Genomic DNA, 230,686 nt, shown 5'->3' on the forward strand with positions numbered 1-230,686 from the left:
AATAAGAATCTATGAAAGGGAAAATTATTTTTTTAAGTTTATTTTGTTTAATGACAACTGGAGCAATTTCTGCCCAGGCTAAGAATGCTCCTAGAAGTATAATCAGTACAACAGCGCTTATTCGCAAGTATCACGATCAAAAAGAATTGAGTGGTATGCAAAAAGGTGAACTTTTGGAACTGTATATCGAGCGTATTAAAGTACTAGTTAAAACTCTCCCTTACATTGCATTGGTGACTAAACCAGGTGTTACGATGGCAGACTTAGGTATTCCGGACGACAGTGAGCACAAAAAAGTATTGGATTCTCAGGCAACTGGAACTGCTACGTTTTTGGACACTACAGTTGAATTCCAAAGAAAAATGATGCCATATTCTGATAAAGGAAATCTAATCGCAGCCATTTTATTTTACGAAAGCACATTAAAATCTTTACATGAGTTCAACGAATTGAACGAAATGTAATATTTTAAAATTTCTGAAACCTTTTTGTCAAAGTATTTTACTTGTTAAATGATTAATATGGTGACGAGTATAAACTATAACAACTTAGTTGTTTGTTTGTATAAGCTATGTATTGATTTTTTAAGTTCATTTGTAAAGAGAAAAAGAAGTGTTAAAGTACTGTAAAACAGTGTGCTTGAAGCTCTTACTCTAAGCGAGCCATAAAACAATGTAAATATTTGATCTGTTAGAGTTTCATAAAATTTTAAAAGTAGAAGTACAAATAACAACTCGTTCTCGAAGCATCCTGATTACGATCAGATAATTCGAGATGAGTTTTTATCATATTACGCATACGCATACCCAAATTTATTATTAACCGTAATACCCCCTTATCATGAAAAAAATTACTCAAATCATCTGCATCCTTTTGACAGTAACCAGTATGAGTGCTCAGCAAGAGAAAGGAATTATGGGCTACAACAATTGGTTGAATAACTGGACCGAATTTAAGCCTAACAAAGTAGACTATGGAGAAGCAAATCAAATTTTAGCAGGAAACATTTCTGTTAATACAAAATTGATGAAAAGGAATGTTTATGTTTTACAAGGAAACGTTTATGTTACTAATAATGCTGTTTTAACTATTGAGCCTGGTACGTTAATCATTGGTGATTTCGAAACTAAAGGAACATTGGTAGTTACAAAAGGTGCATCAATTATTGCAGACGGATTAGAAACTGATCCTATTGTATTTACTTCAAACCGTAGCCAGAAAAAAGCTGGTGATTGGGGAGGACTTGTAATTCTTGGTGATTCTCCAATTAATAAATTCGGAAACGCCGGTTCTTACAACCTTGACTTAGACCCTACTCTTACTACTTATGGTGGTGATAATGTTGCCGGTAACTCAGGAATTTTAAGATTCGTTAGAATCGAATTCGCAGGTAAAAAAGTAAAAGGTTTAGATTCTTTCAACGGATTAACTGTTGCAGGTGTTGGAAATAAAACAATAATTGAAAACGTAATGGTTAGCTACTCAGGTGGTAATTCATTTGCTTTCTATGGTGGAGACTTAAATGCAACTAAATTGGTTTCTTATAAATCAATTAATGATGATTTTAAATTCACACAAGGAGTTCAATGTCGTTTATACAACTCATTAGCAATCAGATCTTCTTATTTGTCTAGTACAAAAGACGGATCTCGTTGTATGGAGGTTAGAACATACGATAAGAAAAGCGAAACAGATTTTACTAAAAAACCTACTTTAGTAGTTGCTTCGAATATTACAATGCTTAACGATAGTGAAAATATTAAAGCTGACATTCAGTCTGGTTTAGTAAAAGAAGCTATTTATGTTGCAGAAACTGCATCACTTGAAATGAAACGTAGCGTGATCTCCGGATTTAATCCAGCTGTATTATTAGACAGTAAAACAGAGATTAATGATGCCAATCTTAAAAAAATCAGATTTGAAGAAATGTATTTCAACCTATGTAACGGAAATATCTTTACAGAATACAATTCTAACAATGAAGATTTAGAGAGCTGGTATGGTAATAGCGTATTCTTTAACGTGTATTCACAAAGTGATAACAAAGAGACATTTATTGACATCTTTAACCCAAAGAAACCTGATTTCAGACTACAATTAGGAAAGATTACGGCTTCTAGCGGAAACAGATAGATAAGACATAGATTTTTATTTTAGAGCGTAAATTTTATTAATTAAGTCCCCAGACACAATTTATGTATTCGTCTTAAATCGGACTCAAATAAAGATCATAATATAATGGCCCCAACAATAAAAAAATATTTTACTTGTATTATATTTTTGGCTTTGCCTATGACATTAAGTCTATATGCACAAAGTACAATAGAAGAACCTACTTTTTCTGTACTTAATAAATGTAAAAAGACAGCGTCAACGCTTGACCAAAACAAAGATATAGCTGAGCAACGTATCAGCCAATTAGATACTGATTCTAATCAGTTTATAGAAGGGCTATCCATCCCCAAGGATAGCCTTGCTACAACTGGTGAGTGTAATCTAATTACTTTTAAATGTGAAGAGAATTCATCAATAGCTGCTACTTATTCAGTACTTGCAAAAGATATTATTGAGAATTACAGATATGATTTTTCAGAATCATTTATAAACATTTTGTTTTTTGAAGATATAGATTTAGCCAGAACACGCACTATATGATTCAAAAAACTACTCTAATTTTTACCAAATTTTTTCTTTTATTTGGCATGTTATTCTGTGCCAACTCGAGTTTGTTTGCTCAAACGAAAGTTGTAAACCCGGAAATACTATCTTTTGATAGGATTTGTGCGGGTACGGTGCACAATGAATATAATGCCACTTTTACCTATAGCGGGTTTCCGGCAGGAACAGAGTTTACAGTTGAGTTATCTACCGATAATTTTGTAACGGTAATTCCTGCTGCTACAATTCTGCCTGTTATAAACGATACTCCTACTCAGAAAACAATAAAATTTGCGGTTCCTTCAACCCTTAAGGGATCGGATACTTATAGTCTTAGAGTTTCAACTGCCGGTTATGCAAGTCCTAAATTCACTTCGTTTGCTCATAAAACGGCGTTCCCAATTTATTTTAAAGCGCATGACAATCAGTATACTATAAATAATTTTAAAGGAACCGCTACATTTTGTGCGGGAGGAAGTTATTTGTTAACGATTGATCCTGATCGAGCAGATCCTTTAAATGAATCTCCTTTAAAGTATGATTTTTTAACCTATAACTGGTACAAAGATAATGGTGTTTCTGTGCCTCCAACCTTAGTCGCTGCTGCGACCGGCCCTAGTTACAGCGTAACTGCCGAGGGAGTTTATTATGTAGAAACAAATTATGGAACTTGTAGTTCTGAATCGTATTCAAATCGTGTGACAGTTTCGTCATCAGGTTCCGGTTCAGCGGTTTCAGTAACCTCAAGTTTAGGGAATCCTTTTTGTTCCAGCGGAGCGGGTACAGTTTTGACTGCTACTTCGGGAAACAGTTATGTTTGGAGTAAAGATGGTAAAGTATTAGCAGGACAAACAACACGTTCTATCAATGCAAATGAGAGCGGATTATATTCGGTTGCAGTAGATTTTGGAGGATGTGTGGCCAATGGAACTATCGACTTAAAAAGCAATAGTTTTTCTGCCAGTATTGATGTTGCAGATACCTATAAACTTAAAGCTGGCGAAACTTTAAAAGTGTCCATAACTTCTGATGCTACCAATCCAACTTACGAGTGGTATCTAAACAACAATCTTATTGATGGTGCTAACACAGATACCTATCAGATAGCGGTAAGAGGTAGCTACAGAGCAAAAATTTCACAGTCTTCAGGCTGTATTTCTTCTAAAGAATTTGCATTCAGAGTTACTTCTGAAGAAGATGCAAAAACGAATGTTGTTCCAAATATTGTGAAACTAAGTAGTAGTTCTCCTTATTGGAATGTACCGGAAGTATACAAAACGCCTGATACAAAAATTACAATTTTGAGTTCAAACGGAGAAGTAATGTATGATGATGTTGGAAGTAATTACGATCCCGAATTCAATTCGTTTATAAAAGATTTTAAAAATGTTAATCCTGTTTATTACTACGTCATTAAATCCAGCTCGGGTGATAAAAAAGGATCAATAACTGTGATAAAATAATATGAAGAAAATTTACCTATTCATAACTTTATTTTACGGTTTTTCAAATGTACTCTATTCACAGGACACAGCTGTCCCTGAGAATGGAGTTGTTTCGTTTTCGTTACCTATCAGAAATTCTTTAAAGTTTAATAGATACCTAATCAACCCAGCATTTAGCTTTGTTAGAGAGCAAAATGCCTATATAAGTTTTTACAACAAAAGACAGTGGACTCAGTTTGAGAACGCCCCAAATACCTATGTTTTCGGTTATTCGGGACGTTTTAGAGAAAATGAAGCTTTTGCTTTTAGTCTTTTTCAACAAAACTATGGTCTAATGACAGTGTTTGGCGGAGTTGGAAACTTTGCTCACAATATCGTTTTGGAGGAAGACAGCAATTTGACTTTTGGTTTAAACGCGGGCATTTATCAAAGCAGTTTGAATAAAGGAAAGATTGTATCTGATGATCAGGACGTTTTAAACGCAGATTATCCTTCAAATACGATGTTAACGATCAATCCCGGGATTAATTATGGTACTGCATTCCTTGATTTTGGATTGTCTGTGAATAATTTAGTGCTGTACAATTTTGGTTCAGGAGTAGTTAAAGAAGATCCGGAAAGAGCCATTCAGTTACATGCTATGTATACCGGTTATATTGATGCTTATGGTTTTTTTGACAGAAGTAAATTTTCGGGAATCTTAAAAACAGAAATCAAGCAAGATAAAACTATCATTTCTGGACTTGCTATGGTGGCGATTCCAAAAGGAGTTTGGGCACAGGCAGGATATAATTCATTATACGGTGTTTCAGCAGGTCTTGGTGTTAATATTTCACCAAGCATTGCTATTGAATATAACTATGAAAGAGGATTGGGTAATCTGTCTAATTTAGGAGGTTCTCATGAATTTGCTATTGCTTATAAATTTAAAAACAGAAACTATTATTATGGTGATGATGAAGAAGGTTCTCTTATAGATCCTGCACAATCAAAGCCGGTACCGTCTAAAAAGACTACTGCTTCTACAACTCCGGTAACAAGAGTGAGTGGTGCAGAAAAAGCGAAGTTAGCAGCTGACACGAAGGCTAAAACAGATGCAGAAGCACAGCAAGCAAGACTTGCGGCAGCCGAAAAAGTTCGTGCAGATGCAGAAGCTGCTGCAAAAATAAGACTAGCAGCAGATACTAAAGCGAAAGCAGATGCAGAAGCTTTAAGAATAAGATTAGCAGCCGATGCCAAAGCCAAAGCTGATGCTGTAGCTGAAGCAAGAGCAAAAACTGCCGGAACCAGAACTGTAGCTAAACCAGCAGCACCTCAAAGAACAGCAGCACAATTAGCGGCTGATAAATCGAGAGCAGATGCTGAGGCTGTTGCGAAAGCAAGATTAGCAGCTGCAAAAGCAAAAGCTGACGCAGAAGGAGCGGCTAAAGCTAAAACAGCAACACCGGTAACACCTCAAAAAACACAAGCACAATTAGCGGCTGATAAATCTAAAGCAGACGCGGAAGCCGCTGCAAAAGCAAGATTAGCAGCAGATACTAAAGCGAAAGCAGATGCTGAAGCTTTAAGAATAAAATTAGCAGCAGATACTAAAGCCAAAGCTGACGCAGCTGAAGCGAAACGTAAAACTGATGCAAAAGCAAAAGCGGAAGAAGCGGATTTACAGTCCATCTTAGCTGCCGATGCTAAGGCCAAAGCTGATTCTGATGCACTTCAGGCAAGAATTGCTGCAGATGCAAAAGCAAAAGCTGCAGCAGCTGCAAAAACAAAAGCTAGCATTGATGCTGCAAACAAAGCAAAATTGGCAGCTGATGCTAAAGCTAAAGCAGCCGAAGAAGCAGCCTTAAAAGAAAAATTAGCGGCTGACGCAAAAGTTAAAGCCGATGCAGAAGCACTGCAAGCAAGACTTGCAGCCGACGCCAAAGCGAAAGCCGATGCTGAAGCATTGAAAATAAAATTAGCAGCAGATGCTAAGGCCAAAGCCGATGCAGAAGCGTTACAAGCAAAATTAGCGGCAGACGCTAAAGTGAAAGCGGATGCAGAAGCATTACAAGCTAAGTTAGAAGCCGACGCCAAAGCGAAAGCCGATGCAGAGGCATTGAAAATAAAATTAGCAGCTGATGCAAAAGCGAAAGCCGACGCAGAAGCATTACAAGCAAAATTAGCAGCAGACGCAAAAGTTAAAGCGGATGCAGAGGCACTACAAGCTAAACTAGCAGCCGATGCTAAAGCGAAAGCCGACGCAGAAGCATTACAAGCAAAATTAGCAGCCGATGCTAAAGCGAAAGCCGACGCAGAAGCATTACAAGCAAAACTTGCAGCCGATGCAAAAGCCAAAGCCGACGCAGAAGCGTTACAAGCAAAACTAGCAGCCGATGCCAAAGCGAAAGCGGATGCAGAAGCGTTACAAGCAAAACTAGCAGCCGATGCCAAAGCGAAAGCGGATGCAGAAGCATTACAAGCTAAACTAGCAGCAGACGCAAAAGCCAAAGCGGATGCAGAAGCACTACAAGCAAAACTAGCAGCTGATGCAAAAGCCAAAGCAGATGCAGAAGCATTACAAGCAAAACTAGCAGCTGATGCAAAAGCCAAAGCCGATGCAGAAGCATTACAAGCGAAATTAGCAGCTGACGCAAAAGCCAAAGCCGATGCAGAAGCATTACAAGCAAAACTAGCAGCCGATGCAAAAGCGAAAGCCGACGCAGAAGCATTGCAAGAGAAATTAGCAGCTGATGCCAAAGCGAAAGCCGATGCAGAAGCACTACAAGCAAAACTAGCAGCTGACGCCAAAGCGAAAGCGGATATGGAAGCATTACAAGCTAAGTTATTGGCAGATGCTAAAGTTAAGGCGGATGCAGAAGCTACTGCCAAAGCACAAGCTGATGCAGAAGCTAAAAAATTACAATTAGAAGAAGAAGAGCGCCAGGCAAAATTAGCAGCAGATGCCAAAGCCAAAGCGGATGCAGAAGCATTACAAGCTAAGTTAGCAGCCGATGCTAAAGCGAAAGCTGACGCAGAAGCACTACAAGCTAAGTTAGCAGCAGACGCAAAAGCGAAAGCTGATGCAGAAGCATTACAAGCTAAGTTAGCAGCCGATGCCAAAGCGAAAGCTGATGCAGAAGCGTTACAAGCAAAATTAGCAGCAGACGCAAAAGCGAAAGCTGATGCGGAAGCATTACAAGCGAAATTAGCAGCCGACGCCAAAGCGAAAGCCGATGCAGAAGCACTTCAGACTAAATTAGCAGCCGATGTTAAAGCGAAAGCTGATGCAGAAGCATTAGAAGCAAAATTAGCAGCCGATGCCAAAGCGAAAGCCGATGCAGAAGCATTACAAGCAAAATTAGCAGCCGATGTTAAAGCGAAAGCGGATGCAGAAGCACTTCAGGCGAAATTAGCAGCCGACGCCAAAGCGAAAGCCGATGCAGAAGCATTACAAGCGAAATTAGAAGCTGATGCCAAATCTAAAGCCGATGCAGAAGCACTTCAGGCAAAACTAGCAGCAGATGCTAAAGCTAAAGCAGATATGGAAGCAGCGCAAGCTAAGTTATTGGCAGATGCCAGAGCTAAAGCGGATGCAGAAGCAAATGAAAAATTACAAGCTGAAGAAGAAACAAGACAATTAAAATTGGCTGAAGAAGCACGTGAAGCAAAATTATTAGCAGATGCTAAAGCCAAAGCTGATGCGGTAGCGCTACAAGCAAAACTAGCGGCAGATGCAGCAGCGTTAGCAGCAGCAAAAGCGGCTTCAGCACCGAAAGATGATACAGCAAGAGCGATTGACAATTTAACGCAGTCTTTAGATGCTTCAGGAAAAACACAAAGTGATTTATTGGAACAGTTTAATGCAACGGTAGCCAACAAACAAAAAGATTTGGACGACTTAAGAGAAGAGAATGACTTAAGCGATAAAGGGATCTACAAAGAGCCTAAACCGTTCAAAAGTGTTGCTGCTGAAAACAGTCAGTTAGAAGCTTTAAAATCACAATTGGCTGATGCAAACAGAATACAAAAAGACGAGATTGCTAAACTGACAAATTTATACAACGAAAGACTTAAAAAAGTACCAAATAAAAATGATGCTTTAAACAAAGCTTATTTGGAGAAAATAAATCAGTTGAAAGCAGCACAGCTTAAAATGGAACAAGACAGTGCAGCTTTACTTGCCAATTTAGAACGTATTAAGGCAGAAACTGAAATTGAGAAAAAACGTAGAATTAAACGAGCTGCATACGAAAATGATCAAGGAAGATATGAACAGGATTTGGCTGCTCTTAAACGTATAAAAGAAACAACAAAGCTAAGTAATACACCACTAACGGCAAGTGATTTTGATTTTGGAGAAGATCAGTCAAACATGCAGATTATTAAGAATATTAAAAATTCTGACAATGGGTATTATTTAATTGTTGCTGTACACAGCAGTGTGGAGAAGAGAGATGAATTCCTTGCCAAAGCAGTAGCTTCAGGAGTTTCAAATGTAAATTTCTTTTATAATGTGACAACAAGTAAATATTACATCTATTACGATAAATTCGAAGGATTATCAGATGCTCAAAAAGCACTGGAAGCTAAAGGCAGCAAACCATACAATGGGAAAATGGTTATCGCTAAAGTGGAAAATTAACATCAATAAAAAGTTGTGCCCTTCTTAATTTTTGGGAAGAGTCTAAATAATAAAATTTTAAAATACTAATTGTTTTTATTCGCTAATGCCCCTTAGAGAATAAAGTTTAAGTAAATAAAAAGGACTATGAAAAAACCTACTATTTTTAAAACGTTAATCGCAGTTGTACTGTTATTGCTAAGTTTTTCTTCTTATTCTCAGTTAAGAAAAAGCTTCAGTTCGCGATATACGACCAGTTTGAATGGAGATATTTTAGTTATTGGAAACAATATCTTAAATAGAGATAACGGAACTGGGCAAAAGCCAAATGATGCGTATAATGATGTTGGTAGTGGAAGCCAGTACAATGACCGATTCGATATGCGAAATATTGATATCGACAATGAAACCAGCTTTAATTCAAGTTCAGCAACATTAACAATTCCACAAGCCAGTAAAAGCTGTTTTGAAATTGTTTATGCTGCTTTATATTGGTCAGGAACCTATCAAGGGTCTGATCGAAGCAAAATCAATCAAATTAGATTAAAAACACCTGAAGCTGGTGCTGCTTATAAAGCATTAACGGGTACATTAATTTATGATGAAGGAGGTACGGGTGTTACTGGTGTATATAAATCAAAGCCCTATGCTTGTTTTAAAGAGATTACAGACGAGGTTAAAGCAGCGAAAGAAGGTGTTTACACGGTCGCTGATTTAGTATGTTCTGAGGGGATATTAAATGGTGACGGTGGTAATTCTGCCGGTTGGTCAATTTTTGTGATTTATAAAGATCCATTGCTCCCAAGTAAGTACATTACGAGTTTTGATGGTTTTAGTATTATTAGAGATGCTGATCCGCCATTAGATATTCCTATTTCGGGTTTTAGAACGAATCCTTTTGGAGACGTAAATGTAAAATTAGCTTTTAGTGCATTAGAAGGGGATAATAGAATTACAGGTGATGGTCTTTTCATTAAAGGAGCAAAATCAGCTGCTTACGGACCGATTAAATCTCTAGTGAGACCAATTACGTCCAGTGAGCCAAACTTTTTTAACAGTACCATAACTGATGGAGATATTATTCTGGCGGGTCGACAACCAGCCAGTAGAAATACATTAGGTTATGATGCCGGTGTTATTAAGGTTGATAATGATAAGAATAAAATAATGCAGAATGATGAGACCAATGCTACGCTTAGGATTAGTACATCAGGAGACTCTTATTTTATGTTTTTTAATGCATTATCGGTAGAAATTATCGCTCCGAAAATAGTTCTTAAAAAGAATGTATTAGATGAAGATGATAATAATATCGGATCACAACCGGTAAAACTGGATCAGGAACTTAGATATGAAATTAAATTTAGAAATGAAGGTAATGACAATGCTAAAAGGTTTACTATTACCGACGTTCTTCCTAATAATGTAATTTTTAACGGTACAGCGGATATTTTAAAAACGTATCCGGGTATTACCGCTACCTATACAGCAGCAACAAGAACGCTGGTATTTAGTATACCGGATAGTTTTGTTCCTGCAGATGGAGCAGAGTACATTCTTAAGTTTAAAGTTAGAGTCGTAAAAGATTGTAATGAATTAGTGGATGCCTGTTCTAATGAAATAAAAAACACGGCTATTTCTAAATATTATGGAGATAAAAATACCAGTCCTGAAGGATTTGGTGAAGGTAGTTTTTCTACTATTTCTTCTTGTAATGTTGGAGAGCCTACATCGACCAATTTCTTAGTTGGTATTGACGAATGTTTGTTTAATAGAAACGTGTCATTATGTGATACTGCAACTTTAAAAGCAGCCAACGGTTATACCACTTATATATGGAAAGATCAAAACGGAGTTGTTTTTGGAGGCAATAACCAACAGGTAACGGTAACTAAAGCCGGGACTTATACCGTTGAAAATAGCGGGGCGGTAAATTGTAAACCGATCAAACAAACTTTTAACGTAGTTGATTATCTTACAGGAGCTAAGAAGAATCCAATAAAAGGAGACAACATTGATCCCCTAACAGGTGAGGTGATTACCTGCGTAAGAGATGGTAAACCTTTTCCTAAGATCTTTTTATGTGGTTTAAACGATAAAAGACCATTAGTGACCGGAATTATTGGAGCAGAAAGTATTGTTTGGCAAGAAACTAAAGATCTTCCGGCAACTCCAGGCCCGGATACCTGTCCTTATGAAGGAGCAACAAACTGGACAACTGTTCAAACCGGACCTGACTATATTGCCGACAGACCTGGTGTCTTTAGACTTGTAGTGAATTATGGTAATACTTGTATCGCTACTTATTATTTTAATGTATATCAAAATTTACTAGATCCAAAAGCAGATAAACAAGATATTATTTGTGATACTAAGGGATCGATCACGGTTACAAATCCACTTCCAAATACCGGATATTCTTATAGTCTTGATGGTGTAAACTACCAAGCTTCAAATGTATTTAATAATTTAGCGAAAGGGTCTTATGATGTTCAGATCAGACAGACTGTATTTGTAAATGGAGAAATTTCATCTTGTCCGTTTCATGTTCAAGTGAATGTCGAAGAACTTATTTTTAGCACAGAAATTACAGCAACACATCCACGTTGTAACGGTGAATTAGGGACAGTAAAAGCGGTTATTAATAATGTACCGGGACAATTCAGATTTATCTTAAGAGCAGTGGGAAGTGCGGTTGAGATTCAGAATTCAGGACTTATTGATAATAATTATGTCACATTTACAGGTGTTGCACCAGGTAAGTATGAGGTTTTAAGCGCAACAAATCATAATGGTTGTAACAAAATCGACGAAATAGAAGTTTTCGATTATCGTTTAACAGCTTCGGCTAATCTTACTAAACCACTTACAGCTTGTGCTAATGGTGAAATTTTAGTATCAGTAAGCGGTGGAACTCCAAGACCAGGACCACCACCTTATTATTTATACTATGTAAATGGTAGTACAGATTATGTTACAGATCCTAAAATTCCGGTAACAAGACCTTTGCCGACTAGTGGAGAATACAATATTGTGGTAGTAGATGATAAGGGATGTCGCGTTACAATACCACCAATAAAAGTTACGGATATTCTTAAACCTACTGTAACATTCAATACCAAAAATGGTAAATGTTATAATGATAACGGAGGTGAAATTTCAATGGTGGTTACGCCATCAAATTCTGGTTATACAGTTTCTTATAATGTAGATGGTGGTGCTTATACTACATCGCCTACTACTAACCTGAATCCGGGTAAATACAGTGTAATCGTTAAATATACTTATGGTACAGATGAATGTTTTGATCTGGCCAGAGAAGTAATTGTTGGAGGACCAGCATCAAAATTGACTGCATCAGCGGGAGTTGCCGAATTATCAGGTTGCGGACCAACTGGTCATGAAAACCAAGGATTGGTAAGAATTACAAATGCTCAGGGAGGTATTCCTTTCGCTGCGCCAAATTTATACCGTTATAGTTTTGATGGTGGAGGTACATGGATAACTTCAAATCAGGCTTATGTAGAGCCAAGAGCCACACCTTATGTTTTATTGATTAAGGATGCTGCAGATTGTATTTATGAAATGTCGGGTATTGTTTTAGACCCGAAACCGTCTGATCCGGTTTTCACTGTACAACCAACAGCCTATACTTGTGACGGAAAAGGAACCACTACGGTTACCGTAACAACCGATCCAAGTACAACTTATACCTATGAGTATTATTTAGGAACAACCTTAAATACTAATGTGCCACCAAATGTCTTTAAAGATGTTCCGGCTGGTACTTACGATATTATTGTAAAATATAAATTGGTATCTGCTCCAACTTTCAGTAATTTATTGAAAGAAGATTTTGGTAGCGGAGCCCCAACAACTTCGCCAGGTATTGCTTCTGCATATTGTTTTAATGATCAAAGAGTTTTAAAGCCTTATCAATGTCCTAACCCAACAAGGTCGGTTGAAGATAATCAATATTCTGTTGCAAGTTTCTTTTGGAGAGATGACGATTTGTTAAGCAATAATACAGGAGCATGGTTTCACTTTAAAGATCATACCACAAATCCAAATAATTTAAACAATACTGGAGATCCTAATGGACGATTTTTATTGGTAAATATTGGATCTGCAGCTGGAAAATATGGTGTTCTTTATAGTAAACCAATTGTAGACGTTATTCCTAATCAGGATATAATCGTAGATTTTTACGTCGGAAACTTATTAAATCCGGGTGTTGGCGATGCATCTAAAGCTCCATATATTAAAGTTGAATTAGTTAATTCTTCAGGACAAGTTGTTGCAACAGATAATACTGGGGCAATTGCACCTGGTACTTATGATGTAAACAGGAGAAAATGGGTTCCAATTAGTATAAAAATGAACCCTGGTAATAATACAAACTTAACTTTTGTCGTACGTTCAGGAAGTGAAGTTTATGATGGTAATGACTTAGTTATTGATGATATTTGGGTCCGTCAATTACCAAAATCATGTTTGTCTGAGCAGAAGCTTAAACTTATTATTCAAGATAAAAAAGCATTTACAGCTACTGTAAAAGGAATTAAAAATATAAAATGTAACGGAGACAAAGATGGTGGTTTCAGTATTGTTGCTGAAAATTTCGATACGGCGAAAGGTTACTTTTATTCCATAGATGGAGGAGCGACATGGGCTAAATCAACAACTGCTCAAGTTGATATTTCAGGTAAAGCAGCTGGTGACTATGATGTTCGTGTGAGATACGACAATCCTGCAGCACCATCTGGAATACTTTGTAGTGTTACGATACTTACAAAAATTACGACACCTACTTCATTTGTTTTAACTGCTAAAGCAAGTATTGCAAATTGTAAAACCAATGCAACCGTTACTGTAACGGCGGCCGGAGGGGTTGAACCTTATGTTTTAACATTAAAAGATAAAAATTCACCGTTTACTAAAACTTTCCCGGCGGATGGAATACTAACGAATATCCCACCGGGAACTTATACGGTAACTGGAACAGACGGAAATTTATGTCCGGGTACCACAGGTACAGATTTAATTATTGATAAACCGGTAAAACCTACAGCAGAAGTAGTAGCCAATACAGGTTTGTGTTTTGATAATAATAAAGCGGAAATTACGGTTACTATTAAGGGTGGTATAGGACCATATACCTACCAGGTAAAAGTTAACGGCGGAACTTACAGCGATCCTAGTCCTAGTTTTGCAGGGCCAAGTTTTAAGTACACGGCAACTGCTACAGGAACGTATGACTTCTTAATTACAGATGATAATAATTGTGAAGCTCTTGCAGTAAGCCAAAAAATTGACGCCAAAATTACGGCGAAAACAGAAATTAAAAATACACTAAGCTGTGACCCGGTTGCACCAAATGCTACTATAGAAGTTACTATAGAAGGTGGTACTGCGCCGTATAAGTATGTGGTTAAAAGAGGTGCTACTATCTTATTTACAAGTGGTGCTATTACAGGACCAACCTTTACCTATTCTGCAGATACAGCCGGAACATATACTTTTGATATAGAAGATGCTAACAAATGTACTTTTAGTATTGACAGAAAAGTTGACGGTAAAGTAGCTGTAACAGGAAAAGAAGAAGTAGAAAATGTAACTTGTTTTGGGGCTAACGATGGTAAAGTTAAACTTATAGGTTTAACAGGAGTAGCTCCGTTTACTTACCAGTTTAATGGTGTTGGAGCCTTTACTACTACAGATACTTATGGTCCGTTGGTAGGTTCAGTTGCTGGTACTTCTTATACTTATATCGTTAAAGACGCTAAAGGTTGTGAGAAATCGTATTCGTTTAAGGTTTTCCAACCTGCAGATTTAGCAGGTACAGCTTCAATAACAACCCCATATACTTGCGATAATCCTGCGACTATTACAGTTGCAAGTGCAAGTCTTTTTGGTGGAAATGGTTCTTATAAGTTTACATTGTATAAAGATGGAGTAGCAGTAGCCGGTCCACAATCAACATATGTATTTGGTAATTTAACAGCAGCGGGTGTTTATACCGTAATTATTACAGATGCCAAATCATGTCCTAAAACAATTCCTGCGGGAACTATAGTAGCGTTAAACCCGCCTAAGGGAATGACACTTACTCCTACAGCAGTAACTTGTCCAACTAATAAAGCGGATGTAACCATTTCAAATGTTGTCAATGCAGCAGGAATTGCTGTGCCAACTACAGGGTTAAAATATAGAATGCTTTTACCTACAGTTGGTGCTTATCAGCCAAGTAACGTATTCGCTGGTTTAGATGCCGGTATTACTTATAAGTTTGAAGTAGCAGATGCAAATAATTGTAAATTCGAGAAAGAAATTTCTATTGCCTCATTGCCAACTATTTCGGTAACAGTTAAATCACAAATCAATGTGATGTGTTTGGGAGATTCTAAAGGATCAGCCATATTTACCGTTTCAGGAATGGGGAATAATGTAGCTTATAGTTATACAGTAGATTCAGGGGCAGTTCAAACCGGAACATCTCCGGCAGCAGGAACTTCATTTGAGATCTCTGTACCAAATTTAAATGCAGGTACACATTCAATTACTGTTACTAATACAGCAACTACTTGTTTTGCTACGCAAACGGTAAATATTTTAGCACCGACAGTAGCTTTAGCTTTAAATTTACCAACATTAACGCATGTTACTTGTAAGGTAAAAGGAACCGCTATCATAAACGCAGTTGGAGGTTGGTTGCCATACACTTATGTAGTGACACCAACTGCTCCGGCAGGTACTGCTATTACACAAACGGTTAAAACTTTTAATAATTTAACAGCAGGAACGTATTCTGTTGTCGTAACCGATTTAAATGGCTGTTCAAAAACTCAAAACTTCACGATCAATGATAAAGTTGATCCAATAGCGAGTATTGATCTTGTCAATTCAGATTTCTGTGCTGCAGGAACCGGAGCTACCATAAAAGTATCTCCTAATGCAGCAACAAATGTTACCTATCAGTTAGACAGTGGAGCAACACAGACTAATGGAACTTTTACAAAAGTAACTCCTGGGGATCATACTATTACGGTAACAAATACTGTTACAGGATGTTCTGTAATATTAACGGTACCAACTGTGGCTTCACCAATAGCAGCAAGTATTACTTTAGATAAAGATTTGGATTGCTCTGTTGCTTCGCCAGATGCGGTAATTAGAGTATATAATATTAATGCGGGTTATCCGGATTATAAATACAGAGTAAATACAACGGGAGCTCCATTTACAGGTGGTTACACAACACTTTCGGCTGGTCAAACTTCATTTACTCACCCAGTTAGTAGTGCTGCTACTTATTATTTCGAAATTTCAGACAGTAAAAACTGTACTGTAGTGGTAAGTCAAAAGATAAACACATTGGTAAAACCGATTGTTACTTCTGCAACTCCTACTGCTATAAAATGTAAAGGAGGCGCTACAGGAACAATTACGGTAGTAACAAATCCTGTTGCAGGAAGTTATACCTATGTTTTAACACCAACTGCACCAACAACAGGTTCAGTAGTTTCACAAACGACAAGTAATGTATTTACAAATGTAAAAGCAGGAACATATAGTGTTACTGTGATAGATGCAAAAAGCTGTCCTTCTCTACCTGTATCCGTTACAGTTACAGAACCTGCGATTGCTCTGAGTGCTACTGCAAATGCAACAAAATTAAAATGTGGCCCGGCAAATGCACCAGAAGCTGCTACAGTCACTGTAACAGCAATTAATGGTACTCCATTTACAGGAGGAAAATACAAATACGATTATGGTGATGGAAGAGGGTTTGTAGATTCAAATACATTTACAACCGATACGCCTGGTTTGGTAACAATTACAGTAAAAGACGCTAATGATTGTACAACAACAGCAACTACTACTATACTTGCATTAAAACCACCAAGTGCTTTGATTTTTGCACAGCAACAAGTAATCAGTTGTGATCCTACGAAATTAGATACTGATTTAACAGTAACAATAACGAATGGTATATCACCATTTAAATTCGAAATCACTAGTACAACAGCTGCAATTGCACCGGCAAGACCTGTTGAAACAGGAATTGTTGCGCAGTCGCACACTTTTACAGATTTAGCACCTGGTAAATACTACTTTACTATTACAGATGCTAACGGTTGTACAGTAAGTGATAATTTTGAAATTATCAATGTGACACCAATTAATGTGAACGGTGTAGTTGATACAAACGTAAGTTGTAATGGAGTAAGCGATGGTAAAATTAAGTTTACTGTTGGAGGAAATTCAACAGGATTTACTTATGTGTTAAAAAACACCGCTAACGCTACTATTGCTGGAGGAGTTAAAACAGGAAATAATGTTGTTTTCAGTAACTTACCAGGAGGAACAAGATATACGATTACGGTAACAAACCCAACTACAAAATGTAGTAACACGGCTTTTGTAGACCTTGCTAACCCAAGTGTAATTACTATTGCCAGCGCGACGGGTACCAAAGTGTACTGTGACAAGCCTAACACAGAAATTACAGTAACTGCTTCTGGAGGTACAGGTACATTGTATTATGCTGTAGTTTCTGCAAAAGCAGGAACACCAACACCGGTATTCCCGGCAGATTTTACAAATACAAGCGGAATATTTACTAAAAATACGCTTGTAGATGGTGAAAGTTTCAATGTATTTGTTAGAGACACTAAAGGTTGTCCGGCTACGGGAACTGTTTCTGTAGTACGTGATGCAACACCAACAATAAATCCGATTCCGGTAACTTGTTATACAGGAGGTAATCTTAGTATTACAATGTCAGGAACTGTTTACGCAGGTTCAGGTATTTTATATGGTGTTGACGGGAATTACTCTTCAAACGCAGTTAAAACTATTCCGGGACCTGGTTCTTATGATTTGACTATTAAAGATGATAACGGATGTATATCACCTGTTTTTGTTTTAAATATCAGTAACCAATTAAAGCTTACAGTAAAACAAGATAAAGATGTTACGTGTAGCGTAATTCCACCTTTTACAACTACAAATGCGCAGGTAACATTGTCTGCTATTGGTGGTGGAGCTACTTATGCATATGAGGTTAGAAAAGCACCTTCAATGGTTTATACACCAATTGCTGGTAATGTTTATACTACATCAGCTGCCGGTGACTATTATTTCAGAGTTATTTCTGGCGGATGTCAGGCAGAAAGCACAGTTGCGGTAACCGTTACAACGCCTATACTTCCTGTTATTACTGCAGTAGCGACAGGAACAAAATGTACTTCTTCTAAAGAAGGAACAATTCAAATTTCGGTTACTTCTGGTGGAGTTCTTCCGTTTACTTATACAATCGATAATTGGCTTACAAGTAATACTACGGGGTATTTTACAGATTTAGCGGGAGCAACAGGAACTGGTTTAGGATATACTTACCAAGTTCGCGATGCTAAAGGTTGTGTGGTGTCAGGAACGGCACAAGTATTTGTTGTGGCACCGGATCCTATTACTTTTGATACTGTTGTGGCAAATATAGAATGTGATCCAACGTCAACACCTCCGGGATCAACTTTAGGTTCCATCACAGTAATTAGCGCTACGGGTGGAACAGGACAATATACCTACTATATTAGTAATAATTTTGGGTATAAAGCTTCGTATACAACTACCGCTCGAGAAAATCACAAGTTTGATATTATCAATTTTGGTGTTTATACGGTAGAAGTGAAAGACCAAAACGATTGTTCGGTATCGGTAGAGAAAGTTATGGCATCGCCGCCAAACGATTTGCAAATTGATATTTCTACTGCTTCTGATTGTACTTCAGGAGGAACTGCGATTGTTAAGGCTGTTGCTTCGGTTGGTAGTGGAAATTATGCGTTTGGAATACTAGAATTTAATACGCCTCCTTATACGAATAACTATTCAGGACCAGATGTTGCTAATGGTAATACCAAAACATTTAATCCTCTTATACCTGGTGTAACTTATACCTTTGTGGTACATGATTTAACTACAAATTGTTATTTCTTAAAAACGGCAAGTGGTCCTATAGCTCCAGCTTCTAGTTTAGTTGGAACTCCAACTCCTCAGAACGTTACTTGTAACGGAGCTGGTGATGGTAAAGTAACATTTACAGTTACCGGATATGCTGCAGGGACAACTTCTGTTGATTACCAAATTTTCAGAGATCAGGATAATGCAGTAATAAGCCCTGTATTAAACGAAGTAATTACAGGTACATCATTTACTAAAACATATCCTGCAACAGGGCCTGGAACATTAATTCCGGGAAGATATTATATCGTATTCACAGAAAAGAACGGAGCTGTTATTGGATGTAAAGCTGCTTCAACTATGTTTGAAATAAAAGAAGCAACAACACCTTTAACATTACTGGCGTCTTCTCTTAAAAATGATAACTGTAATCCAAAGGCTGGTATTGTTAGTGCTCAGGCTTCTGGTGGAGCGGGTTCTTATTTATACCAAATTGTTACGGATAACGGATCAATTGGTTTTAATGCTGCTGATGATACTAAACCAACTGTAGCTTCATTTTTACCTACTCATAGCACAGGTACATTCTATGTGGAGTCAGGAGATTATTTGGTTTGGGTTAAAGACGCCAATAACTGTATTACAGAAAAAACAGTTAAAGTTCTTTTGGATCCAAATCCGATATTTGCTTTAAGTGTAGTGAATCATTGTGCTGTAGAAGGAGCATTTGCTGTTACGGTTACAGTAACAGACCCAACACCTTCAATGGCGCCATATAAAGTAAGTGTTAATGGTGGAAATCCAGTTCCACTTACCACATTAATTTATACAGCTTCTGGTCTTAATTCCGGAATGCAAACTATTATTATTACGGACAAAAATGGTTGTCCAATTACACATACTATAAACATCAATGCAACACCAATTGCGGTGGCTACTATCGACAAAGTCTTGGCTTGTTCTGTGACAGGAGCTGTTGTTGAAGATGCTGTTATTCATGTTGAAGTTAAAAACGGAACAACTCCATATACGTACCAGGTTAAGAGAGGCCTTGGTGGTTTTACAGCATTTACTCCTGTAACAACTGTTGTTGCCGGTGTAACCTCATTTGATTATACGGTTCCTGCAGCTGCTGCAGATACGTATGTATTCAGAATTACAGATTTAAATGGTTGTCCTATTGACACAAATCCTATAACTATTGACGCCATTGTACCAATTGTACCGGCTGCAAATCCTATTCAACCTTTATGTTTTGGAGGTACAGGAAGTGTTAAGTTATCGGCTACAGGTGGGAAAGGACCTTATACATATAGTTTTGATGGATCATTATTCACAACAAAAACTATTTATGACGTTGCGGCCGGAACTTATAATTACATTGTAAAAGATAATTTAGGTTGTGAAGCTACAGGTTCTGTAATTTTAGGTCAGCCAACAGAAGTAATTATTTCTGCTCCGGTTATTGACCCATTAACTTGCGGCCCTGCAAATGTTGGACAAGACGCTAAAGTTGTTTTGTCTGCAACAGGAGGTAGTGGTAATTATGAATATAGTTTTAACAATAGTGCGTTCACTACTCAAAACACCTATTACGTTATTGATACTAAAGCGGATCAATTAAATATTCCATTTAGTGTAAGAGATAAAAATGGTTGTGCTAAGTCAGGTACTGTTGATATCCTTAAATTAAACCCTCCATCGGATTTTGATTTGACACCAGGAGTAGCCATTACGTGTACACAATTGACAACAACTGTTGTTGTTTCAGGAGTTGATAATGGTGTTGGTGCCCTTACGTATCAAATTGTTTCACCTGTTAGTGAAATGATTGACAATGGTCCAGTTGCTACTTTCGGAAATATTAAACCGAATATAGATTACGTATTCCAGGTTAAAGATGCAAATGGTTGTATTTTCCAAAGACCATTGCGTATTAATGACGTTACAAAAATTAATATTGTTGTACAATCTACAACAGGTATCACTTGTTCTACAGCCATAGACGGGAAAGCTTCTTTCTTCGTATCAGGTTTTGGTTCAGTGGTAGGAGGAACTTATCGTTATGAATTAGATGGTTTAGCTGCCGTAACAGGTTTAACTGCAGCAAAAATTGATCTGACAGGATTAGCTGCTGGTCCGCATTCTATAAGAGTGTACGATGATGTAACAAATTGTGAAATGACTAAGCCATTTACAATTACTGCTCCACCAGCTGCACTTACGATGAGTAAAGTGGTTACGCCATTAGGTTGTACTACTTTTGGTGGGGTTGTTATAACAGCTCTGAATGGTTGGGGTAATTACACTTTTAGTGTGACGCAACCTGATACAGTTGTTTTGACAAATACCAACGGAACTTTTAGTGGTCTTACACAAACTGGAACGTATGCTATTGCTGTAAGAGATGCTAACGGTTGCGTGTTAACAGATTCATTTACGTTAACTGCACCGGTTAAGCCAACTATTACAATAGATGCTTCAAATTACTGTTATGTAAGTGATAATTCAACAACTATAAACGTTAGTGCTACTTCTGTAGGTGCGCCACATGCAGTAACACCATACGAGTTTAGTATTGATGGTACAAATTGGCAAACTAGTGGTTCATTCCCAGGTTTAAAACCAGGTGATTACACCATTACAGTTAGAGATATATTTGGTTGTACAGCTACTGCAACAACTAAGATCAATGGTCAGCTTTTTGCTTCGGTAGAAAACAGAAAAGACCTTTATTGTACAGGTGTTCTTGACGGAACAATCAGAGTAAAAGCTGTTGGAGGTTATCCTGCTTACAGCTACACAGTAGCAATAAACGGAGGACTTCCTTCTGCACCGGTAGCATTTGCTAATGCCGCTGCTACTTTTGCTGACTATACGGTAACTGCTGCAGGTAGTTATGTATTTACAGTATACGATACTAAAGGATGTTCTTACCCAATTCCAGCGATTGTTATGACAGCTCCAACTCCGGTTGTGTTTACTGCTACTCCAACTTCGCCAAGTTGTTCAGGTACTCAGGGTACTACAGGAGACGGTTCAATTTTAATTAATTTGGCTGCTTCTAATAATAATCCGGATTATACCTACACTATTCAGCGTACAGCGCCAACGGTTGGTACTGTTGTTACTCAGGTGAATAATCCATTATTTACAGATTTAATTGCAGGTACGTATTCAATTACGGTAACTTCTGCCAGAGGTTGTTCAGATTCTGATAACGTGGTAATTAATGAACCAAATCCGGTTGTTGCTTCGGCTGTTGCTTCGCCATTTACATGTTCTGCTACAAATACTGTTAACACAACAATTGTTACCGTTACAGGTGCAGGTGGTGTAGGAGCAGGTTTAGTTTCAGATTACACGTATAGCGATATCGCAACTGGTAATTGGAAGACTACGAATGTATTCAACGTAGACAACAAATCTGCTCAAACTCTTACATTCTATGTGAAAGATGCAAACGGATGTGTTGATGATGTTCAAATTTCAATAAATGCATTCCCTACATTGATTTCTGCTACAACTAGTTTAGATACTAAAGCAGATTGTACCAATGCAGGTGAAATTATAAACGTAGTTATTGCTGGTGGTACTGCTAATTTTGAATACCAGGTATATAAAGATGGTGTATTGTTTGGTGGCGTAGTTCAGGTTCCGGTTGGAACAAGTACGTTCAAATATATAGCTGCAGATGCCGGTCATTCATACCAGTTCTTAATCAAAGATAAAACGACTTTATGTACTGTTCTTTCTGATGTTTATAACGTTCCGTTATTTAATATTATGAAAGTAATTGCAAATGCCTCTTCAATGGTAACCTGTGACGGGTTTAGTGATGGAAAAATTACGATCACTATTGAAAATTATACAGGAACTTACAATTACAGAGTACTTCTTGCAGGAGCGCCTGTAGCTTCAGGAACAGCTATAAATGCAGGTACTAACAATCCGTATATCATTACAGGATTAGCAGCAGGAAAAGATTATGAAGTTGAGGTTACACAAACAGCATACCCTGCTTGTACCGTACTTTCAAATAAAGTAACTCTTACACAACCACCGGTATTAAATATTAGTGGATTGAAAGTAAATGTTGCTAATCAGAATTGTAATACAAAAGGAGCAGTGCTTACGGTAGATAAAACAACTATTGTGGGTGGTACACCGGATTATATCTTTGCTTTTGTACCTGCAGGAACTTTACCGGTTGCTACAGACTACGATGCATCAGGAACTAAAACAATTGCAACGACTAAGATCGCTCCATTGTTTGATGCATGGGATGTTTATGTGAAAGACCTTAACGGTTGTTTTGCTTTCCAAACCGTACAGATTTCTGTTGACCCTCTACCGGTAATTACCGATGTAAAAGTGGCCAGCCAATGTGCGAGCGCTGCAGGGTATAGAATTGATGTTACTGCAAATGGAGTTGGTCCTTTAAAATACAGTTTAGACGGAAAACAATTCCAGGACGATAGTTTCTTTACTGTTTTAGCAGCAGGAAACTACACCGTAACGGTAATGGATGCAAACCAATGTAAAACAACAGCAGCTGCTCCGGTTACGATTTTAAATCCACTTGAGTTGCGTGCAAGAGTTAGTATCATGCCGGTTTGTAATGCTACGAATGGTGAGATTACACTAGAAGCTTTGGGTGGTACAGTTACACCTCCAAACAGCTATGTATATACGAAAGACAATTGGGCTACAAGTCAGGTTCAACCTAACTTTACAAATCTTGCTCCGGGAGTTTATACTTTTAAAGTAAGAGATATTGTTACATTATGTGAAAAAGAAGTAGTAAAAGAAATTGAGGTTCCTACATTGGTAACCGGAATTAAGTTGGCTCCAACAGCTGTTTCTTGTAATGGTGGTTCAGACGGAACTATTACAGTAACGTTAGCTGCATCAAATAATAATCCTAAATATACGTACAGTTTAACTGGTCCAGCCGGATTTACTCCAAGACCAGCTCAGGATTCACCAATTTTCAATGACTTACCATTCGGATTATATACCGTAAGTGTATTGTCAGGAAGAGGATGTCCTGGTACAGCAACTGTTACAGTGCCTCAACCACAAGCTATTACAGTATTGTTGCCAACAGTTACGCAATACCTTTGTACTGCGGGTACTAATGACGCAAACAATGCTACAATCACGGTAACCCCGGGTTCTGTTGCAGGAGGTTCAGGTAATTATGTGATTTACGAATTCTTTAGAAATGGAGTTTCTGTTCAAAAAGACGGCAGAAATACCTTTACAGAATTTGATTATTTAGGTGGTACATACACCGTAACTGTTTTTGATTCTAACAATTGTCAAGGTCAGTCTAACAGTGTTGTTATTGCCCCATATGCTAACATCAGTGATTTAAAAATTGATGTTACTACAATTACTTGTAAAGACGATGAGTCGATTCGTGTTTCGGCAATCTCGACAATAGGAACATTACCAACGTTAACGTATACTCTAGAAGGTGTTGACGGTACGGTTTACCCTATTACATCTAGTCCTACAGGATTGTTTACAGGATTAAAAGTTGGTCTATATAAAATTATCGTGACTAACACGGTAACGGGATGTAGCATCGAAAAATTCCATAAAGTGAATGAGCCAAATACATTCAAAATCGTAGCTTCAAATGTGAAAAATGTTATTTGTTTTGGTGAGGCTAACGGTAGCGCTACTTTAACATTGGTTGACAACATTGTTCCAACAGATGAAGCAGGTATCTTTACTTATGTGATTACACACAAAGAATCAGGTGCAACTCGTAATGGAGTTACTACTTCGGCTAAATTAGATCTTACTAATTTGGTAAGTGGTACTTATACAGTAGATGCTACATTAAATAGCACTCCATTCTGTCCAGTTCAAACTGAATTTAGTATTGAAGGACCAACAGCTGAATTAACAATTTTAGCGTCTAAAGATGATATTACTTGTGCTGTAGGGAATAAAGACGGTAGAATTTCAGCTTCTGCTGAAGGTGGATGGCCAGGTGGTTATGAGTTTAAATTGGTAGGACCTGTAAATGTGGCTTACTCTTCAGATAGAATTTTCCCAGGATTAATTCCGGGATCTTATACGGTATTTGTGAGAGACAGTAAAGGATGTGAAGTTTCTACACCAGTGGTGTTAGAGATTCCAAAACCAATTGACGTTGTGATCAGCGCTACACCATTACTTGCTTGTTATGATGACGAAAATGGAGTGGTTACGATTAATACAGTAACAGGTGGTTCAGGTAACTATACGTATACTTTGAACGGAACTTTAGTAGACGGAACAGTAATCAGTCAACAATCACAAGGAGCCCTGCAATTTACAGGACTTAAAGCCGGAACGTATTCTGTAACGGTTAATGATAGTTGGACTTGTAAAGGAGTTTCTAATACAGTGACTATTGCTGAGCCTACAAAAGTTAAGGCTTCACTAGATACGAAAACGAACGAAACTTGTAAAGTTTTCCCAGTTCTTACACTTAGTGCTACAGGAGGTACTGCACCTTATTTCTATAGTGAAGATGGTACCAACTATATTTCAATGACAGGTTCGTCAATTGATATAACGTTACCATTTATAACTACTAAAACGACTTATAAGTATTTTGTAAAAGATGCAAACGGATGTACAAGTTCGGAGTCTAATTATGTAGAAATGCCTGTAATTCCAGCGTTAACATTTGACAAGTTAGTTGATATCGATATCATGTGTAGTGGAAGTGCTACGGGTGCTATTACCGCGATTGCTAAAGGAGGTTTAGGAAACTATATCTATACTTTACAAGATGCTGCAGGAAAAGATATTGCTCCGGCTCCGATTCAGCTTACACCAGGTGTCTTTACCGATTTAAAAGTTGGAAGATATATCGTGAAGGTAAGCAGTGTAGATTGTGAGCAACCTTCGGCTGTAATCGATATTACAGAACCAAAAGCACCTTTAACGGCAGTAGCAATTGCTACAGATATTAGCTGTAACGGTTACAATAACGGAGTAATAACAGTAAATGCACAAGGAGGAACAGGAGTTTATAAATATGCTATAGAGCCTGAGTTCAAACAGTTCTTTGATGATAATAGATTCGTAAACTTGAAACCAGGATTCTACGATGTTATGGTTCAGGATGAAAATGGTTGTTATATCATCATCAAAGATGTTGAGGTTAAACAACCGGATCCAATCGTAGTTACTGAAATTGTAGCCAATACAAGACCAGAACTATGTAAAGATGATAAAGATGGTTATTTTGAAGTAGAAGTAAAAGGCGGAACAGGTCCTTACAGCTATAGTCTGGATAATGATAAAGGACCATTTACAGTTGGTGCAGTTGGACAAACGGTATTTAGTTTCCCTAACCTAATAGGTGGTGGACACACGGTTTACATTATAGACAGTAAAGGTTGTTTTGGTGAGCAGTTGGTAACATTACCATTCCCGGTTACGCTTGACCCTAAAGTTAAAATTGATTATCCATGTGTTGATAGCGATCAGGCAACAGCTACTGTTACTGTAAGTGTGGATCCTAGTAATTATGATTTATCACTTATCACATATGAACTTGACGGTGTTGCTAATACAAATCCGAATGATCCGGTATTTTTAAATGTTGCTCCTGGTCTTCATAAGGTGACTGCAATTCATGCCAACGGCTGTTTCAAGTTCACTGACGATTTCACGGTTAAAGCTTACACAAAATTGACTTTAGCTGAGACTACCGGTCAACAGGAAATGAATGTAATTTCTGTTACGGCTGCTGGTGGATCTCCTGCTTACGAATACAGTTTTGAAGGAGGACCGTTTACATCTTCTAACAAATTTAAGTTCTACAAAACAGGAACTTATAAAATTATAGCTAGAGATCAGAATGGTTGTGAAGCTGAATTAAATCTTTACAGAGAATTTGTAGACGTTTGTCTTGACAATTATTTTACACCAAACGGTAGTTATACCGAATGGGGTCCTGGTTGTACCAATATTTACAACAATCTAACGTTCTCTATCTTTGACAGATACGGTCGTGAAGTTGGTAAGTACCGTTACGGTCAAAAATGGGACGGTAAATACAATGGTATCGAATTACCTTCAGGTGATTACTGGTATGTTCTTAAACTAAATGATGAGAGAGATATGAGAGAGTTTGTTGGACATTTCACTTTATACAGATAACAAAATAATAGCCCCTATGATGTTATCTAAAAAAATTATTACAATGAAAAAATTAATTTTATCCTTAGTACTTATGGCTGTAACGACAAGTTACAGCCAGGAGTTAAACCTACCGGTATTTACGCAGTATCTTGCCGACAACCCTTTTGTTCTTTCTCCTGCCTATGCAGGTATTGGCGACAATCTTAGAATTAGGGCCAATGGACTTACACAATGGGTTGGTGTCAAAGACGCTCCTCAAAACCAGTCTGTGTATGCAGATTTCAGGATTCTCGATCGTTCGGGAGTTGGTATTTCGATGTATAATGATAAAAATGGATACACCAGACAAACCGGTGCTAAAGTCTCTTTTGCACACCATTTGATCTTAGATTATTATTCTAAACAATATTTATCATTTGGTATTTCATATAACTTCAATACTTTCCGAATTGATGTTAATGAGTTCGATAGTTCGACCGATAGACCGTTGGATGCCTATGTTACAGACGATCGATATACAGCAAACAATAACTTTGATGTCAGTGCCTTATATCGTTTCAAAGATTTTTATGTTAGTTTTAATGCCAACAACCTCTTAAAGAAAAATATAGACAAGTTTGGTGTTACCGGCAAGGATGCCAGCAGAGCTCTTGAACCACGATTGTTATCCAATTATCAGGTATATACCGGATATGTATTTAGAGATTCAGAAAACAGTCGAATAGAATACGAACCATCTGTGTACTACCAGTATTTTGCAAATGATAAACGTTCCAGTACCGATTTTAACTTCAAGTACAGACATTACAACCGTTACGAAGACTATTACTGGGTTGGGGTTTCGTATCGATTCCTGAACGATCAGTTTGGAAAACCTTTGGCAGTAGGGCCAATGGCCGGATTTATGAAATCTAAGTTCTACTTCGGGTATTCGTATCAGGTGATGTTCAATGATCTTGGAGCTTACAACTCAGGAACGCACATGGTCACTATCGGATTCGATTTCTTAGGATCTATTAGTAGCTGTCCTTGTACACAAAGTCCGGTTCACGATTAATAAAATTTACAGTTGAGGTATACTGCAAACTAATTTTCTGACAAGATCAGGAGTTTTAGTTTGCAGTATGTTTTAACGGTTAGTATATAAATAAGCATTTTTATCTTTTTTAAATATAAATTTGTTTTTTTTCATAATTTACAACGTTTTCGTTTTCATAGACCCGCTATTTTTGTTTTTTTCGAATTTAATACTACTTTAAAAGTTCTATATTTGTTTTTCTTTCAAAATATTAAATAAGTATCAAATGAAAACTTTAAACAATTTCGATTTTAAAAATAAAAAAGCAATAATCCGTGTTGACTTTAATGTGCCGCTGGATGAAAAATTTAATGTAACGGATGCTACGCGTATCGAAGCTGCAAAACCAACCATTGATGCTATTTTGGCACAAGGCGGAAGTGTAATTTTAATGTCGCACTTAGGAAGACCAAATGGTGTTGAAGAGAAATACTCATTAAAACATATTTTAAAGACAGCGTCCGAAATTTTAGGAGTTCCTGTTCAGTTCGCTGAAAACTGTGTTGGAGATGTTGCTCAGACTGCTTCAAAGAATCTTAAAGCGGGAGAAGTACTATTATTGGAAAATTTGCGTTTTCATAAAGAAGAAGAAGCTGGAGATGTGGCTTTTGCGAAAGAATTAGCGTCACTTGGAGACATCTATGTAAATGATGCCTTCGGAACGGCGCACAGAGCGCATGCTTCTACGACTATTATTGCCCAATTCTTTCCAACTGAAAAATGTTTTGGAACCTTATTGGCAAAAGAAATAGAAAGCTTAAACAAAGTACTTAAAAACAGTGAAAAACCGGTAACGGCTATCTTAGGCGGATCTAAAGTATCCTCTAAAATTACGGTTATCGAAAATATTTTGGACAAAGTAGATCACATGATCATTGGGGGCGGAATGACTTTTACGTTCGTTAAAGCGCTTGGTGGTAAAATTGGAAAATCTATTTGTGAAGATGATAAACAAGAATTAGCGCTTGAAATCCTAAGATTAGCTAAAGAAAAAGGGGTACAGGTTCACATTCCTGTTGATGTTGTCGCTGCTGATGATTTCTCTAATACGGCAAATACGCAAGTGGTAGATGTTACAGCAATTCCTGATGGATGGCAAGGTCTTGACGCAGGTCCTAAATCTTTAGAAAGCTTCAAAAAAGTGATTTTAGAGTCAAAAACAATTTTATGGAATGGTCCATTAGGTGTTTTTGAAATGGAATCTTTTGCTAAAGGTACAATTGCCCTTGGTGATTATATCGCAGAAGCTACAGAAAACGGAGCTTTCTCTTTAGTTGGAGGGGGTGATTCTGTTGCAGCAGTAAAGCAATTTGGTTTCGAAGATAAAATGAGTTATGTGTCTACAGGTGGTGGTGCTATGCTTGAAATGTTAGAAGGAAAAGTACTTCCGGGAATCGCTGCGATTTTAGATTAAATCGTAGTTTTAACATTTTTTTAGATAGTTTTCAGCTGTAAACCATTTAAGTTTGCAAAATGATGGTGTTATAATGCTTTGAATTATAGCCTATTGAAATAAATGTTCTATGATTGTAAAAAAAATTTCCTTAGCGGTTTCAGCTTTTTTTTCGATCGCTGCTTTTGCACAAGATGTTGCAAATACAGACGCTCCGATTAAGCCTGAAGTAAAAATATCGTATTTAGATTCGGTTAAGAGTACTTTCAAAAAAGATGAACTGGCTACACGTGTAGACAGTCTCTGGATGAATGAATTAGTGAGCCTGGATATATACGACGATTTAACAAAAGACATTCAAACCATCAATTCTGATGTGTCGGTCAATGAAGAATTGCCAACCGAGTTGCTCAAGCAGCGACTGCAGGCCATGAATGGGAAATCGCCTTTTGAAATTGAGTACAATCAGGGACTTGAGAATATTATAAAATCGTTCTTAAAAAACAGGAAAAAATCGTTTTCACGATTGATGTCCTTATCAGAATACTATTTTCCAATTTTTGAGGACGCCTTTGCCAAGCAAAATGTTCCTTTGGAAATTAAATATTTAGCCGTTGTAGAATCTGCTTTAAATCCTAAAGCAGTTTCTAAAATGGGCGCCACAGGAATTTGGCAATTCATGTACGGAACCGGAAAGCAATACGCGCTTAAAATCGATTCCTATATTGACGAACGCAGTGATCCTCTAAAAGCAACTGCAGCCTGTTCAGAATACATGACCAAGATGTTTAACATCTTTGGCAATTGGGAACTTGTTTTAGCCTCTTACAATTCAGGACCCGGAAATGTTACTAAAGCAATTCGTCGTTCCGGCGGAAAAACAAAATACTGGGATATTCGCAATCACCTTCCAAAAGAAACACAAGGGTATGTTCCTGCTTTCCTGGCGACCATGTATCTTTTTGAATACCATAAAGAACACGGTATTAATCCACAAAGAGCTGTAGTAAAAAACTTCGAAACCGATACGGTTCAAGTTAAGTCGCAAATGTCATTCAAACAAATAGCTGATTTGTTAGATATGCCACAAGCACAGATTCAACTTTTAAATCCTTCATACAAATTAAATATAGTACCGTTTTATCAAAACGAAGCGCATTATCTGCGTTTACCAAAAGATAAGGTAGCAACTTTTGTTTCTAACGAGGATAAAATTTACGCATACGTAAAACACGATTCTGAATTTAAAGGTCTTCCTACCCAACTGGCTATGAAGGTTGCGCCTAAAGCGAAAGCGAAAGTAAAAGTGGATACGAAAGTAGAAAAAGACATACAAGATATCCAATTTTATAAAGTTCGTAAAGGAGACAATCTAGGTTCAATTGCAAGTAAATATGATGTTTCGATTCCGGAATTAAAAAAATGGAACAATATCAAAACGAACACGGTAGCTTACGGTAAAACGTTAAAAATCAAATCAAATGATCCGATAGTTAAAAATTCGAAAGAGTTGAAAACTCCGGATTTGGATAGAAAAGCGAATGAAGAAGCTATTGCAGCTGCAGATCATAAAGAAAAAGCAACCGAACAGTCTCAGGAGTATATTGTGGCAAGCGGAGATAATTTAGGCAGTATTGCTAAAAAATTCGGTACGACTATTGCTGACTTAAAAGAACTAAATAGTCTGACTTCAAATAATATTGTTTTAGGAAAAACTTTGGTAGTTTCTAAAAATACGGCTGTTATTGAAGAGGTTACTGTAGAAACGAAAGCAATTGCTTCAAATTCTGTTGATTCATTCAAAAAGAAAGCAGCATCCAAAGACTTAGGTAAAGACTATTACGTTAAAAAGGGAGATTCATTGTATAGCATTTCTAAAAAGTATCCTGGAGTAACAATTTCAGATATTAAAAAGTGGAATGGAATTAAAGATGATGATTTAAAACCGGGAATGAAACTTAAAATAAACGGATAATAAAAAATCTTAACTAAATTTGGGTTTTATTTCATAAATTAAAAAAATGAATAAAACCCATTTTTTATTGCTTTTACTTTCGTGTTTGTTCGTTTCTTGTTTTAAAAACGACAAACATCCTGAGCCTGTATCAGGCAAAACAAACACCATTTCTGTTATCATCGACGATCAGTTGTGGTATGGCGAAGTGGGAGACAGCGTCAGAAATAAATTTGCCTCTCCGGTTCTTGGTCTTACACAGGAAGAACCTTTGTTTACGATCAATCAGTATCCTGCCAAACTTCTTGAAGGCTTCGTTACCGACAGCCGAAGTATTATTGTCATAAAAAAAGGCACGATCGATAAGTTCGAGATAAAACACAATCCCCATTCTTTACCGCACAACACCTTTCGGATTTATGCAAAATCGGTCGATGATATCATTTGCAGCATCGAATTAAATTCGGCTGAAATGATCAAAATGATCCGCGATGCCGAAATTCAGAAAATTCAGGAAGATAACAGCAAATCACTTTTGCATCCGACTATTATAAAGAATAAATTTCATATCGATTTGCAAATTCCCAGCGGATACGAATACATGTTGCATAAAAAGAATTTTATCTGGCTAAAAAAGGAGATCATTAGTGGCAGTACAAGTTTGCTTATCTATCAAGTTCCCTTAAAAAAACTTAAACGAGGGTCTAATGTTGTAGAGGATATCGTTAAAATGAGAGATTCTGTTGGCCGATATATAAAGGGACGGGAAACCAATACACAAATGATAACGGGTGAAGCCTATGCACCCTATTTTTTAGTGACGGAATTAAACGGAAAGAAGACTTTTGAGACCAAAGGAACCTGGGAACTAAAAAATGATTTCATGACCGGTCCGTTTATCAATTATGCTATTATTGATGAGGCATACAATAGAATTTTGGTTATTGAAGGATTTTGTTATTCCCCATCCGATGAAGAACGTGATTTAATGCTGGATCTTGAAGCGATCATAAAATCAGTTAAAGTAGATAAAAGATAGCTTCTGTTTTTTCGTTACTTTTGTTTAATAAACTTTAAATGAGATAATTATGAAAAAAATTTATGTGATAGTATCGATGTCCGTATTTTGTTTTTCTTCTTGTAAAAAGGATGGGAAAACCGAAGCCGATAATGCTAAAGTTGCGGACAGTATAAAAACAGAAGAAGCAATTGCAGAACGACCTCTCGATTCTGCGGCACAAGAAAAAGCGTGGATTGCTTACGGAACCCCCGGAACTCCACACAAAATGATGGCTGACGAAAACGGTACCTGGAAGTGTGACATGACTTTTTGGATGGAACCGAACGGGAAACCTCAGAAAGCCAGTTCTACAGCAGTCATCAAAATGATACTTGGCGGTCGTTATCAGGAATCTAGTTACAAAGGAATGATGATGGGACAATCCTTTGAGGGTAAAAGCACCTTAGCCTACAATAATGCCAGTAAAGAATACACCACTACTTTTATTGATAATATGGGAACCGGTATGTTGGTAGCCATAGGCAAGTACGATGAAAAAAGTAAAAGTATAGAATTTAAAGGCGACATGATAAACCCATTAAACGGCAAAAAAACACCCTACAGAGAATTATACACTTTCGTAGACGCCACGACCCGTAAAATGGAAATGTTTGAAGTCAAAAAAGGGGAGGAATTCAAGAGTATGGAAATCCTGATGAAGAAACAGTAACCCTATTTTCTGCAAGGAAAAAAAGTGGCCGTCTCAAATTATTGGGATGGCCACTTTTTTTAAACTTTGTGGCCCTTGCATAAAGTTTTTCAGATCAAGCTTTGCGAACTTTGCGTTTTTTACAAAGCCCCACATATCAAAAAAAACTTGCGGTCCTTGTGGTTGAAAACAAGTTTTCACAAAATAACAATCAATTTCTACTTCATACTACTGTCACCCTGAGCGAAGTCGAAGGCTAGTTAAATAAAAAGGAGGGCTTCGACTTCGCTCAGCCTGACATACGGGGAAAAAAAACTTAGCGAAACTTGCGTAACCTCTTTGCGCCCCTTGCGGTTAAATCAGTCTTAAGATATTTTTACCACACTTTGTAAGAGTTTTGTACATTTGAAGTTGCATGTAACTACCTAACGTTTAACTTATGAGAACACTTCGAAGTAAATATTTAAGCAACATCCCAATTAGCGAGGATAACTATAAGGTTGATTTTATAATTTTAGAGAAGTATCAAAGTTTTTCCTCAGAAATATTGAGGCTTTCATTACTTGGTTTAACGATATATGGATTTTTAATTACCAATGTACTATTTAAAGTTACAGATGATGGAAAGAAAAATATATTTATCGATCCATTTTCCGAAAATAAAATACTGCTGTTTCTTGGCGCAATAACATTGATAGCAACAGCGCTGGTAGCATTAAGTCACCGCTATTTTTCGACTGATTGTATGACTCATTTCATAAGAGGCTTTCGCTTGCGACAAAAATTGTCAGAAATGGAGCAGAAAGTAATAAACAACAGACCGGAACTCATCCGACTTAAGGAAGTCATAAATAGTGAAGAAATAAGCTTTGAGAAAGATTTGCGTTATTGTAAGTGGTTGTTGTTTGCTTCCTGCTTTTTTTTAATTGCTGGTATTTTATTAATCATAATTGCATTAGCATGCTCGTTTAACAGCCTGTTGGTATAAGGGCAACTATAGTTTGAAACCCGGGAAATCCTTTCGCAGGGCTATTCAAGGATATGAAGTTTGTCTACACCTTCAGATATTAATTCAAGCAATTTGCAATTAACATTTTCAAGCAGATGAGCTTCGACTATTGAGTGTCGTTCGGTTTGTCAGCCTCCCCAATAAAACAATCCGCAAAATCTGCAAAATCTGCGTGCAAAAAAACTTTGCAAGCCATACATTTTGATTCTTTAATGATCGTATTCCGCTTTTATCATTGAACTAATAAGGCTCCTTAATCGAAAGGACAAATTAAGGATATCATTTAACCGTTAAGCGACCCATTAAGTCTGTAAAATTAATTTAGTTCTTTAACACAACTCTAAAGAATAATTTTTCTATGTTTGAAATATAGAAAAGATGGAATCCATTTTTAGAATAGCACAAAAACAGAATCAGATGGAAATAAAATGGAAAATAAAGCCCTTTGAGGCATTAACAGCACATGAGGTATATGATTTGCTCAAACTAAGGAGCGAGATCTTTGTAGTCGAGCAAAACTGCGTTTATTTAGATCCTGATGGTAAAGACAAGCTCGCTTTGCACCTAATTGGTGAGTACGATGGAAAAGTAGTCGCTTATTCGCGATTATTTGACGCCGGAATTAGTTTTGATTATGCGTCAATCGGCAGAGTGGTGGTCGATGCCAATTATAGAGATAAAAAATGGGGACACGATTTAATGCGCGAAGCCATTGCAGGAATAAAAGCCAATTTTGGCACCGATAAAATTACAATCGGAGCGCAGTTGTATCTAAAGAAATTCTACGAAAGTCACGGTTTTGTTCAAACTAGCGAAATGTATCTGGAAGACGATATCCCGCATATTGAAATGCAACGGACTTAAGTTAAAATCAAACTTTGGTAATCACAAACTCCACGCGTCGGTCTAAGTTGTCTCCTTTGCCCAGTGGATATTTATTGCCACAACCTTGATACATCATGCGACTTTTGGATATTTTTCGACCCATCAAATAGATAAAAACGGTTTTGGCCCGGTTCCAGGAAAGTCTTCTTTCCTTAGTAACTTTGTCAATTCCGTCGCTATAAATTTCAGGTGTGCAACAGACATGTCCTCGAATTTCGAACTCAAGAGTTTTCTTTTGCTCAAGAATTTTGGCGATTTTGTCTAATTCTTTTTTGGAGTTATTCGTGAGTTTAGAACTTCCTAAATCAAAGAGAATATTGTCTAAATAGATTTTATCGCCCACTTTCAGGCGGTTTTTAAACGAGGTATGAATCCCTTTTCCGAACGAGTTCTTTTTTACGGCGATCAAATCGACACGGCGGTTTTGCGAACGGGTTTCGTGTAGGTTTTCTACCGTATCGGGTTTGATGATCACCCGGCCTTTTCCTTCAAGGATAATTATTTTACTTTGGTTAAAACCATTTTCTATTAATAATTTCTGAATGGTATTTACACGATTATTAGACAATCGAAAATTGTATTCATCATTACCGCGATCGTCACAATACCCGTAGATCTGTACCGATTCGATTTTTGAAGTGTCGATGGTTTTTATAAATTTTGTAATAACGTCTGTCTGTTTTTCAGTAAGATCAAATTTGTCAAAATCAAAATAAACCGTTTCGACGGGTTTCTTTTGAGCTGACAGGTGGATGAAAATAAAGAAAAGAAACAGTGTTTTACAAAATTTCATTTTTACATTTTTAAAATCGTTTTATACTCAGTCTGATTGTTTAAAACGTTTACGGCCTTTTTAATTTCTGAATTGTTTTTAATGTAAAATTGATACAAACCTTCCTGATATTGGTACCTTTTGATAAGTTCCTCCTGAATCAGGTTTTTAATTTCTTTTTGGTTTTTATCTAGCAAAGTAGTTTCGCTTTTCTCAAGGGCGTTTAATAATTGTTGGTATTCAGGCGCAATTGTTTCGTCTATTTTTTCGTTTTTGGCTGCAGCCAAAGTATTTTTCAAAGCCACTTCTGTTTCTGTGTCAAAAGTAATTTTGTTGGTTTTTAAATACTGTTTAAAACCGGTGTAATCAGCATCGGTTACAACAGGGATTTTATCACCCAGATTCGGATTTTTATAGTAGTAAGTAGTGGCATAATCAAAGATACCGTCGTTTTTTAATAACGCAGTGGTGATCGGACTCATTTTAGCCTCGTCTAATTCAATATCCGGTAAAACGCCACCACCATCATATACGGTTCTGCCTTTTCGGGTTTTAAAAGCAGTAAAGTTTTTGGAATCCGTTTTTTGTGCCACACCATTTTTGTCTTTATGCGCATAATCCAAAGCCTGTATGCAACGACCGGAAGGGGTGTAATAACGTGAAATAGTCACTTTTAGCTGTGTTCCATAAGTCAGATCAACAGAACGTTGTACCAGACCTTTTCCAAAACTGCGACTTCCGAGAATTACCGCACGATCTAAATCTTGCAAAGCTCCTGAGACAATTTCTGATGCCGATGCACTTCTCCCGTTTACCAAGATGGCTAACGGAATTTCTGTGTCTACAGGTTCTCGTTGTGTTTTGTAAATGTTGTTGTGTTTTTCAATTCTTGATTTTGTAGTCACAATTACCTCATTCTTTGGAACAAACAAATTACAAATATCGATGGCTTCGTTTAGCAAACCTCCGGGATTTCCTCGTAGATCAAGTACAATTTGTTTGGCGCCGTCCGCTTTTAATTTTTCCAAAGCCTCTTTTACTTCAGCAGCAGCTTTTCTGCTAAAATGAGCCAAGACGATATAACCGGTTTTATCATCGATTTTTCCGTAAAAAGGTACCGATTTAATATCTACCTCGTCCAGAACAAGTTCTGTTGTAAATGGTTTTCCCTGACGTAGGTATTTTATGGTGATTTTAGTGTTTTTTGCACCTTTTAATAATTGCGAAGCATCATCTTGAAAATCGGCGATTAAGACATCTCCAATCTGGATAATTTCATCTCCCGCTTTTAGTCCGGCTTTGTCAGCTGGATAATTTTTATAAGGTTCACGAACAATCAGACGGTCTTTTTTTCGGGCAATCAGAGCACCAATTCCGGTATACTCACCTGTGTTGTTGATTTTGAAGTTGACAACATCCTGTTCATTAAAATAAACCGTGTACGGATCTAAGCTGCCCAACATGCTTTTAATGGCTTTATCCATCAAATCTCCCGGATTAGTGTCGTCCACATAATTGGTGTTCACCGCTTTGAATAAGGTGGTGAAAATTTCGATTTGCTTGGCTATTTCGAAAAAATCGTCTTTGAAACTGGTTCCGATAAATAAAAACCCGGCCGCAACGACAGGAATGACAAACTTCTTTTTGAAATAAGGATACATGATTATATTTTTTTTCTTTTAAATCTTCTTCTAATGTAATAACCCAACACGCCAAATAATAGTATAAACGGCCAGACACTTATGATCCAGATAAATAAACCGGATAATTCGAAAAAACCGGATTTTATAGCGTTTAGTATTTTTGAACCGTAGGAAACCTTAACGCCTTCTCTTTCGGCTGTTGTTTTATAAAACTCAATATAAAAAGTGCTTTCCGAAACACGACTTTCTAAGTATTTTAATTGCCCTTCTTTTGCTTCAATCTCTTCGCGGATAGCAGAAATCTGTTTTTCTATTTCTAATATCTCACTGATTTTAGTGGCTCTTTGAAGGATCTCGAGATAACGGGTTTCTAATTTGCGTTTTGTTTTTAATCTGGAATCCAGGTCGATATATTCTGTTGTTACATCATCACTTGAAATCTGCTTGGTATCAAAATAAGAAACTCCTTTTGAAATGGATTGCAAAAAAGCATCAAAATTCTGGCTGGGAACACGAACGGTTATGTTTCTGGATGCTGTACCATATCCTTTTTCTTCCGTATCATTCTGTACACTTCCTTTGTTGTCTTTTATCGCTTTTTGAATTTGTTCAAAAGTGCTTTCTAAATCACTCGTTTCAAATCGCAAAGTGGCTTGTCGGATTATTTTTTGTGGAATTTCAGGTGGCGGCGGAACTTCTTTGTCATAACTTACTTCCGATTCCATTTTTTTGGCAGGCAGTTTTATAGCCGAAATCTTAATGTCGTTATTAACTTCATCTTGTTGTTCCTTTCCACAACCCGCTAAAAACAATACAAAAAAGAATACGTAGAAGATATATCGCATAAAATTTCAATTTAGAGCTAAAACTACAATTTTTTTAGAATTTTTTATCTAATTTGATAAATTAAGTTGTCTTTCGAATCTTATAACTCAGTTTTATTCTCAGAATCGTTCGTTTTGTTTAGCTGCAGAAGGAATTTTTCAAACAACTGGATTGTTTTGGTATTGATTTCTTCGTACGATAATCGGTCTTTAGTTTGGTAAAAAAGCATAAAAGAATAGTTTCCTTCCAGATTGTCCCAAAGTAAGTGTTTGTTGAGGCGATAGGTTTCCCTTAAAACACGTTTGAAGTAATTGCGGTCGACGGCCTTTTTGAAGTACTTTTTTGAGACCGAAACGCCAACTTTGATTTTTTCTTCAGCTTCCACTTCTCCAACATGATAAACCAAACGCAATGGGTATTTTGAAACCGATTTTCCTTCAGAAAACAGTAAACCAATTGTTGTTTTGCTTTTTAAACGTTCATTTTTGGGATAGGTAAAGTTCATTTAGTTCAGAAAAAATTTGCAAAATTATCAGGCAAAGGTACAATTAAACCAGAAATACGGTTATTGTTTTTAATTTTAATAGCGCTAAAAATTTATTTATTACTTTTGGCCTTTAATTTTTTCAAGCATGCAAAAGATAATTTCGTATCCCATATCCGTAATTTATTATTTATGTTTTGGATTGTGTCTGGTTGTTTTTCACCCAATTCAATGGATCTGCCTAAACGTTTTTGGTTATCAGGCTCATAAAAAAAGCGTTGATTATTTAAACTTCTTCCTTTTAAGATGTACTAATCTTGCGGGAACAACGTATAAAATAGAGAACAGGGAGATAATTCCTACCGGAGTTCCTTTAATATTTGTGTCGAATCACCAAAGTATGTACGATATCGTGGCAATGATTTGGTACTTTAGACGATTTCATTGTAAATTTGTCAGTAAGAAAGAGTTAGGTAGTGGAATTCCAAGTGTCTCATTCAATTTACGACATGGAGGATCTGTGCTAATTGACCGTAAAGACCCTAAACAGGCGATCCCGGTAATCAAGGGTCTGTCTGAATATATTGAAAAAAACACGAGATCTGCCGTTATTTTCCCCGAAGGCACAAGAAGCAAAACCGGAAAACCGAAAGAATTTGCCCAAAGTGGATTAAAAATCTTATGTAAATATGCACCATCAGCCTATGTGGTACCGATAAGTATCAACAATTCATGGAAAATGGTACGTTTTGGTTTTTTTCCTGTTGGTTTAGGAAATCACCTTACCTTTACAGCTCATAAAGCGATGGCGGTAAAGGATTATGATTTTGCCGAGTTAATGGCGCTTACAGAAAAGGCAGTTGTAGAAGGAGTAAATGAATATAAATAGATTTTTGCTTGTAGTGTATGCTAAAGCTTAAATCCCAAATCTAAAATAAGTAATGTCTATAAAAAACATTAGATTAGAAGTAATGCAGTTTTTGGAAAAAAACGTGGACAGCTTCGTTGAGCAGTATTTAATTCCAGTGGAAAAAATTTGGCAACCGTCTGATTTTTTGCCTAATTCTGAAGGAGATAACTTCTTTGAAGAGGTAAGAGAGTTGCGCGAGATTGCTAAAGAATTGCCATATGATTTCTGGGTAACACTTGTTGGTGATACGATCACAGAAGAAGCTTTACCAACTTACGAATCCTGGTTGATGGATGTAGAAGGAATAAATCAGGTAGAAAATGGTGGAAATGGTTGGTCAAAATGGATCCGTCAATGGACGGGTGAAGAAAACCGCCACGGAGATTTATTGAATAAATACTTGTATTTGTCAGGACGTGTGAACATGCGTGAAATCGAAATGACCACACAGCATTTAATCAACGATGGTTTTGATATCGGAACGGGATCTGATCCGTATAAAAACTTTGTGTACACCAGTTTCCAGGAATTAGCAACGTATGTTTCGCACAATAGAGTTGCTCAAATGGCGAAGAAGTTTGGTGACAATAAGTTGTCTAAAATGTGTAAAATGATTGCTGGTGACGAAATGCGTCATCATCATGCTTATAGCGAATTTGTAACTAGAATTTTCCAGGTTGATCCAAGCGAAATGATGTTGGCGTTTCAATATATGATGAAACAAAAAATCGTTATGCCGGCACATTTCCTAAGAGAATCTGGTCAAAAGATTAGTTCAGCTTTTGAACAATTTTCAGATTCAGCACAACGTATCGGTGTTTATACAGCAAACGATTATGTGGATATTATGCAAAAACTAATCGATAAATGGGAAATTGATAAGATTTCTAATTTAACAGATGAAGCCGAAAAAGCACGTGATTATTTAATGAAATTACCGGCTCGTATGGCAAGAATCTCGGAGAGATTGGTTATTCCACAGGAGTCACATATCTTCAAATGGGTAGAACCGGCTAGATTGTAAATCTTAGACTTAAGATTTTAGATTTTAGATTTTAGATTTTTTGGCGAAGCTTGAATTTCTGATTTTGATTGATTTTTGATATTGCAATTAAGTTGCATTTAATAAAAATAATAAATTAATGTTGATTGTTGAAGCTAACAAGTCTTTGATAATCAACATTTTTTATAAGGTTAATTTCAGTTTAGATTTAAATGAAAATAAGGGAGCTCAAGTAAATCTTTGTGCCGATACTAAACATAAATAGAATTCGTTTAACAGTAAAAAAGTTATGAATATTACAGACCTAATAAACAAAACGATAGTTTTTGTAAAAGAAAAATTGAACGATGCTGAAGGTGGACACGATTGGTTTCACATCGAGCGTGTGTATAAAAATGCGCTTTTAATTGCTAAAAACACAACTTGTGATCTTACAGTTGTGCAATTAGGAGCTTTGCTTCATGATATTGCCGACAGTAAATTTCATAACGGAGATGAAACGATTGGGCCTAAAACAGCTCGTTTGTTTCTGGAATCAGAAAATGTTTCCGAAGAACTTATTGTACACGTTATAAAAATAATTGAAAACATTTCTTACAAAGGCGGTAATTTCGAAAAGAAGTTTTCTTCTATAGAGCTAGATATTGTTCAGGACGCGGATCGTTTAGATGCCATTGGAGCCATTGGAGTGGCCAGAGCTTTTAATTATGGGGGCTTTAAAAACAGAGCATTGTATAATCCCGAAATTGCTCCGGTTACAAACATGACCAAAGAGGAGTACAAGAATAACAATGCGCCCACAATAAATCATTTCTACGAAAAGCTTTTACTCCTAAAAGACAAAATGAATACCGAAACCGGAAAACAAATCGCCGCAGAAAGACATCATTTTATGGAGTTGTTCCTGTCGCAGTTCTATGCAGAGTGGGAGGGTGTTAAGTAGTTTGCAGTCTCAGTCTCAGTCTCAGTTTTCAGTTTTGGTTTCGATGACCATCTTTCTGTTTTCATGAGTGAAAGCGAACTTTGCGGAAAACCTTTGCGAACTGTGTTTTTACTTTGTAATTAAAAAATTAACCAAGGCTCGAAAAGATTTTCTTTTGCAGGCAGATTTGCTTCGCCAGTTCGCTATCACTCGGATAGCAGATTGCACACATTTTTTATAAAAGGTAAATAAGATCAGCCTAATCTGCTAAATCTGCGTGCAGAAAAAATAGGGTATAAAAGTAAAAAGGAGTCGTAATGTTATACTCAAACTTTGCGTTGCTTGCAGTTAAATCTCAAGGGAAATATAGTTGCTAAGCATAAAATCTCAGAATCTTAGCAACTCAGAACCTCAGAACCTTTAAAAAAAATCACCCACACCCGCAATTGTCATCACCACAATCTTTTTTCTTCTTAGATTTCCAGAAGAATTTTTTGATCAGAAAGGCAACGGCGAATCCTAATATGGCGAAGGCAATAATTTCTTGTACCATGGCTTTTTATTTTAAAATTTGGAAAGCAATTAATGCGGCAAAATAAGCCAAAGCACTCATAAGGAATAGCTGCATAGCCGGCCATTTCCAAGAATTGGTTTCTTTTTTTGTGATGGCAAGTGTACTGGCACACTGCATCGCAAAGGCATAGAATAACAAGAGTGAAATTCCCGAAGCAAAATTAAAGATCTTTTCACCGGTTTGTGGATTAACTTCTTGTTGCATCTTACTTTTTATAGTGTCTTCGTTTTCACTGTCACCCACACTGTATATCGTCGCTAAAGTCCCCACAAAAACTTCACGGGCTGCAAAAGAGCTGATTAGTGCGATTCCTATTTTCCAATCGTAGCCCAATGGTGCGATTGCCGGTTCGATGGCTCTTCCCATCAATCCGATATAAGAGTTTTCTAGTTTTTGGGAGTTTACTTCGTTTTGAAATTCAACCTCATTCAAATGCTTTTCAGTGGTTCTTTCTTTTACGATAGCTTCTGCATCGTTAAAATTCTTTCCTGGTCCGTAAGACGCCAAAAACCACAAAATAACCGATATGGCCAAAATGATTTTACCTGCACCTACAACAAACGCTTTGGTTTTTTCAACAACATTGATGGCAACATTCTTAAATAGGGGTAGTTTATAACTTGGCATTTCGACAACGAAATACGTTTTCGTATTTAATTTTAGAACTTTATTTAAAATATAGGCTGAAATAATCGCACCTGCAAACCCTAAAACATACAGAAGCATCAGCGTTAAACCTTGAAGATTCAGGATTCCGAACACTCGTTTACTTGGTATTACTAAAGAGATAATAATCGCATAAACCGGTAATCTTGCGGAACAGGTTGTAAATGGAGTTACTAAAATGGTAATAAGACGTTCTTTCCAGTTTTCGATATTACGTGTTGCCATGATTGCAGGAATAGCACAAGCCGTTCCCGATATTAAAGGCACCACGCTTTTTCCTGAAAGCCCAAATCTGCGCATGATTTTATCCATCAAAAAGACGACGCGACTCATATAACCGCTTTCTTCTAAAATCGAAATGAATAAAAACAGAAAGGCAATTTGAGGAATAAAAATGATTACTCCGCCTATTCCCGGAATTATTCCTTCAGAGAGTAAGTCTGTTAGAATACCGCTTGGTAATGTTTCGGCTGTCCAGGCACTTAATGCCGCAAAACTACCGTCAATAAAGTCCATTGGAATGGTAGACCACGAAAAAATAGATTGGAAAATAAGAAACAAAATTCCAAGAAAAATAGCATATCCCCATACTTTGTGGGTCAATACACGATCTAATTTGGCTCTGATGTCTTTTGCCATTGAGGCATCCACTTTCAATCCTTCTTTTAAAACATTATTTATAAATTGATAACGTTTTATGGTTTCCTGCTGCTGCAGACGTTTTAATTCAGAATGTGATTTTGTAAACGTATTGCGAATTTCATGTCGATCTAAATTCGAAAAGTTTACATCTTGGGTAATAACCAGCCACAATTTATATAACAATTGATTCGGGAATGCCTGTTGTAAGCTTTCAAAATAAGCTTTATCCATAACCGATGCATTCAGGCAAGGTTCTGTTGGAAGTGTTTTGTACGAAACAATTAATTCTTTTAACGCATCGATTCCGTGCCCTTTGCGCGAACTGACCAAAGCAATTTTAGTCTTAAGTTGCGCTTCAAGTAGCGGAATGTCAAGCGTAATTCCTTTTGTTTCCATACGATCGGCCATGTTGATGACTAATATCGTTGGAATTTCAAGGTCTTTTATTTGGGTATAAATAAGAAGATTTCGTTTTAAATTCTCTACATCCGTAATAACAATGGCAACATCGGGATATAATTTGTCGTTTTTGTTAAGCAAAAGCTCAATCACAACACTTTCATCCATAGAACTTGCGTTCAGACTATACGTTCCCGGAAGATCCAGTATGTTTGCTTTGATGTTTTGTGGGAGTTTACAGAAACCCATTTTTTTCTCAACGGTAATTCCCGGATAGTTCCCAACGTGTTGGTTTAGTCCGGTAAGTTGATTGAATACTGAAGTTTTTCCTGTATTTGGATTCCCAATAAGGGCAACATTGATATTTTGAACACTCATTACAAATTGGTTTTGATAAGTTCAACTTCAATTTCACGAGCAGTTTCTATGCGAATAGCCACATGAGAACCATTAATGTCCAAGTACAAAGGATCTCCAAAAGGGGCAATCTGAAGTAATTCTACTATGCTGCCCGGCAAACAACCCATTTCTAATAATTTGAGAGGAATAACATCGATATCAAAATCTTTGATAATGGCTTTCTCGCCTTTTTTCAGAGTGTGGATAGTATTTTGCAAGCTTATTTAGATTGAATTTAGATTGCAAAAATAGGTAATTATTCTGTATTTAATGGCGTTTAATGCTTACACAAATGCTAAATGTTTCTAAAAATTGAGAGATTTTACTCTTCGCAAAGGAAATTGATGTCTTCTATCAGACGTTTTACATCTTCTTTATTGGTTCCGTCGTAGAAACCTCTAACGCGGCGTTTTTGATCTACCAAAACAAAATTCTCAGTATGAACCATATCGTATAGTTGATCGGGTCTGCCTAATTTTACTGCCAGATAGGATTTTCTGGCCATGGTGTAAATCTCTTTTTTGTCTCCGGTTACCAAATTCCATTTGCTGTCTACTACACCATGTTTTATGGCGTAAGCCTTTAAAACAGGAATGCTGTCCACTTCAGGAAAAACAGTATGAGACAATAACATCACTTTTGGATTATTCAGAACGGCCTTTTGAACATCGGCCAGATTGGTTGTCATTTTAGGACAGATAGAACCACAAGTTGTAAAGAAAAAATCGGCTACATATACTTTACCTTCATAGTTTTTCTGTGTGATAGTATCTCCGTTTTGGTTTACAAAAGAGAAATCGGCAATGGTGTGGTACTTACTTTTGTATTGAACCGTACTGTCGACCATTTCCGGATTTACATCGGCAGGATTGTAAATCGGTAATGTTTTTTGCGGTTTTAAAGCAGAATAAAACAAAGAAAGAGTTATAACAGAAAATACAGTTAATACGATAAAGAATTTGCGGTATTTGTAAAGTAAGGATTTCATAAACTTGATTTGGCGCAAAAATACAAAAAGCAGTTTTTAAAACCCTTATTCCTCGTTTTTTTAACTTTGGCGATGTACTATTTTATATTATTTTTTTAATTTTCGAATCGATTTGTTTACGAGATACAATCCAATCAAGGTTACGATTACTCCAATTGTAATGGCTTGCGTAAGCATTTCCCCAAAAATAAAGGAGCCTAATAAAATAGCTACAACCGGATTGATATACGCATAAATGCTGCTAACTTCAGTTGGAAGATGTTGCAGAGAATATATAAAAGCAATAAAAGTTAATACAGAACCAATGATTACCAAATAACCAATCGCCCACCAGGAAGTTGTTGGTATTTGACTGTAAGGGATATTAATTCCGGAAAGCTCTGTTACACTCAAAAGGATAAAACTTGAAATCAACATTTGTAATCCCAAACTAAAATACGGATTAAAACTGGCTGCTTTTTTCTTGGTATGTAAAATCCCGAAAGCCCACGTAATGGTCGATGCAACAGACAGGAAGATTCCAAATTGAAAATCCGGTCGCAGAAAATCACCCAGATGATCCATAAAAATAATACAGATTCCCCCAAAACAAATTAAAAGTCCGGTTACGGCCAGTTTTGCTATTCGCTCCCCTTTAAAGAAACAGATAACAACAATCCAGATCGGGAAGATCGCACCAATGATCGCACCAAGTCCGCTGCTTATGTATTTTACTCCCCAGGTACTTAAACCATTACTGCAAACAAAGTTTAAGATGGCTAAAATCAAAATCGTTGTCCATTGTTTGCCTTTGGGCCAAGGTTCTTTTTTATATAAGAAATAACCAACATAGAGTATCCCTCCTAAAAACTGACGAATGGTTGCCAGTTGTAAAGCAGGCATATGTTTTACACCTTCTTTTGAAGCCAGCCAGGTGGTTCCCCAAAAGAAACTTACCCAACATAAGGCGAGAATTGGTAGTCCGATAGCTTCAACTCTACCGGATAATGCGGCTTGTATTCTTGCTTTCACTTTTGTTTGAATTGGTTTGGCAAATATTCCAAAAACAATTTCAAATAGAAGGTAAAAAGGGAATATATATTCATGAAATTTTTAGCTTATTGTGATGAAATATTTGCATTAAAAAAGCTGTGGCAGATTATTGTTCAATTTTAACATAAAGTTTGAAATAATAACAATATGTTTGTGTTAAACCTTAAATAATAAATTATAATGATTAAACAGCTAAACAAGCCTATGTTTTGTGTTGTTTCTGCAATGTTTACATTTTTAGCTGCGCAGGCTCAGGATGCAAAACCAAAGGAACCGGGTATCAATGTTTCGTACATGAATACCAAAATCAGTCCAAGTGAAGATTTTTTTCGCTACGTAAACGGAAGTTGGTTAGACAAAACGGAAATTCCTAGTGACAGAAATTCATGGGGAAGTTTTAACGAATTGAGACAAAGAACGGATGATAATTCGCTTGCTATATTAAAAGAAGCTTCGAAAGATCCAAAGTACAAATCAAACACAGATCAAGGTAAGGCAATTGCTTTATACAATACTATTTTAGATACTGTTGGAAGAAACAAACAAGGTATAAAACCGATTGAGCCTATTTTAAAGAAAATTGATGCTATTAAAAACGTAGCGGATTTACAAAATTTCCTTATCGAAATGGAACCTCAGGGTGGTGTTGGTTTTTTTGGAGTTGGAGTTAGTGCTGATGCGAAAAACAGTAATGTGAATTCGGTAAGTATGGGCCCAGGACGTTTAGGTTTATCGGATAAAGATTATTACAATGCTGATGATAAAGATTCTAAAGAAAAACGTGCTAAATATGAACTTCACATTGCCAGAATGATGCAGTTTATTGGCGAGTCTCCTGCAAAAGCAAAACAAAGTGCAGCTCAGATTTTAGCTTTAGAAACCGCTATGTCTGCGCCAAGATTAGATCGTGTAGAACGCAGAGACCGTAGAAAACAATATAACCCAACTGCTGTTGCTGATTTAAAAAAGACAGTTCCTTCTATTCAATGGGATAAATATTTTGCCGGAATCGGAATGGCAAAAGTTGATACTGTTATTGTAACTCAACCGCGTTACATGGCCGATCTGGAAAAGATTTTTACAGCAAAAAAAGTAGAAGAGTGGAAAGAATACCTAAAATGGTCTGTTCTTAACGGATCAGCTTCTTTGTTATCGACTGATATCGAAAATGCTAATTTTGATTTCTACGGAAAAACATTAACCGGAACGTTAAAACAACGTCCACGTGAAGAAAGAGCTTTGCAGGTAGTTAATAACACTGTTGGAGAAGCGTTAGGGAAATTATATGTTGAAAAATTATTTCCTGCTGAAGCAAAAGTGAAAGCGCAGAAAATGATCCAAAATGTGATTTTGGCATACGAAAACAGAATCAATGCTTTGGCATGGATGTCGGCTGAGACAAAAGTAAAAGCAATTGAAAAGTTGAAGAAACTTACCGTTAAAATTGGTTATCCGGACAAATGGAAAGATTATTCTGCTTTGACAATCAAAAATGTTGCTGAAGGAGGAACGTATTTCTCTAACATGCAAACGTTCTCTAAATGGGATTTCAAAGAAGATTTAGCTAAATTGGGCAAACCGGTTGACAAAACAGAATGGGGAATGTCTCCACAAACGGTAAATGCTTATTTTAATCCTTCTTATAACGAAATTGTTTTCCCTGCAGCTATTCTGCAACCTCCATTTTATAACTACCAAGCTGATGAAGCGGTAAATTATGGTGGAATCGGAGCGGTAATTGGTCACGAAATTTCACACGGATTTGATGATTCAGGTGCTCGTTACAACGCTGACGGAAATTTAGTTGATTGGTGGACTGCTGATGACTTGAAACAATTTACAGCACTTGGTGGCGCACTTGCAGCACAATACAGTGCTTTAGAGCCGTTACCTGGAATTCACGTAGATGGTAAATTTACTTTAGGGGAGAATATTGGTGATTTAGGTGGAATAAACGCTGCTTACGATGGATTACAATTGTATTTAAAAGCAAACGGAAATCCTGGTTTAATTGATGGATTTACACCGGAGCAACGTTTCTTTATTTCTTGGGCTACGGTTTGGAGAACAAAATCAAGAGACGAAGCAATCAAAAGTCAGGTGAAAACAGATCCGCACTCTCCTGGAATGTACAGAGCGTATGTGCCAATTCAGAATGTAGATGCTTTTTATGATGCTTTCGGAATTAAGAAAGGGGATAAAATGTATGTTGACCCGGACAAACGAGTTAAAATCTGGTAATCAGAAACTATAAAATAAACAAACCGTCTCCCTAACAAGAGACGGTTTTTTTGTGTGGTAGTGTTTCGTTTGTGGAAGAGTTTCACGCGTATTTTGCAGATTGAGGTTTTTTTTCTCTATTAAAAGATCAGCCTAATCTGCAAATTTTGTGTAAGAGAAAATATACTACCTGATTTCTTTATTTATTACTGGATAGCGATATAAATAGGAACTTCCGCATCCTCGCGATTTTGGGCTTTCTCTCCATAAACTTCAAAATCGGCGGTAAAAGTGCGGTTCAGATTGGAGTCCCAGATTTTCATCCATTCGTTATAGACGACTCCTTCTGCTAAATTTCCTTTTGCGGTGAACGTTTGATATTGTACTCCTTCGATTGTTTTTGCGATCATTCCTTCAGGAATAACCTCTAAATTGTTTACCACGCAACCTATAATGGTGGTATAAGGTTTGGTGTGGTCTTTTTCATAATCGGTGTACATACAGATGATGTCCTGCGATATCTTGTTTGGAATTTTTTCACCGACAGCCTCAGAGAAAAATTTGTTCCAAAGTGCCGGAATGTCCTTACCGGATTGACCTTCTTCATTAGTCGTTCGCATGGAAATACCAATTACATTGAATTTTTGAGTGTACATGTTTTTTAATTTTTAGTTTAATATGATACAAAGCTAAAATAGTGCTGTGACAACCTTATGTCAGGGGTTGGCTTTTTGTTGCGGTTTAAGGAATAGTTTTGAAAGAACAGTATAAAAAAACGGCGCTGAATTAGCGCCGTTTTACTTTTTTATGTATTTCTGAATTACTTTAGTTTACTGTAAATATAGGTTTCTATAGCTTTTAGTTCTTCATCAGACATGGCCTGAGTTACCGGAAAATTAGTTTTCATAACGGCAAACTGACTTGGATCTACGATTGGCTCTGCATTTCCTTTCAAGAAAGTAACAATGTCCCCATTTTTGTCTTTGTAGATTTTTGCAATTTCCTTAATGCTTGGGCCAATCACTTTTTGATCTACCTGATGACAGGAAGTACAGTTTCCTCTTCCTTCAAAGATTTGTTGTCCTAAAGCTTCCGGAGTTGCTGCTTTTGCCGTTTCTCCTTCTGAATACGCTTCTGTTGTTTCCGGAACAGGGTTTTCTGCAGTTTCTTTTTTACAGGAAGCCAAAGCTAAAACGGCAGATAGAAATAGTATTTTTTTCATGATTAATTAATTTTACCAACCAACATATTTAGGGGGTTCGATTTGATTTAAATTTAAATAGACAATTAGTTGTCCGCGATGATGTGTGACATGATCCTGCATTAAATTTAGAATTTGGAGCCTTGTTTTCGGCCCGGCAAAAAAATCTACTTTCTCATTTAAATTTGGATTCTTGTCCTCTTTTACGGTGTTTTTTGCTTTATCAAAAGCGCTTTCAATTTCTTTTAAAATAGCTTCTTTTGATGTGATTTTTGAACGATCTTTCTTTTGGTATTTAGCGGTCGAAAAATAAGTAGTACTCAACCAATCCATATTTTCTAAAATATGAAATACTTGCTCTTTAAAACTCATTTCTCTTGCAGTAGCCTTAAAATCATATTGACTCTCAGGCATTGCTTTCGCGATGTCATAAAGATAGGTTTTAGAATTGTCCCACTTTTCTATAAAGGTTGTTGTGATTTCTTGTTGAGCAGAAACAACGGCCGATATAAACAGTACTAGAATACAGATCGTTTTTTTCATCTTTATTTATTTAAAAGTATGGAGGCTTCTTTAGCAAAATAAGTCGAAATTAAACTGGCTCCGGCGCGTTTGATACACATTAACTGTTCCATCATGATTTTATCATGGTCTAACCAACCTCTTTCTGCGGCTGCTTTGATCATGGCATATTCTCCCGAAACATGGTACACGGTAACAGGAACGTTCACAGCGTTTTTTATTTCACGAACAATATCCAAATAAGCAATTCCCGGTTTTACCATAACCATATCAGCTCCTTCTTCTACATCCCATAAAGCTTCTTTGATAGCCTCAATACGGTTGGCATAATCCATTTGATAGGTCTTTTTATCTTTTGGAACCACCACATCAGCCTCTCTTGGTGCAGAATCTAATGCATCGCGAAAAGGACCGTAAAAAGCAGAAGCATATTTAGCCGAATAACTCATGACACCAACGTTATGAAAACCGGCTGCATCTAAGCCTTCTCTTAAGCGTAAAACACGTCCGTCCATCATATCGCTCGGCGCGACAAAATCGGCTCCGGCCTGAGCGTGAGAAACGGCCATTTTGACCAAAGCTTCAACGGTGCTGTCATTTTCTACATCGCCATTGGTTATAATTCCGTCATGACCGTAGATAGAATAAGGATCTAAAGCCACATCCGGCATAACAATCATTTCAGGACAAGCTGCTTTGATGGCACGAATGGCCTGTTGCATCAATCCGTCTTTGTTCCAGGCTTCTTTACCGGTATTGTCTTTTAAGTTTTCGCTGACTTTTACATAAATGTTAACGGCGCGAATACCCAAAGCATAAACTTCTTTGACTTCTTCAACGGTTAAATCAATTGATCTGCGATAAATTCCCGGCATAGAAGGAATTTCTACTTTTACATTTTCGCCTTCAGCAATAAACATAGGAAACATAAAGTCTGATGGACTCAAACTGGTTTCGCGGACTAAAGAACGAATGGATTCATTTACTCTTAATCTTCTGCCTCTGTGTAATGGGAACATATAATTTTAGATTTTTGGATTTTAGATTTTAGATTTTGACTTCTTGAAATCATAAGTCATGGATCTGCTTTCTTAAAATCGTGTTGTTGTTTTAGTTTTATATTTTAAATCCAATCAATCGGATTTTCAAGAACATTTAATAATTTCTCTTCCTCACTTCCCGTTTCCGGATGATGATCGTAAACCCACTGCACATGAGGTGGTAAACTCATCAGTATACTTTCGATTCTTCCATTGGTTTTTAAACCGAATAAAGTGCCTTTGTCATGAACTAAATTAAATTCAACATAACGGCCACGACGGATTTCCTGCCAGTTTCTTTGTTCGGGTGTGTATGGAAGATTTTTTCTTCTTTCTACAATCGGAACGTAAGCTTCAAGGAAACTATTTCCCACTTCACTAACAAAATTAAACCAGTTTTCCATTGACATCTGTTCATTTGCTTTGCAATAATCAAAGAATAAACCGCCTAGTCCGCGAGCCTCATTTCGGTGTGCATTCCAGAAGTAAGTATCACATTGCTTTTTATATTTTGGATAAAACTCCGGATTGTGTTTCTCACAAGCTGTTTTACAGGTTTGGTGAAAGTGTTTTGCATCTTCTTCAAACAAATAATAAGGCGTTAAATCCTGTCCACCACCAAACCATTGCTCGATTACTTTTCTTGGTTCTGTACTGAGCGAAGACGAAGTATCATACATTTCGAAGTAACGCCAGTTGGCATGAACTGTAGGAACCATTGGGTTTTTTGGATGTAAAACCAAACTTAGTCCGCAGGCAAAAAAATCTGCTTCGCCAACACCAAACATCTTTTGCATGGCTTCCGGTAATTTTCCGTGAACGGCTGAAATGTTGACACCACCTTTTTCAAAAACAGCTCCATTTTCGATCACACGGGTTCTTCCGCCACCACCTTCCGGACGTTTCCAAAGGTCTTCACGGAATTTTGCAGTTCCATCAACGGCTTCTAATCCGGCGCAAATCTGGTCTTGTAGTTTTTGAATGTAGGCGTAAAATTTATCTTTCATTGTTTTCGTATTCTGATTTAAGCAAGCCGAAATAAACGGTGTTCTGCAATTCGCCATCACCGTTTCTAAATTCGTCGCGTAAAATTCCTTCTTGTTTGAAGTTGTTTTTTAATGCAATCTGCTGACTTGCGAAATTAATTTCTGAAGTACAGATGAAAACTTTATTCATCAATAATTCATTGAAACAAAAATCAAGCGCATCAGAAGCCATTTTTGATATTATTCCTTTTCCCTGAAAATCTTCGTCAATGAAATAGCCGAGTTCGCATTTAGAGTTGCGATAGTCTATAGATTTTACACACAGATAACCAATTAAAGCATTGGTTTCGACGGCTCTCGCGAAAAAGAAATAACCTTCTTTGTTTTTCTCTTTCTCAAGATTGACAGTCAGGAAGCCCTCTGTTTTCTTGAGCGTGTCAGAGTTGGCCAGTGTTAGCGGAAAGGTTTGTGCAATATGACTTTTATTCTTATCAATAAGTTGGTAGAACTCTTGGGGAAGAATGTTTTTAATTCGGTCAGTTTTCCAATCGGTATTACTCATCTCTATTTGTTTTTAGCAGCAGTGATTTTAGTATTAATTCCAAAAGAAAAGACCTTGCTTTCCTGCTGGATGTATTGATAAACAGCCAAAGCTTTTTCGTGAAAAGTGTAACCTTCGACTTTGGAAAAACTCATTAGAAAATCAGCAAATTGCTCGAGATGATCCCAGTCAAAATGAAGTCGGAGCAATAAGGTGATCAAATCTTCATTTGAATAGTCAACTAATGTTTCAATGTTTAAACCGAATTCTTTTAATTGATTATCGAGGTCAATTTTATCTGAGTTGCTTAATGGCTGAGGTACAAAGACAATAGTTCGCAACGTTTTTAAAACATTATCGATTCTAATTTTTTCTTCGTCTCGTAAACCTTTGTTAAGCATGATTTATAGCGTTTTCAGTCTCAGTCTCAGTCTCGGTCTCAGTTTTCAGTTTTCAGTTTGTTAGGAGATAACTGAAAACTGAGACTGAAAACTAATTCCCGTATTCCTTCACCGCGTCAATAAATGCCTTGGCGTGATCTACAGGGATATTTGGTAAAATTCCGTGACCTAAATTTACGATATATTTGTCTTTTCCGAATTCGTCGATCATTTCGTGAACCATTTTCTTGATGGTTGGAATTGGAGAAAACAATCTTGACGGGTCAAAATTTCCTTGAAGTGTGATGTTTCCACCAGACAAGTAACGTGCATTTCTTGCAGAACAAGTCCAATCTACACCTAAAGCCGAAGCTTTACTTTTACCCATTTCACCCAAAGCAAACCAACATCCTTTTCCGAAAACAATAACCGGAGTAACCTCTGCCAAAGCATCAATAATCTGGTTGATGTATTTCCATGAAAACTCCTGATAATCAACCGGAGAAAGCATTCCTCCCCAAGAGTCAAAAATCTGAACGGCATTAACACCTGCTTTTACTTTTTCTTTTAAGTATAAAATGGTAGTGTCTGTAATTTTTTGTAATAAAGTATGTGCTGCAACCGGATTTGAAAAACAGAATCCTTTCGCAGTATCAAAACTTTTAGAACCTTTTCCTTCAACAGCATAACAGAAAATCGTCCAAGGTGAACCGGCGAAACCAATTAAAGGCACTTCGTCGTTCAACATTTCTTTAGTCAATTTAATGGCATCAAAAACATACCCTAAAGTTTCATTCACATCCGGAACAAAAACCTGATTTACTTGCTCCATTGTGCGAATTGGATCCGGAATAATTGGGCCCAGATTATCTTTCAATTCAACGTGAATTCCCATAGCGCGGGGTACCACCAAAATATCCGAAAACAAAATAGCAGCATCGGGAGCAATTCTGCGAATAGGCTGAACCGTTATCTCTGCAGCCAATTCCGGAGTTTCACAACGGGTAAAGAAATCGTATTTATCACGTAAAGCTCTAAATTCCGGTAAATATCTTCCTGCCTGACGCATCATCCATACGGGTGGACGTTGAACAGTTTCTCCTTTTAATGCTCTTAAAAATAGATCGTTTTTTAACATGTTTTTTATTTTTACACCTAACAGGTTTTTAAAACCGGTTAGGTGTTGTGTTATAATTATTTATATTCGTTGATCACATCTTCAATCACATCCTCAATAGTAGGCTGATCGGCGATTATGATGTTTTTTGTAATTTTCTCTAATGCTTGAGCTGTAGTTTCTCCGATACAGAAACAGGTTTCTTTCTTGATTGTGTTCTCTTTTAAATAACTATCAACGCCAGAGGGACTAAAAAACAAAATAGCAGCTGCTGTGGTTTTTATCTTCTGTGGAGTTAATGAAGTTTCATAAACCTGAATCTCATTTAGCTTTACATTGGCATCTTTTAAAGCTTTAGGCAACGTTTCTCTACGAAGATTTCCACTGAAAAAAGTATAGCTTTCCTGAGAATAGATCAACGTGATGATCTCAGCTAAATCTGAGGCATAACCAGTGTAAGCGACAACGTTGAATCCGCTATCGGATAAAAGAATCTTAGTTTTTAACCCAACGCAAAAAACATTTTTAGACTTTAATTTTTCACAATTTGGATCTGCTAAAATACTGTGAACAGCATTTTGACTGGTGAAAATCAAATTGTCGTTAAGATCTTTAATTTCAAAAGGTTTGTTTGCGGTTTGTATAAAATCGGCTTCGGTAAGTTCAAGACCGGCTTTTCGCAGTTCTTGCTTTTGAATGTTCGAAAGCGTTTTAGTCGACAGTATTTGAATTGATTTTGTCATTATTTTTTCAGGGATTCTTTAATTGTTTGCATCAATTCGGTTCCGCCATTGTTCAGGATTTCCTGAGCAGCAAAGAATCCTAGTTTTTTCCATTCTTCAATTCCAACAGTTTTGTTGATTTCCAGTTTTTGTTTTCCATCAATAGAAAGCAAAACACCTTGAAAGTGAAGGGTGTCTTCGTCTTCATTATACGTGACTAAAGCTCCAATTGGTGCAGTACAACCACCCTCTAAAGTTCTTAAAAACTGACGCTCGATATAGGTGCAAATTTCAGTTTCAATATGATTTAATTGGGATAATGCATCCAGAGTATAATTGTCGTTTTCCATTGCCACGACAAGCATTGCTCCTTGAGCCGGCGCAGGAATCATCCAATCTAAATCGATACAGTTTTGCGGTTTTAGGTTGATGCGCTCCAAACCTGCAGCGGCAAAAACAGCTCCATCCCAGTTATTGTCTTGTAATTTTTGCATGCGGGTGTTTACGTTTCCACGTAAGTCAACCACAGTATGATTAGGATATTTATTGAACCATTGCGCCTGACGTCTAAGACTTCCGGTGGCGATGGTACTTGGTGTAGTAAAATCAGGATTTCCTTTATGAACTAAAATATCCAGCACATTGGCTCTTTCCAGAACTGCCGCCTGAACGATTCCTTTTGGCAAAGCGGTCGGAACGTCTTTCATCGAATGTACCGCAATATCAACATCACCATTAATCATAGCAATGTCTAAGGTTTTGGTGAAAATTCCTGTAATTCCAAGTTCGTAAAGAGGTTTGTCGAGAATAATATCACCGGTAGATTTTACCGCTACAATTGAGGTTTCATAACCTAAATCGTTAAGTTGTTTTTCGACGGTATGTGCTTGCCAAAGTGCTAATTCGCTATCGCGAGTTCCAATTCGTATTACTTTTTTGTTCATTATTGTTTTTTTAAACCATATAAGTTATGTAAGCTCATTTAAGTTTCGCGTGGTATAGTGTTAGCGGCTTTTTATTTGAATTTGTATAACTTATTTTTTTTAACCATATAAGTTATGTAAGCTCATTTAAGCTTTCCGCAACATGATGTTAGCGGCTTTTATTGAATTTTCATAACTTATTTTTTTAACCATTTAAGTTATATGAGCTCATTTAAGCTTTCCGCAAGATGATAGTAGCGGCTTTTTTTAATATGAACTTATATAACTTATATGGTTTAAATATTTTCTCAAGCTTTATGAAGCCTTTATTTTGAAGACTTTCTCGATCCATTCGATGCTTTCATCGACCATGGTGTTGTCGTCTTTTAAGTGATTGGCAAAATGAGTGGTGATTTTTTGAATGATTCTTGCACTGATAATTTCAGCTTGTTCTTCATTAAAATCAGTTATTTTTCTGCTTTGAAAATCCAGTTCTGAATTTTTTATGGCATTCAGTTTTTCTTTTAAAGCATTAATGGTAGGAGCAAATTTTCTTCCTTTAGTCCAGGTTATAAATTCTTCCTTTACCTCTTCGATAATCGCTTCTGCTGCAGGAATGTGCAGTTTACGGTTTTCTAAAGTTTCGTCTGTTAATTGAGACAAATAATCCATGTGGATTAAAGTAACACCTTCTAAATCCTCTACATTTTCATCTACATTTTTCGGAATAGAAAGATCCAGAATTAGTAATGGTTTTTTAAGATTTAGAATCGCTTTATCAACCGTTGGGTTCTGAGCTCCGGTTGCCACAACAACAACATCGGCTTTTTGAAGTTCAAGGTGTAATTCTGAGTAGTCTTTAACAATCAGATTTAGTTTTCCGGCCAATTTCTCGGCTTTGTCTTTCGTTCTGTTAATTAAAGTGATATGTTCGTTTTTGGTATGTTTTACAAGATTTTCGCAAGTATTTCTTCCGATTTTTCCGGTTCCGAACAACAATATGTTTTTATTACTGATGTCGGCAACATTTTTAAGAATGTATTGTACAGATGCAAAAGAAACTGAAGTAGCACCTGAACTGATTTCCGTTTCGTTTTTGATTTTCTTACTTGCTTGAATGACTGCATTTACCAATCTTTCTAAAAAAGCATTGGCCAAATTCATTGATTTTGAATGCGAAAAGCTGGTTTTTATTTGAGAGATAATTTCGAAGTCACCCAAAATCTGACTGTCTAATCCTGTTCCTACGCGAAACATGTGATTAATCGCTTCTTGGTTTTTATAAACAAAACCCACCTTTTGAAAGGCATCAACAGAACCATTGCTGTTATCACAGATTAGCTTTATCAATTGAAACGGGTGTTCTGCAAAACCATAAATTTCAGTTCTGTTGCAGGTCGAAGTTACGATTAAGCTTTCGATCCCTTCGTTTTTGGCTTGTTCTAATAGACGCGTTTTGGCAATTGCGTCCAAACTAAATTTACCTCTGACCTCTGCATCGGCTTTTTTGTAACTCAGACCAACTGAGTAAAAATAAAGATGTTTTGGTGCGTTGTTGTTTTCCATAAATCCACTTTCATAAAAGTGCAACAAAATTATCATTATAGCTTTTATAAAAGTAACGCTCAAAGTACTTTTTGTGTCGCTATATGTTTTTTTGATTCTAAACAGCTGTTTTTATGCAAAAAGGATTATTTTTGTAGCAAAATCAAGTTGTTAGAATTGATTTGTTTAGAGTCATTCTAAATAAGATTTTGTTTTTTAAGCAATTTATCCTTCAAAAAAATATCGCTATGAGTTCTCAGGAAATTATAAAAATTGAAGACGATTTTACGCTAATCCGTTTTCAGAATGACAGTCCGGAGCCATTTTTTGCACAGCATGAAGTTGGTAGTGGTCTGATACAGTTTCACTTCGGTATAAAAGGGAACGCTAAATTTTTATTCAATCAGGGTAATTATGCTTTGGAATTGAAGGAAGAAAAATCGCTGCTTTTATACAATCCGCAGAAAGAATTACCGCTTCATTTAGAACTTGCTCCAAATTCATGGGTGATTTCTGTAATTGTTTCAATAAAGAAATTCCATGCGTTATTTTCTGCCGAAGCCGATTATATTACTTTTTTAAGTCCTGATAATAAGGATAAAAAGTATTATAACGAGGGGAATATTAGTCCGTCTATGGCGATTGTATTGAGTCAATTGTTTCATTATAATTTACATCCGTCTATTAAAAACCTGTATTATAAAGGAAAAGGATACGAATTACTGAGTTTGTATTTTAACAGAACCGAAGACCCAAATGCAGAACAATGTCCGTTTTTGATTGATGAAGACAATGTTTTGAAAATCAGAAAAGCCAAAGAAATCATTATAGCCAATATGGCCGAACCACCCGGTTTACAAGAACTGGCGGATGAAATTGGATTGAATCTGAAGAAACTAAAGATGGGTTTCAAACAAATTTATGGCGATACCGTTTATGGTTTTTTGTTTGATTATAAAATGGATTTCGCCAGAAAACTACTCGACAGCGGTTCTTATAATGTAAACGAAGTTGGATTGAAGATAGGCTATAGTACAGGAAGTCACTTTATAGCGGCCTTCAAGAAAAAGTTTGCCACAACTCCAAAAAAATATTTAATGTCGATTAATACAAATGTTTAGGTTTTTTGCCACTAATTGCACGAATTTACACGAATGTACAATCTGCTGAAACGGCATAAAAGAATCTAAGAGATTGTTTTTTGATATTCAACAATAAATAAAAAATAACATTTATCATATTTCTAAAAAGTTGTAAGAGCTACTTTTGCAGAAAATTTAATTAAACAAAAGCTTAAAGCCCAGAGCTTAAAGCCTAAAGCAATAAAAAAGATAATGAAAGGCGTATTATTAGTAAACTTAGGATCTCCGGATAGTCCAACTGCAAAAGACGTAAAACCCTATTTAGATGAATTTTTAATGGATAAATACGTGATTGATGTTCCGTATTTATTGAGAGCCTTTTTGGTTAGAGGGATTATTCTAAGAAAAAGACCGGAAGAATCAGCACATGCCTATGCAAAAATTTGGTGGGATGAAGGTTCACCATTAGTAGTGCTTTCCGAGAGAATGAAGAAAAAAGTACAACCTTTAACGGCTGTTCCGGTTGCATTAGCGATGCGTTACGGATCGATGACAATCGAAAAAGGACTTCAGGAATTGCATGACAAAGGAGTTAATGAGGTATTGCTTTTCCCGCTGTACCCGCAATATGCGATGGCTTCGACTTTGACCATTTTAGTGTTAGCAGAAGAGATTCGCAAGAAGAAATTTCCAAACATGAAGTTTACAGATGTTCCTGCGTTTTACAACAAACCGGATTATATTAAAAACGTTGCCGATTCTATTGAGAAAAATCTAAAAGGTTTTGATTACGATCAGTTGGTTTTCTCTTATCACGGAATCCCGGAACGTCACGTTCGTAAAACAGATAAAACAAAATCACATAAAAAGTTTGTTACTAACGAAATGTGTTGCGAAGTCGGAACGCCAGAAGCGGAATTTTGCTACAGAACACATTGTTATGAAACGACACGTCTGGTAGTAGAGCGATTAGGAATTCCAAAAGACAAATATTGTGTGACTTTCCAGTCCAGATTGGCCGGTGATAAATGGCTTGAGCCTTATACAGATGTCGAAATTGACAAAATGCCTTCAAGAGGAATTAATAAAATTGCAGTTGTAACCCCTGCCTTTGTTACCGATTGTTTAGAAACACTGGAAGAAATTGCAATGCGTGCCAAAGAAGACTTTGAAGCCAACGGAGGGAAAGAGTTTTTGGCCATTCCATGTTTGAATGATGATGACGAGTGGTGCGAGACAGTTAGTAACTGGATTAATGATTGGGCGAAATAGAAAATAGAACAAAGAGTTAAGAAAAAAGAAAGTACTAAATGGAATATTATAATTACCTAAAATCCTTACATCTTATTTTTGTAATTACCTGGTTTGCGGGATTGTTTTATATTGTACGTTTGTTTGTATATCAAATAGAAGCCAACGAAAAGCCTTCTCCTGAAAAAGAAATTTTACAAGCGCAGTATAAAATTATGGCCTACCGTTTGTGGTATATTATCACATGGCCGTCTGCAATTTTGGCAAGTATCTTTGCTTTTTGGATGCTGTTTTTTACAGATTTAGGAAATGCCTGGCTCAAAATGCCGTGGATGCATGTTAAATTGTGTTTCGTGTTTTTATTGTATTTGTATCACGGCAAATGCCATCAGATTTTCAAGCAACTGCAAAATGATGAGGTGAAATACACCAATAATTTTATGCGTTTGTGGAATGAAGGTGCAACGATTATATTATTCGCAGTCGTTTTTTTAGTAGTGTTAAAAAGCGCAATCAACTGGATCTATGGTGTAATCGGAATCATGGCATTCTCGATTTTAATCATGTTAGGTTTTAGATTTTACAAAAGAATTCGGGAGAAGAAATAGAGTTTTTGTTTCAGGTTCAAAGTTTCAAGTTTAAACCTGAAACCTGAAACCTGAAACTTTGAACCTGAAACAAAAAAAACTATGTTGAACAACTTCAAAATGTCGATGCTTTCTTTGCGTACCAGGATTTTCCTGTCGATGATTGTATTGATTGTTGTGGCATCTTTTTTATTGGCGTCTATTTCGATTATTCAGTTTAAAAATGAAGCCAAAGAATACCATCAGGAACGTTTAGAGCGCAAGGAAAATGCGGTAAAAGAACACATCAATTATGTGTTGTCGACTACAACTTATCCGCTGAAAACCGGGAATCTGGATTTAATTTTTAAAGATAAAATCCACGAATTAGCTCAGATTCATAAAATTGAGATCAATATTTACAGTTTGGACGGGAAATTGCTAAAATCGTCCAAAGAGTCTTTTGCTGTAGATAAAGCACCACCGCCAATTCCGGAATACATTCTTAAACTGGTTCGCTCTTCTATCGAAAAGCGTTTTGTAGATATCAAAACCATCGATGGAGTCAAGAACAGATCTTCCTATAGCTTAATTAAGGACGAAAAATTCAAGCCCTTGGGGATTTTGAATCTCCCTTACCTCGAAGATGACGGCTATTATGACAATGAGTTAAACACCTTTTTGATTCGTTTGAGTCAGGTGTACTCGTTTATGCTTCTGGTAGCTTTTGCTTTAGCCTACTTTTTATCGACCTATATTACGAAATCATTGAAAACCATTTCAGACCGATTGGAAGAAACCAATTTAGATCAGAAGAATGAGAAGATTGTTTTGGAGGCGAATAGTAAAGAAGTAAACTTCCTGATCAAAGCCTATAATGGAATGGTGGATAAACTGGAGACCAGTGCTATAAAACTAGCCCAGAGTGAGCGGGAAGAGGCATGGAGAGAAATGGCAAAACAGGTGGCGCATGAGATTAAAAATCCGCTAACGCCAATGCGTCTGACGGTGCAGAGTTTTCAACGAAAGTTCGATCCCACAGTTCCCGATGTCAAACAAAAGCTGAATGATTACTCCGAAACGCTGATTCAGCAAATTGATACTATGACGGCCGTGGCTTCGGCATTTTCGAATTTTGCATCCATGCCGGCGCAACAGAACGAAACCTTAAATGTAGTGGAGGTTGTGGAGTTGGCATTGGATATTTTTAATGAAGATTATATCGTTTTTGAAAGCCAGGAAGAGGAAATTATCTCTAAAATGGATCGTACACAATTGATCCGTGTGATTACCAATCTGGTTAAAAATGCCACACAAGCTATTCCGGAGAATCAAACTCAGAAATCTATTTTAGTTACTGTGAAACGTCGGAATAATAATGTCGAAATAGCGGTAAAAGACAATGGAATCGGGATTCAGAAACAAGATAGCAGCAGAATTTTTGAACCAAAATTCACCACCAAAACCAGTGGAATGGGTCTTGGACTAGGAATTATAAAAAACATAATCGAAAATTACAAAGGAACAATTACCTTTGAATCAACATATGGAAAAGGAACTACATTCAGAGTTTCTTTACCAATCATAAACTCTTAAAATAAGCGTCATGAACTACGAGAATCTTTTAATTTCTATTGAAGAAAATATTGCAACCGTTACTATTAACAGGCCAACGAAACTAAATGCGTTAAACAAAGCGACGATTAGTGACCTGAATAAAGCTATAAAATTGTTAGGTAAAAATAACGATGTCAGAGTTATTATTTTGACCGGAAGCGGCGAAAAAGCATTTGTGGCCGGAGCCGATATTTCAGAATTTGCAAATTACACGATTATTGAAGGCGCACAATTGGCTGCCGAAGGACAGGAAGCGTTGTTTGATCATATTGAGAATTTGAAAAAACCGGTTATCGCTGCTGTCAATGGTTTCGCTTTAGGCGGAGGATTGGAATTAGCGATGGCATGTCATTTCAGAGTAGCCTCAGAGAATGCTAAAATGGGATTACCCGAAGTAAGTCTGGGATTAATTCCGGGATATGGAGGAACACAACGTTTGCCGCAGCTTGTTGGTAAAGGACGAGCGATGGAATTAATAATGACAGCCGGAATGCTTACTGCCGAAGAAGCTAAACAATACAGCTTAGTAAACCATGTAGTCCCTCAGGCAGAACTTTTAGAATTTACTAAAGGAATTGCACAAAAAATCATCAAAAATGCTCCTTTTGCAATCAGCAAAGCCATCAAGTCGATCAATGCGAATTTTGTGGATGGTAAAAATGGTTTTGAAACGGAAATAAAATCATTCGGAAAATGTTTCGGAACTCAGGATTTTAAAGAAGGAACTACTGCTTTTTTGGAGAAAAGAAAACCTGAATTTACAGGGAAGTAATAAAAATAGTTAACCGCAAGGTTCGCAAAGCTTTGCGAATCTTTCGGTTAAAAAAACAAACAATAATTATCATGTCCTACGAACCAATATTTGCTCTTTTCAGCGAACGCGTGAAAGAAAGCATTCAAAGCGGCACCTTTGCCAAATTAACTTTAGCCAAAACCATTGGTGATACCGAGATCAAAAACATCTATTTCAGACTGGTTCTGAATGAAGATAATACCTATTCGATATCGTTAACAACCCGTTATAAAACCGAAGAAATAGAAAGTATCCATACTTTAGACGAGGCTTTATTGGTGCTAGGTTCGTATATTAAAAATCCATTTTTGACGGCACTTTTGTTTACAACTGACAATGACCTGACGTTTAAAGTCAACAAGAAAAATGCCGGTAGCATCATCGAGCAACCGCCGACTTTTAAAAATGCCTCGCCTGTAATGCTTGAAATGATTGAGAAAGGGATTGTTTAAGTGTTGTTGAACAGCATGGTGCGCTAGAATAAATCATAAAATTATAATTTAAGTTTACCCCAAATGAAGAAAAGAATTACTCTTTTTATGTTGGCATTGACTTTTGCTTCTGCAACGGTTTCTGCTCAAACGAAAATGAAAGAATATAAAGCAGGACATACTTTTACCGTTAATTTGCCTGACTATATGAATAAAACGGCCGGTATAAATACATCATCGGCTATTGAATACAAAAGCGAAGTCAAAGAAACCTATGGGTTTGTAATCTATGATTTGAAAGAAGATTTGAGTCTTGTAGAGTTAAATTATGCTTCAGCAAATGACTTTTATGAGGACTTTATGAAGGATTTCCTTAGTGATGTAGAGAAAAAAACGGTTTCGACTCCTGTTTCAAAGAAGATCAATGAAACCAATTTTCTGGAAGCCGATATTAGCTATTATGATAAAGATGCCGCGATGGATATTTATTATTTAGTTGGAATTGTTGAAACTAAAAAAGCCTTTTATAAAGTGTTTTCATGGACTTCAACGGCAAATAAAGACAAGTTCAAGGGCGATTTTCAAAAGATACTCTACAGCTTGAAAGATTAAAAAAAATCCCAAAACTTTAAGTTTTGGGATTTTTTTGTTTCTAAACCAGTTTCACAAATAAATTGGAAGCAATTTTATTAGAAATCGACAGTTCTTTATTGTCAACCTTTATTTTTACTGATAAATCAAAAGACTCTTTGGACAAGAGTTCAATTTTAGAGCCCAAAGCAATTTCCTGTTTGTCCAGATACTTCAAAAACTCCGAGGAGGTATCTTTTACGCCGACACAAACGCCAATTTGACCTTCGTTTAACTCTGATAGCAGATGTTTCTCAATTTTAACGATACGACCGTTAGCATCCGGAATAGGATCACCGTGCGGGTCTTCTGTTGGGTTTCCAAGAAAATCATCCAGACGGTTAATCAGTTGCTCGGATTTAATATGCTCTAACTGTTCTGCAATATCGTGGACTTCATCCCAGCTGAAATTTAGTTTTTCAACTAGAAATACTTCCCACAAACGATGTTTTCTAACAATCATCTTGGCAGCCAGTTTGCCGTTTTCCGTCAAAGAAACGCCTTGGTATTTTTTATAATTTACTAAATCCTTTTCGGACAGCTTTTTAAGCATATCCGTAACCGATGAAGCTTTGGTCTCCATCATTTCGGCAATAGCATTTGTGCTCACTTCTGTTTCTAAAGAAGCAGTAAGGTGGTATATCGCTTTTAAGTAGTTTTCTTCTGAGAAAGTCATTCTTTTTTAAGGTTCTAAGCGGCTGAGATGCTGAGGTTCTGAGTGTAAAGATTCAAAATCTTAGCCACTTAGTAACTCAGGATCTTAGCTACTATTTTTTAACAATCAACAAAGGTATTGAAATTTTATGACGCAGTTTGTCTACTGTTGTGCCAAAAAGAAGATCCTTTAGACCCGTATGGCCATGGGTTCCCATTACCAAAATATCAAAATCACCTTCATTTATAATTTTTGCGATAATCGTATTGGGTTTTCCAAAGCCAAGCTCGGTTTTGATTTTAAATCCTTTTTTGGAAAGCATTTCTTTGTATTCCAATAATAATTTTTCATCAATAGTAGTCTCATGATCTTGTATTTCGACGCCGTACATTAAAGCGCCAACCGTTTCTACTATGTGAATTAAGGTATATTGTGTGTCAATGCCCCCCAATTCAAAGGCTTTGTTTAATGCAGGCTCGTCAGCATTTGAGAAATCGACCGAAATGGCTATGTTCTTAATCGTTTGGTTTTCTTTTGGCGAAAACTGTAATTTTAAATGATGAGGGGAGTGGTTCACTATCTTGTTTTTTACCTTAGCGATAAAAGGTCCAACCACGATATAAAGCAGCAAAGCAAGGAATGCGAAAGCCAATGGAACAACGGTAAGCCACAGTACTATTGGATTGCTGGAGTTTTCAAGCCAGGAAGTAATTTCATCGTATACTAATTTTGCATTCAACGAAACTATAATTGCCGCAATAATCCACGAAACTACCTGTGTTGTTCTGGAAATATGAAAACCGTTCATTTTTGATTTATCACTCACAAAATGAATCAAAGGGATAATCGCAAAACCCAATTGCAAACTTAAAATGACCTGACTTAGAATTAATAGTTTTCCGGTGACGCTTTCGCCATAAATTAAAATAACGATAACGGCAGGAATAATGGCAATTAAACGCGTAAGGATACGACGAACCCAAGGCTGAATACGCAAATGCAGATAGCCTTCCATTACAATTTGTCCGGCCAGCGTTCCGGTAACCGTAGAACTTTGTCCTGCTGCAATCAGCGCAACAGCAAATAAAATGGGAGCCCACTTGGTTCCCAACAGCGGTTCCAGAAATTGATGTGCATCCTGAATTTCGGCTACTTCAAACATACCGTTTTTATGAAAAGTCGCCGCAGCAAGAATCAAAATGGCTGCGTTCACAAAAAAGGCCAGATTTAAAGCGATGGTCGAATCGATGAAATTGTATTTTAAAGCTTGTTTGATACCCGCCGGTGTTCGGTCAAATTTTCTGGTTTGCACCAAAGAAGAGTGTAAATATAAATTGTGAGGCATCACAGTTGCCCCAATAATTCCGATGGCAATATACAAAGCAGCAGAATTTGGAATAGAAGGGATGAGGCCTTCGAGCACTTTATGCATTTCCGGCTCTGCAAAAATCATTTCAAAAATAAAAGAGAAGCCGATAATGGCAACCAAAGCAATAATGAAGGCTTCCATCTTGCGAATTCCTTTATTGATCAGGAAAAGCAGTAAAAAGGTATCTAAAACGGTAATTAAAACCGCTTCGAGAAGCGGAATGCCAAATAACAGATTAATTCCGATCGCCATTCCGAGAACTTCTGCCAGATCACAAGCTGCAATGGCAATTTCTGCCAGAAAGTATAAAATGTAATTGATGTATTTAGAGTAGGTTTCTCTCGAAGCTTGCGCCAGATCGCGCTGTGTCACAATTCCAAGTCGGGCACTTAGGCTTTGAAGTAGTAAAGCCATCAAATTACTCATAAGCAAAACCCAAACCAGGGTGTAGCCAAACTGACTCCCTCCGGCAATATCGGTAGCCCAGTTTCCGGGGTCCATATAACCTACACTTACTAAGTATGCCGGACCGAAGAAGGCTAGTATTTTTCTGAATCCTGTTTTTTTGTTCTCGGTGGGAACCGATTGGTTTACTTCTTCTAAAGATTTGGTCATTGTCAAAATATTGATTTTCCAAATATATAGAAAAATTGCATTCGCTCAACAATATTTTTAGACAAGTCTAAAAGTTAAATGTTAGAATTTAAACAATTGGGACACAAACCTGATAACGTAAAGTTAATATCATTTACTTTATAGTTGTGCGGAATGATGTAACTTGGTTTTACATTTTCAAGACAGGTTATTTCGTGGCAATTTTCACAGCTGAAGTGAGCATGATTATGAATGTGTACAGGATGTGCATGATGGCATTTGGCATATTTTACCGTACCGTCAAGATCTACAATTTTATGTACGATATCGTCATTTACAAGACGATCCAATATTCTGTAAATTGTAACACGATCACACAAATCTGCTGTTAATTTGTGAATTTCTGTATGTGACAATGCCGTTTTCGATTCGGTGAGAATCTGTGTAACGGCTGTCTTTGCGGTGGTATTTCGAGTGTTTTTCATTCTAAATCAATTAAATATATTAACGCAACAATGTTGCGATTGAAATAATTTTATATATTTGCAACAGAATTGCATTAAGCAAAAGTACGAGAAATGAAGAAAACGACCATGGCCCTTTACGATATTTTAGGAATTTCGAGCGCTACCATTTGTTTGGTGCATTGCTTGCTCTTTCCTTTGCTAACCATTCTGCCATTAGGATTAACTCACAATCCTTTTATCGATTTGGTTTTTGCTTCAATTGGACTTTTTGCGATTTTAAAAATAATTAAAAAATCGAACCTTTTGGTCTCCAGCATTTTTATTATTTCTATGGCCATGATTTGGATCAGTGTTTTGGTCGATATTTTTTTGGAAATTCATCTTGATTGGATCTTTTTTGGAGGAATAGGGATGATTGTGGGACATTTTTTAAATTATAAATCACATAAAAGATAACAATTATGGCACAGCAAAATCATTTTGAAGTTATTGTTGTAGGAGGAAGTTATAGCGGACTAGCTGCCGCGATGAGTCTGGGGCGTTCTTTGCGTGAGGTTTTGGTGATAGATAGTGGCCTGCCATGTAACAGACAAACACCCTATTCGCATAATTTTATTACACAGGATGGAGAGAAGCCGGCAACTATTTCGAAGAAAGCCAAAGAAGAGATTGGCTCTTATGATACAGTTCAATTTCAGAACGAATTAGCAGTTAGCGCTGTCAAAATAGAAAATGGTTTTGAACTTAAAACAGAATCAGGAAAAACGTTTACAGCAAAGAAAATTCTTTTCGCAACCGGAATAAAAGATTTGATTCCGAATATTAATGGCTTTGGTGCCTGTTGGGGAATCTCCGTTTTGCATTGCCCGTATTGTCATGGTTATGAAGTGAAAGGTGAGAAAACGGCGGTTATTGCCAACGGTGATCTGGGTTTTGAATATGTGAAGATGATTTCAAACTGGACAAAAGAGCTTAGTTTGCTGACAAACGGAAAAGCAAATTTTAGTATAGCGCAAATAGAGTTGCTTCAAAAACATGGAATTAAGATCATTGAAGAGGAGATTGATTCATTTCTTCATGAAAACGGAAGCATTCGTGAGGTAGTTTTCAAAAACAAATCAAAAATTAAAGTAAAGGCGGTTTATGCCAAAGTTCCTTTTGTACAGCACTGTCCGTTACCTGAAATTTTAGGGTGTGAATTGACCGAGCAAGGTTTGCTAAAAGTAGATCTGTTGCAGCGAACCAACGTTCCCGGAATTTATGCCAGCGGGGATAGTACCATTCAGGCACGATCTGTTGCAATGGCAGTTTCTTCAGGCTCTTTTGCAGGAGCCTCAATTAATAGAGAACTTATCGACGAAAGTTTCGTTTAAGGATCTCCTTATTCTTTTATAACACATGGAATCATAATTTCCTTTACTTAATTAAAAGGGGTTTTGTTTTTTAAAGGTTACAGAGTTAAATAGGTTTTTGGTTAGGTTTAGCTCGGTTTTTCTTATGATTCTGTGTGTTTTTTTCTTTTATCCAAACCCACTAAATGATTTCATTTTTAAGTTTTTAGCCTTATGAACATTATTTGTCGAATTTAATTTTTAGATTTGTCTAAAAATTAATTTACACAAAATGAAATATTTATTTTTAGTCTTGTTTTTATTTTCTGCGAAAATGGTTCATTCGCAAACTATTTCGGGAAAGGTAAACAGGGATAATGACGCTCAATTGATTAAAATTACCTTGTTAAATACCGTATTTAAAACAGAAGCAGATAGTTTAGGGTATTATAAATTAGATAACATTCCTCAGGGAGAATATAAAATTCAGGTTACCTCTATGGGATTTAAACCCGTAACCCAAAGGATTTTGGTAGCAGAGAACGAAAAACTGAATCTTGATTTTGAATTAAAAGACAACGATAACGAACTCAATGAAGTGGTGGTTTCCGGAACTCTAAAACCCGTAAAGCGATTAGAAAGTGCCGTTCCGGTTGAGGTTTATTCTACGGTTTTCTTCAAGAAAAACCCAACGCCTAGTATTTATGAGGCACTTCAGAATATAAACGGTGTTCGGCCTCAGTTGAATTGTGGGGTCTGCAATACGGGAGACATTCATATTAATGGTCTTGAAGGACCATATACTTTGATTTTAATTGACGGGATGCCAATTGTGAGTAGTCTATCAACGGTTTATGGACTGTCTGGAATTCCAAATTCGCTTGTAGAACGCATTGAAATCGTAAAAGGCCCGGCTTCCTCCTTGTACGGAAGTGAGGCTGTGGGAGGCTTAATCAATATCATTACCAAAAATCCGATTAATGCACCGTTGTTTTCTGCTGATGTTTTTACGACTTCTTATTTAGAAACCAATGTCGATTTAGGAATGAAATTCAATCCGTCAAAAAAAGCAACAACGCTTTTAGGGGTTAATTACTTCAATTACAATCAGATTATCGATAAGGATCGTGATAATTTTACCGATGTAACCTTGTCAGAACGAATTTCAGTTTTTAATAAGTGGAGTTTTTTGAGGGACAATAACCGTTTGTTTACCATTGCTGCAAGAGGAATGTACGAAGATCGCTGGGGTGGAGATGTGCGTTGGGAGAAGAAATTCCGCGGAGGGGATGAAATTTATGGAGAAAGCATTTACACCAAAAGAGGAGAATTAATAGGAAGTTATCAATTGCCTTTTGAAGAAAAACTGATGGTGTCTTTCTCCGGAAATGTGCATTATCAGGACAGTCGCTACGGAACGACCTCTTATATCGCCAATCAGAAAATTGGATTTTTGCAATTGACTTGGGATAAAAAAATGGGTAGAAACGATTTTCTGGCCGGAATTGCCAATCGTTATTCCTACTATGATGACAATACAACCGCAACTAAAGAGGCCGAAAGTACGTGGTTACCCGGAATTTTTGTTCAGGATGAAATTACGATTTCTCCAAAAAGTCAGGTTTTGTTGGGAATGCGATACGACTACAATTCGATTCACGGTTCTATTTATACTCCCAGAGTGGCCTATCGATGGAAGAAAAATCCAAATACTATTTTCAGATTGAACGCGGGAACCGGATTTCGAGTAGTGAATCTGTTTACCGAAGACCACGCAGCACTTACAGGTTCCAGAGATGTGGTGATCAAAAGTGATTTAAAACCGGAGCAATCCGTCAATGTGAATCTGAATTACATACAGAAAATCAATTTTGGAAACGGAACTTTTATGGGGATCGAAACAACGGCTTTTTATACCCGATTCAGCAATAAAATCATTTCAGATTACGAAAGCGATCCGAATAAAATCATTTACGATAACATCAATGGTTATGCGTTAAGTCAGGGAATCAGTACGAATGTGGATCTTAATTTTCTGTCAGGTTTAAAGTTTATTGTTGGTGCAACGCTACTGGATAATAAAAATGTAGAAAATGGAGTTTCGGCAACACCTTTTTTAACCGAGAAATTCACAGCAACCTGGAGTGTTTCATATAAAATAGATTCACTAAATTTATTGTTAGATTATACGGGGAATGTGTACAGCCCGATGAAGTTACCTTTATTAAGTGATTTAGACCCAAGAAGTCCGAAATCGCCGTGGTATAGTATTCAGAACATTCAATTTACGTATTTCGGATGGAAGAATTTTGAAGTGTACGGGGGAATTAAAAACCTGTTGAATTTTACACCAAAACGCAATAATCCCTTTTTGATTTCAAGAACAAATGATCCTTTCGATAAAAATGTGCAAACATCAGATGGAACAAATGTTGGCTTAAATGGACAAGTAGTTCCAAAAGGGCAAATTGTGACTACTTCAGATAATCCGTACGGTTTGACTTTTGACACAACTTATGTTTATGGACAAAACCAAACCATTAGAGGTTTCTTTGGTTTGAGATATAATTTAAAGTAGGGATTTAAGTTGCCATTTAAAAATAATTTTGAACACGAATTACACGAATTTTCACGAATTGTTTTTTTTATTCATTATGCTGAGATTAGTGTAAATTAGTGTAATTCGTGGCAACCTTTTAAGCGATGTATTGAAAAGAACATGAAAATCAAAACATTCGCGGTTTCTTTGGTTTGAGATATAATTTAAACTAAGGATTTAAGTTGCCACAGATTTGAAAGATTATAAAAGATTCTAGACACGAATTTCACGAATTGTCACGAATTATTTTTATTCATCATGTATTTAGATAAGAATAAGTTACACCACAGACCTCACAGATTTAAAAAAGAATATTCAGAACAAGCTTAATCCTTTTAATCTGTGAAATCAGTGGCAAAAAAAACAACACCAAAATGGGAAAGCTAACCCTTATTATCTTCTTCCTCGGGATTACTTCCACAGGATTCTGCCAGCTCAAAAGCACCCCGTTTGAGGCGATTGACAGCTTGCAGCAAATTCAAAAGAAAAATGTAATTGTTTTTATCCATACCGATTGGTGTCAGTTTTGTCAGCGAATGAAAAGTACGACCTTCAACAATCACGAAATCATCGACAAGCTGAATTCGGATTTTTATTTTATTGATTTGAATGCAGAAGAAAAAAGAGACATTTCGTTTAATAATCAGGTTTTCAAATACCGACCCTCGGGTAATAATTTGGGCATAAACGAGCTGGCCGTTCAGTTAGGAACGATTAATAAACAAATTGCGTATCCGGTTTTGTGTGTTTTGAATGCGAATAATGAAATCATTCTGCAATATAACAACTACTTAAATGAGGCGGATTTTAAACTGTTTTTAGAAATAGCAAAAGAATAAAATTTCTTATTTTTGAACATGCATTCCTCACAAATCAAACATTTCGACTACATTATCACCGGAACGGGTCTCTCGGCTTTAATGACGGTTTATAAAATGGTTTTGTCCGGTAAATTCAGCACCAAATCGATTTTGTTGTTAGATGCAAGTTCAAAACAATCCAATGACAGAACCTGGTGTTTTTGGTCGGAAAAGGAAACGATTTGGGATTCGGTTATTTCAAAAAAGTGGGATGCTGCTTTGTTTGCCAATCAGGATTTTAAACGCGATTTAGACCTTCGTCCTTATCAGTACAATCAGATTAGAGGATTGGATTTTTATAGTTTTGTTTTGAAAGCTCTTTTAAAACATTCAAACATTACTTTTTTAACAGATAAAGTAACCGATATCAACGAACTCGATACCCATGTTTATGTTGGTACAGAGGATAACAGCTACACTTGCAGTCACTTATTCAATAGCATTTACACTAAAGCTTTTGCTGAAAACCAATCCCAATATCCCGTTTTGCAACAGCATTTTATAGGATGGCTGGTCAAGAGCGAATCGGAGATCTTCAATCCAGAGCAAGTTACTTTTATGGATTTTTCGGTAGAACAAAAAGGGAATACCCGTTTTATGTATGTTTTGCCAATATCAAAAACAGAGGCTTTGGTTGAGTATACACTATTTTCGGAGAAATTACTTCCGGAAGAAGAGTATGAAAAGGAGATTCAAAACTATTTAAAGAATTTAGGTGCTACTGCGTATGAAATTCTGGAAAAGGAGCAGGGAAGTATTCCAATGACCTGTTTTCCTTTTTGGGAGCGAAATACCAAACGAGTGCTTAATATCGGTACTGCCGGCGGATGGACAAAGGCGAGTACAGGTTATACATTTAAAAATTCGGATAAAAAATCAACAGAGCTGGTGGCGTTTTTGTTAGATAATCCTTCGACTTCAATGAAAATGAAAGATTTTCATAAAAAGAGCCGATTTTGGTTTTACGATCTATTGTTGCTGGATATTCTCTATCGCCATAATGAATTAGGGAATCGTATTTTTTCAGCCTTATTCAAAAAAGGAAATCCGGTTTTGATTTTTAAATTTTTGGATGAAGAAACGACATTAATCCAAGATGTTAAAGTTATTTTAAAGTGCCCGAAAACACCATTTATTAAAGCGTTATTTGGGTTGATTTTTCTTTCAAATAAATACAACCAAAACCAATAAACTTTGAAAAATATCTTTTTAGGATTAAGTTTCCTTGTTACCCTTTTCTCTTTTGGACAAGTTTCTGTAAACAAAGCACATGATGCTATTATAGAAGAGTTTTTGACTAATGGAGCCGAAAAACACAACTATATTTTTGAAATGACCGAATGGCAAAATTGCCTCGATGAAGGTCTGAAAAAAGACAGCACAGTTGCTCAATTATGGCAGCAAAAGGCAATGCCCTATTTTAAATGCAGAAAGTATGAAGTAGGAATGTCCTTTTTAGACAAAGCCGTTTTGTATGATAAGCAAGAATGGTTGCCCTATCGTGGTTTTATGAAATGCATCTTTTCAAAGAATTACAAAGAAGCAATCGCCGATTTTGAGGAATGTATCAAACTGTATGGTAACGGGTACAGAATGGACCATTCGTATCGTTTTTATATTGGACTTTGTTACTTACAGTTGAATGAATATGAAAAAGCAGAAAAAATTATAGGTGACTATGTAGATGATATTTATACTAACAGGCAGCAATTAGAACATCCGACAGCTTATTTTTACCAAGGAATTGCCAAATATGAATTGAAGAAGTGGGACGAAGCAATCGCCGTTTTTGATAAAGCACTGAAGATTTACCCTGAATTTTCGGATGTAAAGTATTATAAGGCCATTTGTTGGCTGAAACAAGGGAAATCCAGAGCAGAGGTCGTGGCATTAATTGATAGCGCAAAAGAAGATGCTGCTAAAGGATTTACGATAAATGAAGACAATACCGTTTATGAAACCTATCCGTACCAAGTGAAGTTTAGGAAATAACAATCGAACTATAACAAAACTTTATACCTCAAATTAAGTAGTTGCCGCTAAACTTTGTAACTTTGCAGTTCAAAAGTAAAATTTAAAAAATAAAAATATGTATCCAGAAGAAATGGTAAAACCAATGCAGGCTGAACTTACTGCTGCAGGTTTTCAAGATTTACATAGTGCTGACGCTGTTGATAATGCTATTAAAGCTGAAGGTACCACTTTGGTTGTTGTAAACTCTGTTTGTGGTTGTGCTGCAAGAAATGCACGTCCGGGAGCAAAAATGAGTTTAGAAGGAGCTAAAAAACCGGATCATTTGATCACCGTTTTTGCTGGTGTTGACAAAGAAGCAGTTGATGCTGCAAGACAACATATGTTTCCTTTTCCTCCATCATCGCCAAGTATGGCTTTGTTCAAAAACGGAGAATTGGTTCACATGTTAGAGCGTCACCATATTGAAGGTCGTCCAGCTGAATTAATTGCTGAGAACCTACAAGATGCCTTTAACGAGTATTGCTAGTCTGAGAGGCTAAGTTTCTTAGGTACTAAGATTTTATAAAAAAGAGTGCGTTTCATCATGAAACGCACTCTTTTTTTTGTTTTTTGGATTCCAAGCTGTAGTAAGAAGTCTTGAATGCTTATTTTAATTTTAAAAGTTTCCGCTTTTAATTAAATACTTGAAGCTGTCCCCCTGAGCGAAGTCGAAGGGTTACGCAAAGTTTTTTTTGCACGCAGATTTAGCAGATTAAGCGGATCTGTGCGAATGTTTTTTGCGCAAACACATCGATTTCAATTGTACCAATAAGAAAAAAATCTGCTCAATCTGCCAAATCTGCGTGCGAGCCCTTCATCTTTTAATTTTGGGATTTTCAGAGTTTTATTAAATACTCAGAGCTGTCCTCCTGAGCGAAGTCGAAGGACTATGTGCGGTGTTTTTTTATTTCTCGCAGAGCCGCAAAGTTTTTAGCACGCAGATTTAGCAGATTAAGCGGATCTGTGCGAATGTTTTTTTTAAGCATAACGATTTCAATTGTACCAATAAGAAGAAAATCTGCTCAATCTGCCAAATCTGCGTGCGAGACCTTCATCTTTTAATTTTGGGATTTTCGGAGTTTTATTAAATACTTAGAGTTGTCCTCCTGAGCGAAGTCGAAGGACTATGCGTGGTGTTTTTTTCTCGCAGAGCCGCAAAGTTTTTAGCACGCAGATTTAGCAGATTAAGCGGATCTGTGCGAATGTTTTTTGCGCTAACACATCGATTTCAATTGTATGAATAAGAAAAAAATCTGCCATATCTGCTAAATCTGCGTGTAAAAACCTCTTTCTATTATTTGCAACATTGTTGCGTTAGGCGTGTTTATTCGTTTTAAGTTGCTGTTAATAAGTGTTTTGTGTATGTGATTCTTTGTTTTAACATCTCACAAATTTCCAAAAGAGACAATACCTTAATTCCATCCACCGCCAAGTGCTTTATACAACAGAACCATCGAACTTAACTGTTTCTGGGTTAATTGCGAAAGACTTAATTGTGCTTCAAATAAGGAACGTTGGGCGTCCAGAACTTCGAGGTATGAAACATATCCGTTGTAATATCTGGCGTTAGATAAGTCGTAGTTTTTTTGCGCGGCTACAATTTGTCTGTTTCGGGCGGTCCATTCTTCTTTGTACATGGCTACGTTTTGCAAGGCGTTTTCTACTTCTGAGATGGCTATTAAATACGTTTTCTGAAAAACCAGTTTGTTTTCTTCTGCTATCTGGCGGTTTACCTCAACACGGCGTTTATTCTTTCCAAAGTTAAACAACGGTCCACTAACGCCAGCTCCAATATTCTGGAGGTAAGAAGCATCAGTAAACAAATCACCAATCGTTGGACTTACAAAACCCGCAAGCGCTGCAATATTAAACGATGGATACCGCATCGCTTGTGCAACACCAATTCTTTCGTTGGAAGCGCGGTACAAAAGTTCCGTTCTTTTTACATCAGGACGGTTTTCTAATAAGGCCGAAGGTACCGAAGTCGGAAATGTAGACAAAATCAATAAATCATTGTTGGTTTTACCTCTTTCGATAGGAGCGGGAACCTGACCTATTAATACCGAAATGGAGTTTTCTAAAGCTGTAATCTGCCTTTTAATCAATGGAATATTGGCTTCTGCAATTGCGACCTGTTGTTCGATTTGTACTTTATCTAATTCCGCAACATAACCACTTTTGAATCTTTCGTTAATGATATCATATGCTTTTTGTCTGGTTTCTAAAGTGTGCTGTGTGATTTCCAGCTGATTATCGAAATCACGCAATTCAAAATACGAAACAGCAATGGTGCTGACAATAGTGGAAAGCACTACTTTTCGGGCTTCATCTGTTGCCAGAAGTTCACTTTGAAGCGCTTTGTTTTGATGACGGAATTTCCCCCAAAAATCCAATTCCCACGACATGTTGGCGGTCAAAGAAGTTTGCTGCAGAAAAGTCTGGGCGCTATTTACCTGACCTGAATATTGAAAGGACGGATATAAATCGGCTTTGGCGATGCCTAAATTAGCTTTTGCCTGTTCCAAACGTGCTAAAGCAATTTTTAAATCATAATTATTCTGAATCCCTTTCTGAATCAATCCAATCAGAACTTCATCATTAAAAATTGTGGACCATTTTAGGGTCGTTACATTGGCAGTGGTGTCTGTTGTTTTGTTTCCGAATTGAAAACTGTCGGTTTTGGGTTGTTCCGGTTTTGAATATTTTGGACCCACCATACAGCTATAAGGAAAAACAGCTATTGTAAGTAATACGAGTACTAATTTTAGATTTTTCATCATTCTTCCTTTTTAGTTTCATCAATTTCTTCTGAAGGTTTTTTACCAAAACTTTCAATAAATACAAATAAGACAGGAATCAAACAAACTCCCAAAATTGTGGCAACCAGCATACCGCTGAAAACCGTTAATCCCATTACCTTTCTGGCTTGAGCTCCGGCACCACTAGCGGTTAAAAGAGGCACAACACCTAAGATAAAAGCAAAAGCGGTCATAAGAATAGGGCGGAAACGCAGTTTGGCGGCATATAGCGCCGCTTCTTTTACAGGCATTCCTTTTTCATACTCTTCTTTGGCAAATTCTACGATCAAAATGGCATTTTTCGCAGCCAAACCAATTAACATGACTAAACCAATCTGGGCAAAAACATTATTGACATAGTCGGGACTGATTAATCGGCAGAGGAACAGTCCCAGAAAAGCGCCGAAAACGGCAAAAGGAGTTCCTAAAAGCACGCTAAAAGGCAATTTCCAGCTTTCGTATTGCGCAGCTAAAATTAAGAACACAAAAAGCAATGCCATGAGGAATACGGTATTCCCTTTTCCTTCGGCTTGTTTTTCCTGAAAACTCATATTCGACCATTGATATCCCATTCCAGAAGGCAATACTTTCTCGGCGGTTTCCTGTAAGGCATCCATGGCTTCCGCTGAGGTATATCCCGGTGCGGGAGTTCCGCCAACTTCGGCGGCCCGGTATAAATTAAAACGAGTTGTAAATTCAGGACCACTTTCTTTTCGGATCGTAGCAATACTCGAGATCGGAATCATTTTGTTGTCTTTACTGCGAACAAAAATCTTATTGATATCTTCCGGATTTACGGTATAATTTGGTGCAGCCTGTAACAGCACAATATACTGTCGGCCGAATTTATTGAACTCATTGATATATTGTCCTCCTAAACTTGCTCCGATAGCAAGATTGACATCAGACAACGAAAGATTAAGTTCGCTGACTTTCTCCCGATCAATATCCAGACTAATCTGTGGTACATTGGGATTAAAAGTGGTTCTGATGGTTCCGATTTCCGGACGTTTTTTAGCCTCTGCCATAAAACGTTGTGCGTTCTGATAGAGATATTGTGGTGTTTGTCCTTCTTTGTCCTGAAGCATAATTGTAAATCCGGCGGCATTTCCAATTCCGGAAATTGGCGGAGGTCCAAAGGCAAAAACAGTAGCTTCGGGAATTCCAAAAACCACTTTTCCATTTACCTCTTTGAGGATTTGGAAAACGTCTTGCTGACGTTCTTTCCATTCTTTTAGCGAAACAAAAAAGAAACCATTATTAGTAGCAACAGAGTTTTTGATCAAACTAAATCCTGCAATCGAAGTATAGGAATCAATCCCTTCGTTTTTGGAGAGGATGTTTTCTACTTTGTCGATGACTTTATTGGTTCTTTCCAAGGAAGAAGCGCCGGGAAGTTCAATATTCACAAACATATAGCCCTGATCTTCTTCGGGAACAAATCCACCTGGAATTCTTCCACCTAAAAGGATAATGGCAACAATTAAAATTCCGATGAAAATAAAACTTCTTGTCATTTTCTTGATAAGATAACCGGAGAAACCTGTGTATTTATCGGTGAACGCACTAAACTTTTGATTGAAGGCTTTAAAGAATCGGCCCAACCATCCTTTTGATTCCTGATTGGGTTTTAATAAAAGAGAACATAAAGCCGGACTTAAAGTTAAAGCGCTTAAAGCAGAGAAAATCACCGATATAGCAATTGTAATGGCAAATTGTTGGTAGAGTCGGCCTGTTATTCCGGGTGTTAAAGCTACGGGAATAAATACTGCCGTTAATACAATGGCAATGGCAATTACAGGGCCCGAAACTTCTTTCATGGCTTGGTTGGTGGCATCCCTGGGCGACATACCCTGCTCAATGTGGTGCATGACGGCCTCGACGACGACTATGGCATCATCGACCACAATCCCGATGGCCAATACTAAGCCTAAAAGAGAAAGTACATTGACCGAAAATCCTAAGAGCGGAAAGAGCATAAAAACACCAACAAGCGAAACGGGAACAGTTAAAAGAGGAATCAAAGTCGCACGCCAGTTTTGCAAAAAGATAAAAACAACCAGAATCACTAAAATAATGGCTTCAAACAAAGTGTGCAGGATTTCATCTATTCCTTCCGAAATGGCAAGGGTCGTGTCTAAAGAAACTTTGTATTTTAGATCCTGTGGAAAGCGTTTGCTTAATCCTTCGATTGTTTTTTTGACATTCTCGGCAACTTCGAGAGCATTTGAACCCGGCATTTGTTTAATACCAATGGTTCCGGCAGGACTTCCGTTTAATTTGGCTATTGAAGCGTAACTTTCAGTTCCCAACGAAACGGTGGCCACATCTTTTAATCGAACCTGCTGATTGCTCAAATTTGATTTTAGAATAATATTCTCAAAATCTTCCGGATTTACCAGACGATCTTTAAGGGTTACATTATAAGTAAAATCGTTTTTGTCTTTTGCAGGTGGTGCACCAAATTTTCCTCCCGGTGCAATCGCATTTTGTTCCTGAATTGATCGGACAATATCGGGAACTGTCAGGTTGTATTTGGACATGATATCGGGTTTGACCCAAATTCGCATGGCGTAACTACTACCTCCATAAAGGGTTACTTCTCCAACTCCTTTGATACGGGCCAATGCATCCACAATATTAATGTTGGCATAATTGGTTAGAAAGTTATTATCGAAGGTTTTGTTGGGCGAATACAAGGACAAAATCAACAACGGCATGGCGAGAGACTTTTTGGTAGTCACGCCGGTGGTTTTTACATCTTGCGGGAGTTTGTTGGTCGCCTCGGCAACTCTGTTTTGTGTTAACATCGTGGCGATATCCAAATCGGTTCCCATATCAAAGGTGATCGAAAGAGACATACTTCCGTCTCCGGTATTGGTCGATTGCATGTAAAGCATGTTTTCAACACCATTTACTTTTTGCTCAATAGGTGTCGCTACGGCTTGCTCGACATTTAAGGCATTGGCTCCACGATAGCTGGTGGATACCTGTACCAAAGGCGGTGCAATTTCGGGATATTGCGCAACAGGGGTCGAGAGTATAGAAAGTCCACCAATTAAAACAATAAAAATGGACAATACTATGGCGACTATCGGTCTTCGTACAAAAAAATTATCCATAATTTAGTTTTTTTGAGTTGAAGCAATTTGTTTCGGGTCCGGCACATAAGGAACCGGGACTACTGTCGATCCGGGCTGAATAAACTGATTTCCAATTATGGCTACTTTTTCATTCGCTTTTAATCCTTTGGTAATGACCCAATCGGTGCCGGTTTTGGGACCAACTTCAACCACTCGTGTCTCGATTTTGTTTTGTGCATCAATTACAGAAACCTGAAAAAGTCCTTGAAGTTCGGTAACGGCTCTTTGTGGAATCACGATGGCATCTTTTTCGGTTCGGATTAAAACACGGACTTTACCAAATTGTCCCGAACGCAAAGTTCCGTCCGGATTTGGAAATTGTGCTTCAATGGTTACAGTTCCTGTCGTTGGGTCTATTTTACTGTCAGAAAAATTGAGTGTTCCCTTTTGAGGATGAAAACTACCGTCGGATAATATCAATTGAAGATCTGTGATTCTTTCGCCTTCTTTCGTTTGTTTCTGATATCTGAGAAAATCAGCTTCACTAACCGTAAATTGCACTCTGACTTTTTCGAGTTTTGAAACGGTATTCAATCGGGAGGCGTTGCCTAATTTTGTAATGTAGTCGCCTAACCTCGCATTCGAAAGGCCAATAACACCATCTATTGGTGATTTAATATTACAATAACCTCTTTCAATTTCCTGATTTTTTAAACTCGCCTGTACACTGGCATAATTAGATCTTGCGGCTTTGTCTTTGGCAACTGCCGCATCGAGCTCCCGTTTACTTACCGCATTCATATCGGCCAGCGGTTTAATTCTTTTCAGTTCTTCATTAGCATTTACTAAATTACTCTGAGCAACAGCAACTTGTCCGCGAACCTGTTCGACTTTGGTTTCATATTCAAGTGGATCTATTGTATAAAGCAATTGTCCTTTTTTAACCTTTTGACCTTCTTTGAAATGAATTCCTGTTAAAATTCCATCTACTCTGGCGATCAGTTCAATGTCTAAGTCTCCAAAAGTCTGTCCGGCAAAATCTTTGTAGATCGGAACGTCTTCACTTTTTACGGTTACAAAAGGCGCCTGCATGGGCGGTGGCGCTTTTGGTTGTTCCTTTTTACAAGAACTTAAGAGGGTTAAAAAGATAAAGATTGGGAGCAGTGTTTTAGAGAGTTTTAAAGCATTCATAAGTCATAAATGTTAAAATTGTTTAACATAAATATAGTAAAAAAAGGTAAGCCCTTGATTGTTTGTAACTTATATTTCGGGATTCGGCCCCGTTTCTCTTAATTTTTAGATAAGAAACCGGCAGGGATTTTTAAATTGTAAATAAAGGTCTACCTTTGCAGCCGAATTCAGAATAGGAATTCATTAAAATATATCTCTCAACTTAAATCTGTTTATAGCATGCAACTGTATAACACTTTGAGCGCAGAAGAAAGAGCCATCATGATTGATGATGCAGGTAAACAACGTCTTACTCTGTCTTTCTATGCTTATGCGCAAATTTCAAATCCAACTCAATTTCGTAATGATTTATTTTTAGCTTGGAATCCGCTTGGGGTTTTGGGTCGAATTTATGTAGCCAACGAAGGAATCAATGCTCAATTGTCTCTTCCGGCGGATCATTTCTATGAATTTAAAGATACCATAGAGCAATATGACTTTATGAAAGGGATTCGTTTGAATATTGCGGTAGAGCATGATGATCATTCCTTTTTGAAATTGACGATAAAAGTGCGTGATAAAATTGTTGCCGATGGTTTGGAAGATGAAAGTTTTGATGCCACAAACATCGGAATTCACCTGAAAGCCAAAGAATTCAACGATTTATTAGAAGATCCAAATGTAATTGTGGTCGATATGCGTAATCATTACGAAAGCGAAATCGGTCATTTTACACAAGCAATACGACCAGATGTAGATACTTTTAGAGAAAGTCTGCCTATTATCGAGGAGCAATTAGCAGAACATAAGCAAGATAAGAAATTGTTGATGTATTGCACAGGGGGAATTCGTTGTGAAAAAGCGAGTGCTTACTTTAAACACAAAGGTTTTGAAAATGTGTACCAGCTTGAAGGAGGAATTATAGAATATACCCGTCAGGTAAAAGCAGAAGGTTTAGAAAGTAAATTCATAGGTAAAAACTTTGTATTTGATCATCGCTTAGGTGAAAGAATTACTGACGATATCGTTTCGCAATGCCATCAATGTGGGAAACCTTGTGATGTACATACGAATTGTGTGAATGAAGGCTGTCATTTGCTTTTTATTCAATGTGAAGAATGTGCACAGGCAATGGAAGGCTGTTGTTCTACCGACTGTATTTCTGTAATTCACTTACCGGAAGAAGAGCAAAAAGCAATCCGAAGAGGGATTAAAAACGGAAATATGATTTTCAAAAAAGGAAAATCAGATGTTTTGACTTTCAAAAACAATTTAGACCCATTAGCAGCTGTTCCGACTCTTTCTGATTTAGTGAAAACGAAAGCGGTTGCTAAAAAACAGCCAAAAATAAAAAAACAATACATCGGAAAAGGAACCCACTTTTTTCCGAAACCTTCTATTGGTCAGTTTTTAATTGAAGAAAACGAAATCAAAATTGGGGACACTGTTTTAATCAAAGGATCAACAACCGGAGAGCAAAAATTGATAATTGAAAAGATGTTTGTCAATGATATTGAATCAGAAACAGCCGTTTCCGGTGATACCTGTACATTTCAATTGCCATTCAGAATACGATTATCGGATAAAATCTATAAAGTTCTAGACTAGGTAATTCTAACAAAAAAATAAAATAAACAACTCATGGCTCTCGTTGGGAGCTATGAGTTTTTTTATACATTGTAGTGGTTGTAAAACCCTGTCCGGTTAAAATTATAACCTATTTTTTTGCGGGTTTTTGAACTGTACAACTCTTGTCAGTACTGCTGCCTATATTTAGCGATATAAAGTAAAATGTCCAATAAAATCGCTGTCGTGCTTAGGTTCATTGAGGTTCAATGTATACCAATAATCACCCGTAGGCAATTCTTTTCCTTTGTATTTCCCGTCCCATCTTTTGTTGTAGCTACAATTTGCTAGTGGTCGGCCGTAGCGGTCAAAAATAGTAAAGGTTAAGTTTTTGTAGTTTAATTCACATTCTGGACCCCATTCATCATTTTGTCCATCTCCATTAGGTGTGAAATAGTTAGGAATGCACAAATCAATTTTAGTGTATTCGAAATATTTTGAAACCGATGCCGTACATCCATTTTCATCAGTAGTGTTAACCGTATACGTACCTGATTCATAAACGGCGAATTTGTTAGTCTGGCTGCCAGGCCCGTCGTTTATGGAATACTGATATCCCGGTTTTCCGCCACTTGCAGTTGCTACAATCTCATTTTTCCCATCGTCTGTTAAAGTTAAAGTAAGCGGACTAGCTAGATTATTTATTTTGATCTCGACATCCAGAAAGTTGCTTTCACAATTTGAACTGTTTATTTGCTTAACCTTGTAAGTGGTGTCAGATGAAAGGATAGGAGTTGTAAATGTGGCACCTTGATAAAGTAAGTTTGTTCCTCTTGCATCGTACCAGTAAAAAGAGGCACCGGGAACTCCGGTGGCTGTAAGTGTGGCAGGTGAGTTATAACAGATTGTTTTATCGGTTACCACAGGGAGACCAAGATGGGCTGCGCTGATTATAACATCCAGAAAGTTACTTTCGCAATTCGAACTGTTTATTTGTTTAACCTTGTAAGTGGTGTCAGATGTGAGAACTGGAGTTGTAAACGTAGCACCTTGATAAAGTAAGTTTGTCCCTGTTGCATCGTACCAATAAAAAGAGGCGTTAGGGACTCCGGTGGCTGTAAGCGTAGCGGATGAATTACTACAGATTATTTTGTGGGCTACCATAGGGAGACTAATATTAGCTGTGCTGACTTTAACATCCAGAAAGTTACTTTCACAATTCGAACTGTTTATTTGTTTAACCTTATAATTAGTATTAGATGATAGAATAGGAGTTGTAAATATGGCACCTTGATAAAGTAAGTTGGTTCCTGTCGCATCATACCAATAAAAAGAGGCACCAGTAATTCCGGTAGCTGTAAGTGTGGTAGATGAGTTAGAGCAGATTGTTTTGTCGGCTGCCACAGGGGGATCAATATTAGCTGCGCTGACTTTAACATCGAGAAAGTTACTTTCACAATTCGAGCTGTTTATTTGTTTGACCTTGTAAGTGGTGTCAGATGTGAGAACAGGAGTTGTAAATGTGGCACCTTGATGAAGTAAGTTGGTTCCTGTTGCATCGTACCAGTAAAAAGAGGCGTTAGGGACTCCGGTGGCTGTAAGCGTGGTAGATGAGTTATAACAGATTGTTTTGTCAGCTACCACAGGAGAGTTAATAGAGGCTGTAAAACTTATGGCGTCCAGAAAATTACCTGCAGTTGGGTTTCCCGTTGCAGTTGCAGAAGATTCAAAGATAAATCGTGTTCTGGTTTGACCTGCCGGGACAGTGTAAGTTCCGGAGTATACTTTCCATTCTTTGGCTGTTACGGCAGTTTTAATAGTAGTGTAAGGGCCTCCCGGGGGACCCACTTTTAATATCATGGTATCAACTCCAAATCTTCCCATGTGACTAAACGAATAATTGAAATGTGGCGTCGTAGAGGTGTCGTAATCCTGAAATAGACCTGAAGATTGATAGGCATTAAGTTCGATAAATTGATTTCCGGAATAGGCATTTCGACCTTCGTAACCATTACTCCAAAACTCCATTATGTTATCTGTAGCAGTCGTTCTCCAGCCAAGTAAAGCTGCAGGATGCTGAGTTTGATTTATAAAAGCAATACTACCAGAAGCTATAACTGGGTATTCAAAATCTGAATTTGTAGTTTGAATCGTACACTGACTGTGTGTTAAAGAAGAGAAAAGAAAAAGAGAGAGAATTCCGGCTGATTTGATAGCGCTCATTATTGCCGAAATATTTTTTTTTCTCTTAAATAAGCGTTGGATTAAAGAAGATTTGTAAATTGACAGACTGTGATAGGTCAGTAGGTGAAGTTTTTTGAAGATCATATGGGAATACTTTGCAAATGGAACCTGATCTTAAAATTGAATTATTATAAAAACAGATTTGTATGGAATATTTTCTTGCAAAGAAAAATCCGATGACAATATTAAATCGTCCTTTTAAGCCAAAAAACTGGTGTAATACGGTAAAACATAAAGTTTTAACAATTAACAAACCATTAGATTTAATCTATAAAAAGACAACTAAAAAAAATACTATCTTTACCGATCGAATGTTTATGAACTTAAGTTGCTTTTATGCAACACTACATATATAATTATGGCATGTACAAGTTGTTCAACCTCAGATGGCGGTGCGCCAAAAGGTTGTAAAAATAATGGGACTTGCGGCACCGATAGCTGCAATAAATTGACGGTTTTTGATTGGCTCGCGAATATGAGTCCGTCTAATGGAGAAGCAATTTTTGATTGTGTTGAGGTTCGTTTTAAAAACGGACGTAAGGAATTTTTTAGAAATTCGGAGAAATTAACATTAAGCATGGGTGATATTGTAGCAACTGTTGCATCGCCGGGACACGATATTGGAATTGTTACTTTGACAGGAGAATTGGTAAAAATTCAAATGAAGAAAAAAGGAGTTAATCCTGAGAGTAACGAAGTTCCGAAAATTTATAGAAAAGCATCTCAAAAAGATATTGATATTTGGTCTGTAGCACGTGAACGTGAGGAGCCTATGAAGGTTCGTGCACGTGAATTGGCAATTCAGCACAAATTGGAGATGAAAATTTCTGATATTGAATTTCAAGGTGACGGATCAAAAGCTACTTTTTACTACACCGCAAACGACAGAGTCGATTTTAGACTTTTGATCAAGGATTTTGCAAAAGAATTCAGTACAAGAGTAGAGATGAAACAAGTTGGTTTTCGTCAGGAAGCAGCTCGTTTGGGCGGCATCGGTTCTTGCGGAAGAGAGCTTTGCTGTTCGACTTGGTTAACAGATTTTAGAAGCGTCAATACATCGGCAGCCAGATACCAGCAACTTTCGCTAAATCCTCAAAAATTAGCGGGACAATGTGGTAAACTAAAATGCTGTTTGAACTATGAGTTAGATACTTACATGGATGCCTTGAAAGATTTTCCGGATTACGACACTAAATTAGTGACCGAAAAAGGAGATGCAATCTGTCAGAAACAAGACATTTTCAAAGGGTTAATGTGGTTTGCCTACACAAATAATTTTGCAAACTGGCATGTTTTGAAAATTGATCAGGTAAAAGAAATTATTGCCGAAAACAAACAAAAAAATAAAGTGTCTTCACTTGAAGATTTTGCAATTGAGGTGACGGAAGAGCCTGAAAAAGATTTCAATAATGCAATGGGTCAGGAGAGTTTAACACGTTTTGATCAGCCAAAAAGAAAGAAAAAGCCAGCTCGAAAACGTAAACCCAATGCTGAGAATGCTGTTGTTGCAGCTCCCGAGAAACCAAAACAAGGGAATAGCAACAATAATAGCAATAACAATAATAACGCGAAGCCGGCCGGTGGAAACCAAAATAAAGGGAATAAGCCAAATAATAACAACAATAGGTCAAATCAATCGAATAAGCCCAAATCGAATGATGGTAAACCAGCCGAGCCAAGAAAACCTATAATTATTACTAAAAATGAGAATAAAAAATAGCGGTATTCTACTTTTGGTTGCCATTCTTCTTTTTTCCTGTGATAAAAAAAGAGTATTTGATGAGTACAAATCTGTTGGCAGTGCCTGGCATAAAGACAGTGTGGTTACCTTCAATTTGCCAGTTTTAGATTCTACCAAAAAGTACAATTTGTTTGTGAATTTGAGAGACAATAACAATTATCCTTTCAATAATTTGTTTTTAATTGTTGCTATTGAAACCCCAAGCGGATTCACGAAAGTGGATACCTTAGAGTACCAAATGGCAAATCCGGATGGGACATTATTAGGAAACGGTTTTACAGACATTAAAGAAAGTAAACTGTTTTACAAAGAAGATGTAAAGTTTAGAGGAAAATACAAAGTACATATCAAACAAGCGGTTAGAGAATCAGGTAAAATCCCTGGTGTTCAGACTTTAGATGGTATTACAGACGTAGGTTTTAGAATAGAACAAAAAGATTAGACGAATATATTTATGGCTACTAAAAAAAACAATGCAACCAACAACACTAAAGATATTAATTACTACAAAAAGAAATTCTGGAGAATTTTTGCTTATAGTTTATTAGGTGTTCTGGCCTTTTTCCTATTTGCTTCATGGGGATTATTTGGGTCAATGCCTTCTTTTGAAGATTTAGAAAACCCGGATTCTAATTTGGCAACAGAAATCATTTCGTCTGACGGAGTGGTGATTGGAAAGTATTTTAAAACCAACAGATCACAACTTAAATATTCTGATTTGCCAAAAAGTTTGGTAGAAGCTTTGGTGGCTACCGAAGATGCCCGTTTTTACGATCACTCCGGAATTGATGGACGTGGGACATTAAGAGCTGTTTTTACTTTAGGAACAAATGGTGGAGCGAGTACATTAACACAACAATTAGCTAAACAATTGTTTCATGGTGAAGGGTCTAAGTTTTTGCCTTTCAGGATTGTACAAAAAATAAAAGAGTGGATTATTGCCATTCGCTTGGAAAGACAATATACCAAAAATGAAATTTTGGCGATGTATTGTAACGTTTACGACTTCGGAAATTACTCTGTTGGAGTGAGTTCTGCAGCACAAACCTACTTTTCTAAAGATCCCAAAGATTTAACGATGGACGAATCGGCTATCTTAGTTGGAATGTTCAAAAATTCAGGGCTTTACAATCCGGTTAGAAATCCGGAAGGAGTAAAAAACCGTCGTAATGTGGTGCTTTCTCAAATGGAAAAAGCAAAGATGATTTCTTCTGCTGAAAAGGTAAGATTACAAGCTTTGCCAATTGCTTTGAAATTTAAACTAGAGAGCCACCGTGAAGGAACGGCCACTTACTTTAGAGAATATCTTCGTGATTATATGAAGAAATGGGTTGCTGAGAATAAAAAACCGGACGGATCTGATTACGATATCTACAAAGATGGTTTAAAAATCTACACTACTATCGATTCCAGAATGCAGCAATATGCAGAAGAAGCAGTTTCGGCTCACATGAAAAACCTTCAGGAGCAGTTTTTTATTGAGATGAAAAACAACAAAAACGCGCCTTTTTTAAATATTACGCAAGCTGAAACCGATCGAATTATGATGCAGGCCATGAAGAATTCAACCCGTTGGGCGATCATGAAAGACCTGGATAAAAGTGAGGAGGATATTATCAGCTCATTCAAAGTAAAAACAAAAATGCGCATATTTACCTGGAAAGGAGAGCGCGATACGATCATGACTCCAATGGATTCTATTCGTTATTACAAGCATTTTTTACAAGCAGGTGTAATGGCGATGGAGCCTCAAACCGGAAATATTAAAGCGTGGGTTGGTGGAATTAATTATAAATATTTCCAATACGATCACGTAGGGCAGGGAGCCAGACAAGTTGGGTCTACTTTTAAACCTTTTGTTTACGCTACTGCTATCGAACAATTAAATATGTCTCCTTGTGATTCTATACTGGATGGACCATTCATGATTCACAAAGGGCGTCACCATGTAACGGCAGATTGGGAACCAAGAAACTCCGACAACAGATACCGTGGAATGGTGACCTTAAAGCAAGGTTTGGCAAACTCTATCAATACGGTTTCTGCTAAATTAATTGACAGAACCGGACCTGAGGCGGTTGTAGAATTAACGAAAAAATTAGGTGTAAAAACAGAGATTCCTGTACAACCTTCCATCGCATTAGGAGCGGTAGATATTACAGTTGAAGATATGGTTGCGGCTTACAGTACCTTCGCCAATCAAGGAGTTTATGTAAAACCACAGTTTTTAAGTCGTATTGAAAATAAAAGCGGAGAGGTTATTTACGAACCAATTCCGGAATCACACGACGTTTTAAATAAAGATATTGCTTTTGCGGTAATCAAATTACTGCAAGGAGTTACGGAAACCGGTTCAGGGGCGCGTTTGCGTACAGAAGGCGGTGGAAGTGGTGATAATCGTTGGACAGGTTACCCTTATATGTTCAGAAACCCGATTGCGGGTAAAACAGGAACAACACAAAACCAGTCTGATGGTTGGTTTATGGGAATGGTTCCGAATTTAGTAACGGGAGTTTGGGTTGGTTGTGAAGACCGTTCAGCACGTTTCAAAAGTTTGACTTACGGACAAGGCGCAACAGCAGCATTACCGGTTTGGGGTTATTTCATGAAACTTTGTTATGCCGATCCGACACTTCAGGTTTCTAAATCTGATTTTGAACGTCCGGCTAATCTTTCTATAAAAGTAGATTGTTATAGCAGGCCTGCTGTAGTAAAAGATACAACACAAACAGATCAAAACACGGACGAATTCGAATTGTAGTCCGGTTTTTTCTTATAATAAAAAAATCCTTTTGTGCTTTCCAAACCGGAAAGAGTACAAAAGGATTTTTTTTGTTCTATGGTTTTATTTTTTTACGAAATCGATATAATATGATAAGAATATAGTATTTTTATCAAAATTATTTGTCAATAAAAGACTAATTATTATGATTACAAAAAAAGTAAATAATGTTCAGGAAGCAATAAAAGGAATCGAAAGCAGCATGACGATTATGTTTGGTGGTTTCGGTCTTTGCGGTATCCCTGAAAATACAATCGCCGCTTTGGTTGCGACCACAATTTCTGATTTAACTTGTATTTCAAACAATGCAGGAGTTGATGATTTTGGACTTGGATTGCTTTTGCAAAAAAAGCAAATCAAAAAGATGATCTCTTCTTATGTTGGTGAAAATGCAGAATTCGAACGTCAGATGCTTTCCGGAGAATTAGACGTAGAGCTTATTCCACAAGGAACTCTTGCAGAACGTTCCCGTGCAGCGCAAGCAGGAATTCCTGCTTTTTTTACACCTGCTGGTTATGGAACCGAAGTAGCAGAAGGAAAAGAAGTTCGCGAATTCAATGGTAAAATGCATATCATGGAAGAAGCTTTCAAAGCAGATTTCGCCATTGTAAAAGCATGGAAAGGCGACGAAGCCGGAAACCTGATCTTCAAAGGAACTGCCAGAAACTTTAATGCATGCATGGCCGGTGCCGGAAAAATTACTATCGCAGAAGTTGAAGAGTTAGTTCCTGTTGGAACATTAGATCCCAATCAGATTCATATTCCGGGAATTATGGTACAACGTATTTTTCAAGGAGAGAAATTTGAGAAACGTATAGAGCAACGTACTGTTAGACAGAGATAATTAGATAATTAGAAAATGTGATAATTTGCCCATTAGATAGTTGAGAAATGTAATCGTTGTTTAGACGGCACCAGTAAATCATTATCTAATTATCTAATTGACCAATTATCTAATTACTAAATTGATACATTTAAGACATATGTTAACAAAAGAAGATATAGCAAAACGAATTGCTAAAGAAGTAAAAGACAGGTATTTTGTCAATCTGGGTATCGGGATTCCGACTTTGGTTGCCAATTACGTCAGAGAAGATATTGCGGTGGAGTTTCAAAGTGAAAACGGAGTTCTGGGTATGGGACCTTTTCCTTTTGCGGGAGAAGAAGATGCCGATATCATTAACGCGGGAAAACAAACCATTACAACACTTCCGGGAGCGAGTTTCTTTGATTCCGCTTTTAGTTTTGGAATGATTCGCAGTCAGAAAGTAGATTTAACTATTTTGGGTGCGATGGAGGTTTCTGAAAATGGAGATATTGCCAACTGGAAGATTCCGGGCAAGATGGTAAAAGGGATGGGAGGCGCTATGGATTTAGTAGCTTCTGCCGAAAACATCATCGTAGCCATGATGCACGTGAATAAAGCCGGCGAATCTAAAATCTTAAAAAAATGTACCTTGCCATTAACAGGTGTAGGGTGCGTTAAAAAGGTTGTTACAGAGCTTGCAGTTCTCGAAGTAACTCCAAAAGGTTTTAAGCTCTTAGAACGAGCGCCAGGCGTTTCTGTGGAACATATCATTGCGTCAACCGAAGCTGATTTGATTATTGAGGGTGATATTCCTGAAATGGCGATTTAAAGGCTAAGTTCGCAAGGTGCAGAGGTACGAAGGTATTAAGGTACAGAGAAAATTTTAGAAAATAGTTTATACTAAAAAACCGTCCATTTGGACGGTTTTTTTAGTTGTAACAATCTTAGAATCTTAGAGCCTTAGCAGCTTAGTACCTCAGTACCTGAGCACCTTTGTTCCAAGAACCTTAACAAAACTATAGATTAAAAGAAGCTCCTAAGCTAAATGTAGTCTGATTGTTTAAGTTGTAAAAAGGATCATTATTATTACCGTATTTCGCTATAGGGAATCCAACTTCTGTAAATACTCCAAATCCGTCTGTGAAGAAATAACGTCCTCCTACATGACCTCCAAAATTATGTAAACCTAAACTTAGTCCAGGATAAACGTCTAATTCTTTAATACCGATCACGCTTGATAAGTTAGCGTTGATTCTTGCTTTAGCATCAAAACGATCACCGAAATCTGCTTTTGAATCATTGTATAACGTTACATCATTGTGGTAAAACCCTGAAAAGTTGTCTACTCCTAATAAATAATTAGCAACAAAACCAAACGAGAAATTCTCTCCCAATCCAAAATCTACAGAACCCTGAATACCAGAACCACCATTTTGTAAATTAGCACCAACATTAACTTTCACATCACCTTTTCCTTTAAATGCTTCTTGTGCCTGTGTGATTCCAACTGTTACCAGAAACAAAAGTGTAATTACCTTTTTCATAAATTTATATATTAATTATTTTAAAGCACAAAAATAGCCATTTACAGATTTAATTCCTACCCTTTTCGTTAGAATACAGTTCGTTTAGCGGATCACTTTGCCAGAATTCCTTGGTATCAACATCCATTATAGTCAGCGAACCTTTGAAGGCGGCGCCTGTATCAAGGTTCCATACGCAGGCTCTCTGTACGGGAACGGTTTCTCCAATTCGCGTTACCGGTGTATGACCGATGTATACTTCTTTGTAAACGGTTAATCGTTTTGGATAGTATAAATCGTCGGGTTTCAAATTCGGATCTAGAGAAAGTGCAGTTTCCCAAAGTGTTCGGTCCCAATAGAATAATTTGGAGAAAAATTCATAGGTTACGCCACTTAGATTGGTATATCCGGCGTGTATGAACAAGCGGTTTTCAGTATCCAGATAAAAATCCTGCAGCGATGCCAAAAAAGCGATATGTTCCTCTTTTCGTTCTTCAGAAAGAACAGCATATCCTTCAACAGTGGCTTTTCCGCCATGTTTATACCACATTTCCTCATCAAATTCCTCATGTCTGTTTTCTAGCCAGTCTAAAGCCAACTGATCATGATTGCCTCTGATGCAAATGCATTTTTGTTTCTTTTTAAGGTCAATTAAAAAATCGATTACCTGAGTTGAATGACTCCATCCATCGACATAATCGCCTAAAAATATAAGAGTATCATTTTGAGTAACCTTAGCCTTACTCAACACCTGTTCAAGTGCAAGTAAACCTCCGTGTATGTCACCAATAACAAATGTTCGCATTTTATTTTCTTTCGTGTAGAAGAACAAAAATAAAGAAGATAAATTGATAATCATCAGTGGGGAGAAGAATTTTCTAAAAAACATATTTTAAAAATAGTGGAGAGAAAACGTTCTGCTGTATGTTAACCAAAAAGGATGAAATCAGCAGTGGGTTTGCGTTGTAATAGATTGACAAATTGATATTGATCTTCTCAAAAAGCAAGATCATTAATAAATGCCAATCCAATTAATTTAAAGATTTATTCTAAGATTTATTTTGAAAAATTGAAAAGACGGAGTCAAATTCTTTTTTTTTTAAATCATAAAATCAGCTCAAAACACTTTGTTTTAATATTCTTACATTTTTAAAAATGAAAAACACATGTCACTTTTTATAAATTGTTAGTTGTCAATTAAGTAATAAATTATTTTGTAAGTTATTATTTACACTGAGTTTCTTTCCTTTTTTTGGAGATTTAAAGGTGTGATTTGTTTGAAAGTATAAATATTTAATTATTTTACGTACGAAAATAATTACTTTTATAAAGCAAATCTTACAAAATGATTTGTAAATTTTTAACCAATTAAAAAATATTGCTTATGAAACGTATTTTATCCAAAATTGTTACAGTGACTGTTGTTGCATTTTCATTATCCGGAGTAGCTCAGGAGAAAGATAAAAGAATCAGTCAGAAAAGTTTATCTGGGAACGGAGTACCAAGTTTAATTACTTTCAGTAAAATGTCGACTTATAAAAGTGCTGACGCTGAAAAAGTATTTAAAGAGCAACTGGCTTTAAGGGACAACCAATCCTTTGCAAAAGTTAAAAGCGAATCGGATCGTGAAGGTTTCACGCATGATAAATTTCAGTTGTACGAACAGGGAATTAAAGTAGAATTTGCAAATTATTCTTTACACTCAAAAAAGGGAAGACTGGAATCCATGAATGGTGAATTTTACAAGATTGTAAATGCAAGAATTAAACCGACACTTTCTGCGCAAGAAGCTTTTAACAAAGCGGTTGCACATACCGGAGCAAAGACGTATTTGTGGGATTCTCCGAAGGATGCTGCCGCAATGAATTATGAGAAACCAAAAGGGGAGTTGGTATTCTTGCCGGATATGGAAAACCAAGGAAAAGAAAGAACTACAGATAAAGTTCGTTTGGCGTACAAATTTGACATCTATGCAACAAACCCGTTAAGTCGTGGTGATTTGTATATTGACGCCGCAACAGGACAGGCTTTGTTTTATAATGCTACAATAAAACATCTTGGTGAGTATAGCCATGGAAAATCTAAAGCTGCTGTTAAAGATTATAGTTCAAATTCGAAAACAACAATGGTTTTCGGCAATGCAGCAACACGTTATAACGCGGCACAAACCATTGAGACAACCTTAAGCGAGTTTTCTTATATTTTGCTTGACGGAACACGAGGAAACGGAATTCAGACGTACAACTCTTCAAGAACGGCAGCGTACCCAGAAACTGATTTTACAGATGCAGATAATAATTGGACAGCGGCTGAGTACGCTAATGCAAACAAAGACGATGGTGCATTGGATGCGCATTGGGGAGCCGAAAAGACGTATGATTACTGGTCCGCCGTACACGGAAGAAATAGTTATGATAATGCAGGAGCAAAAATTAAAAGTTACGTGCATTATAACTTAATTGCAGCGGGTTATCCTGACAATAATAATGCATACTGGAACGGAACCGTTATGACTTATGGGGACGGTTCCGGGGCGGGAGGATTCGATATTCTGACTTCATTGGATGTTGCGGGGCATGAAATTGGTCATGCAGTTTGTGAGCATACGGCTAATTTGGCCTACCAGAAAGAATCAGGTGCGATGAACGAAGGTTTCTCTGATATCTGGGGGGCTTGTATTGAGTATCATACAACTCCAGTAAAATCGACTTGGTTGATTGGAGAAGATATAGAAAAAAGAGACGGTCATTTGGCTTTACGTTCTATGAGTGATCCAAAGTCTGAAAGACAACCGGATACTTACAAAGGAACCAATTGGGTATCAGTAAATTGTTTCAGCCCGCAAAGGAGTAATGACTTTTGTGGTGTGCATACCAATTCTGGAGTATTAAATCACTGGTTTTATATTCTTTCTATTGGTAAATCGGGGACAAATGATATTGGAAGTGCTTACGATGTTGTCGGAATAACAATAGAGAAGGCTGAAAAAATTGCATACCGTTTAGAAAGTGTTTATTTAACAGCGAATGCTACTTTTGCAAATGCAAGAACTTTCGGAATTCAATCGGCTATTGATTTGTACGGAGCAAATTCTGCAGAGGTTATTGCAACAACAAATGCATTTTATGCAGTTGGGGTTGGAGAAGCTTATGTAGATTTAAGAGACACAGCGCCTCCTACAGCACCAGCTTCTTTGGCAGCTTCTGGAATAACAGAAACAACAGCGAACTTAACCTGGACAGCTTCTACAGATAATGTTGCCGTTACTGGATATGATGTTTATGAGGGTACTACGTTAAAAGGAACTACAACTGCAACAAATTATAAGGTAATCGGACTGACAGCTCAGACTGCTTACCGCTTTTCTGTAAAAGCCAAAGATGCGGCAGGAAATGTTTCTGCGGAAAGTAATGTGATAGATGTTATTGCAACTGAGGGCTATTGTGTTTCTAAAGGAGAAAGTGCCGAAGCGGAGAGAATTGGTAAAGTAGTATTTGGAACAATTAGTAATACTTCAACAGGAACAGCCGGTTATGAAAAATTTACAGAGATTTCTACCAATGTTAGACAGGGAGCATATTGTTCAATTACAATCACACCATCATGGACATCCAGACTTAATACTAATAAAGAAGGTTATGCTGTATTTATTGATTATAATCAGGATGGTGATTTCTCTGATGCAGGAGAAACGGTGTGGACAAAATCCATTTCTAAAATGAGTTTTATTCAAGCATCTTTTAGAATTCCTGCAACAGCAACTTTGGGAATAACAAGATTGAGAGTCTCTATGAAATACAATGGTATTCCAACTGCTTGTGAATCTTTTTCTAATGGACAAGTGGAAGATTATTCCGTAAACATTATAGATTCAGGATCTTTTTTTATTAATGAATTGGTTGGAGAAGTAAATGCACCAGGCTCCGAATTTGATTTATATCCGAATCCTACTGATAAAGAACTAAATGTTACTTCAATAGCGAAAAGCGGAGCTACTTTTAAAATTACGAACGCTTTAGGGCAAAAGGTTGACTCAGGTCAATTATCCAATAACCCGATTGATGTAAGTAAATTAAATGCCGGGATTTATACTATCGAATTCAACAGCGGTCAAAAAAGAGTTACTAAAAAATTCATCAAGAAATAAGTTCTGTTTTTAAGGAGATTAAAAGCCATCTCACATTGAATTGCCCTCAAGAAGTTAAACGCTATTTTGGGGGCATTTTTTATGAAAAAAAACCGATTGAATCTATTTAATTATTTGTAAAACCTTTGGAATTCATGAAGATTGGAAGCGTTATGTTAGATTGCCTCCTGCTTTATATCAATACCATTAATATAAGCATTGTCAAAAAAAGTCTCACGCAGATTTTAGCAGATTGAAATAAAAAAAATCCGCAGAATCTGCTGAATCTGCGTGAAAGAACATCATTAAGTTAAGCATTGTCAAAGAAAATCTCACGCAGGTTTTAACGGAACGAAAGAAAAAAATCAGCTGAATCTGCAAAATCTGCGTGAAAAAATATCATTTAAGTTAAGCATTGTCAAAAAAAGTCTCACGCAGATTTTAGCAGATTGAAAGAAAAAAATCCGCTGAATCTACAGAATCTGCGTGAAAGAATGTCATTGAGTTAAGCATTATCAAAGAAAATCTCACGCAGGTTTTAGCGGAACGAAAGAAAAAAATCCGCTGAATCTGCAGAATCTGCGTGAAAGTATATCTTAACTTAAATGATATTGTGCCAAAGCAGGTGGCTATTCATAATAATACTTGTACAAATCTTTTAATTTTTAGAGATTGGAGGACAAGCAACTTCAATTAAGTATTATAAACCTCCTCCCAAAATAACAAGATCAACTGGTCTAAGTCAGATTAGTTTCAGCACAAAGTTTTAAGATTTATTTTACAAAATAAGAAGTCGGGGTCAAATCCCGGCTTTTTCAATTCAAAAAATCATTCGAAAAAGGTTTCTTTTGGCATTCTTACATTGAAACAGCTAAAAAAGCATACTATTTTTTATAAATTGTTAGTTTTCAATTGAATATGTCATTATTCTGTAAGGTGTTGTTAATACTGGGATTCTTTGTTAATTTTAGGTGTTTTTACTTAGGAAAATGTTGCATTTTATCGATAAAAGGTAAAATTTGGCGTTTAATTAACAAAATTTATATATTTTTATCAAATAAATAAAGTATTTACTTACATGTTTTATTTATGAATATTTAACCAAATTTAACTAACCAAAATTAAAATTTGCTTATGAAAAGTATTTTACCCAAAATTGTGGCAACAACCGTTGTTGCGTTTTCATTTTCATTCTCTGCAGTAGCTCAGGAGACAGACAAAAGAATCAGTCAGAAAAGTTTATCTGAAAACGGAGAGCCTAGCTTAATTACTTTCAACGAGAAATCAACCTATAAAGGTTCTGATTATGAGAAAGTGTTTAAAGAGCAATTGGCATTAAAAGACAACCAGTCTTTTGCAAAAGTTAAAAGCGAATCGGATCGCGAAGGTTTCACACATGAAAAATTTCAGTTGTACGAACAAGGAATTAAAGTAGAATTTGCGAATTATACTTTACACTCTAAAAATGGAAAACTGGAGTCTATGAATGGTGAGTTTTACAAAATTGTAAATGCGAAAATTAAACCATCACTTTCTGCACAAGAGGCTTTTAACAGAGCAGTTGCGCATACCGGAGCAAAAAAGTATTTATGGGATTCTCCACAAGATGCTGCTGCAATGGATTATAAGAAACCAAAAGGAGAATTGGTTTTCTTGCCGGATATGGAAAATCAGGGAGTAGAAAGAATTACAGACAAAGTTCGTCTGGCTTATAAATTCGACATCTATGCTACAAACCCGTTAAGTCGTGGTGATTTGTATATCGATGCTGTAACAGGACAGGCTTTGTTTTATAATGCTACCATAAAACACCTTGGTGAGAATAGCCACGGAAAATCAAAAGCTGCTGTTAAAGACAATAGTTCAAATTCAAAAATGGCGATTGTTTCTGCTAATGCAGCAACACGTTATAGCGGAACACAGACTATTGAGACAACATTAAGCGGATCTTCTTACATCTTGCTTGACGGAACACGCGGAGGTGGAATTCAGACGTACAACTCTTCAAGAACGGCAACGTATCCTACAACCAATTTTACTGATGCGGATAATAATTGGACAGCTGCCGAATACAATAATACAAACAAAGACAATGGGGCATTAGATGCGCATTGGGGAGCAGAAATGACTTATGATTACTGGTCTACTGTTCACGGAAGAAATAGTTTTGATAATGCCGGAGCAAAAATTAAAAGTTATGTGCATTATAACTTAATTGCAGCGGGTTATCCGGACAATAATAATGCATTCTGGAACGGAAGTGTTATGACCTATGGTGATGGTTCCGGTACAGGAGGATTTGATATTTTGACTGCCATGGATGTTGCAGGTCACGAAATTGGTCATGCCGTTTGTACTTACACAGCTAATTTGGCTTACCAAAAAGAATCCGGAGCGATGAACGAAGGGTTTTCTGATATCTGGGGAGCTTGTATCGAGTATCGTGCAGCACCAACAAAAGGAACTTGGTTGGTTGGAGAAGATATCGAAAGAAGATCAGGACATGCGGCTTTACGTTCTATGAGTGATCCAAATTCAGAAGGACAACCGGACACTTATGGAGGAACCTATTGGAAAAACGTAAATTGTACGCCAACAAACAGTAATGATTATTGTGGTGTTCATACCAATTCAGGAGTATTAAACCACTGGTTTTATATTCTTTCTGTAGGTAAATCAGGAACAAATGATATCGGAAGTGTTTATAATGTTACTGGAATTACAATTGATAAGGCGGCAAAAATTGCGTACCGTTTAGAAAGTGTTTATTTAACATCCAATTCTACTTTTGCAAATGCAAGAACTTCCGGAATTCAATCGGCTATTGATTTATACGGAGCAGGTTCTGCAGAGGTTATTGCAACAACAAATGCGTTTTATGCAGTTGGGGTTGGAGCAGCTTATGTAGGATCTGGTGATACAACGCCTCCTTCAGCACCAGCTTCTTTGGCAGCTTCAGGAACAACAGGAACTACAACAAATTTAACCTGGACAGCTTCTACAGATAATGTTGCCGTAACAGGATACGATGTTTATCAAGGCACTACGCTAAAAGGAACTGCTACTACAACAAATTATACCGTAACCGGACTTACAGCGCTAACAGCTTATACCTTTTCTGTAAAAGCTAAAGATGCTGCAGGAAATGTTTCTGCGGCCAGTAATACAGTAAATGTTACTACATTGGCTGCCGGTGTAACGTATTGTGCTTCTAAAGGAAACAGTACTGCAGACGAAAAAATTGGTAAAGTAGTATTTGGAACCATTAATAATACTTCTACAGGAACAGCAGGTTATGAAAACTTTACTGCGATTTCTTCTAACGCAGCTCAGGGAACTGCTTATACGATCACAATCACACCATCATGGACTGCTACGGTTTATACCGAAGGTTATGCAGTGTTTATTGATTACAATCAGGATGGTGATTTCTCTGATGCAGGAGAAACGGTATGGACAAAAGCGACTTCTAAAACAACTCCGGTTACAGGAACAATTACAATTCCTGCAACGGCAACTTTAGGAACAACAAGACTGAGAGTTTCTATGAAATACAACGGAATTCCAACTTCTTGTGAGGCTTTTTCTTATGGACAAGTAGAAGATTATTCGGTAAACATTACAGCTTCAGGGCCTGTTGCTATTACTGAATTGGTTGCAGATGCAAGTGCCGTAAGTTCTGAATTTGCTATCTATCCAAATCCTGCTGATAAGGAACTAAATGTTTCTTCTTTAGGGAAAACCGGATCTACTTTTAAAATTATAAATACTTTAGGACAACAAGTTGGCTCAGGTCAATTATCCGATAATCCGATTGATGTAAGTAAATTAAATGCCGGCATCTATGTTATCGAATTGAACAGCGGTCAAAAAAGAGTTACTAAAAAATTCATCAAGAAATAATTTCTGTTTTTTAAGGTGATTAAAAGCTTCGCAATTGCGAAGCTTTTTTTATGTTTGAAAGCGATAAAACTGCTTAAATTTGTAGCATGTCTGAAACGCCAGTATATCGAAAAATTATCCATATTGATATGGATGCTTTTTATGCATCGGTAGAGCAAATGGATAACCCTGCTTTGCGCGGGAAACCCGTTGCTGTTGGCGGATCAGAGAATAGAGGAGTAGTCTCGGCGGCAAGTTATGAAGCTCGAAAGTTTGGTGTTCGAAGTGCCATAAGTGGTGTTCTGGCCAAAAAATATTGTCCCGATATTATTTTTGTCCGACCCCGTTTTGACCGTTACAAAGAGATTTCGAATAAAATTCATGAGATTTTTCATGAATATACCGATTTGGTTGAACCGCTTTCGCTTGATGAAGCCTATCTTGATGTAACCCAAAATAAAAAAGGAAATCCAAGTGCCGGTTTACTGGCTCAGGAAATCCGATTAAGAATTTTTAATGAAGTGGGTATTACAGCTTCTGCAGGGATTTCAGTCAATAAGTTTGTGGCTAAAATTGCCAGCGATTATAATAAACCAAACGGACAGAAAACCGTAAATCCCGATGAGATTCTCGCTTTTTTGGAAGTATTACCGATTCGTAAGTTTTATGGAGTTGGAAAAGTAACTACAGAAAAAATGTACCAATTGGGTATTTTTACCGGAATGGAGCTTAAGAGTAAATCACTGGAGTTTTTGGAAAAACATTTCGGAAAATCCGGTGCCTTCTATTACAAAGTCGTTCGTGGCATTCACAATAGTGAAGTAAAACCACATCGTGTGACAAAATCGGTAGCGGCTGAACACACTTTTGATGTGAATTTATCTTCGGAAATTTTTATGTTGGAACAGCTTGACCGAATTGCCACTTCCTTAGAAAGACGCTTAAAGAAATACAATATTTCGGGTAAAACGGTGACGCTCAAAATCAAATACAGTGATTTTACCCAACAGACAAGAAGTAAAACACTACCCTATTTTATTGCCGATAAAAGCCTGATTTTGGAAACGGTCGAAGAGTTATTGTATCAGGAAAAGATGAAGGATTCCGTTAGACTACTCGGAATTTCTTTGAATAATCTCAATACAGAAGAGAAGAAAGCAGTTGTAGTTCAATTGAAATTCGCATTTTGATTGTTTAAAGTAATATTAAATAACCAGCATGTTTGTTTTGTGATGAATTTTCTCGTTATCTTTATAAAGAAATAGTTTGCTCTTAAATTATTTACAATGAAAAAAGCCAAGTTAGAAGAAATTTCCAATCATACTTCAGTCCCTATTTTAGCATGGGATTTTCACTACGAGTATTTAAATGAGCTGAAAGTCGCTTTTGCTGATTTGAAGAAAGTAAAAGAAATCTCCGTTCAATTTGGGTGGAATGAAGAAAAGTTGAACATAACGGAGCGTATAAAGGAAGAAGTAGTTCTGATAACCGATCCGGATCTAAAAATCATCTTCGCATCAAGCGGAATAAAAAGAATGACAGGATACACAGAAAGTGAGGTTCTCGGCAATACGCCAAAGATGTTTCAGGGGGCAGCAACTTCTAAAACAGATTTGAAAGAAATAAAAAAAGCAATCGAATTGCAAATCCCGTTTGAGAAAACCATCAAAAACTATAAAAAAGATGGCAGAACCTATAAATGTAAAATATCAGCCTCTCCCGTTTTCAACCTAAAAGGAAAACTATCGCATTTTATAGCTTTTGAGAAAGAAGATGTAATGCCTAATCGGACTTAACTTTTCTTTCCATAAAAGTGTCGTCCATTAACGTCTAGCTTTTTTAGCAGTTCCTTTAGAATTATTTTACAGTTTTAAAGAATGAATTTAAAAAACAAAAGGCACAGTTTTAAGCTGTGCCTTTTAATGTATTTGTAGTATAAAAACGCTTGAGAACCTTGCGGTTAAGCAGTTAGGTATTATAGATTCTCAAAGAAATCATTCCCCTTATCATCTGTAATAATAAAAGCAGGGAAATCTTTAACTGTAATTTTACGAACCGCTTCCATTCCTAATTCTTCAAAATCCACAACTTCTACTTTAAGAATATTATCCTGTGCTAAAATTGCTGCAGGACCACCGATAGAACCTAAATAGAATCCGCCATATTTATTACAAGCTGTTGTAACTTGTTTAGATCGGTTTCCTTTTGCCAGCATAATCATGCTTCCGCCATGTTTTTGAAATTCATCCACATAAACATCCATACGACCCGCTGTTGTTGGTCCAAAACTTCCTGAAGCCATTCCTTCCGGAGTTTTTGCAGGACCGGCATAATAAACCGGATGGTTTTTGAAATATTCCGGCATTGGTTTTCCGGTTTCCAATAACTCCATAATTTTAGCATGTGCAATGTCACGGGCAACAATTACAGTTCCGTTCAGTTTTAAACGGGTTTTAATTGGGTACTGAGTCAGTTTTGCTAAAATATCGGCCATTGGCATGTCCAGATCAATTTCAACCGGAGCTTCTAAATGTGGAGCTGTTTCCGGTAAAAATTGCTTTGGATTTACTTCTAATTGCTCAACGTAGATTCCGTCTTTAGTAATTTTTCCTTTGATATTTCTGTCAGCAGAACAAGAAACACCTAATCCAACCGGACAAGAAGCGGCGTGACGTGGCAAACGAATTACACGAACATCGTGTGTGAAATATTTACCTCCAAACTGAGCGCCAATTGCACTTTCCTGGCAAATTTTCTGTACACGTTCTTCCCATTCTAAATCACGGAAAGCCTGACCGGCCATGTTTCCGGAAGTCGGTAAGTGATCGTAGTACCCTGCAGATGCCTTTTTAACGGCACCTAAGTTCGCTTCTGCCGAAGTTCCACCAATTACCAAAGCTAAATGGTACGGAGGACAAGCCGAAGTTCCTAAATCCTTTATTTTTTCACGGATGAATTCATCCATTGCTTTATCATTTAAAAGCGATTTTGTTTTTTGGTACAAAAAGGTTTTGTTGGCAGATCCGCCTCCTTTTGCCATAAACAAAAACTCGTAAGAAGCGCCTTTTTTAGAATAGATATCAATTTGTGCCGGAAGATTTGATCCTGAGTTCTTTTCTTCAAACATCGAAATCGGAACAATCTGAGAATAACGCAAGTTGCGTTTTTGGTAAGTGTTGAAAATTCCTCTACTCAACCATTCTGCATCATCCACTCCGGTGAAAATACTTTCTCCTTTTTTGGCCATTACAATCGCTGTTCCTGTATCTTGGCAACTAGGTAACTGGCCTTCGGCTGCAACAGAAGCATTTTGTAATAAGTTGTAAGCCACAAAACGATCATTGTCTGTAGCCTCGGGATCGTCTAAGATGTTGCGAAGTTTCTGTAAGTGCGTCGTTCTTAGCATAAACGAAACATCTGTCAAGGCTTCTTCAGCTAATAATTCTAATCCTTTTGGATCAACAGTCAGGATTTCACGTTCCCCAAATTGTTCCACTTTTACAAAATCGGAAGTGATTTTGCGGTATTGCGTCTCATCCTTCAAAATAGGATAAGGGTCTTGGTATATAAAATCAATCATTGCTTTGTTTTTTTACAAAGTTAGAAATTATTTACCTTAGAAAGATTTTGAATAAGGGCTCTGAAAGAGTTTATTGTTGTTTGTGGAATTCGTCAAAAGACCTCTTTTTTTCAAAGTAAGGCTTGTCTTCAACAGAAAGCATTTTTTTGGTCCAGAGCTTATTTTTTAACTGAAAAACGATTGAATCATAATGTTTTTCATAGCCCATTTCCTCGTTTTCATCATCCGGTTCAAATGCAACTCTTTTGCAATAAAAGAAATCGGGGTTTGATTTCCTACTCGGATTTGTGAATTCAACCGAACTTCCCCAACCGCTATCAGACATTGTTATCCATTCGTGTACAAGTTCTAAGTTATTGTTGTTTAGCTGGTAAAGATAGTTGTCATGGGCATATCCACAGGCTGGATATCCATAGCTAATTTGTATAAAAGAACTGTTTTTGGCATCAGAAGCAGACAATCCATAAGAAGCGCTCCATTCAGATCCTTCCGTAGTCCCTTTAATCGTTAATTTTGAAGAGGCTTTTTTGATTTTGTTTCGATAAAAATCAAGTTGATAGTTTCCTGTTACAACACTGTCCTTGTCTATTTTTTGGTTTAAAAGGTGTGCCAGAATATAACTGTTTTTTGTTGTTCCCGCAGTTTCATAAAATGAAATAGTATCTGTTTTTAGGAAGTTTTCTTTTACAATTGTTACTTCTTCAGTTTTGTTTTCCTGATTAGCAATAGTTGGGATATCTGCTATGTTTTTTTCTTTTTGACAGCTTATAAAAAAAGCTAATATAAATAAGTATTGAATTTTCATGGTCTTACTTTAGTCCTTCAAAGATATATTTTTCGTCGTATTGAATTTTAAATTTATTCAAATATGCTAAGTATTCTTTATTGAAAGTTTGTTTTTTATGATGTTCTTTTTGATTTTGGACATATTTGTAAACAGAATCAATTTGGGATTGGCTATAGGAAAACGCTCCATATCCTCTTTGCCATTCAAATCTTGACTTTGTCAGTTTATGATCATTGATATATTTTGAAGATTTTGCTTTTACAACTTTCATCAGTTCAGAAATAGAAATAGTTGGGTTTAATCCAAAGAAGCAGTGAATGTGATCTTCAACACCATTAATTATAATTGTTTTACATCCGGATTCATTTATAAGATTCCCAATTACACTGAATAGTTTTGGTCTCCATTCTTCTTCAATTACAGCTCTTCTGTATTTTACGGCAAAGACGACCTGTATATAGATTTGATGATAAGTATTTGCCATTTGAAGCGATATTATATGAACCGTTCCTACGGAACTTTATGATAGGTTACGTTTAACAAGGGATTAAAATCCCTTGTTACAAAATAAATCATTCCTGCGGAATTTATGGATATTTAAAAGTTAATTTTGTAAATTTTAACGTGTTAAATTTTTGTTATATCGAAATCCTGATAGAATAAATAGAGACCATTCTGCTGTCTTTGTAGTGTAGATTGATATTTTAACGAGGAAAAAAAACGCACAGTAAATTAAAGAGCCATCGGCTCGTCTCATATTGTGGATAGGTATTTTAATGCGGTTTAAAAATATGCGTAACCAATTCAAGAGCCATTGGGCTCGGCCCATATTGTTTATCCACATTTTGATTTGGTTAAAAAAGCATATCACAAATCAAGAGCCATCGGCTCGACTTGTCTTGTAGATTGATATTTTAATGCGGTTTAAAAATATGTATATCCAATTCAAGAGCCATTCGGCTCGGCCCATATTGTTTATCCGTATTTTGATTTGGTTAAAAATGCATATCACAAACCAAGAGCCATCGGCTCGCCTTGTCTTGTAGATTAATGTTTTAATGCGATTAAAAAAAACATAACCAATTCAAGAGCCATCGGGCTCGGCCCATATTGTTTATCCACATTTTAATTTGGTTAAAAATGGTTATCACAAATTAAGAGCCATCGGCTCGACTTGTTTTGTAGATCAATGTTTTAATGCGATTTAAAAAATAAACATAACCAATTCAAGAGCCATTGGGCTCGTCACATTTGGTACAATCGCATTTTAATCCGGTTAATTTGTAATGATTTAGATTAATTTTAGAAAAACCAGCTCGCCACAAAAATAGCGGTAATCACACAGATTACATCCACCAAAAGCATAGTGCCCAGAGCATAACGGGTGTTTTTAATGTTTACAGAACCAAAGTAAACGGCTATTACATAAAAAGTACTTTCTGCGCTGCATTGAAAAATACTGCTTAGTCTTCCGGTTAACGAATCTGCACCAAAAGTATTCATTGAGTCAATTAAGAAACCTCTTGATCCTGCAGAACTAAAAGGACGTAACATGGCTACCGGTAATGCATCTGTAATTTGTTTGTTTACGCCCATATTCGAAAAGATAAAAGCAATACTATCACTGATGATTTCAAATAAACCACTGTTTCTGAATAAAGAAATGGCAACCAGCATCCCTAAAACATATGGGAAAATAGTAACTCCGGTTTTAACACCATTATTGGCTCCAACCACAAAGGCATCAAAAACAGTCGTACTGGCTTCGGTAAATTTTTTCTCATGAAGGAATGAAAAAATCAAAGTAAAAGCGATAATTCCAACCAATATTAATCCCGAAAGATTAGAGGTAAAGTAGTTTTTTCCAATTAAATCCAAGTGATTTACATACATCAATAAACCAACAATGGCCGCAATTAGTACCATTAAACCAATAAGCAGGGAAGCGCTTTTGAAATTGATTTTTTGTTTGATTCCAACAATTAGAAAAGCAGCAATAGTACCAATAAACGAAGTAATGATACACGGCAGCATTACATCGGCAGGATTGCTGGCGTTGGCCGCAGCACGATAACCAATAATCGAAGTTGCGATTAAAGTAAGACCCGAAGCATGCAGACACATAAACATAATCTGAGCATCACTGGCTTTGTCTTTGTCGGGGTTAATTTCCTGTAAACTTTCCATGGCTTTTAAACCAAACGGAGTGGCCGCAGAATCTAATCCTAAAAAGTTAGCGGCAAAGTTTAAGGTCATATAAGAGATAGAAGGGTGATTTTTAGGAATACTCGGGAATACTTTTACGAAAACCGGACTCAAGGCTTTTGCCAGTTTTCCGGATGCTCCCGAAATAATTAAAAGTTCCATCAACCCACAGAAAAAGGCTAAATAAGCCATAAGCGGTAAAACCAAATCAAGTAGTGTACTTTTGCAGGTAGGCAATAAACCATCTGATTTTTGGACACCACTGAAAATTTTTACGGTTTTGTTTTTATAAACATAAGTGGTATCGGCATTAAGAGTATCACGATTGATGATTAGCGTTTGATCCGGTGCTTTTTTGATACTGTCTTTGATAAAAGCAGGAAGTTGCTCAATGTATTTTTCTGAAATCAGGATCGGATCGTCTTTTTTTCCATTCAAAACATAATCAATAGTATACGTATTGGCAGTAAACAAGCTGATTACAATAAAGACAATTGAAGAAATAAAAATAGCCAACCAAAATCTACTTAATACCATAATTTTGTTTTTTTTGTAAATGTAATTATTTAGCCATAATAAGCGCAAAGATTTTGCTAGCGAAAACAGAAGTATTTAAAGAAAACCGAATGATTTTGCTGCAATTTTAGCTTATTCAATACTGATTTTCGATTCTAAATAGTTTTCAAAGGGTTTAATGGCTTCAAAAACAAGGCTTTTTTTATCAGGATTGATGATTTCAAAAAAGCTGGTTTCTATTTTTGTATGTTCCTTTTTGGCCGTGCGTTTCCAGGTTCCGATTACTTTTTCATTCTCAATAATTATCGGCCAGAAGATACCATTATTGGTGAAAGCGTTTGGTTGATGCTCTTTGGCAATTGTAATTTCTCTGGTTTTATACGAGATTAATATTTCGTCGAAAGAAGGGAGGAAATGGATTTTTTTAGGAATGGAAGTTTCCGTAGACAGGCCTTTCTTAAACCAGTATTTTGTACCATCAACCTCGATTGTATCAAGTTCTGACTCGACTGAAAGAACTGCAAGTTTGGCTACGGTAGCGGGAAACCCCGACCACCAGATAAAATCTGGTAATGTTGCGGGGCCATGACTTTCAAAATAGCGTTTGGCAAGTCGGGCTAAGCCTTCTTCTTTAGTCAGTTTGGTTTTTGTTTTTGGAACTTTCTCTTCCAGTAAAGAATAGGTTATTTGTCTGCCTTTCATGTTTCCATTGCAGACAACACCGTCTAACTCGGCATAGCCCATGATCAGTGTGCTTGAAAAATTTTGATCCGTTTCTTTCTTAAAACCCAGCTCGCGTATGATCTCTTCGCGGGTGAGGCTTTTATGATTGGATAAAATCTTTTCGATTGAGTTGTTGATCTTTTTAAGCTTCTTCTCGTCCAAATCATATTTTTTAGCGGCCGAAAGAATAATTTTTTTCACCTGTGGCCCGGAAATGTCAAGCATCCAATGAATGTCAGTTGCCGAAACAAAATGCCAGGTAGGGCGTAAAATATGGGTGCGGATGATTTGACCAGAATTAATAGCCTCTTCGATCATTTTCTCTGAAGCATCACATCGGGAGCCAATTGCCCATTTGGCCATGGTATAATCTTGTGCCTGCATGGCGCCTAAATGCTGTACAATTTCCTGAGGTTCATGAAAGTTGGTTTTCAGGATTTTCTGAGAAGCCATTCTTAAAAATGCTATTTCCGGATGTGTCATATTTTAAAACATTTAGTGCTGTTTAGTAAATCATTTACTGCTGTCGGGGAACCATATGAGTGATGTAAGTTCATTTAAATCTGTGTGAAAATATAGTTGAGAGAATTTATCTCGCAAAGTCGCAGAGGCGATAAGTTTTTAGTTTTGTCACTCTGAATCTTTGCAACTTAATAATAAAACTTAAAAGTGTTATTCCCCCATGTGCCCTATTTAAACCATATAAGTGACGTAAGTTCATTTAAATCTGCTTAATCTGCCAAATCTGCGTGAAATCAAATTGTGTTGATTTATCTCGTGAAGTCACACAGTTTTTATTGCTAATCTTTAACCTTTGTAACTTTGCATCTTAGCAACTTTGCCTCTTCAAAAAACTATACATGAATAATCTCATCTTCAATCAATAAATCTTCCCGACGCAAACGCAGAAAAATCTGTGCAACGGCTATTGTGTCTTTTTCGCAATAAGTTACAATACGGTCAATATCTTTCTCTACATAAAAAACATGAGCAACCTGACTTCCGTCGATATCGCCTTTTGGTGATGGAATGCCAAGAATTTTGGTCAGTAATTTTAGAGACGTAAAATGTTTATAATCGCCAAATTTCCATAACTCCAAGGTATCGAGATGGGCAATTTCCCAAGGTTTTTTGCCGAATAGGTTAAGTTTGTTCGGAATCGCAATCTGATTGATAATCATACGACGTGCAATAAACGGAATATCAAACTCTTTGGCGTTATGTCCGCACAAAATATGCTGCGGTCCGTTGAAATGATTGTTCAGCAGGTTATTGAAGTCGCGGAGTATTTTCTTTTCTTCTCCAAAAAAGGAAGTCACTCTAAAATTTCGAATGTCGCCTTTGATGATAAAATAACCCACCGAAATACAAACGATTTTACCAAACTCTGCCCAAATACCGGCACGATCGTAAAATTCTTCAGGAGAGAAATCGTCTTTTCGCTGATACTGGGTTTTGTGATCCCACAAAGATTGCATCTCAGCATCCAGAGAAGTAAAGTGTTCCTCTTCCGGAACGGTTTCTATATCCAGAAACAAAATGTTGTTAAGGTTTATTTTTTCAATCATTTCTTTTGAGACTTCTTAGAGCATTAGACTTTTGCAAGTCGATTTAGCTTACAAATATGCGTAAAATTCTTACTATTTAGATGAATAATTAGAATAAACTTTGCTGTTTAACAGGATTCTCATGTTCTAAAAGCCACTTTTTGCGCCAGATTTCTCCGGCGTAACCGGTAAGAGATCCATCTGTACCGATAACACGGTGACAGGGAACTACAATCCAAAGCGGGTTTTTGCCATTTGCCGATGCAACCGCGCGAATTGCTTTTACATCGCCCAGTTTTTTGGTCTGGTCCATATAACTTACCGTTTTTCCATAGGGAATCTCGAGCAGTGATTTCCAGACTTTTTGCTGAAATTCAGTTCCCTTTGGGTTTAGCTTTAAAGTGAAATCAATTCTTTTACCTTCAAAATATTCCTGTAATTGCACAACAGCCTCTTGCAGTACTTCGGGTATTTCAACAGAAACCTGTCCCTCCTTTGTTACCGAAATAACCGAGATGCCCTCTTCATCACCAACAATTGTTGTGATCCCGAGAGGAGATTGTATGTATGCTGTTTGTTCCATGTTTCTTTTGGCTGGTCTTTCACAAAGTTCGCAAAGTTTTTTTATTAAACATAACTATTTAAACCATATAAGTGATGTAAGTTCATTTAAGCTTTGCTCTTAATTTTTTGTAGACAACAGCATTATATGAACTTACATCACTTATATGGTTTAAAAAAAACGCCGCTAATAATTTTCCAACTTAAAGCTGTAATTTAATAAAGTTTCAATTTTTTTACTTGAAATGGTTTTCCTGCTATTTGATTTTTCGGAGCTGAATTTTGGTAAAGCCAAGTTTAAATCAATCGCTTTTTGTGTGTAATATTCCTCACGGGTAGGATGGAAGGGAGCAGCAGCATTGAAAACTTCGTTCCATTTAGCGAGGGTAATTATTTCTTCAATGACTCCAATACAATCCTTTTGATGAATCAGATTGACCGGTGCATCCGGATTTGCCAGGTTTTCTTTTCCTGCAAGAAATTTCACAGGCTGGCGATCTTCGCCAATTAGTCCTCCAAAACGCAGAATCGTAGTTTCAAAATTGGGATTTTTTTGTAAAACCGCTTCGGCTAAAAGCAATTGTTTTCCACTTTCGGTATCCGGGTTTGGATTTGTTTCTTCGGTAATGGTGCTGTTTTCGTTTCCGTAAACAGAAGTTGAACTCACAAAAAGTACTTTTTTTACGCCTGCTTTTTCAATAAACGGAATCAGATTTTTTATTTTTTCTACAAAAATTTTCTTTTGAGAATCCTGATTTTCTGCTCGTAGTTTAGGTGGGATGTCAATAATTAGAACATCACTTTTGTCCAAAAACGGAATTATTGTTCCTGAAATTTGATCCTCTTCAATCGAAACTAAAAACGCATTTATTCCTGTATTTTGCAGAATTGAAAGTTTGCTGTCAGTAGTCGTCGATCCGTTTATCCGATTTCCTTTTGTGATTAATTGTTTCGCCAAAGGCAAACCCAGCCAACCGCAGCCTAAAATACTAATTTGTGTCATTTGTAATTTTTATTCGACTATAAAGGTAATGTAAAACGGACTTTGTCTTTTCCTTTTGCGCCAATTCTGTTGTAGAATTTGATTGCTCTTTCGTTAAATTGTGGTGTTTGCCATTGTATATTGGCACATTCTTTTTCAACGGCAATTAGCTTAAGTCTGTCGATCAAGAGTTCTCCAATTCCAAAACTTCGCACTTCTTCTTCCAGAAACAAACAGTCCATGTACATAAAATCGGCAGCATCCCAGGTCGAATAGTCAAAGGTATAAGAAGCGTAACCCACGATGGTATCAGTAGTTGCTACTACTAAACAGTTTAGTCTCTGTTTTTCGCTAAATAATGCTTTTTGTAAGGCTTCTTCTTTTCCGGTAATTGAAAAATCAGCTTTTTCGAAGGCGGCATGTTTTTGGCATAAAAGGACTAATTTGGGTAAGTCTGCAAGTTCGCAGTTTCTTATTGAATATTCCATTGAAGATTGATTTCGGTTTGTAAAAAGGTAATAAAATGATGAAAATAGTCCGGATACAATTCCTTTTCTCGAATCGCGATAAAGTGTTTTCTTTTTAAACCGTTTTTGCCAATTTTAACCGCCTTGATCGGACTCGTTTTTAAATGTGGCAATAACGCCCATTTTGCCATAGACATAACCCCCATATCGGCTTTGACCATTTCTAAGGAAGCTTCCGTCAGAGGCAAAGGAGTGATTTTTTTTGGGACGACTTTGGCGGGGCCCAGAATAAATTGATGAATGGTAACCGTTTCCATCGGAAGGGAATGAATCAGCAAATGTTCGTTTACAAAATCTTCGGCAACAACATATTTTTTGTTGGCCCAGGCATGGTTTTCAGAAACAGCCATGACAACTTCGTCCTGAAAAAGTTCCATGTATTTAATGTTGTTGTCTTTTATCTGATCACTTACTATGGCAATATCAATGGTGTTTTCCAATAACTTTTGTAGTGGTATGTGGGTTGCTTCTGTGACAATTTTTAGCTCAACGTTCGGATATAAAAGATTGAATTGTTTCAGGACGGAAGGCAACCAGTGGTAACTCGAAAAACACTCGGTGCTAATGCGGATTTCACCGTATTCACCAAAAACCATTTGTTTGATTTGAGTCTCCGTTTGCGAAAGCTTGTCGAGAATTTCATTGGCAATCTGATACATTTTTTCACCGGCCTTGGTCAGAACCAGTTTTTTATTGATTCTCGAAAAAACAGGAGTACCCAATTGATACTCGGCTTCTTTAAGTTGATGGCTCAGAGCTGATTGTGTCAGATGAAGTTTGTCGATTGCTTTGGTAATGCTTCCTTCTTCAACGATCGCTTTTATCAGTCTTAAATGACGTATTTCCATTTTTAGAGAATTTATAGGTAAAGGAACAAAATTTTATGATGCCTTTTTCATGAAAAATAGTAATCAAGTAGATGAATTCTTTTCGTTTTTATGGTGTTTGATGTTCGAGTACTTTTGGAAAAATAAAACATTAAAACTATAATTGAAATGGAAGCACAAATTAAACATTATGAAGACAAACTGGCTTACGAAATGGATCCGTCTGATTTGTTTGAAGCTTTGAATAGCGGCGAAAAAGTAGTTATAATTGATGCCAGGAAAGCATTTGGTTTTGAAACAGAACACATTCCCACAGCGATTAATATTCCGCATCGTGAAATGACAATTGAAAGCACTAACGAGCTGGATAAAGAAGTGCTGTACGTAACCTATTGTGATGGTATTGGTTGTAATGCATCGACTAAAGGAGCTTTAAATATGGCAAAATTAGGGTTTAAGGTAAAAGAACTAATTGGCGGTATAGAATGGTGGAAATTTGACGGATATGCCACCGAAGGAAACAATGGAGTAAAAGCTGGATTGAAAATTGAGTGTGCGTGTTAAAGAAAAAGGGCAGATTTTCGAATTGAAATCTGCCCTTTTGCATTTGTAAAATATCGTTTATGATTCGACTACTGTTTTTAGACTTTGCAGAATTGGACTTTCTTCACCTTGAGGTTCTTCTTGGACGGCTCCCTCTCGCTTATCTTCCTGAATAATTTCGAGTTTTACCTTCTGATCTTCTTGAGTTAAAAGATAGGTCATAAGGAAATAGTTTTCAGGTTTGTCTTCTAATCCAGGTCTCGGAAAAAACAGGGAATACTTGATTTTTTTATGGTGAACTAGCTCCAGAATAGTTCCCCATTGCTGAAAAACGTGTCCGTCCCATTCATTTCTAAATCGAATTTCGCTGCCTATTTTCCAGTCTGTGATTAAATCACTTTCGTATTGCCATTGTTTTACGAGAACAGGCTGTGTTAAAGCAGCCCAAACTTTTTCTATTGGAGCGTTAAAGACTATTGTTGAAATGTTTGTCGCCATAAAACTTCGTGTTTATTTTGGTTGAACAATAGATTTTAAACTGTCTTTTGAAACACTTGTACTGTCTTTTATTGGAGTTGCGGCAACAGGAACATTTACTGGAGCTGTTTCTCTTTTTATTTTCTGTTGCACCAAAACGGCATCATTCAAAACAAATGGGGTTGGCATCATCCAGTCACTTCTTGGTTTGATGTTTAATAACGGGTTGGTCATTAAATCAAATGAACTTTCAATCAAGTCCATATCAAATACAGATAATTTGTTGATGTAGAATTCCAAAACAAGAGGTTCGTTGCTTACAACATAATAACACAATACCTTAACATCATCGCGTTCTAAGCGATTTCCTTTTTGTCCGGAAGTCGAAACGCCATTTGCTTTAAAGTTAAAAAACGTCATTTTGGTATTGGCATAAATATCGTAACGATTTACTTTTCTATTGGGTGTAATTTTTATTTTTAAGTACCTGTTGTTTCCAACCACACTGTCTTTTAAGAATGCAATAGTTGGTTTTGGAACCGTAACAATTGGTGCAATCGCACTATAAGTAAAACCTGAACCATATTTGCTGGTAATAGGTAGCGTATTTAAGCCTACTGCTTTATGATCGGTTTGTCCCAGATACGTTTTGGTCCAATCGTCTAAGTTGGTGTCGTAAGTAGTCCAAAGAGCTGAGTTGGTGTTCGCATTATAAACATACAATAAACTATTTGATTTTGCTTTTCCGTGTTCATAACCCGAGTTGATACCAGCGTAAGTGAAAAAGCCGATCGACAGGACAAAAAATAATATCGTCCAAACTCCTTTTTTGAAAAACGCACCAAATAGCGGTAGCAAAAGCCCGAATAACAATACGGTCAGTATGGCGCTTACAAAAAGTATTTTTAATCCCAGACCAACAGGGAACATTATTATAAAAGGAGCAATAATGGCTAAGGCGGGGATACTGAATAATAAATTTATACCTAAACTATAATGTTGAGTGATTACAAAAATTCCAAATAAAAACACTCCAAAGTAAACCGGAATAATAAGAAAACCGGCTCCTGTCAGACTATTGGCCAGAAGAGCATTGATGATTATCCAAAGTAAAAGCGGCGCTACAAAATGGTTCATTGTAGTTTTTGCCTCCGAAAAATGATGGTAGAAAGCAAAACAAATGGCGATACTTAGTGTTACAAAAGCGCCAATGTAGGCATGCCCATTGTAGGTAAATCCATTTAATAGGTCATTGTATTGCGGGTAGATCTGTAAAAGTATTTTCCAGCCTAAAAAAGTAACCAATCCGGAGATTATTATAGAACCAAATAACGGAACAAATCCTCTGAAGATTTCTCTAAAGGTGATGACACGTTTTGCCTTTCCAATAAAAATAAAAAGAATTAATAAACCTAAGGCCATGAAAGTCATTGGACCAACCCATGAAAATGGATAGCTAATAAAAAAGCCAAAAGGAACCGTAAAATAAACATTGTCTTCCGTTGCAGTTGTTGCATTTAGATCAATATTTGAAAAATAGTCTAACAAGGGCATTAAATACGTTCCCTGATGCGCCAGCGTATTTTTGCTTAAATGTTGAATGTCATCCTGCTGAGTGTGGTAGTTAAAATGACCATCAATAAAAGCAAAGTTAAATCCCTGTATGTTTCCTTGTTCTCTAAAAACGGTCAGATCGGTGTCGTTTGGAAGCATTTTGTAAATGCTGTACATAAGTGAATTGGAAACCGGGAATTTTGTTTTTGCATTTGAAAATTCTTTCACCAATGTTTCATTTCCTTTATTGGTTTCCATTAACATATAACTTGGGCCTGAAGAGCCTCTGGCTTCAAAATTTAAAACTAAGCCCACTTCTTTTGCCCAAGGATGTTGATTTACAAAAAGAGCGGCGCCATTTAGTCCTAATTCTTCGGCATCTGAAAAGAGAATGATAATATCGTTTTTGTGTGGTTTTTTAGCATATAAAAAGGCACGAACACCTTCAAGAATAGTGGCAACTCCCGAGGCATCATCGCTTGCTCCTTTAGAGAAAGAATGCGGGGCGCTGTCATAGTGAGAAAGCAATAAAAGTGCTTTTGAATTGTTTGTTCCTTTTATGCGGGCAAGAATATTCTTAGATTTTACGAGAAGACCTTTATCGTTAAGGGTGAATCCTTCCTGAACTGACGTTTCCAAACCGATTCGGTTGAGCTCAAGTTTAAGATAATTGGCTACTAATTCATGATTTGTCGAGCCTACATAATGGGGTTTTTGGGCTATGATTTTAACTTGATTTAGTGCGCGTTCGGTCGAGAATTCGGCAAGAGCTTCTTCATTTTTAGAAACCCATTGGGGCATCATTGTGGCGTATATAATGGCCAGAATGGCTATAACGCATAGAAAGGCTAGTATCGAAGTAGGATTTTTTTTCATGTTGAATATACTAAATTTCTTTTTTCACGAGCATATAATAATCATTGTCCAAAGAGCGATATCCCTGGTCGTATAGAAAATAATAAGTGTTCCCCGTTTTGGTCTGCAAAATATTAGTAAAAAAATCAAAATCAAAGCCTTTGTTCAACATTTTATCTTTTCTTGCTTTTGATTTTCCTTCTGTGTTTAACTCGGACAAAATACGGTAATTTTTGCGTAGCTTATTGTTTATATTTCGCATGAAATTAGTGGTGTCCTTATTGATCTTGTTGTTGTAGGCATTTCGGCAACTATCTGAACAAAATTTCTTGTCTTCACGGCCTACAATCTTTTCGGAGCATTCGAGGCATGTCTTCATGGATCCAACTTTTTAATTTCATATAAATCATTTCTTCGGTCTTTTAAGATTCGTACACTTCCGTGCTCATGGAGTTGTTTTAGTAAATTCAAATCAACATCTACAATTAAGGTCATCTCTGTATTTGGGGTTGCTTCGGCTTTTATTCCATTACTTGGAAAAGCAAAATCAGAGGGGGTAAATACAGAAGCTTGTGCATATTGAATATCCATATTGTTTACTTTTGGTAAGTTGCCTACACAACCTGCAATTGCGACATAACATTCGTTTTCTATAGCCCGTGCTTGCGAACAATGTTTTACACGGGTATAAGCATTTTGTGTATCTGTGAGGAAGGGAACGAATAAGATATTCATTCCTTCATTGGCCATAATTCTTGAAAGTTCGGGGAACTCCACATCATAGCAGATCAGGATTCCAATTTTGCCACAGTCGGTATCAAAGGTTTTAAATTGAGACCCGCCCTTCATTCCCCAATGTTGTACTTCGTTTGGAGTCACGTGAATTTTGGTATACATTTCCGATGTTCCGTCTCGTTTGCATAAAAAACCAACATTGTATAAATTACCATTATCTAAATAGGGCATGCTACCGGTAATGATATTGATATTGTATGAAATGGCAAATTCCTGAAAACGTTTCCGGATCGGGTCAGAGTAACGAGCCAATTCCCGAATTGCTTCCGCTTCTGATAAATGATTGTAATCGGCCATTAAAGGCGCTATAAAGAGCTCCGGGAATAACGCAAAATCACTTCCATAACCGGAAACAACATCAATAAAAAATTCGGCCTGCTCAAATAAAGCTTCCACATTGTTTAACTGACGCATTTGCCACTGAATTAATCCCAAACGAATAACGCTTTTTTCGAGATTGATAAGTTTCGGACTCTCATCGTAATAAACATTGTTCCATTCTAAAAGCACGGCAAATTCTTTGGATTCTTCGTCGCCTTCTAAATAGTTTTTGATGATGCGCAAAACATGAAAGTCATTGCTAAGCTGAAAGGATAGCACCGGATCATGTAATTCTTTGTGTTTTACTTTGTCGATATAATTTTTTGGAGTGAGTTTTCTGGCATGTTGCGCATAATTCGGAATTCGTCCTGCAAAAACAATGGCTTTTAGATTCAGTTGCTCGCAAAGTTCTTTTCGGGCATCATACAAACGACGGCCTAAACGCAAACCGCGGTATTGCGGGTGGATGAAAACATCGATACCGTATAAAATTTCACCATTTGGATTGTGAGTAGAAAAGGTATAATTGCCGTGAATTTGGTTGTAGTTGTGTCTTTTATCGACCAATGTCTCATCAACGATCAAGGACAAGGCAGATCCTACCACTACTCCGTCGGCCAGAATAATCAATTGACCTTCAGGAAATATAGAAAGTAGTTTTTTAATATCGGCAGATCTCCAGTATGAATTGGCCATTTCGGGATACGATTCTACCATTGAGTTCTTCAATTGTTTGTAATCGTCAAATTCCAAATTTCGCAGTTCAACTTTATTGATTTGTGTTTGCATATCGTAGGGCTTTTCTCAAATATACAAAAATATTTCCATTTGCAAACGGTTACAAATAATTACAACCGAAAGTAAATGGTTGGTTACCGAATAGTTATTGAAAGCTGTAGCATCTTTGCCCTGTTGAATTTAATGTACGAATTCACTTATAATAAAATTTAAATAGTATACGCCATGAAAAACAGAGTACAATTAATCGGGAACGTAGGAAACGATCCGGAAATTAAAACATTGGAAAACGGAAAAAAATTAGCGCATTTAAACATTGCAACAAACGAGAAGTACACCAATGAAAAGGGAGAAAAAGTAGAACAAACAGAATGGCATCGTGTGACTGCCTGGGGAAAAACGGCCGAAATTATCGAAAAATATGTCGTAAAAGGAAAAGAAGTTGCGGTAGAAGGAAAGCTTACACACAGAAGTTATGACGATAAAAACGGAGAGAAAAAATACGTCACAGAAGTAGTGGTCAACGAAATCCTGTTTTTAAGTAAATAGTGTTTATTAACGTAATCAAACCCGACAGGTTTTTAAAAGCTGTCGGGTTTATTTTTTTTATAAAATTGAAGCGCCATTTATGTCGGTCGTCAATATTTCACTCATATAATCAAAAAAGGGTCTCATGTTCTTGAAGGTGTCCAGTGCCTGCTCTAAAAAATGCGGACTCAATACTTCCTGATCTGTAAATCGTTTAATAAGTAAAAACTGTTTGTAACGAAGTAAGTCAATAGCTTCATGATCGATATCAAATCCTTTGGGCTTTGTTTTAAGCTGTTCGCCTTGTAGAGTTCCAAATGTGCGGATAAAAGATTCTGAATGCAGTATCTTTTGCATAGGTTCAGGATCGTGGGCAAATTCACTTCTTACGCGTTTTAAGTCTGCCGCATTTGGTCCCCAAAAACCACCGGCGATAAAGCTATTTCCTTGTTCCAAATGATAATAATAACCACCTCGTCTTTCACTCGTGGCACGGGTATAACTACCACCCCAAAAGCTTTTAAAAGGCGTTTTGTCTTTAGAAAAACGAATATCGCGATAAATTCGGTATACACTTTTTTTTCCGGAAGCGGTTTCTAAAACATCGGTTTTGGAGAGCTCCTGCAGTAAAGCACCTGCAAAAGTTTCGATATGATTTAATTCGTTGAGGTAAGTCGTTTTATTTGCATCAAACCAAGGTTTGTTATTGTTTGCTTTAAGCTCTTGCAAAAAATCAAGACTGGATTTTGGGATAGTAATTTGGTTTTTCATAATGAAACAACGGACTCTTAAGATTTATTTAATCAGGTAACTAATTTACAACTGTTCTTTTATTTTTTCAACGAAAGTGGAAATTAGATGTGATTGAATGCGATTTCAACCGCTAAGTTCGCAAAGATTTCGCCAGGTTCGCAAAGAAAAAGATTTGAAATGAGCTAATAGGACTTATATGGTGAAGTTAACCATGAAGTTCACAAAGATTCCGCGAGGAACACAAAGGAAAATCTAAAAGGAGCTACTATCACTTATATGGTGAAAAAAAAATGCTTTGGATAATATGTTTTTTAAACGAATAAAGGACTTTGATTTAAACTAAAAACCCATCAGTAATCTGATGGGTTTTCATATATATATTAAGCTGTCTTTTTTATTAAGTCAAACATAGGACAACGAGAGCAACGTTTCTTTTCACTCTTTTTAAATTTCTCACAACAGCTGGATTTGCAGTTTTCGAGTTTTTTAATCTTGTCAAGGATTTCTTGATTTTTCTTCTTCTTTTTATCCTTTTTTTTGTCCTTGTCCTTAACCTTATCTTTCTTGCTCACAGTACCTCTCAATTATAAAATCGAGGCAAATATAAAAGAATAAAAGTTATTTTTATATGTTCTAAATAAACTTTAACTTTTTTATTTTGGGTTAATAGCTATTGAACTTGTAACGGTTAATTGCTGAATATCACGGTCAAACAAGTAAAGACCGCCTTTGTCGTCTCCAATTAAATTAATTTTATCTAAAATTGACTTAGCTGTAGCCTCTTCTTCGATTTGTTCCGATACGTACCATTGTAAGAAATTATGTGTAGCATAGTCTTTTTCTGAAAAGGTAATATGAACCAATTCATTAATAGACTCTGATACAAAAAGTTCATGGTTGTAAAGCGTCTCAAACATTTCCTTAAAAGTCGAATAACTTGTCTTTGGCTCTTTAAGATCTGTAATTTGTGCATGTCCGCCACGTTCGTTTACATACTTTATCAGTTTAAGCATGTGCGCGCGTTCCTCATCTGATTGTGTGTACATAAATTGAGCAATTCCTTCTAATCCGTGTACCTCTGCCCAACAAGCCATTGAAAGGTAAGTTTGTGAAGACTCGGCTTCAATTCTGATCTGCTTGTTCAGTGCTGCTTCTATATTTTTTGATAACATAATCTTGATTTTTTTGTAAAGTTATATAATTTTAGGCAATTAAGAACCTGATTGCCTTTTGTAGGAATTAATTCAGATTCAGACTAAATACAATGAAATCAGCTTCTTCTAATTTAAATGGAGCTTATTTGTTTTTAATTCGGGTGCAATCAGTTCCATCTAAAGACTTCGTTTTGGTTTCAATTATAACCGTCTGTAAATTTAAGCATTTTATATTCTTTGGTATCCGTATCATAATAACCCAGAATGAAATAATCTTTAAACTTTATGATACTTTGAAACGAAACTTCATCATGTTTGTCTACAAATAAATTGATTTTATCGGCGGCAAGAGGCTGCTGTTGCTCTGTGGTATACCCCAATTTTTTATCCCAGATACTTTCAAAGTACACAGTCTTGCTTTGAATATCCGGATAAGAAAATCCATCAAAACTCTGATAGCTTGGTTTATTGATCCCTCCAAAAGTGATAAACAGATTCGTTTTGTTTTTAAAAACAGATAACCCGATGTCTAAAGTAGCCAGGTGTTGTAGAAATTTAGCGGTGTTTTTTAATTCTTTCGGACTATAGATGTCTCTTTGGATTAACAAAGGAGAATTTTTAAAACGTATTGTGTCATTTTTCGAAACAACAATGCTCTTTAATACTTGTTCGGACTCAAGGTCTTTTATATCAAACAAAAATTCATCTTCAGTTGTGTTAATTTGGTATAGTTTGTTCTCGTGATAAAAAGAGTTAGAGGATCTGGCCCATTTTTTAGCAGGAGGCTGCAGGAAATTCTTCTCTTTTATGTCCAGACTAGTCAAATTAATGTCGAACAATTGTGTGTTGGTAACATTCTGGTCCAAAGTCAGGATGAGACGCTGTGGCAATAAATACAATTTGGTTTTACTAACGGTTTTAAACAAAGGATTGTATTCACCGGATTCCATTTTTTCAATAGGGTTTTCGGTAAGAATCTGATTGAACGTTCTGGATTGTGTTTTTCGGTCTTTGAAGGTAAAAGGAGAAAAATCGAGTTCTCTTTCTTCCACAGTTCCATTCTTGAAGACGTATAGAATTAGTTTTGGCTCTGTTTTATGTTGCGTTAACAGATTAAATGCATTGTCTTTTTGATATTGGGTAACAATAGGCTGAATCTTTGCAGGAAAATTAAACTTCAAAGCCTTAACTGTTTTGTCTTCAAAGTAATATTTGACAATTATAATGTCTTTCAGTTCTTCTGAATACCAATACAAACTTGGATTTCCGTCTTCACCAAAACTGTAGCCAAGCAAAGACCTTTTTTCATAATAGGTCATTGCACCTGCAAATTGATCTCTTAGAAAAAGGGCGCTGTTGTACTTTAAAATCGTAAAATTTCCCTGTGATGCCACAAAGACAAATACTTCGTGTGTTACAGCGTTTTCAAAATTTAAGATCTGATCGTTTTCCCGTATCTTTTTTAATTCCAGCGAATAAGAAGCCAGTACAGTCTGACTCAATAGCATAGATTGGTACATTACAGCTAAAAACAGAATTATTTTTCTCATATTTTTTAGAATAGAATCAATTCAAAATCGCGGACTTTATTTTGTTTAGGAATTCATTAACTCCTGAAAAGAGTCAACAAACTGTCCCAGGTGTAAACCATCCATTAGACCGTGATGCACATAAACAGCCATCGAAATGGTTCTTTTTCCTGTTTCTGCCGTCATCATTTTCCCAAAAGAAACTTTAGGACAACTATCTGGATAGGTAAAACTGCGGGCATGGGTAAGCGAAGTGAAATTTAACCACGGTATTGCCGAAAAATGAATGACATTATCGTCTTTAAATTCACGGGTATAAATTCCAGTTGTATTTTGAACGCGTTTGACTTCTGCTAAAGCATTTTGCTCAAAAATTTTGAAATCAGGATGATACTCCATTAAAGAAAACCCAAAAGTCCCATCTTCGCGACCAATTGTTGCCGAAGCATCAATACGATCGTAAATGTAGATTTTGTCCTCTGAGATTCGATATCTAAAATTCTCAATTGCATTTACGGCTACTAATGTTTTATGCAGGTAATAAATGAAAAAAGAAGTATTCAGACTTTTGGCGGTTTGATAGGCTTTGGTACAATCAATCTCAACAGTCGCGCCAAAGAAGGGTTCTTCCATTTGTTTAAAATGGGCAAAATGTTCTTTTCTATTCCAATTCTCGAGGTCTAAAAGTGTTTTCATTACAATAAATTATTAAGCACTTCGGTTATTTTTTCGAAGGAGCTAAAATGTTGGTGTTCTACTTTATGATTGATTTTTTCGTGTTCCCAAGTCGTATGAAAAGGAATGTGTACGGCATAACCGCCAATTTCCAGTACAGGCAATACATCCGATTTTAGAGAGTTTCCAATCATCAGAAATTCATGGGATTGAATGTCCAAACGACCTAATAATTTCTCGTAATCAATTTGTTGTTTGTCTGACATTACTTCAATATGGTGAAAATAATGACCTAATCCCGAACGATGCAATTTGCTGTGCTGGTCTTTTAAATCTCCTTTTGTGGCTACTACCAATTTGTATTTGCCATGCAATGCCTCTAGTGTTTCTTCTATTCCGTCCAGAAGTTCAATGGGTTTCTCGAGTAATTCTTTCCCATATTGAATAATTTTCTGAATTACCTCAACCGGAATGGTATTGTTTGAAATGATCATCGCTGCTTCAATCATCGAAAGAATATAACCTTTGATTCCGTAACCGTATAAAGGTAAGTTTTGAATTTCTATTTTAAACAATTCCTGCGAAATACCTTGGTGTGAAAGATAATCTTCCATCAAAGCACAGAATTTATGTTCGGTTTCCTGAAAGTAAGGTTCATTAACAAACAAAGTATCATCGGCATCAAAGGCGATTACTTTTAAATTTGGAATTTTGTTTTTATGTAACATATAGGGAGGTGTTTTTTTTGTTTCAGGTTTTTTTTGTTTCAGGTTTTGCGGCCGACTAAAATGATTTTGAATACATCTGCTCGGTTAGCTATATCTGCGTGTTTTTTTGTTTCAGGTTTTTTTTGTTTCAGGTTTTGCCGCCGATTACAATGATTTTGAATACATCTGTTCGATCAGCTCGATCTGCGTGTTTTTTTGTTTCAGGTTTTGCCGCCGATTACAATGATTTTAAATACATCTGTTCGATCAGTTCAATCTGCGTGCTTTTTTTGCCACAGATTAAAATGATTCCAAAGATTTTCAAATAAATCTGCTTAATCGGCTAAATCTGCGTGCTAATTTTTTTGCCATGAATTCACGAATTATTTGTTCAAATCTGTTTGATTCGTTTCATTTGCCAGCTAATTTTTTTGCCACCGATTAAAATGATTTTAAAGATTTTCAAATAAATCTGCTTGATCAGCTAAATCTGCGTGCTATTTTTTTGCCACTGATTAAAGTGATTTTTTATAATTCAAATTCAAACAAAATCAGTGTTAACCTGCTTAATCAGTAAAATCGGTGTGTGAATTTCCCACCCCAAGTTCGCAAATAGTTTCAATTCAAATAAAAAAAAGAGTCCGCGTAAATCCGTTTAATCCGCAAAATCCGAGTGCAATTTTCAGACCGCAATTTCACAAATGTTACTTAGAAAAAACCTTTTTCAACGAAATGGTCTTATCATAAAACGTGATTCTGATTCCGAAAAGCAAAATGATTCCGCCAAAAACCATTTGTAAAGTTATTTGTTCTTCCAAAAACAACCAAGCTAATATCGAAGTAATTACAGCCTGACTCAATAAACTTAACGAAACCCTCGTTGCGCGCATGTGTTGTGTGGCGTAACTTATCGAAAGCCAGGCACACAATTGACAAATTACCGCCTGAAGCACCAATACAAACCAACCCATATCGGAGAATCCTGTAAAAGGTTGATCCAGCGAATAACAAAGAATTCCCAAATAAATGCTGGAGGCCAACAAGCTGATGGTCATAAAAGATAAAACATCAACATGAGAAAGCACATTTTTACTGACTAACAGATAAATCGAATAAAGGATTCCGGATAGCACCGCAAACAGAAAAGCCTGATCGAAGTTTAATTCCATGAAAAAACCAAAACCAACCAAAGTTATCATTCCGAATAAGGAGACAGCTGTTCCGATCCAGAAGTTTGTGGCGGGTTTTGTGTTCAAGAAGAAAAAAGAACCAATTCCAACCCAAAGAGGGGACAAGTTGGTTAGTAACGAAGCCTGTGTGGCACTTGAATCCTGAATGGCGATGTTCCAAACGGCAACATCCGAAGAGAATAAAACACCACAAAGTGCTGCCAAAAGAGTAAATCTTAAAGTTGGCATTTTAAAATTTTTACTCAAAAGCACATACGGTAAAAGCAAAATAACCGCAAAAAACATTCGGTAAAAAGCAGAAATTAATCCCGGTGCTAAACGTAATTTTACCAATATCGGGAAAATCGAAATACAAAGTATTCCGCCGATTAAAGCTAATCTTGGTTTTGTTATTTTCATTTGGAATGTCCTAAGCTTAGTAGCGCCGAAGCAAAGCTTAAATTATTGGAGTTAGGTTACTTTATTTGATTGTTGTTAATCTCAAAAAAATCAGGTAAACTTTCATAGAAATAACTCGGGTGATTTTATTTAAAGTAAGTCTTCCAATCAGTTCTGAGTGTGAAAGCGTGTTTAATAAATCTTCAATTTCGCTTAAGATTTTTAAACTATATGTTGAACTTTCATTTTGAATAACGTAATATTCGAGAATATTTTCTAATTGAAGTTTAGCTAAAGGGGACCAAATTATTTCTTTTTTAACCATTCCCGCATTTCTGAAATTACTTCATCATTCGTATGAAAATCACCTTTTTTAATTTCGTTTCGGCCATTTTCGATAGCATTATTTTGCTCAGATGACAATTCATAAAGAGCTTGCTCAGACGAATCAAATATAGTTTGAAGAGCATTGAGGAAATTCAAATCATTAGAATCTTTAATTCTTGAGATCAGGTTTTTTTTTATTTGTGCAGTCATGTCCATAACCTTTCTTTTATACTCAAATTTAAAGATTTATTTCTAAAATAGTTAGATTGGTTCCGATTATTTCTTAGAAGATCAAAATACAAAATATTCCAATGATTGGTGTTAATCTTGGTTTCATTTTGATTAGGTATTTACTTTTCGGATTTAAAGTTACTCTGAAAAACTAAAAATCTGATATTTTTTATTTTCCTTATTATAATTTCCTAAATACAAAGAGGTATTGAATTTGAAAAGAATCAGATCCTTATACAAGTCTTTACTGAAAATAGAGGTTCTTGTCGTAATTTCTTCGTTTTCTTCCAGAAACGCTCTTGCTTTTTCAAAGGCAGAAGTTTTAATTGTATCTTCCAGATGATTAAAATTAGCATCAAACAAACAAGTGGTGTAAACAACGTTTTTATCTTTATAAGAAATCAAATTTTCGAGGGTATAGCCTGGACTAATTGAAAAATACACACCAGAGGAGAAACCTCCTGCACCGATACCCATCCCTGCTCCATTTGGAGATGAATGAACGATATCCTGAGAACTTCCTATGACGGTATAGTATAAACCATTTAAACTATAACAGGATATACTTGGACGTGAGTTGTTGATTTTACGGATAAACTGTTTAGGTTTTTCAAGGACTCGTTTCTTGCTAAGACTACCTACTTCCTGAAAAACAGCGGTGTTTTTAAAGGAGATTTCCTCCTCGCGTAAGGTTTTATATTTGTTAATTATTGTACCCTCCAGATCACTAATTGTAAAAAGTAAAACGTCAGGATTTGTCTTTATCTGAAGAATTTTGTCATCGATTAAAAATGAATTTGACTTAAATAGAACAGATTCATATTCCCCTCGTGTTACGACCGGTTTTTTAATTGATTTTAAATTGGCTGTAAAATCATTTAAATTAATTCTTAAAATATCTGTAAAATGGGGATTGTTGTCTATTGTAAAAATAATTTCATCCTTTTTATAAGTGTACAGTTTAAATTGTTCTCTGCTCAATGCCAAAGAAGGCGGGCTGTCGTTACTGATGGTTTGTACAGAAAAATCCCAGGATTCTTCTGTCAGAACGGTGTGTAAATTTGCAGGAGCGGCTGATTTATTTTTAAATTCGAAGTTTGATAAATCGACAATTCGGGTGTTTAAAACGCCATTATCAAAGATGTAAAATTTTAAATTACCGGACTTTTTAAGAATTGTAATTAAATAGAAAACATTATTAATGGTTAATTCTTTAAAGACTTTCTCTTTGTCAAATTCTAATTCGAAAGTAGTTGCTCCTGTTTCTTTTTTAGTGAAATTAAAAAATTGAGAGATGATTTTTTTTCTGTCTTTAGAACCCCAGAAAAGTAAATAATTATCGTCTTTTTGACTGTAACCAAGTATGTCTGTATAGCTTTTTTCTAATCTTGGATGTGACAATGAATCATTAATAGTAAATGTACTATCAAGTTTAACAGAAGTAACTTTTTCGTTATCATTCAAAAACAACACGACTTCTTTTTTGGTTTCGTTTACGACTTGAAGATAATCTCTCTTTCGCTCTAGTTTTAAATTGAATTCTTTTACCAGATCTTGTGAAAAAGAGTTAACAGTATTGAAGAGCAGGCAAATAAATAATAATTTTTTAATCATGGGTTTAATCTGAATTTTTTGGCGAAGATCTTGCTTTTTAGTGAAATTTGAGGAGGTAGAAGAGGTGTTTTTTTGATAATTATTGAAGTCCTGAGATTGTGCCTTTAATAAATTTAAAAAGAGAACGGTTAAAAATAAAAATTCCCGATAAAATCGGGAATTATATTTCTAGTCTGCAAATTTTCTGATGATGTATTCTTTTGTTGTATTGTCGTAATATCCTAAATAATAATTGGAATCCATTTTAAACAAAGTTTGAGAAGAGACATCGGTAATGTCATCAAAAAATGTTCTGATTTTGTCAAATGCAAGTGGCTTGAGCTCCGTTTTGACATGATTGTTATCTTTGTCAAAGAGAGATTCTATTTTTACAACTTTTCGGTTGTTATACGAGTTAAAACTATCCATTGTAGGGTTGTAATAATATATTGTAGCTAGCGCAATGCCGCCAACAAGTCCAAATGCGCTAAAAGCCACTACTTCTGCTCCCGTATTTTTTTGTGCAGAGACACCTCCAAGTGTAATCAAAGTATTTTCACCAAGGTGATAACATGAAATTCCGGAATTTAGACTGTTTATTTTTCGGATAAACTGTGAACTGGTTTCTAAAATTCTTTTTCCTCCAAAATCACCACCTTCCTGATAGATCTCAGAGTTTTTAAAATCGATTGGGCTGCCTGCATCAACATGAAATTCTTTTAAATTATTTCCGTCTAAATCTTTTATAGTAAAGAAAAATGAATCTGATGAGCTTTTGATTTGATAGAGCTTATGGTCAAAATAGAATGAGTTTGAATTTAAGTCCGTACGGGGTATGATAAGAATGATTGGTTTGCCAATGACTTTTTCTGTTGCTGTAAAGTTTTTTAAATCTATGGTAATAAGTTGGGTATAATCTACATTAGCGTCAAGTGTAATTATCAATTGATTATTAGAAAAGTAACATTTTCTCTTTTTTGCACCATCAGTTATAGAAGTTGGGTTCTCGCTGATGATGTTTTGTAAAGAAAAAGGACTTTCAAACGGAAGTAAATTTTCCGCAAAAATCCCGTAGAGATTTGTTTTGGTATAATTGCTTTTATAAAAGCGAGAATTACTTAAGTCTATTATCCTTGTTTCATACTTACCTCCCTGGTCAAAAATGTGAAGCTTAAAAAGATTACTTTTTTTAATGACAGTTAAAATATAGAATTTATCTTCTGAACTAAATTTTTGTAAATGAATTTCGTCTTTAAAAGGCAAAGTATATTGGTGTATGACAATCTTGCGGGTTTGGAAATTATACAATTGTGAGAAAATCTGTTTGTAGTCATTAGAGGACCAATACAATCTAGCATTCATCTTGTTGGTATTGTAACCAATCATATTGTCATATAATTTTATGTTTGGTCTTTCGGCAGAAATACTATCGATAATCTGCATTTTTTCATTAAGAACAAGAGCCTTTACTTTTTGCTTATCACTAATGAATAAAGTGGTTTCTTTTTTTGTATTATTTACGATTTGAAAAACATCTCTGTTTCGTTTTAGTTCAATAGGAGTATAATTTACCAGATCTTGTGAAAAAGAGTTAATAGTATTGAGGAACAGGCAAATAAATAATAATTTTTTAATCATGGGTTTAATCTGAATTTTTTGGCGAAGATCTTGTTTTTTAATGAAATTTGAAGAGGTAGAAGAGGTGTTTTTTGATAATTATTGAAGTCCTGAGATTGTGCTTTTAATAAATTTAAAAAGAGAACGGTTAAAAATAAAAATTCCCGATTTTATCGGGAATTATATTTCTAGTCTACAAATTTTCTAATGATGTATTCTTTTGTTTTGGTATCGTAGTAACCAAAATAATAGGCATCTGTTTTAAATAGTGTCTGAGATGAAACATCATTGTCTTTGTCGAGAAAAGTTCTGATTTTATCAAATGCCAATGGTTGCAAATCTCCTTTCACGTGTTTTCCTTCTTTATCGAAAAGACCTTCCATTTTAACCACTTTTCGGTTAGAATAAGCGTTAAAACTCTCCATAGTAGGATTAAATGCGAAAGATCCGATTAAAGAACCAATAAACCCAAATTGGTTCATTACAGATTGTCCGCCTGATTGCTGGGATCCGGCAGAAACACCTCCGAAAGTTATTAAAGTAGTATCACCAAGGCGATAACACGCAAGAGCTGAATTTAGATTAGTTGTTTTTCTAATAAATTGAGAAGAAGTTTCGAGCGTTTTTTTGCCACCAAAGAATTCATTGCCTTCCTGAGAAATCTCTGAATTTTTAAACTCAATTGGTTTATCTTCCGTAGCAGTATATTGCTGTAGCAGATTGCCGTCTAAATCGTTTATAGTAAAATGAAGGATATCAGACGAAGATTTTGTCTGGTATATTTTATGGTCAAAATAGAAAGAATTTGAGTTGATGTAGATCGAAAATCCTGAACTGCTTATATCAGAAATAGGTGGCGATTTAATAATTTTTTCAACGGCAGAATATTTCTCCAGATCAATTACAATGACTTGTGTGAAATTTACATTCAGGTCAATTGTTATAACGAGTTGGTTTTTGCTAAAATAACACTTTCTCTTTTTCGAACTATCGTTTAACGAAACAGGGTTTTCAGTATTGATGTTCTGTAATGAAAAAGGGGCTTCGGCAGGTAGTAAATTTTGTTCCAACACACCATATAAGTCAGACTTTACATACTTGCTTTTGAAAAAATGAAATCCTTCTAGATCAATAACTTTTTCGATGTAATTGCCTTGTTTGTCAAAGATGTGAAGTTTTAGACTATTACTGTTTTTTAGTACAGTCAGAATATAAAAGTTGTCATTTTCGCTGAACTTTTGCAAAACTTTTTCGTTTTTTAATGCTAAAGTATATTCTTTGGTAGTGATTTTTCGGCTAGTGAAATCATACAACTGAGCAAAGATATTTTTATAGTCATCAGAAGACCAAAAGAGTCTCGTATTGTTGCTGCTTCTATTGTAGCCAATCATAAAGTCGTATTTTTTTGCATCAGGTTTTGCTGTAGAAATACTATCTGTGATTTGCATTTTTTCATTAAGCTGAATAGCTTTTACGTTTGTCTTGTCGCTAAGAAACAAAGTAACTTCTTTGGTATCATTGTTTACAGACGGAAAAATATTGAGATTCTTTTTTAAAGTAAGCGGAGTTGAACTCACGATGTCCTGAGAAAAAGAAGTCATACTGTTTAATGTCAAACAGATGAATAGTATTTTTTTGATCATGATATAGTTTTTTGCAAATATCTTGATTTTCTGATAAAAAAAGGGTTATGTTGAATGTTAATTGTTTGATCTACTGTTAAATATGCGAATCTGTTAAGTAAGTTTCATACGCTTTCTTGCGAAAATATCATTTTGAATAGCCTCCTGCTTTATCTAAATGTCATTAAGTTAAGGATTGCTTAAAAAAGTCTCACGCAGATTCTGCAGATTTTAGCAGGATGTAATAAAAAAAATCCGCAAAATCTGCAGAATCTGCGTGAAAAAGCTCTTAACTTAATGACATTGTGCTCTAGCTGGAGGAATATAGTTAAGATTAAACATTAAATGGCTTTAGCCAAAATATATCCAGCTTCTTTTGGCTAAAGCCAATTACTCATCTCTCAATCAATGTACCTCCAGCTAAAGCAGGAGGCTATTCAAATAGCAACAAATGGAAAAAGAATAATTAACTAGCAACGTTTGTGCAATCGAAAATAATAGGAACAAGAAACCCTCGCTTTAGATGTGCAAAAATACTCATATGAGTAGATTTCCCGTGTTTCCATAGGGTCATCATGGCGAGGGAGTGTTTATGTTAATTTTAAACGTAAGTTTAATGGTTATTTCCTGTAATTCTGTCATTTCGACGAAGGAGAAATCACACCAGAAATTCCACATAGAAAATCGCCAATCTTTGTCGAGTTACGTGTGTGATTTCTCCTTCGTCGAAATGACAAAACGAGGTTTTTTTTAATAAACTAAATTTTTACATCCAATTTTTTAGTTCTCCACAGTTTTTGAAATTGATCCTTTTTTTAGACAATTAATTATTGGTGTAAAAAATAAAACGCGCGAATCTATTGGTAGTTTCACGCGTTTTGTTTTAGTCGCTAGGCATTCATAATTTGATTACAAGCCTGCTCAATTTGTTGCTCCGAAAATGGTTCCAACGCTTTTGCTAACATGCGACTGGTTTTTAGACAGCCTTTCATCTTAGCTCTTAGCTCGAGGTTATTACCCATTTCGGTTTCCAGAATCATGTCGAAGATTTCGGCTAGGTATTCTGGTTGATCTTTAAATTCTCCTTCGAACCAAAGTTCTGAAAGGAAATTTGCTACGGATAGCATCACATCCTGATGCGATGTGTTTTGATTTTCTTTAGTCATAATCGAAAAATTTAAAACGTACGAAACCCTCGCTTTAGGTGTGACTAAATATCTCGAAAGATAGATTTAGGGCAGTTTCCTGCTCCCGCACCATGGCAAGGGTTCGCTTATGTTAACTTTTAATAAAAATTATTGAAAGTTTTGTAAGATATTTAGTCGATACAAAAGTATTAATAAATATCGATTTGACTGTTTAATAAGTAGGAAATTTCTTTAATTATTTATATCTGTAGAGGCCTAATTTACCGTTTCACCATTCGGAGCATCAGCATCCGGATTAATGAAAACCAATTTGCCTTCTGCATTTGTAGTCATTAGAATCATTCCCTGACTTTCTACACCACGTAAAGCTCTTGGTGCTAAATTGGCCAGAACAGAAACACGTTTTCCGATAATTTCTTCGGGAGTAAAGCTTTCTGCAATTCCTGAAACAATCGTACGAACGTCAATTCCAGTGTCTACTTTTAATACTAATAGTTTGTTTGCTTTTGGCATTTTTTCAGCTTCAAGGATCGTTCCTACACGAATGTCCATTTTAGCGAAATCTTCAAACTGAATTAAATCTTTTTGAGGTTCAGCCTTTTTGTTCTCAGCGATATTAGCTGTTTTGGTAGCTTCCAATTTGTCTATTTGTTTTTGTATTTCTTCGTCTTCGATTTTAGCGAAAAGCAATTCAGCTTCACCAATTTTATGTCCTGTTGGGAATAAATTCCAATCATTAAATTCCAAATTCCAATTTAGGTCTTTGATGTTTAGGATTTTAGAAAGTTTTGTAGCTGTAAAAGGTAAAAATGGTTCTGCCAAAATGCTTAGCGCTGCTGCGATTTGCAAGGCCACATACATTTGAGTTTTTACACGCTCCGGATTGTCTTTTATTACTTTCCAAGGCTCTTCGTCTGCCAGATATTTATTTCCTAAACGAGCCACATTCATTAATTCACCTAAAGCTTCACGGAATCTGTAACGCTCAACTGAGCTTGAAATCACGGCTGGGTAGGCTTTTAATTCTGCTAAAGTTGCTTCGTCAATTTCTGTAAATTCATTTGGCGTCGGAATAAATCCGTCGTAGTATTTGTTCGTTAAAACAACCACACGATTAATGAAGTTTCCGAAAATAGCAACTAATTCATTATTGTTTCTTGCCTGAAAATCCTTCCAGGTAAAATCATTATCCTTTGTTTCCGGAGCGTTAGAAGTCAATGCATAACGCAAAACGTCTTGTTTCTCTGGGAATTCTTCTAAATATTCGTGTAACCAAACCGCCCAGTTTTTAGAAGTCGAAAGTTTATTTCCTTCCAAATTCAAAAACTCATTTGCAGGTACATTGTCCGGTAAAATATAACTTCCTTCTGCTTTTAACATCGCAGGGAAAATGATACAATGAAAAACGATATTATCTTTTCCGATAAAGTGCACTAATTTTGTGTCTTCATCTTTCCAATACGGTTCCCAGTCTTTTCCTTCACGCGCCGCCCATTCTTTGGTCGACGAAATGTATCCGATAGGAGCATCAAACCAAACGTATAGTTTTTTGCCTTCAGCACCTTCAACCGGAACATCAATTCCCCAGTCTAAGTCACGCGTTACCGCACGAGGTTCTAATCCACCGTCTACCCAGGATTTAACCTGTCCGTAAACATTCGGTTTCCAGTCGTTTTTATGTCCAACCAAAATCCATTCCTGCAAGAATTCAGTATATCGGTCTAAAGGTAAAAACCAGTGTTTTGTTGATTTCAGAATCGGAGTTTCTCCTGTAATCGTTGATTTAGGGTTAATTAAATCGGTTGCATTTAGCGTAGAGCCACATTTTTCGCACTGATCGCCGTAGGCTTCTTCGTTGCCACATTTTGGGCACGTTCCAACTACAAAACGATCTGCCAAAAACTGATTGGCTTTTGCATCGTACAATTGTTCTGTAACTTCTTCAATAAAATCGCCTTTATCATACAACGTTCTAAAGAATTCCGAAGCGGTATCATGATGAATTTTAGCAGAAGTTCTGGAATAATTATCAAACGAAATTCCGAAATCAGCAAATGATTTTCTGATAATTCCGTCGTATTTATCAATAACTTCCTGCGGTGTAATTCCTTCTTTTTTTGCTTTCATCGAAATGGCAACACCATGTTCATCACTTCCGCAAATAAAAGCAACATCTTTTCCTTGTAAGCGTAAATATCTTGAATAAATATCTGCAGGCACGTAAACCCCCGCCAAATGCCCAATGTGAATAGGTCCGTTGGTATAAGGCAATGCAGCTGTAATAGTATATCTCTTTGGATTCTGTATCATAACTCAATTTTATTGGGTGCAAAAATAAGCAATAGAATCGAGATTTTAGTATGTCACTGAGATTCGGTATGAAAAGACAGAATTTTAGAGAGGAGATGTTTGGTGTTTTTTTAAGCGTTTTGAATTAATCTCGCAAAGTCGCGAAGTCGCAAAGTTTTTTTGGTTTTGTGTTTCTTTTAAAAAAGGGGGTGAAGTTTTGTCTTTTGAATTAATCTCGCAAAGTCGCGGAGTCGCAAAGTTTTTTTTGGTTTTGGGGTAAAGTTTGGAGTCTTTTTCTTTGCGTCTCTGCGACTTTGCGAGATTTTAGTTATCAGTGAGATTCGTTGTAAAAACATAGACCTTTGCAGAGAAGATGTTTTGTAAGTCTAAGCAAAGCCGAACAGTCAGGCTGAGCGAAGTCGAATTGTCAGGCTGAGCGAAGTCGAAGCCCCGATTCCTCTAAAGCTAACAAACCCCAAAATCCGTATATTTGTAAACGCAATTACTAAGAGTAGAAATCATGGCAAAAGGACCCGAAAAAAACACCAAAAACAAGGCTTTACATACCAAATTGCTGAATAGGAAAAAGGCTAAAATTCAGGAAGAAAAAAGAGAAAGAACCTTGCGGTTGAAAGAGCTGGTAGCAAAAATGAATCAGAAAAAGAAAGATGACGAGGCTAATAACCAATAAATTCTATTGTTTTTAAGTTGAAAAACGTTCGTTTAAATAGACTTAATTTAAACTAGCCCCTTTGAACTAAAAAACCTCCTGTTCTTGCAAATCCTTCGCAATATATTTTGCAATCTTTGTTGAAAAAACAAAGCAATTTTATGAGCAAGACTAAATTAATCATCAATAAAAATGGATCTATTAAGATAGAAGGTGATTTCGAAATAATGGACCCGGAAGGAACAGTATACGGATTACAAGGAAGAGCTGCATTAGGTCTTTGTCGTTGTGGATTATCAGCAAACAAACCTTTTTGTGACGGTGGACACCGTAATAATTTCGAACACGATTCAATTGCATTCGATTTGCCACCGATGAAAACGAATTAAGAATTTGATTTTTAGTTTATTTAAAATATAAAAAACCGCATTACTGATGCGGTTTTTTTATGTCTTTGTATTTTGAAAGAGCAATAAAAGCTGCTGATTTACATGGGATTCCAATCGATTATAAAAAGCTTGCATAATATTATAAATTGATTACTAATGGTTGTAAAGCATAAGTTTAATTAAAGTATTGGTTTTTTATTTGTTATGCGCCATTCTTTGTCGGGATGATTTGGCTGATTATAAGGATTATGAAGATTACTTTTATTCCCGCAATAATTGTTTCTTTGTAATTCGGGCGATTTGTTTTGGTGGCGAGACGATTGATACCACATTAAAAGGCAGACATTATTTTTTATATCAAGGAAAGGAATATTATCTTCGAATTATCGTTCATATTGTTTTATGTTTGAAGGTGATAAAAGTTCAAAACAACGTTTTTCATGCTGTTTTGGTTGCATTATTTATTGTTTGCGAACTTTCGTTTATTTTCAGATTATTTGATATGGACTAGAAGACCAATTTATTTGTAATAAGATATGGTACAAAAAAGAGTTAAAATATTATTTTTTATTCTTGTTTTTCTAAACAAAGGAATAGCTCAAAACAAGATAAATCTTTTTTCAGAAATCAACTACAATTCAATTCCCTCGGTAGCTTTAAAGGAATACAAATCGGTTCAGGATCGTGACAGCAGATTTCAGAATCCAAAGATTGCTTTAGGAGTCGGAATTTCAGGAGGTGGATCCAGAGCACAGTTTTTTAGTATGGGGGTGCTTTTGGGACTGGAAGAAATAGAAGAAAGCAATTCGCAGCGTAACTTTTTAAGTGAAATAGACTATTTTTCAACCGTTTCAGGAGGCTGTTATTCAGCCGGATATTATTTAACCATATTGAAAAATAAATTGCATCATGACAACTGTAGTTTTAATGAGTTTTATTTTTCTAAAGCAGACGCTTACAAATCAGATATAAATAAATCGGCCAATGTTTTCTCGCTTCTCAATAATAGCAGAAACGAAAAAGGGGAAAAAGTATCCATGTCACAGCGTTTAGATTTGGAGGTTTTGCAGTTTGACAGTTCTAATCCCGAAAACCCGGAGAAATTTAAAACTCAAATGCTTTTGTCTGATTTTTTCATTCCAAAAGAGAGCAAGCAGAATCCCGAGTTGCCAATGCTGGTTGCCAACGGAACGGCTTATAATAATGGGGAGCGTTTCCCGTTTATGCCGCATATTATTCGGGGTTTAAAAATAAATTCTTCACTGGCTCCCAATAAAGCGCCGATTTCACTTAATGAAAATAACATCAACGATGGTTATGACTTCCCGTTGACGTATGCCATTACAGCAAGTTCTGCCTTCCCGGGTGTGCTTCCCAAAACAAAATTCGGGATCAAAGGTCAGGACAAAATACTATGTGTGATAGATGGCGGGGCTTCCGATAACATGGGATATCAAACCTTAATAGAATTACTCCATGACGATGTCAAAGTAGAAGATAAGAACAAAAAAGCCCTTTTTATAGATTGTTTGGGACAGGGAAAGAAGGAGCCCTTTATAAATGATGTAAAAATCAGATTGATTTCGTTGTTAGAGACCGCTTCCTTATATACCGTTCAGACGCGATACATCACTTTTGAAAATGATGTTGAAAATGTGCTGGAAAAGTATAAAATACCAATTAGCAATTACCAGGTGATTGGTTTTACAACATTACGGGATTACTTATCAAATTTGAAGAAAGATCAGGATTATGAAGATTTGGTTACAGAATTAAAAAACACGGATGACACAGCCAGTAACTGGTTGAAACTACAAACGGATTTTAAAACGCAATTAGTGGCAAAGTTTGGGACTGATCGTTTTGCAAAAGACAAAAATGGCGAAGTAATTCTATCCAGTTTAGGAAAAGATATGTTTAAAGATTTTGGGGCGAGTGAAGTTTTAATGTTATATGAATATGCCTCCCATGTGGAAACAAAGTTGAAGACAAAAAACGAAGAAAAAGAGATGTTGTTATTGGCCGGACGTTTTGCGGTTTTTATAAAAACTAACGAATTAAAGGAATTACTGGTGGAACATAAAGGATTTTAGAAAGGACTAAAAAGCCGCATAGTAATGCGACTTTTTAGTAGAAATAAGTAGTTAGATGTACAGTTCGCCCCGCATTGTAATAACAGAAGAACCTCCAACCAAAATATCATTTTTGCGTTCCATAACCTCAATCAACGAAGCCTGGTTTAGTTTGACACCTTGCAGGATTTTATATTCTTTATTAGGTTCTGCATATCTGTTTTTTGTTAAAAAACCAATTAAAGGCCCAGCCGCAGTACCTGTAGCGGGATCTTCTTCAATTCCGATAATAGGATTAAAAAACCGTGCTTCAACAATATGATCCTCAGATGGATCGGAAACAGAGAAACAATAGAATCCCTCAAATTGATATTCTTTTGAGATTTCTATTAAAAGTTTACTGTCTGGAGTACACTCATTAAGTAATTTACTATTTCTCAACGGAACCATTGTGTGTGCAACCTCTGTCTCAACAACAGTCGGAACTAACATGTCGATTTCTAAGTCTTTTATTTTTAAACCAAGCGCAATAGCAATTTTATAAGTCGGTATCTGTTGTTTAATAACGGCAGATTTTTGGTGCATCTGCACAATAGGATAGTGTGTTTCAGGATCAAATTTTACCGTTATAGGTATCGAAGCATTTTTCATAATCACAAAACGATTGTGCTCTTCTTGTTCTTCAAATATGGGGATTTTTTTTAATAATGCACCACAAACTGCACCAAGCAGATTGTGTCCGGCACCGTCAATTTCAAAACCAATCGGCGTAAACGATCGTACATTCAGCGCTTTCTGTTCTGCAGAATAATAAACAAATGAAGTTTCAGAATAGCCAAATTCTTTCGCAATATTTTGATAGACTTCTAATTCTAAATTACCATCGGTAAAAACAACAGACAATGGATTGCCTTTATAACTTGTATTAGAGAATACATCTAAAACATAATATTCTAAAGCGATCTTTGCTCTCATTGATTTTCTTTTTAAATAGATTTTTGTTGATTTTATAAAATGCTACAAGTTAGCAATTGTTCTTATTGTCCATAAAAATAGTGTAAATAAGATAAAGTAAAGTAGTACTTTGTTTACTTTTTGGTTTTCAAACTTCATAACAAAAAATAAGAGGTTTGTAAAAGTGTCATTTCGAGCGAAGTCGAGAAATCGTACCTGAAATTCGACAAAGTAATAAGTAGTATTGATTGAGTAAGCTAAGGCTTCTACTTGTTATAAAGGGCAAGATTTTGAAAACCAAAGGGCTAAAAGAACTATTGACAGAGTATTAAGGATTTTAGCTTTTATTTTTATCTCGTAGTGGCTTTAAGAGTAGGAAATATCTATATATTTGCGATCTTAAAAAAAAATAAATAAAGCCATTTATGATGAAAAATCTAAAGAAAATTGTGTTTTTTGCTATCGCTGTTTTTGCGTTTGTTCTATCGTCTTCTTGTAGTAGTGATGACGCTCCAAAAGAGAATCCGGATGAAATCCAAACAAAAGGAGAATTTATCAAATTCAAATACAAAGGAACTTCTTATTCTTTTGAACCTGGAGTATCAAGTTCATTAAATTTGCTTATAAAGGGAAGTCAAGGAATAGACAATACCTACAAAAGTATTGGTTTATGGATGCCTTTGATTGTAACAAAAGGTAGTCACCCGATTGTTCTTGATTTGTCAAAGCTTGAAACAACTTATCAGGTAGATTTTGCCTTTATGCCAGAATTTAGTAATGTAAATGCAACATCAGGGACAATGAATATTACGCTTGTAAATAGCGAAAGAATTGAAGGAACATTTAATTTCTCTGCAACTAAAAACGGAACAGCGGTTGAAGTTACAGAAGGTAGCTTTAGCGTGAAAGCACTAAGATAGATTTTAAAAATAAAAATTGTGATAAAAAGCAGCAGTAAGCAAAAGTTTACTGCTGTTTTTTTTTAGTAGCACTTTTCTTTTCTCCATTATTTTAGTCGAAATTTGCATCAAAACCCATTAAAACAAAACTCAAAATGGAATTCGGTAGAATCATTATTTCAGAAAGCGCAGCAGAGAGTGCAAACCCTCAGGACATTATCAACTCAAATATATCGGTAATTAATCTGATGCGTGAGGAAAAAATCGACGACGATTTGATTCACGAAGATGCGCTGATGAGTTATTATTTAGATTATTATACATCACAATATACCGAAGGCAATTTTGCACAATTCGTTTACAATTCAGGATGGAACAAAGAATTAAATGAATTGATCGAAGAAGGGCTAGCTTTAATTGGTGCTGAAAAACATTTGGAATTATTTCAAACACAGGCTAAAAGAGTTCGATTATTGAGCAGTGTCAAAATCGGTAAATTTCTAAAGGGAAAACTGGAAGGTGTAAACCCGACTAGAGATTTATTAAACAATGATGCCTTCTTCGAATTAGAAGAAAATCTGGTTACCCTTAATGCGGAATTTTTAAAATCACATCCCGATACAGAAGTGCTTTCGGTAGATGAAATGTTTGCGGTTTTAGAAGAATTTGTGGGGCATGAGATTAAGAGAGCTTAGTTTTTTTGTTCCGCAGAGATTCACAAAGAAAAAGCACAGAGACACACAGAGTTTAATCCAAATCTTTGCGAATCTCTGTGTCAGCTTCGCGCAACTTTGTAGTATTAAGAGAGTTTAGTTTTTTGTTCCGCAGAGATTCGCAAAGAAAAAACACAGAGACACACAGAGTTTAATATAAATCTTTGCGAATCTCTGTGTTAGCTTCGCGTAACTCTGTGAAATTCTCTTTCTAGATAATTTAGGCCCATGAGATTAAGAGAGCTTAGTTTTTTGTTCCGCAGAGATTCACAAAGAAAAAACACAAAGAGACACAGAGTTTAATATAAATCTTTGCGAATCTCTGTGCTAACTCTGTGCAACTCTGCGAAATTCTCTTTCTAGATAATTTAAGCTCACGAGATTAAAAGAGCTTAGTTTTTGTTATTCCACAGAGATTCGCAAAGAAAAAACGCAAAGAGACACAGAGTTTAATATAAATCTTTGCGAATCTCTGTGCCAGCTCCGTGCAACTCTGTGGAATTCTTTTTTTGGAGAATTGTGGCTCACGGAGTCCTATATAAATCTTAGCGAATCTCTATGCCAGCTTCGCGCAACTCTGTGGAATTAACCTGAATTTTGGTAAATCGCCACATTAGTTTTACGAAACTCCGTGAAATTCTCTTTTACACACAACTTTGTCCTTAATCTTAACAAACATTTCCTTAAATTTGCTTCCTTTATATAAAAATAAAATAGTTACAAAAATCAAGCTATGTTACAAATCGCATTTATTAGAGAAAATCAGGAGAAAGTAATCAAGGCTTTAGCAAAACGAAATATCGATGCTAAAAGCGTTGTTGAAGAAGTGGTGCAATTAGATGAAAACCGTCGTGCTGCGCAGGCAGAATTAGACAATGTTTTATCTGAATCTAATAAATTGTCCAAAGATATCGGTGAACTGATGAAAGCGGGAGAGAAATCGAAAGCCGCAATCTTAAAAGAAAAAACAGTTTCCTTAAAAGAAAAAAGTAAAGAATTAGCCGAAAAAGCAGAAGCTTTGGCTGTCGAATTAACAAACAAATTATACACATTACCTAATCTTCCCGCAGATATTGTTCCGGAAGGAAAAACACCGGACGACAATCTGAATGTTTTTGAAGAAGGAGAAATTCCGGTTTTGCACGAAGGTGCTCAGCCTCACTGGGATCTAGTGAAAAAGTACGATATCATCGATTTCGAATTAGGTGTAAAAATCACAGGTGCCGGATTTCCGGTTTACAAAGGAAAAGGAGCTCGTTTGCAACGTGCTTTAATCAACTACTTTTTAGATAAAAATACAGCTGCAGGATACAATGAAGTTCAGGTGCCTCATTTGGTAAACGAAGCTTCAGGATACGGAACAGGACAATTGCCGGACAAAGAAGGACAAATGTATCACTCAACGATTGATGATTTGTATTTGATTCCAACAGCTGAGGTTCCCGTGACCAATTTGTTCCGCGATGTTCTTTTAAGCGAAAGTGAATTACCGGTTTTACATACAGCATACACACCATGTTTCCGTCGTGAAGCAGGTTCTTACGGAGCACACGTTCGCGGATTAAACCGTTTGCACCAATTTGATAAAGTAGAAATCGTTCGAATCGAGCATCCGGACAATTCATATAAAGCGCTTGACGGAATGGTGGAGCATGTAAAAAATATTTTGCAGGAATTGAAATTACCCTACAGAGTTTTACGTCTTTGTGGTGGCGATATGGGTTTTACTTCAGCGTTGACGTATGATTTTGAGGTGTTTTCTACGGCACAAGATCGTTGGTTAGAAATCAGTTCAGTATCTAACTTCGAAACTTTTCAGGCCAATCGCTTGAAATTACGTTTCAAAGACAAAGACGGTAAAAACCAATTGGCACATACACTTAACGGAAGTTCATTGGCGTTACCTAGAGTTTTGGCCGGAATTTTAGAAAACTACCAAACTCCGGAAGGAATCGTAATCCCGGAAGTATTACGTCCTTACTGCGGATTTGACATTATAGATTAACTTTTATAGTTACATATACAAACCTAACAGGTTTTTAAAACCTGTTAGGTTTAATTTAGTAACGGCAACTACAACTCAAAAAAACTGAAATATGAAAAACATCTTTATCTATATCGTTTTGTTGTGGTCCACCCTTACATTTGCACAAAATGAGCAACTCGCTCAATATTACTACGATAAAGGCGATTTTGAAAAAGCTAAAGTCAGTTACGAACAGCTTTTAAGCGGTTCACCATCTAACAGTCAGTATTTTTTAAGAACTGTAGATTGCTACCAGCAATTACAGCAATTTGATATTGCCCAAAAAGCGATTCAGGAAAGATACAACAGATACAAACAAGGTATTTTTTTAGTAGAATTAGGATATAATTTTCAACTTCAGAAAAACGAATCCAAAGCCAAAGACTATTACGAGCAGGCAATTGAAAAAATCCGAACAAACCCAAATGATGTTTACGGAATCGGAAATTCATTTGAGAAAAAAGTATTGTTGGAATATGCCTTAAAAGCCTATCAGACAGCAATGGAAATACAGCCGAATTACAATTTTAATTTTCAAATCGGAATGTTGTACGGTCAGTTAGGAAAGACCGATTTGATGATTGATCTTTTGTTAACCGAGTCCTATCAGAATCCGCAAAATGCCAATTTAATTCAGACACAATTGTCCCGTTTTATGAATGGCGAGGCAGATAATACGAGTTTTAAAGATGCCATGAGAAAGGCATTAATCCTGAGAACACAAAAAGATCAGGACGTGTTCTGGAATCATTATCTGAGTTGGTTTTATGTGCAACAGAAGGAATTCGGAAAGGCTTTTATTCAGGAGAAAGCCATTTATAAAAGAGAACCGGAATCGTTGATGAGTATTGTGAATCTGAGTCAGTTTGCATTGAATGAAGACGATACCGAAACGGCCTCAGAAATTTTAAATTTTATTCTTTTAAATACCAGAGATTTAGATTTATTGATTCAGACAAACGCACGTCTGATGGAGATTAAAATTGCAAAAGCGCAAGAAAAAGACTACCCTGCAATCGATGCAGAACTGCAACAATTGCTTACAACCTATGAAATCACTCCTTTTACCTTATCTTTGCAAATAATTCAGGCACATTTTCTGGCTTTCAATTTAAAAAAACCGGAAGAAGGCAAGGCAATTATAAAAAAAGCATTAGAGCTTAATCTGAACGATTACCAACAGGCTGATGCTAAAATGGAGTTGGGAGATATTTTGCTTTTGGAAGAAAAATTCAATCAGGCCTTGATTTATTATTCGCAAATTCAATTGGATTTAAAGAATGATGTCATGTCACATGAGGCGAGTTTGAAAGCGGCTAAAACTAGTTATTATAAAACCGATTTTGAATGGGCTTTAAAACAGTTTAAAGAACTTAAATCGGCCAATACACAATTGATTGCCAATGATGCTCTTGAATATTTTTTGCTGATAAACGATAATACCGTTGCCGATTCAACACAAACGGCATTGAAACAGTTTGCTAAAGGTGATTTTCTGCTATATCAAAATAAAAAACAGGAAGCCATAGCACAGTTTCAGGGGATTTTGAAAACCTTTAAAGGGCAGGAAATTGAAGCTGTTACTATGTTGCGTTTAGGTAAAATTTATGAAAGTTTGGCAGATTATAGTGCAGCTTTAAGTCAATATCAGCAAATTATTGACCATCACAGCGACGGAATTTATGTAGACGAGGCACTGTTCTTCTCCGCAGAAATTTACAACGATGAATTGAAAGACACAGAAAAGGCAAAGCCTTTATATGAAAAGATAATTTTTAACCATCAGGACAGTATTTACTTTGTTGATGCGAGAAAAAAATACCGCCAATTGCGGGGAGATACCAATTTGTAAAATTCCAAAAAAAGGAAATTCCAAATTCCAAACTCTGAGAATAATAAGAATTAAAAGAAGAGACAGAATGATTATTTACAACGTTACCACAAACATACACGAGAGCGTTCATGACCAATGGTTAAAATGGATGCAGGAAAAACATATACCGGAAATTTTAGGGACAGGGAAATTTTCTTCCGCCAGAATTGTAAAGGTTTTAATTGAAGAGGAAATGGGTGGTGTAACTTACTCTGTTCAATATGTTACGGATAGCAAACAGACTTTGGAGCAGTATTATATGGAAGACGCACCAAGATTTCGTCAAGAAGCTTTAGAGCTTTTCGCAGATAAAATGCTTTCTTTCAGAACAGAACTGGAAGTAGTTTCGGAACATTAGTATTTCAGTCTCAGTCTCCGTTTTCAGTTTAGATCTTTAAGATAGAAGGATTCATTTTTATAAATAAATAAGATAATGGAAATTCGATTTCAAACTAAAGAAGAAAGCAATAAACAACAGCAAGAGGAATTTTTTAAGCTGTCTAAAGTAGAGAGATTCTATAGCTTTTTGCGTTTAATGGAGAGAGTTAGTCGATTTCCTGTGAAAAATAAGATTGATAAGAATAAAGACAATTTTCTTATTGTAATAAAAAGGGAATAAGTATGTCAAGATTGTGGGATCAGAATATAGACGAGTTTATTTCCCTGGCAGACAAGCATCAGGTAAGGATGCTTATGGTGGGAGGTGGAGCTGTTAATTTTCATGGTTATCAGAGGCATTCTGCAGATGTTGATTTTTGGATTGAAACAACCCGGGAAAATTTCAATAAACTAGTTCTTGTTTTTAAAGAAATGGGATATGATATTGATGATTTTCCGGAGAATGTAAAAAAAGAAGAACAAAATATATCAATCAAATTTTCCCCGACAGATTTAGATTTGGAATTAATTACTAAATTTTCGGTTAATAAAACCTTTGATGAGGCTTTTAAAGATAGTGAAGAAGTAACGGTGCACGATAAGACGTTTTTACGTTGGAATGTGTTGTCATTAGAAGATTTGATTACGAGTAAAATCAAAGCAAATAGAGCTAAAGATTTACTGGATATTCAACAATTACGTGAAATAAATAAAAAATAAAGAGTTGTGTCTTAGCGCCTTCGTGGCTAAACCAAACCTTGTAGGCCCTTATGGCAAATAAAATAGAATAATGGAAAAAGTAAAAGCTAAAAAACATTTAGGACAGCATTTCCTGAAAGATGAAAGTATTGCCAAAGCAATTGCAGATACTTTGAGTTTAGAAGGATATGATGAGGTTTTAGAAATAGGACCGGGGATGGGTGTGCTGACTAAATATTTGCTTGATAAACCAATTAATACCCATGTGATCGAGATTGATACAGAATCAGTGGTGTATTTGGGTGAAAATTATCCAAAACTTAAAGATAAAATTATCTCTCAGGATTTCCTGAAATACAATATTAACGAGGTTTACGAGAACAAACAGTTCGCTATTATTGGGAATTTCCCGTATAATATTTCGACTCAGATTGTTTTCAGAACCCTGGAGTTCAAACATCAGATTCCGGAGTTTTCGGGGATGTTTCAAAAAGAAGTTGCAGAACGAATCTGCGAGAAAAAAGGATCAAAAGCATACGGAATCTTATCCGTTTTAGCTCAGGCTTTCTATCATACAGAGTATTTGTTTACTGTTGACGAAAATGTTTTTATTCCTCCGCCCAAGGTTAAATCGGGTGTGATGAAAATGACCCGAAAGGAAGATTATAGTCTTCCTTGTGGTGAAAGGTTGTTCTTTACAGTGGTGAAAACTGCTTTTCAGCAAAGACGAAAAACATTACGTAACAGTTTGAAAACATTAAATTTATCAGACCAATTGCGAGAAGACACTATCTTTGATAAACGTCCCGAGCAGCTGAGCGTTGAAGAATTTATTGTTTTGACTCAAAAAATAGAAGCCGATGGAGTTCAAAGTTAGCAAAGAATTAGTCCAACAATTAGAAGAGCACATTGTTAGTAAAAACGACAAAGAACTTGAAGTTTTACTGAATGATATGCACCATGCCGATATCGCCGAAATCTTAGATGAATTAGATTTTGATGAGGCAACTTACATCTTTAAAGTTTTAGATAGTGATAAAACGGCTGAGATTCTTTTAGAGTTGGAAGATGATTTGCGGGAGAATATCTTAAGCCGACTTTCGCCGAAAGAAATTGCAGAAGAGCTCGATGAGCTTGAAACCAATGATGCGGCAGATATTATCGCCGAACTTTCCCAGGAAATTAAAGCCGAAGTAATCTCAGAGTTAAATGACGTTGAACACGCAAAAGACATTGTCGAATTATTGCGTTACGATGAAAACTCTGCCGGTGGTTTGATGGGAAAAGAGTTGGTAAAAGTCAATGAAAATTGGAATGTACTAACTTGCGTGAAAGAAATGCGTATTCAGGCAGAGAATGTATCCAGAGTACATTCTATTTATGTTGTTGATGACGAAAACCGATTGAAAGGAAGGCTTTCGCTAAAAGATTTATTAACAACTTCTACTAAAACTCAAATTAGTGATATCTATATCCGAAAGCTGAATTTTGTAAACGTAGATACCGAAGATGTTGAGGTAGCACGTATCATGCAGAAATACGATTTGGAGGCGATTCCTGTTGTCGACGAATTAGGACGTTTGGTGGGCCGTATTACGATTGATGATATCGTAGACGTGATAAAAGATGAAGCAGACAAAGATTACCAATTAGCGGCCGGTATTACACAAGACGTAGAGTCAAATGACAGCGTTCTTGAGCTGACAAAAGCACGTTTACCTTGGCTTCTAATCGGAATGGTGATTGAAATTGTAGCTTCCTTTGTGCTGAAAGGCAATGAAGCAACCTTTCAAAAATATTCTACTTTAATTATTTTTGTGCCTTTACTTTCTGCAACAGCAGGAAATATCGGTGTTCAGGCATCGGCAATCGTTGTTCAGGGTTTGGCGAACGGAACTTTAAAAGAATTTAGCCGCGGTTATTTCAGCAAGGAAATTAGCGTATCGATGATTTCGGGAACGATTATCTCGTTACTTTTATTAGGCTACCATTCGGTGATGTATCAGCAATATTTAGTAGGATTAGCAATTTCAATTTCGATGATCGTGGTAATTTTGTTTGCTGCAACCTTAGGAACTTTAGTGCCGCTTTTTCTACATAAAAATAAAATCGACCCGGCAATTGCAACGGGTCCGTTTATCACCACGACCAATGACGTTTTTGGAATTATGCTCTACTTTGGAGTTGCCAAATTGATTCTTGGATTTTAAATTTTTGCCACAAATTGATGGATTTCAGTGATTTAAAATGAATAAAATCTATGTAATTTGTAAGCGGAAAACAAACTGTTAATCAGCTCAGAAAACAGACCAAAAAACAACCAAAATGAAAGTACACATTATAGGAGGAGGAAACCTTGGTGTTTCTATTGCGCTCGGAATTGCACAATTCTCTAAACACAATCAGGTTACTGTTACAAGGAGAAACACAGCCAGTATTCAGTATTTGTCTGAATACGGAATTACAGTTTCATCCGACAATAAACAAAATATTCAAGAGGCTGATGTGGTGATCTTAACCATTAAACCGTATCAGGTTGATACCGTTTTGGCAGAAATTTTGCCGGTGATCAAAAACCAAACTATCGCTTCTGCTGTGAGTGGACTATCTCTTGAGATGCTTCAAACTAAAACAAATAATGAATTTCCGGTGATCCGAATTATGCCCAATATTGCGGCTCAGTTTGGAGAATCGGCTACCTGTATCTCTTTTCCCGAAAAAGACAAAGAAAAAGCATTGCCAATTGTAGATTTATTTCAGGATTTAGGAACCGCTCCCATAATCGATGAAAAACTGATGGATGCTGCAACTGTTTTGGGAGCTTGCGGTACAGCATATGCATTGCGTTATATTCGTGCTTCTATGCAGGCCGGAATCGAGATTGGATTTGACTCGAATACCGCTTTAGCCATAGCAGCGCAAACGGTGAAAGGAGCTGCAAAAATGCTTTTAGAGGAAAAAGTACATCCGGAACAATTAATCGATCGTGTTACGACACCACAGGGTTGTACCATTGTGGGACTTAATGAAATGGAACACAACGGATTTAGTTCTTCTTTAATTAAAGGAATCAAAACTTCGCTGAAACAGATTAAAGGATAAAATTTGGGAAGTAAAATTCCAATTTTTTAAATCCCAAATTCCAACTTATGAACGTTGGGATTTGGGATTTTTTCTTTTTTGGCTGATGATAGTTTAAACTTTTCCTTAATCAAATTTCTCAAGAGAACATACGAGTATAATTTTTGTTTTCACAGAAATAAAGTGAATAAAGTCGGTATGATAGCCGAGAAGTACTTTGCATTGATTTATAAATTTTTGCAAGGATGAAAACAAAATTATTTATTTTATTATTTCCAATACTTGGTTTTGGACAAACACAAGTTGGAGTTGATATTGTCGGGGAGCTTAATTCTAATAGCGGCAGAAGTGTTTCGCTTTCCGCAGATGGCAAGACGCTTGCTGTTGGGGCACCCAGCGCTACAGATAACGGAACATCTTCAGGTCAGGTTCGAGTGTATAGAAATACTGCAGAGGGCTGGACGCAGGAAGGTACTGCAATTAATGGAAAAGCGGCTTACGAAACCGTTGGTTCTTTTGTTTCTCTTTCTGCTGATAGTAATACGTTGGCTATTGTAACGAACAATGGTTTGATTCGGGTGTATAAGAAAGAGGATGGAGATTGGAAACAGCAAGGGATTGATGTTAAAGTAGCTTTTTCTAATGGTTGTTTTTACGGTAATGGTCTTTCGCTTTCATCAAATGGTAATGTTTTTGCTGTTGTGGCCAGGGGACAATCAGATGGTGATGCAATACAAGCGAAAGTCTATAAAAATTGGAATGGAAATTGGACACAGATTGGAAATACAATTATTGGAGGAGCAAGCAGCTATTGCAGTACACAAAGTATTTCACTTTCTGTAGATGGTAGTATCCTTGCTATTGGAGCCAGTGCCGGTAATGCCAATGGTGAAAATTCAGGTCAGGTACAGGTCTACAAGAATAATGATGGGAATTGGATGCAATTAGGGACTACTTTTAATGGTAAAAAGGGGAGTTATTTTGGCGCAAGTGTTTCCCTCGCTGCGGATGGCGGTACTTTGGCTATTGGAGCATACGGAGCAAAGTCTAATGGGGAATACTCAGGACAAGTTAAGGTATATAAATGGAACTCAACACGCTGGACGGAGTTAACAACAATTAATGGAGAAGCAAGCGGTTATTATTTCGGTATTAGTGTTTCGCTCTCTGCAGCCGGTAATGTATTGGCGATTGGAGCTACGGGAGGCAATGTCAATGGTGTCAATTCCGGTCAAGTGAAGGTCTACAAAAATAGGGTAGAAGGTTGGACACAGGTTGCCTGTATTAATGGTAAAGCCAATGATTATAGCGGTAATAGTGTCTCACTCTCGGCAGATGGTAGCATTGAGGCTATTGGCGCAACCTCAAGTAATAATGGCTTTAGCGGCAAGGTCAGGGTATTTGGTCCGCTACATCTTTAGACTAGAATTGTTTTGCAATTGTAAGTACTTTATATAGACCAATTTTTTAATCCAAAATTCCAACAACGTTAGGTTGGAATTTTGGATTTCGTTTTTTTCTTTTGATTCAAAGTATATTTCAAATAACAGAAGCCAAATAGTCCGGAAACTACAGAGGCGATTAAAATGGCTATTTTAGAAAAAACAATGGTTTCGGGATCGTGAAAAGCTAAAATGGTAATGAAGATTGACATGGTAAAACCAATTCCTCCAAGCATTCCCGCACCTATGACATGAGCCCATTTGAGGTTTTTGGGTAGTGTACACATACCGGCACTTACTCCGATCAAAGAGAACAAAAAGATTCCAAGAGGCTTTCCAACTACTAGTCCTAAAATAATACCGTACGTGTTGGGATGGTTTAAACCTTCGTGCCAGTCCGATTCAATGGGGATACAGGTATTTGCCATAGCGAATAAAGGAAGAATAACAAAAGCAACAGGTTTGTGCAGGAAGTGCTCCAGTTTATGAGAAACAGAATTTTCGTCACCATTTCCAAAAGGAATTACAAAGGCTAGTATAACTCCCGTAATAGTAGCGTGAACACCGGAATTAAGCATAAAATACCACATCAGGACACCACCAATTAAATATGGAATAATATTGTAAACTTTCATTCGATTCAAGACAAATAAAAGAGCCCAAATTCCCAATGCAATGGCAAGATTTACAAAAGCTATCGTTGTGGTGTAGAAAATGGCAATAACAATGATCGCTCCTAAATCGTCGATTACGGCCAATGCGGTTAAAAATACTTTTAGAGAGGCAGGAACGCGGCTTCCTAAAAGCGATAAAATTCCAATTGCAAAAGCAATATCCGTTGCCATTGGTATTCCGGCGCCGTTTTGCGTTGCGGTCCCAAAATTTAAAGCAAGGAAAATTGCTGCAGGAACAAGCATACCACCAAAAGCAGCCATAATTGGCAATGACGCATTTCTGATGCTGGACAGCTCTCCATGATAAATTTCACGTTCTAATTCTAAACCAATCAATAAGAAGAAAATCGTCATCAAACCGTCGTTAATCCAGTGTGTGATCGAATGTCCTCCCAAATCGTGATCCCAGAAACTAATATAATCAGCTTGCATAGAAGAGTTAGCCAGATAAAGGGACAGTATAGTGACAAAAAGTAAAAGAAGCCCTCCTGATTTTTCGTTTGCAAAAAAGGCTTTAAAAGTTTTGGTTAATTTCATGTGGAATATATTCTAAAGATGCGGAAACAAGAAAAAGGCAAAGTAGCCTAAGATTTCTCGATTATTCAAAGTTAAAAAAAATAAAGCCAATAAAAAAGTCAGAACGTTTTGTTTGGACGGAAACTATGTTTTTTGGAATTCAAAAATGAAGAATATGCTGTATTTTTGTTTTTCAATTCGTATAATTAAATTTATTTATGAGCACAAAAATTCTACATATCGACAGTAATAACCCTATTCTCTGGAAACAATTAGAGGAGGCTAATTTTGAAAATGAGGCCGATTTTAAATCTACTAAAGAAGAAATTGAAGCTAAAATTCACAATTATAATGGAATCGTAATTCGAAGCCGTTTTAAAATTGATAAAACCTTTTTAGACAAAGCCGTTAATCTGCAATTTATTGCCAGAGTGGGAGCGGGTTTAGAAAGTATTGATTGTGAGTATGCTGAAGAAAAAGGAATTCATCTGATTGCAGCACCTGAGGGAAATCGCAACGCTGTTGCAGAACATTCGTTAGGAGTAATTTTGTCTTTGTTTAATAATTTGAATCAAGCCGATGCAGAAATAAAAAACGGACAATGGAACCGCGAAAGTAACCGTGGTCATGAACTTGACGGCAAAACAGTGGGTATTATTGGGTACGGAAATATGGGGAAAGCTTTTGCGAAGAAACTGCGCGGATTTGAGACAACGGTTCTTTGTTATGATATTTTGGATAATGTTGGTGATGAAAACGCTAAACAGGTTTCTTTGTCAGAGTTGCAAGAAAAAGCCGACGTGTTAAGTTTGCATCTTCCATGGACTCCGGAAACGGACAAAATGGTCAATGCTGATTTTATAAAAGCTTTTGCAAAACCATTTTGGATTATCAATACCTCTCGTGGTAAAAATATTGTAACGGCTGATTTAGTGGAAGCAATGAAAACGCAAAGGATTTTAGGAGCCGGTTTAGATGTTTTGGAATACGAGAAGTTGTCTTTTGAGACGCTTTTTCAAGATAAAAATACACCAGAGGCTTTCCAATATTTACTGGAAGCAAAAAACGTTTTGCTGACACCTCATATTGCCGGATGGACATTTGAAAGTCATGAACGTCTGGCTCAGGTAATTGTCGATAAAATAAAAGCGCTTTATTCTGTTTCTTAACCTTTATTTTGGGTTTTAATAACGAGTCTTTTCCTGTAAATATTGTGACGATAATTAGTTTTATTTGTTAATTTTTAATAATATTGTTTTCGATTTTTTGAAGAATCAATCTAAATAGGATTTCTTTAGAATCTGAAGGAGTAACCGAAAATCCTAAAGAGTAGGAATTAACTAACAAACAATATTAATTATGATTGAATGGTACAAAAAAGTGGTTTTTGAAAACTATGCAAATTTTGATGGAAGAGCAAGAAGAAAAGAGTACTGGATGTTCTTTTTGGCAAACATTATTGTAAGCATTATATTTGGATTTATAGTAGGTTTTATTGCTGCATTAATCTCGCCTAGCATTACCCCTTTAGCAAACGTCTATAGCTTAGCCGTTTTTATTCCATCAATTGCTGTTGCAATCAGAAGAATGCATGATATCGGTAAAAGTGGTTGGTATATTCTAATTCCTATTTATAATATCATATTGTTGGCTACGGAGGGAGATAAAGGTACAAATGAGTATGGTGAAGATCCTAAAGGGTATAGTGATACAATTGATGAAATTGGAAAATCAGAGCTATAATAATCTATAAAAGAACTATAATATGGAAGAGACAAAAACAGAATCTTGGAATACTCCATTAGCTCCAAGACAAGAAAATAAAAAAGTTCTTGCCGGAGTTTTGGGAATAATCTTTGGGTATTTAGGAATTCATAAATTCGTTTTAGGATATACCAAAGAAGGGGTAATTCAACTCGTTTTAAGTATTGTAACCTGTGGTATTGCAGGGATTATTGGTTTCATAGAAGGAATCATTTATCTTACAAAATCAGATGAAGATTTTTATCAGACCTATCAGGTTGGTAAGAAAGGATGGTTTTAAAAACATACAAATCCCATTGTAATAAATGGGATTTGCGCTTTTGTTCAAGAAAGTGTTTTGGTGAAAATATGCAATTAAATAAGGTTTGAAAGGAGTAAGTAAAAATTCCGGAGAACAGAAATTAACTAATAAACAATATTAATTATGATTGAATGGTACAAAAAAGTGGTTTTTGAAAACTATGCAAATTTTAAAGGACGTGCACGAAGAAGTGAGTATTGGTATTTTGCACTTGCTAACGGAATAATCTTTACTTTATTAATTGTAATAGGAGTTATAATTGGTAGCGTTCTTGGAGATGCATTAACGGGAGTTATTATAGGATATGTTCTTTTTGGAATTTATAGCTTGCTGACACTTGTTCCTACTTTGGGAGTTGTGGTTAGAAGATTGCATGATGTTGGTAAAAGCGGTTGGTTTTATTTAATTGCTTTTATTCCATTTATCGGAGGAATCTGGATTCTTATTTTGTTCTGTACCGAAGGAAATCATGGACCAAACCAATACGGATCTGACCCTAAAAATCCGACTGAGGAGATTAATGAAATTGGAAAAGTTGAATTGCAATAATTAAAAGAAAAAACAATATAAAGATGGAAACTACAAAACAAGAATCATGGAATGCTCCACAAGGAGTGAAACAAGAAAATAAAAAAGTGGTTGCAGGAGTTCTTGCAATTTTATTAGGTGGATTAGGAATCCATAAGTTTTATTTAGGTTATACAAAAGAAGGAGTTATTCAATTGATATTAGGTCTTTTGTGTGGAATTGGTGCCGTAATAGGACTTATAGAAGGAATTCTATATTTAATAAAAACAGACGACGAGTTTTATGAGACTTACCAAGTTGGTCAAAAAGGCTGGTTCTAAATAAGACAAGAACCATTTATTACGATGGTTTTTATACGAATACAATTCATCTCGAAAGAGATGGGTTGTATTTTTTTTATGCAATTTTTGAAGGAATGTCTTTCGTGTTGTTATTGAGAAAGATAGCGGTATGATTTGGTTTTGGAACGAATTATTTCTGTTGAAAGTTAAATCCAAAGGAGGAACTGAAAATCCTTAAGAGTAAGAAAATTATTAAAAAAAAAGAATAATCATGATTGAGTGGTACAAGAAGGTAGTTTTTGAAAACTATGCAAATTTTAGTGGAAGAGCGAGAAGAAGCGAATATTGGTACTACTGTTTAGCTAGTACGCTAATATCTATGATTTTAGGAGTGCTTGATTATTTTGCTAACTTAAGCCCTGGAGGTTTGGAATTGGGAGTTTTTAGAGGGTTATACGGTTTAGTAGTTTTTATCCCGGGTTTAGCAGTAATGGTGAGAAGATTACATGACGTTGGTAAAAGTGGGTGGTTTATATTTATTATTTTAATTCCCTTGATAGGTGTAATATGGTTCTTTATCTCACTTTGTACGGAAGGAGATGATGGACAAAATGAGTATGGTGCCGATCCGAAAGATGAGTTTGATGAAATGGACGAGATTGGAAAAGAGTTAGCCTAATCCGTTTTAAGTAAAAAACAAAAAACCCGTTTCAGTTCGAAACGGGTTTTGTTTATTTAGTGTAAAGCGCTAATCTTCTTTTTCAGATAATTTACGCTCTAATTCTATTTGAAACTCTTCAATAACGGGTTTCATAGTGCTTTCCGGAATATCGGCGATTCTGATGTACATTAAGCCGTCTACAGCATTGTTAAACAACGGATCAACGTTAAAAGCTACTACGCGGGCGTTTTGCTTGATGTATTTCTTAATTAAAACAGGTAAACGTAAATTCCCCGGTTCTAGTTCATCAATGATTTTATCAAATTTGTTTAAGTCAGATTCGGCTTCATCAAATATAAAATCTTTATCAGCATCTTTCAATTTAACCTTATAGGCTTTTTTCGGATGTATGTATTGCGCGATATATGGATCGTAATAGTTTGATTTCATAAACTCAATCATCAGCGATTTAGAGAAATCAGAAAATTGGTTACTGATACTTACCCCACCCAAAAGATATTTATGCTCAGGATAACGCAAAGTGGTATGAATAATTCCTTTCCACAACAAGAACAAAGGCATCGGTTTTTGTTGGTAATCTTTAATGATAAAAGCACGACCCATTTCGATCGATTTATGCATCATATCATGTAATTCCGGTTCAAATCGGAAAAGATCATTCAGATAAAAACCTTCAATACCGTATTTTGGATAAATTTCAGAACCCAATCCCATGCGGTAAGCACCGGCGATTCTTTTGGTATCATCATCCCACAAAAACATATGGTGGTAGTATTTGTCGTACTGGTCTAAGTCAATAGACTCATTGGTTCCTTCTCCAACTTCACGGAAAGTAATTTCACGTAAACGACCAATTTCATGCAGCACATTCGGAATTGCTTTCGCTCTGGCAAAAAACACTTCGTAATTCTTGCTTTGCAATAAACGGCAATCACTGGATCGCAATGCGTTTACTTCAGCAATCATGGCGCTTTCACTTGCGGGTGTCACGATTTTTTTAGGTGCTTTCGGTATTTTTAAACTTGCAGTATCTATTAATTTGCTATCCTTTTCGAAAGGATTAGCAAGCATATAGGTTTTCTTTCTTAAAAATTCGGAATATTCTTCAAACGATTCAATTTCGTTTTGTTCGTTTACAGAAATCGGTTTTCCAATACGTACTTTGATAACGCGATCTTTTTGCGTTAACAGTTCAGACGGTAATTTTGCTGTGCGCAAAGTATCATCGATTTTGGAAAGCCAATAAAATAATTTGCTGTTTTTAGCGTGAAAATAAATGGGAACAACCGGAACTTTTGCTTTTCTAATCAGCTTCAAAGCACCCTCTTCCCAAGGTTTATCTACGACTAATTTTCCATCTTTGTAAGTAGAAACTTCTCCTGCAGGGAAGATTCCCAAAGGCTTTCCGTCGCTTAAGTGACGTAAAGTTTCTTTAATTCCAACCACACTTGATTTGGCATCCTTATGATTTTCAAAAGGATTTACAGGCATGATGTATTTTTTAAGAGGAACGATTCTGTGTAACAGGAAATTGGCGATAATCTTAAAATTAGGCTCTCTTTCAAGCATTAATTTCAACAACAAAATACCATCAATTCCTCCAAGTGGGTGATTTGAAATGGTAATATAGGCGCCGTCTTTTGGTAAACGCTTTAGATCTTCTTCAGGAATTTCAAATTTAATTTGCAATTCATCAAGAACTCCGTTTAAAAACGGAACATCCTCTAAATGTTTATTGTGGTCGTAGATCTTATTGAGGGTTGATATTTTTAGAACCTTCATAAGCATCCAACCCGAAAAAGTACCTAATACTCCGTACTTGTCAACATTTATTGCCTTTGCAACTTCTTTCGCGGTAACTAAACCCATGTACTATTTTTAATTTATTAGAGCAGCGAACAAAGATAACAAAAAACTCTACTTTTTGCTGTTTCAAACGCAAACTTTCCACTTTTTTATTACATTTGAAATCCTAAAATAAAACTGTAATGAAAATCATTTCTTATAATGTAAACGGAATCAGAGCCGCAATTTCAAAAGGATTTATCGATTGGTTGCAACAGGCCAATCCGGATGTTATTTGTCTTCAGGAAATAAAGGCAACACAAGAACAAATTCCGGTAGACGACATAACAGCAGCGGGTTACCCGTATCAGTACTATTATCCTGCGACAAAAAAAGGGTACAGTGGCGTGGCTATATTGTCTAAGATAAAGCCAAATAATGTCATTTACGGAACCGGAATTCATCATATGGATTTTGAAGGACGTAACCTTCGTGCTGATTTTGACGACTGTTCCGTGATGAGTTTGTATCTTCCGTCGGGAACAAATATTGAAAGATTAGACCATAAATTTATGTTTATGGATGATTTTCAAACGTATATAAACGAGTTAAAACTTACAATACCAAATTTGGTTATTTGTGGGGACTATAATATTTGTCACGAAGCGATAGATATTCATGATCCGGTTCGTAACAAAACCGTATCGGGATTTTTGCCGGCCGAACGTGCTTGGTTAGATACTTTTATGAAATCCGGTTTTGTGGACAGCTTCCGTCATTTCAATAAAGATCCGCATCATTATTCCTGGTGGAGTTATCGTGCAGGAGCCCGAGGTAATAATAAAGGCTGGCGTATCGATTATAATTTGGTAAGCGACTCCTTGCAACATAAATTAAAGCGTGCCGTTATCCTTCCGGATGCCGTGCACTCCGATCATTGCCCGGTTTTAGTAGAGATTGAGTAATCTTGGTATCGTTATTGTTATAAAAATTACGTTTTCAAGTGATGTCCCCGCTTTATGCTGTGGTTTTTCTTTGTTCGAAGGGACAAGTAAAAAGTACGGTTATCGTGGAGCTTCAGTAAACAAGATGTTTTAAATTAGTAAACGCCTCAAATAAAAATTAAATAAAAATGATTAAAAAAGCCTCAATCGGATTGCTAGTATTAGCCTTATCTACAACTTCTTGTGTCTCTAAGAAAATTTACAACGATCTGGAATCTAAATATTCAGATCTAAAAAAAGAAAATCGTTCTGTTAGTGATGAAAATGCAGATTTAAAGAAAGCAAAAAATCAGTTAGAATTAGACCGTGATAAATTAACTAAAGATTTAACAGGTACTAAAGCCGATCTTGAAAAACAAAAAGCGGATCTGGCTGCAGAACAAAAAAAATACAAAGTGCTACAAGATTCGTACAATGCACTTGAAAAAAACAGCAATGATGCTCTGGAAAGCAACATGAATAAAAACCGCGAATTGTTAGCACAATTAGAAGCGAAATCAAAAAAATTAGCCGAAGAACAAGCGCGTTTAGACAAAACAGCAAGTCGTCTAAATGAACTTGAAGCTATGATTGCCGCCAAAGAAGCCGCAATGAAAAAACTAAAAGACACCTTGTCTAAAGCTTTAAACGGTTTTGAAGGAAAAGGTCTGACAGTAGAACAGAAGAACGGAAAAGTATACGTTTCTATGGAAAATAAATTACTTTTCAATTCAGGAAGCTGGGCTGTTGGAACAGAAGGTAGAAAAGCGGTTGTTGAATTAGGTAAAGTATTAGGTGATAATCCCGATCTTTCGGTTCTTATTGAGGGACATACTGACGATGATCCATATGTAGGTTCAGGACCAATTACAAACAACTGGGACCTATCGACAAAAAGAGCAACTGCAATTGTGGCTATTTTGACTGAAAATGAAAAAATCAATAAACAAAAATTAACGGCTGCCGGACGTAGTGAGTTTTCTCCACTTGACAGTAATGCGACTCCGGAAGGAAAAGCGAAGAACCGTAGAATCGAGATTATCTTAACGCCAAGACTAGATGAAATCGCAGAGATGCTGAATAGTATTAATTAAGTTGCTAAGGTTCTGAGTTGCTGAGACTCTAAGATTTATAGACAAAAGGCTCAAGGATTTTTCTTGGGCCTTTTGTCATTTCAATGAAAACTTATAGCTCTGGTTTTTCGTAACTTTGATTTGTAAAAACCTAAGATTATGGGACTTCCGGAATTAAAAGATAAAATAAGACTTCAGCTGGATTTAGCAGATGAAAGAGTGTTGCGAATCGTATCTTCTGTTTTTGATAATTACTTAAACGAAGTAGTTTCGTGTGACGCAAAAGGGAATCCTATATCATTATCTGAATATCATAATAAAGTTGAAGAGGGACTAGATGATGTCAAGTATAAACGAATAGTCTCAAAAGAAAATTTATCAAAAGAAATGGAAGATTGGGATATTGTGTTAAGTTGCTAAGGTTCTGAGTTGCTGAGACTCTAAGATTTATATACAAAAGGCCCAAGGATTTTTCTTCGGCCTTTTGTTATTTCAATGAAAACTTAAAGCTCTGGTTTTTCGTAACTTTGATTTGTAAAAACCTAAGATTATGGGACTTCCGGAATTAAAAGATAAAATAAGACTTCAGTTGGATTTGGCAGATGAAAGAGTGCTGCAAATTGTATCTTCTGTTTTTGATAATTACTTAAACGAAGTAGTTTCGTGTGACGCAAAAGGGAATCCTATATCATTATCTGAATATCATAATAAAGTCGAAGAAGGATTAGGTGATGTCAAGTATAATCGAATAGTCTCAAAAGAAAATTTGTCAAAAGAAATGGAAGATTGGGATATTGTGTTAAGTTGCTAAGGTTCTGAGTTGCTGAGACTCTAAGATTTATATGCAAAAGGCTCAAGGATTTTCCTTGGGGCCTTTTGTTGTTTCAGTGAAAACTTAAAGCTCTGGTTTTTCGTAACTTTGATTTTTAAAAACCTAATATTATAGGACTTCCGGAATTAAAAGATAAGATAAGACTTCAGTTGGATTTGGCAGATGAAAGAGTGTTGCGAATTGTATCTTCTGTTTTTGATAATTATTTAAACGAAGTTGTTTCGTATGATGCAAAAGGATACCCTGTATCATTATCTGAATACCATAATAAAGTTGAAGAGGGACTAGATGATGTCAAGTATAATCGAATAGTCTCAAAAGAAAATTTATCAAAAGAAATGGAAGATTGGGATATTGTGTTAAGTTGCTAAGGTTCTGAGTTGCTGAGACTCTAAGATTTATATACAAAAGGCTCAAGGTAAAATCTTGAGCCTTTTATCGTTTCAAATAGAAAAACTCAGCACCTTAGCAACTCAGCACCTCAGTACCTTTAAAAAAAAGTGTAACTTTTTTTTAACTTTTATCCTACTCCCCATTGCTAATTCCCTTTGTATATTTGAAGTCTTATAATTCAGAACAGGCAATCTCAGAGCCTCAGAAACTTAGTAACTTAGAACCTCAAGAAAGAAAATGAAATACACAACGTTACCGCACACCGATATAAAAGTTAGTAAAATCAATCTTGGTACAATGACTTTTGGTCAGCAAAACACAGAAGCCGAGGGACATGCTCAAATGGACTATGCACTCGAAAGAGGAGTGAATTTTTTTGATACTGCCGAAATGTATTCGGTTCCGGCGCGTCAGGAAACTTATGGAAGTACCGAAAAAGTCATTGGTTCCTGGTTTAAAAAATCAGGCAATCGTGATAAAGTAGTTTTGGCTAGCAAAATTGCAGGTCCAAATCCGGGTTTCACCTATATGAGAGATCAATTAGATTTCTCGCCTGCAAGTATTAAATATGCGGTAGAAAACAGCTTAAAACGCCTTCAGACTGACTATATCGATTTGTACCAAATGCATTGGCCGGAACGAAAAACCAATTATTTTGGACAACGTGCTTTTAATGGTTATGATGATGTTTGGGAAGATAACTTCAGAGAAATTCTGGAGACTTTTGATGCGTTGATCAAAGAGGGAAAAATAAAACACATTGGAGTTTCTAATGAAAATGCGTGGGGAATGATGCGTTTACTGGAAGAAAGTAAATACAACAATCTGCCAAGAATTAAAACCGTTCAAAATCCGTATTCTTTATTGAATCGTCTTTTTGAGGTGGGTTCTGCTGAAGTTTCAAAATATGAAAATATCGGTTTGTTGGCTTACTCTCCTTTAGCGTTTGGCGTATTGACCGGTAAATTCTTAACCGGAGAAGAACATCCAAATGCAAGAATCAAACTTTTCCCACAATACACGCGCTATAACAGTGAGCAATGTACACAGGCTACCTGTTTGTATCAGGAAATTGCACACAAACACGGTTTAACTCTGACTCAATTAGCCATGGGATTTGTGTTACAACAGCCATTTTTGACCAGTGCCATTATTGGAGCTACAACTTTGGAACAATTAAAAGAAAACATCGATACAATTGATGTGGTGCTTTCCAAAGAAATCATTACGGAAATAAACGAGGTTCAGGCAATAATTCCCGATCCGGCACCCTAATATAAAACTAAACCCGACAGGTTTCAAAAACCTGTCGGGTTTAATTTATTTTTATAATTTTTAAAGATCAAATTCATCATCTACTGATAAAGAATCAACAGGAACCGCTGTTGAATCCGGCGCTTTAATTCGCAATAACGAACGGGCATTTCCGGATATATAAACCGGTAATTGTCCAATGGTATCTTCGGGAATTAAAAGCCCCCTGCGAAACATTAAATTCCGTAAGAATTTCTGATTCTTTATGGCGTAGTCTTTCAAATTACCCTGGTCATTAAACTGGTACATGAATTTTCTTGGTTTAGGAATAATCGTCGCTAAATACAAACATTCATCAACATTTAAAGCCGACGGACTTTTCTGGAAATAAAAATGACTCGCCTCTCCAATTCCGTATACGTTAGGTCCCCATTCGATAATGTTGAAATACACTTCGAGCATTCTTTCTTTGCTTGCGATGCGGTTATTTTCTAAAATATAAACCAATAAAATTTCTTCAAGTTTGCGCGAAAGTGTTTTTTCACGCGTCAAAAACACATTTTTAATCAACTGCATGCTGATGGTGCTGGCGCCGCGAGAGAATTTTTTAGTTCGGATGTTTTTTAGAATCGATTGTTTAAACGCTTCATTGATAAAGCCACGATGCGAAAAGAACGAAGGGTCTTCCGTCGTTAAAACACATTTCCTTAAATAAGGCGAAATCTGGTCTAAAGGCGTGTAATTTGGATTTGCATTTCCAACTAAAACCGGACGCTGCATTACATTTTGAATAATAGCACGATATACAAATTCACCATTTAATTTATTCAAATCAGCCTCCCCATACTTTGTAATTCTTAAGTCTTCTTTGTTTAGTTTACTGTCAAAAACCAAGGTGTTAGGCTTGTTTTTGTTGAATTTGAAATCTAGTTTGTAATCAAAATTCCCTGTTGCCTCCATTCCCTGAAAATGAGTAAACAATCCATCGGGAAGCGAGACAATAAAATCCTGCGCTTTCATTTTCGGAATAGCAACTTTTAAGGTGTAGATGGTATCTGATTCTGTATTATAAGAAACATATGGACGCACTTTTATTTTGTTCAACTGCATGGTCGAAGTACTGTCGATCGAGATAAAATCATTGCCCAATAAGAAACGATAGTCAAAACGCGCATTTTTAATCACAACGTCCTTACTGGCGATTTTCGGATGATTGATTTTTAGATTTGAAATCGAAGTGTAACCGTCAATGTGTAATTCACTTCCGCTTTTCTCAATGTTTTCTACATTCAGACGTATAGAATCAAAACTCGCTTTTAGATTATAGCGTTCATCTAAATACGGAACTTTTATAGCACCCGTGTCTAAATTGAAAAAACGAATGTCTGCTTTTTTGTTTCTGGGATCAGCAAATCCTTTTATGTTCCAACGCTGGTCAAAATCCTTGCTTTGTACATGAAGATTGGTTTCGAGTTGTTTGTTGTTTAAAACGAGTTTATTTATGGCAACAGACGTTTTTTTGCCATTGTCGTCAATTTTAAAAATCAGGTTTTCCAATTTCATATCCGTAGGAACCAAATTCAGCAATTTGGAGATAATACGATAAGCAAAAGTAGCATACTTGCGTTTTTCGTTTTTATCGGTATCGGAAGGGTCTTTTTTAAGAAACGCATCAAAATTGCGGATTTTTCCTTTTTTGACCAATTGAATGTATCCGTTATCTATTTTTAAAGTACCAACCTGAACGTCACCAATTAATAAATTAGACAAGCTAACGCTGGTTTCTATTTTTTGAATATGAAAAAGAGTGTCCGCATTTTTTGGAGCCAGAATCACATCCGTTAATTTAATACCGGATAAACCTTCAAAAGAAGCAGATTTTACAGAAAAAGTACTGTTGTATTCCACATTCATTTTGCGGGTTACTTTTGCAATGGCTTGTTTTAAAAGCGAATCGCGGAAAAAGTAAAATCCTAAAAAAAGCACTGCTAATACCAGGGCTAGTATTAAGAGTGCTTTTTTTATTTTTTGTTTTGGAAATTTCATAAAGTAGGTTTATAGAAAATTAACCAAAAAGAATACTGGCTACATCTTCAATTTTAGCCACGAGTTCAATTTTGATTCCTGTGTTTTTTAAGGCAATTTTATTGTATTTGGAAACAAAGATAGTATTGAAACCTAATTTTTCGGCTTCCTGAATTCTTTGATCTACCCGATTTACCGGACGAATTTCTCCCGATAAGCCAACTTCACCCGCAAAACAAAATCCTTTTGTTACCGGAATATCTTCGTTTGAAGACAAGATGGCTGCAACGACCGCTAAGTCAATCGCGGGATCATCTACAGAAATTCCTCCCGTTACATTGAGGAAAACGTCTTTAGCGCCTAAACGAAATCCGGCTCTTTTTTCTAAAACGGCCAGAATCATGTTTAATCTTTTGGCGTTATAACCGGTTGTGCTTCGTTGTGGAGTTCCGTAAACAGCAGTACTTACAAGAGATTGTATTTCGATCATCAACGGGCGCATGCCTTCAAGAGTGCTGGCAATCGCAGTTCCCGATAATTCTTCGTCTTTATGTGAAATTAATATTTCTGATGGATTGCTTACTTCGCGTAAACCACTTCCTAACATTTCGTAAATTCCCAGTTCGGCTGTTGATCCGAAACGGTTTTTTAACGAACGTAAAATTCGATACACATGATTTCGATCGCCTTCAAATTGTAAAACGGTATCGACCATATGCTCCAGGATTTTTGGACCTGCAATGTTTCCGTCTTTCGTAATATGTCCGATCAGAATAACCGGTATGTTGGTTTCTTTGGCAAACTTGATCAGTTCGGCTGTGGTTTCTCTAATCTGAGAGATACTTCCGGCAGTTGATTCGATATAATCCGTATGCAAAGTCTGAATCGAGTCAATAATGACAATTTCAGGTGCCATTGCTTCGATCTGTTTGAAGATGTTCTGCGTTTTGGTCTCGGTCAATATATAACAGTTGTCACTATCCGGCGTGATTCTTTCGGCACGCATTTTTATTTGCTTCTGGCTTTCTTCGCCCGAAACATACAGTGTTTTATAAGGTAATTTTAGAGAGATCTGAAGTAAAAGTGTACTCTTTCCAATCCCGGGCTCTCCTCCCAAAAGTGTTAAGGAACCAGGAACAAGACCACCGCCAAGAACACGGTTTAGTTCTCCGTCAGTCGTGTTCATTCGAATCTCCTGAGCCGAATCAATTTCATTAATTTTTAACGGACGTGGTGCTTTACCCGTTGGAGTGGGTTCGCTCTTCCAGGCTACTTTTTCCTGTTTTTGAATAATTTCCTCGGCTATAGTATTCCATTCTTTGCAGGCATTACATTGCCCTTGCCATTTGGCATATTGAGTTCCGCAGTTCTGGCAAAAAAAAGAAGTTTTAACTTTTGACATTAGTTATGGTTTTTTTGAAAGCGTATTCATTTCGTCAATTTTCTCATACATCACATCCTTATTCAAATCTCCAATAGGCTCCATCTGGGAAGCATTTTGGTATTTTTTTGAGGCTCTTTTCGGGTCACCCATTTTTTCGTACATCAATCCTAGCTCGTATTCACCCAACATTGCTTTAGGATAATTGACATTTCCGATTTCTGCCATTTTGCCTAATTCGTCGTAAGCATTCTTTTTTAATATAATGTTCTCAATTACTTTAAAGTCGGTCATTCTAACCGGAATCTGAACTCCTAAAACTTTAGACATTTCATTGTACTTATTTTCCAGGTAATCGGCGTAACCAGTTTCGAGGATTGCAATTTTGTTGTTGTATTCGTCTGAGTTTATTGGTCTGTAAGCTTCAAAAATTTGATATAACGCACTTGGTATTGAATGCAGAACTTCGGTGTAATGAGTGGTATTTTTAAAAAGATCGTATTTGTAATTTATCAACGGATTATTGGCAATTTTAATGTTGCTATCTAATTTCTCTATTGGTTCTTTGATCTTTTTGATATCACCGTCGGCTACCGAAAGATAGTAAAAGAATGGTGTTTTTAGTTTTGCTAATTGTTCCGGAATTCGAACTTCCATTTTAGGAGCAAGTTCAGGACTTAAACAAATATAGGCATTAAAAAGAGGTTGTTCTTTGTACAAATAAAAATTGATAAAACTGGCTGTTGTATCATGTCCGGCAATAAGTCTGAAAGGAGAGGTGCGGTATTTTTTTTCAATATAAGGAACTAATTCAGCGCCAATAAATTCAAAAAAATCAGCTCCCTTTTCAAAAGGCAATCCGGTGTTTTGATCAATAGTAGTATCGTCGTAGCGTTCGCCATCTTTGTTTTGATGAACACCAATAATAATCATTTCGGGTAAATCGTCCCAATAAACACCATAATTTACAGCTCCTGAAAACGGATCAAATAAATAATCGCCGTCTAATAAGTATAAAACCGGGTATTTTTTTTCGGGATTAGCTTCGTAAGAGGCAGGAAGTCCGATAGTGATTCTTCTTTCCTCTCCCAGTTTCTCCGATTTGATGTTGTCAAATTTTTTCTGAGAGAAAACAGAAATTGAAATTAAAGTAAGCAGTAGGTAAACTTTTTTCATGATTTGGGGCATTTCAGTGAATTAAAAAGTATTGAAATAGTGTAGCAATATAACATTTTATTTGCTTTTTTAGTATTTCGGAATTCTAAAAACGGTAATGCCTTAATTATCACTTACTATTTACTTTAGATAGGGGTAAAAGAATTCCTCTCTGATAAAAAAAATATCAAATGCTGAAGAAATACGGTGTAAAAGAAAAGCTTAGGTTAGCGAATTATCGTTTTCATTAGGGAAAATGATCCACGGTTTGAAGGTTTTAGCTTCTTCAAATTCCAGGGTTGCATAAGATATGATGATGATGATATCGTCTTTTTGAACTTTTCTGGCTGCAGGACCATTCAGGGTAATATCACCTGAATTTCGTTCTCCTTTAATAGCATAAGTTTCAAAGCGTTCGCCATTATTGATATTTACAATTGCTACTTTTTCGCCTTCAATAATGTTTGAAGCTTCCAGTAGTGTTTCGTCAATAGTAATACTGCCAATATAATTTAAATCGGCTCCCGTTACTTTTACACGGTGAATTTTGGATTTTATAACTTGAATTTGCATGGTGCAAAGGTAATTTAATTTAATGAAATGGTGTCAATCAGTCTTATAGAATTAACAAATACTGCTATAAACGCGCGGTAGTTTTTGTCTTTATTTCTTTGGTCGATAGGTAATAAGGTAGCTTCGTCAGCAATAACAAAATATTCTAAGGTAAACCGCTCATTGTTTTGGAAAGATTCTTCAACAAAGGCAATAGTTTCTTCGGGAGTGCTGGTTTGAAAAAGTTCTTTAGCAGCTGTCAAAGTTTTGTAAATTAGGGCAGCTTCTTTTCTTTCTTCCGGTGTTAAACGCTCATTTCGGGAGCTCATTGCAAGTTGATTGTCTTCTCTGAAAATAGGACAGCCAACAACATTTACCGGCATATTGTTTTTTTCTGCCATTTTTTTGACGATTTGCAATTGCTGAAAATCTTTCTCTCCAAAATAAGCATTTGTCGGGGTTACAATTTCGAACAAGCGTTTTACAATTGTTCCGACTCCATCAAAATGTCCGGGTCTGAATTTTCCTTCCATTTGATTTTCTAATCCGTCGAAATCAAAATGCTGAGAAACCGTTTCACCTTCATAAATATCCTCTACAGACGGAGCATATAGAATTATTTTGTCGCTCAGAACACGCATTTTTTTGACGTCTTCTTCGAGAGTTCTAGGATATTTTGCCAGATCTTCAGGATTGTTAAACTGAGTTGGATTTACGAAAATACTAACTACGGTATCGTCGTTTTCTTTAAGAGATCTCTGCATTAAAGCCAGATGCCCCTGGTGTAAAGCGCCCATTGTTGGTACAAATCCGATGGTCGAATTTGTGGTTTTGATAGTTTTTAAATAGGCTATCAAAGCTACTTTACCGTAGAAAATATGCATGTCGGTATTATTAAAATTTAGTGCAAACATAATATATTAGTTAATAACTGCATAAAATTTTGTAATTTTGCAACGTTTTTATTACCAAAAATTAAGTAAAATACTATTATGAAAGATAAGAGGATATTATATGTATCATCTGAAGTCGTGCCTTATTTGGCTGAAAATGAGGTTTCTTTAATGTCTTATGACGTGCCGAAAATGATTAATGATCAAGGCGGTCAGATAAGAATTTTCATGCCAAGATATGGAAACATCAACGAAAGAAGACATCAGTTACACGAAGTAATTAGACTTTCAGGAATGAATTTGGTAGTGAATGATTTGGATATGCCATTGATTATTAAAGTTGCCTCAATTCCTAAAGAAAGAATTCAGGTCTATTTTATAGATAATGATGAGTATTTTAAACGTAAAGCAACTTTTGCTGACGAAGAAGGGGTTTTGTATCCTGATAATGATGAGAGAGCGATCTTTTTTGCCAAAGGAGTTGTAGAAACCGTAAAAAAACTCAATTGGGTTCCTGATATTATTCATGTTCATGGTTGGTTAGCCGCTATGCTTCCAATTTATATGAAACATTATTACAAAAATGAAGCATTGTTTTCTGAAACTAAAATCGTGACTTCTGTTTACGGACAGTCATTTGATGAAAATTTAGATTTAGAAATGATTAACAAGGTGAAATTTGATGGTGTGCCACACGAATCAGTAGCTGATTTGGAAACACCAAATTATGAGAATATTTTAAAGGCCAGTATATTGCATTCTGATGCTGTTATTATTGCATCACCGAACGTATCTTCAAGTTTAACAAAATTTATAGAATCTTCAGGAAAACCTTTTTTACCTTTCGCCACGAAAGATGCATTCGCTGATGCGTATACAAATTTCTACAAAAGTATGGGTCTTTAAATTTTAACATTATTATAAAACATGTATAATACTTCTTTTTTTAAGAAAACGCTATTAATTGCATCAGTTGTTCTTTTATATTCTTGTGACAAAGATTTTAACGCCATTGGCGACGATTTGATTGGAGATAATCATTTCGGATTAGAATCTGAAAAATACGATGTTGTGGCTTACGATCAGGAAATTAGCCCGATTCAGTCAAATGCATTCACAAATAGTGCTTTAGGTATTTATAATGATGGTGTTTTTGGGGAGCGAACAGCGAGTTATGCTACTCAGGTTGCGCTTGAAAGTTACGCTCCGACTATTAGTAAGGATCCTAATCCGGAAGTTGAAACGGTAACACTATCTATCCCTTATTTTAGCCATGCGACAAGTACTAATAATGGTGTAACGACTTATGTGTTAGATTCTATTTATGGTAAACCCGGAGAAAAGTTTAAATTAAGTGTTTATGAATCAGGTGTTCAAATGCGTTCTTCTTATTTTGATAGTAATAGTAATTCGCAATTTGCACAGTTGTACTATACGGATCAAAATGCTGATTTTAACACATTTAAAGATCAGGTGAATAGCGGCAAACTTTTGAATGATAGTGGCGATAAGTCACAAAATGCGGAGTTCTTTTTTGATTCATCTGAGCGTTCTGATGATGTAAGAGACCCGACGACGGGTGTGATAACTACAACTAAAGCTATTCCGCAAATGCGTCTGAATTTGAATAAGGAATTTTTTAAAACTAAAATTTTAAAAGCGACTGCTGCAAATCTTTCTTCGCAAGATGTGTTTCAACAGTATTTTAAAGGCTTGTATTTTAAAGTTGAAAAAGCAGGCGGTAGTCCTGGAAATATGGCTTTGTTGAATTTTGCGCAAGGGAAAATTACGATAAAATACAAAGTGAAAACGGATAGCACTACGGATCCGGAAGCTACAACAGAGGATAAATCTATGGTTATTAATCTAAGTGGTGCAACAGCAAGTTTGTTGAATGATGTTAAGGTATCGACTTATCAAAGTGCATTAGATTCAAAAAATGAAATTCTTGGCGATGAATCTCTTTATTTAAAAGGAGGTCAGGGATCACTCGCTATTATTGAGCTTAAGGATTTTGGTTCAAAACTGGAAGATATCAGAGCAAAAAAATGGATGGTTAATGAAGCCAATTTAGTTTTTCATATTGACTCAGAGAAGATGCTTGGAATACCGGATGCAACAGCTGGTACTCGTGAACCTAAAAGAATTTATTTGTATGATTTAACAAATAACACCCCTATTTTAGACTATTTAACAGATGCTACCGGTAGTGGAGCAGCGATGGGAAAAGTAGTGTATAGTGGTATAATTAATGTTGATCCTACTAGTAAAAAGGGAACTACTTATAAAATCAGGCTAACAAATCATATTCGAAATATTATAAGAAACACTACGGCAGTTAATGTTAAATTGGGCTTGGTGGTTACCGGAGATATAAGTACGGCCGGTTCAAATAAATTGAAATTGAAAAATAATTTTATTACTGATGCGCCAAAAGCATCCGTTATAAGTCCGTTAGGAACAGTATTGTTTGGAGGAACATCCACGGTTCCTGAGGCTAAAAGGTTGAGGCTTGAAGTTTACTACACGAAACCAAATTAATAAATATATATGTGTGGAATTGTTGGATATATAGGTCATAGAGAGGCGTATCCTATTATTATTAAGGGATTAAAACGACTCGAATACAGAGGATATGATAGTGCCGGGGTTATGTTGTATGACGGCCAGGATAGCATAAAACTTTGTAAAACAAAAGGTAAGGTTTCAGATCTTGAAGCTAAGACTAAAGAAGGATTTACTACAAACGGAACTATAGGAATCGGACATACCCGTTGGGCAACTCATGGGGTGCCAAATGATGTGAATTCGCACCCACATCTTTCTAATTCCGGAGAATTGGTAATTATTCATAATGGAATTATTGAGAATTATGCACCTCTTAAAGAAGAATTAATAAAAAGAGGCTATACTTTTAAATCGGATACGGATACAGAAGTATTGGTAAATCTGATTGAAGAAGTGCAGAAAAATGAAGGTATCAAGCTTGGTAAAGCAGTTCAGATTGCTTTAAATCAGGTTGTGGGTGCTTACGCAATTGCGGTTTTTGATAAAAAGAATCCAAATGAAATTGTGGCGGCAAGACTAGGTAGCCCTTTGGCTATTGGTGTTGGAGAAGGTGAATTTTTTATTGCTTCTGATGCATCTCCTTTTATTGAGTATACGTCAAATGCAATTTATCTTGAGGATGGTGAAATGGCAAACATCAGATTGCATAAACCACTTAAAGTTAGAAAAATAAAGGATGATTCTTTGGTTGATCCTTACATTCAGCAGCTTCAGATGAATTTGGAGCAGATTGAAAAAGGAGGCTATGATCACTTTATGTTAAAAGAGATCTACGAGCAACCAAGTGTAATTAAGGATACATACAGAGGAAGACTTCATGCAAATGAAGGAATTGTTCAGATGGCTGGTGTTGAGGATAATATTGAGAAATTCTTAAATGCAAAGCGTATTTTAATCGTGGCTTGTGGAACTTCTTGGCATGCCGGTTTAGTGGCTGAGTATATCTTTGAAGAATTCACTCGTATTCCGGTTGAAGTAGAATATGCTTCTGAGTTCAGATACCGCAATCCGATCATCAATAAAGATGATGTGGTCATCGCTATTTCTCAATCAGGAGAAACGGCTGATACTATGGCGGCTATTAAATTAGCGAAAGAAAACGGTGCTTTTGTATTCGGAGTTTGTAATGTGGTAGGTTCCTCTATTTCAAGAGAAAGCCATGCAGGTGCTTATACACACGCAGGTCCGGAAATTGGAGTAGCTTCAACTAAGGCATTTACAACTCAGATTACGGTTTTAACAATGATTGCTTTGCGATTAGGTAAAGCTAAAGGAACTTTGTCAAATAGTGATTTTCATGCCTACTTACAGGAATTAGAGATAATCCCAGAGAAAGTAGCCGAAGCATTAGAAACAAACGATCGTGCAAAAGAGATTGCAGCAGCTTTTAAAGATGCTCCAAACTGTTTGTATTTAGGTCGTGGATATAATTTCCCTGTAGCGCTTGAAGGTGCTTTAAAACTTAAAGAGATCTCTTATATTCATGCAGAAGGATATCCAGCGGCAGAAATGAAGCACGGTCCAATTGCCTTGATTGATGAGCATATGCCGGTAATTGTAATTGCACCTAAACAAGGTCATTATGATAAGATCGTTAGTAATATCCAGGAAATTAAATCACGTAGTGGTAAAATTATCGCTGTTGTGACCAAAGGTGATACTCAGGTTCGCGAATTAGCGGATTATGTGATCGAAATTCCGGAAACTTCGGATGCTTTATCTCCGCTAATTACTACTATACCATTGCAGTTGCTTTCGTACTATATTGCGGTAATGAGAGGATGTAATGTAGATCAACCACGTAATTTGGCAAAATCAGTTACAGTAGAATAGATACTAAAAACATATAGATTTTAGAAAAGCGAGATTTAGGTCTCGCTTTTTTTGTGGCAAACTTTTGTCGCATTTTTTTGTTTTCTTTTTGATTAATAAAATGTCTCGGAGTATTTAGGTTTTTAATTATTATCTGGTCATCATGCTGGATAATAAGAGAGGTTGAAATAATTAAAATAAGAACTGGTGATGCCTTAGGTGAGTTCGGAAATGTTTAAAAAAGTGTAGGTTTTGTAAGGAATTAAGTCGGGAAGTTTATTAGTTTAGAAAAGTACATGTCAAAAGATAGTTATATAAATGCAAAGAATGCTATAAGTAAGGTAATTGATATTGCGATTTATTGTTTTAGAAATTATACACCTAATGAGTGGGACACTAAAACATTAGATGTTTTTGTAGAAGCTTATTTAGAATGTAGAGAAAGAGCTTTAAACCCGGAACCACGATATGAAACTTTGAAAACTTTGAAATATGTGATTAATGATGTGTTTATATACTTTCAAGAAGGTGGTGGTAATTGTGTTGATGAATTTTGGAAAGAAATAAAAAAGCAAAACTTGCCATATAAACTAGAGAATAAGATGGTGAAAATCCTAAAGCGAAAAAAGATTAATAATATTCGTGAATATGATTTTGTAATAGATGTGATAGTATCCTACCAGCAAGAAGGATTGATTAATAGGGAGGAAGTGACATTGTTAAATGAGTTAATAGGTAAATTTGAAAGGTTAGGAAAAAAATAAAGAGCGCGTATGATAATGTTGATCAACTACGTAACCTAACAAAATCAGTTACAATAGAATAAAAGTTTAAAATATATTAAATGTTAAAAAAGCGAGATTTAGGTCTCGCTTTTTTTTATTATCAGATTTTTTTTCTGAACGGTGTATTTTTAGTAAATCCGTAATTTTTCCTTCAAAAATAATATGTATGCATAGTAATTGTTTTGCATAGGGTTTATTATTTGATTTTAATTTAATAAAAGGCATTGCTAAATCGTCATAATTATCAATTAAAACATGTCGAATATCAGTTTATTTTAACATTTTTTTATATATATGGAAATTATTTGTATTTTGGTAGTATAAACTAACAAAAACTAACCAAATGAGAGTCTATTTATTAATTATGTTGTTTTTCAGCGGAATATCTTTTGCGCAGAATTCAATTACCGGTTCTGTTACCGATGCGAACAGGCAAGCAATCCCAGGTGCTAATATTGTCGTGGTTGGAAGTTCTACCGGAGCTTCTACCGATTTTGATGGTACATTTAAATTGAATGTCTCTACTAAACCGCCTTTTACAATTAAAGTGACGGCTGTAGGTTTTGAGGCTAAAACAATCAATGTAACCTCCTTGAATCAAAAAATAGAGGTAATGTTAAAAGAAGAAGAAACTAAATTGAATGAGATCGTAGTTTCTGCTTCCAGAACTCCTGAGAGAGTGCTTGAATCTCCGGTAACTATTGAAAGAATGGGAATTCAGGATATTAAAAAAACAGCTTCTCCTTCTTTCTATGATGGTTTGGAAAACCTCAAAGAAGTACAGATGAATACCAGTAGTATGTCTTTTAAATCAATCAATACAAGAGGTTTTGCGACTGTAGCAAATACCCGTTTTATGCAATTGGTAGATGGTATGGATAATTCATCTCCTCTTTTGAATTTTGTTTTAGGGAATTTAATTGGTGTTTCAGAAATAGATGTTCAAAGTGTTGAGTTGTTGCCGGGTGCATCATCTGCTTTGTATGGGGCGAATGCTTTTAACGGAATTTTATTTATGAATAGTAAAAGCCCATTCAATTATCAAGGGGTATCTGCTTATTTTAAATACGGAATGACCTCACAAGATGCCGCAGGAGTAAATAATTACTACGATTTTGGAGTGCGCTTTTCACATGCGTTTAATAAATATTTTGCCGCCAAAGCCAACTTTACTTATATGGAAGCTACAGATTGGTATGCTACAAATTATAATGATAAAACAATTGCAGGAATCGACAGAAGCAATATTAACTATGATGGAATAAATGTATACGGAGACGAAGTTTCTACAAATATAAAAGGCGTAGGACAGTCTTTAGCTGCTTTAGGTCTATTGCCAGCGGCCGCGGTAAATTTATTGCCAAATACAAATGTTAGTAGAACAGGTTATAACGAAATTGACCTTACCAACAACAAAGCCGGAAATACTAAAATCGATTTTTCATTACACGGAAGACCTTTTGGAGATGACCGATTAGAAATTATCTGGCAAAGTAAGTTTGGAACTGGAAACGCAGTTTATCAAGGAGCGAACAGATATTACTTAAATGACTTTTTTATGCAACAACATAAAATCGAATTTAAAGGAAGAAACTTCTTCTTAAGAGGATACACAACTTCAGAAGATGGTGGGCATTCTTATGATATGGTATTTACAGGGATTAATGTAAATAGAAAATGGAAAGATGATAAAACTTGGTTTGGTCAGTATGCGGGAGCTTATGCGCAAGCAACTTTAGGGGGAATGACGCCTGAAAATGCTCATGCAGCTGCAAGAGCTACTGCGGATACAGGGCGTTTTTTACCGGGAACATCAGCGTTTAAGAATGCTTTTAATCAGGTAATTGCTGATGAGAGTGTGCTTACAGGTTCAAAACTGGTTGATAATTCAAGAATATACCATTCTGATTTAAATTATAATTTTAAGGATTTGATAAAAGTTGTTGAAATTCAAGTCGGAGGATCTTATAGATTGTATGAGTTAAATTCTCACGGCAGGATTTATACAGATGCAGATGGGCCTATTAATTATAGTGAATATGGTGCCTATACACAGGTGATGAAAAAGTTTTTAGATGAAAGATTGAAATTTACGGGTTCTATTCGTTATGATAAATCAAAAAATTTCGATGGTAATCTTTCTCCTAGAGTGTCTTTGGTTTATTCCGGAGGAGAGAAAAAGAATCATAATTTCAGAGGATCATTCCAAACCGGTTTCAGAAATCCATCTACACAAGATCAGTATATTGGATTTAATGTTGGAAATGCGGTGTTGTTAGGTTCTGCACCGGATAATTTATTGCGTTTTACTGAGACTTTAAATGTTGCAACGGCACAAGGTCAGATGTTTGCCGGCGGGCCTACAGTTATAATGAATGGTCAAAATGCTTATGGTAATTCTTATACGGCAAGTTCTGTGGGAGCCTTTAGTGCATTAGCGGGAAGTAATCCTATTGCTGCATCAGCACTTTTGAGAAAAACAAATGTAGATTATGTTAAACCGGAAGAGGTTAAGGCTTTTGAACTTGGATATCGTTCTTTTATTAATGATGTTTCTATAGATCTTAATGCTTATTACAATATCTATAATCACTTTATTGGGAATTTAAATGTGGTAGCGCCTTATTATGGTACGGCACAAGATTCGCCGAATCCTTTGTTAGGGCCTGCAAATCCGGGAGTCCAAACGCTTCATGCACTTCAGAACGGGAATTACAGAGCGTATCAGTTGTATACCAATACAGATGTTGAGATTAAATCGTTTGGGTTTGGTGTTGGTCTTTCTAAAAAAATAATTGCTGATTACGAATTAGGTGTGAATTACAACTATGCTCAATTTGACTTTGATCAGGCAAAAGATCCAAGTTTTGAAGCTGGGTTCAATACGCCGAAACACAGAGTGAAAGTATCTGTTGGGAATGAGAAATTATTCGAAAACTTCGGATTTAATGTTAGCGGAAGATGGAACAGTGAATACAAATGGGAATCAACATTTGCTGATGGTATAATCAAATCGGCTACTGTAATTGATGCACAGATTAACTATGCACTTCCAAAACTAAAATCAGTTGTAAAATTAGGAGCTGCAAATATTGGAGGAAAAGAATATGCTCAGGTACTTGGTGCCGGATTAATCGGTCAACAGTATTTTGCTTCTTGGACAATCAATCCATAATTTGAATTAACGGACGTAACAAACATTTTATTCGCTTTTTGGAATCTCGAATTCGGAAAAGGATAATTATAAAACATACTAAATCATGATAAAAAATTTCAAATGGCTTTTATTGGTTTCGATTACCTTTATGGCCTGTAATAGCGATGATGATACTGCGGCTGTAGTAAATTCATCTGATGGACAGCCCTTGACCTCGGGGACAGCTAATTTTTCGAAATACGTAGCTTTAGGAGATTCTTTTGCGGCTGGTTTTTCAGATAATGCTTTGTTTAAAGCAGGTCAGACAAATGCCTATCCAAATATACTGGCACAGCAATTTGCATTAGTAGGAGGGGGTGTTTTCTCAACTCCTTTTATGGCGGACAATCTTGGAGGGTTTTCTTCGGGAGGTGCTCAGGTACCGTCGCTTGGTGTTAGATTGTATTTGGATGTAGCAACAAGTACACCTCTTCCGGTAAGTGGTATTTCGGGTACCGATATTAGTACACATTTGACTGGAGCTTTTAGTAATATGGGTATTCCAGGTGCAAAAGCAACACATTTGGCGTTTGCCGGATATGCTACTGCTAATCCTTATTTCGGTAGAATAGCATCTTCGCCTACGGCAACTGTTTTGACAGATGCTTTGGCTCAAAATCCTACTTTTTTCTCTTTGTGGATTGGTGGTAATGATGTTTTAGGATATGCGACAACTGGTGGAGACGGATCAAACCCGATTACTGCTCCTGCTACTTTTGATGCTGTTTACAAAAATCTGGCAACAGAATTATCTAAAAACGGGAAGAAAGGAGTTGTGGCAAACTTGCCATATATCAATACACTGCCACATTTCACAACAGTTCCTTATAATCCATTAACGATTTCGGTTTTGGGTAATGGGAATGCTGCTGTTGGAACGGCTACTATTAATGCGCTTAATGCACAATTGTACGGACCGTTAAAAGGGGCGTTAAATTATCTAGGTGTAACCAATAGAATTGAATTATTGTCTCTTACTGCTGCAAATCCATTGTTGATAAAAGACGAGTCTTTGCCAAATTTAGCCGCACAGCTTACAGCAGTTCTTACGCCTTCAGTGGGAGCGCAGACCGCTGCCTTTTATGGATTGGTTTTTGGTCAGGCACGTCAGGCTACAGCAACAGATTTAGTGCTTTTAACCACAAGATCGGCTATCGGAACAGCTCCGACCGCTGCTAATTCAGGAATTGGAATGGCGCCACCGGCTCCATTAGACAAGTTTGGAATTACTTATCCGTTACAGGACAAGTTTGTTCTGATCCCAACTGAAATAGCCGAAATCAGAACAGCTACAGATGCTTATAATGTGACTATTAAAGCAGCTCAGGAAGCAAACGGCTTAGCTTTTGTTGATGCGAAAAAGGTGATGGAAGATTTGTCTACTGCCGGAATTGTAGTAGATGGTTACACCATGACATCAACATTCGTAACAGGAGGAACCTTTTCTTTAGATGGTGTGCATCCGTCACCAAGAGGGTATGCATTGATCGCAAATAAATTTATAGAGGCGATCAATCTTAAGTACGGATCAAACTTAAAAGGAGTTAATTTAGGAAAGTATCAGATACTATATCCTAAAGTAATACAATAAAGCCAATTTTTTTTAGTAAAAGAGCCACTTGGTTTTAGACCATGTTGGCTTTTTTTTATTTTGTTAAAAAATACTTTTTTGGCGATTTTGGGCCTGACTTTTAGGAATCAAACAAAATCGTAGTATTTTTTATAAAAAAAATATTGATTTTATATTTTAAAAATTTATCTTTGCGCTCTGAAAAAAGAGGTATTTTCGATAAACCTAAATAGCTATTTAATAAATACATAAGTAATGTCAAAAGTAATAGGAAAAGTTGCTCAAATCATTGGACCAGTAGTTGACGTAGTTTTCAACGGAAAGGATGTTGAACTTCCAAAAATTTATGATTCATTAGAAATCACAAAAAAAGACGGAACATTATTAGTTCTAGAAGTACAATCTCATATTGGAGAAAACACTGTTCGTACCATTTCTATGGACTCAACTGACGGTTTGAGTAGAGGATATGAAGTAGTTGGAACAGGAAATCCAATCCAAATGCCAATCGGTCCAGACGTATATGGTAGATTATTCAATGTAATTGGAGATGCAATTGATGGTTTAGGAAACTTGCCAAAAACAGGAGAAAACGGTTTGTCTATTCACAGACAAGCTCCAAAATTTGAAGATTTATCAACTTCATCAGAAGTTTTATTCACAGGTATTAAAGTAATCGATTTGATCGAGCCTTATGCAAAAGGAGGTAAGATTGGATTGTTTGGTGGTGCTGGTGTTGGTAAAACGGTATTGATCCAGGAGTTGATTAACAATATCGCAAAAGGTCACGGTGGACTTTCTGTATTCGCAGGAGTAGGAGAAAGAACACGTGAAGGAAATGACTTACTTCGTGAGATGTTAGAGTCAGGTATTATTAAATACGGTGATGATTTCATGCACTCTATGGAAAATGGAGGATGGGATTTATCTAAAGTAGATATGCCAGGAATGAGAGAGTCTAAAGCTACTTTCGTTTTCGGACAAATGAATGAGCCACCTGGAGCTCGTGCTCGTGTAGCACTTTCAGGATTATCTATTGCGGAGTATTTCCGTGATGGAGCCGGAACTGATCAAGGGAAAGACGTATTGTTTTTCGTTGATAACATCTTCCGTTTTACACAAGCAGGTTCTGAGGTATCAGCACTTTTAGGACGTATGCCTTCTGCAGTAGGATACCAACCAACTTTGGCAACAGAGATGGGAGCTATGCAAGAGCGTATTACTTCTACAAACAAAGGATCTATTACATCTGTACAGGCGGTTTACGTTCCTGCGGATGATTTAACTGACCCGGCACCGGCTACAACTTTTGCTCACTTAGATGCTACAACAGTATTGTCTCGTAAAATTGCTGAGTTAGGTATTTATCCAGCGGTTGACCCGTTAGATTCTACTTCAAGAATTTTGACTCCTCAAATTTTAGGAAATGAGCACTACGATTGTGCACAAAGAGTAAAAGAGATCCTTCAAAAATACAAGCAATTGCAAGATATTATCGCGATTCTAGGTATGGAAGAGTTATCTGAAGAAGATAAATTATCTGTATCAAGAGCACGTCGTGTACAACGTTTCTTATCTCAACCTTTCCACGTAGCGGAGCAATTTACAGGTATTCCTGGAGTTTTGGTTGATATTAAAGATACTATCAAAGGATTCAACATGATCATCGACGGTGAATTAGATCACCTTCCGGAAGCAGCTTTCAACTTGAAAGGTTCTATCCAGGATGCAATCGAAGCTGGAGAGAAAATGTTGGCTGAAGCATAATCAAGCCAAGCTTGATAAACTTAAAAAAATAAAAATTCCAAATTCCAATTTTGGATTTTGGAATTTTATAATTTGGAATTTTAAAAAATAGTTATGACTTTAGAAATAGTATCACCAGAAGCAAAATTATTTTCAGGAGAAGTAACTTCGGTTACAGTACCTGGAGTTGATGGAAGCTTTCAAATATTGAATCATCACGCTCCTATCGTTTCTATTTTAGAAAAAGGAACTGTTAAAATTGTAGCTTCAAGCTTCAGTTTTTCTAAAGAAGTAGCGGGTAAATTCACGAAAGTAAATGATCAAACCTATACTTTGGAAATTGAATCAGGTACTATCGAAATGAAAGACAATAAGATTATTGTTTTAGCAGACTAAGACGATTTTAGAATAAGTAAAAAAGCCAGACATTGTCTGGCTTTTTTGTTTTTGTTTATTTTAAATGAATGACTTTTTGTTATTGTATTATTCCCCAAAAACCACTCGAAATATAAGTATGTACAGTAAGTCCTGATATAATTGACCAGGATATGATCCCTAAAGCACTTACTGCAAAGGTTTTTGCAAGTTGAAGTTTGGTGTCTTTATTTAAAAACTTATAATAAAAGAGTGTAAAATAAAAGAGCTGAAACAGTAGAAAAAACAAAGCTTGATAATTAGTCGATAAGTGGAATAATAAAGATATGGGTAAAATTAAAAGCGTATTAACGAGTATACAAAAGCCCAGCATGTACATGCCTGCCACAAGGTGTTCTGTATAGTTGTAGTTTTCTTTTTTGTAAAACAGCCAGAAAAAAAAGGCAAGTAGCGGTAGCGCCATCATCGCCATTAGATTAGAATATTTTTTTATGAAATGAAACATTTTTTCTTTTCGTTCGTAAAGATGTATGATTTTCTCTTTTTGAACAGGATCTGAAATAGCGCTAAGTTCCTGATTTTCTTTTGGGATATCAATAGGAGGTGTCTCTTTTGGGATATTGGAAATAAAAACAAAGATAGCGGCAACCAATAAGAAAAAATTAAGTGGGGGAAAGTACTTCTTTCTTTTGCCATTGATATATTCCTTAGCTACAGTTCCGCTTTTTAATGTCAAAGACATAATAAGTTGAAAAATCCCTTTGTCTGCGTGTAAAAAATAATGAATAGCTTCATGAAAAATCTCGTGCGGACTTATACGATGCAAATTTACTCTTTGACTGCACTCAGGGCAATAATTAAAATCCGGATAATTTTCTGTTTCACAGTTTTTGCAAATAATCTTCATTCTTCTCTTTTTTAATGCAATATACAAATTACTCATAATCAGTTTGTGAATTGAAAATTAGAAATATTAATATTTTAATTAACAATACTATTTATGTTAATCGCTAATGATACGTTGCGCTTTTTGCAGAACCGAAAGATTTTCATAAATAGTCTCATTTGCTTAAACAAACAGGATTTCGCGCAAGCTTTTTTGAAAAGATAGAATTCGAAAAGTTGGAATTTGGAATTTCATAAATTGGAATTTCATAACTTTGCTTTTATGAAATTACCCGAAAATCTTACCCAAAAGCTTGAAAACAGAAAGCAAAATAATTCGCTGAGACAATTACCAAGTTTTAATAATCTTGTTGATTTTTCTTCTAACGACTATATTGGGTTTTCTAAATCGGAATCTGTTTTTAAACTTGCACATCATTATCTAATCGAAAACGAACTCATTCAGAATGGAGCGACGGGATCACGATTAATTTCAGGGAACCATTCGTTGTATCAAATCACTGAATCTTTTATAGCACAGTTTCATGATGCTGAATCAGCTTTGATCTTTAATTCGGGTTATGATGCCAATGTTGGTTTTTTTGGCGCTGTACCGCAAAGAAATGATGTTATTCTGTATGATGAATTGAGTCACGCTTCGATTCGTGATGGGATTATCATGTCTAATGCCAAATCCTATCGATTTAACCATAATGACTTTGAAGATTTAGAACGACTTATTCTTAAATTTCCGGATACAACTATTTACATTGTTACCGAAACTGTTTTTTCTATGGATGGAGATAGTCCGAATTTAGAAGAACTGGTCGTACTCTCTGAAAAATACAATTGCTTTCTGGTGGTTGATGAAGCACATACATTGGGTGTCTTTGGTGAAAAAGGGGAGGGATTAATGCAGTATTTGCAGTTGCACAATCGTATTTTCGCCCGCATCATGACTTTCGGAAAAGGGTTGGGGTGTCATGGAGCAGCTGTCTTAGGTAGTGTTGAACTTAAAGAGTATCTAATCAACTTTGCCAGAAGTTTCATTTATACTACGGGATTGTCTCCACATTCGGTATCTACAATTCTGACTGCTTACCAGCATTTGGAAACTGAAAAGTTGGTTATCGAGAAGTTACGAATGAATATTATCTTTTTTAATCAGCAAAAAAACTTGTTGGGTTTGAAGCCCATGTTTGTTCGAAGTAAATCGGCTATTCAGTCGGCGATCGTTCCGGGCAATGAAAATGTAAAAAAACTGGCGCAACAACTACAAGATAAAGGGTTTGATGTAAAACCAATACTCTCTCCAACCGTTCCGGAAGGGCAGGAAAGACTTCGTTTCTGTATTCATAGTTATAATTCGGAAGAGGAAATCAATCAGATTTTGCAGTTGTTAGGCAATTTTGTGTTTTAGAAGATATATTGTTTCGCAGAGATTCACAAAGGGTACGCAGAGAGACACTAAGTTTTTTGTGAATCTTTGCTTTTTTCTTTGTGTGTCTCTGTGGAATTGACCATTTGAGAATAAAACACTCCTTTGTCAGATATTGATTTTACTGATTTTATGTAAAAATGTAAATTTTATTTGTAACGTTTTTATGCTTTGATTACTTACGAGTCGTAATCAAATAAATCAAAACCATTATGAAAACAATATCACTTTTATCAAAATCAAAAAGCTTCCATTTTATTTCTATCTTTTTTACTTCGGCAGTATTTGGATTTGCGGTGGTGAATCAATTTTTGTTAAACCATCCGAACAAACACTTTCTTATTAGTGCTGTGTCCTGTTTTTTATTGGCTGTAGTTTTTTGGCAAAAAAGTAAGATCAGTGAATAAATAGAAGAATTTTTAAATAATTAAACCAAATAATTTTAATCAATCAACAAAATGAAAAATTTTATAAAATCAACAATTGCCGTAGTACTATTTATTTTTAATGGAACAACCAACGCTCAAACGAATGCTCCTAAATTAGAAAATTCACTTCTATGGGAAGTGTCAGGAAAAGGATTAACTAAACCATCTTATTTGTATGGAACCGTTCATATGATTTGCGCAGGGGATTATTTTATTTCTGAAAAAACAAATAAGGCATTCGAGAAATCAGATAAATTGGTACTGGAAATTAATTTTGCCGACCCTAAAGAGATGGTGGACTTACAGGAAATGGTGATGGGAAAAGTACCATTAAGTAAAAAATTAGCTCCGGAGCAGTTGTCAAAATTGAATGTAATTCTGCAAAAAAATGCCGGAATGACGATACAACAGGTGGATAGTTTTAGTTTGTTGACTGTTATGAGTCTGATCTCAATGAAAAGCTTTGGTTGTACTGACCTCAAATTTTATGAAATGAATTTTATCGAAATGGCAAAAAAACGTCAAATTGAGGTTGGAGGTCTTGAAACCGTAAAATCGCAATGCGAGAGTTTTGAAAATGCCTATTCTGATGTTGAAATGATTGATATGCTAGAAGAAACTAGTGCTGATGAAACGACTAAATTAGTAGCCAACTATAAAAATGAAGATATGGAGTCTTTGTATAAATTGACGACAGATGAAAAAATAATGAATCTTAAAGCTAAGAAATACATGCTTGACGATAGAAATGCTAATTGGATCAAGATTATGCCGGAGCAGATGAAAAAGGAAAGTGTCTTTTTTGCAGTTGGAGCGGCTCACTTGGGTGGTGATACAGGAATAATTAATTTGTTGAGAAAAGCGGGATACACAGTAAAACCAGTGATGAATTAGAGCTATTTTGAAAGAGAAAGAAAAAGAATTTTTAAATCGAATAGAAAGTCATAAAGGAATCTTGTACAAAGTGTCGAAAATGTACATGGATACGGCAGATGATCAGCAGGATTTGTTTCAGGAAATTGTTTGTCAGCTTTGGAAATCGTATGAGTCCTTTAGAAATGAAAGTCAATTTTCGACGTGGATGTATCGGGTGGCTATTAATACGGCAATTGTTTTCCTAAAGAAAGAAAAACGGAAGGTTGATAAATATGAGATTGCTTCAGAGAATATTAAAGAAGAGGAGGATGATTCGCACATAAAAGAAAGTCAGATTGATCATTTTTATAAAGCAGTTCAAAAATTAGAAAAAATAGACAAAGCAATTATTTTTTACCAATTAGAAGGATTTTCACATAGAGAAATTGGAGATAACTTAGGGATCTCGGAGGGAAATGCCAGAGTAAAATTAAACAGAGCAAAAGAAAAACTAAAAGAAATAATAAAAAATCAGGGATATGGATTTTAACGACATACAAAACGCATGGAACAATGAAAAATCGGATTCGATCATTCTTCCGGATAATTTAGAGAAAATCAGGTCCGCCAATACACCTTTGGACAGGATCAAAAAAAATCTGAAATACGAGCTAATTTTGCAGGTTATCTTAGTTTTTTTAATCGGATTTGTGCCTTATATCTGTTCGTTTGAACAAAAATTTATTGTGCCTTTCTATTTGTTATACAGTATGGCTGTCGCTGTTACGATATATTATTTGGCGAAGCTGTATTTGTTTTATAAGCGATTGAACACCGTTGCATTAAGTACAAAGGACAGTTTATACGAGACTTATTTTGATATCAGATTAAATATGGAATTGTATAAAACGTTCGGGTTTGCATTGACGCCATTTATGATCTTGTATTTAGTTGTTTTTGTTTATTTTAAGTCTTCAAAAGAGGCTGATTTTGTGATGTTTGAATTTAGCAATGCAGAAATTATAAGTGTTTTTTCGGTGGTTGTCTTTGCAATTCTTTCGATGGGGTTGGGTTTAGAGTGGTGGGTTCATTTTTTTTATGGCAAGTACGCCAAAGAAATAAAGAAGGTTATAGATCAATTAAAAGAAGAGTAGTTAAACAACAAACCCATCGTAATGATGGGTTTGTTGTTTTTATTGGTATTTTTGCATACTATTAAAAGAGAGCAATGAAAATATTTATTACAGGAATTTCTACAGATGTAGGTAAAACGGTGACTTCTGCAATTGTAGTTGAAGCTTTAGAAGCCGACTATTGGAAACCTGTTCAGGCCGGAGATCTGGATAACTCGGACAGTGATAAAATCAAGTCAAAAATTTCAAATTCTAAATCCCGTATTTTTGAGAATAGTTACCGGTTAAATACGCCTGCAAGTCCGCACTTGGCAGCAGAAATTGATGGAGTGAGAATTGAATTGAGCGAAATCAAAGAGCCAAAAACCGATAATCATTTGGTGATAGAAGGAGCCGGTGGAATTTTTGTTCCGCTGAATGAAACCGATTTAATTGTCGATTTAATTCAATCCGATTACAAAGTGATTGTAGTCTCAAGGCATTACTTAGGAAGCATCAATCATACTCTGTTGACTATTGAAGCAATAAAAAACAGAGGTTTTGAGGTGGCCGGAATTATCTTTAGCGGAAGCGAAAACAAAGCTACCGAAGATTTAATTTTGAATAAAACAGCGGTAAAATGCATCGGAAGAATAGATGAAGAACCTTATTTTGATCAAAATGTAATCCGGGAGTACGCAGATTTGTTCCGCGAGAATTTGTTAGCAATCTAAAATCAACATTCTAAAATCTAAAATTAGATGACCTTAACAGAAAAAGACAGCCAATATTTATGGCATCCTTATACACAGCATAAAACCGCACAAACTCCAATAGCCATTTCGAGAGGAGAAGGCGCTTTGTTGTGGGATGAGAATAATAAAGAATATATTGATGCGATTGCATCGTGGTGGGTAAATCCGTTCGGGCACAGTAATAAATTTATTGCCGATGCGATTTACAAGCAATTAACGACTTTAGAGCATGTTTTGTTCGGCGGTTTTACGCATGAACCTGCGATAAAAGTGGCGGAGAAGCTTATTGAAATTTTACCAAAGAATCAGCAGAAAATATTTTTTTCAGACAATGGTTCAACAGCGGTTGAAGTGGCTATAAAAGTAGCACTGCAATATTTTTTCAATAAAAATGAAAAAAGAACCACTATAATTGCTTTTGAAAATGCTTTTCACGGAGATACTTTTGCGGCTATGGCGGCAAGCGGAATCTCTTTTTATACACAAGCTTTTCAAGGAATGTTTATTGATGTGGTACGAATTCCGGTTCCTGTGAAAGGATCGGAACAGTTAAGTTTTGAGGCATTGAAAGCCGTGATTAAAAACCATACTTGTGCCGGATTTATTTTTGAACCTTTAGTTCAGGGTGCAGCCGGAATGGTTATGTACGAACCAGAAGCTTTGGCTACCTTACTTCAAATTTGTAAAGAGAATAAAGTTTTAACCATTGCCGATGAAGTAATGACGGGCTTTGGTAAAACCGGAAAAACCTTTGCAATGGATTATGTTGCCGAAGAACCCGATATGATTTGTTTGTCGAAAGCATTAACGGGAGGGACTATTCCAATGGCGATTACGACTTTTACACAAGAGGTTTTTGATGCGTTTTATGATGATGATATTAATAAAGCCTTGTTCCACGGTCATACTTTTACAGCAAATCCAACCGGATGTGCGGCGGCTTTGGCCAGTATTGATTTGTTGCAGACGGATGAAATGCAGGACAACATTCAAAGAATAAATAAAAGTCATCTAAATTTTCAGAAGAAAATCGAGAACCATCCAAAAGTAATTACTGCCCGAACTTTAGGGGTTATTTTTGCAGTTGAAATAAAATCAGATTCAGAAGAAAGTTATTACGGTTCGATGCGAACCAAACTTTACAATTTCTTTATTGAAAAAGGAGTTATTTTAAGGCCGGTTGGTAATATTGTTTACATTTTACCTCCATACATTATGACTGATGCGCAGCTTCAAAAAGTCTATTCGACTATCGAAGAGGCAATTGATATGGTCTAATTGATTTAAGCCATATGAGTTATATGAGTTCATTTAAACAAAGTTTAGTTGACTTTAGTAGCTTAAATATTTAAAAACGTTGCAAACTTTGCAGGAACATTGCGAACTTTGCGGTTAAATAAAAAACATTGAATAAAAAAATCTCCATAACAGCTTTCTCTTCTATTTCTCCATTGGGTAATAATGCGGAAGAAATCTGGGAAAAATATCTGGATAATCAACATTGTTTTTCGAAGCAATTTTTAGATCAGCAGCAAACTTCTGTTGCGGCTTTGGATGTTGAATCAAAACAAATTGTAGCCGAGGTTCGTGAATCGGATATTAAATACAAATTTTTAGACGACTCTGTTCTGTTTGCTTTGACTGCTTCGCGAAAAGCGGTCGAAAAAGCAGGTTGGAATAAAGAGGACGTTTTCGGAATAAATATAGGTTCTTCCCGTGGTGCTACCGATTTATTCGAAAAGCATTATAAGGAATATATCGATACCGGTAAAGCACAAACTCTAGCTTCGCCAACCACAACTTTGGGTAATATCTCGTCATGGATAGCGCACGATCTACAAAGTGTTGGTCCGGAAATTTCGCATTCGATTACCTGTTCAACAGCACTTCATGCTCTTTTAAATGGTGTGGCATGGTTGAGATCAGGAATGGCGGATAAATTTTTGGTAGGAGGGAGTGAAGCGCCTTTGACCGATTTTACGATCGCTCAGATGAGAGCCCTAAAAATATATTCCCGTGTTGATCAGGAGGAAGGGTCGTGGCCTAATCTTGCTTTTGACTTTGAGAAAACGCAAAACACTATGGTTTTGGGCGAAGGAGCTGCGGTGTGTTGCCTCGAAGCCGGAGAGAAAGAAAATGCTATAGCCTATATTACAGGTGTTGGTTATGCAACGGAAATTTTAGAACATAATATTTCGATTTCTGCAGAAGCGGATTGTTTTCAAAAGTCCATGAAAATGGCGTTAAAGGATACTAATTCGGAAGAAATTGACGCGATCGTAATGCATGCTCCCGGAACCATAAAAGGAGATCTTACGGAGTTGCGTGCTATTGAAAAAGTCTTTGGGGCTAAAATGCCTTTATTAACGACTAATAAATGGAAGATCGGACATACTTTTGGAGCTTCCGGAATATTGAGTCTGGAACTTGCTCTTTTGATGTTGCAGCACAATACGTTTGTTAATGTTCCTTTTGCCGAAGTGCAAAAACAAAGTAAGCCATTAAAAAAAATATTGATTAATGCCGTTGGCTTTGGTGGCAATGCGGTCAGTATTCTAATTGAAAAGGCTTAATTGAAAACATTAAAATAAAGCATAAAAAAAATCCATTTGTCTGAACAAATGGATTTTTTTTATGCTTAAATCGGTGTTTATATCTTATTGAAATATAACTTTTTTGGAGGTTGTATGATTGTTGTCTAAGATAACCTTAATCAATAGAACCTGATTAGCGGATTGTAAATTTGCGATTTGCAATTCCGTTTCACCAATTTTCTTTTTGTTATAAAGTAGTTTTCCTGAAACATCATAAATCGTAACTTCTTTAATCGTTTCTTTTGCAGAGATTACTTTTATTACTTTGTTTTTAGCCGTAACAAAAACATTGTTTTCGGTGTTTTCAAAATCTCCCGTTCCTAATGTTTTATCTGTATAACGCAGTACGAAACGATCTGCAAAAGTTCCTTTTGCAGTGGTAAAGGTATATTTCGCTGTTTTTAAATTATGGATTTTCCCTGTCGTTTTGTCTTCAATGAAAATGTTCTGATTGATCAGATCGCCTTCTATTTTTCCTATTGAGATGGTATAATCACCAGCAGCGGCGCTACGATATCCTAAAGGAACAATATCAGTGTCTGTAAAAGGCAGAGCACGTCCTTGAATAACAAGATTACGATCGTTGTTGATACTGTAAAAGTCAAGAGCAGGATTGCCGTCAAAAGATTCACCGTCATATCTGTTTTCGTAACTATTTGTTGCACCGTTGACATAACCAAGAAGTGTTTGTTTGAAAATCCCTTCCTTATTGATGATGTTAATCCAGATGCGATTTCTGCTTGCTTTTTCTTTTGATGGTCTTGCCGGTTTAAAGAACTGACCGTTATTTGCGCCACCTTCTCGCATGTAGTTTTTAAAAGAAACTGTTCCCGGGCTGGCCGCACTTGCAAAGAAAGATTGTCCTGCAGCGATATAACCGGATGGCTCAGAATCGTTATTTCCGGGTGCATCATCGCCCGTAGGTGCTTTGGTATTTACTCCCCCTGTTAGATTAAAAGCAGCGTAATCATCAGCAAGATATTTCAGACCATTTGAACCGCCTATAGGGGTATTGTGTGTCCAGAAATAAAGCGTTCCGTTCATGAAAGGATTGTCATCTAAAAAACTATTAGCGTTCAGAGCAGATGCATAAGGGTTACCGATCAGGTAAAACTTATCAGCCTCTACGGTCTCACCGTTGAGAGCACCATTGTTTGGAGTACCTTTAAATTCAGCAGTGAAATCCGCTCTATCTACATTAGAAAAGGTTTGAGGACCACGAATAATGTAACCTTTACCAATTATCATTTCGGTATTTGAATTGGTGATGACCCAACCAGTTCCATTAAAGCCCATGTATTTATCAGACAAAGTTAAAGGAGATACATCTACTAATTTTTTAGGATTTACAGGCGTAGACCAGTATCCGTAATCAGTAAGGCGAAGTGATGTTTTGCGTTTGTAGGTGATGATCCCTGAATTGATAGTAGGATCATCATTGGTTTGCACTAAACTTGAATTGTTCTCAAAAGTCAGGCTCGCTGTGTTTGCAACTGTCAGACCATTGGTAATTTTTAAAGTATTTCCAATGCTAATTACAACTTTAGCTGTTAAGCCTATTGTACAGCTACAAGCATTTACATCCGCTGTTGACGTGTAGTCTCCTTCAAAAAGTACGGGTTGATTAATTGTTGGAGGCCCATTGGTCCATCCTGCATTCCAGGTTGCCAATTGAGGTATTGGGTTTATAACAACGTTGACTGAAGATACAGACGGACATGCACCGCTACTAACAGTATAAGTATAGGTAGTATTAGCTGCAAGACCTGTTATTGAAGTTGTTGCTCCTGATCCTGTTGTTTGAACAGCACCCGGTGTTCTTGTTAAGGTCCAGGTTCCTGTAGTAGGTAAGCCACTTAATTGTACACTTCCTGTTGCTATTATACAGGTTGGGTGTGTTATTGTGCCTACTATTGGTGCTGTTGGTCCTGCGTTTACGGTTGTTGCTGTAGAAGATGTAGCAGATGTTGCTATACAGCTATTAGTATCTGTATAGTTAATCGTTACTGTTTTACTTCCAGTAGTTAAATATCTTAAAGTTACGGTATTGTTTGTGTTTGCGCCTCCTGAAACAATAGTGTAATCTGTTCCGGCAATTCCGGGGAATACCCAAACGTAATTAGACATACCAGCTTCAGTGGTGTAAGTAACATTTGTCCCCACACAAGCGCTTGATCCCGGCTGAGCAGTAAACGTTACGATAGGTAGCGCATTAACCGTTGTTGCAGTTGATGAAGTTGCCGTAGTTGCAGTACAACTATTGGTGTTGGTGTAATTAACGGTTACCGTTTTACTTCCGGTAGTTAAATATCTTAAAGTTACGGTATTGTTTGTGCTTGTACCTCCTGAAACAATAGTGTAATCTGTTCCGGCAGTTCCAGGGAATACCCAAACGTAACTAGACATAGTAGCTTCAGTAGTATAGGTAACATTTGTTCCAACGCAGGTACTTACTCCCGGTTGAGCTGTAAAGGTTACAATAGGTCGAGCATTAACTGTAGTTGCAGTTGATGAAGTTGCCGTAGTTGCGGTACAACTATTGGTGTTGGTATAATTAACAGTTACCGTTTTACTTCCGGTAGTCAAATATCTTAAAGTTACGGTATTGTTTGTGCTTGTGCCTCCTGAAACAATAGTGTAATCTGTTCCGGCAGTTCCAGGGAATACCCAAACGTAACTAGACATAGTTGCTTCAGTAGTATAAGTAACATTTGTTCCAACGCAGGTACTTAATCCTGGTTGAGCTGTAAAGGTTACGATAGGTCGAGCATTAACTGTAGTTGCCGTTGATGAAGTTGCCGTAGTTGCGGTACAACTATTGGTGTTGGTGTAATTAACAGTTACCGTTTTACTTCCGGTAGTTAAATATCTTAAAGTTACGGTGTTGTTTGTGTTTGTACCTCCTGAAACAATAGTGTAATCTGTTCCGGCAGTTCCAGGGAATACCCAAACGTAATTGGTCATTGTAGCTTCAGTAGTATAGGTAACATTTGTTCCAACGCACGCACTTGCTCCTGGTTGAGCTGTAAAAGTTACGATAGGTAGCGCATTAACTGTAGTTGCAGTTGATGAAGTTGCCGTAGTTGCGGTACAACTATTAGTGTTGGTATAGTTAACGGTTACCGTTTTACTTCCGGTAGTTAAATATCTTAAAGTTACGGTGTTGTTTGTACTTGCACCTCCTGAAACAATAGTGTAATCTGTTCCGGCAGTTCCAGGGAATACCCAAACGTAACTAGACATAGTAGCTTCAGTAGTATAAGTAACATTTGTTCCAACGCAGGTACTTACTCCCGGTTGAGCTGTAAAGGTTATGATAGGTCGAGCATTAACTGTAGTCGCAGTTGATGAAGTTGCCGTAGTTGCGGTACAACTATTGGTGTTGGTATAGTTAACGGTTACCGTTTTACTTCCGGTTGTTAAATATCTTAAAGTTACTGTGTTACTTGTATTTGTGCCTCCTGAAACAATAGTGTAATCTGTTCCGGCAGTTCCAGGGAATACCCAAACGTAATTAGACATAGTAGCTTCAGTAGTATAGGTAACATTTGTTCCAACGCACGCACTTGCTCCTGGTTGAGCTGTAAAAGTTACGATAGGTAGCGCATTAACTGTAGTTGCAGTTGATGAAGTGGCTGTAGTTGCTGTACAACTATTAGTGTTGGTATAGTTAACAGTTACCGTTTTACTTCCGGTAGTTAAATATCTTAAAGTTACGGTATTGTTTGTGCTTGCACCTCCTGAAACAATAGTGTAATCTGTTCCGGCAGTTCCAGGGAATACCCAAACGTAATTAGACATAGTAGCTTCAGTAGTATAGATAACATTTGTTCCCACACAAGCACTTGCTCCCGGTTGAGCTGTAAAAGTTACAATAGGTAACGCATTAACTGTAGTTGCAGTTGATGAAGTTGCCGTTGTTGCTGTACAGCTATTAGCGTTTGTATAGTTAATCGTTACTGTTTTACTTCCGGTTGTTAAATATTTTAAAGTTACGGTGTTACTTGCATTTGTGCCTCCAGAAACAATAGTATAATCTGTTCCGGCAACTCCTGGGAATCCCCAGATGTAATTAGTCATACTAGGTTGAGTAGTATAGGTAACATTTGTTCCTATACAAGTACTTGTTCCCGGTTGCGCTGTATAACTTACGATTGGTCTAGGGTTTACGGTTACTGTCAAAGTAAACGGAACCCCTACACAACCCGATGTAGTTGGAGTAACGGTATAAGTAGCCGTTTGTGGCGTTGTGGTTGTATTTGTAAGTGTACCAATAATGTTACCATTAGGAGTACCGGTACTTGCTACACCTCCCGTGATGGCTCCAGATACTGCTATAGTTGGGGCTGTCCAGGTAAAAGTCGTTCCGGATGGGATAGTTCCGTTGGTTCCCGTTGTTGGTGTCGCCGTAAATTGAGATCCTGAACAAACTGAAGCTGTCATTGGAGTAATGGTAGCAGAAATCACATCAACCGCTACTGGTGTAGAGTCAGTTGTTGAAGCAGTACAGGTTATCTTTGCACGATAAAATGTTTTTACAGTTTGTGTAGTAGTAAAGGTTGATTTAGAGTTTGTAACATCTAAATATCGGATAAGTAAATTATCAATAGTATGGATGTCAGTTATAGCTCCTGTTCGTGCTGAAAATTTAAATTTCCAGGCTGATTTATCCGTTGAAAGATAGGCAGCTGGTAATAAAAAATTAGAGACTACTGTAATTATAGTACCTGAAGAATTTACCATAGTAAGAGACAGGTATCCTTTGTTATCTACTGACAAAACAACATTTCGTGCTGTAGTAGTTCTTATGTTGAAAGGAACATCCAGAGCGGAAGTAAAAACACCTGTTCCATTATAAAGAATACGAATACGGCTACCATTTGCTACACCCTCATTATCATAGGTGTCAAATTGAACTATAATACCTGAGCCTTCTCCAAGCTCTCCGCCACTATCGGTATTTGTCAATGCTCCTGCATAACTTAAACTAAAACCATCAGCACCGCCTCCGCCTCCGGCAGTATAATCAAATGAAGTTGTAAAAGCATTTATATTAGATCCGGGAGATTTGTCAACTAAAAAACCTCCTTTTTGGCTAGTAGCAGCAGGCGTTAATACTAATTGACCACCGGTTATACTTGCATTTCCGGAAATACTGGTGTTGGCAGGTAGTGAACTAAAAGTTTCAGTACCGAAAAAAGTGGTTGGTGTCGGGGTAGCATTAGTCCATGTATCAACACCATTTGGTGAAGTTTGCCATACATAAGTAGTACCATCCGAATAAGTAGTAGTTCCCAGAGATAATGTAAATGGGGTACCTGGGCATACCGTTGTGGCTGTTGATAAAGTAGTACTGGCAGTTGGTGTTCCTGTGCATACATCACCAACAATTATCGTATAGTCCTCAACCTGTCCCTCTGGACTTGTTACGGTTGTGGTACAAGGATTTGTAACATAGTCAGTAGATTGACCAATGATACGCATACGGGTACTTCCTAGGGTAGCGTCAGTAGGTATTTGAAAATAAACCGACGCAATTTTGCCATCCGCTCCGGTAGAATTGTTAATAGTACCAATGTTAAATTTTTCACCAGTGTCCGTAAAATCATTGTCCTGGTTCCAGTCTATATAAGCAGTATAAAAAATGTTGCTGTTTGATGCCGTAATACCTTTAACAGAGACCGTGTAATTTTGTCCTTTAACCAAAGTGGTGTTGACTCCTGTGAAATTTTCGTAACTGGTGGTTGCTGTACTGTTGTTATCTATTGTGTTCAGCTTTACATTGGTAATTTGTCTAACTGTTGTAAAATTGGTAAAACTACATACGCTTGGGGTCCAAGTATAGGTTAAACCGTTGGTAGGTAGTTCTCCTGATCCGTTACCTGTATTACAAGTATTACTATTAGCTCCTCCTGCTGTTGATGCTGGCCAGTTATTTGATGTGGTTCTATTGTTAAAGTCTGCATTAGATGCGCCTCTTAGACCTACTTGTACAGTTATATCTGTGTTATAGCTACTAGTACAAGCACCATAAACAATTTGTACTTCATTAGTGGTTTCATTTAATCTAATTTGAAAATTAAAATCTCCACTACGTGAGCTACTATTGTAGTAACGTCTTGCATTTGTCCATTGTGCTACAAAAGTTCTGTTGGGTGCTGTACCAATAGTATTGTAAGTTATTGAAGAACCGTTGCTTATCAAATCTCTTCCTAAAGCACTAATTGCACCACTATATCCGGTTGTTGATGAGATAGGGCTGTATTCATTACCGTTTGAATAAATTGTTGAGGACGAAGAGCTAAACGTTACAAATCCATTCGTGTTAATGGAACATTGGGTATAAGTTACTCCATTAAAGGTAAACGAAAAGCCTAAGTTAACATTTGCACCAACAGTATCATCCCAACCATTTGAGAACATCGTTTGTACTCCACTCGTTCCGGTTATAGTAGTATATGTCCCACTTGTCTGAGTAAAAGCATAGTTAGCAACCTGTGCATTCCCAATTCCGGTAAAAAATAGTAAAAAAAGAAATTGAAGTAAACCAAACACCTTATAACTTTTGGGTTTGTTTATTTTTTGACAAAATAAGAAATCAACGAATAAAAGTAATTTTTTAATCATCAGCGTGTGGTATTTATATTTTAAATTTGTTTTGGGCTAAAACACATAAAAAAAGCACCGGTTCTCTATTATGTCGGATAGTAAACCTGAGTAGTGTTTTTCTTTTGGTTTTAAATTTTAGAATCAGTTATTTAAGTGCTTGTTTTTGAGCATTATTGAATAATCCAATTCGGCGTACAAAAATATTATAATTCTGCACATATACAACATTTTAGAAAAAGAGTTTCTGAGATAATTGAAAAATAAAGGCCGAATTTTAACAACAAAATGACTATTTTTCGCAAGAATAGTTAAAAAGCAGGAAAAAAGCCATGAATTCAACATGTACCCCAAAGGAGGCCTTACTCAAATTAGAACATTTTTGCGCCTATCAGGAGCGCTGTCATGCAGAGGTGGTTGCCAAATTGTACAGTTTAAAGATGACCTCAGACGAAATTGATGTGATAGTAGTTCAGTTAATTGATGGTAATTTTTTAAATGAAACACGTTTTGCGTGCAGTTTTGCCAGAGGTAAACACCGCATTAAATTTTGGGGCAGAATTCGGATCACAAATGAGTTAAAAGCCAGACAGATTTCTGCCGTTAATATCACTTTGGCATTAAAAGAAATTTCGGCAGAAGAGTATGAAACTACTTTTGAACAACTTTCGGAAAGATGCTGGAATAGTATTCATGAAAATAACACGCTTAAAAAAAGGAAAAAATTCTGCGATTATCTGTTGCGAAGAGGTTATGAAAGTAACTTGGTTTATGAAAAAATGAAGGAACTGGAATAAAACTCGATTTTCTTTTCCGGTAGTAAAAATCTAATTTTTGCGTTACTTAAAAAAGGCATTAGCGCTAATCAGATTGCTAGTGTTAAACCTCATTTAGCACCCTGGAACCTATGTTTGTAAATTGAGGCTTTCTTGCATATTACGCATCAAAACTCGCTTTTTTAGACTTTTTAAATTAAAAAATACGCTATTTCTAACTGTATTTTACGATTATTCTTATGTTTTATCACTTTGCTTTTATAAGAATTAACATAGTTTGATGCTTTTTATGATGTATTTCATCGAGTATTTCTTTTGCTTTGTCGATTATACGGGCTTTCTTAAAACCACTTTTATGACTAGTACGTAGTTGTCTCTATCTTTGCAAGCCCAAAATTATATGCCTGCATACTAATCAGATAGAAACAACTAAAATGATGAGAAAATTACTTTTATTTTTACTTTTACCCTTTATTGGTTTTGCACAAGAAGATTTAGTAAAGTGGAATGGCCCTGGTACTAAAGCGCCCTCTGTTAATACAAATTACACAGCAGCAGTTGCTGCAGGGGATTTAAGTAATGGAAGTAATTTGACTGTAACTCCTGCGCAAGGAGAAGGGTTTAAAGGAAGCCCATGGCCAACCTCATTTGCTATTGACGATACTAAATATTTTCAATTTACAACGACAGCAAAAACGGGATATAAAATTAAATTGAATGCTTTCAAATTCACTTATAGAGGCGATGCTAATTTGTATGTGAACCGCTATCAGGTTCGTTATTCCAAAGATAATTTTGCCACCAGTACTTTATTAGTAGACGAAACAACAAGCCCGGGAAGAATAAACAAGTCATTGAATTTGTCTAATGTTACTCTATATGCCGGAGAAACGATAACCATTCGTATTTATGGCTACAAACTAAAACCCAATAGCGATCCTAATTCACCATTGTTCTTGATTAATTTGAGTTCAATTGAAAATGGCAATACAACACCTACGATTACAGGTTCTGTTTTGCCTTATGATGCCTCTGACTTGAATGCAAATGATGATCTTGTTTCAACGAAAGAAAAAAGAGCAGTAACCTTTGATCCGTTAACTAACGATACCCACTATAACGGTTCAACGATGACTTACACGCAACCGCCAACGGCTCACGGAACGGTAACAAACAATGACAATATCCTTACTTTTACACCTGCAACAAATTTTAAAGGAACCAGTTCATTTACCTATACGTTAAAAAAGGGGAACAAAACAGCTACAGCTACAGTTTCGGTTTTTGTTGAAGAAGCTACACCTCGGCTAATCATCTGGAATGGTGCAGTAGATCAGCCCAAAGCAGTTGTCACTGATGCCAATATCATTGCAAATGACATTAGTGCTTCAGGTGTTAATCTAACCACAAACAGTAATCCAAATTATTTTAATCTTACTAATGTTCAAACCAGTACGATTAAAAATACGGTAAATCTTAACAAATATGCTCAGGTAAGTGTTAGGCTAAAAGCCAATTACAAACTGACTTTAACGCAATTTAAGTTTATATACAATTCTCCTTCGGGAAATGAAGGAGCAACAAAATACGAAGTACGTTACTCCACAGATCCTACTTTTCCTGATGACGGTAAGATCCTTTTGGGGTCAACCACAGCAGTACAAGGCACAGATACTGAGGTAACCCTTAATTTTCCTGCTAATACTGTGGTGACTAGCAGTCCAAATCAAACATTTTATATTAGAATTTATCCTTATGGGGTTCAAAATATTTACAACGGATATTTTAGAATCAAACACGATTACGGAGGAGAAGTAGGGCCAACCATTTCGGGTATTGTCGATACGTCCAACTTACTTACGGCAAATCCGGATCTAATTACGACCGATTCCAATACGGCTATAATTGTACCAATTCTGGAAAATGATGAAAATTACAGCGCATTGGCATCTATTACTTCAACACAACCGGCTTCAGGAGGGTCTGTTCAGGTTAATGATAAAACCAATGTGACTTTTACTCCTGCTGTGGGTTTCACCGGGACGAGTTCTTTTGTCTACACCTTGTATGACGGGAAAAATTATTCGTCTGCAACCGTTACAGTTACGGTAACGCCACCACCGTGTGTTCCCTCTTTAACAGCCGGAGTTAACAGCTGGAAAGGTTATGTTTATACCTATACAGGAAATACTCCCGCGATGACTACTTATGTTGGATCTGTTGCAGAGAAAGCGATGTTTGACCGAAAAACAGGTACAGATGTAATTACAGGAGATACAAGTGTTGCGCCAAATGCATTTTGCGGTACAGTACCAAGCGAAAGGTTTTATATTCGCTACCTAATGAAGACTACAACAGAGGCCGGTAAATTTAACTTTACAGTAGGGGGTGATGATGGTTACCGTTTGTATATTGATGGTGATTTAGTGATAGACAACTGGCAGGATCAAGGTTATGCAGTAAGATCTACGCTGCACAACTTGAAAGAAGGAACACATGACTTTGTTTTAGAATATTACGAAAAAGAAGGTGCATCCAGATTGTCCATTATATATGGTATAATAAAAGGAGATACTTTACTGCCTTTCGGAGATAATAAGTGGAATGTTTTTGGTTTTAATTCAGCAAATATTGCCTTAGTGGCAGACACCTATGCAGGAACTTATGTAGATACAAGTTTAGATATCAATACACAGTCAAAGTGGAATGCTTTGGTATCACCCTCTTATTATTCGGGTTGGGAAGGTGCTCCGATGCCCGTTGATCAGTTTACCATTACCTATAAACGTAAAGGTTTTCCTTGCGGTCGTTATCAGTTAGAACTGGTAAATTGTGATGATGTGGGTGAAATTTATATTGATGGAGTCAAAATATTTACACAATCTATTTATACCAATACTACTTCATTAATTAACGGAGGAAAAACGTATCCTTTGAATAAAATGTCAACTGTAGAAGTACGTTTAAGAGAAGATGGAGGTGATGCCAAGTTAGCCCTTAATTTTATTGATACTCCTTTTGTTTATGATGGATCAGTGGCGCCTCAGAGCGGCTCTTCGATTACGGTGAATAAGAGTACAGTTCTGACTAACGATTTAGAAGTTTGTACTTGTATCATAGCAGCAGGAAAGACATTGACGATAGCGGCAGACAAAACCCTTACAGTTAATGAAAATATTGTGGTAAATGGAGATGGTAAACTTATAATAAAAAACAATGGTTCCTTGGTTCAGACCAATGATAATGCTATTTATACCGGAGCTGTAAATTCGTTTAATATGGAACGGATTTCAACTCCAATGGCAGATTTCGATTATACCTATTGGTCATCAGCAGTAGCAGATAAAAAATTGAATGTTTTGTCACCCAATACGCTAGCCGACAAGTACATGTCATTTAGCGGAACAAATTGGATAATTGAAAACGGAAATACGATTATGAAACCCGGTAAAGGATATATTATTCGTGTTCCTAAACCAGGCACCGGATATCCAAATGGTAAAGATTATTGGAACACTAGTACGTATTCTCAAACGGTAAATTTTATTGGGATTCCTAATAATGGAATTATTAAAGGGGAATCTCTTTTGGCTGATAAATTTTATTTAGTAGGTAATCCATATCCTTCGGCATTAGACGCTACTAAGTTTTTAAATGCGAATACTTTTATAAATGGTACTATTTACTTCTGGACCCACAATACAGCAATAGGTGTGGTAGGAATACATAAATACAATTCAAATGATTATGCAAGTTATAATCTTACCGGAGGTGTAGCGACGAGACCTTCTCAAGCACCCGGGCGCAATATGAATACGCCCTCTGGTAAAATAGCATCAGGAGAATCTTTTTTTATTAGTACAAATGATGTCGGAACGGTTACTTTTAATAATAGCATGCGCCCGGTGGGTGCTAACAATCAGTTTTTTAAAAGAGACAATACGTCAAAAGATAAAGAAGCAGAGAACGGTCGTATGTGGTTAAACATGACCAATGAAACCGGTGCTTTTAAACAAGCTTTGATCGGATATATAGAAGGAGCTACCAATGATTTTGAAAACAGATTTGACGGTGAAAGCTTTGATGGTAATGCCTATATCGATTTTTATAGTATAGATAATGGTAGAAATTATGTAATTCAGGGCCGTGCCTTGCCTTTTACGGATACCGATATTGTTCCTTTAGGATACCGCAGTTCTATTGAAGGTGAATTTGCAATTTCTATCGAGCAGACAGATGGTGATTTGGTTAATCAGGTTGTTTACTTAGAAGACAAAGTAACAGCTAAAGTTCATGACTTAAGAGCCGGTAAATATACCTTTACGACTGCAAAAGGAACTTTTTCGGATCGTTTTGTACTACGCTACACAAATAAAACATTAGGAATCGATGATTTTGAAAATACAGACAGTGATCTGATCGTTTCAGTAAAAAATAAGACAATCAAAGTAACTTCAGAAAAAGAGAATATTAAAGAAGTTATAGTTTATGATCTTTCGGGGAAATTGCTTTACGAAAAGAATAAAGTCGGAGCAACTGAATTGCAAATAGCAAATTTACAATCAGCCAATCAGATGGTATTGATCAAGATTGTTTTAGAAAATGGTCATACAACTACTAAGAAAGCTATATTTCAATAAAAAACGCTAGTTAAGCTTATAGAAAATCCATTTGTCAAAGGCAAATGGATTTTTTTTTGCGTTTTCTTCAAATTGAAAATTAACATACCCTAAATATCCCGTCAAGTGGGTATTGTCAGATTTATAAAAGAAAAATAAATTGCAGTTAAATCTTACAAGTATTTAATTCAATCTATCTGACTTTGATTAGAAATATAATTCTTTTAGTAATAGTAGTCAGTTTTATCAATAAAGCCGACTTGTATGCACAGCAAGGAAAAGTGGATAAGAACTTTAATGTACGTGATGACGGTACGATTGGGGATGGTTTTGATAATACTGTTAGAACCTTATTTTTACAGTCCGATGAAAAGCTGATCGTAGGAGGTGATTTTCTGACTCTTAATGGAATACAACTCTCTTATTTGACTCGTTTGAATACAGACGGATCGATTGACGAGAGTTTCAAGATGGGAAATGGTTTCAACGGAAAAGTCTACAGCGTCTGTGTGCAACCGGACGGGAAAATTATTGTTGGTGGAAGTTTTACAGCTTACAACGGCGTCAGCGCGGGCCGACTAATTCGTTTAAATAAGGATGGATCACAAGATACATCATTCAATACAGCAATTGCAGCCGCGACAGGAATCATCTATAAAGTGGGTCTGCAATCGGATGGAAAAATAATTATAGTGGGCAGTTTCACCAAATACAATGCCGTTACCGCAAATAGAATGGCACGTATTTTACCCAATGGAACATTAGATCCCTCTTTTAATACAGGAACCGGGGCTTCAGCACTCATTACTAATGTTGAAATTTTACCCGATCAAAAAATTATAATAGCGGGAGCTTTCACTGTTTTTAATGGAGTTGCGGCAAACAGAATGGTTCGTTTGCTTTCTGATGGCAGAGTTGATGAACATTTTAGTATTGGAACTGCTTTTAATGACGATGTAAATGCAATAGCAATACAGTCCGATGGAAAAATTATTTTAGGAGGAAAATTTACAAATTATAACGGAAACAGTGCCAACAGGATTATCCGGATCAATTATGATGGGACCCTCGATTCTGGTTTCCTATCAGGCTCCGGTCTCAGTAAAGATGCGGTTCAGGTGATCAAAATTGATGCTTCGGGGACTATTGCTGTTGGAGGGTCTTTCACAGGCTACTACAATAATAGTGAGGTAAACCGTTTATTTTTTTTAAATGCTAACGGAACGATAAGAAACGATTTCTATACTGGAACAGGACCGGGATCTGCTTCCGTTTTAGCATTAGAGAGTACGGCAGACAGATCTTGGTATATCGCGGGATCATTCTCTTTATTTGATAGTCTGAATCAGGGTAGACTGACTAGAATTGATAGCGAAGGAGAACAGGATACCGGATATTTAGCTGCCGGAATTGGTTTTGATAATTCTGTTTTAAAAGTTTTGCCGTTGGCCAGTAAACTAACTATGGTATTTGGGAATTTTACCAGATTCAATGGAGTTTTTTCTTCAAGAATAGCCAGAGTCTTAGAAAATGGAACCTTAGATGAGGCTTTTAATTCCAAGCAATTGGGAGCGAATAACAGCATAAAAACGGCCGTTTTACAAGCCGATGATAAGATTGTCTTTGGTGGGAATTTTACAAAATACAATGAATCAACTTGCAATAGGATTGCTCGTATTTTAGCGGATGGAACCGTTGATCCAACATTTAGTTTAGGCTCAGGCTTCAACAATCAGATTTATGCGATGGCAATTCAACCCGATCAAAAGATAATTGTTGGCGGAAATTTTACGTCATATAATACTGCACAGGTTGGTAGAATAGTCAGATTGTTGGCAAACGGTTTGCTTGATGTTGATTTTAATGTTGGTTTGGGTGCCAATGCTATTGTAGAGGCCGTACTGGTTCAACCGGACGGAAAAATTCTGATTGGCGGGCGATTCACTTCTTTTGACGGTACTATGGTGTCAGGTTTAGTACGTCTTCATGAGGACGGAAGTATAGATGCCACTTTTAATACAGGTAGCGGGTTTGATAAAAAAGTAAGTGCAATTGCGTTACAATCGGATCAGAAAATAATAGTAGGAGGATCATTTTTAATGTACAATGGGACTCCACAAAAACGGATTCTGAGATTGAATTCCAATGGAAGTCTGGATGCTACTTTTGATTCTGGATCCGGTTTTAGTAAAGGAGATGTTCTTAGTATTTTAGTACAACCCGATGATCGTATCCTGGTGGGAGGAACTTTTTCAGGAACTTATAAAAGTACAGCTTGCCTTAGGTTAATACGGTTATTAAAAACGGGGGATTATGATAACAGCTTTCAGGCAAATTTAAACAATAAGGTACGCAGTATGCATTTTACTGCTGATCGCAAACTTATGATTGGTGGCGATTTTAATTCCGTCTCCGGAGAATCAAAACATAGGGTTGCTCGTTTAAAAATTTGTTTAGAAGCGACCGATTGGAATGGTATCGCATGGTCAAATGGTTTTCCGTCCGCTGGAAAAGAAGTCACTTTTTCAGAAGATTATCCGGGTTTACCAGCGACAGCGATATGCAACTGTACAATCAAGGAAGGGAAGACCGTTACGCTTTTAAGTGGTAATACTTTAGGGGTTGAATTTGATTATAACGGTTTGGGGACACTGGTTTTAAATAATGCAGCCAGTTTATATCAAGATGATGATGAAATTGTAAATACGGGAATCATACAAGTTCTAAGAAAATCATCTCCGATTTTAAAATTTGACTATACCTATTGGGCTTCTCCAGTAGTGGATCAAAAACTGATAGCTGTTTCTCCGAAGACATTATCGGATAAGTTTTTCTCCTATAACTATGAATTAGATCATTGGAGCGTTGAAGATCCGCAACATACTATGACCCCCGGAAAAGGATATTGCATCCGCGGACCTCAGGATTTCTCAGCTACCGCAGCTTCGGCATATGATGCAATATTTAAAGGAGTTCCAAATAATGGGAAGATTAGTTTGGGTTTAGGAAAAGAGAATACTTTTAATTTAATAGGGAATCCTTATCCCTCAGCTCTTAGTGCAGATTTGTTTTTGGATAAAAACAGCCAAAACATCAAAGGAACTCTTTATTTCTGGACACATAATACTCCGGTTAAAGATCATAAATATACTTCAGATGATTATGCAGTTTATAATTTGTTGGGAGGTGTAGGAACAAGAGCAGCACTTTCTTCCGGAATGGATCAGACCGTACCGGATGGAACGATTGTTTCAAATCAGGCTTTTTTTGTTGTAAGCAAGAATACTGGATCTGTTGCGTTTGATAACAGCATGCGAATTATGGGTCAAAATACTTCTTTTTTTAAAACAGCGATAAATAATAAAAAGCAAATCAGAACCGGAACCGAAAAACACCGTATTTGGTTGGATTTTGAGAACACGGAAGGCATTTTTAAACAAATCCTGGTTGGTTATGTGTATGGAGCACCCGATGTGTCGGTTGATAGTTTTAATTCGGAATCTTTTAAAGGAAATAAATGGACGGATTTTTATAGTATCCTCGAAAATAAACATTTGGTAATTCAGGGAACAACAGCAGTATTTGACAAATCTGATTCAATTTCTCTGGGTTACGAGACTGCTATTGAGGGGGAGTTTAGTATTAAAATTGCTAAAAAGGAAGGACTCTTCGAGAATTTGAATGTTTATTTAGAAGACAAAACGAAGGGAATAACACATAACTTACAGGAAGCCCCCTATCTGTTTACCACTGACAAAGGAGTTTTTCAGGAGCGTTTTGTAATACACTACACCGAAAAGACCTTAAAAAAGGAAACTTTAGAGAAATTGGAAGACGGCGTTCAGATAATAGTAAAAGACAAGTCCATAAATGTGGTAGCAGCAAAAACGAATATTAAGTCAGTTCATTTTTTTGATGTGAGCGGAAAACTACTTTTTTATAAAGATAAAATCGATGCGAGGTCATTTCAATTTTCAAATCCGTCATGCAGCAATCAACTTCTAATAGTAAAAGTTGTTTTGGAGAACAATCATACTATAACTCAAAAAATAGTATTCTGATATTAATTAATTCAAGCCACTAGTTAATAATTAGTTGATTCTATTTGAAGAAAACACAAAAAGATTAATTTGCCTCCTGCTTCAGCTGGAGGTAATTGATTGAGAGGTGAATCATTGGCTTTAGCCGAAAGATCCGGGGTATAATTCGGCTAAAGCCATAAAATCATGAACTACTTGTAATCCTCCAGCTGAAGCAGGAGGCTATTCAAAAAGGTACCTTTGCAAATATTTTAATTTTGATTAGAAATTTACATTATTATAATTCAGAAATAGGGTATAGGCGGTCTAATTTCAAACATAAAACAACTAGCAACTTAAATTAATTAATTCAAGCCACTGGTTCTCTTATCTCTAAAATGAAACAAGCTAGTAGGATTGTCAGAAAAAGTTTCACGCAGATTTTAGCAGATTGAAAAAAAATCCGCAGAATCTGCACAATCTGCGTGAAAAAAAAACATTTGATTCGATGGGATTATTTTTTGGGTTAGCTACATCTATGATGCAATACAGAATGTTTTCTTTTTCATGGCTTGAAAATCTCATATTTTTTATCAGTAAATAAAGACACTCGACAAAATGCGTTTTTTGCCGATGAACTACCGTTTTTAAAGGAGAATATGCTGTTTTTATATCAACTCATAATTATTTAAGTGTTTAATTCTTACAATTTTATGTGAAATATTTTGTTGTCTTGTAAATAAAATTGTACCTTGTTGCTATGCTTGTACGACAAACGTACCTATAAGCCCGACGAAGTACATCTCTTTTCTATTTTTCTCTGCCAAAATATTGATTGCTATTTTAAATACCACAAATTAAAAAGCAGCATTTTAGTATTTTTTTGCTTTTAATTATAAGTTGATTTTGATAGTCAAAATTATTTTTTGAGGTATTTAGAGTTTCATTTTAACCAAACGTCTGTTTGGTTTTAATTTTTCTTTTTAACTTAAAAAGTAGTGCGATGAAAAAAAAATTACCAGCTTTCCCGCTTCAATTTTTAATGCATTGTTTTTCTCAAAAGAAGCTGCATTATAAAAAAACATCATTTCTAAAGGTAAAACTCTCCTTTCTGTTTTTATTTGTTTTTGGCTCTTTATGGGCGCAACCCCCTCACACCTTTACGGCTGATGGTTCATTAGTAGTTCCAGCTGGAATTACTTCAATGGATGTACAAGCTTGGGGTGGTGGTGGAGCTGGAGGAGGAGCCAGTGGAGCCGGATTATTAGCTGGAAGAAGCGGAGCTGGTGGTGGTGGTGGTGCTTTTGCACATGGTGCTATCACAGTTGTGGCAGGAAATACTTTGGCTGTTAAAGTGGCAGGAGTAACGACTGGTACAACAGCTACCGGGGGTAATGGAGCAACTTCTACGATAACTGGTTTTGAAACTATAATTTTAGCTGCCGGAGGAAAAGGAGGTACTGCTAATGCGGCCGGAGGAGCACCGGCTGGAGGCGCCGGAGGGCTAAATACGGCTTCATTTGGTTCAATAGCAAAAACCTCTGGTGTCGCAGGGGGAAATGGTGCTTCTGCTCTATTAAGTCTAGGACTCTCTTCGGGAGCCGGAGGAAAGGGAGGTGATACCGGAGGAGGTGCCGGAGGAGCTGCTCTGAGCAGTCTTTTATTGGGTAATGGCCCCGGAAATTTTGGAACTCCTCCTGGTGGAGGAGGGAGTGGAGCAATGAACTCAGCGTCGGGCGGCGCTCAGAGTGGCGGTAATGGCGCACGTGGTCAGGTTATCGTTACTTATACTTGTCCAACTTATAGTATTACAGGAATTTCAGGAGCAGGTGTTTGTAATTCGGTTGGGAGTACTTCCGTAATAACGGTAACTTCCAGCGCAGCTTCTTTACCTATTGGAGTTTATACGGTAACGTATAATAGAACTAATCCCACCGGGACTGCACTTACTGCAGCTATGACGGTTACCTCTGCGGGAACGGGGACTTTTACAGCAGTTGGTTTGACTACTATAGGAACGAGTACAATTACTGTTACCAATCTTACATCGGGAGTGTGTTCTTCAAATATTGCGGCAAACAATACAACAAATGTAATTGTTTCTGCAACAACTGTTGGAGGAACTATAAGTGGCGCAAAAACAATTTGTGCAGGAGCTACAAGTGGTTTGTTAACTTTGAGTGGATATACCGGAACCATTTTAAAATGGCAATCATCAGGTCCATTTGGAACGTGGGATGATATTGTTAACACAGCTGCAACTTATACGTCAGGACCACTTACTGAAACGATAGATTTTAGAGCCGTAATTCAAAACGGTTCTTGTGCTGCTGTAAATTCTGCTACCGTTACTATAACGGTCAGTCCCTTACCACAGGGAAGTTTAACAGCCAATGGTCCGTTTTGTGCAACGGGAGCTGGACAATTAACTTTTACGGCAACCGCAGGAACAGGTCCTTATACAGTAGTCTATCAGGAAAATGGTGGTGCGAATCGTACACAGACTAATGTGACCAGTGGTACCGCTTTTGCGACTTTTACTACTCCAGTTACAACTTCTACAACTTATACTTTAGTTTCTGTAACTGGGGCTGATATTTGTGCGCGAAGTTTAGCATTTACAGGAGGCTCGGCAACAATAACAGTCAATCCTTTACCCCAAGGTAGTTTAACAGCCAATGGTCCGTTTTGTGTTACAGGTTCAGGGCAACTAACATTTACGGCAACAGCAGGTACTGGTCCTTATACTGTAGTGTATCAGGAAAACGGAGGCGCGAATCGTACGCAGACTAATGTGACCAGTGGTACCGCTTTTGCGACCTTTACAACTCCGGTTACGACTTCTACAACTTATACCTTGGTTTCCGTGACAGGAGCAAATAGTTGTGTTCGAAGCTCCGGATTCACGGGAGGCTCGGCAACAATTATGGTTAATCCATTACCTCAGGGTAGTTTAACAGCTAATGGTCCTTTTTGTGCAACGGGAGCTGGACAATTAACTTTTACGGCAACTGCGGGAACAGGGCCTTATACAGTAGTCTATCAGGAAAACGGTGGCGCCAATCGAACGCAGACTAATGTGATCAGTGGTACCGCTTTTGCAACTTTTACGACTCCGGTTACAACTTCTACGACTTATACGTTAGTTTCTGTAACAGGGGCAGATACGTGTATTCGAAGTTCCGGCTTTACTGGTGGTTCGGCGACAATTACGGTTAATCCATTACCTCAGGGTAGTTTAACAGCTAATGGTCCTTTTTGTGCAACGGGAGCTGGACAATTAACTTTTACGGCAACCGCAGGAACGGGTCCTTATACAGTAGTCTATCAGGAAAATGGTGGTGCGAATCGTACACAGACTAATGTGACCAGTGGTGCTGCTTTTGCAACTTTTACGACTCCGGTTACGAGTTCTACGACTTATACTTTGGTTTCTGTAACTGGGGCCGATACCTGTATTCGAAGTTCCGGCTTTACTGGTGGTTCGGCGACAATTACGGTTAATCCATTACCTCAGGGTAGTTTAACAGCCAATGGCCCATTTTGTGCGACAGGTTCAGGACAACTAACTTTTACAGCAACCGCGGGTACAGGTCCTTATACAGTAGTTTATAAAGAAAATGGCGGAGCAGATCGTACACAGACTAATGTGACCAGTGGTGTTGCTTTTGCGACTTTTACCACTCCGGTTACGACTTCAACGACTTATACTTTGGTTTCCATAACAGGAGTTGATACCTGTATTCGAAGCTCCGGCTTTACTGGTGGTTCGGCGACAATTACGGTTAACCCGTTACCTCAGGGTAGTTTAACAGCCAATGGTCCTTTTTGTGCAACGGGAGCTGGACAATTAACTTTTACAGCAACCGCGGGAACAGGTCCTTATACAGTAGTCTATCAGGAAAATGGTGGTGCCAATCGTACACAGACTAATGTGACCAGTAGTACTGCTTTTACAACTTTTACGACTCCGGTTACGAGTTCTACGACTTATACTTTAGTTTCTGTAACAGGGGCAGATACCTGTGTTAGAAGCTCCGACTTTACCGGTGGTTCGGCGACAATTACGGTTAACCCATTACCTCAGGGTAGTTTAACAGCCAATGGTTCGTTTTGTGCAACGGGAGCTGGACAATTAACTTTTACAGCAATCGCGGGAACAGGTCCTTATACAGTAGTCTATCAGGAAAATGGTGGAGCGAATCGTACGCAGACTAATGTGACCAGTGGTACTGCTTTTGTGACTTTTACTACTCCGGTTACAACTTCTACAACGTATACTTTAGTTTCTGTAACAGGGGCAGATACCTGCGTTCGAAGCTCAGGTTTCACGAGTGGTTCTGCAACGATTACCGTTAATCCATTACCTCAGGGTAGTTTAACAGCTAATGGCCCATTTTGTGCGACGGGAGCTGGACAACTAACTTTTACAGCAACCGCGGGTACAGGTCCTTATACAGTAGTTTATAAAGAAAATGGCGGAGCAGATCGTACGCAGACTAATGTGACCAGTGGTGTTGCTTTTGCGACTTTTACCACTCCGGTTACGACTTCAACGACTTATACTTTGGTTTCTATAACAGGAGTTGGTACTTGTGTTCGAAGTTCAGCATTTACAGGTGGTTCTGCTACTATCACAATAATTCCACAACCAACTGCGCCCGTTAATGGAGGAATTACTGATCCAACATGTCTAACGCCGACAGGTACGTTAGTTTTAAATGGATTGCCCAATATGAGTAATTATACGATAACGCAAAGCGGTTCTTTCCCCAATACTTATGCGGGAGGTGCTGGCCCTGATCCAACAACATATACAATTACCGGACTTGCACCCGGAACCTATAATTTTATTGTTCAATATAGTGGTAGTTGTGCTTCACCACCCTTATCGAATATAGTTATAAATCCACTTGTAACAAACACTTACACTACAGCAGGAGGCTGGTCGGGTGGAACGCCAACAATAAATCATAATATTATCTTTGCTGACGATTATGCGACAACAGGAGATATAAACAGTTGTACCTGTAAAGTAAATGCAGGGAAAAAAGTGACCATAAATGCATTAAACACGCTAACGGTAACTAATGCATTAACTGTTGATTCAGCACCGGGAACGGAATTACTGTTTGAGAATAATGCAAGTTTAGTTCAGGCAAATGATAATCCGTTACTGAATTCGGGCTCTATTAGTTACAAACGTACAGGTAAACAGATTTTTATATACGATTATATTTATTGGTCAACACCGGTGAGTCCACAAAAATTAGTAGATGTGTCACCCTTAACGTTATCCGATAAATATTTTAGTTTTAATGGAACAAACTGGGTGATGACCAGTTCCAATACCGAAATGATAATTGGTAAAGGTTATATTATTCGTGGACCTCAAAGTTATTCAAATACGGTAAGAGCCGATTATACAGCTCAATTTGTTGGCGCTCCAAACAATGGTGCTTTGTCCGGAGAAACAATGGATGCGGGTAACTTTTATTTAATCGGAAATCCATATCCTTCTGCTCTGGACGCGGATCTTTTTTTACCTGCAAATTCTTTTCTGGATGGAACTATCTTTTTCTGGACTCATAATACGCCTATAGGTAGAGTAGGGCCATATAAATACAACGCAGATGATTATGCGAGTTATAATGTTGTTGGAGGTGTAGCAATATCTGCAAAAAGTGATCCCGGGCATACGGATAATCCGGCTACGGATGCGGGGGTTAAACCAACGGGTAAAATTGGGGCAGGACAATCTTTTTTCGCCACAACGGTTAGTGCCGGAACGGTCGCTTTTACTAATGCAATGAGGTTGGGGGGTGCGGATAACAGTCAGTTTTTTAAAATAAAAAATACTTCAAAAAATACCGATTTAGAGCGACACCGCATATGGCTTGATCTGGAAAATGAGGAAGGAGCATTTAAACAATTGCTGATTGGTTATGTAGAAGGAGCAACAAACGGACATGATAATAGATTTGATGGTGTAACACTTGACGGAAATCCGTTTTTGGATTTTTACAGTATTAACAGTAACAAAAAATATGTTATCCAAGGGCGTGCGCTGCCTTTTTTAGACACCGATACAATTCCTTTGGGATATCGTTCTGCAATTGTAAGTGATTTTACTATTTCTATAGATGATTCCGATGGGAATTTGGTACATCAGGCCATTTATATCGAAGATAAAATAACCGGACAAGTACATGATTTAAGAGAAAGTGATTATAAGTTTTCAACCGGAATAGGTGTCTTTGACGATCGTTTTATATTGCGTTATGTAAACAAATCATTGGGAGTTGGCGAGTTTGAAAATAAAGGAAAAGAGATTATTGTAAGCGCAAAAGATAAAATAATCAATATCAATGCTTCTGAAAGTACAATTAGTGAGATTCTTATTTTTGATGTAAGCGGAAACATGATTTATAAAAAATCAGCGATTAATGATCCGGCTTTTCAAATTGTAAATTTAAAATCTCAGGATCAGCTTCTTTTTGTAAAAGTTAAGTTAGAGAATAATACAGTATCAATTAAGAAAGTGATGTTTTAAAAGCTAAAACGAGTGTGATGACTTGTTTTTCTTGCAGAGTCGCAGTATTGCAAAGAATCAAACTTTGCGTTTCTGCGACTTTGTGAGGAATAATTTTCAGGTTCAAAGGTGCAGAGGCAGAGTAAGATAAAGGTTAAAAAACTTTGCGACTCCTTCTATAGGTAAAACAAGTTTTTAAATACCTTTCCTAAATAAAGGTTTCTCTTTGTCAGACTGAGCGAAGTCGAAGTCAGACAAAGAGAAAAAACTTTGCGTTTTCGAGTCTTTGCATGATTAATCAAAAAAACACGCTTTATTAATACTGATGAACGTAACAGGGGAAGATCCTTCCTTAGTCAGACTTGATACAATTGTAAAATTTGTAAATAGAATCAAATTTCGAGATTTTTCCTTCTCATTTTCCTAAATAAAAAAATTGCTTTTGACGTTAAGCCAAAAGCAATTTAAAATAGTATTTGAGATTTATAAAATCTTTTTATTAAACTTTTGCTTTACCTGAAGCTTCAAGATTTCTTTCAATGCTATGCCCCGGTCTTGACCATTTTGGTTTTTCACCCAGTGGGACAAATTGAGAATCAGCTGCTTCAACCGTTTTGGGTTGTGAAACTTTTGTAAAAGGTTTTTGTGGATTCAATCCTAATAATTCGAACATTTTCATGTCTTCGTGAACATCAGGGTTTGGTGTAGTAAGCAATTTATCTCCGGCAAAAATAGAATTTGCTCCGGCAAAAAAGCACATTGCCTGTCCTTCGCGACTCATATTGGTTCTTCCTGCAGACAAACGAACCTGTGTATCCGGCATTACAATTCTTGTTGTAGCAACCATACGAATCATTTCCCAGATTTCAACTGGTTTTTCATCTTCCATTGGTGTTCCTTCAACTGCAACCAAAGCATTAATTGGTACAGATTCCGGTTGTGGATTTAAGGTAGAAAGCGCTACTAGCATTCCTGCTCTGTCTTCAATACTTTCACCCATTCCAATAATACCTCCGCTACAAACCGTAACATTGGTTTTACGAACATTTTCGATCGTTTCTAAACGGTCTTCAAAACCACGGGTTGAAATAACATCTTTATAATATTCTTCAGAAGTATCTAAATTGTGATTGTAAGCATATAAACCAGCTTCTGCCAGTCGTTGTGCCTGATTTTCGGTGATCATACCCAAAGTACAACAAACTTCCATGTCTAGTTTATTGATGGTACGAACCATTTCTAATACCTGATCAAATTCTGCTCCGTCTTTTACGTTTCTCCAGGCAGCTCCCATACAAACACGAGATGATCCGCTTGATTTAGCACGCAAAGCCTGAGCTTTTACCTGACTTACACTCATTAAGTCGTTTCCTTCAACTCCGGTGTTATAACGCGCAGCTTGTGGGCAATAACCACAATCTTCAGGGCATCCTCCTGTTTTAATAGATAACAGTGTAGATACCTGTACTACGTTTGGATCATGGTTTTGTCTATGAAGTGTTGCTGCTTCATACAGCAAGTCCATCATAGGTTTATTATATATTGCGATTATTTCGTCTTTTGTCCAGTTGTGTTTCGTAATGCTCATTGATACATTTTTTTGATGCTCCAAAAGTAGTTAAATTGTTCTAATCAACCAATGATGTGTTCTGTAAATGAATATTTGATAGGCATTTTCAAAAAAGAAACACTCTAAAATCATAGAATTATATTTTTTTATGATTTTAGAGTGCTAAAATGTTTGTTTTACTTTGAAAAATTAATCGGCTACATACTTGTTATTCCAGTATAACATCATCATTAAAGTGACGATTACCGATGATGCGATCCCTTCAAACAATAAACAGATACAGTAAGTTGGTACTGAGGGATTTCCTCCAAACATAAAAGTCTCTGATAATGTTTTAACATAGGCATCTCCACCTCTTGCATAACTATAAACTAACAGCCCGAAAACGCTCATTGCGACACCAACGACAGAAGTTGCCATCGCAGAAACGGCATTCGAAACAAAGTTGGTTTCTCCTTCGTGAAGGTTCATTCGCATGGTTTTATTTACGCCATAAAATATAAAAAACACATTTAAGGTTCGTAAATAGAATAAATGGGCTAAACCTAATACATTCATCAATAAAAAATAAACGCCAATTCCAAGGAATATCAAAAAACCGTTGGTTATTTCTTTAGGTAATTTCATAATGGTTATTTTTAAAGAAGTTAATAGTAAGCGATTGACAAACAGAGTTGTATATCAAATTTACTAAAAAAATAACTACGATGATTTAAAAACGATAAAAAGTATAACAGGAGTTTCTAAAGCTGATTGATAAAAGCTAAAGCATTTGTTTTATCCTGATTGAGCTGCTCTTTGAGTAAGTCAACAGAGCCGAATTTCTGTTCTTCGCGAAGATAAGTTAGCAAAGAAATTTCTATTTTTTTACCGTAAATATCAGCATCAAAATCAAAAAGATGTACTTCTATGGTTTGTTTGTCCCCGTTTACAGTGGGGTTAAAACCGATATTCATCATTCCAAAAACGATTCTTCCATTATGGAATGTTGTCTGAACGACATAAACACCATTTTTCGGGATTTTTTTATAATCTTCCTTAATATGGATGTTGGCAGTGGGGAATCCGATTGTTCTTCCGAGCTGTTTTCCTTTTACAACTTCACCACTTAAAAAGTAATTATAACCTAAATATTCGTTGGCCAAAGTGACATGACCTTCGTCTAAAGCTTTTCTGATTTTGGTTGAACTTACCGAAACATCCTGAATTTCCTGTGCCGTAATTTGTTCCACTTCAAAACCATATTCTTTTCCAAATGCAATCAGATCATCAATATTGGCCGTTCGGTTTCTGCCAAAGCGATGATCGTGGCCAATGATTATTTTTTGAATATGAAATTGATCTACTAAAATAGAATGCACGAATTCTTCGGCAGTTAATCTGGAGAAACTTTCGTCAAACGGGTGTATTACCAGATTTTCAATTCCGGTTTGCTCCAGGAGTTTTGTCTTTTCAGCAATGGTATTCAATAGTTTTATTTCCGATTTTTCCTGCAGTACCATTCTTGGATGCGGAAAAAAAGTAAGCACTAAACTTTCGTATTTTCCATTTTCGGTGTTTTGAGTAATTCGTTCCAGAATTTTTTTATGACCAATATGCACACCATCAAAGGTGCCAAGAGTTAAAATAGTTTTCTTGGTTGACCGAAAATCGTTTATAGAATGAAAAAGCTTCAAAGCAAATTATTTAAGATGCTGCAAATTTATACTATCTATTTTAAATTTGATACTCAGCTCAATTGATTTTTTTAATGAAATTGAGTGTCTTTTTGTGAAAAGAGCAAGAGTCATAGATAAAAAAGGGAAAATCACTTTATTAATGTAGGAATTCACTACACGTATGGAAGCGAAATTTTAATTTAATTAGCTTATCTTTGATGTTTAAAAAATACTTTTGAATTTATGAAAAAACTACTACTTTTTATAATGATTCTTTTTTCTAGTGCCGAAATCAATGCGCAAAGCGATGTTTTATGGCAAAAAGTAAGTTCAGCTTCTAATCTTGGTAGAAAAGTAACGGCTGATGATTCAGAAAAAATGTATTTCAAATTAAACTCAGATTTTCTGAAGACAAAGCTGTCCGCTACCACCGATAAAAAAGCAAAAAGTACTACTACTGAAATTACTTTTCCAAATTCGAACGGAGTTTTAGAGCGATTCTCTGTTTGGGAGTCATCGAATTTTGATCCTGAATTACAGGCAAAATATCCGGACATTAGAGCTTATGAAGGTAATGGGATCGATGATAAATCGGCAAAAATTCATTTTAGTGTTTCTCCGGACGGAGTACAATCTATGGTACTACGCGCAGAAAAAAATCCCGAGTTTGTAGAAAAGAACCCGGATAATAAAACGCAATATGTTGCTTTTGCTTCAAAAAATAGTCTTTCAAAATCAACTCTGATTTGCTCTACGAAAGAATCTACAGCTAATAAAAAAACAGCTAATAAGTCTAGTACTGGAAAGAGCAGTTCAAATAATAAAGTTTTCAAAACATTGCGATTGGCTCTGTCATGTACGGGAGAGTATACCACTTTTTTTGGAGGGACAAAACAAGGTGCATTAGCAGGTATGAATGCTACTTTAACAAGAGTTAATGGTGTTTTTAACAGAGATCTCGCCATTAAAGTAATTTTGATTGCGAATAATGATGTCCTTATTTATACGGATGCGAATACGGATCCTTATTCAGTTGCTGATGTAGGTGCTGAAGGAGCTTGGAACCAGGAAATTCAAACTACGTTAACCAATGTTATTGGTAATGACGGTTATGATATCGGACATTTATTTGGTGCTTCGGGCGGAGGAGGAAATGCTGGTTGTGTAGGTTGTATTTGTACGAATCCTACAAGCTCTGAGCCATTAGGAAAAGGGAGTGCTTATACTTCGCCTTCAAATAAAAAACCTCAAGGAGATACTTTTGATATTGATTTTGTGGTTCACGAATTTGGACACCAGTTAGGAGCCGAACACACTTTTTCGTTTGATGGCAGTCAGAGAACAAATGTTAATGTAGAGCCCGGTAGCGGTTCTACAATTATGGGATATGCCGGGATTTCTAAAGGTTACGATGTGCAAAACAGATCAGACGATTATTTTGCCTATGTTAGTATTTTGCAAATTCAGAATGTGCTTTCAACTGCGAATTGTGCAGTGAGTTTACCTTTAATCAACAATCCACCAACGATAAGTGCGGGTCCAGATTATACTATACCAAAAGAAACCGCCTTTATTCTAAAAGGAACAGGTTCAGATCCGGATGGAGATACAGTAACGTATTGTTGGGAGGAAAATGATGTTGCAAGCATTACAGCTGGAGAGACCAGTATAGCTTATCCGACTAAACCGGATGGACCTTTGTTTCGTTCTTTTTTACCGGTGACGTCACCAATTAGATATATGCCTCAGCAAAATGATGTGTTGAACAATAAGTTAACATCTACTTGGGAATCCATTTCTTCTATAGCAAGAACCTTGAATTTTACTTTAACGGGGCGTGACAATGCTGCTCAAGGCACAGGACAGACTAATACGGACGCGATGGTTGTTGTTGTGAATGCTAACGCAGGTCCCTTTGCAATTTCGTCGCAAAATACAGACAATATCGGTTGGATCAATGGAAGTCTGCAAACGATAACCTGGACGGTTAATAATACAAATACTTTAGCGGGTTCTTCCAATGTTAATATCAAACTTTCTACAGATGGGGGATTGACATTTCCAATAACCTTAGTATCAAATACACCAAATGACGGTTCGGAAACCATTACTGTTCCCGCTGATCTTAAGGCTACCGCCTGCAGGTTATTGATCGAGCCAACTGCTAATATTTATTATGCTGTAAATAGTAAACAGTTTGCAGTAGGATACAACACTGTTGCAAATACAAATACGTACACTTTTGCTGCGCCAATTGTAATTCCGGATAACGATTTGGTATATACTACAAGAATAATTACGGTGTCTGCTCCTACAGGGAAAAATACGATTACGGCAGGATTAAACGATGCTGACAGTGCTGCTAAAAAAACAGTGACTACTGCTGATGCAGCTGAAATTCTTGATGTAGATTTGAATATTAATTTTACGCACTCTTTTTTATCCGATGTTCAGATAAGTATAAAGAGTCCAAAAGGGACGATAGTTCCATTGTTTGATGGTGGTTGTGGCAGTACTTCAAACACCTTGTCTTTAAAATATGATGATACAGGTGCTGCCCTTTCTTGCGGAGCAAACACCTTGCAAATCGTTGTTCCTGTAGGTAAATTAAGTGCATTCAATAAAGAGAGTCCTTACGGAGACTGGACTTTAATGGTTCGCGATATTGATGTCGGAGAAACAGGAACCATAAATGCTGCATCGATTACAATTAAGACTCAAAAATTTACTTTAGGAACGGACAAGGTTGAGGCACCTATTGATTTTGTTCTTTATCCAAATCCAAATAAAGGTAGTTTTACGATTCAATTTTTATCGGAATCAGGTTCAGGAATTAACGTTTTTGTAAATGATATTTTGGGAAGAACTGTTTATTCAAACTTTTTTGCAGGATCGGCTATTTTTAATCAAAACATTCAACTTGCAAATGTGTCTTCAGGGATTTATCTGGTAAGTGTTATTGATGGTAACCGAAAAACCGTTAAGAAAATAGTAATCAATTAAGGTAAGAATCCTTTTAACCTAAACGGGACTACTATTCGAAATTTAAATCATTATTGGTCCGTATTTAATCTGTTTTTTTATTTCGTACAAGGTCTTTTTTTGAGCTTGTAGGGGTAAGACATAAATTAAGATACCTACAAGGTCAAAAAAAGACCTTGCGAAAAATAGGAATGCTTGAAAATAAGTAGTTTAATAATCAAACTTGGTTTTTTAGTGTGCGATTGCCATACAGACAATGCTGATTTTTGCGCCCGGAATTTTTAATAAGGCCCGGGAACAAGCCTCCAGTGTCGCTCCTGTAGTAAGAACATCATCAACAATTAAAAAGTGTTTATAATGGTGTTCTTCTGAAAAATGTACATCAAATATATTTTCGATATTCTCTGAACGTCCGGAAAGATTCTTTTTGGATTGTGTTTTAGTGTATGTTTTACGGTATAAAATAGTATCGTCATATGGAGTGTCTAAACTTTCGGCCAAGGCTTTTCCAAAAGTTGTGACCTGATTATAACCTCTTTCTTTAAATTTTCGTTTGTGAAGCGGAACCGGGATCAGAGCATGAAAAGGTGTTTCTAGTTGTAGTTTCTTCAGATCTTCGGCGTACCAATGCCCTAAAACAGTTCCAATTTCTTCTTGTGCCTTGTATTTTAGATTGTGAATGAGTTCCTGAACGATCCCTTTTTTATTGAAATATAGAAAAGCGGAAGCATGCTCGATAGCAATTTTTCCGTAAAACTTCTTGACCGCTTCATTTTCAGGATCTAAATGATATTGCGTAAGCGGTAGTTCATGACGGCATTTGGTGCACAAAACAGATTCATAAGTCATTAAAACGCTGTGACATCCGGAGCAAACTTTAGGAAAAAACAGGTCAATAATATAATTAAACACAAATAGAAAGAATTTAGTTACAAAAATAACGAAATCAATCCTTCAAACTTTATTATTTTTCTTTTTTTTAATGGTACTTTTTATATTTTTGCATCACTATGGCAAAACAAGAAGATTTATTTAAGAATGTGGTTTCGCACGCAAAAGAGTACGGATTTATTTTTCCGTCAAGCGAAGTATACGATGGATTGAGTGCAGTATATGATTATGCACAAAATGGCGTCGAGTTAAAAAAGAATATTCGTGAATATTGGTGGAAATCAATGGTTCAGATGAATGAAAATATTGTCGGCTTAGATGCTGCAATATTAATGCACCCTACGACCTGGAAAGCTTCAGGCCACGTTGATGCCTTCAATGATCCGTTAATTGACAATAAAGATTCGAAAAAAAGATACAGAGCAGACGTTTTGGTTGAAGATCATGCTGAAAAGATTAATCTGAAAGCCAAAAAAGAAATCGAAAAAGCAAAAGCTCGTTTTGGAGATGCTTTTAATGAAGAAGAATTTATTACGACTAATGCACGAGTGGTTGAATATCTTGCAAAAGAAAAAGAAATTCGTGAAAGACTTGGACGTTCTTTGGGCAATGGTGACCTGGAAGATGTAAAAGCTTTAATCGAAGAATTGGAAATCGCTGATCCTGAAACAGGTTCCAGAAACTGGACAGATGTAAAGCAATTTAACCTAATGTTCGGTACTAAATTGGGAGCTTCTGCAGAATCTGCAATGGATTTATATTTGCGTCCGGAAACGGCTCAGGGTATTTTCGTGAATTTTGCCAATGTGCAAAAATCTGGTCGTATGAAGGTTCCTTTTGGAATTGCTCAAACGGGAAAAGCCTTTAGAAATGAAATTGTAGCAAGACAATTTATTTTCCGTATGCGTGAATTTGAACAAATGGAAATGCAATTTTTTGTACGTCCGGGTGAAGAAATGCAATGGTACGAACACTGGAAAACAACACGTTTGAACTGGCATTTATCTTTAGGATTAGGAAAAGAGAATTACCGTTTTCACGATCATGAAAAATTAGCACACTACGCTAATGCGGCGGCTGATATAGAATTTAATTTCCCTTTCGGATTTAAAGAATTAGAAGGAATTCACTCTCGTACAGACTTTGATTTAAAAGCGCACGAAAAATTCTCAGGAAGAAAATTACAATATTTTGATTCTGAATTGAATGAGAACTACGTGCCATACGTAGTAGAAACTTCAGTTGGTTTAGATCGTATGTTCCTGGCGGTTTTTGGAACTTCATTGCAAGAAGAAACTTTAGAAGATGGTTCTACAAGAACGGTTCTAAAATTACCGGCAGTTTTAGCGCCAACAAAAGCAGCCGTTTTACCATTGGTAAAAAAAGACGGCTTACCTGAAATTTCTAAAAAAATCATCGAAGATTTAAAATGGGATTTCAATGTAGCGTATGACGAGAAAGATGCAGTAGGGCGTCGTTACAGAAGACAAGATGCTTTAGGAACTCCGTTTTGTATTACAGTAGATCATCAGACTATCGAAGATGAAACGGTTACGATTCGTCATAGAGATACCATGAAACAAGATCGTGTTAAAATTTCTGAATTAAGAGCCATCATTGAGAACGAAGTTTCAATGAAAAACTGGTTAATGAAGATGTAATTTTTCAAATAGAAATATAAAAATCCCAAATTCCACATCAGGAATTTGGGATTTTTTTTAATTTAGACCTTATATTTCATCGGACATATTGGTATTTTGTCTTTATGTTTTAACATTTGTTGGTAATGTGTTAACAATGAAATGTTTATGCGTTTGTAATTCGTAGCTTTAATTGTAGATAGAATCAAGACATTCCGATATTGAAAAAGTATTCGTATATTATTATTGATGATGACACTGAAAGTATTTTGAAAACCAGAACTGTTGCAGCTGGCTTTTCGGACTTAACTTTTGTGGGATCAGCTGTGAATTACCAACAGGGATTAAATCTGATTTTGCAACACAAACCCGCTCTTGTCTTTTTAGAAATTGATCCTAAAGACCCTTCAAGTAATCTATCGCTCTATTTTATTAATGAATTGTACCGGTATTTATCGATTATTCCTAAAATAATTATTACCACTTCAAGAACAGAGTGGGCTTATGAAGCAATTCAATACGGTGTTTTTGATTATGTACTGAAACCGGTTTTGGAAATTGACCTGCAGAAGCTTATTTTAAAATTGAATAAAACCACTTTGGTGACAGAATTAGTCCGTACAAGAGATGATAGCTCTGCTCCGGTTGCTCCGGTTTGCGCTCCCGCTAAGGACTGCGAGAAACCGCTTGTTATTTGTATAAAGTCATATGGTGATTATCGTTATCTCAATGCAGTAGATATCATCTATTTTCAGGCTGATAATAATTCAACAGACATCTACCTTAATACAGGTGAAATGATAACGGCTTTTAAAACGCTTAAACATTTTGAGAATGTTTTATCCTATCCTTTTTTCCGAATTCACAACAGTTATATCGTTAATCGGAATTATGTGGCACGCATTCATAGCGGAAACTCAGTTTGTTACATAAAAAACACGGCAAAAAAGATTCCTTTCTCAAAAACATACAAATCAAATGTTGATTTAATAATCTCGGATTTTAGTATAGGGAATTATTTAGAGGTCTAAAAATTAAGTGTTTACGTTGATTTGGTATCTGTTTACTATCAATTGGGTATGTTTCACCACAAACTAATTTTTTTGTGCAATTTTTTTTTGGTTCCGGGCTTAGTTTTACACCGTGGTTCTTTTCTAAGAATCACATGCCCCAAATAAAAAACATAAACTAAAAAAATCAAGATCATGAAAAAAGCAGCTCTAACAATCGGATTATTATCTTTAGTAATGGTAGTAACTTCTTTTACTACTCCGGACGAAGTAAACAATGCAGCCGATACAGATGTAAACATTATCAACCCAATAGACGGTACTTCAATGGGAAGGCGTAAGAGTGATGTTAACGGACATGAAATGCAAATGAATGTAAATGCGAATCAATCCGGGAGTTTTACTACAGATAACCAGTCAACACGTGCGAATGTGAAATTGGATTAAAAAAAAATAAAAATACAAGAGAAGGCTGTCAATTTTTTGGCAGCCTTTTTTTTAGCCTATAGTTTTAGTATTTTTGATGAAATTCAAAGACACTATTGAAAAATAATTACTTAATATTATTCCTTCTCTGTATTGTTTTTTTTGGCTGTACCAAGAAAAACAAAAGCGATAAAAATGTCAATTTATCAGAAGATAGTCTTGCCACTTATTTATCATTGGCAAATGATATCAACCTGCCTTTTAACTACAAACAAGGGTACAATAAGAAGGCTTTCGCTATTGTTATAAATCAGAAAAATGATTCGCTTAATAAAGTTAATCTTTTTAAAATTGCCAATCGATATTATAACATGAGCGACTGGGTTTCTTATCTTGAAACCACAGAACTAATTTTAGATCGGTCAAGGAGCTCGCGGGATTCGCTTAATATGGCTAAAGCATATAGTTATCTAGGAGATTATTATACGGTACATGCTGTTACAGACAGTGCCTTTTTGAATTATTTCAGAGCAGAAAAGGTGTATCTTAAAATTAACGATCACTATAATTTGGCCAAGACTTTTTTAAGCAAAGCAACACTTCAGTACAATGAAGGTGATTATTTTGAAAGTGAGATCAACATTTTTAAAGCACTTCGGATTTTAAAGCAACAAAAAAATGTGAACGACCTGCTTTATGATTGTAATAACTTGCTTGGCATCTTATATAATGAAAGGGAAGAGTATCGAAAAGCGCTTGAATTCCATCAGAATGCATTACGCATTCTTGCAGATAAATCAATTCCTGCGGACTTTCAGTTAAAAGCAACCTCATTGAATAATATTGGGTTTGTCAATTTAAGAATGCGTAATTATAGTAAAGCAAAAGTATATTTTATAAAAGGTCTTGAAGAGAAAAATTTATTCAGGGAGAATACCATATTGTATACCATTATATTAGATAATCTGGCGTATTCTAAATTTAAATTGCAAGAATCGGAAGGGCTTCCGGGACAGTTTTTTAAAGCATTAAAAATTAGAGACAGTATTGGGTTAAAATCAGGCGTTGTGTTGAGTAAAATACATTTGTCTGAATATTATGCTTTTAACAAAGACACTTTTAGAGCAATTCAATATTCTAAACAAGCACTGGTTTTGTCGCGTAGTTTAAAAAAAATCAGAGATATTCTCGAAGCGTTGAAACAAATAGAAGTAGTGGATCCTAAAAATGCTTCTGTTTATACTAAAGAATATATCCGATTGAACGACCGAATGTTGAAGGCGGAACGAAAAATGGGAGAGAAGTTCTCCAGAATTGAGTATGAGACCAATGAAATAAAAGACCAAAACTCGAATCTTCAGGAGAAAATTAAAACCTTAGTTTATGTTTTTAGCATCTGTACGTTGATTGGTTTGGTTTTTTATGTTTATAAAACCCAAAAAGCCAAAAACAGGGAGTTACTTTTTAAACAGCAACAGCAAATTGCAAATGAAGACATCTATAATTTGATGATTTCACAGCAAAATGATATTGAAATGACTCGCATCAAGGAAAAGAAAAAAGTGGCTCAGGAGTTACATGACGGTGTTTTGGGAAGAATGTTTGGTGTTAGGATAAGTCTGGATAGTCTGGATAAGATAGAGGAAGCCGATGCGTGTTTAAAAAGAAAAAAATATCTGGCAGAACTTAAAAATATCGAGGAAGATATACGGGAAATTTCGCATGATTTAAATAGAGAAAAATCCGAATTAATTAATAATTTTGTCTTGATTTTGAACAAGTTGTTTGAAAATCAACAACAGACCTACCCTTCTAAGTTGGTTACTGCTTTTGATTCCCAAATCAAATGGGAACTGGTTAGTAATGCTGTAAAAATTAATCTGTACCGGATTATCCAGGAAGCGCTTCAGAACTGTAATAAGTATGCGCAGGCAGAAACCATTACAGTTGAATTTAAAAGCGAGATAAACCATCTGGCCGTAGCTGTTTTTGATGATGGAATTGGATTTAATGTAAAAAGAACCAAAAACGGAATCGGATTGCACAACATCGAATACAGAGCTGCAGAATGTAAGGGAACCGTAACCATAAAATCTGCCAAAGGAGAAGGCACGCTGCTTTTGGTAAAAATACCCATCGATCAAAAAATTAACCTACAAAAGAAATGACAGTTGACCCAAACACTACAATTTCACAATTAAGTAAACAAAATATTTTAATTGTTGATGATCATCCTTTTATTATTGAAGGATACAAAAATGCGATAACGCGTTACAATACCAAACAATATGAGTTTATTATTGCACAGGCTCATGATTGCAGATCAGGATATGATTTGATAGAAAATAGTACAACGCCAAATTTTGATGTTGCGTTTTTAGATATTAGTATGCCGCCGTATGAAGAAAAAGATATTTTTTCGGGCGAAGATCTGGCAAGATTAATCGCAAAGAAAATGCCGCATTGCAAGATTGTTTTGCTAACAATGTATACGGAATTGTTGAAAATTAAGACGATTATCAGAACCATAAACCCCAATGGTCTGATTATTAAAAACGATCTTACTTTTGATGAATTGCTGTTTGCATTTGACAGAGTGATGAAAAATGAAAAGTATTACAGTCAGTCGGTACAAAAAATGCTGAATCAGTCGCCTCATAATTCGATTGAAATTGATGAATTCGACAAGCAAATTTTATTTCATTTATCAAAAGGAACTTCGGTAACAGACATGCCACAATACATTCCGATTTCTATAAATGCCATAGAAAAACGAAGAACGAATCTAAAAGAGCTTCTTAAAATAAAATCCGGATCAGATGACGATTTGGTAAAAGAAGCCAAAAGTAAATCGCTTTTTTAGAAACGAAAGCAAATAAAAAACGACATCTTTTGGATGTCGTTTTCTGTTTAAAAAGCTTTTATCTATTCGCTTAAAGCATCCCAACCGCGGGCTTTTAAAGCAATTTTAGTATTGGCACGGGTTACCAAATGAATTCCTTCACTTTCTTCAGCCATATGGCCGATGATAGAAAAATTCGGATTCCCTTTTATTTTTTCAAAATCATTGATGTCAATGGTAAATAATAATTCATAATCTTCACCACCATTAATTGCAACGGTTGTACTGTCAATATTAAATTCTTCACAAACATTAATAAATTGTGGATCTAATGGTAGTTTGTCTTCGTACAGATTACAACCCACTTTAGATTGTTTGCATAAATGAATAATTTCTGAAGATAATCCGTCAGAAATATCAATCATAGAAGTTGGTTTGATTTCAAGGGCGTGTAATAGCGTACGAACGTCTTTTCGTGCTTCAGGTTTTAACTGGCGTTCGATTAAATAAGAGTACGCGTCTAAATCAGGCTGACTGTTTGGATTCACCTGAAAAACCTGTTTTTCTCTTTCTAAAACCTGTAATCCCATATAAGCCGCACCAATGTCACCGGTTACCACTAACAGGTCGGTTTGTTTCGCTCCGTTTCTATAAACGATTTCATCCTCATTAGCTTCACCAATGGCAGTAATGCTAATAATTAGTCCTTTTTGCGATGAGGTGGTGTCTCCACCAATAACATCTACTTTATATTCTTTTGCAGCGTGTGTAATCCCTTCAAATAATTCTTCTAAGGCTTCCAGAGGGAAACGGTTAGAAACAGCCACAGAAACCGTTATTTGAGTTGCTTTGGCGTTCATGGCACAAATGTCAGATACATTTACAACGACTGCTTTGTATCCTAAATGTTTTAAGGGCATATAAGCCAAATCAAAATGAACTCCTTCAATTAGTAAATCGGTAGAGACCACTACTTTTTTGTCTTTAAAATCAAGAACTGCGGCATCATCACCAATACTCTTTAAAGTAGATTCCTGTATAACATCGAAGTTCTTGGTTAAATGTTCAATTAAACCAAATTCACCTAATTGCGCTATACTGGTACGTTGCGGATTTTTATCTTCTATCATTTTTCTATGTTCCAATGTTTTTAAGCTGCAAAGGTACAGGTTTTATTTAGATTTATTTTGACGGCATATCGGCGATAAAAGGTGATAAATAATAAAAAATTACAAAAAAGAATAAATTTTATTTTCCTGCTGACAAACTGTTGTCACCAGCCCGTTTTACTTTTGAAGTACTAAATAATTAAAACTTTAAAATCATGAAAACATTAGCAGCTCAAGTTATTACTCCGGAAGATTTGTTGAAACACTGGCAAGGACATCGTGCATTGACACGTCACGTAATCGAAGCTTTTCCTGAAAAAGATTTCTTCGAATTTTCAATAGGAGGAATGAGAACCTTCGCGAAATTAACAGATGAACTTTTGTCTATTGCAGTTCCGGCTCTAAAAGGAATTGTAAACAGAGAAGTTTCGCCTTATAGTGAACCAGAAGAAAAATTGATTTTTAAAGCGCAATATCTTGAAAAATGGGATGAGGCTACCGCTGAAATTGATAAATATTGGCAAGAACTGACTATTGAAGATTTTAATGACACGTTTAATCTTTTTGGTCAGTACGAATTCCCGATTATTCACAATGTTTTGTATTTTATTGATAACGAAGTACATCATCGCGGACAAGGATACGTTTATCTTAGAGCTTTAGGAATTGAACCTCCGTTTTTCTGGGAAAGATAAAAGAATAATTCTTATCTTTCTTTAGTTCAAATAGTTAATAAGTAAAACGGCAATATGTTATGAGCTTTAAAAATATAATAACCAATTATGCGGAATACAATTTGTGGGTAAATCAACAATTTGTAAACTGGCTTTCTACAAAATCGGATGAATTACTTCAAAAGGAAGTTCCGTCAAGTTTTTCAAGTATTAGTAAAACACTTAACCACATTTGGGCAACCGAAGAGTATTGGTATTCCGTTATAGCCGAAACTGCTGAATTTGATAAAAGAGAAAATCAGGAGTTGATCACGGAGGAAATATTCAAAGGATTGCTAAACAGATCAACCCAGTTGGCTGAATTTATTAAGTCGTTATCTGAAGAACAATTATTGAAAAAAGTTAAAATCGAGAACCCTTGGTTCCAATGCGAATTACCAATTAGCGATTATTTGTTGCAAGTGGTCAATCATGGCACGTATCACAGAGGGCAAATTGTAACTATGGGACGAAATATTGGGATCACAGATGCAACAAATACAGATTATAATTTTTACAATGTTGTAAAAGCGCAGTAGTTATTATAGAAGATTATAGTTGATTCATTTTCAAAAAACGAACAAAAAACTCCTCAGGCACCTATGCTTTTGAGGAGTTTTTTTATAAAAGTCTTTTTTTATTAATTTCCAGTAATTCCAATAGGGTTGTTTTTAGTAGTTCCGGTTCCAGTATTTTGGCATAATCCCCGAACATCAAATACCAACGCGCAAAACCATTTTCTATATCACGGGACATAAACGTCATTTCGATTTGTCCGTCGACTTCTTTTTCAGAAACGTAACCATGGTATTTTTGTTCATGTCGAAGGTGACCGACAACTTTTTTTGAAACGAGAATGCGGATTTTTGTTGTGGTATTGGAGTGCTCTTTTTTTGTTAAATAAGTTTCTAAAGGACCATGTTCGATCGTGAATTTGAGCTCTGTCTTTTTAATTCCCTGAATTCGATCTGTTCTAAACTGGCGATAATCCTTTCGTAAATGGCAATATCCCAGAAAGTACCAATTATTATTTTCATGAAAAATACCTACGGGTTCTATATTTCTATCGCTTGCTTCTTCAGATTCTACTGTTTTGTATGATAACAGAATTTGTTTTTTTTCGGCAATACTCTCAAACAGTGGCGCTAGCGTATTAGGAGAATTGTCATTAAATAAAGGCTGTGCGGTATGCATCAGAATTTTTGATTCGATGTTCGAAAGCCAATCCTTGTCTGTACTTCTCAAAACCGATTTTAACTTATACATCGCCGAGGCATAATGACTACCAAGAGAAGGATCGGTAAATTTCTGCATTAGTTTTTCGGCAGCGATAAAACTGCTGACTTCTTCACGTGTAAACATAACGGGAGGTAGTCTGTAACCGTCCATTAACGCATAACCAACTCCAGCCTCACTGTAGATCGGTACTCCCGATGCTTCCAGAGTTCTAATGTCGCGGTAAATGGTTCGAAGACTACAATCAAAACGATCCGCCAATTCCTGTGCTTTTACAATTTTTTTAGATTGCAATTGAATCAGTATGGCAACAATACGGTCAAATCGTTTTGGAGTTTCGTCGAGCATTTTTTTGAAGGTTCTAAGGTTCTGAGCTGCTGAGGTTCTAAGACTCAAAGATACAGTTCAAAAACAGAAAACCCAAAACTTTCGCTACCTGGTTCTTATTATTTATTTCGGTTTTTCCATATTTCAGGATTTCTTGAAGTGTGAAAAATAGCAATTTTTTTAATCAAAAATGAATAATTTAACCTCCATTTACTCCAAATTTTCTAAATGCTTGGACCATTTGATAAATGCCGTAAGAAACAAATATTTTGCCTAATAGGAAAAATGAAAAAGATAAAGAGTAGTTTTCTGAATCTTCAATAGGTAATTTTAGAAAAGAAAAAGGATTGATGAATTTTAGATAATTAACTAAGAAATTATCAATTTTAGGAATACAATTAATGTCTTCTGCAAACGCTGAATATGATAAAATATATAGAACATAAAAGAGAAAGCTCCATCGGAAAATAAAAGTAATTCCTTTTGTCCAGTCTAATCCAAAATTATTTGATTCTTTATTGAAATATAAAATTAAAGAATCTTTCCAACTTATTTTGTTTGTGTCAACTTCATTTTTATAAGCGTTTAATTCGTATGATTTGAATCGTAAATAATCTATTTGATTATGAGAATTTGCCAATTCACGTTTTATTTCTCTAAGTGTCGTTCTATTCCAATTTTCAATTACTTGGCTATTGTTTTTGTTTATGTTATCGAAAAAAGCTCCTTTTTCAAATCTCATTTCATGAAATTTTAAAAGATTAAAGTTTGCATTATTAAAAGAGACGTTTCGCTCAAAAAGAGTATATTCAAATGATAACGTATTAATTTCTGATGAGCCAAAATGGGTAAATCCTTTAAATTTGCAGCTTCGGAAATGTAATTTAGAAGTTGTAATATCTTTTATTCCATCAAAAAGAGTTGTTCCATCGAAATCGCAATCAAAAAAATCTACTTTTTGACCAAAATCTGTTTTTGAAAAATAAGCTTTTTGAAATTTATTTCCTTTAAAAGTATGTCCTTTGTAATGCGAATTATATTTTAGAGAATTATTAGAAAAGTCAAATGGTAAATAATATGTATTTCCATTAAAAGAACCATTGTTTATTTTAGAATTTTTAATTGTACAGATTGTATATTCAGTTTCTGAGTTGGGATAAATCTCTCGAGATTCTTTTAGAAAGACATTTGCAATAAAATTAAAAGTAGCATCTTCCGTCTGATTTAATCCTTCAATTTTACAAAACATTTGAAATTCATTACTTGAAATACTCATACTTTTTGTAAAGCAAGAATTGATAGAACAATAATTTTCTGAAATCAATTTATCTGAATACTGATACCATATTAGATCAAGTCTCTTTAACTTATTACAATTAATATTTACAGTATTTTTGAATCTACAGTTAGTAAAATTGATTTCTAGAAGAGGATTTTGAACGCGTTCAATTTTTATATCGTGATTAAAAATACAATTCTTGAATTTTAAAATATCTCCATACTCTTTAGAATTATTTGGATTTATGATAATGGGAAAGTCAATGATAATTTGTGTATTAAATTGTTTAATTGATTTTAAATAATCATCCCAACATGAAACTTTTTTGTAGCTATATGGTATTGCTTTTGTTTTTTTTTCTTCCATCCGATTTTGTTATTAAACAAATTTAAACAAAAAAACCTGACAACTTTCGCTATCAGGTTTAGAGGTTTATTATTTGGTCTTTGTATTTTCGAAAGAGTGAGTGCTTTCTTTTGGGATTGTAATCAAATCATTTAGAATCTGTAAAGCACTCCAAATTTTGGTTGATCAAAAATGTTCTCGAATAAATTGATGTTTAATTGAAATGTATCCGAACTAGGTCCGTTTTCCGGAGAAACGGTGTTGTAGGATAAAAGATTTGCCAGTGTGAAAGTTACCGCGATGTTTTTAGTTAGAAAATAGTTCAAACCAATGTTAATATTAGCGGTAAGACTATTGCTGTCATTTGAACCTGTTGGAGACTCTACTTTGTTTCTGCCATAACCCAAACCGGCTTCGCCATAAGCTTTAAACCGTTTTTTATCTAGTTCTAAGAAGTAGTATCTGGCAAAACCACCTATTCCAAAAACATTCGTTTTGATTCCTGTTGATTCGAATTTGTTACTGGAAAAGTTTACTTGCCCTCCAACGGCAAATTTGTCATTCAGTAAGTATCCGAATTTGGGATTTAGAGCATAATAATCCTGATCTCCGCCTGTGGTAATTTGTATGGAGCCTTCAATAAACATATCGCCATGTTTAAAGGTGATGCCTTTCGCTGAATTCATTTCTGAATCAACCTGATCCTGTTGAGCATTCGCAAAATAAAAAGTAAATAGCGCTAAAATAAGTGTGATTCTCGTTTTCATGTTATTAATTTTTTAGTTACTAATACTAAAAGTAGCTTTTTTCCTCCAACATATTACTTAAAATCACTGATAATCAGCTTTTTGAGTGTTGAGCGTAATGATTTATGAGTTTTTTCGTACGATATGTATTTGGGAATTGCAGCAGTTATTCGTTTGCATATAGGAACTGATAATTAGCCATTTAAAACAAAAAAAACCTGACAACTTTCGCTATCAGGTTTTATCTATATTCTATTCTCTTTATTCTATTATCTAAAAAAAACTAGTCGTTCAATTTCAAAACAGCCATAAAAGCTTCTTGAGGAATCTCAACGTTTCCTACTTGTCTCATACGTTTTTTACCTTTTTTCTGTTTTTCAAGTAATTTACGTTTACGTGAAATATCTCCACCATAACATTTTGCGGTAACGTCTTTACGAAGCGCTTTAATGGTCTCACGAGCAATAATTTTAGCTCCAATTGCGGCTTGAATCGGAATGTCAAATTGTTGTCTTGGGATTAATTCGCGTAATTTCTCGGTCATTTTTTTACCGATATTGTAAGCGTTGTCTTCGTGGATCAATGCAGAAAGAGCATCAACAGTTTGTGCATTTAAAAGAACATCCAGTTTTACTAATTTAGAAGTTCTCATTCCGATTGGAGAGTAATCAAAAGAAGCATACCCTTTAGAAACGGTTTTTAAACGATCGTAAAAATCGAATACAATTTCAGCCAAAGGCATATCAAAATTCAATTCAACACGTTCTGTTGTCAAATACGTCTGATTGGTGATTGCACCACGTTTTTCGATACATAAACTCATTACGTTTCCTACGAAATCAGCTTTTGTAATGATAGTAGCTTTAATAAACGGCTCTTCAACGCGATCCAATTTAGATGGTTCCGGTAAATCCGATGGATTGTTTACAACGAAAGGAGTTTCCGGATCTTTTTTGGTGTAAGCCAAATACGAAACGTTAGGTACTGTAGTAATTACAGTCATATCAAACTCACGCTCTAAACGTTCCTGGATAATTTCCATGTGAAGCATTCCTAAGAATCCACAACGGAAACCAAATCCTAAAGCGGCAGAACTTTCAGGAGTAAATACTAATGAAGCATCATTCAATTGCAGTTTCTCCATAGAAGAACGCAAATCTTCATAATCTTCAGTATCAACAGGATAGATTCCGGCGAAAACCATTGGTTTTACATCCTCAAATCCTGTAATCATATTAGTAGTTGGTGTTTTAGCATCCGTTAGTGTGTCACCAACTTTTACTTCTTTGGCTTCTTTAATTCCTGAAATTAAATAACCAACATCACCGGTAGAAATAACACTTTTTGGAACCTGATTTAGTTTTAAAGTTCCTACTTCATCAGCAAAATATTCATTGCCTGTAGCCATGAATTTAATTTTTTGCCCTTTTCTGATTTCACCATTTACAACTCTGAAGATTACTTCAATTCCACGAAACGGATTGTAGTGTGAATCAAAAATCAATGCTTGTAACGGTTCATCAACATTTCCTTTTGGAGCCGGAATCTTTTCGATAATAGCTGCCAAAATGTTTTCAACACCAAAGCCCGTTTTTCCTGAAGCATGAATAATATCTTCTAATTTACAACCTAGCAAATCAATAATATCATCACTAACTTCTTCAGGGTTAGCACTTGGTAAATCTACTTTATTCAAAACCGGAATAATTTCCAGGTCGTTTTCTAAAGCTAAATATAAGTTTGAAATCGTTTGTGCCTGAATACTTTGTGCAGCATCCACAATCAAAAGTGCTCCTTCGCAGGCTGCAATAGATCGGGAAACTTCATAAGAAAAGTCAACGTGACCGGGAGTGTCAATTAAATTTAAAATATATTCTTCTCCTTTATAGGTGTATTCCATCTGAATAGCGTGACTCTTAATGGTGATTCCACGCTCACGCTCCAAGTCCATGTTGTCAAGCAATTGTGCTTTTTCTTCACGAGCTGTTACCGTTTGTGTGGCGCCAAGTAAGCGGTCTGCCAATGTACTTTTACCGTGGTCAATGTGTGCAATAATGCAAAAGTTACGTATCTTCTTCATTTTAATATGTCAATTCTCTAAACGAGTTTAAGTAATTTTTGTTTAAAATCTGCGCCAGAGCAATTGCCTTAGAGCATGTTATTAAAGCGCAAAGATAGCGCAAAGTTTTGGATTCTGGAATCGTTGTCGTTTGATAGTTGAATTTATACTAATAACTAAACTCGACAGGTTTTTAAAACCTGTCGGGTTTGCAATTAAAAATGATACTAAAGTTTGTAATTATAACCGAATTGTATATAAAAAGGGACCATGGGTTCCGTTTTAAAATCCTGAGATATCACTTTTCCTAGTCTTAAAGTGATGTCGTTTCGATGAAAAGAATAGCCGCCTTGTATTCCGTAATTCGCATTTCCTCCCGTTGACGGTTCGTACCAGCCGTCTTTTACAGCCGGATATACTTCCCGATATATTTCGGTATGTTTAAAATGGGTGACGATCGCTTTGTCAAAACCCAATTCTATTGCGGTAAACCATTTAGGTTTGTAATAACCGATAATGACAGTTGCATCAGCACCAAAATTCTGCAATGTTACCAGAGGATTTTCATAACGGCGATAAATACCATGCAAAGAAGCATTAAAATGAAAATTATTGATTTGATACACATTGATTTGTCCGCCAATTTTGGTTTTGAAATCATCAAAAACAGTTTCGCCTGATGGAATAGAAAACGAAGCGTCAACAACAATAGGTAGTTTGGTTTTAAGTTTATAGCCATATGCAACTCCATAAACCAGACCATGTTCCCATCCGACAGTCGCATTTAGGAGATGTTTTTCTTCTTTTTTTAGATTTTTCCAGTTAATGGTTTGGGCAAGCGTTGTCGTAAAACTCAAAAGCCAGAGCAGTATTGCAATAATTAGTTGTGTCATTCTCATTTTGTGACTAGTTTAAAGCGTTTAAATAATTCAATACTAAAGGATGTACCTTTTCCCATTTAAAGTAGATCATCTCATGACCCGTATCTTTTACTTCGGATACGGTTGCGGTATTAAAGAAAGTAGCTTCTTTTTGCGCAAAACCAAAACCGTAAGATGGATTAAGTTCTCCGTATAAAAACAGCACTGGAGGCTGGTATTGTTTGAGATTTTTAGTGAAATCAAAACCATCATTTTCAGAAATATCTGAAAAACTTTCTAAAACAGTAGTTCCGATTCGCCAAAAGGGTGATGGGCCGGGAATGCCTTCTTTATTGCCTTTGGCGTATGAAAAACTGGTGGAAATACCGAATTTGTAATCGAGTATTTCGTGTTGGTTTTCTTTGCCGGATAAGAACTGATCGAGGTAAAATAAATTGTTTGTTGCTTCAGAAAACAAATCCATTTTTCGACTCATTTCGCCATAATCATCCAGTAGTTTTTTAGTAAGTCCGCCTGGTTCCGCCAGTATTACACCATCGATCCGATCGGGATAAGAATTTACATAAGCCGTGGCAAGCATCGCGCCCCACGAATGTCCGAATAAGAAAATTTTCTGATCAGGACTGGTTCGGTAATATTTAATAACGGCAGTAAGATCATCTAAAACCAACTGTATAGAATAGCTTTTTTTATCATGTCTTTTCGATAATCCGGAACCTCTTTGGTCATAGAATACTACATAATAACCATCGTCGGCAAGTTGTTTGGTGTTAAGACCATTTCTGTAGTCTGAGCCGGGTCCGCCGTGTAAAAAAATAAGAATCGGATCGTTGGGATTTCCAAAAGTCTCGGCGTGTAACTGTGTTCCATTAACAAAAATGGAGGGAAGAGTGGGGTTCTGATCAACGGTTTTTGGAACCAGATTTCCGGGGTCATTAATATAATTCTCCTGTTCGCAGCCTAAAAAAAGAAAAAGAGAAACGGCTAATGTGAGGGAATAAATTACGGTACTTTTCATGGCATAATTTTTTAAATTTCTGCAAAGATGTGCCGTATGACGCTGCGGGTCGCCCCAACTTGTAAGGTGGTTCTATTTTATTTTAAATAGGCTGAAGGAGAAAGTCCGGTTGCTTTTTTGAAATTGCGATTGAATGCCGTTTTAGAATTAAACCCGCATTCGAAAGCCAAAGACAGGAAAGTGTATTTTTGATTTTCGGGTAATTGAATCAGCTGTTTGAATTCTTCAACGCGCTGACTGTTGATATAATCGTAGAAATTTTTTTGCTCAACAGAATTGATGACTTGCGAAAGAATGTTGGGGTGTACATTTAGCGTTTGGGACAATTCGGTTAAAGTTAAATCAGGATTTTTATACTGTTTTTCCTCTCGCATAATGGTTGTTAGCTTCTGATGGATGGATTGAAGTTCAGTAACACTTAAACCTGATTTTTCGTATTTAATTT

The 230,686-nt window shown here is 36.3% G+C and carries 173 protein-coding genes (1 of these 173 only partly in view); 95 read left to right on the forward strand and 78 right to left on the reverse strand.

Annotated elements, in window-relative coordinates:
* The first annotated feature begins 11 nt into the window (after nt 1–11).
* The 13 genes from ACHRV5_RS07185 (at nt 12) to ACHRV5_RS07245 (ending at nt 34,833) form a co-directional block, all read left to right on the forward strand.
* On the forward strand, nt 12–464 hold the full coding sequence (locus ACHRV5_RS07185) for a hypothetical protein (RefSeq protein ID WP_047774529.1): 453 nt from the start codon (nt 12–14) through the stop codon (nt 462–464).
* Between the two features lie 376 nt (nt 465–840).
* Nucleotides 841–2,133 (forward strand): hypothetical protein, encoded by a 1,293-nt coding sequence (locus ACHRV5_RS07190; protein ID WP_047774527.1) that lies wholly within the window; start codon nt 841–843, stop codon nt 2,131–2,133.
* A 105-nt stretch (nt 2,134–2,238) separates the two neighbouring features.
* On the forward strand, nt 2,239–2,655 hold the full coding sequence (locus ACHRV5_RS07195; RefSeq protein ID WP_047774525.1) for a hypothetical protein: 417 nt from the start codon (nt 2,239–2,241) through the stop codon (nt 2,653–2,655).
* Nucleotides 2,652–4,121 carry a gliding motility protein SprC gene (gene sprC, locus ACHRV5_RS07200; RefSeq protein WP_230004021.1) on the forward strand — a complete coding sequence of 490 codons (1,470 nt, stop codon included), beginning with the start codon at nt 2,652–2,654 and terminating at the stop codon, nt 4,119–4,121. The genes ACHRV5_RS07195 and sprC overlap by 4 nt, the downstream gene beginning before the upstream one ends.
* A gap of 1 nt (nt 4,122) precedes the next feature.
* Entirely contained in the window at nt 4,123–8,727 is a 4,605-nt protein-coding gene (locus ACHRV5_RS07205) for a type IX secretion system membrane protein PorP/SprF (RefSeq protein ID WP_395426280.1), read from the forward strand.
* 126 nt (nt 8,728–8,853) lie between these two features.
* Nucleotides 8,854–26,844, forward strand: coding sequence for a T9SS type B sorting domain-containing protein (locus ACHRV5_RS07210; protein WP_395426282.1), 17,991 nt, complete (start codon nt 8,854–8,856; stop codon nt 26,842–26,844).
* Between the two features lie 43 nt (nt 26,845–26,887).
* A complete protein-coding gene (locus ACHRV5_RS07215) occupies nt 26,888–27,883 on the forward strand; it encodes a type IX secretion system membrane protein PorP/SprF (RefSeq protein WP_395426284.1) in 996 nt (331 codons plus the stop codon).
* A gap of 247 nt (nt 27,884–28,130) precedes the next feature.
* Nucleotides 28,131–29,318 carry a phosphoglycerate kinase gene (locus tag ACHRV5_RS07220; protein ID WP_047776860.1) on the forward strand — a complete coding sequence of 396 codons (1,188 nt, stop codon included), beginning with the start codon at nt 28,131–28,133 and terminating at the stop codon, nt 29,316–29,318.
* A gap of 109 nt (nt 29,319–29,427) precedes the next feature.
* Nucleotides 29,428–31,272 (forward strand): LysM peptidoglycan-binding domain-containing protein, encoded by a 1,845-nt coding sequence (locus tag ACHRV5_RS07225; RefSeq protein WP_395426286.1) that lies wholly within the window; start codon nt 29,428–29,430, stop codon nt 31,270–31,272.
* Nucleotides 31,273–31,318: 46 nt separating this feature from the next.
* The gene (locus ACHRV5_RS07230) at nt 31,319–32,290 is read left to right on the forward strand and encodes a DUF4837 family protein (RefSeq protein WP_230004009.1); all 972 of its coding nucleotides are present in this window, start codon (nt 31,319–31,321) and stop codon (nt 32,288–32,290) included.
* Nucleotides 32,291–32,339: 49 nt separating this feature from the next.
* Complete coding sequence (locus tag ACHRV5_RS07235) at nt 32,340–32,981, forward strand: DUF1579 domain-containing protein (RefSeq protein ID WP_047776865.1); 642 nt, start codon at nt 32,340–32,342, stop codon at nt 32,979–32,981.
* Nucleotides 32,982–33,399: 418 nt separating this feature from the next.
* Nucleotides 33,400–33,948, forward strand: coding sequence for a hypothetical protein (locus tag ACHRV5_RS07240; protein ID WP_395426289.1), 549 nt, complete (start codon nt 33,400–33,402; stop codon nt 33,946–33,948).
* Nucleotides 33,949–34,386: 438 nt separating this feature from the next.
* The gene (locus tag ACHRV5_RS07245) at nt 34,387–34,833 is read left to right on the forward strand and encodes a GNAT family N-acetyltransferase (RefSeq protein ID WP_395426480.1); all 447 of its coding nucleotides are present in this window, start codon (nt 34,387–34,389) and stop codon (nt 34,831–34,833) included.
* A gap of 7 nt (nt 34,834–34,840) precedes the next feature.
* On the opposite strand, the gene ACHRV5_RS07250 is transcribed toward ACHRV5_RS07245, so the two are convergent.
* The 4 genes from ACHRV5_RS07250 to rnpA form a co-directional block, all read right to left on the reverse strand.
* Nucleotides 34,841–35,647, reverse strand: a complete 807-nt coding sequence (locus ACHRV5_RS07250) for an OmpA family protein (RefSeq protein WP_395426291.1) — start codon at nt 35,645–35,647, stop codon at nt 34,841–34,843.
* Between the two features lie 2 nt (nt 35,648–35,649).
* Nucleotides 35,650–37,287 (reverse strand): S41 family peptidase, encoded by a 1,638-nt coding sequence (locus tag ACHRV5_RS07255; RefSeq protein WP_047776868.1) that lies wholly within the window; start codon nt 37,285–37,287, stop codon nt 35,650–35,652.
* Nucleotides 37,288–37,289: 2 nt separating this feature from the next.
* Nucleotides 37,290–38,114 carry a DUF4349 domain-containing protein gene (locus tag ACHRV5_RS07260; protein ID WP_395426293.1) on the reverse strand — a complete coding sequence of 275 codons (825 nt, stop codon included), beginning with the start codon at nt 38,112–38,114 and terminating at the stop codon, nt 37,290–37,292.
* An 80-nt stretch (nt 38,115–38,194) separates the two neighbouring features.
* Nucleotides 38,195–38,599 (reverse strand): ribonuclease P protein component, encoded by a 405-nt coding sequence (gene rnpA, locus ACHRV5_RS07265; protein ID WP_395426295.1) that lies wholly within the window; start codon nt 38,597–38,599, stop codon nt 38,195–38,197.
* A gap of 127 nt (nt 38,600–38,726) precedes the next feature.
* Between rnpA and ACHRV5_RS07270 the strand changes: the two genes are divergently transcribed.
* The 3 genes from ACHRV5_RS07270 to ACHRV5_RS07280 all read left to right on the forward strand — a co-directional run bounded on the left by ACHRV5_RS07270 (nt 38,727) and on the right by ACHRV5_RS07280 (nt 41,434).
* Nucleotides 38,727–39,467: a 1-acyl-sn-glycerol-3-phosphate acyltransferase gene (locus tag ACHRV5_RS07270; protein ID WP_047776871.1), complete on the forward strand. Its 741-nt coding sequence runs from the start codon at nt 38,727–38,729 to the stop codon at nt 39,465–39,467.
* 52 nt (nt 39,468–39,519) lie between these two features.
* Entirely contained in the window at nt 39,520–40,512 is a 993-nt protein-coding gene (locus ACHRV5_RS07275) for an acyl-ACP desaturase (RefSeq protein WP_047776872.1), read from the forward strand.
* A gap of 268 nt (nt 40,513–40,780) precedes the next feature.
* Nucleotides 40,781–41,434: an HD domain-containing protein gene (locus tag ACHRV5_RS07280; protein WP_230003995.1), complete on the forward strand. Its 654-nt coding sequence runs from the start codon at nt 40,781–40,783 to the stop codon at nt 41,432–41,434.
* A gap of 409 nt (nt 41,435–41,843) precedes the next feature.
* Here the strand turns inward: ACHRV5_RS07280 and ACHRV5_RS07285 are convergent, their stop codons facing one another.
* The 5 genes from ACHRV5_RS07285 to ACHRV5_RS07305 form a co-directional block, all read right to left on the reverse strand.
* The gene (locus tag ACHRV5_RS07285) at nt 41,844–41,966 is read right to left on the reverse strand and encodes a FeoB-associated Cys-rich membrane protein (protein ID WP_230003993.1); all 123 of its coding nucleotides are present in this window, start codon (nt 41,964–41,966) and stop codon (nt 41,844–41,846) included.
* A 6-nt stretch (nt 41,967–41,972) separates the two neighbouring features.
* Entirely contained in the window at nt 41,973–44,072 is a 2,100-nt protein-coding gene (gene feoB, locus ACHRV5_RS07290) for a ferrous iron transport protein B (protein ID WP_395426298.1), read from the reverse strand.
* Nucleotides 44,072–44,311, reverse strand: coding sequence for a FeoA family protein (locus ACHRV5_RS07295; RefSeq protein WP_047776875.1), 240 nt, complete (start codon nt 44,309–44,311; stop codon nt 44,072–44,074). Before ACHRV5_RS07295 ends, feoB begins: the two co-directional genes overlap by 1 nt.
* Nucleotides 44,312–44,415: 104 nt before the next feature.
* Nucleotides 44,416–45,081: an SCO family protein gene (locus ACHRV5_RS07300; protein ID WP_047776876.1), complete on the reverse strand. Its 666-nt coding sequence runs from the start codon at nt 45,079–45,081 to the stop codon at nt 44,416–44,418.
* Nucleotides 45,082–45,168: 87 nt separating this feature from the next.
* A complete protein-coding gene (locus ACHRV5_RS07305) occupies nt 45,169–46,092 on the reverse strand; it encodes a DMT family transporter (RefSeq protein WP_395426301.1) in 924 nt (307 codons plus the stop codon).
* Between the two features lie 201 nt (nt 46,093–46,293).
* Between ACHRV5_RS07305 and ACHRV5_RS07310 the strand changes: the two genes are divergently transcribed.
* Entirely contained in the window at nt 46,294–48,354 is a 2,061-nt protein-coding gene (locus tag ACHRV5_RS07310) for a M13 family metallopeptidase (RefSeq protein WP_230003987.1), read from the forward strand.
* 185 nt (nt 48,355–48,539) lie between these two features.
* On the opposite strand, the gene ACHRV5_RS07315 is transcribed toward ACHRV5_RS07310, so the two are convergent.
* The 11 genes from ACHRV5_RS07315 to hemA all read right to left on the reverse strand — a co-directional run bounded on the left by ACHRV5_RS07315 (nt 48,540) and on the right by hemA (nt 57,331).
* Nucleotides 48,540–48,989, reverse strand: a complete 450-nt coding sequence (locus ACHRV5_RS07315) for a GyrI-like domain-containing protein (protein ID WP_395426302.1) — start codon at nt 48,987–48,989, stop codon at nt 48,540–48,542.
* Between the two features lie 164 nt (nt 48,990–49,153).
* Nucleotides 49,154–49,555, reverse strand: coding sequence for a c-type cytochrome (locus ACHRV5_RS07320; protein ID WP_395426304.1), 402 nt, complete (start codon nt 49,553–49,555; stop codon nt 49,154–49,156).
* Between the two features lie 12 nt (nt 49,556–49,567).
* Nucleotides 49,568–50,077 (reverse strand): DinB family protein, encoded by a 510-nt coding sequence (locus tag ACHRV5_RS07325; RefSeq protein ID WP_395426305.1) that lies wholly within the window; start codon nt 50,075–50,077, stop codon nt 49,568–49,570.
* A 2-nt stretch (nt 50,078–50,079) separates the two neighbouring features.
* The gene (gene hemB, locus ACHRV5_RS07330) at nt 50,080–51,075 is read right to left on the reverse strand and encodes a porphobilinogen synthase (RefSeq protein ID WP_395426306.1); all 996 of its coding nucleotides are present in this window, start codon (nt 51,073–51,075) and stop codon (nt 50,080–50,082) included.
* A 104-nt stretch (nt 51,076–51,179) separates the two neighbouring features.
* Nucleotides 51,180–52,103, reverse strand: coding sequence for an oxygen-dependent coproporphyrinogen oxidase (gene hemF / locus ACHRV5_RS07335; protein ID WP_395426307.1), 924 nt, complete (start codon nt 52,101–52,103; stop codon nt 51,180–51,182).
* Nucleotides 52,093–52,644 carry a GNAT family N-acetyltransferase gene (locus ACHRV5_RS07340; RefSeq protein WP_395426308.1) on the reverse strand — a complete coding sequence of 184 codons (552 nt, stop codon included), beginning with the start codon at nt 52,642–52,644 and terminating at the stop codon, nt 52,093–52,095. The genes hemF and ACHRV5_RS07340 overlap by 11 nt, the downstream gene beginning before the upstream one ends.
* A 2-nt stretch (nt 52,645–52,646) precedes the next feature.
* Nucleotides 52,647–53,024, reverse strand: coding sequence for a hypothetical protein (locus ACHRV5_RS07345; protein ID WP_395426309.1), 378 nt, complete (start codon nt 53,022–53,024; stop codon nt 52,647–52,649).
* A gap of 91 nt (nt 53,025–53,115) precedes the next feature.
* Nucleotides 53,116–54,141 carry a uroporphyrinogen decarboxylase gene (gene hemE, locus ACHRV5_RS07350; RefSeq protein ID WP_047776893.1) on the reverse strand — a complete coding sequence of 342 codons (1,026 nt, stop codon included), beginning with the start codon at nt 54,139–54,141 and terminating at the stop codon, nt 53,116–53,118.
* 56 nt (nt 54,142–54,197) lie between these two features.
* A complete protein-coding gene (locus ACHRV5_RS07355; protein ID WP_395426310.1) occupies nt 54,198–54,863 on the reverse strand; it encodes a uroporphyrinogen-III synthase in 666 nt (221 codons plus the stop codon).
* A complete protein-coding gene (hemC, locus tag ACHRV5_RS07360) occupies nt 54,863–55,786 on the reverse strand; it encodes a hydroxymethylbilane synthase (protein WP_047776896.1) in 924 nt (307 codons plus the stop codon). Before hemC ends, ACHRV5_RS07355 begins: the two co-directional genes overlap by 1 nt.
* Nucleotides 55,787–56,080: 294 nt before the next feature.
* Nucleotides 56,081–57,331: a glutamyl-tRNA reductase gene (hemA, locus tag ACHRV5_RS07365; RefSeq protein WP_047777096.1), complete on the reverse strand. Its 1,251-nt coding sequence runs from the start codon at nt 57,329–57,331 to the stop codon at nt 56,081–56,083.
* A 227-nt stretch (nt 57,332–57,558) separates the two neighbouring features.
* On the opposite strand from hemA, the gene ACHRV5_RS07370 reads away from it, so the two are divergent.
* The 7 genes from ACHRV5_RS07370 (at nt 57,559) to ACHRV5_RS07400 (ending at nt 63,662) form a co-directional block, all read left to right on the forward strand.
* Nucleotides 57,559–58,431, forward strand: a complete 873-nt coding sequence (locus tag ACHRV5_RS07370) for an AraC family transcriptional regulator (protein ID WP_047776898.1) — start codon at nt 57,559–57,561, stop codon at nt 58,429–58,431.
* Nucleotides 58,432–58,644: 213 nt separating this feature from the next.
* Nucleotides 58,645–59,664: a ferrochelatase gene (hemH, locus tag ACHRV5_RS07375; RefSeq protein WP_395426311.1), complete on the forward strand. Its 1,020-nt coding sequence runs from the start codon at nt 58,645–58,647 to the stop codon at nt 59,662–59,664.
* A gap of 38 nt (nt 59,665–59,702) precedes the next feature.
* Complete coding sequence (locus ACHRV5_RS07380) at nt 59,703–60,251, forward strand: CopD family protein (RefSeq protein WP_395426312.1); 549 nt, start codon at nt 59,703–59,705, stop codon at nt 60,249–60,251.
* Nucleotides 60,252–60,389: 138 nt separating this feature from the next.
* Nucleotides 60,390–61,805 carry a sensor histidine kinase gene (locus ACHRV5_RS07385; protein ID WP_395426481.1) on the forward strand — a complete coding sequence of 472 codons (1,416 nt, stop codon included), beginning with the start codon at nt 60,390–60,392 and terminating at the stop codon, nt 61,803–61,805.
* A gap of 10 nt (nt 61,806–61,815) precedes the next feature.
* Nucleotides 61,816–62,598 (forward strand): enoyl-CoA hydratase/isomerase family protein, encoded by a 783-nt coding sequence (locus tag ACHRV5_RS07390; RefSeq protein WP_395426313.1) that lies wholly within the window; start codon nt 61,816–61,818, stop codon nt 62,596–62,598.
* Nucleotides 62,599–62,669: 71 nt separating this feature from the next.
* Nucleotides 62,670–63,071: a hypothetical protein gene (locus ACHRV5_RS07395; protein ID WP_047776905.1), complete on the forward strand. Its 402-nt coding sequence runs from the start codon at nt 62,670–62,672 to the stop codon at nt 63,069–63,071.
* Nucleotides 63,072–63,134: 63 nt separating this feature from the next.
* Nucleotides 63,135–63,662, forward strand: a complete 528-nt coding sequence (locus tag ACHRV5_RS07400; protein ID WP_131701540.1) for a hypothetical protein — start codon at nt 63,135–63,137, stop codon at nt 63,660–63,662.
* Nucleotides 63,663–63,702: 40 nt separating this feature from the next.
* Here ACHRV5_RS07400 and ACHRV5_RS07405 read toward each other — a convergent pair whose 3' ends face one another.
* The 3 genes from ACHRV5_RS07405 to ACHRV5_RS07415 form a co-directional block, all read right to left on the reverse strand.
* A complete protein-coding gene (locus ACHRV5_RS07405) occupies nt 63,703–64,356 on the reverse strand; it encodes a metal-dependent transcriptional regulator (protein WP_395426314.1) in 654 nt (217 codons plus the stop codon).
* 91 nt (nt 64,357–64,447) lie between these two features.
* The gene (locus ACHRV5_RS07410; protein WP_230003962.1) at nt 64,448–66,319 is read right to left on the reverse strand and encodes an Nramp family divalent metal transporter; all 1,872 of its coding nucleotides are present in this window, start codon (nt 66,317–66,319) and stop codon (nt 64,448–64,450) included.
* Nucleotides 66,320–66,393: 74 nt separating this feature from the next.
* Entirely contained in the window at nt 66,394–66,783 is a 390-nt protein-coding gene (locus ACHRV5_RS07415; protein WP_047776913.1) for a Fur family transcriptional regulator, read from the reverse strand.
* Nucleotides 66,784–66,876: 93 nt separating this feature from the next.
* Between ACHRV5_RS07415 and ACHRV5_RS07420 the strand changes: the two genes are divergently transcribed.
* The 7 genes from ACHRV5_RS07420 (at nt 66,877) to ACHRV5_RS07450 (ending at nt 74,055) form a co-directional block, all read left to right on the forward strand.
* On the forward strand, nt 66,877–67,221 hold the full coding sequence (locus tag ACHRV5_RS07420) for a MerC domain-containing protein (RefSeq protein WP_047776915.1): 345 nt from the start codon (nt 66,877–66,879) through the stop codon (nt 67,219–67,221).
* Between the two features lie 5 nt (nt 67,222–67,226).
* The gene (locus ACHRV5_RS07425; RefSeq protein ID WP_395426315.1) at nt 67,227–68,138 is read left to right on the forward strand and encodes an NAD(P)/FAD-dependent oxidoreductase; all 912 of its coding nucleotides are present in this window, start codon (nt 67,227–67,229) and stop codon (nt 68,136–68,138) included.
* A 250-nt stretch (nt 68,139–68,388) separates the two neighbouring features.
* Nucleotides 68,389–70,674: a TonB-dependent receptor domain-containing protein gene (locus ACHRV5_RS07430; RefSeq protein WP_395426316.1), complete on the forward strand. Its 2,286-nt coding sequence runs from the start codon at nt 68,389–68,391 to the stop codon at nt 70,672–70,674.
* A 395-nt stretch (nt 70,675–71,069) separates the two neighbouring features.
* Nucleotides 71,070–71,534 (forward strand): thioredoxin family protein, encoded by a 465-nt coding sequence (locus ACHRV5_RS07435; protein WP_395426317.1) that lies wholly within the window; start codon nt 71,070–71,072, stop codon nt 71,532–71,534.
* Nucleotides 71,535–71,552: 18 nt separating this feature from the next.
* A complete protein-coding gene (locus tag ACHRV5_RS07440) occupies nt 71,553–72,746 on the forward strand; it encodes a lycopene cyclase family protein (RefSeq protein ID WP_395426483.1) in 1,194 nt (397 codons plus the stop codon).
* Nucleotides 72,747–72,749: 3 nt separating this feature from the next.
* Nucleotides 72,750–73,547 carry a tetratricopeptide repeat protein gene (locus ACHRV5_RS07445; protein WP_395426318.1) on the forward strand — a complete coding sequence of 266 codons (798 nt, stop codon included), beginning with the start codon at nt 72,750–72,752 and terminating at the stop codon, nt 73,545–73,547.
* A 97-nt stretch (nt 73,548–73,644) separates the two neighbouring features.
* A complete protein-coding gene (locus ACHRV5_RS07450) occupies nt 73,645–74,055 on the forward strand; it encodes a BrxA/BrxB family bacilliredoxin (RefSeq protein WP_029271207.1) in 411 nt (136 codons plus the stop codon).
* A gap of 925 nt (nt 74,056–74,980) precedes the next feature.
* Here the strand turns inward: ACHRV5_RS07450 and ACHRV5_RS07455 are convergent.
* From ACHRV5_RS07455 to ACHRV5_RS07465, 3 genes are read right to left on the reverse strand one after another with little or no spacing between them, the layout of a single operon-like run.
* Entirely contained in the window at nt 74,981–76,348 is a 1,368-nt protein-coding gene (locus ACHRV5_RS07455) for a TolC family protein (RefSeq protein WP_395426320.1), read from the reverse strand.
* Entirely contained in the window at nt 76,345–79,488 is a 3,144-nt protein-coding gene (locus tag ACHRV5_RS07460) for an efflux RND transporter permease subunit (RefSeq protein ID WP_395426321.1), read from the reverse strand. The genes ACHRV5_RS07455 and ACHRV5_RS07460 overlap by 4 nt, the downstream gene beginning before the upstream one ends.
* Nucleotides 79,489–79,491: 3 nt before the next feature.
* On the reverse strand, nt 79,492–80,640 hold the full coding sequence (locus ACHRV5_RS07465; RefSeq protein ID WP_395426322.1) for an efflux RND transporter periplasmic adaptor subunit: 1,149 nt from the start codon (nt 80,638–80,640) through the stop codon (nt 79,492–79,494).
* A 219-nt stretch (nt 80,641–80,859) separates the two neighbouring features.
* Here ACHRV5_RS07465 and ACHRV5_RS07470 point away from each other — a divergent pair, with 219 nt between their 5' ends.
* Nucleotides 80,860–82,227 carry a rhodanese-related sulfurtransferase gene (locus ACHRV5_RS07470; RefSeq protein WP_047776924.1) on the forward strand — a complete coding sequence of 456 codons (1,368 nt, stop codon included), beginning with the start codon at nt 80,860–80,862 and terminating at the stop codon, nt 82,225–82,227.
* A 165-nt stretch (nt 82,228–82,392) separates the two neighbouring features.
* Here ACHRV5_RS07470 and ACHRV5_RS07475 read toward each other — a convergent pair whose 3' ends face one another.
* Entirely contained in the window at nt 82,393–84,408 is a 2,016-nt protein-coding gene (locus tag ACHRV5_RS07475) for a T9SS type B sorting domain-containing protein (RefSeq protein ID WP_395426323.1), read from the reverse strand.
* 379 nt (nt 84,409–84,787) lie between these two features.
* Between ACHRV5_RS07475 and ACHRV5_RS07480 the strand changes: the two genes are divergently transcribed.
* The 5 genes from ACHRV5_RS07480 (at nt 84,788) to ACHRV5_RS07500 (ending at nt 90,589) form a co-directional block, all read left to right on the forward strand.
* Nucleotides 84,788–86,149: a stage 0 sporulation family protein gene (locus ACHRV5_RS07480; RefSeq protein ID WP_395426324.1), complete on the forward strand. Its 1,362-nt coding sequence runs from the start codon at nt 84,788–84,790 to the stop codon at nt 86,147–86,149.
* Complete coding sequence (locus ACHRV5_RS07485) at nt 86,133–86,612, forward strand: gliding motility lipoprotein GldH (protein WP_395426325.1); 480 nt, start codon at nt 86,133–86,135, stop codon at nt 86,610–86,612. The genes ACHRV5_RS07480 and ACHRV5_RS07485 overlap by 17 nt, the downstream gene beginning before the upstream one ends.
* Before the next feature lie 12 nt (nt 86,613–86,624).
* A complete protein-coding gene (locus tag ACHRV5_RS07490; protein WP_047776933.1) occupies nt 86,625–88,931 on the forward strand; it encodes a penicillin-binding protein 1A in 2,307 nt (768 codons plus the stop codon).
* A 166-nt stretch (nt 88,932–89,097) separates the two neighbouring features.
* Nucleotides 89,098–89,796 carry a CoA transferase subunit A gene (locus tag ACHRV5_RS07495; RefSeq protein WP_047776935.1) on the forward strand — a complete coding sequence of 233 codons (699 nt, stop codon included), beginning with the start codon at nt 89,098–89,100 and terminating at the stop codon, nt 89,794–89,796.
* Between the two features lie 139 nt (nt 89,797–89,935).
* Entirely contained in the window at nt 89,936–90,589 is a 654-nt protein-coding gene (locus ACHRV5_RS07500; protein ID WP_047776937.1) for a CoA transferase subunit B, read from the forward strand.
* Between the two features lie 187 nt (nt 90,590–90,776).
* Here the strand turns inward: ACHRV5_RS07500 and ACHRV5_RS07505 are convergent, their stop codons facing one another.
* Together ACHRV5_RS07505 and ACHRV5_RS07510 are read right to left on the reverse strand one after the other, a co-directional pair.
* A complete protein-coding gene (locus ACHRV5_RS07505) occupies nt 90,777–91,304 on the reverse strand; it encodes a DUF6646 family protein (protein WP_047776939.1) in 528 nt (175 codons plus the stop codon).
* A gap of 49 nt (nt 91,305–91,353) precedes the next feature.
* On the reverse strand, nt 91,354–92,088 hold the full coding sequence (locus ACHRV5_RS07510; RefSeq protein WP_395426326.1) for a metallophosphoesterase family protein: 735 nt from the start codon (nt 92,086–92,088) through the stop codon (nt 91,354–91,356).
* 579 nt (nt 92,089–92,667) lie between these two features.
* Between ACHRV5_RS07510 and ACHRV5_RS07515 the strand changes: the two genes are divergently transcribed.
* From ACHRV5_RS07515 to ACHRV5_RS07530, 4 genes are all read left to right on the forward strand, one after another.
* Entirely contained in the window at nt 92,668–95,430 is a 2,763-nt protein-coding gene (locus ACHRV5_RS07515) for a M4 family metallopeptidase (RefSeq protein WP_395426327.1), read from the forward strand.
* 1,113 nt (nt 95,431–96,543) lie between these two features.
* Nucleotides 96,544–99,312 carry a M4 family metallopeptidase gene (locus ACHRV5_RS07520; RefSeq protein ID WP_395426328.1) on the forward strand — a complete coding sequence of 923 codons (2,769 nt, stop codon included), beginning with the start codon at nt 96,544–96,546 and terminating at the stop codon, nt 99,310–99,312.
* 86 nt (nt 99,313–99,398) lie between these two features.
* On the forward strand, nt 99,399–100,481 hold the full coding sequence (gene dinB, locus ACHRV5_RS07525) for a DNA polymerase IV (protein ID WP_230003937.1): 1,083 nt from the start codon (nt 99,399–99,401) through the stop codon (nt 100,479–100,481).
* A gap of 96 nt (nt 100,482–100,577) precedes the next feature.
* A complete protein-coding gene (locus tag ACHRV5_RS07530) occupies nt 100,578–101,087 on the forward strand; it encodes a PAS domain-containing protein (RefSeq protein WP_395426329.1) in 510 nt (169 codons plus the stop codon).
* Between the two features lie 179 nt (nt 101,088–101,266).
* Here ACHRV5_RS07530 and ACHRV5_RS07535 read toward each other — a convergent pair whose 3' ends face one another.
* The 10 genes from ACHRV5_RS07535 to ACHRV5_RS07580 form a co-directional block, all read right to left on the reverse strand.
* On the reverse strand, nt 101,267–102,871 hold the full coding sequence (locus ACHRV5_RS07535) for a fumarate hydratase (protein WP_395426330.1): 1,605 nt from the start codon (nt 102,869–102,871) through the stop codon (nt 101,267–101,269).
* A 70-nt stretch (nt 102,872–102,941) separates the two neighbouring features.
* Nucleotides 102,942–103,676: a hypothetical protein gene (locus tag ACHRV5_RS07540; protein ID WP_395426331.1), complete on the reverse strand. Its 735-nt coding sequence runs from the start codon at nt 103,674–103,676 to the stop codon at nt 102,942–102,944.
* A 4-nt stretch (nt 103,677–103,680) separates the two neighbouring features.
* On the reverse strand, nt 103,681–104,142 hold the full coding sequence (tnpA, locus tag ACHRV5_RS07545; RefSeq protein ID WP_395426332.1) for an IS200/IS605 family transposase: 462 nt from the start codon (nt 104,140–104,142) through the stop codon (nt 103,681–103,683).
* A gap of 818 nt (nt 104,143–104,960) precedes the next feature.
* The gene (locus tag ACHRV5_RS07550) at nt 104,961–106,400 is read right to left on the reverse strand and encodes a nucleoside recognition domain-containing protein (protein WP_047776957.1); all 1,440 of its coding nucleotides are present in this window, start codon (nt 106,398–106,400) and stop codon (nt 104,961–104,963) included.
* A gap of 111 nt (nt 106,401–106,511) precedes the next feature.
* Nucleotides 106,512–107,585, reverse strand: a complete 1,074-nt coding sequence (locus ACHRV5_RS07555) for a winged helix DNA-binding domain-containing protein (RefSeq protein ID WP_395426333.1) — start codon at nt 107,583–107,585, stop codon at nt 106,512–106,514.
* 371 nt (nt 107,586–107,956) lie between these two features.
* Nucleotides 107,957–108,670 (reverse strand): 3'-5' exonuclease, encoded by a 714-nt coding sequence (locus tag ACHRV5_RS07560; protein ID WP_395426334.1) that lies wholly within the window; start codon nt 108,668–108,670, stop codon nt 107,957–107,959.
* A gap of 88 nt (nt 108,671–108,758) precedes the next feature.
* Complete coding sequence (locus ACHRV5_RS07565; RefSeq protein WP_047776967.1) at nt 108,759–109,232, reverse strand: methylated-DNA--[protein]-cysteine S-methyltransferase; 474 nt, start codon at nt 109,230–109,232, stop codon at nt 108,759–108,761.
* A gap of 165 nt (nt 109,233–109,397) precedes the next feature.
* Complete coding sequence (locus ACHRV5_RS07570) at nt 109,398–110,213, reverse strand: SDR family oxidoreductase (RefSeq protein ID WP_395426335.1); 816 nt, start codon at nt 110,211–110,213, stop codon at nt 109,398–109,400.
* A gap of 17 nt (nt 110,214–110,230) precedes the next feature.
* Nucleotides 110,231–110,680, reverse strand: coding sequence for a GNAT family N-acetyltransferase (locus ACHRV5_RS07575; protein WP_395426336.1), 450 nt, complete (start codon nt 110,678–110,680; stop codon nt 110,231–110,233).
* The gene (locus ACHRV5_RS07580; RefSeq protein ID WP_395426337.1) at nt 110,665–111,567 is read right to left on the reverse strand and encodes a LysR family transcriptional regulator; all 903 of its coding nucleotides are present in this window, start codon (nt 111,565–111,567) and stop codon (nt 110,665–110,667) included. The genes ACHRV5_RS07575 and ACHRV5_RS07580 overlap by 16 nt, the downstream gene beginning before the upstream one ends.
* Nucleotides 111,568–111,714: 147 nt before the next feature.
* On the opposite strand from ACHRV5_RS07580, the gene ACHRV5_RS07585 reads away from it, so the two are divergent.
* Nucleotides 111,715–112,110 (forward strand): rhodanese-like domain-containing protein, encoded by a 396-nt coding sequence (locus ACHRV5_RS07585; RefSeq protein ID WP_395426338.1) that lies wholly within the window; start codon nt 111,715–111,717, stop codon nt 112,108–112,110.
* Nucleotides 112,111–112,167: 57 nt separating this feature from the next.
* Here the strand turns inward: ACHRV5_RS07585 and ACHRV5_RS07590 are convergent, their stop codons facing one another.
* The 4 genes from ACHRV5_RS07590 to ACHRV5_RS07605 are packed head-to-tail and all read right to left on the reverse strand — an operon-like array spanning nt 112,168 to nt 116,880.
* Nucleotides 112,168–112,587 carry an SRPBCC family protein gene (locus tag ACHRV5_RS07590; RefSeq protein ID WP_395426339.1) on the reverse strand — a complete coding sequence of 140 codons (420 nt, stop codon included), beginning with the start codon at nt 112,585–112,587 and terminating at the stop codon, nt 112,168–112,170.
* Nucleotides 112,588–112,599: 12 nt separating this feature from the next.
* On the reverse strand, nt 112,600–114,996 hold the full coding sequence (locus tag ACHRV5_RS07595) for a M28 family peptidase (protein WP_395426340.1): 2,397 nt from the start codon (nt 114,994–114,996) through the stop codon (nt 112,600–112,602).
* A gap of 10 nt (nt 114,997–115,006) precedes the next feature.
* On the reverse strand, nt 115,007–115,354 hold the full coding sequence (locus ACHRV5_RS07600; protein ID WP_047776981.1) for a hypothetical protein: 348 nt from the start codon (nt 115,352–115,354) through the stop codon (nt 115,007–115,009).
* A complete protein-coding gene (locus ACHRV5_RS07605; RefSeq protein WP_230003913.1) occupies nt 115,351–116,880 on the reverse strand; it encodes a carbon-nitrogen hydrolase family protein in 1,530 nt (509 codons plus the stop codon). Before ACHRV5_RS07605 ends, ACHRV5_RS07600 begins: the two co-directional genes overlap by 4 nt.
* Before the next feature lie 174 nt (nt 116,881–117,054).
* On the opposite strand from ACHRV5_RS07605, the gene ACHRV5_RS07610 reads away from it, so the two are divergent.
* On the forward strand, nt 117,055–117,378 hold the full coding sequence (locus ACHRV5_RS07610) for a single-stranded DNA-binding protein (RefSeq protein ID WP_047776984.1): 324 nt from the start codon (nt 117,055–117,057) through the stop codon (nt 117,376–117,378).
* 57 nt (nt 117,379–117,435) lie between these two features.
* Here ACHRV5_RS07610 and ACHRV5_RS07615 read toward each other — a convergent pair whose 3' ends face one another.
* From ACHRV5_RS07615 to metG, 13 genes are all read right to left on the reverse strand, one after another.
* The gene (locus tag ACHRV5_RS07615; RefSeq protein ID WP_395426341.1) at nt 117,436–118,128 is read right to left on the reverse strand and encodes a DUF2461 domain-containing protein; all 693 of its coding nucleotides are present in this window, start codon (nt 118,126–118,128) and stop codon (nt 117,436–117,438) included.
* 635 nt (nt 118,129–118,763) lie between these two features.
* Nucleotides 118,764–119,282: a ferritin gene (locus tag ACHRV5_RS07620; protein ID WP_047776987.1), complete on the reverse strand. Its 519-nt coding sequence runs from the start codon at nt 119,280–119,282 to the stop codon at nt 118,764–118,766.
* A gap of 179 nt (nt 119,283–119,461) precedes the next feature.
* Nucleotides 119,462–120,814 carry a hypothetical protein gene (locus ACHRV5_RS07625; RefSeq protein WP_395426342.1) on the reverse strand — a complete coding sequence of 451 codons (1,353 nt, stop codon included), beginning with the start codon at nt 120,812–120,814 and terminating at the stop codon, nt 119,462–119,464.
* 45 nt (nt 120,815–120,859) lie between these two features.
* Nucleotides 120,860–121,489, reverse strand: a complete 630-nt coding sequence (locus tag ACHRV5_RS07630) for a CatA-like O-acetyltransferase (RefSeq protein WP_395426343.1) — start codon at nt 121,487–121,489, stop codon at nt 120,860–120,862.
* Entirely contained in the window at nt 121,489–122,196 is a 708-nt protein-coding gene (locus ACHRV5_RS07635) for an HAD family hydrolase (RefSeq protein ID WP_047776990.1), read from the reverse strand. Before ACHRV5_RS07635 ends, ACHRV5_RS07630 begins: the two co-directional genes overlap by 1 nt.
* A gap of 683 nt (nt 122,197–122,879) precedes the next feature.
* On the reverse strand, nt 122,880–123,764 hold the full coding sequence (locus ACHRV5_RS07640; RefSeq protein WP_395426344.1) for a DMT family transporter: 885 nt from the start codon (nt 123,762–123,764) through the stop codon (nt 122,880–122,882).
* Between the two features lie 61 nt (nt 123,765–123,825).
* Nucleotides 123,826–124,068, reverse strand: a complete 243-nt coding sequence (locus tag ACHRV5_RS07645) for a type II toxin-antitoxin system RelE/ParE family toxin (protein WP_395426345.1) — start codon at nt 124,066–124,068, stop codon at nt 123,826–123,828.
* A complete protein-coding gene (locus ACHRV5_RS07650) occupies nt 124,050–124,286 on the reverse strand; it encodes a hypothetical protein (RefSeq protein ID WP_395426346.1) in 237 nt (78 codons plus the stop codon). Before ACHRV5_RS07650 ends, ACHRV5_RS07645 begins: the two co-directional genes overlap by 19 nt.
* Nucleotides 124,287–124,439: 153 nt before the next feature.
* Nucleotides 124,440–125,915, reverse strand: coding sequence for a hypothetical protein (locus tag ACHRV5_RS07655; RefSeq protein WP_395426347.1), 1,476 nt, complete (start codon nt 125,913–125,915; stop codon nt 124,440–124,442).
* A 168-nt stretch (nt 125,916–126,083) separates the two neighbouring features.
* The gene (locus ACHRV5_RS07660; RefSeq protein ID WP_395426348.1) at nt 126,084–127,532 is read right to left on the reverse strand and encodes a hypothetical protein; all 1,449 of its coding nucleotides are present in this window, start codon (nt 127,530–127,532) and stop codon (nt 126,084–126,086) included.
* 167 nt (nt 127,533–127,699) lie between these two features.
* Nucleotides 127,700–129,154, reverse strand: a complete 1,455-nt coding sequence (locus tag ACHRV5_RS07665; RefSeq protein ID WP_395426349.1) for a hypothetical protein — start codon at nt 129,152–129,154, stop codon at nt 127,700–127,702.
* A gap of 869 nt (nt 129,155–130,023) precedes the next feature.
* Entirely contained in the window at nt 130,024–130,299 is a 276-nt protein-coding gene (locus tag ACHRV5_RS07670; RefSeq protein ID WP_230003903.1) for a hypothetical protein, read from the reverse strand.
* A 237-nt stretch (nt 130,300–130,536) separates the two neighbouring features.
* Entirely contained in the window at nt 130,537–132,591 is a 2,055-nt protein-coding gene (gene metG, locus ACHRV5_RS07675; protein ID WP_047777003.1) for a methionine--tRNA ligase, read from the reverse strand.
* A 499-nt stretch (nt 132,592–133,090) separates the two neighbouring features.
* On the opposite strand from metG, the gene ACHRV5_RS07680 reads away from it, so the two are divergent.
* The 3 genes from ACHRV5_RS07680 to ACHRV5_RS07690 all read left to right on the forward strand — a co-directional run bounded on the left by ACHRV5_RS07680 (nt 133,091) and on the right by ACHRV5_RS07690 (nt 135,722).
* A complete protein-coding gene (locus tag ACHRV5_RS07680) occupies nt 133,091–133,261 on the forward strand; it encodes a hypothetical protein (RefSeq protein WP_395426350.1) in 171 nt (56 codons plus the stop codon).
* Between the two features lie 140 nt (nt 133,262–133,401).
* Nucleotides 133,402–133,629, forward strand: a complete 228-nt coding sequence (locus tag ACHRV5_RS07685) for a CDGSH iron-sulfur domain-containing protein (protein WP_047777006.1) — start codon at nt 133,402–133,404, stop codon at nt 133,627–133,629.
* A gap of 536 nt (nt 133,630–134,165) precedes the next feature.
* A complete protein-coding gene (locus ACHRV5_RS07690; protein WP_395426351.1) occupies nt 134,166–135,722 on the forward strand; it encodes a patatin-like phospholipase family protein in 1,557 nt (518 codons plus the stop codon).
* A 51-nt stretch (nt 135,723–135,773) separates the two neighbouring features.
* On the opposite strand, the gene ACHRV5_RS07695 is transcribed toward ACHRV5_RS07690, so the two are convergent.
* Nucleotides 135,774–136,676, reverse strand: coding sequence for a PhzF family phenazine biosynthesis protein (locus ACHRV5_RS07695; RefSeq protein ID WP_395426352.1), 903 nt, complete (start codon nt 136,674–136,676; stop codon nt 135,774–135,776).
* A 404-nt stretch (nt 136,677–137,080) separates the two neighbouring features.
* On the opposite strand from ACHRV5_RS07695, the gene ACHRV5_RS07700 reads away from it, so the two are divergent.
* The 10 genes from ACHRV5_RS07700 (at nt 137,081) to ACHRV5_RS07745 (ending at nt 147,745) form a co-directional block, all read left to right on the forward strand.
* The gene (locus ACHRV5_RS07700) at nt 137,081–137,575 is read left to right on the forward strand and encodes a hypothetical protein (protein WP_395426353.1); all 495 of its coding nucleotides are present in this window, start codon (nt 137,081–137,083) and stop codon (nt 137,573–137,575) included.
* A 134-nt stretch (nt 137,576–137,709) separates the two neighbouring features.
* On the forward strand, nt 137,710–138,249 hold the full coding sequence (locus tag ACHRV5_RS07705; RefSeq protein ID WP_395426354.1) for a hypothetical protein: 540 nt from the start codon (nt 137,710–137,712) through the stop codon (nt 138,247–138,249).
* Nucleotides 138,250–139,000: 751 nt separating this feature from the next.
* Nucleotides 139,001–140,272, forward strand: coding sequence for a serine--tRNA ligase (gene serS, locus ACHRV5_RS07710; RefSeq protein ID WP_230003893.1), 1,272 nt, complete (start codon nt 139,001–139,003; stop codon nt 140,270–140,272).
* Nucleotides 140,273–140,363: 91 nt separating this feature from the next.
* The gene (locus ACHRV5_RS07715) at nt 140,364–142,145 is read left to right on the forward strand and encodes a tetratricopeptide repeat protein (protein ID WP_395426355.1); all 1,782 of its coding nucleotides are present in this window, start codon (nt 140,364–140,366) and stop codon (nt 142,143–142,145) included.
* Between the two features lie 67 nt (nt 142,146–142,212).
* On the forward strand, nt 142,213–142,524 hold the full coding sequence (locus ACHRV5_RS07720; RefSeq protein WP_230003889.1) for a DUF4286 family protein: 312 nt from the start codon (nt 142,213–142,215) through the stop codon (nt 142,522–142,524).
* Nucleotides 142,525–142,787: 263 nt separating this feature from the next.
* Entirely contained in the window at nt 142,788–143,264 is a 477-nt protein-coding gene (locus ACHRV5_RS07725) for a nucleotidyl transferase AbiEii/AbiGii toxin family protein (protein WP_395426356.1), read from the forward strand.
* A 70-nt stretch (nt 143,265–143,334) separates the two neighbouring features.
* Nucleotides 143,335–144,120, forward strand: coding sequence for a 16S rRNA (adenine(1518)-N(6)/adenine(1519)-N(6))-dimethyltransferase RsmA (gene rsmA, locus ACHRV5_RS07730; RefSeq protein ID WP_047777019.1), 786 nt, complete (start codon nt 143,335–143,337; stop codon nt 144,118–144,120).
* Entirely contained in the window at nt 144,104–145,453 is a 1,350-nt protein-coding gene (mgtE, locus tag ACHRV5_RS07735; protein WP_047777021.1) for a magnesium transporter, read from the forward strand. The genes rsmA and mgtE overlap by 17 nt, the downstream gene beginning before the upstream one ends.
* A 115-nt stretch (nt 145,454–145,568) precedes the next feature.
* Complete coding sequence (gene proC / locus ACHRV5_RS07740; protein WP_395426358.1) at nt 145,569–146,345, forward strand: pyrroline-5-carboxylate reductase; 777 nt, start codon at nt 145,569–145,571, stop codon at nt 146,343–146,345.
* A gap of 224 nt (nt 146,346–146,569) precedes the next feature.
* On the forward strand, nt 146,570–147,745 hold the full coding sequence (locus ACHRV5_RS07745; RefSeq protein ID WP_395426359.1) for a WD40 repeat domain-containing protein: 1,176 nt from the start codon (nt 146,570–146,572) through the stop codon (nt 147,743–147,745).
* A gap of 68 nt (nt 147,746–147,813) precedes the next feature.
* Here the strand turns inward: ACHRV5_RS07745 and nhaA are convergent, their stop codons facing one another.
* A complete protein-coding gene (gene nhaA / locus ACHRV5_RS07750) occupies nt 147,814–148,977 on the reverse strand; it encodes a Na+/H+ antiporter NhaA (RefSeq protein ID WP_230003886.1) in 1,164 nt (387 codons plus the stop codon).
* 197 nt (nt 148,978–149,174) lie between these two features.
* On the opposite strand from nhaA, the gene ACHRV5_RS07755 reads away from it, so the two are divergent.
* The 6 genes from ACHRV5_RS07755 to ACHRV5_RS07780 all read left to right on the forward strand — a co-directional run bounded on the left by ACHRV5_RS07755 (nt 149,175) and on the right by ACHRV5_RS07780 (nt 152,509).
* Nucleotides 149,175–150,125: a 2-hydroxyacid dehydrogenase gene (locus ACHRV5_RS07755; protein WP_395426360.1), complete on the forward strand. Its 951-nt coding sequence runs from the start codon at nt 149,175–149,177 to the stop codon at nt 150,123–150,125.
* 190 nt (nt 150,126–150,315) lie between these two features.
* Complete coding sequence (locus tag ACHRV5_RS07760; protein ID WP_205625357.1) at nt 150,316–150,699, forward strand: DUF805 domain-containing protein; 384 nt, start codon at nt 150,316–150,318, stop codon at nt 150,697–150,699.
* A gap of 22 nt (nt 150,700–150,721) precedes the next feature.
* Nucleotides 150,722–151,000, forward strand: coding sequence for a TM2 domain-containing protein (locus tag ACHRV5_RS07765; RefSeq protein ID WP_047777029.1), 279 nt, complete (start codon nt 150,722–150,724; stop codon nt 150,998–151,000).
* 144 nt (nt 151,001–151,144) lie between these two features.
* A complete protein-coding gene (locus ACHRV5_RS07770; RefSeq protein ID WP_395426361.1) occupies nt 151,145–151,570 on the forward strand; it encodes a DUF805 domain-containing protein in 426 nt (141 codons plus the stop codon).
* Between the two features lie 23 nt (nt 151,571–151,593).
* Complete coding sequence (locus ACHRV5_RS07775; RefSeq protein ID WP_047777032.1) at nt 151,594–151,869, forward strand: TM2 domain-containing protein; 276 nt, start codon at nt 151,594–151,596, stop codon at nt 151,867–151,869.
* Nucleotides 151,870–152,101: 232 nt separating this feature from the next.
* On the forward strand, nt 152,102–152,509 hold the full coding sequence (locus ACHRV5_RS07780) for a DUF805 domain-containing protein (protein ID WP_230003878.1): 408 nt from the start codon (nt 152,102–152,104) through the stop codon (nt 152,507–152,509).
* 69 nt (nt 152,510–152,578) lie between these two features.
* On the opposite strand, the gene ACHRV5_RS07785 is transcribed toward ACHRV5_RS07780, so the two are convergent.
* Nucleotides 152,579–154,381: a lysophospholipid acyltransferase family protein gene (locus tag ACHRV5_RS07785; protein WP_047777035.1), complete on the reverse strand. Its 1,803-nt coding sequence runs from the start codon at nt 154,379–154,381 to the stop codon at nt 152,579–152,581.
* A 119-nt stretch (nt 154,382–154,500) separates the two neighbouring features.
* On the opposite strand from ACHRV5_RS07785, the gene ACHRV5_RS07790 reads away from it, so the two are divergent.
* The 6 genes from ACHRV5_RS07790 (at nt 154,501) to ACHRV5_RS07815 (ending at nt 158,853) form a co-directional block, all read left to right on the forward strand.
* Complete coding sequence (locus ACHRV5_RS07790; RefSeq protein ID WP_047777036.1) at nt 154,501–155,262, forward strand: exodeoxyribonuclease III; 762 nt, start codon at nt 154,501–154,503, stop codon at nt 155,260–155,262.
* Nucleotides 155,263–155,429: 167 nt separating this feature from the next.
* Nucleotides 155,430–156,374, forward strand: a complete 945-nt coding sequence (locus tag ACHRV5_RS07795) for an OmpA family protein (RefSeq protein WP_395426362.1) — start codon at nt 155,430–155,432, stop codon at nt 156,372–156,374.
* Nucleotides 156,375–156,512: 138 nt separating this feature from the next.
* Complete coding sequence (locus tag ACHRV5_RS07800) at nt 156,513–156,773, forward strand: hypothetical protein (RefSeq protein ID WP_395426363.1); 261 nt, start codon at nt 156,513–156,515, stop codon at nt 156,771–156,773.
* Nucleotides 156,774–156,903: 130 nt separating this feature from the next.
* Nucleotides 156,904–157,164 (forward strand): hypothetical protein, encoded by a 261-nt coding sequence (locus ACHRV5_RS07805; protein WP_395426364.1) that lies wholly within the window; start codon nt 156,904–156,906, stop codon nt 157,162–157,164.
* A 176-nt stretch (nt 157,165–157,340) separates the two neighbouring features.
* A complete protein-coding gene (locus ACHRV5_RS07810; protein ID WP_395426365.1) occupies nt 157,341–157,556 on the forward strand; it encodes a hypothetical protein in 216 nt (71 codons plus the stop codon).
* A 259-nt stretch (nt 157,557–157,815) separates the two neighbouring features.
* A complete protein-coding gene (locus ACHRV5_RS07815; RefSeq protein ID WP_395426366.1) occupies nt 157,816–158,853 on the forward strand; it encodes an NADP(H)-dependent aldo-keto reductase in 1,038 nt (345 codons plus the stop codon).
* 60 nt (nt 158,854–158,913) lie between these two features.
* Here the strand turns inward: ACHRV5_RS07815 and ACHRV5_RS07820 are convergent, their stop codons facing one another.
* From ACHRV5_RS07820 to panC, 5 genes are all read right to left on the reverse strand, one after another.
* The gene (locus tag ACHRV5_RS07820; RefSeq protein WP_047777043.1) at nt 158,914–160,878 is read right to left on the reverse strand and encodes a transglycosylase domain-containing protein; all 1,965 of its coding nucleotides are present in this window, start codon (nt 160,876–160,878) and stop codon (nt 158,914–158,916) included.
* A gap of 19 nt (nt 160,879–160,897) precedes the next feature.
* Nucleotides 160,898–162,259, reverse strand: a complete 1,362-nt coding sequence (gene radA / locus ACHRV5_RS07825) for a DNA repair protein RadA (protein ID WP_230003866.1) — start codon at nt 162,257–162,259, stop codon at nt 160,898–160,900.
* A 3-nt stretch (nt 162,260–162,262) separates the two neighbouring features.
* Entirely contained in the window at nt 162,263–163,414 is a 1,152-nt protein-coding gene (locus ACHRV5_RS07830; protein WP_230003864.1) for an alpha/beta hydrolase, read from the reverse strand.
* A 201-nt stretch (nt 163,415–163,615) separates the two neighbouring features.
* Nucleotides 163,616–163,966, reverse strand: a complete 351-nt coding sequence (panD, locus tag ACHRV5_RS07835) for an aspartate 1-decarboxylase (protein ID WP_047777048.1) — start codon at nt 163,964–163,966, stop codon at nt 163,616–163,618.
* A 14-nt stretch (nt 163,967–163,980) separates the two neighbouring features.
* On the reverse strand, nt 163,981–164,859 hold the full coding sequence (gene panC, locus ACHRV5_RS07840) for a pantoate--beta-alanine ligase (protein WP_395426367.1): 879 nt from the start codon (nt 164,857–164,859) through the stop codon (nt 163,981–163,983).
* 78 nt (nt 164,860–164,937) lie between these two features.
* Here panC and ACHRV5_RS07845 point away from each other — a divergent pair, with 78 nt between their 5' ends.
* From ACHRV5_RS07845 to ACHRV5_RS07880, 8 genes are all read left to right on the forward strand, one after another.
* The gene (locus ACHRV5_RS07845) at nt 164,938–165,744 is read left to right on the forward strand and encodes a glycogen/starch synthase (protein WP_230003861.1); all 807 of its coding nucleotides are present in this window, start codon (nt 164,938–164,940) and stop codon (nt 165,742–165,744) included.
* 21 nt (nt 165,745–165,765) lie between these two features.
* Complete coding sequence (locus ACHRV5_RS07850; protein WP_395426368.1) at nt 165,766–167,379, forward strand: DUF4270 domain-containing protein; 1,614 nt, start codon at nt 165,766–165,768, stop codon at nt 167,377–167,379.
* A gap of 9 nt (nt 167,380–167,388) precedes the next feature.
* A complete protein-coding gene (glmS, locus tag ACHRV5_RS07855; RefSeq protein WP_395426369.1) occupies nt 167,389–169,239 on the forward strand; it encodes a glutamine--fructose-6-phosphate transaminase (isomerizing) in 1,851 nt (616 codons plus the stop codon).
* 275 nt (nt 169,240–169,514) lie between these two features.
* Nucleotides 169,515–169,982 carry a hypothetical protein gene (locus ACHRV5_RS07860; RefSeq protein WP_395426370.1) on the forward strand — a complete coding sequence of 156 codons (468 nt, stop codon included), beginning with the start codon at nt 169,515–169,517 and terminating at the stop codon, nt 169,980–169,982.
* A 364-nt stretch (nt 169,983–170,346) separates the two neighbouring features.
* On the forward strand, nt 170,347–173,178 hold the full coding sequence (locus ACHRV5_RS07865) for a TonB-dependent receptor domain-containing protein (protein ID WP_395426371.1): 2,832 nt from the start codon (nt 170,347–170,349) through the stop codon (nt 173,176–173,178).
* 85 nt (nt 173,179–173,263) lie between these two features.
* The gene (locus tag ACHRV5_RS07870) at nt 173,264–174,790 is read left to right on the forward strand and encodes an SGNH/GDSL hydrolase family protein (protein WP_395426372.1); all 1,527 of its coding nucleotides are present in this window, start codon (nt 173,264–173,266) and stop codon (nt 174,788–174,790) included.
* Between the two features lie 234 nt (nt 174,791–175,024).
* Nucleotides 175,025–176,536, forward strand: a complete 1,512-nt coding sequence (gene atpD / locus ACHRV5_RS07875) for a F0F1 ATP synthase subunit beta (RefSeq protein ID WP_047777068.1) — start codon at nt 175,025–175,027, stop codon at nt 176,534–176,536.
* 93 nt (nt 176,537–176,629) lie between these two features.
* Nucleotides 176,630–176,911, forward strand: a complete 282-nt coding sequence (locus ACHRV5_RS07880; RefSeq protein ID WP_047777070.1) for a F0F1 ATP synthase subunit epsilon — start codon at nt 176,630–176,632, stop codon at nt 176,909–176,911.
* A gap of 79 nt (nt 176,912–176,990) precedes the next feature.
* On the opposite strand, the gene ACHRV5_RS07885 is transcribed toward ACHRV5_RS07880, so the two are convergent.
* Nucleotides 176,991–177,797, reverse strand: coding sequence for a DUF3667 domain-containing protein (locus ACHRV5_RS07885; RefSeq protein WP_395426373.1), 807 nt, complete (start codon nt 177,795–177,797; stop codon nt 176,991–176,993).
* Nucleotides 177,798–178,058: 261 nt separating this feature from the next.
* Between ACHRV5_RS07885 and ACHRV5_RS07890 the strand changes: the two genes are divergently transcribed.
* The 7 genes from ACHRV5_RS07890 to ACHRV5_RS07920 all read left to right on the forward strand — a co-directional run bounded on the left by ACHRV5_RS07890 (nt 178,059) and on the right by ACHRV5_RS07920 (nt 184,936).
* Nucleotides 178,059–179,195, forward strand: coding sequence for an aminotransferase class I/II-fold pyridoxal phosphate-dependent enzyme (locus ACHRV5_RS07890; protein ID WP_395426374.1), 1,137 nt, complete (start codon nt 178,059–178,061; stop codon nt 179,193–179,195).
* Between the two features lie 476 nt (nt 179,196–179,671).
* Nucleotides 179,672–180,535, forward strand: coding sequence for a TraB/GumN family protein (locus ACHRV5_RS07895; protein WP_395426375.1), 864 nt, complete (start codon nt 179,672–179,674; stop codon nt 180,533–180,535).
* A gap of 7 nt (nt 180,536–180,542) precedes the next feature.
* Nucleotides 180,543–181,046, forward strand: a complete 504-nt coding sequence (locus ACHRV5_RS07900) for an RNA polymerase sigma factor (RefSeq protein ID WP_395426376.1) — start codon at nt 180,543–180,545, stop codon at nt 181,044–181,046.
* Nucleotides 181,036–181,650: a hypothetical protein gene (locus ACHRV5_RS07905; protein ID WP_395426377.1), complete on the forward strand. Its 615-nt coding sequence runs from the start codon at nt 181,036–181,038 to the stop codon at nt 181,648–181,650. The genes ACHRV5_RS07900 and ACHRV5_RS07905 overlap by 11 nt, the downstream gene beginning before the upstream one ends.
* A 74-nt stretch (nt 181,651–181,724) precedes the next feature.
* On the forward strand, nt 181,725–182,342 hold the full coding sequence (bioD, locus tag ACHRV5_RS07910) for a dethiobiotin synthase (protein ID WP_395426378.1): 618 nt from the start codon (nt 181,725–181,727) through the stop codon (nt 182,340–182,342).
* Between the two features lie 27 nt (nt 182,343–182,369).
* Complete coding sequence (gene bioA / locus ACHRV5_RS07915) at nt 182,370–183,641, forward strand: adenosylmethionine--8-amino-7-oxononanoate transaminase (RefSeq protein WP_395426379.1); 1,272 nt, start codon at nt 182,370–182,372, stop codon at nt 183,639–183,641.
* Between the two features lie 128 nt (nt 183,642–183,769).
* The gene (locus ACHRV5_RS07920) at nt 183,770–184,936 is read left to right on the forward strand and encodes a beta-ketoacyl synthase N-terminal-like domain-containing protein (RefSeq protein WP_395426380.1); all 1,167 of its coding nucleotides are present in this window, start codon (nt 183,770–183,772) and stop codon (nt 184,934–184,936) included.
* 84 nt (nt 184,937–185,020) lie between these two features.
* On the opposite strand, the gene ACHRV5_RS07925 is transcribed toward ACHRV5_RS07920, so the two are convergent.
* The gene (locus ACHRV5_RS07925; protein WP_395426381.1) at nt 185,021–191,584 is read right to left on the reverse strand and encodes a T9SS sorting signal type C domain-containing protein; all 6,564 of its coding nucleotides are present in this window, start codon (nt 191,582–191,584) and stop codon (nt 185,021–185,023) included.
* Between the two features lie 311 nt (nt 191,585–191,895).
* Between ACHRV5_RS07925 and ACHRV5_RS07930 the strand changes: the two genes are divergently transcribed.
* The 4 genes from ACHRV5_RS07930 to ACHRV5_RS07945 all read left to right on the forward strand — a co-directional run bounded on the left by ACHRV5_RS07930 (nt 191,896) and on the right by ACHRV5_RS07945 (nt 207,530).
* Nucleotides 191,896–192,360, forward strand: coding sequence for a regulatory protein RecX (locus ACHRV5_RS07930; protein ID WP_047779341.1), 465 nt, complete (start codon nt 191,896–191,898; stop codon nt 192,358–192,360).
* A gap of 413 nt (nt 192,361–192,773) precedes the next feature.
* A complete protein-coding gene (locus tag ACHRV5_RS07935; RefSeq protein ID WP_395426382.1) occupies nt 192,774–196,979 on the forward strand; it encodes an Ig-like domain-containing protein in 4,206 nt (1,401 codons plus the stop codon).
* A gap of 182 nt (nt 196,980–197,161) precedes the next feature.
* Nucleotides 197,162–201,019 (forward strand): T9SS sorting signal type C domain-containing protein, encoded by a 3,858-nt coding sequence (locus tag ACHRV5_RS07940; protein ID WP_395426383.1) that lies wholly within the window; start codon nt 197,162–197,164, stop codon nt 201,017–201,019.
* Nucleotides 201,020–201,980: 961 nt separating this feature from the next.
* Nucleotides 201,981–207,530 carry a T9SS sorting signal type C domain-containing protein gene (locus ACHRV5_RS07945; protein WP_395426384.1) on the forward strand — a complete coding sequence of 1,850 codons (5,550 nt, stop codon included), beginning with the start codon at nt 201,981–201,983 and terminating at the stop codon, nt 207,528–207,530.
* A gap of 478 nt (nt 207,531–208,008) precedes the next feature.
* Here ACHRV5_RS07945 and bioB read toward each other — a convergent pair whose 3' ends face one another.
* The 3 genes from bioB to ACHRV5_RS07960 all read right to left on the reverse strand — a co-directional run bounded on the left by bioB (nt 208,009) and on the right by ACHRV5_RS07960 (nt 210,755).
* Nucleotides 208,009–209,097 carry a biotin synthase BioB gene (gene bioB / locus ACHRV5_RS07950; RefSeq protein WP_047776607.1) on the reverse strand — a complete coding sequence of 363 codons (1,089 nt, stop codon included), beginning with the start codon at nt 209,095–209,097 and terminating at the stop codon, nt 208,009–208,011.
* A gap of 171 nt (nt 209,098–209,268) precedes the next feature.
* Complete coding sequence (locus ACHRV5_RS07955) at nt 209,269–209,706, reverse strand: hypothetical protein (RefSeq protein ID WP_047776608.1); 438 nt, start codon at nt 209,704–209,706, stop codon at nt 209,269–209,271.
* Between the two features lie 116 nt (nt 209,707–209,822).
* The gene (locus tag ACHRV5_RS07960; protein WP_047776610.1) at nt 209,823–210,755 is read right to left on the reverse strand and encodes a bifunctional riboflavin kinase/FAD synthetase; all 933 of its coding nucleotides are present in this window, start codon (nt 210,753–210,755) and stop codon (nt 209,823–209,825) included.
* Nucleotides 210,756–210,980: 225 nt separating this feature from the next.
* Here ACHRV5_RS07960 and ACHRV5_RS07965 point away from each other — a divergent pair, with 225 nt between their 5' ends.
* Nucleotides 210,981–213,740, forward strand: a complete 2,760-nt coding sequence (locus tag ACHRV5_RS07965; protein WP_395426385.1) for a reprolysin-like metallopeptidase — start codon at nt 210,981–210,983, stop codon at nt 213,738–213,740.
* Between the two features lie 210 nt (nt 213,741–213,950).
* Here the strand turns inward: ACHRV5_RS07965 and ACHRV5_RS07970 are convergent, their stop codons facing one another.
* Nucleotides 213,951–214,568, reverse strand: a complete 618-nt coding sequence (locus ACHRV5_RS07970) for a ComF family protein (RefSeq protein WP_395426484.1) — start codon at nt 214,566–214,568, stop codon at nt 213,951–213,953.
* Between the two features lie 161 nt (nt 214,569–214,729).
* On the opposite strand from ACHRV5_RS07970, the gene ACHRV5_RS07975 reads away from it, so the two are divergent.
* From ACHRV5_RS07975 to ACHRV5_RS07995, 5 genes are all read left to right on the forward strand, one after another.
* Nucleotides 214,730–216,271, forward strand: a complete 1,542-nt coding sequence (locus tag ACHRV5_RS07975) for a glycine--tRNA ligase (protein WP_395426386.1) — start codon at nt 214,730–214,732, stop codon at nt 216,269–216,271.
* A 200-nt stretch (nt 216,272–216,471) separates the two neighbouring features.
* The gene (locus tag ACHRV5_RS07980; RefSeq protein WP_395426387.1) at nt 216,472–217,281 is read left to right on the forward strand and encodes a LytR/AlgR family response regulator transcription factor; all 810 of its coding nucleotides are present in this window, start codon (nt 216,472–216,474) and stop codon (nt 217,279–217,281) included.
* Between the two features lie 174 nt (nt 217,282–217,455).
* Entirely contained in the window at nt 217,456–217,707 is a 252-nt protein-coding gene (locus ACHRV5_RS07985; protein ID WP_047776618.1) for a hypothetical protein, read from the forward strand.
* 95 nt (nt 217,708–217,802) lie between these two features.
* A complete protein-coding gene (locus ACHRV5_RS07990; RefSeq protein WP_395426388.1) occupies nt 217,803–219,854 on the forward strand; it encodes an ATP-binding protein in 2,052 nt (683 codons plus the stop codon).
* Nucleotides 219,851–220,549, forward strand: coding sequence for a response regulator transcription factor (locus ACHRV5_RS07995; protein ID WP_395426389.1), 699 nt, complete (start codon nt 219,851–219,853; stop codon nt 220,547–220,549). Before ACHRV5_RS07990 ends, ACHRV5_RS07995 begins: the two co-directional genes overlap by 4 nt.
* Before the next feature lie 62 nt (nt 220,550–220,611).
* Here the strand turns inward: ACHRV5_RS07995 and thiL are convergent, their stop codons facing one another.
* Nucleotides 220,612–221,658 (reverse strand): thiamine-phosphate kinase, encoded by a 1,047-nt coding sequence (thiL, locus tag ACHRV5_RS08000; protein WP_395426390.1) that lies wholly within the window; start codon nt 221,656–221,658, stop codon nt 220,612–220,614.
* Nucleotides 221,659–221,852: 194 nt separating this feature from the next.
* Between thiL and ACHRV5_RS08005 the strand changes: the two genes are divergently transcribed.
* Together ACHRV5_RS08005 and ACHRV5_RS08010 are read left to right on the forward strand one after the other, a co-directional pair.
* Complete coding sequence (locus tag ACHRV5_RS08005; protein WP_047776624.1) at nt 221,853–222,332, forward strand: DinB family protein; 480 nt, start codon at nt 221,853–221,855, stop codon at nt 222,330–222,332.
* Between the two features lie 59 nt (nt 222,333–222,391).
* Complete coding sequence (locus tag ACHRV5_RS08010; protein ID WP_230003813.1) at nt 222,392–222,889, forward strand: DinB family protein; 498 nt, start codon at nt 222,392–222,394, stop codon at nt 222,887–222,889.
* 82 nt (nt 222,890–222,971) lie between these two features.
* On the opposite strand, the gene ACHRV5_RS08015 is transcribed toward ACHRV5_RS08010, so the two are convergent.
* The 7 genes from ACHRV5_RS08015 to ACHRV5_RS08045 all read right to left on the reverse strand — a co-directional run.
* Entirely contained in the window at nt 222,972–223,934 is a 963-nt protein-coding gene (locus tag ACHRV5_RS08015; protein ID WP_395426391.1) for a helix-turn-helix transcriptional regulator, read from the reverse strand.
* Between the two features lie 178 nt (nt 223,935–224,112).
* On the reverse strand, nt 224,113–225,558 hold the full coding sequence (locus tag ACHRV5_RS08020; protein ID WP_395426392.1) for a hypothetical protein: 1,446 nt from the start codon (nt 225,556–225,558) through the stop codon (nt 224,113–224,115).
* A gap of 131 nt (nt 225,559–225,689) precedes the next feature.
* On the reverse strand, nt 225,690–226,304 hold the full coding sequence (locus ACHRV5_RS08025; protein ID WP_047776629.1) for an outer membrane beta-barrel protein: 615 nt from the start codon (nt 226,302–226,304) through the stop codon (nt 225,690–225,692).
* Nucleotides 226,305–226,566: 262 nt separating this feature from the next.
* Complete coding sequence (gene lepA, locus ACHRV5_RS08030; protein WP_047776631.1) at nt 226,567–228,363, reverse strand: translation elongation factor 4; 1,797 nt, start codon at nt 228,361–228,363, stop codon at nt 226,567–226,569.
* 206 nt (nt 228,364–228,569) lie between these two features.
* Nucleotides 228,570–229,241, reverse strand: a complete 672-nt coding sequence (locus ACHRV5_RS08035; protein ID WP_395426393.1) for a hypothetical protein — start codon at nt 229,239–229,241, stop codon at nt 228,570–228,572.
* Nucleotides 229,242–229,248: 7 nt separating this feature from the next.
* On the reverse strand, nt 229,249–230,241 hold the full coding sequence (locus tag ACHRV5_RS08040) for an alpha/beta hydrolase (protein WP_395426394.1): 993 nt from the start codon (nt 230,239–230,241) through the stop codon (nt 229,249–229,251).
* A 77-nt stretch (nt 230,242–230,318) separates the two neighbouring features.
* Nucleotides 230,319–230,686: the final stretch of a helix-turn-helix domain-containing protein gene (locus ACHRV5_RS08045; protein WP_395426395.1), read on the reverse strand. The gene runs 733 nt beyond the window's last position; 368 of the gene's 1,101 nt are visible here — the last part of the coding sequence; its start codon lies off the right edge, out of view; the stop codon is at nt 230,319–230,321.

The organism is Flavobacterium sp. FlaQc-52 (genome assembly GCF_044007495.1).
In the GTDB taxonomy this organism is placed as follows: domain Bacteria; phylum Bacteroidota; class Bacteroidia; order Flavobacteriales; family Flavobacteriaceae; genus Flavobacterium; species Flavobacterium cupriresistens.

What these genes read in the sequence shown, in the direction of transcription:
- ACHRV5_RS07185 (WP_047774529.1), top strand. Translation starts at nt 12, where the DNA reads ATGAAAGGGAAAATTATTTTTTTAAGTTTATTTTGTTTAATGACAACT.
- ACHRV5_RS07190 (WP_047774527.1), top strand. Translation starts at nt 841, where the DNA reads ATGAAAAAAATTACTCAAATCATCTGCATCCTTTTGACAGTAACCAGT.
- ACHRV5_RS07195 (WP_047774525.1), top strand. Translation starts at nt 2,239, where the DNA reads ATGGCCCCAACAATAAAAAAATATTTTACTTGTATTATATTTTTGGCT.
- sprC (WP_230004021.1), top strand. Translation starts at nt 2,652, where the DNA reads ATGATTCAAAAAACTACTCTAATTTTTACCAAATTTTTTCTTTTATTT.
- ACHRV5_RS07205 (WP_395426280.1), top strand. Translation starts at nt 4,123, where the DNA reads ATGAAGAAAATTTACCTATTCATAACTTTATTTTACGGTTTTTCAAAT.
- ACHRV5_RS07210 (WP_395426282.1), top strand. Translation starts at nt 8,854, where the DNA reads ATGAAAAAACCTACTATTTTTAAAACGTTAATCGCAGTTGTACTGTTA.
- ACHRV5_RS07215 (WP_395426284.1), top strand. Translation starts at nt 26,888, where the DNA reads ATGAAAAAATTAATTTTATCCTTAGTACTTATGGCTGTAACGACAAGT.
- ACHRV5_RS07220 (WP_047776860.1), top strand. Translation starts at nt 28,131, where the DNA reads ATGAAAACTTTAAACAATTTCGATTTTAAAAATAAAAAAGCAATAATC.
- ACHRV5_RS07225 (WP_395426286.1), top strand. Translation starts at nt 29,428, where the DNA reads ATGATTGTAAAAAAAATTTCCTTAGCGGTTTCAGCTTTTTTTTCGATC.
- ACHRV5_RS07230 (WP_230004009.1), top strand. Translation starts at nt 31,319, where the DNA reads ATGAATAAAACCCATTTTTTATTGCTTTTACTTTCGTGTTTGTTCGTT.
- ACHRV5_RS07235 (WP_047776865.1), top strand. Translation starts at nt 32,340, where the DNA reads ATGAAAAAAATTTATGTGATAGTATCGATGTCCGTATTTTGTTTTTCT.
- ACHRV5_RS07240 (WP_395426289.1), top strand. Translation starts at nt 33,400, where the DNA reads ATGAGAACACTTCGAAGTAAATATTTAAGCAACATCCCAATTAGCGAG.
- ACHRV5_RS07245 (WP_395426480.1), top strand. Translation starts at nt 34,387, where the DNA reads ATGGAAATAAAATGGAAAATAAAGCCCTTTGAGGCATTAACAGCACAT.
- ACHRV5_RS07250 (WP_395426291.1), bottom strand. Translation starts at nt 35,647, where the DNA reads ATGAAATTTTGTAAAACACTGTTTCTTTTCTTTATTTTCATCCACCTG.
- ACHRV5_RS07255 (WP_047776868.1), bottom strand. Translation starts at nt 37,287, where the DNA reads ATGTATCCTTATTTCAAAAAGAAGTTTGTCATTCCTGTCGTTGCGGCC.
- ACHRV5_RS07260 (WP_395426293.1), bottom strand. Translation starts at nt 38,114, where the DNA reads ATGCGATATATCTTCTACGTATTCTTTTTTGTATTGTTTTTAGCGGGT.
- rnpA (WP_395426295.1), bottom strand. Translation starts at nt 38,599, where the DNA reads ATGAACTTTACCTATCCCAAAAATGAACGTTTAAAAAGCAAAACAACA.
- ACHRV5_RS07270 (WP_047776871.1), top strand. Translation starts at nt 38,727, where the DNA reads ATGCAAAAGATAATTTCGTATCCCATATCCGTAATTTATTATTTATGT.
- ACHRV5_RS07275 (WP_047776872.1), top strand. Translation starts at nt 39,520, where the DNA reads ATGTCTATAAAAAACATTAGATTAGAAGTAATGCAGTTTTTGGAAAAA.
- ACHRV5_RS07280 (WP_230003995.1), top strand. Translation starts at nt 40,781, where the DNA reads ATGAATATTACAGACCTAATAAACAAAACGATAGTTTTTGTAAAAGAA.
- ACHRV5_RS07285 (WP_230003993.1), bottom strand. Translation starts at nt 41,966, where the DNA reads ATGGTACAAGAAATTATTGCCTTCGCCATATTAGGATTCGCCGTTGCC.
- feoB (WP_395426298.1), bottom strand. Translation starts at nt 44,072, where the DNA reads ATGAGTGTTCAAAATATCAATGTTGCCCTTATTGGGAATCCAAATACA.
- ACHRV5_RS07300 (WP_047776876.1), bottom strand. Translation starts at nt 45,081, where the DNA reads ATGAAATCCTTACTTTACAAATACCGCAAATTCTTTATCGTATTAACT.
- ACHRV5_RS07310 (WP_230003987.1), top strand. Translation starts at nt 46,294, where the DNA reads ATGATTAAACAGCTAAACAAGCCTATGTTTTGTGTTGTTTCTGCAATG.
- ACHRV5_RS07315 (WP_395426302.1), bottom strand. Translation starts at nt 48,989, where the DNA reads ATGTACACTCAAAAATTCAATGTAATTGGTATTTCCATGCGAACGACT.
- ACHRV5_RS07320 (WP_395426304.1), bottom strand. Translation starts at nt 49,555, where the DNA reads ATGAAAAAAATACTATTTCTATCTGCCGTTTTAGCTTTGGCTTCCTGT.
- ACHRV5_RS07325 (WP_395426305.1), bottom strand. Translation starts at nt 50,077, where the DNA reads ATGAAAAAAACGATCTGTATTCTAGTACTGTTTATATCGGCCGTTGTT.
- hemB (WP_395426306.1), bottom strand. Translation starts at nt 51,075, where the DNA reads ATGTTCCCATTACACAGAGGCAGAAGATTAAGAGTAAATGAATCCATT.
- hemF (WP_395426307.1), bottom strand. Translation starts at nt 52,103, where the DNA reads ATGAAAGATAAATTTTACGCCTACATTCAAAAACTACAAGACCAGATT.
- ACHRV5_RS07340 (WP_395426308.1), bottom strand. Translation starts at nt 52,644, where the DNA reads ATGAGTAATACCGATTGGAAAACTGACCGAATTAAAAACATTCTTCCC.
- ACHRV5_RS07345 (WP_395426309.1), bottom strand. Translation starts at nt 53,024, where the DNA reads ATGCTTAACAAAGGTTTACGAGACGAAGAAAAAATTAGAATCGATAAT.
- hemE (WP_047776893.1), bottom strand. Translation starts at nt 54,141, where the DNA reads ATGTTAAAAAACGATCTATTTTTAAGAGCATTAAAAGGAGAAACTGTT.
- ACHRV5_RS07355 (WP_395426310.1), bottom strand. Translation starts at nt 54,863, where the DNA reads ATGACAAAATCAATTCAAATACTGTCGACTAAAACGCTTTCGAACATT.
- hemC (WP_047776896.1), bottom strand. Translation starts at nt 55,786, where the DNA reads ATGAACAAAAAAGTAATACGAATTGGAACTCGCGATAGCGAATTAGCA.
- hemA (WP_047777096.1), bottom strand. Translation starts at nt 57,331, where the DNA reads ATGGAAAACAACAACGCACCAAAACATCTTTATTTTTACTCAGTTGGT.
- ACHRV5_RS07370 (WP_047776898.1), top strand. Translation starts at nt 57,559, where the DNA reads ATGAGTTCTCAGGAAATTATAAAAATTGAAGACGATTTTACGCTAATC.
- hemH (WP_395426311.1), top strand. Translation starts at nt 58,645, where the DNA reads ATGAAAGGCGTATTATTAGTAAACTTAGGATCTCCGGATAGTCCAACT.
- ACHRV5_RS07380 (WP_395426312.1), top strand. Translation starts at nt 59,703, where the DNA reads ATGGAATATTATAATTACCTAAAATCCTTACATCTTATTTTTGTAATT.
- ACHRV5_RS07385 (WP_395426481.1), top strand. Translation starts at nt 60,390, where the DNA reads ATGATTGTATTGATTGTTGTGGCATCTTTTTTATTGGCGTCTATTTCG.
- ACHRV5_RS07390 (WP_395426313.1), top strand. Translation starts at nt 61,816, where the DNA reads ATGAACTACGAGAATCTTTTAATTTCTATTGAAGAAAATATTGCAACC.
- ACHRV5_RS07395 (WP_047776905.1), top strand. Translation starts at nt 62,670, where the DNA reads ATGTCCTACGAACCAATATTTGCTCTTTTCAGCGAACGCGTGAAAGAA.
- ACHRV5_RS07400 (WP_131701540.1), top strand. Translation starts at nt 63,135, where the DNA reads ATGAAGAAAAGAATTACTCTTTTTATGTTGGCATTGACTTTTGCTTCT.
- ACHRV5_RS07405 (WP_395426314.1), bottom strand. Translation starts at nt 64,356, where the DNA reads ATGACTTTCTCAGAAGAAAACTACTTAAAAGCGATATACCACCTTACT.
- ACHRV5_RS07410 (WP_230003962.1), bottom strand. Translation starts at nt 66,319, where the DNA reads ATGACCAAATCTTTAGAAGAAGTAAACCAATCGGTTCCCACCGAGAAC.
- ACHRV5_RS07415 (WP_047776913.1), bottom strand. Translation starts at nt 66,783, where the DNA reads ATGAAAAACACTCGAAATACCACCGCAAAGACAGCCGTTACACAGATT.
- ACHRV5_RS07420 (WP_047776915.1), top strand. Translation starts at nt 66,877, where the DNA reads ATGAAGAAAACGACCATGGCCCTTTACGATATTTTAGGAATTTCGAGC.
- ACHRV5_RS07425 (WP_395426315.1), top strand. Translation starts at nt 67,227, where the DNA reads ATGGCACAGCAAAATCATTTTGAAGTTATTGTTGTAGGAGGAAGTTAT.
- ACHRV5_RS07430 (WP_395426316.1), top strand. Translation starts at nt 68,389, where the DNA reads ATGAAATATTTATTTTTAGTCTTGTTTTTATTTTCTGCGAAAATGGTT.
- ACHRV5_RS07435 (WP_395426317.1), top strand. Translation starts at nt 71,070, where the DNA reads ATGGGAAAGCTAACCCTTATTATCTTCTTCCTCGGGATTACTTCCACA.
- ACHRV5_RS07440 (WP_395426483.1), top strand. Translation starts at nt 71,553, where the DNA reads ATGCATTCCTCACAAATCAAACATTTCGACTACATTATCACCGGAACG.
- ACHRV5_RS07450 (WP_029271207.1), top strand. Translation starts at nt 73,645, where the DNA reads ATGTATCCAGAAGAAATGGTAAAACCAATGCAGGCTGAACTTACTGCT.
- ACHRV5_RS07455 (WP_395426320.1), bottom strand. Translation starts at nt 76,348, where the DNA reads ATGATGAAAAATCTAAAATTAGTACTCGTATTACTTACAATAGCTGTT.
- ACHRV5_RS07460 (WP_395426321.1), bottom strand. Translation starts at nt 79,488, where the DNA reads ATGGATAATTTTTTTGTACGAAGACCGATAGTCGCCATAGTATTGTCC.
- ACHRV5_RS07465 (WP_395426322.1), bottom strand. Translation starts at nt 80,640, where the DNA reads ATGAATGCTTTAAAACTCTCTAAAACACTGCTCCCAATCTTTATCTTT.
- ACHRV5_RS07470 (WP_047776924.1), top strand. Translation starts at nt 80,860, where the DNA reads ATGCAACTGTATAACACTTTGAGCGCAGAAGAAAGAGCCATCATGATT.
- ACHRV5_RS07475 (WP_395426323.1), bottom strand. Translation starts at nt 84,408, where the DNA reads ATGAGCGCTATCAAATCAGCCGGAATTCTCTCTCTTTTTCTTTTCTCT.
- ACHRV5_RS07480 (WP_395426324.1), top strand. Translation starts at nt 84,788, where the DNA reads ATGGCATGTACAAGTTGTTCAACCTCAGATGGCGGTGCGCCAAAAGGT.
- ACHRV5_RS07485 (WP_395426325.1), top strand. Translation starts at nt 86,133, where the DNA reads ATGAGAATAAAAAATAGCGGTATTCTACTTTTGGTTGCCATTCTTCTT.
- ACHRV5_RS07490 (WP_047776933.1), top strand. Translation starts at nt 86,625, where the DNA reads ATGGCTACTAAAAAAAACAATGCAACCAACAACACTAAAGATATTAAT.
- ACHRV5_RS07495 (WP_047776935.1), top strand. Translation starts at nt 89,098, where the DNA reads ATGATTACAAAAAAAGTAAATAATGTTCAGGAAGCAATAAAAGGAATC.
- ACHRV5_RS07500 (WP_047776937.1), top strand. Translation starts at nt 89,936, where the DNA reads ATGTTAACAAAAGAAGATATAGCAAAACGAATTGCTAAAGAAGTAAAA.
- ACHRV5_RS07505 (WP_047776939.1), bottom strand. Translation starts at nt 91,304, where the DNA reads ATGAAAAAGGTAATTACACTTTTGTTTCTGGTAACAGTTGGAATCACA.
- ACHRV5_RS07510 (WP_395426326.1), bottom strand. Translation starts at nt 92,088, where the DNA reads ATGCGAACATTTGTTATTGGTGACATACACGGAGGTTTACTTGCACTT.
- ACHRV5_RS07515 (WP_395426327.1), top strand. Translation starts at nt 92,668, where the DNA reads ATGAAACGTATTTTATCCAAAATTGTTACAGTGACTGTTGTTGCATTT.
- ACHRV5_RS07520 (WP_395426328.1), top strand. Translation starts at nt 96,544, where the DNA reads ATGAAAAGTATTTTACCCAAAATTGTGGCAACAACCGTTGTTGCGTTT.
- dinB (WP_230003937.1), top strand. Translation starts at nt 99,399, where the DNA reads ATGTCTGAAACGCCAGTATATCGAAAAATTATCCATATTGATATGGAT.
- ACHRV5_RS07530 (WP_395426329.1), top strand. Translation starts at nt 100,578, where the DNA reads ATGAAAAAAGCCAAGTTAGAAGAAATTTCCAATCATACTTCAGTCCCT.
- ACHRV5_RS07535 (WP_395426330.1), bottom strand. Translation starts at nt 102,871, where the DNA reads ATGATTGATTTTATATACCAAGACCCTTATCCTATTTTGAAGGATGAG.
- ACHRV5_RS07540 (WP_395426331.1), bottom strand. Translation starts at nt 103,676, where the DNA reads ATGAAAATTCAATACTTATTTATATTAGCTTTTTTTATAAGCTGTCAA.
- tnpA (WP_395426332.1), bottom strand. Translation starts at nt 104,142, where the DNA reads ATGGCAAATACTTATCATCAAATCTATATACAGGTCGTCTTTGCCGTA.
- ACHRV5_RS07550 (WP_047776957.1), bottom strand. Translation starts at nt 106,400, where the DNA reads ATGGTATTAAGTAGATTTTGGTTGGCTATTTTTATTTCTTCAATTGTC.
- ACHRV5_RS07555 (WP_395426333.1), bottom strand. Translation starts at nt 107,585, where the DNA reads ATGACACATCCGGAAATAGCATTTTTAAGAATGGCTTCTCAGAAAATC.
- ACHRV5_RS07560 (WP_395426334.1), bottom strand. Translation starts at nt 108,670, where the DNA reads ATGATTGAAAAAATAAACCTTAACAACATTTTGTTTCTGGATATAGAA.
- ACHRV5_RS07565 (WP_047776967.1), bottom strand. Translation starts at nt 109,232, where the DNA reads ATGGAACAAACAGCATACATACAATCTCCTCTCGGGATCACAACAATT.
- ACHRV5_RS07570 (WP_395426335.1), bottom strand. Translation starts at nt 110,213, where the DNA reads ATGACACAAATTAGTATTTTAGGCTGCGGTTGGCTGGGTTTGCCTTTG.
- ACHRV5_RS07575 (WP_395426336.1), bottom strand. Translation starts at nt 110,680, where the DNA reads ATGGAATATTCAATAAGAAACTGCGAACTTGCAGACTTACCCAAATTA.
- ACHRV5_RS07580 (WP_395426337.1), bottom strand. Translation starts at nt 111,567, where the DNA reads ATGGAAATACGTCATTTAAGACTGATAAAAGCGATCGTTGAAGAAGGA.
- ACHRV5_RS07585 (WP_395426338.1), top strand. Translation starts at nt 111,715, where the DNA reads ATGGAAGCACAAATTAAACATTATGAAGACAAACTGGCTTACGAAATG.
- ACHRV5_RS07590 (WP_395426339.1), bottom strand. Translation starts at nt 112,587, where the DNA reads ATGGCGACAAACATTTCAACAATAGTCTTTAACGCTCCAATAGAAAAA.
- ACHRV5_RS07595 (WP_395426340.1), bottom strand. Translation starts at nt 114,996, where the DNA reads ATGAAAAAAAATCCTACTTCGATACTAGCCTTTCTATGCGTTATAGCC.
- ACHRV5_RS07600 (WP_047776981.1), bottom strand. Translation starts at nt 115,354, where the DNA reads ATGAAGACATGCCTCGAATGCTCCGAAAAGATTGTAGGCCGTGAAGAC.
- ACHRV5_RS07605 (WP_230003913.1), bottom strand. Translation starts at nt 116,880, where the DNA reads ATGCAAACACAAATCAATAAAGTTGAACTGCGAAATTTGGAATTTGAC.
- ACHRV5_RS07610 (WP_047776984.1), top strand. Translation starts at nt 117,055, where the DNA reads ATGAAAAACAGAGTACAATTAATCGGGAACGTAGGAAACGATCCGGAA.
- ACHRV5_RS07615 (WP_395426341.1), bottom strand. Translation starts at nt 118,128, where the DNA reads ATGAAAAACCAAATTACTATCCCAAAATCCAGTCTTGATTTTTTGCAA.
- ACHRV5_RS07620 (WP_047776987.1), bottom strand. Translation starts at nt 119,282, where the DNA reads ATGTTATCAAAAAATATAGAAGCAGCACTGAACAAGCAGATCAGAATT.
- ACHRV5_RS07625 (WP_395426342.1), bottom strand. Translation starts at nt 120,814, where the DNA reads ATGAGAAAAATAATTCTGTTTTTAGCTGTAATGTACCAATCTATGCTA.
- ACHRV5_RS07630 (WP_395426343.1), bottom strand. Translation starts at nt 121,489, where the DNA reads ATGAAAACACTTTTAGACCTCGAGAATTGGAATAGAAAAGAACATTTT.
- ACHRV5_RS07635 (WP_047776990.1), bottom strand. Translation starts at nt 122,196, where the DNA reads ATGTTACATAAAAACAAAATTCCAAATTTAAAAGTAATCGCCTTTGAT.
- ACHRV5_RS07640 (WP_395426344.1), bottom strand. Translation starts at nt 123,764, where the DNA reads ATGAAAATAACAAAACCAAGATTAGCTTTAATCGGCGGAATACTTTGT.
- ACHRV5_RS07645 (WP_395426345.1), bottom strand. Translation starts at nt 124,068, where the DNA reads ATGGTTAAAAAAGAAATAATTTGGTCCCCTTTAGCTAAACTTCAATTA.
- ACHRV5_RS07650 (WP_395426346.1), bottom strand. Translation starts at nt 124,286, where the DNA reads ATGGACATGACTGCACAAATAAAAAAAAACCTGATCTCAAGAATTAAA.
- ACHRV5_RS07655 (WP_395426347.1), bottom strand. Translation starts at nt 125,915, where the DNA reads ATGATTAAAAAATTATTATTTATTTGCCTGCTCTTCAATACTGTTAAC.
- ACHRV5_RS07660 (WP_395426348.1), bottom strand. Translation starts at nt 127,532, where the DNA reads ATGATTAAAAAATTATTATTTATTTGCCTGTTCCTCAATACTATTAAC.
- ACHRV5_RS07665 (WP_395426349.1), bottom strand. Translation starts at nt 129,154, where the DNA reads ATGATCAAAAAAATACTATTCATCTGTTTGACATTAAACAGTATGACT.
- ACHRV5_RS07670 (WP_230003903.1), bottom strand. Translation starts at nt 130,299, where the DNA reads ATGACTAAAGAAAATCAAAACACATCGCATCAGGATGTGATGCTATCC.
- metG (WP_047777003.1), bottom strand. Translation starts at nt 132,591, where the DNA reads ATGATACAGAATCCAAAGAGATATACTATTACAGCTGCATTGCCTTAT.
- ACHRV5_RS07680 (WP_395426350.1), top strand. Translation starts at nt 133,091, where the DNA reads ATGGCAAAAGGACCCGAAAAAAACACCAAAAACAAGGCTTTACATACC.
- ACHRV5_RS07685 (WP_047777006.1), top strand. Translation starts at nt 133,402, where the DNA reads ATGAGCAAGACTAAATTAATCATCAATAAAAATGGATCTATTAAGATA.
- ACHRV5_RS07690 (WP_395426351.1), top strand. Translation starts at nt 134,166, where the DNA reads ATGGTACAAAAAAGAGTTAAAATATTATTTTTTATTCTTGTTTTTCTA.
- ACHRV5_RS07695 (WP_395426352.1), bottom strand. Translation starts at nt 136,676, where the DNA reads ATGAGAGCAAAGATCGCTTTAGAATATTATGTTTTAGATGTATTCTCT.
- ACHRV5_RS07700 (WP_395426353.1), top strand. Translation starts at nt 137,081, where the DNA reads ATGATGAAAAATCTAAAGAAAATTGTGTTTTTTGCTATCGCTGTTTTT.
- ACHRV5_RS07705 (WP_395426354.1), top strand. Translation starts at nt 137,710, where the DNA reads ATGGAATTCGGTAGAATCATTATTTCAGAAAGCGCAGCAGAGAGTGCA.
- serS (WP_230003893.1), top strand. Translation starts at nt 139,001, where the DNA reads ATGTTACAAATCGCATTTATTAGAGAAAATCAGGAGAAAGTAATCAAG.
- ACHRV5_RS07715 (WP_395426355.1), top strand. Translation starts at nt 140,364, where the DNA reads ATGAAAAACATCTTTATCTATATCGTTTTGTTGTGGTCCACCCTTACA.
- ACHRV5_RS07720 (WP_230003889.1), top strand. Translation starts at nt 142,213, where the DNA reads ATGATTATTTACAACGTTACCACAAACATACACGAGAGCGTTCATGAC.
- ACHRV5_RS07725 (WP_395426356.1), top strand. Translation starts at nt 142,788, where the DNA reads ATGTCAAGATTGTGGGATCAGAATATAGACGAGTTTATTTCCCTGGCA.
- rsmA (WP_047777019.1), top strand. Translation starts at nt 143,335, where the DNA reads ATGGAAAAAGTAAAAGCTAAAAAACATTTAGGACAGCATTTCCTGAAA.
- mgtE (WP_047777021.1), top strand. Translation starts at nt 144,104, where the DNA reads ATGGAGTTCAAAGTTAGCAAAGAATTAGTCCAACAATTAGAAGAGCAC.
- proC (WP_395426358.1), top strand. Translation starts at nt 145,569, where the DNA reads ATGAAAGTACACATTATAGGAGGAGGAAACCTTGGTGTTTCTATTGCG.
- ACHRV5_RS07745 (WP_395426359.1), top strand. Translation starts at nt 146,570, where the DNA reads ATGAAAACAAAATTATTTATTTTATTATTTCCAATACTTGGTTTTGGA.
- nhaA (WP_230003886.1), bottom strand. Translation starts at nt 148,977, where the DNA reads ATGAAATTAACCAAAACTTTTAAAGCCTTTTTTGCAAACGAAAAATCA.
- ACHRV5_RS07755 (WP_395426360.1), top strand. Translation starts at nt 149,175, where the DNA reads ATGAGCACAAAAATTCTACATATCGACAGTAATAACCCTATTCTCTGG.
- ACHRV5_RS07760 (WP_205625357.1), top strand. Translation starts at nt 150,316, where the DNA reads ATGATTGAATGGTACAAAAAAGTGGTTTTTGAAAACTATGCAAATTTT.
- ACHRV5_RS07765 (WP_047777029.1), top strand. Translation starts at nt 150,722, where the DNA reads ATGGAAGAGACAAAAACAGAATCTTGGAATACTCCATTAGCTCCAAGA.
- ACHRV5_RS07770 (WP_395426361.1), top strand. Translation starts at nt 151,145, where the DNA reads ATGATTGAATGGTACAAAAAAGTGGTTTTTGAAAACTATGCAAATTTT.
- ACHRV5_RS07775 (WP_047777032.1), top strand. Translation starts at nt 151,594, where the DNA reads ATGGAAACTACAAAACAAGAATCATGGAATGCTCCACAAGGAGTGAAA.
- ACHRV5_RS07780 (WP_230003878.1), top strand. Translation starts at nt 152,102, where the DNA reads ATGATTGAGTGGTACAAGAAGGTAGTTTTTGAAAACTATGCAAATTTT.
- ACHRV5_RS07785 (WP_047777035.1), bottom strand. Translation starts at nt 154,381, where the DNA reads ATGGGTTTAGTTACCGCGAAAGAAGTTGCAAAGGCAATAAATGTTGAC.
- ACHRV5_RS07790 (WP_047777036.1), top strand. Translation starts at nt 154,501, where the DNA reads ATGAAAATCATTTCTTATAATGTAAACGGAATCAGAGCCGCAATTTCA.
- ACHRV5_RS07795 (WP_395426362.1), top strand. Translation starts at nt 155,430, where the DNA reads ATGATTAAAAAAGCCTCAATCGGATTGCTAGTATTAGCCTTATCTACA.
- ACHRV5_RS07800 (WP_395426363.1), top strand. Translation starts at nt 156,513, where the DNA reads ATGGGACTTCCGGAATTAAAAGATAAAATAAGACTTCAGCTGGATTTA.
- ACHRV5_RS07805 (WP_395426364.1), top strand. Translation starts at nt 156,904, where the DNA reads ATGGGACTTCCGGAATTAAAAGATAAAATAAGACTTCAGTTGGATTTG.
- ACHRV5_RS07815 (WP_395426366.1), top strand. Translation starts at nt 157,816, where the DNA reads ATGAAATACACAACGTTACCGCACACCGATATAAAAGTTAGTAAAATC.
- ACHRV5_RS07820 (WP_047777043.1), bottom strand. Translation starts at nt 160,878, where the DNA reads ATGAAATTTCCAAAACAAAAAATAAAAAAAGCACTCTTAATACTAGCC.
- radA (WP_230003866.1), bottom strand. Translation starts at nt 162,259, where the DNA reads ATGTCAAAAGTTAAAACTTCTTTTTTTTGCCAGAACTGCGGAACTCAA.
- ACHRV5_RS07830 (WP_230003864.1), bottom strand. Translation starts at nt 163,414, where the DNA reads ATGAAAAAAGTTTACCTACTGCTTACTTTAATTTCAATTTCTGTTTTC.
- panD (WP_047777048.1), bottom strand. Translation starts at nt 163,966, where the DNA reads ATGCAAATTCAAGTTATAAAATCCAAAATTCACCGTGTAAAAGTAACG.
- panC (WP_395426367.1), bottom strand. Translation starts at nt 164,859, where the DNA reads ATGTTTGCACTAAATTTTAATAATACCGACATGCATATTTTCTACGGT.
- ACHRV5_RS07845 (WP_230003861.1), top strand. Translation starts at nt 164,938, where the DNA reads ATGAAAGATAAGAGGATATTATATGTATCATCTGAAGTCGTGCCTTAT.
- ACHRV5_RS07850 (WP_395426368.1), top strand. Translation starts at nt 165,766, where the DNA reads ATGTATAATACTTCTTTTTTTAAGAAAACGCTATTAATTGCATCAGTT.
- glmS (WP_395426369.1), top strand. Translation starts at nt 167,389, where the DNA reads ATGTGTGGAATTGTTGGATATATAGGTCATAGAGAGGCGTATCCTATT.
- ACHRV5_RS07860 (WP_395426370.1), top strand. Translation starts at nt 169,515, where the DNA reads ATGTCAAAAGATAGTTATATAAATGCAAAGAATGCTATAAGTAAGGTA.
- ACHRV5_RS07865 (WP_395426371.1), top strand. Translation starts at nt 170,347, where the DNA reads ATGAGAGTCTATTTATTAATTATGTTGTTTTTCAGCGGAATATCTTTT.
- ACHRV5_RS07870 (WP_395426372.1), top strand. Translation starts at nt 173,264, where the DNA reads ATGATAAAAAATTTCAAATGGCTTTTATTGGTTTCGATTACCTTTATG.
- atpD (WP_047777068.1), top strand. Translation starts at nt 175,025, where the DNA reads ATGTCAAAAGTAATAGGAAAAGTTGCTCAAATCATTGGACCAGTAGTT.
- ACHRV5_RS07880 (WP_047777070.1), top strand. Translation starts at nt 176,630, where the DNA reads ATGACTTTAGAAATAGTATCACCAGAAGCAAAATTATTTTCAGGAGAA.
- ACHRV5_RS07885 (WP_395426373.1), bottom strand. Translation starts at nt 177,797, where the DNA reads ATGAAGATTATTTGCAAAAACTGTGAAACAGAAAATTATCCGGATTTT.
- ACHRV5_RS07890 (WP_395426374.1), top strand. Translation starts at nt 178,059, where the DNA reads ATGAAATTACCCGAAAATCTTACCCAAAAGCTTGAAAACAGAAAGCAA.
- ACHRV5_RS07895 (WP_395426375.1), top strand. Translation starts at nt 179,672, where the DNA reads ATGAAAAATTTTATAAAATCAACAATTGCCGTAGTACTATTTATTTTT.
- ACHRV5_RS07905 (WP_395426377.1), top strand. Translation starts at nt 181,036, where the DNA reads ATGGATTTTAACGACATACAAAACGCATGGAACAATGAAAAATCGGAT.
- bioD (WP_395426378.1), top strand. Translation starts at nt 181,725, where the DNA reads ATGAAAATATTTATTACAGGAATTTCTACAGATGTAGGTAAAACGGTG.
- bioA (WP_395426379.1), top strand. Translation starts at nt 182,370, where the DNA reads ATGACCTTAACAGAAAAAGACAGCCAATATTTATGGCATCCTTATACA.
- ACHRV5_RS07925 (WP_395426381.1), bottom strand. Translation starts at nt 191,584, where the DNA reads ATGATTAAAAAATTACTTTTATTCGTTGATTTCTTATTTTGTCAAAAA.
- ACHRV5_RS07930 (WP_047779341.1), top strand. Translation starts at nt 191,896, where the DNA reads ATGAATTCAACATGTACCCCAAAGGAGGCCTTACTCAAATTAGAACAT.
- ACHRV5_RS07935 (WP_395426382.1), top strand. Translation starts at nt 192,774, where the DNA reads ATGATGAGAAAATTACTTTTATTTTTACTTTTACCCTTTATTGGTTTT.
- ACHRV5_RS07945 (WP_395426384.1), top strand. Translation starts at nt 201,981, where the DNA reads ATGAAAAAAAAATTACCAGCTTTCCCGCTTCAATTTTTAATGCATTGT.
- bioB (WP_047776607.1), bottom strand. Translation starts at nt 209,097, where the DNA reads ATGAGCATTACGAAACACAACTGGACAAAAGACGAAATAATCGCAATA.
- ACHRV5_RS07955 (WP_047776608.1), bottom strand. Translation starts at nt 209,706, where the DNA reads ATGAAATTACCTAAAGAAATAACCAACGGTTTTTTGATATTCCTTGGA.
- ACHRV5_RS07965 (WP_395426385.1), top strand. Translation starts at nt 210,981, where the DNA reads ATGAAAAAACTACTACTTTTTATAATGATTCTTTTTTCTAGTGCCGAA.
- ACHRV5_RS07970 (WP_395426484.1), bottom strand. Translation starts at nt 214,568, where the DNA reads ATGACTTATGAATCTGTTTTGTGCACCAAATGCCGTCATGAACTACCG.
- ACHRV5_RS07975 (WP_395426386.1), top strand. Translation starts at nt 214,730, where the DNA reads ATGGCAAAACAAGAAGATTTATTTAAGAATGTGGTTTCGCACGCAAAA.
- ACHRV5_RS07985 (WP_047776618.1), top strand. Translation starts at nt 217,456, where the DNA reads ATGAAAAAAGCAGCTCTAACAATCGGATTATTATCTTTAGTAATGGTA.
- ACHRV5_RS07995 (WP_395426389.1), top strand. Translation starts at nt 219,851, where the DNA reads ATGACAGTTGACCCAAACACTACAATTTCACAATTAAGTAAACAAAAT.
- thiL (WP_395426390.1), bottom strand. Translation starts at nt 221,658, where the DNA reads ATGATAGAAGATAAAAATCCGCAACGTACCAGTATAGCGCAATTAGGT.
- ACHRV5_RS08005 (WP_047776624.1), top strand. Translation starts at nt 221,853, where the DNA reads ATGAAAACATTAGCAGCTCAAGTTATTACTCCGGAAGATTTGTTGAAA.
- ACHRV5_RS08010 (WP_230003813.1), top strand. Translation starts at nt 222,392, where the DNA reads ATGAGCTTTAAAAATATAATAACCAATTATGCGGAATACAATTTGTGG.
- ACHRV5_RS08015 (WP_395426391.1), bottom strand. Translation starts at nt 223,934, where the DNA reads ATGCTCGACGAAACTCCAAAACGATTTGACCGTATTGTTGCCATACTG.
- ACHRV5_RS08020 (WP_395426392.1), bottom strand. Translation starts at nt 225,558, where the DNA reads ATGGAAGAAAAAAAAACAAAAGCAATACCATATAGCTACAAAAAAGTT.
- ACHRV5_RS08025 (WP_047776629.1), bottom strand. Translation starts at nt 226,304, where the DNA reads ATGAAAACGAGAATCACACTTATTTTAGCGCTATTTACTTTTTATTTT.
- lepA (WP_047776631.1), bottom strand. Translation starts at nt 228,363, where the DNA reads ATGAAGAAGATACGTAACTTTTGCATTATTGCACACATTGACCACGGT.
- ACHRV5_RS08035 (WP_395426393.1), bottom strand. Translation starts at nt 229,241, where the DNA reads ATGAGAATGACACAACTAATTATTGCAATACTGCTCTGGCTTTTGAGT.
- ACHRV5_RS08040 (WP_395426394.1), bottom strand. Translation starts at nt 230,241, where the DNA reads ATGAAAAGTACCGTAATTTATTCCCTCACATTAGCCGTTTCTCTTTTT.